The following is a 230,686-nucleotide window of genomic DNA, read 5'->3' as shown; positions in this document are numbered from 1 at the left end:
CGGGCGAGAAGATGCTGGTGATCGCGCAGGCTTCCGGACGCTCGGGAAGTTCCTCGAGGAATCGCCTCAGCCCAGGTTCGTCGAAGGGGACGTGCTCGCGGCCGTCGAACTCGAAGCCGCCGTCCACGATGACCTCGCCGGCGGAGACGACGGTGCGGAGATCGGCCGGCCAGGTGGACAGCGGCGGCACCGACCGGGTAGCGGGACCGCCGATCCGGATGACCGTCACCGAAGCCAGGTCGCGACGCTGGAGAACGGCGTTCGTTGCGTGCGTAGTCCCGAGCATCACCCGGGAGATCGACGCCGGGATCACGCCGTTGGCCGACAGCACCATCTGGATCGCAGTGGCCAATCCCTCGTCGACGTCTTCGGTCGTCGGCGTTTTGACCTTTGCCACCAGCTGCAACTCGTCGTTGAGCAGAACAGCGTCGGTATTGGTGCCGCCCACGTCGACCCCGATGCGATACTCACCGCGCATTGAGCTTCTCCAGTGGGCGGTAGTCGAACGCGTAGTCGAAGGCCCGAGGTCCGGCGACAGCGAGGGCTTCCGGCGTCCGCCAGAGCTCATTGATCGGCAAACCGACGACAGTGACCAGCTGGCCATACCGCAGCAGCTCGGTGACGATGGGACGTGCTGTGTGCAGGTCGACTGCAGTGATGATGTCGGGAACGCTGGCCAGCACCTTGCCGTCCTCGATGAGCACGGTGTTCTCGTTCTGGAACTCGAGCCGGGCCATTCGGCCGGTGCACGCTCCGACGCCCTCAATGGTTGCCGACCCGCGAGCGAATCCTTCGGTGGTACGACGGTCTACGTCGACGACTTTTCCCTCGATGAGCGCTAGGCCGCCGAGGTGTTCGCACAAGGCCCTGACCGGATCGTCGGATGCTTCCAGCATCACTCGGCCAGCCGAGATGGCGAGGGTGATCGAGTTCCTAACCGTGGCTTCCTTTGCCGTGCCGACAGTCATCGGGTAGAGGCAGATCGTCGCCTCGGCTCCCATCGCGGTGCACACCGAGCGCGCGAGATCCTCGGCCCACTTCGCAGTCGTGGTCGACAACGTCACCACGTTGCCCCGTTCATCGGTCATCGCGGCCGGACTCACCGACACTCCCGCGAGTGCCGCCGTCGTCATCTGAAGCTCCGGGAAGGCTCGACCCATCAGATCGGCGTCGACAACTGGGAGCCCGGCCCAAGCAGCCCACGCGAAGGGGACAACGCCGTTGAGGCCTCCAAGCTCCAGGCAGCAGATGGCAGCGGCCTCGGTGCCGGTTCTTGTCTCGATGGCTTCCTGGAGTCTGAGCGCTTCGGATCCCGATCCAAACTTCTCGACCATCACCGTCGTCGCGCCCATCATGCAGATCGGCAGGATCAGCTGCTCTTCGGAGAGTTCGTCGAGGTCGAGCAGCTGAACTGGCCCTGTCCGGGCAATGGCCTGAGACGCCATCTGGAAGCCCAGCAGGGGATCCCCGCCGCCCCCGCTGCCGAACACGGCAGCACCCAGAGACAACCATTCGAGCTCGCGGGGACCAATTTCCAGCATCACCCCGACCGTAAATTCGATGCCGTGACGGTTCGCCCAATTCTTGGTGCATTAATGAAGAAATTTGCTATTACTTGTGCTAAGCGAACAGAACACATAGGTTCACGGACATGCGCCTCGGAGAGCTGGTGAACCACAATCCGTCGATCGGCGTCCTGCAGGCATCGGCGGCAGCGCTGGACCGAGACGTGGGATCTCTTCAGATGATCGACAGCTATGACGCCATAGGGGCGGCGAACGAGGGCGCGCTGTTGGTGCTGGCACCAGCGCTTTCCGCTGAGGCTTCCTCGTACCGCTTCGACCTGGGCTTGGGACAGGCCCCTGAGGGCGTCGCCGGCATTGCGCTATCGGGTCATGCTGATGCGCCGTCGGCCACGGCGATGCGGGCTGCCGAACGACGGAATCTGGGGCTCGTGGCGCTTGCTCCGGGCGCCGACGTGGCGGCGATCGCCGTGCACGTGCGAGACGTCAATGTCGGGGGGCACCGCGAAGCGGTCACTCGCTTGGAGAATCTCTGCCGAATCGTCGACTCCCACGATCCTGGCGCCGAGGATCTTTCCCAGCTACTTGGCCACATGTCGGCGGCATTGGACTGCGACGTAACCCTCGAAATCGAGCGTCTCAACGTCACAGCCGTGCCCCTCGACACCGGCTCGGGGCGGCCCATCTTCCTCACGCTCCATGCGAGAACAACAGACGTCATCGCCCGCGCCGCGTTGACCTACGCCGGCCGTGCCATCGAGGAGACCCTGCGACGGGACTTCGAACAAGCCAACTTTCCCGTGCGGTCCCGCGGGGAGCTCCTCAACGAATTCCTTCTGAGCGACGCGAGCACGAGCGCGGAAGCCCTTACGAGGCTTCGCCGGAGCGGCTTTGCGGTGGAGGGGCACCACCTCGGAGCCCATGTTGATCTCCACAATCTTGCTGTCGGCGGTCACGATGCGGCCGACAACTACCGGCGCCAGCTGCGTGCCGCCCGGGTGCTTATCGACAAAGTCATTGCCGGCGACGACTCGTGGACGTCCGCGGGGACGAATGCGTCAGTCCTGCTGATCATGAGTGAGCACCGCCACAATCCCCGGCACGCTGAGATCTTCGATGCCCGGCTGCGCTCGGGGCTCGCACAACTGGAAGAGGTCGAACCGAGTCTGGAATGGTCCGCCGGAGTCGGATCCGTGCAGGGCGGCGCCGCCGGGCTTCGCAACACAGCCGACGAGGCGTTCTCGGCGCTCCGGGCCGCGAAAGCGGGAGGCATCACCAACAAACTCCACCACTTCGACCGGCTCGGTTTCGCCCGAGCACTTATCCGGTGGTACGAGGTCGACGACGTGCGGGCGACGATCGATGAGCTGCTTGCACCGCTGGCCGAACTAGGCGAAAACAAGATCGGCGAGGCGGTTCGCACGCTGCGGACGTACTTGGACTCGGGTCAGAACGTCAAGCTGACCGCTCATCGCCTGCAGGTGCATCGAAACACCGTCCGGTACCGCATTAATCGAATACTGGATGCCCTCGAGGTTGACCTCGCCGATCCTGAGCAGAGGCTCCTCGTAGAACTCGGCACCCGCGCCATGCGGGTGAGCTAGGGCTCACACCGACTCATAGCGCAGCGACGCCGATGCGCTAGTGCCGACTGTGTCTGATGGTTCCGGCACTTGTCAGTGCCGGAACTGACGCTCCCCGGTGAAGAGCATGGCGAGGCCGAGTTGGTTGGCTCGGGCGATGACGTCGTCGTCTCGCAGGGCGCCGCCGGGTTGAACCACCACGCTCACGCCGGCTTCGGCGGCGGCTTCGACGCCGTCGGGGAACGGGTAGAAGGCGTCGCTGGCGCAGGCGCCGCCCGCGGCACGCCCGTCGGCCTTCGAGGCGGCGAGCTGGCCTGACTCCACCCGGTTCTGCTGGCCGGCACCGATGCCCCACGCCGTGCGGTCACGCGCCAGCACGATGGCGTTCGACGTGACATGCCCGCACACTCGCCAAGCGAAGCGGGCATCGGCCAGCTCCTGCTCGGTGGGCCGGCGCTGGGTCACCACCTGCCAGTCCTCGGGCGCTGAGGCGAAGGCATGTGGAGACTGCGCCAGCCAGCCGCCGTTGATCTGCCGCAGCGAGATGCCCACCGACTCAGGTCGGGGCGCTTCCAGCACCCGGGTGTTGCGCCGTTTCGCCTCGATGCGCTCGACAACGCCGTCCTCGTACCCGGGCGCGATCACCAGGTCGGCCTGTGCTGCGGCTTCCAGGCGTTCGACCGTGTCCAGGTCGACCACTCGGTTGAACGCCACGATGCCGCCGAATGCCGAACGGGCATCGCAGTCGTACGCCCGTTGGTAGGTCTCGGCGAGGTCGTCGCCGGCGGCCGCGCCGCACGGGTTGGCGTGCTTCACAATGACCACAGCCGGGCAGTCCTCGGCATCGCCCAGGTCGTGCACGATCCGCCAGGCCGCATCGGCGTCGAAGAAGTTCAGGTAGCTCAGCGCCAGCCCGCGGTGCTGGAAGGCGTGGTCCCACCACGTCAGCTCGCCGACCGGTCGATACCGGGCCCCGAGGTGGTGCGGGTTCTCGCCGTAGCGGCACTCGTCGACCCGCTCCAGCGCCAGATGCACGGTGGGCGGCAGGGGAGTGTCCCCCGGATCGGCGGTCCCGGACTCCGCATCGTCGGGCTCGTCCAGCCAGCTGACAATCGCCGCGTCGTACGCAGCCGTATGTGCAAAGGCGGCCCTCGCCAATCGCCGCCGGGTCGCGGAGCTCAAAGAACCCTGCTCCGCGAGTTCCGCCAGCACCGGCTCGTAATCGGCCGGGTCGACCACCACGCCGACACCGCCGACGTCGTCGCCGTGGTTCTTGGCGGCGGCCCGCACCATGGCCGGCCCGCCGATGTCGATCAGCTCCGGGCCCGGATCGGAACGGAACGGGTACAGGTTGCACACCACCAGGTCGATGGCGGCAATGCCGTGCTCATCCAGCGACGCCAGATGCGCTGGCTTCGACCGGTCCGCCAGGATCCCGCCATGGAGCCGCGGGTGCAGCGTCTTGACCCGGCCGTCGAGCATCTCGGGGCTGCCGGTCACGTCCTCCACTGCCAGCACCGGCACGTCCGCATCGGCCAGCGCCGCAGCGGTCCCGCCGCTCGACACGATCTCCCAGCCAAGCCCCGACAGCCGAGTCGCGAAGTCCACCACGCCGGTCTTGTCCCACACCGAGATCAACGCCCTCATCGGGTCAGTCCCTCCTGAATCCGTTCCTGCCCGCCAGCCTGCCCGCCAGTCGAACCGCCGACTGGTACGGCGACCTCATCGGTCTCGCAACGCTCCAAGAACGCCGCAATCGTCGCCGGGTACAGCTCCCGCTCCACGGTCTTGATCCGCTCATGCAGCGTCGCCTCATCATCGCCCGCCAGCACTGGCACTACACGCTGGGCCAGCACCGGGCCCGCATCCACTTCGGGAATCGCGACATGCACGGTGCAGCCCGATTCGGCGGCACCCGCAGCCAACGCGTCACGTACCGCGTGCCAACCCGGATACGCCGGCAGCAGCGACGGGTGCGTGTTCAGCACCCGCCCCCGGTAGCGCCCGCCGCCCCACTCGAAGAACGATCCATCCAGCACAGTGCCGAAGCCGGCCATCGCCACCACGTCCACGTCTCGCCCGGCCAGCTCAGCCGCCAGCTCGCAGCTGTAGCCGTTGCGGTCGAACTGCCGCCGGCCCGATCCACCGGACTCGCCGCCCGCACCAGCCCCGCCGGACCGCCCAGCCACATCCACCATCCGATCCTCACGCCCTACCAGCACGGTTTCGATCCCGGCATCGGCTGCAATCCTCAGCCCACGGCACGCCCGATCGGCCGCCACCAGGCGCACCGGCAGCCCGCGGCCCAGCAGCGCTTCGAGGATCGAACCGGTTCCCGAAACCAATACCCCCAGCCGCACCCCGCCGAACCTACGCGCCCCGCCCGCCGACAGCGCGGTCCGCTGGCTGCGGCGCCGACGCGCCCCAGTAGCCTCGCGGCCATATGCGTCCCCCCGAGGACATGCCGCCTCCCGCGTCCGAGCAGCCCCAGCAGCCTCGGCGGGTGCCGCGCCGTCGCAACATCAACCGTTTCCGCCTGATCATCGGCATCGTCATCGGCGCCGGGCTGATCCTGCTGCTGTCCATTCGCGGCCTGGCGGGCTTCTACACCGACTACCTGTGGTTCGACAGCTTGGGCTTCGCCTCGGTGTGGTGGAAAGTGCTGTGGGCCAAGATCGGCCTCGGCCTGCTGTTCACAGCGATCTTCTTCGTCCTGCTGTGGGTGAACCTGTTCATCGCCGAGCGCATAGCCGCCAAGTCGGCCCCTCCAGGCCCGCCCGAGGACATCGCCGCCCGCTGGCGCCAGATGAGCCGCCGCCGCCGCGGCCTCATCCGCATCGCCGTCGCACTGATCCTGGCCTTCATGGTCGGCTCGGGCGTTTCGGGCCAGTGGCAAGCGTGGCTGTTCTTCATCAACAGCACCGAATTCGGCCTCGCTGACCCGCAGTTCGGCCGCGACGTCGGCTTCTACATCTTCCGCCTGCCGTTCTTCAATTTCCTGATCGGCTGGGCCTTCGCTGCCGTTCTGGTGACGTTCATCTTCACCACCATCTGGCACTACCTGAACGGGGCAATCCGGGTCCAAGCACCCGCAGGCAGCCGGGTCATACCGCAGGTGAAGGCGCACCTGTCGCTGCTGCTGGGCCTGCTGGCGCTCATCAAGGCCATCGGGTACTACTTCGACAGATTCGAGCTGACGCTGTCGACGCGGGGCTTCGTGGACGGCGCCACCTACACAGACGTGAACGCGCAGCTGCCCGTCCTGCAGCTGCTCATGATCATCAGCATCTTCAGCTTCTTGCTGCTGATCGTGAACATCTGGCGGCGCGGCTTCACCTACCCGGTCATCGCGGTGGCGTTGTGGGTGGTCGTTGCCGGCTTGGCGGGAGCGGCGTATCCGGCCATCGTCCAGCGCTTCCAGGTGGAGCCCTCGGAGTCCACCCGGGAGGCCCCCTACATCGAGCGCAATATCGAGATGACCCGCATAGCACTCGGGCTCGACGACGTGACGCCGCGTGAGTTCAACTTCACACCGGAGCTGACCGCCACCGACATCGAGAAAAACTTCGAAACGGTGCGCAACGTGCGGCTGCTGGACCCGGCCGTCATGCAGGACACGTTCCAGCAGACCCAGGGCATCAAGAGCTTCTACGACTTCCGCGACATCGACGTGGACCGGTACGAAATCGATGGCAAGGTCACCCAGATCGTGCTGGCGGCCCGTGAGCTGCGGCCCACCGAGCTGCCGACCGACACGTGGGAGACCGAGCACGTCGCCTACACCCACGGCTACGGCGTGGCGGCGGCGCCGGCCAATACGGTGGACACCAACGGCCGGCCGGCGTACGCACTGGGCGACATCCCGAACGTGATTTCTCCGGGTGCTGAGGCCCTGGAGCTGGACGAGCCCGGGCTGTATGTGGGCGAGGACCTGCCGGGCTACGCCATCGTGGGCGCCCAGCGTGCCGAGGTCGACTTCCAGGACGATGACGACCGCACCAAGACGACTCGATATGACGGCTCCGACGGAGTGGGCATCGGCGGTTTCCTGCGGCGGCTGGCGTTTGCGATGCGCTTCGCCGAGCCGAACCTGCTGGTCTCGGGCGAGATCACCGGCGACAGCCGGATTCTCTACAACCGTGACATCTCCGACCGGGTGCGGCTGCTGGCCCCGTTCCTGTCCTACGACAACGACCCCTATCCGGTTGTCATCGACGGGAAGGTGAAGTGGGTGCTCGACGCCTACACGACCACGTCGCAGTTCCCGTATGCGCAGCGGACCAATTCGCGGGCGGCGACGCCGGGGAGCGACCTGCGTCAGCCGCTGAATTACGTGCGCAACTCCGTGAAGGCCGTGGTGGACGCCCACGACGGGACGGTCACGTTCTATGTTGTGGACGACGACGATCCGATCGTGCAGTCCTATATCAAGCAGTTCCCTGCGCTGTTTACCGATGGCCCGCCGCCGGCCGAGCTGCGTGAGCACTTCCGGTACCCCGAGGATCTGTTCAGGGTGCAGACCGATGCGTGGGGCCGTTACCGCCTGGACAAGCCGTCGGAGTTCTACGACGCAGCCGGGGCATGGGCGGTTGCGCAGGATCCGGGCGATTCGATCGGGCAGACCACGGTCGAGACGGTGCGCGACGAGACGACCGGGCAGGTGATCGCGACGGTCGAGGCTCGGATTTCCCCGCAGTACTTGCTGTTCCGATTGCCGGGGGACGACTCTGCCTCGTTTGTGATCTTCCGGCCGTTCGTGCCGTTCTCCGAGGACGACTCTCGTAAGAACCTCGAAGGCTTCATGGTGGTCCACAACGATCCGGACCGTTATGGCCAGATCGAAGTGTTCGAGATCCGGTCTGATCAGCCGATCGACGGTCCGGCGCTGTTCAACTCGAACATCCAGACCGAGGAGGAGATCTCCGAGCGGCTGACGCTGCTGAATCAGAACGGCTCGGTGGTGCGGCCCGGCAACCTGCTGCTGATCCCGGTGGAGAACTCGCTGCTGTATGTGCGGCCGCTGTTCATTGCGGCGACCGGGCCGACGGCGGTGCCCGAGCTGCAGCTGGTGATTGCCGGCATCGGCTCGAACGTGGCGATCTCAGAGACCTTCGAGGGGGCACTCGAGAAGGCCATCGGCGGTGTCGACATCGACATCATCAATGAGACGGTGAGCCTGACGGGTGCGGCGCCGGCCGTGACGCCTGATGATGCCCCCGACGAGCCGGCGGCAGCTGCGCCTGCCGACGACGAGCCAGAGCCGACGCTGGACACCGACACGGTGAGCAACCTGCTCGAGCGGGCCGCGACGGCCTTCAACCGGGCCGATGCGGCGCTGCGCGAAGGCGACTTGGCGGCCTACCAGACGGCCGTTGACGAAGCCGAGAGCCTGATCGCCAGGGCCGCCCGCATTCTCGAACAAGCCGCCACCGGCTAAGCCTGCGCTCAGCGACGCATCCAAGAACCCGCTCGCGCTCAGGGCGGCTGTGCGAACCGGTCAGGTGGCGCGGGCCACGAGGCGAACGTCGGCATCGAGAGCGTCAGCGATCCGCTGCAGCGTGCGCGCAGTGGGGCTCATCGCGCCGCGTTCAATTCGGCTGATATCGGCCTGATTGACACCGCACTGCGCAGCCAATTGGGCTTGGGTCAGGCTGTGCTTCTCGCGTAGCTCAACGACCTGCATGGCAATGCTGTATGCCTGCTCGAGCACCTCGCCGCGTGCTGCCGCGTCTGGAACAACGCGCGCTCGGCGCGCCGCAACCACTTCGTCGTAGGCGCGTGTCATCAGCGGCGACCTCCCCTACGTCATTATGGTGAATTACACATATCACGTCAATCGCGGGATCGCCGCTCGCGGCGCTGGCGCACCTTGAACTGCACGAGCAATCGCCGGGCTTGAGCCATTCGGTTCGCACGAGCTCGAGACCACGGACTGCGAGAACATGGCGTATTGCCGCGTCGAGAGCCACGAACTTGAAGTCTGAGAGGCCATCGGTGAATCTCTCGACAGCTGATGGCGCAACGCGGAGCAGACAGTTGGAGTCCACGGCCTTGCTGGCTTCGGGAGGCCGCTGGTAGTGTTGTCGCTCTCGCCGCGGGGTGGAGCAGTCTGGAAGCTCGTCGGGCTCATAACCCGAAGGTCGCAGGTTCAAATCCTGCCCCCGCCACCAACCAGCAAGCCCCGGGAGCCCAGCTCCGGGGCTTGTTTCGCGCAGATCAGTCCTCGCGTCGCACGCCTTTGAACGGGCCACCAGATCTCTTCATCGCCATGAAGCGGCCCGAGGACGCGTCGCGCTTGATCCAGTTGCCGTTCTTCGGATTCTGGAACTGACTGCGGCCTCTTACAGCACCGTTCCGGCCACCGCCCTTTGCGCCATTCTTGGCCATCGTGCCTCCTGGCTCCGTGAACTCAGTGTATTCCTCAGCCCATCCAGCTGATGGTGTCACGCACCCATGCCCAGGCCGATTCGGCCCACCCAACCTCGGCGTGCAGTAGCAGTCGACCCAGCGCCACGGCCCACAGCGCTGCAATGGAGGCCATCAGCAGTGTGCGGCTGCGCCGGAGCAGTCTCTCGGCCAGCGAAGTGGATTCACGGGTAAGGACGACGACGCCAGCAAGCGTGAGTGGAAACGTCAGGAGTGCCAGGCTCTCGACTAGGTGAGCAAACGTCCCGGGCAGCCACAGCATGGTGGCACCGGCCATCGTGATGAGCAGTTGCAGCCACCAGATCGGGCGCCAGTAGCCGCGGCGAAGCCGTGCCCGAAGGCCGACTCGCACGATGCCGGGTGACGTGCTCGCGTCGGCGTACAGAGCGATGGCATCAGCTGTTTCCCGAGCATCGTCGCTGACCTTGACGTCGACGCGTTCGCCTGCGAAGTCGTCGACGCGCAATCGGTCAAGCACGATGCCATGATCTGAGGCGCGGATCTCGACATGGGTGGTCGTCGCATCGCCCACTTCAATCTCTTGTCGCAGGTACGGCGACGGAGCGTCTCGCCACGGACGCTGCTCCGACAACTTGACAGTGCATGGTCGGTCGACGGGCACCACTGTGTCGATGATCACGTGCCATCGACGGCCGAGCTCGGCCAGGAAGCGTCGCGCACGAGGGTTCATGGAGTCGACGGCGTTGCAGAACTCGGCGACGAGTATGTCGATATCTGCGATCCCGTGTGGTCGGATTGGCATGAACGGAACCGCCAGAAGAATCGACTCCGAGGAAGACTCCGGATCCTCGCCCTCCTGCAGGGCTTCGACCAGCGCTATCCGAGCGTCCTCCGTCTGGCGCAGCCACTCTGTGACGTGTCGAGCGTTGATGCCCAGTTCCAGATCGGCGTTGAGATAGCTGGCGAGAGCATCTGCTCGCCATCCGCGGCCCAGACCAAGCCAACGAAGCTTCCGCGCTCGTCTCTCAGGACCGACATAGTGCTCTCGCCAGGCCCAAGACGTGTAGTGCGAGACACCTGCCCACAGTGCTCCTCCGAGAGGCTGTTCCTCAAGCGGACGACCATCAACATGCGACATGTATCCGGCTTGAATTTGGGCAGAGTCTCGCTTGAGGACGAGTGATGCCGGACTCCCATCGGCCCCTGCGAGGCCGACGTTGAGGAGGAGACTCTTCGGACGAACCGCGAATGGCAGGAGCATGCGCAGACGGTCGCCAACCTGTGCTCCTGGTGCGTAGCGGCTGACGAGCTCAAGGGGTATCCGGATCTGGCATGCAGCGGTGGCGTCAACGTGGTCACTGTCCCGCAGCAAGATCTCATGGACAGATCGCTCGCGCCAAGCCTGCGTTTCCTCCAGCAGTTCGAACGTGAAGCCCCATTCTTCCGATAGATCGATCAACGCTGGCTCTCGCCGTTCGTCGGCAACCGCCTGAGTTCCCGCGTGGATGTGCGGCGTCACCGATTGAGAAGCGTCGTCGCGCCGGCCCCATGCCCAACGGCAGAACTGTTTCAACATCTTGCCTGCGGGTGACGCCGTTCCGGATTCCTGCACATCATGAGATCGCGAATCTGCCACAACAGATGAGAATTCGGCGTCGCATTTTCGGGTGTCAGGATTCTCGGCTTCGCACTGGATGCTGAGCGATACGCAGGGCCTGCGAGGCGCTCGATCAGATGCTGGTATCTGATGCCGTCCTGAGAGGCAAATGAACTGAGGTGATCTAAGCCCGCTGCGTGCTCCCACCATGTCAGGCCGACGATCAGCGGAGCCGTGTAGCGACGAAAGGGATCTCGGGACCAAATCGAGGCACTGCTCGCTGGCCGTCCAGGTACGGTGCCCGCTGTGACCGTCGACCTCCTCGCCTTCCACAGGATGATCACCGCATGCAGGGCGACTCGCAAGCTCGTTGTCGAGAACCCCGTGCAGTCCGACTACTCCGGAGACCACGAGGCAGCCGAGGCGTGGCCGCTCGTCACCGCCGCGTACAACGGGATCGAGCAGGCCCTCAAGATGCTGCTGCAGGCTTCTGCAGCCCCGACGCCCACACTCGAAGAGCTGCGCGTCCAGTACGGGCATGACTTGGAGAAGCTCTACGGCGCGTTGGACCCGGACGACCAGACCCACATCGAGCTGCATTTCGGGGAGCACTGGAGCCTGTACGAGCACGAGCTGCTGGACCTGGGCTTCAGCACCGCGAAGGAGTTCATCGCTCAGCTGAACGACAGCGACCCCCAGGTGGGGTCAATCGCGTGGCGATACGCCCTGCTCGACATGAGCGTTCAGATACCCAAGACGAACCCGTGGACAATGTGCGAGGTGTGGTACGCGATCTGCTGTCGCATCAAGAAGAGGGCATTCGCAGACACCGACGACTGCTTCAGGCTGAGCGTACGACTCGACTTCAAGCTCGGCGACATACTCCCGTCGGTCGACCCCTACGACGGTTTCACTAACGATCTGAACCAGTGGGCGATCCACAAGGACCGGAGCCTGCTGGCTGCGTGGGTGGAATTGCTCGTCAAAGCCAACCGCGAAGCCATTGACGAAGTTCAAGCGCCGGATCGACTTCGCCCAGAACTCGCAGCGATGGCCGCCACCGCCTTCGGTCAGCTTGCGGACGATTCTGCTGGACCCGACGAGAAGCACCTCATCGTGCGCGCTCGACAGCGCGACCGCGACCTCGCATGGGACCCCCAGGTCGCGCAGTTTCGCTGGACGCCCAGCAGCCTGCCAAATTGGCAACGATGACGACCGGGATCGCGCTGGGCGGGGATCGCGATGGCTAACCCCGCTCAGCTTGCGGCGCAGATCAAGTTCGCTTTAGCCCAGATTCCTGCTGAGAACGCACAGCATCAGTTCGAGCACATATGCCGGCATCTGACTCAGCAGTTCATCTGCTCCAATGTGCTGCCCGCCACCGGATCGGTCTCCGCAGGCGGCGACCAGGGGCGAGACTTCGAGACCTTCCGCAGCTACCTAGCCACAGAGCTTGGCCCGCACGGGGCGTTCCTGGGACTGGTCAGCGAGGGAACCGTCGCCTTCGTCTGCACCACACAAGCCGACGGTCTTGTCGCCAAGGTCAGAAGCGACATCGACAAGGTCTGTGATTCCGGACATCCAGTTCACGAAGTCCGCGCGTTCACCTTGAATCCGGTGCCCATAGGCCGTCGGCACGCACTCGTGGACGAGGTGCAGGAGGCTCACGGCATCCGACTTGAGTTCCACGACATTGAGTCGATCGCAGGACTGCTCGCCCGATCCGAAGGATTCTGGATTGCAGAGCAGTACTTGGCCCTTCCCGCCGAACTCCGACCAGACGCCCCGCCTGACGACGGAGACCTCCCAGAGACTTACCTAGAGCGCCGAGGCCTGTGGCGAGAACAGCGCGTCGAGGATGCCACGCTTGCTGTCTTCCTGGACCTGAAGGCGGGGCTGAGGGAATCGGTCTACAGCGAAGCTGCACGCAATGACCTGCCCTTCTGGCTGGGACTCATGCGGGAATTGCTTGCTCGCCCTGACTTGTCAGCCGAAACCCAGCAGCGTGCGCGCTACGAGCTGATTGTCGCAACGCTGCGAGGGACGGGGGAAATGCGTCTCGTCGACGATGTAGCCCGGACCTACCTAGACGGCTCGCTGACGGAGACCGAGCCAGCTCGTCTTGACGATGCGTGCACGCTCTTGATGTACGCGTGCGGGGCAGCACTGCGCGGTGTCACAACGATCCGTTCCGACGATCTCGACCGCTGGAGCGGCGCGCTCGCGGAACGCATCGAGGAACTCGTCCTCAACGAAACGCCGCATAGGCGAGCTGCATTGTTGTCGGCACTTGGATTTCTTGGGCTGCATCCGGTCTTGAGCGAGGACGATCTGCCCGAACCTGGGTCCAGCCCTGCCGAGATCGATGCCCCGCCGTGGGCACTGATCGAGTCCACCTTGACTCGCGAGTACGAGTATCGCGATCCGGTTCGGGCTCTGTCGGCCTTCACGGAGCTGATGGACCGCCTTGGAGAAGCGCCGCTGTTCCCGCTGCACACGCTTGCGCTCATCGTTCAATTCCACATGCCTCTTTGGAGCATTCAAGCTGAATGGCGTGAACTGCTGGAGCGAATCGACATTGAGACTGGTGCTCGCGGAGGCAAGAGCATTGTCGCGGAGCGCGCTCGCGACCGGGCTATGGCGCTCATGGCCGACAATCAAGTCCTCTTGGCTTTGGAGGAACTGCACCGTGCCCAAGTCGAATGGTGGTCTGGGGACACCCTGCGCGGGTCCGTTCTCGCTTCCCTCATGATTGCTCAGCTGTACCGTGAGCTGCGTTTGTATGAAGTGGCGAAGGCGTATGCGCTTGCGGCGGCTGTCACGGCGGCGAACGATTCCGATGGGGGTCTGGTGGACCTTGCGCCCCGCGGACTGTTATTCGCCGCCAGCTGCGAGTTCCTTTCGGGGGCATGGTGCAGTGCGGCCGAACTGTATGACCTGGCGCTCGTGGCTCAGCATGAAGTCGGCAGAGGGGGAGTCAACCTCGACGAGGACACGATGGTCCAAGAGGCGATGCTGCACCTTGGCTACATTCTGCTCTGCGCGAGGCACACAAGTCCGGAACTGGCCTCTGAAATTGAGTCGCTTGTGGAGCGAAGCGGCGTGTTGGACCTCATCAGCGAATTGGTTGATGATCGGCCCGAGCGCCTGGCCGATTCATTGCAGTCGTTCGGCGAAGGCGAACTCAGCAATCGGCCCTTCTCAGATACGGGCGACACCAAGTGTATTCGTTTTGCGGCGCTCGGAACTTCCTGGACCTTGTTGACCGACAACGACGACGAGACGGTCCTGATCGCCGAGAGATTCGCCGCCGGCGTCCAAGCGATGCTCGCAGCACTGGCTCATGAAGACCTCTGCCTAGTTCCAACTGCAATCACCGTTCGAATCGAAGTGCGGCAACAGCATGCACCTGCGGCGCCAGAGCGCATCGAGGCTCGGCCCAGCAATGACGGTCGTGAATGGGTGGTGCGGCTGGCACCGACAGGAGCGCAAAGCAGTCCTGACCTGGAAGAGGTGCACGCTGATCTCCTTGGAGCGCTCTTTGTCATTCTGCGCGAGGCCTCGCTGCTGCCAGGAGACGACCTTTCTTCCGCAATGGATCGAGGATTCCAGCGAGGACTTGGGAACCGGCTCATGACGGCAGTTCAGCTCGAACAATTCGTCGACACATTTGCGGTCGAGCAGCGGAACGGGTTCGACCGGAGGACAGTGGAAATGCCTTGGAACTCCCTAGAGGGGACACTCAGCGAACATGAAGAGCTTCGATGGCAAGATAGCCCCAGCCCAACTTACTCAAAGGACACCGCGAACGAACTATTGCACTACCGCTATAGGACTGTTCCTCAAAGCCTACGAATTACACTCACAAGACTGCTCGCTACGCGGCAATTCCTACTGGTCGTGGCACGGCTTCGAAGCGAGGGATGGCTCGACTGGCACATCCTGACGGCAGCCATGAACATCGCGCTGAACTACCGATTGGCATCGTCAGGGCCTATGCCGCCTTCGGCGGAACGAATGAAGGAGGCGTCGCAAACACCGATCCCAGCAGGGCCTCGACCCCTACAAACGGACCCTCAACCCGCCGTCATCCCACCAAAACGCGAAGGGCCAAGTTTCTTGCAGCTAGGTATGGATACTGGGATGACGATGTGCCCCATGTGGACCCGTTCTTGCAGAGTGACGCGTCAAGCGGCCCGCTCATCATCTCGTCCTGAGCGTTTCCCCACGTGACGCGATACGACTTGCCCCACCGGTGATACTGACTTCACAGCGCAGTCCCGACGGGCGCGGGCGACGCTTCGTCGAATGGATACGCGGCCAGGCTGTCTGTCTGTAACAGTTCGTAGTCGGCGGGTGCCTCGTCGGGTTCTTCTGGGTCGTCTGACCCGAATTTGACGGGTTGGGGTGCGTGTTGGGCGGGTGTCGGGTTTGTGACCTGCGGGTTTGGGTGCGGCGAGGTTGTTCCGTGATGGTTTTGTAGGGGCGACATTTGCAGCTTGGCGGGAGTGGTGGGTGTTATGCTGCTGGGGTGTTCGTGAAGACGACGAGGCGGCGCAGGGGCGACAAGACGTATGAGTATCTGTCTTTGGTGGAGTCGGTGCGCGACGGCGCGAAGGTCGGGCACCGCACGCTGCTGCGGCTGGGCGAGGCCTCAGCGCTGCGACGCTCGGGCCAGCTCGAGCGCATCGTCGCAGCCTTGGAGGCCCATCTGGAACGCGAACGCGTCGATCCTGGGGCGGTGGAGGCCGAGGGGGCGCCCGCGGCGGGCGGGGTGGCGTGCGCGGCGGCGGTGTGGGAGCGGCTGGGCCTGGGCGGCTGGTTCGCCGAGGCGGGATCGGCGCGCGGCGCCGACCGGCTGGGCGACGCGGTGTTCGCGATGACGGCGAACCGGCTGGTCGCGCCGTGCTCGAAGCGGCGGCTGCCCGAGTGGGCCGCAGCCGACGTGGTCATGCCCGAGGGGTGGTCCGCTCCGTCGCCGGCGCAGTACTACCGGGCGCTGGACGCCGTCGCGGACGTCAAGGACTCGACCGAGGAGTTCCTGTTCGGTCGGCTGTGCGACCTGACCAGCCTGGACCTGCGGTTCGTGTGCTATGACCTGACCTCGACCTATCTGGAGGGCTCCACGGGTCCCTCGGAGCGGTTCGGGTCCAAGGCGTTCGGCTATTCGCGCGACCGGCGCCCGGACCGGCCCCAGGTCGTGATCGGGCTGCTGTGCACCGGCGACGGCGTCCCGATCGCGCACCACGTGTTCGCCGGGAACACCAACGACGCGTCCACGCTGCCCGGCGTGCTCGCCGACCTCACCGAGCGGTTCGCGGTCGGGAGGATCTGCGTGGTCGCGGACCGGGGCCTGGTCTCGGCGGGCAACGTCGCCGCGGTCGCCGACGCCGGCTGCGACCACGTGCTCGCCACCCGCCTGCACCGCGACAAGGCCTGCCGCGAAGCCCTCGAGACCATCGGCGCCGACACCGCCTGGACCGACGTGGCCGCCTGTCGGTGCCGCGCCGCCGAGGCCGTCCTCGCCGACGGCACCCGAGCCATAGTCGTGGAGTCCGACGCCCGCGCCCGACGCGACACGCGGCGCACAGCCGAGCTCGTCGCCCGCGCCGAAGCCGGCCTGGTCGCCCTCGAACACAGAGTCCGGGCCGGACGGCTCGCAGACCCCGCCCTGATCGGACGCGCCGCGCAGCGCGTCCTGGGGCCCAGCGGCGTCGCCGCCCTGTTCGACCTCGAGATCGCGCCCGGCCGGTTCGTCTACCACTACGACGAACACGCTCACGCCTACGAGAGACTCCTCGCCGGCCGCTACGTGCTCACCACCAGCCTTGACGCCCAACAGGCCCCCACCGCACGCGTCGTCGCCGCCTACCGTCAGCTCGCCGACGTCGAAGACCGGTTCCGGACCCTCAAGGACTTCCTGCGGCTGCGCCCCATACGGCACTGGACCGAAAAACGCGTCCGCGGCCACATCGCCGTGTGCGTCTACGCCGCTTTGGCCGAGACCCTCATCTCACGCGACCTCCAAACAGCCCACATCGCCGACCCCGACCAGCCCGACCAGCACCTCACCGCCGCCCGAGCCCTGCGAGAACTCGACCGCATACGCCAAGTCCGCCTCACCGCCCACGACAAGCACATCACCCTCACCACCCGCCGCAGCCCCCTCCAAAACCAGATCCTCGCCGCCACCCACACCCCCACACGCACCTGGGACAAAGCCCGCATCCACTAACGCGTACCCCCTCCCCAGAACCGATGTAGTGGAAACACCAACCCGCGCGCCCCCACTGACCTGCCAAAACGCAAAACACCCGTCAAACTCGGGTCTGAGGGTTGTTTGCCCATCACGGTCGCGATCTGGCGCAAAAGCGCTCTCTGCCGTGTCTTGAAGTAGTTGTCGAAGTCGTCTGCCCACAGATGCTCGGGGGTGATCAGGTGCGACTGCAGGTATTCGGCCAGAGTTCCTCTTGGCACCTCGCCTTGGGTGATCTTGTCTAGATATTCGCTGGGAGCCGCGCCACCGATGCTGCGATTGGTTCTTGCTGCGAGTGGTGTCTTGTTGACGATCGAGTCGCAGCGTGCCGGCTCGATCCCTCGGTCCTTGCACCACCGTTGGGGGAATACGTGGTGGATGTCGATGCTCGCGTCGAAGTAGCCCGCTATCGAGGATTCCTCGCCTGTCTTCCAGTCTCGTGCGCCTTCGCGCAGCAGCAGGGCGTAGATGCCCTTGTACGCAGCGCTTCGTCGTGTGCGCAGCGTGAGCAGTCGGCTGGCAGCGAACTGCGAGTCGTAGACGGTGCGAGGCTCGGGTCCGTCGCCGCGAATCCAAGTCAGTACTTCGGGCAGGTCGCGAGAGAATCGAGTCTCGGTTGAGCCCCCGTACAGTTCGCCGAGGACGCCGCACCAGTACCACTGCGCCAGCTTGGTCCTCGCACGATGCGACTCCCAATCACGGCCCAGGACTGTGAGGATCGTGGCCAGCGGGATCAACTGGCTGCCGTAGGGCAGGAACCGCTCGTCGTACAGATGCTGCGAGTGCAAGAACCGGGCCGCTGTCTTGAATCCGTTGACTAGCGGATCGGCCCACCGCTCGTACTCTTCGAGTCGTAGGGCCAGCATGTCGGAGCGTCGGCACCCGATTCCAGGCGCTCGCTCCTTGTCGGGGTGATCGCGAAGAGCGGCTTCCCTGCGTGCTCGTGTCGCGAACAGGGTCACGGCTTGGACGAAGTCTGTGTTCGACACACCGGACAGCACCGAGTGAGCGTGAATGGCTTGCTCCCGTTGCGCCCAGTCCTTGCGCAGCTCGAAATTGTCGGCGGCGAATGTTGCGGTCAGCAGCTCGAACACGGTGAGCGTCACACCGCCGGTGTTGACCTTCTCGAATACCTGGCAGACAGCTTCTTTGGGGGTGTCCTTGCCAAGCTCGATGACCGGCACTTGGTATTGCTCGAAGCGCTTGACGATGTTCTGCTCGAACTCGTCCCACAGCCTGATCTTGTCCTCGGCGTAGTTCCAGTACTGCTGGAAGCCACGGCGCCAGTCCATCGAGTCGAAGACTCTCGACAGCGGGAAAAGCATCGCCTCGTATTCCAGCTCGGGCGTGGAATAGTCCTCCACGGTGTTCCGTCCGAACTTCTTGATCTGCCTATCAGGCGGCAGCGACACCATTGTCTCTTCCCGGTCGGCACTCGGGTCGAGCGCCGACCGCATGTCGATGTAGTACCAGCGCCCGATCGACTTGCCGCGCTGATCTCGTGTCTCCACCGGCTGGTCCAAAAACAATGACTGAAAGAGCGAGGTGAGGCGCTGCTGCCCGTCAAGCACTAGACGATTGGCATCCCTCTTCGGCGACAGCGGAGCGCCTTCGAGGGGGCGCTGCTTAAAGCGAACCGACTCGCCGCCCGTCTCCAACATCATCACCGCACCGATCGGGAACCCCAACGAGATGCTCGCCAGCAGGCTCCGGACACGGTCATCGTCCCAAATCCATCCCCGCTGGAAGTCCGGCAGCTGCGATTGGCCGTCACGGGCCTCACCTAGGAGATCGCGCAACGGCTCCTTCTCGATGCCGTACTTCGTGACGCTCACAGCACACCCCAAGCTCCGTCGACCGTTGCCGAGCCAGAGAGCAATCTATACATCGCCTCACTCGTGACGATCAGGCCACCAGGACCGGACCCACTACGAGCAGCCTGCGCGAGCCCCGGTAAGGCTCAGCGACCTCAGCCCGCGTCCGCCGCTCTTGAGAGCAGCCGATTGACGAGCTGAACGGTCGATAGGTACCAGCAGAAAATCCACTCCAGGTACTCGGGCGAGTAGTCCTTGTATTGTTTGGCGTTCTGGTGCCGCAGGTGGAAGTTGTTGGCGATGTCGAATAGGGCTGCGTCGTCCTTTTTCTGGATCGTCTGCCTGGCGAGCGATCGGCGTTCTTCCAAGATGCCGCACAAGGTCACCACTGCGGATCGGCGATCTTCAACTGTGCTGTCTCGTCTTCGGAACAATGCGACTGCGTGAGCCACTTGATCCTGGTGCGGCGAGACCTCGTTGAGCACCTCGGTCACGATGTCGTCAAGTCCGTCAGACATAGCGCGGACCATGCGTCCCGTGTCCTCACCGCTGTCTGCGAGCCGATAGTGGAAGCGCATCTCGTCAAGCAACTTGTTCATCCTGTACTGATAGAGCGCTTGGCCTGCCGACTTGGAGAACCTGCTGGGATGCCAGCCGCAGTCGTTGAAGTCGTGCTGCCAGCCGTAGGTCGGACGAGCGGCGAGGTCGTGGAATACCTCGACGAAGTCGCATAAGTCATCCACGGACCAGTCTTCGGGCGGTATCGCCCATGGGTGGTCATCTTCCCACTCTGCAGCGTCATCGACCCACAGCTGCGGCTTGCCTACCCTCTCCTTCAGATGCTCCGTCGGCGATTTGCCGAAGTCGCCGTTGCCGTCCACACATGCGAAGCCGATTCCCGACGCGAAGTAGTGCTGGTCGAGGAATCCTTGAATCATGCGACGCATCCCCCGGACGACATCAGGCAGCGCAGCTGCAGTCGCCTCGTCGGGCATTGAGCGCCGCTGCGAGAAGTACGGACGCGGTGAGGCCTCTCGCAGCAGACGCGGCGCGATATCTGCGAGCTGGCTCAGCCACGGGATTGCAGCCGAAACGTTCAGTATGCGACGGAGGTCGCGGGCGGCCGAACCTGATGTGAAGGCCTCATCCAGGAGATGCTCGGCCTCATTCGACCATCTGGAGGCTTCGCTTACGTGAATCGGCCTCGTCACCAAGCGATGCGCCTCGCGGGCGAACAAGTCAGGGGGCCACCTCAGCGTGTAGTCCGGATTGTCAACGAATTGATCCACCGACACTCTGCGTCTCCTTGCCCATCGGCGTCATGCTGGCGATGATCGGCTCGCGTACGAGCCGGCGGTCCGTGTCTAGCGGTTGTGTGCCCGATCACCGACGAGCCATGAGGCGGCATCGGCAAATCGAGCTTTGGAACCGAGGCCGGACGTGCGATCATCGGCAGAATGGAATCAGACAGCTGCGAGCATCATCGATGTCTGATCGGCCCTCACAGGCTTAGAGCGGTCTGCCTGTCCTCTTTTTCCAATGTGGAGTTTCGCCCAAAATAATGTGGAGACCGCGGCGAGGGCCAAAATCCACCCCGTCTGACCTGCGGAAACAAAATTGGCCAACATCCCACCAACCAGCAAGCCCCGGGAGCCCAGCTCCGGGGCTTGTTTCGCGTCTGCTCAGTGCTCGCGTCGCAGGCCCTTGAACGGTCCGCCAGCTCTCTTCATCGCCATGAATCGACCCGAGGAAGCGTCGCGCTTGGTCCAGTTGCCGTTTTTCGGATTCTGGAACTGACTGCGGCCTCTTGCAGAACCGTTCCGGCCACTGCCCTTTGCGCTGTTCTTGGCCATCGTGCCTCCCGGCTCCGTGAATTCAGTGTATTTCTCCACTCATCCGACTGATGTCGTCACCCACCCAATCCCGGGCCGATTCGGTCCACCTCACGTCGGCGTGCAATAGCGATCCACCCAGCCGTGGCAGCCAACCCCCGCACACCGCAGCACGTCTGCGGCTCCGCGGGTTTGTTGTGACACCCCCGTGGCAGCGTTCGCGACCTCACCCCGCAGCGTCTCCTGCCCCCCCGAACCCCACCCGACCCGAGAGACCCGAACGTGTTCAGGCCATTCCGACATCAACAAGACAACAGCCTCGGACGGCTGTTACGCAGCCCGGCACGCCATCGGAGCCCGATGCTGCGGCACGCAGGAGTCTCGACTCCGCGGGACATGACCCAACCTCGAGCGCACTCCGAATTGGCTGGAGCTAACGAAATGTCGGAGAATCCGTCTGTCGCGGCGTCTCATCATGAGACGATTACGCTGAGCTTCGTGGCCCGTCTGAGCACCGATGTCGCGCGTGCGTCGTCGGCCATGAAGACACTGCTGGGATTCGCGGCTGCTCGTGAACAGCGAATGACGCGTATGAAGGTCGCGAAGCTCCTCTATCTGGCGGACCTGCGCTCGATCGAGCACGACGGCCGCTCTGGTTCAGGCGTGGTGTGGCTGTGGCAGAAACACGGCCCGTTCACCGAAGACTTGTACCGCGTGGAGGAAGCGTTGAAGTCGGCGGGCGAGATCAGCGTCAAGCCAACCCTGAACCTGTTCGGCAGCCCGGAATTTCGTCTAACTGCCCCACCGCTCGCATTCGAGCAAGCCGAGCGCGCAGATCGCTTCGTTGAGCACCTCGACGCGATCCTGGCGGAATACGGGCACCTCAGCCCCACCCAGCTCAAGAACCTGACCTACGAGACCGCTCCCATGCAAGAGGCTCAAGACGGCGGGGAACGCAACGTCATCCTCGACCTCGACGAGACACCCACCGTCCCGGACGCATCCGCGACGCTGCGCCGCTTCCAGCGGATGCTCGACAGCCACACCGATGATGACGAGCCAGCGCCGCGCGGATGCAGCGAGAAGATCTTGGACCCATTGAGGACGGCCCGAGGACGAGCGAACCGGCTCCTGCTCGACGAGACGCGTCGCGCTTGATCCAGTTGCCGTTCTTCGGATTCTGGAACTGACTGCGGCCTTTTGCGGCACCGTTCCGGCCACCGCCATTGTCGCCGTTCTTGGCCATCGTGTCTCCTGCTTCCGTGAACGCAGGGTATTCCTCGGCCCATTCAACCCCGTGAAGCTGCATCGTTGGCCCTGAAATGACTCAAGCTGACCGGGTATCGCCGTTCGTCCATCTCGTAGGAGCCTCGCGGCGCTATCTCAAGCCTCTGCTGTTTATCGAATCGCCAGCGTCCGCAGAGATCTCGGGTGTGATGCGTGCGACCGCGATCGTGATGTTGTCCTGGAGTCCCGCGAACCCTGCGATGTCCATCAGCGTGTCTGCCACGTCCGCGGCGGTGCCGCGTCGATCTGCTGGCAGCGCGAAGCCGAGGCTGTTGTCGTCGGGATCATCGCTGAACCACTCCCGGCCATGAGCGCCCAGGATCGGGCCGAACAATCCGTCGGTGGCCAGCACCACCAGCAAGCCGCCGCCTTCGATCCACCCATTCACACGCTCGCCGCGCACATCGTCACCGAAATGATCCACGTCACCGGACGGCAGGTCGAAGCGGTCCTGGTCGGCGCGGGACATGCCGATGCAGCGGCTGATGAACCCGAACGGGTCATTGTGCGGGGTGCTGTGCCAACCCGGTCCGCCTCCGAGGGGAACCACGAATCCCATCGAGTCCCCGATCCATGACAGCAGCAACCCTCCTTCGGGTGTCCATGCTGCGACGACCAGCGTCGTGAGCGCGATCGCCGACGACACGCTCTCGTTGTGGGGGCGCATCTCTGGGCGCAGCGCCCACGCCGCAGCATTCGCCGCATCGAACGCGGCCGTCATCTCGGCGACATCGGCGATGCGCTCGGGCAGCGCGTCGACTGCCGCTTGTGCGGCTTCGTCCCCATACGGATGCCCGCCGAGTCCGTCTGCGACAGCGATCATCCACGATCCGTCAGGGTTCACGACAGCGCGGGCGCGGTCCTCCTGGCGATCGCGGGGACCGATCTCGGTGCGGGTCGCGATGTCGGTGGTCAGGTCGGGGGTCATGTCCGGTGCCCATTTCGAGTGCTGTTGTGACCGTACCGAGGAGAGGTGACAGCACACGAACGCATTTGCCGAGCCGCCTCGCGAACTCCCGCGGCACCGACACCTCCAGTGGTGATGATTGGGTGTTGCGGGAGCGCCTCGAGCAGCCTGAACGTTGCGGATACGAAACTGGCCAACGTCCCAACACCCCACCATCCGGCAAGGCCGATGCTCTTATGGTTCGTCACACCCTTCTCGTACGGTGAATCCATGGATGTCGCCTACGTCGAGGACAAGTTCGCCGAGTTGCTGCTGCATGTCTCGTCTCGGTTGCAGGGCGACCGCGCTGGAGGCGCCACGAAGCTCAACAAGGTGCTGTTCTTCGTCGAGTTCACGCACTTGCGGCGACATCATCGAGTGGTGTCGGGTTGTCAATTCCTGAAGCTCCCGCATGGCCCCGCACCGCATCAGCTCCTTCCGGTCCGGCGGCGGCTGGTCGACTCCGGTGCGGCCGAGTTGATTGAGGAGGACTTCCTCGGCCGCCCTCAGCACCGGTTGGTGCCCAAGCGCGCAGCAGATCTGACTTGGTTCACCGCCGAGGAGATGCAGACCATCGAGGATGTGCTCGACCAGCTTGAGGGGATGACCGGAACTCAAGTCAGCGAGCTGTCTCATCAGGAGCCGGGCTGGCGACTGACCGAGATCGGCGAAACGATCCCGTTCTCGACAGCGTTTCTCGACTTCCCGCAGGCTGCGACCCCGACCAGCGAGCGGCTCTCCAAGTCGGTGGCGGAGCGATACGGGTTTGTGACTGCCGGTTGATGTTCGAGGTTCGTGTCGGCGAGGCCGCAGCCGAGAAGATCACGAGAACGTAGGGCCCTGAGCGAAGCGGAGCCGGACGGCCGTCGGAGTGGGAATTCTGGTCCGGACCGCTCGCTGCCGCACTCATCGGATTTCGGGACTTCGAAAACCTGCTCTTCGACTTCCACTCGGAGATCCGCACCCTCCACATTGTCGACCCCGTCTTTGGCGCTCTGGTCTTTGCTGGGGTGCTCGTGGAGCCAGGTGTCGTCGAGATCGCCGACTACGAGGTCGATCCTGACTACTGGGGAATGATCGAGGACGACCCGAACGACTGAACCACAAACTCCGGCCACGATCCGCCGCGAGCCCGAACGACCGATCATCACCGACCTGCTCGACGCCGGCCGGCCCGACTGGAGCCTGCTCGACACCCTCACTCCACGCTAAAACGCGAAGAGCCCGAATGGGTCGGCGGGCTGCTGACCCGAGAGCATTGGATCATGCACAAGGACCGCTACGAGTTCAACGAGCCGCAGTCGTACGTGGGCACCAATGGAGCGTCGTTCAACATGTTCATTTCGTTCGGCGTGTTCTTGGACCAGGACACCGGCGCGCCGCTGCGGGACAACGCTGGTGACTTGCTGCCCACGGGCACTGGCGTGCTGGTCGAGCAGGAGAGCGTGTCGTACTTCGAATTCATCCCATCCCGAGAAATGCGAGAATGATCCATGACCACAACGGGGGAAGCACCGCCCGAACGTGGCCGGAAGCGGAAAGTTCGGCCGCCCGCGAGACGTAGCGGGTACATCCCGAAGGGCAACGCGCGCCCGTCGGATTTCCCCCGCGAACGACTGCCGGATCCGCCGCTACGCGCCAGGCCGTCAGGCGGCTGAACTGGACCTGACAGTCCCTCAAGCCCTGGTCAGGCGCCCGCAGGGCTGGCGAATGACTGAAATCGTCAGCGTCGATTGTCGGCCTTCCTGGCGTACTGGTCACCTTCACTGGTGATTGTGGCTATAGCGACTTGGCCATCATGACCGAGCTGTCGGAGCTACCGATGGAGGTCGCCAGAAACGACTTGGGAGATGGCTATGCGGCTCGGTACGTTGCGAGGCGTGGTCGTGCGGGAAGTGCAAGCGTCGGAGGTGGACGTACACCGATCCATTCGGTCGCTGGCGTTGGATTGTGACGGCGCTGCCTTCGATTCGAGCTACGAACGCGAGGCTTCCTTCGACAACGCAACGTGGAGTAGCCGGCTTGCATCATTCGCAGGCCGACCTGGTGCGGTTTTTGTGGCCGATGTTCATGGTCGTGCGGAGGCCATGATGGGCATTGGCTTGGATCCAATTGAGGCACAGGCAGTTATCTGGGGCATGTGGGTAGCCCCTGCATTTCGTCGCAGGGGGTATGGAGAGCAATTGCTTGCAGATGGCTTCACATGGGCCCGAGATCTCGGGCTGAGATCCATCTCGCTCGAAGTGTTTCCTGCGAATGCTGCCGCGGTAGCTCTCTACCAGAACGCAGGCTTTAGTCCGGTCGTCGCGGACGATACGCCAACAGACTCCAGTCAAGCTCTCAGCCTCCTGCTCTCAGTCGACTCGCTGCAATCGAGACACGACTGAATACTGCGAGTGCCGCGCAGCAGGCCTTGGCGGTCTTCCTCGGACAGCGGGGTGTGGCCGTCGTCTTGGGGGAAACGACAATCGCTCATCGGCTCTGAACGTTGCTCCACAGTCCGCGCTGTTCAGCGAGTTCGACGGCGAGATGGTCAAGCTGCGCGGGCGGCGGTCAGCTGCGCCCGGTACTGGTCCATCAGGTCCTCAGCGAGCGCGGCCGGATCCCAGTCCGCGAACGCGGCAACGATCTTGCCGGCGGTGTCGAAATAGAACGTCTCAGTGCCCGCAAATGCAGCGGTGATCCCGGCGCCGAGAAACGTGTCCGCCTCGATAGCCCACCTGACGGTCGCCGACCGGTGGTCGGTGGCGGTCACTTCATGAGCCGTTGAGTTGACTTCGGGGAACAGCTGCCGGAAGTTGCGGAAGAACACGTCCAGGTTTGCCTCTGTCACGTACGGCTTGGTGCCCTTGGGGTCCTCGAACCGGAACCGGTCGGCGAACAGCTGCTTCCAGCGCTCTTTGTCGTGATCGCCGATCGCCTCGAAATAGGCACCAATGGCGGTGTTCATCAGCTGCCGGTCGCATGCGGTGTCGGGCAAGTCGATGTCGTACTTGTCAGTGTTGCTGTGGGTTCGTTCCTGGTCGAAGATGACGATGCCTGAGTGGTGGGCGTATCTCAGCGACGTCCACAGCGTCAGGTTGTCCAACGCGTTGGTGATGTCGCGCAGCAGCGGATACGCAGCAACCTGTCCCAGCGACAGCACCCGAGCGCCCAGGGTGCCGTTCACCGCTGATCCGAGCACGTTGTAGACCATGTGGGCGTGGGTCGACATCGTGTTGTTGACGCTGCGGCCCAGCACCTTGAACGCCGACAACAACCGATACTCATCGACATGGGCAGCCGGGTCGGCGAACACGGTGAAACTGTCGAGGCCGCGGTGTCGCAGCTGCTGGTCGAACAGCCAGAAGTGGTCGCGCACCACCTGGCGGCGTGCTTGGCCGCGGGCCGACTGGGCTCCGCTCGCGTCGCGCAACGCGGTCCGCAACGGCGCATAGTCGAGCTGGCTCATCTCGCCGAGCAGCCCCATGGCGTGCGTGAACGGGTCAGCGAACCGAGCCGCCATCAGCACATGACCCTCAGCGGCCTGATAGTCGGCGACGTAGAGAGCGGCCTCGACCTTGTCGAGCTCGACCAGCATCGCCTCAAGCACGCCTTCGCACACCTGATGAACCCGAACAAAAATCGGGTCCTCGACATAGCTGTCACGCCGATCCGGCGAATACAGCGAATGAGCACGACGAGGCTGCACCCAGCCGTCCCAGTCCAGCACCGGCAACGACCCATCAGCCACCAGGCCCAGATCGAACCCCAACGCACCAACCGCCACCGCGTACTGCCCAACCAGCCCAGACCGCAAATGAGGCCCGTTAGCGACACGCCCCAACAACCCCATCACGTCACCCCAAGCCGACTGTTGTGACACCGACCCCTCCAACCCGGCAGGCAACCCGCCGGCGGTGGCACCCAGATCGCCGAGCACGCCCAGCAGCGAGCACACGCAACGGCTGACCGCCTCAGCCTTGGACGCATCATTCACATATGCCCGACCGCCCACCTCCTCCAAGCTGTCAGCCAAGATCTTCAACGCAATCTCGACGCTGACCGCCAACGGACCGACCTGAGCCCCAGCCGGCCACCCATCAACCGGAGGCCACACAGCCTCTACCGCCGCGGTCTCCACATAGACGTTGTACTCACGACAATCGTCACCCGCCCCGAAAGCCGACCGGCACACCTCCTCAGACACCCGACCATTCTTAGGAACCCACAACAACATGTCAAGCACAGCCTGAGTGAAACCCGGTTTGGTTCACAGTCGGCGTCGAGCTAGGGCCTGTCAGGAATTTTGTGTATCGGGCGTGATCTGAGGGTCCGCAGCTGAGGGCTGTGGGCTGGGAAGGATCATGTCTGTGACTGATCATGACGTGCTGGCTGTGCCGGCGAGCGAAGCTGCCGACGATGCAGCGATGAAGGACTGGGCCGAGTATCTGGTGGCCCAGGCACGCGCGGAGGGCGTGGAGCTGACCGGCGACGGCGGCTTGTTGACCGGGTTGGTGCGCCAGGTGCTCCAGACCGGTCTCGAGGTCGAGATGACCGAGCATTTGGGCTATGAGCGTCACGCCCCGGAAGGCCGCGGGACCCCGAACTCTCGTAATGGGTCGACGCCCAAGCGGGTCACAACCGAGATCGGCGAGGTTGATCTGGCGGTGCCTCGGGACCGTGCGGGGTCCTTCGAGCCGGTGACGGTGCCCAAGCACCAGCGTCGTCTCGACGGCCTGTCGGGGAATGTGATCAGCCTCTATGCGAAGGGGCTCACGACCGGGGAGATCCAGGCGCATCTCGCCGAGATCTATGACACCTCGGTGAGCCGGGAGACGATCTCGAAGATCACCGACGAGATCGTGGCCGACATGGCGGTGTGGCAGAACCGGCCCCTCGACGCCGTGTATGCGGTGCTGTTGATCGACGCGATCGTGGTCAAGGTCCGCGACGCCCAGGTCGCCAACCGGCCCGTCTATGTCGCCATCGGCGTGGATCTTCAAGGCGAACGCGACGTGCTGGGGCTGTGGCTGGGCCCGACCGGCGGCGAGGGCGCCAAGCAATGGGCCACGATGCTCACCGAGCTGCGCAACCGGGGCCTGGCCGACGCGCTGATCGTGTGCTGCGACGGACTCAAAGGACTGCCCTCCTCGATCCGGGCGACCTGGCCCGACGCCACGGTGCAGACCTGCGTGGTGCACATGGTCCGCAACAGCCTGCGGTATGCATCCACCAAGCACTGGGGGCCCATCACCAAGGCCATGCGGGAGATCTACACGTCTTCCACCGTCGAGGCCGCCGAGGCACGCTTCGAGGCCTTCGCCGACGACTGGGAAGGCACCTACCCCGCCATGATCGGCTCATGGCGGCAGGCCTGGGACGAATTCGTCCCGTTCCTGGAGTTCCCGCCCGAGCTGCGCCGGGTCGTGTACACGACCAACGCCGTCGAGAGCCTCAACGCCCGCTTCCGACGGGCAGTGCGCCATCGAGGGCACTTCCCCAACGAACAAGCAGCAATGAAAGTCCTCTACCTTGTCGCCACCGCCAGACGCAAGAACCGAACCAACCTGACCGGAAAGACCAACGGCTGGAAAACCATCCTGAACACACTGACCGTCCACTACGGCGACCGGATCGCCGACCACATCTGATGAAAACCATCACGGCCGGTTACACAAAATTCCTGACAGGCCCTCGAGCTAGCGCACGATGGCAGCTCGCCGAGCGCTACCAGCAGCACCTCGACCAAATCGCGGCTTGACACACATAGGAGCATCGTTTTGGCGTGGGGTGAGGGTGTCGGGCAGGACTGGGGTCCGGTGGTGGTCGAAGTCGGCGATCCCGAACGAGACGCGCTTGATCGGTTTCGCGAGGTTGTCGGCTGTCTCGGTGGGTCCGTTGGTGACGTGTGAGCGGTGCCGGTTGGTGATCTGGGTGCGCCAGGTGCGCAGGGTGGGGCCGAGCTTGTCCGGCTCGGGGCTGAACGCTTCGTCGCGCAGGTCGCGGGCGGGTTCGTCGAGCGTTTCTGTGGCGAACTTGTGGTTGGGGGTCCGGTATGTGAGCCGCGCGGTCTCTTTGGCGTGCCGTGCGTCGCGGGCCTCGCCGCGGGGGTCCCCGGCGGCGAGCAGGCCGCGCAGCTTGGCTTGGCCTGCTTGGGTGACGCGTTCCGCTGGGGCGAGCAGCAGCCGCCGTGTCCGATAGAGGGGATCGTGGGTGGTGCCGCGCCCGTCGGGAGTCTCGTTGTGGACGCGGCGGCGCACGTCGTCGGCGGCTGCGTCGGCGAGCTTGACGACGTGGAACGGGTCCGCGACCTGGGTCGCGCTCCGCAGCGCCGTGCTGAACGCCTTGCGGCAGGGCCCCGACAGGTCCGTGACCGCCCAGCGCACTCGCCGTCGCCGTCGCAGGGTGCGCCCTGGGATCCAGCGGGTCGCTCCCGCAGCGCTGCGACCAGCGACTCTGTCGAGCAGCTTGCCGCGGCGGGCGTCCGCGATGGTGGTGGCCCAGTGCTTGTGGCGGTATCGGCCGCGGCGGAACACCAAGATCTCGTCGAGGCCCAAAGCGGTCACCGCGTCGACGCGTGCGGGATCGGCTTCGAGCAGCGCCGCGCCCCAGCGGTGCGCTGCTCTCATCACGGTGTGCCAGCTGCATCCCAACTCGGTTGCGATCTCGCTGACCGCCCGGCCCGCACCTGCTCGGCGGGTCGCGTGCCGAGCCGCCCGAGCAGTCATCCGCGCCCGCGGCGGCGCGATCCGCGGTTCCTGGTCGGTGAACGCGCACACCGCGCACGACTCGGTGGCACAGCGCCAGCGGCGCTTTGCCCGCACCAGCCGCACCGGGCGACCGAACGCCGCCAGGTCCCAGGCTCACCGGGCTCCCGCCGTGGGCCCACACCGCGCCCCCGCAGCCCCCACAGCACGGGCGAGCGGTCAGCTCCGCCTCGATCACCAGCGGGCCGCCCCGACGGCCGCTGACCTCGCTCACCATCACGCCAGCACCCAGACCGACGATCAACACCAACGCACGCATAAATTCAACAGCCACAGGGTGTCCTGTGTCTGTGTTCGACGCGGAGATGGTGTCGTGAATTGATCTGGCTCTGGCAGGTTCTGGGGCGATCTTGAGAGGAGTTGTCGGTGAGCGGGAACGGGGTTCGTCGGAGGCCGCGTGTGGTGTCGCCGGAGGCGATGTGGGAGATCTTCTTGGAGGTGACCTCGCGGGAGACAACCCAGGCCGAGGCGGCCCGCGGGCACTGTGTCGATGTGTTCGCGGTCATCGGCATCCGCCGCGCGGTCAACGACGCCGCGTTGGCGGCTTTGGCGGCCGGGCCGGGGCGGCGGGCCACCGAGCGCTGCTGGGAGCTGGGGCAGGCCCAAGGAGAGGTCGCCCAGTCGATCGAGGCCGTGGAGTCCCGGGCGGTCGAGTTGGCGCTGCTGGGGGGAAGGCCGGCTGGGCCTGAGCGGTGCTGTGGGGGCGAGGGTCCCCGCGCAGGCCAAGGAGCTGATCGTCGGGCTGGTCGACGACGCGGTGCGCGTCGGCGGCTCGCACCGCTGGGCGTGTGCGATGGCCGGGCGCACCGCTGGCGGCGACGGCCGCGCGATGCCGCCGGCCTCGAGGACCGCGAGCCCGGCGGTGTGGCGCTGCACGCGCTCAGGCCCTCAGAGATCGCCGGGGTCCTCGCTGTGGTCGAGCAGCGGGGGCCTGTGGACCGCAGCCGCCGCGAGCTCGCGCAGCGGGGCTCCTGGGAGGGCCGGGTGCGGGTGTCTGCGTCCGCGCTACGCCGCGTCCGGGAGTGTCCGATGTTCTGTGTAAGTGAGGCGTATCTGACTCTTCGCGACGGATCGAGTTGGGATTCAGGCCGTATCCGATGGTCGCTGGCGGGTTGTGGTTGGTGAGGGTAGTCGGCGGGTTCATCGCTGGCTCCGGTGCCAGGCTCGGCGTTGTTCGTCGGCGATTCGCATGCCGTCGGTGCGGGCTGCGCGGATGGTGTCGCCGCGGCCGTCGTGTTCGTCGTTGGGGGTGACGTAGCCGATCGCTTCGTGCAGCCGGACGCTGTTGTGGTGGACCCGGACGCGTTCGAGTTCGGCGGCGAGCACGGCCGGGTCGGTGATCGTGGTCAGGTGTGGGTGCTCGCGTTTGACGTGGCCCCACAGCGACTCGATCCACGCCTGGTCGGTCGGGGTCGACGGGCGACCGAAGTGTTGGGCGATCGAGCACAGCGCCATGAACCGGCGGGTCTCGTTGGCGTGCATCTCGGTCCCGTTGTCCGAGACCGCCAGCAGCAACGGCGCCCGGTCGCCGTCGGGGAGCGCGGTGTCGGGGTCGGTGAGGCGGGCTCGGAGCTCGTCGGTGAGCAGTCCCTCGTTGTCGAGCCCGCGGCTGAACAGGACCCGGGCGGCGACCGAGTCCGGGTTGGCGGTGAGGCGGGTCGAGATCCGCTTGCGGGACACGAGGTCGACAATCGCGTACGCGTGCTTGGCGGCGACGCAGCGTTCGAACTGGGAGCCGTCCCAGCACCACAGCTGGTTCGGGTGCCACTCACACCAGTGCGGCCACGGCGTCTTCACGGTCCGTGCCGGTCGTGGAGCTCCTTGCAGGGCAAGGCCGTGACGGGCCAGCACCCGATCGACGGTCGACGGCGACGCCCACACCCGTTGCTCGTAGGAGCCGCGGTGAGCGAGCTTGCGATGCGACCGGTCCACGTCGCCCCACTCGTCGAACAACGCCAAGATCTCAGCCTCCTCCCACTCCAAGAGCCCGTGGATCGGGTTCCCGCCCGGGCGGGCGTCATCGAGCCCGCCCCCGGCTCGGCGCTGCTGCCACCGCCACGCCCGACCCCGGTCCAGCTCGACCACCGCGCACGCCCGGTTCAGCGTCCAGCCGGCATCGACCGCATCGTCGATCAAGGACAGCAACGCCGCCTTGGCGGTCCCATCGACACGGGCGGGAACCGGACCGCTCATCCCGGGCGCGATTTTCCCCGCAGCACCGCCAACTCGACGGCCTGCTCGACCACCGTCGCCTGGAGCCGGTCGACCTCGGCCCCCAACGCCGCGGCCTCCGACGCCTCCTGGCGAGACTGACGCGGCCGGCCCGGCCTCGACGCCCCCAGCGCCGCGATCGCTCCATCGCGGGCAACCGCTCGCAGCCGGGTGATCACCGACCGATCCACCCCAGCCTCGGCTGCCGCGTCGGCCTGGGAGATCTGCCCCGTCAGCATCCCCAGCCACAAGTCGTACTTCTGCTCTGCTGTCAGCATCCGCTTCGGCTTCCGCGGTGTCGATGTCATCGTTGACGGCCTCCACAATCAAGGCCAGCAACCATCTCAGATGCAGTCTGAAAGAACCAGGATCCCGTCGCGCGAAGTCAGACGCACCACAGAACGCCGCTCAGCCTCACGATCGGACACGCCATAGAACAACTGCAACAACAACAACGCCGCCACCACCGACGGCGGATGCGACGGCCGGCCCCGGCCCGACGCATACAACGCATCAAAATCCGCGTCGCAGAACAGCTCCCCCCGAGCCTGCCCCAACGACACCAAGAACCCCTCAGAGTCGAGCAGATCGCCCACCATCACCCCGACATCAAAAATCGAACCCTGACCATCAGCCGAACCGCGCACCCCACCATCATCCGCGATCACAACCCCCAACACGAGGACCCACACCCAGACTTTCCGACCACCCTCCTAGGAGTCCGCGACGAAGTGGCCCGTGTGGCGTTGAACGCTGGCGAGCGTTAAGGGCGAGTGTCGTGGACCGTCTAGTCGCGGGCACACTCAAGGCAATGTCCTGAGCAGTTGATGTGACTCTCCGTCGTCGCCGGCAATCCAACGTTCCGGTCATGGGACGAAAGGGCGGATGCAAGGACCCGGCGATGCTTTGGCGCGACGCAGCCGACGGTTGCTCGGTTTGGGGACTACATCGGATAGTGCCCAACCGGACGGACTATTCGTCAGGCCATGTTGCGGCGGCGTGCGTTGTGAACGCCATCACGTATGCATCCGCGCCGGCGTCGCCGCACGGGTACTGGCCCTCACCGCAGCCATCCGGCACGACCAGACCAACCACCACCGACCCGCACGCTCACTCACCCCCTGCGATCACTGATCCCGCGGAACCAATCATCTAGATGTAACGGCCAACAAGGTTGTCAACTCGGCTAGTGGGCGTTGTGGGTGCCGGAAACTCTGCCGTGGTCGTTGACCTGCCGCGATGGGGCCGATGCTGAGTCCTCGTGTCCCGAATCTCGTACCGATTCCTGGTCCCAGGATGGAGCGCGTAACCCCTGGTCAGTGCCCACGACCGAATTATGGGCACCCACAGGCTTGGGGTTCATCGTTTGAGTAGCCGAGTTTCGCCCAGTTTTCTGCCCCCACCGTACGCGGCGGAGTCGCCGTAGAAGCTGCGGTACCAGGCCCTGGTCACGATGCGCGCGACCGTCTCCACGTCCACCGGCATCGTGTTGAGCGCGGCGTGGGCGAACGTTGTGTAAGCGGTCTGTTCGACCAGGGAGGCCATGGCCCGGGCGACCGTGGCTGGATCGAACCCGTCGAGCTGGACGCGGTCGTCGTTCTCCACCGCATGAACGAACCGGGCGACGTGGCGCTCGCGCATGGTCCACCAGATCGTGGTGAAGCGCCCCTCCACCGTCGTCGCCTCGATGAAGGCCCGCATCACGCCGCTGTTGGCGTGGTAGTGCTGCAGGTATCCGAGGTTTGCTTCGAACAGAGCGACCTCGGGGTTCTCGGCGATGGGCGTCGAGGACCTGCTCTGCCGGAAGAGCTCCTCGTGAATGTCCCGGATAACGCTTCTGAAGAGGTCCTCCTTGTTCTCGAAGTACCTGTACAGGCCGCCAAGGGAGAGCCCGGCCTGATCTGCGACATCGCTCATGCGGGCATCGACGTAGCCGTCTCTGGTGAAAACCTTCGATGCTGCGTCGAGGATGGTCTGTCGTGTCCGTTGACCCTTGGGCGTCGTCGGCTCAATGGCCATGGGCGCTCGCGTCGTCGGAAGGCATCTGCTCGGTGTGAGGCACCTGACTAATCCCTGTGTTGCTGGCCACTTCGCGGGTCGTCTCGGGCCTGAATGCCCGCAATTTTCGATCCTACCTCCCCGTACCCGCCTAAAGTAAACAAAAGCGATGTCGGTCTTGTGATAGTTTGGCGAATCTGCAGTACTGCGCCGAGTGAGCCATATCGGGAATGGTGAAGAGCAGTGGTCGATGACGTCGCAGAGCGCTACCGGCTCGCTGGATGGTGGACCGGCCGCCGGCTAGTCGACCGCTTCGAGTCGCACGTCACCGAGGGGCCGGACGAGCTCGCCCTGGTGAGTGGGGGCAGCACCCTGTCCCGGTCCGAGCTGTGGCACGCGGCCGGCGAGGCCGCCGACGAGATCCGTTCGGTCGTCGGCGCCAGCAGGCGGGTGGTCGTGATCCATCTGCCCAATTGCACGGCTTGGGTCGTCATGTTCCTGGCCACCTTGAGGGCGGGCCACGTTCCGGCCACGCCCCCGGTCTCCACGCCCGAGGCCCACCTGCGCCACATCTTCGGTCTGATTCAGCCGGCCATGGTTATCTGCGCAGGCCGGAACCGGCGGGCGTCGCCGGATGAGGTGATCCGGCGAGCCGCCGCCCGGGTCTCCACCCAGCTCGCTGTGGCTGTGGCAGACGGAACCCGGCTGGCGGTGCATGGCCCGGTGGTCCCCCCAGCGGGGACCGTCGACGTGCCCGACACCACCGCACACCTGATGTTCACGTCTAGTACGACCGGGCCCCCGAAGGCAGTCAGTCACAGCGAGGACTCGCTGGCCGCTCTCAACGTGCAGTTCGCCGAGCGTTTCGGACTCGACCATCACACGCCCGTGTTCATGCCGTCACCGCTCGGCCACAGCGTCGGCGCCATTCACGGCGCCCGCCTGTCGCTGCTGTTGGGTGCACCGCTCATTCTCCAAGACGAATGGGATCCTCTCACCGCCCTGGAACTGGTGGCCCGCCACCGCGCTGATTTCACTGCGGCTGCGACCCCGTTCCTGTTGGACCTCGTCAATGCCCGGTGGTCTGGCTGCGAGCCCAAGCTGGCATCGTTGCGGAGCTTCCTGTGCGGTGGAGCCCAAGTACCGCCGGCCCTCATCCGTCGCTGCCGAACCGAGCTGCCGAATACGTTCGTGACACCCCTGTGGGGCATGACCGAAGGCGGCCTCACCACGTGTGTGACCGGCTCGACCGAAACGCAGGTCGAGAACACGGTCGGGATGGGTTTGCCCGGACTGGAGCTGCGAACCCTTGACGCCGACATGGGGCTGCAGGCTTCGGGGGCTGGCGAGCTCGTCATGCGCGGGCCGGGCGTGTTCAACGGCTACTACGGCCAACCCGAGCTGTACGTTGAGCTCATCATCGGCGACGGGTTCTTCCGCACCGGCGACCTCGCCCGTATCGATTCCGACGACTACGTGTCCATTACTGGGCGACACAAGGACCTGATCATCCGCGGGGCCGTAAACATCTCTCCCGTTGAGACCGAGAATGCGATCGCCGCCCATCCCGACGTGGTCGGCGTGGCCGTGATCGGGTGGCCCGACGAGCGTCTCGGCGAGCGCATCTGCGCGGTCGTGCAGGCTGGCGTTCCTCTCGATCTCGACGATGTCGTCGCGTTCTGCGCTGAGCAGGGCCTGCCACGGCGGGACTGGCCCGAACGGCTGATGCAGGTCGATCAATTGCCACGAACGGCTGCAGGCAAGATACGCAAACAGCAGCTTCGTGATGAACTCGTCAGCGCCTCCGCCGTGACTGCCGCAGCGGGCGACGGCAGCGCAGGCTGGGATGGGGACGCAGGCCGATGAGCACCGTCGAGCTGGACGACATCGTGGTCAACTACCGGCGGCAAGGCTCGGGGCCGCCGGTAGTGCTCTTGCATGGGCTGGCCGAGGATCATCGTTCCTGGGACGCCGTCGCGGCCCATCTCGGCGAGTTCACCGTCTACGCAGTCGATCTTCGGGGACACGGTCGAACAACTCCCGGGCAGGGCGCTGGCACCCTGTCGCAGCTGAGCGACGACCTGGCGGCGTTCCTGAGCGCCGAGACCGGTCCTGCCGCCGTGGTCGGCTATTCGCTGGGCGGGACCATCGGGCTCAAGGCTGCGAGCGCTAGCCCAACCCTGATCGGTCACCTGATCGTGGTGGCCACGTCGTCGGTGGTCGGCGGGGCCGCAGCCGACTTCTTCGAGGGCCGCATCGCCCAGCTCGAAGCTCACGACGCGGACGGCTTCGCCGCTGGCCTGCGCGACGACACGGCCCGCCAGATCGTCACCGAGGCCGACATTGACGCTGTGACCTCCCGGCGGAGAGACGCCGTCGGTTACGGCCACGGCTACATCAACGCGGCCCGAGCGATGGTCGGGATCCGCTCCGAGCCGCTGAACCCGCTGCTGGCGCAGATAGAGATCCCCGTCGATGTCATCGGGGCATCGGGCGATGTCTTCTGCCCGCGCCGGGCGTCCGACATCATCGTCGAGAGCGTCGACGACTGCCGGTATCACGAGGTGGCCGGCGCCGGTCATCTTCTCTCCGTCGACCAGCCCGACTCCTACGGCAAGCTGCTCGCCCAGCTCTTGGGTGAGAGGGGACTCCCATGAGGCACCGCTACGGCATCTCCCTGGGTGTCAGCCCCCGCGAGCCCTTGAGCCGCACGGCCGAACTGGCCCGCGCCATCGACGAAAGAGGTTTCGAGGCGCTGTGGTACATCGACTTCCAGCTCGGCATGAAGGACGTGTACGCGGCGATGAACCTGGCCGCGCTGTCAACCGAGAACGTGCTCATCGGGGCGGGTGTCACCAACCTCGTGACCCGCCACCCCACAGTGACCGCCAATGCCACCGCTGCGCTGGACGAACTCTCCGACGGCCGCGCTGTGCTCGGCCTCGGCGCAGGCTGGTCAGCCGTGCTCGGCGCCGGAGGCACGCCGTCCAGGCTGGGCGATCTGCGCTCGGGGATCGATGATTTCCGCCGACTCTTCAGCGGAGAGCCGTGCGATCTCGACGGCAACGAGGTCCGCTTGGCCACTGCGAAACGCCAGATTCCCGTCTACCTCGCCGTCTCGCAACCCGCCATGTTGCGGCTCGCTGGCGAGACGTGCGACGGAGCCGTGCTCATGGGCGCTGCGGACCCCGAGTTCTGCTCTTGGCAGCTCGACTACATCCACCAGGGGCTGGAGGCCGCCGGACGCGACCGCGGTCAGCTGACCGTCGACCTGTTCGTCACCATGTCAATCAACGACGACGAGGCGAGTGCCATTGACGACGTCAGGGCATGGGCCACCAGCCAGGCGGCCACCTTCCATCCATGGGAGCGGATGCCGCCCGCGTGGGAGAGGTTCCGTCCCGAGTTCGCGCGCGCCGCGGGCGCGTACGGCCTCGTCGACCACCTCTCGCTGCAGGCGGGGCACAAGCACACGGTGTCCGATGAGTTCGTCAAGTCGGTGGCGCTGGTGGGCGACCTCGACACGTGCGTCGACCGGCTCCGTCAACTGTGGCAGCTCGACATCGACCGGATCACGTTCGCGCTGCTGTCGGGCGGGCGCACCCAGCGCCTGGCCCAGCTGGCAGACACCGTGATCGGTGCCGTCGAAACAGAGGGAGGAAGCTGATGGGGAACGACCCGCGGGTCGCACTGGTGACCGCGGCCGCCGGCGCCGGCATCGGAGCGGCGGTGGCGAGACGGCTCGCTCACGACGGGTTGGACGTCGTGGTGACCGATGCCCATGAGCGCCGCTGCCACGAGTTCGCCGGTGTCCTGGCCGACGAGGTGGGGCGCGAGGTGAGCGCCTATCACCTCGACGTGACCGACCACACCCAGGTGCAGGCCGTCATCTCAGAAGTAGCGGCCGACAAGGGTGGGCTTGATGTGCTGGTCAACAACGCGGGCTGGTCGAAGATCGAGCCAGTGGCCGAGATGTCTCTGGAGACCTGGCAGCGCTGCCTCGACGTCGATCTGACCGGCACGTTCGTGTGCATGCGCTACGCGCTCGCCGCGATGATCGCCGCAGGCGGCGGCTCGATCATCAACATCTCGTCGATAGCGGCCTGGGAGATGTCAACCGAGCACGGCGCCGCCTATTCCGCGGCCAAGGCCGGCGTAGGGGCGCTCACCCGGGTGGCTGCCGCCGAGAACGGAGTCCACGGGGTGCGGGTCAATGCGGTGGCTCCGGGCCTGATCTACAACGATTTCTTGCGCAAGATCTACCCGCAGGAGTTCTTCGACAGCTACCTGTCAGACAAGGCGTTCCTGGGCCGCATCGGGCAGCCCGACGATGTCGCGAGCATGGTCTCGTTCCTGGCGTCGGATGAGGCGACCTATGTGACCGGCGAGGTGTTCACCGTCTCTGGAGGCGTGTCGGCTCGTGGATGAAGAACCCCTGTGGTGGCCGGTGCAGCGGCTTGTCGACGCCTACCGCAGCGGCTCGCTGTCGCCGGTAGAGGTCTCCGAGCTTGCTCAGGCGCGCATTGCCCAGGTCAACCCGACACTGCCAATCCCTTCGACCCTCGTCGAACCGCCGGCGGATCCAGCGGCGGTGCGGCGGTCTCGGTGGCCTCAGGCACCTGCACCGGGGGCCTCGGGTCCGATGGCGGAGGCTCGATTCGCATCCCCGCGTCGTTCTGCGGCCTCGTGGGCTTCAAGCCCACCTACGGGACCATCGACGACGACGGAGGGTTCCGTGCGTTAAGCCCGTTCATATCCGCCGGGCCGCTCGCTCGATGCGTCGCCGACGCCCGACGCCTGCACTCGGTGCTGTCCGCCGACGGCACCGGGACCAACGACACCCCGGCCGGCGGGGGCCGGCGCCGCATCGCTTGGTGTCCCAAGCCCGAGGGACGCCCGATCGACGCCGACGTCGGCGACGTGGTGGCAGCCGCGGTGACACGGCTCGCAGCCTGCGGCCACGAGGTGAGCCCCACCGAACTGGACTTCGGGGGCTGGAAGGAGATATTCGGTCCGCTCGTGCTGGCCGAGGAGGGCGAGCGTCGCGGCCACCACCGCCTTCGAGCTGGGACGCCGCCCGACGGCCATCGCCGGAGAGCCGGTTTCCCGGCTGTGGGGGGCCTTCCCGTTCGCGGTGCCCTTCAACGTCTCCGGACATCCTGCAGTGGTGCTGCCCGCCGGTTTCGTCGACGGATTGCCGGCCGCGATTCAGCTCGTCGGACGGTACGGGAGCGACAACGAGCTGCTGTCTCTCGCCGAGCAACTCGAGAGCGCACTCGACGTGCGTCCCTTCGCCCGCCTGGCGCCCCGCTTGTCCTCCTTGCCAGCGATGTCGTCCATCTGATGACCCTCGAGACTCATCCCCGCATTCGCCAGAGCACTCGTCACGTCGGGCGTTCGGTGCGCAGGCGCGAGGACCACGGCCCGCTCACGGGTCGGAGCCGGTACGTGGCCGATCTGAAGATCGCCGGGATGGCAGAAGTCGCCTTCGTCCGCAGCACCGAGGCCCACGCCTGGATCGCCTCGATCGACACCTCAGACGCACTGGCTCTCGACGGCGTGATAGCGGTGTTCACCGCGCAGGACCTCGCCGACGTGAACGCCTTCCCTGACTACATCGGATACATCGGCCCGGTGGGGCAACGGCCGCTCGCTTCCGACAGGGTGCGCTACGTCGGCGCCCCGTACGCCGCGGTGGTGGCTACCGATCGCTACATCGCAGAGGACGCGACCGCCCTGGTGGCCGCCGGAACCGAGTTCGAGCCACTGCCGACCGTGGCAAACCTCGACCAGGCCCTTGCGCCGGGCGCGCCGAAGCTGTACGACCACTGGAGCGACAACTGTTCGGTGGATCAGGCCGTCCACAGGCCCGAGGTGGACCGGGCATTCGACGAGGCGAACCACACCTTCACCGATACCTACATCAGCCAGCGCCAGTCGGGGCTGCCGATGGAGACGAGGGGCGTGGTGGCGGACGCAGCCGACGGCATGCTCACGGTCTGGTCCTCCACGCAGAGCCCTCACATCGCGCGGACCACGATCGCTCAGGCACTGGCCGCGGCTTCGGGGTTCCCGAGAGCACCTTCGTGATGGAACGCATCATCGACCGGGTCGCCCGGCTGACCGGGACCGACCGGGTGGAGCTGCGGCGCAGGATGCTGCTTCAACACCGAGACGATCGATAGCGCTCAGTACTTCGGCGACTGAGGCGTCCTCCGCTACCGCCGCGGCGTCCTCACGCACCGTCTCGACCGCCAGCACGCGGCATTGGTCGACATCCTGGACGAACTCGCCCACGTAGTCGGTTTCCGGGCGCATGAGGATGTCTTCGGGCGTGCCGATCTGATGGATTGCGCCGTCCTTCATGATGCACACCCGGGAGCCCACGCGCAGCGCCTCGTTGAGGTCGTGCGTGATGAACAGGATCGTCTTGTGGAGCTGGTCCTGGATCGCCATCAGCTCGTCCTGCATCTGGCGGCGGATGAGCGGATCCAGGGCACTGAACGCCTCGTCCATGAGCAGGATGTCGGGATCGGTGGCGAGTGCTCGGACCAGCCCCACCCGCTGTTGCATGCCTCCGCTGAGCTGGCGGGGATAGCTGGACTCATAGCCGCTGAGCCCGACGAGGGCCAGGGCCCGCTCGGCCGCAGCGTTCCGACCGTCGACATCGACGCCCTTCACCTTGAGCCCGAAGGCGACGTTGGAGCGAATGTCCTGGTGGGGGAACAGGGCGAAGTGCTGGAAGACCATCCCGGTGCTGTCACGGCGAGTATCTCGCCCTCGGAGATGTCGATGTTGGCGTTGCTCACACCCACCACATGGCCAGTGCTCTCTCGAACCACATCCTTCGAGTAGCCGGCCAGCAGCACCGTCAGCGCTTCGCCGTCCGGCTCGTCACCAAAGATCTTGACGACATTCTCGATCTTGACCTTGGTCGACATGCGTCACCCGCATTTCGGAGGAGACGTGGACTGATCTGTGCCCACGGACAGAGTGACCGACCATACACAAACATGATGTCACTTTTTTTTGGACCAAGCACTTCCAAGTCGGTGCGAATGCGAATGCACGTCTTCCATACCGGACTCGACCGACACGCAAGACACGTCGAGCAGTGGCCTTCCGCGCCTACAGATGTGAGTTGACCCAGTTGCCGAACGCGGTCAGGACCATTTGGCGCTTGCCGTCGTTCGTCATGAACGGCGCTCTGGACATCTCGAGCTGCATCCACGGCATCTCGGTGCCGTGTGAGCGGGTGATGTAACCGCCTCGAAAGGGATCGTTGACGTTCACCGGCCCGTCGAGGAGTTCGGCGAAGCACGCCCGCATGCCCTCGATCCACTCCCGCGGGCAGGTTCCGTCGCCGTTGCTCAGACAGATCCACGGCCGCGCCTGGCCGTGGTCGGGTCCGACGGGCGGCCCGCTCGCGGCCATCGTGTGGCAGTCGACACCCAGGGGCCACCGGCCGCTCCGCCCCAGCTCGCTGAGCTGGTCGTGATAGGGGCTGTGGTAGGCGCCCAAGAGGCCCTCGACTTCGGATTCACGCAGCGGCCGGCGGTAGACGGGCACGTTCCAGCAGGTGTGGATCTTGACGACGCCGTCGGGCCGGCGGTCGTCCGGCGCCCGGTTCATGTCGACGATGGCGCGGGCCACGTCGGTGGTGACGAAGGCTTCGACTTCGGCTTGGATCGAGTAGATCTCAGCGCCGCCGCCGTCGCCGTCGTCGTCGATTTCCTGGGCCGACAGCGAGCACACGTCGGTGACCTCGGCGGGAACCCGCAAGCCGGCGTGCGGCACCGAGATGACCAGCGGCAGCTTGCTCATGCGGGCTCAGGCGAGGGTGCGGGAGCGGGGCCGGACCCGGTATCGGGCATCGAGGCAGGCGCAGGCACAGATACGGGACCAGCCGCGGCGCCGTCGCGCCGCGGATCGGCCACGCCGATGAGCCGCCCGCCGTCTCTCATCACCAGCTGCGCGCAGCCGAGATAGAACGAATAGGGCTCCCGGCGATTCAGCACAAGACCGGCATCCTCCAGCGCGACCAGCACATCGGTGGCAATCCGTGACGCCTCCACCGAAACCTCGCCTTGCAGCGAGCAGTGGATGCGGGGCGCGTCCACCGCCGCCATCGGCGAAGAGTTCCGCAGGCGAAGCAGCACTTGCAGGATCGTGGGCGGAATGCGCTCGCTGCCGGGCGAGCCGATCGCCAGCCACGGCTCGGAGGACCGGAACACGATCGTCGGAGCCACGCTGGCCCACGGCACGGCGTTCGGGCGCAGGTAGTACGGGTGCGAGACATCGGTGGTCTGGAAGGCACTCATGTAGTTGTTGTAGAGAAACCCGAGCTCCGAAGATGCGGCGCAGGAGCCGTAGACGTTCTCGATCGACTGGGTGAGCGCCACGACGTTGCCGTGCGCATCCATGACCGAAAGGTGCGTGGTCTCGCCGTGCCCGAAGCGCTGCGCCACCCCGCTGGCGAGACCCCGGGCGTACTCCCGGTTGAGCATCTGCTTGTCCGAGGCCGGGGAGTACAGATTCGGGTCGAACGGGCGATCCTTGCGATCGATGAGTGCCAGCCGGATCGTCTCGGCCAGGCAGACAGCGCCCTCAGGCGTGTCGATGTCCTGGAGTTCGCGCGGGAGGCTCTGGTGGATGTTGAGCATCTCCACGAGCGTGCGTCCGGCGCCCGGCAGCGGCATCGTGAGCACCCGGTCACGCCCGAAGCGAACCGACAGCGGCCGCCGTTCGATGGGATGGGGTATCTGGGCCAGATCGTCGGCGAGCACGATTCCGCCGTTGGCCTCCATGTCCTCACCGATGAGGCGAGCAGTCTCGCCGAGGTAGAAATCCTCGAAGCCCTGCTCGCACAGACGGCGCAGCGTGCGAGCCAGCACCGGCTGGGTGATGATCGTGCCGGCGCGGTACGCCCGCCGCCCGTCCTGGAGGAAGAACTGACTGCCTGAATGAGCCGCCAGGCGCCTGCGTTCACGCCGGGTGAGGCGGTACTGCAGGAGGCTGACCTCGTAGCCTTCTTCGGCCAGCACGATCGCCGGCTCGCAGACCGTCGACCAGTCGAGTTTGCCGTAGTGCGCCAGCGCATGGGCATACACGGCAGGCGAGCTCGGCACGGTGGTGGCGAGATGGCCCCGTCTGCGGTCGGCGGTGAGGTTTGCGAACCGCTCGACGAGTGCCCGATTCGGCGCCCTCGAGGAGCCATCCAGAGCGACCGTGCGGCCACTAGCGGCGTCGTGGATGACCATCATGGTCTGGCCGCCGAGTCCCGACGCTGCGGGCTCGCACACCCCAAGCGCAAGCGCCGCCGCCACGGCCGCGTCGATGGCGTTGCCGCCGCGTTCGAGCATCTGCACGCCCGCCGCTGTCGCCGAGTAGTGAGCGGTGCTCACCATCCCGTGCTCGGATGCGGCAATGCGCTGCGGCTCGTGAATGCGCGTGTCGGACAGTTCGAGCAGTGAGGTATCGACCGACCCAGCGCGCCGCCTGCGCGGTCTCGCGGCCGGCGGCTCGGCAACCGCCGGGATGGATTGTGGCTCGCGTTCGATCATGCGGTCATCGTTCGAGCCGGCCGATGAGGTACTCCGCCAGCAGCAGCGTGCGCTGGACGAGGCTGATGCGCTGCACGGCCTCGTCGGGAGTACCCCGGTCTTTCACGATCGGACCGATCCCGCAGACTACGGCCGTGGGGTCGGGCACGAGTCCGGCCACCGAGGACCAACCCGACGATTCGTGCTCGATGGGGATGTCCCATTTGGATGCTGCGGCTTCGAGCGCCGCGACGGCATCGTGGTTGGCGGGTCGGTCGATCATCGGCGGCCGGTCGGTGAGCCGGGTGAGATTCCACCTGGGCCCGCGGCGTCCGAGAATGGACCGCATCGATGCTTCGGCTTCGTCGGCTTGGGAAGCGTCCAGGTACGACATCAACAGCGACGCCTCGACTCGATGGGGCACAAACATCGCGTGCCGCTCGGTTCGGACATCGAGCGCAGCGATCGACAGGCGTTTGTTCGGGGCGTTGAGCTTGCTGATCGCCACGAGCTTCTCGGCTGTCCAGTTGACCACCGTGCGCCGGCGCCCGACCTGGCCGGGGCTGAGGCTCTGGCCTTCCACGGTCAATTCATAGCGGCGGCTCCCGCGCCGCTCGGTGATGATGCCGTTGCCGACCGTGCCCGGCCTGCACACCAGCACATGGCCCGCTCGCGCCGCAGCTCGCCCGATGAGCGCCTGGCTCTGAGTGGCATCGCGGCCCTCGTCGGTGTACAGCAGCACGCCCAGCGGCACTCGTCGCAGCGTCCGCACGTTGCGCAGCGCCCGCAGGGCGTACTCGAGCATCACCAGCGATCCCCGGGACCGTCCGACACCCTCGCCGTACAGCCATTCCGGATCTCGGCGATAACCCTGGCGCAGCGTGCTGCCCGTCGTGGGCACGTCGAGATGGGCCAGCAACAGGACGCCGCCGCCGAACCCCCGTGCCGTCTCCCACATATAGGACTCGGGCTCATCGGTGAATTCCGGCACCGCCCGCATGCCGAGGTCAGTGAAGATCCGCCCGGCTCGCTCGGCGGCACGTGCGAGCCCGAGCGGGTCGTCGGTGTGGCTGGGAAGCTCCACCCAGTGCTGCAGCGACCGCTCCATCTGGTCTCGGCGCTGGGTGATGAACGCGAAGGCACGCTCGGACGGATCGGCCGCCTTGGTGTCGACCGGCGGCGGCTGCGGCGTCCCGAAGTATCGGGCGCTGGCAACCTCGACCAAGCGGTTGACGAACGCAGCAAAATCCATGCCCACATGGGCGGCGCCCACCAGGTACGACCCGTGCTCGCCGAGGCTCGGCAGGCTGTTGACCTCGAGCACGTAGATGTTGTCGTCGTCGTCCACTCTCATGTCGACGCGGGCGCAGTCGTACAGCCCGAGCACCGAGAACGAACCGACGGCGATGTCCTGGGCCTGCTGGGAGAGCTCATCGGAGATCGGAGCCGGGCACAGGGGCTGGATCGTGCGCCCGCTGCGTCCGGTTTTGTCCTCGTAGGTGTAGATCTGGGGCCCGTCGGTGCCGAAGCTGAGCATGACGGGCGGGAAAGCCTCCGGCGGGGCGTTGCCCAGCACCCCCACGTTGACTTCCCGGCCCTCGATGTACTGCTCGGCGAGGACGGGCTGACGGAACCGGTCAAAGATGACCTGCGCGGAGTCGCGCAACTCCGCTTCGTCGTTGACCACCGCCAGCCCGAACGAGACGGCCTCGTTCTTGGGCTTCACGATCATCGGATACGCCAGATCGTCGGGAACGGGACTCCCCGGTGTGTCGAGCACCACGAAGTCCGGAGTGGGGATGTCGTTCTGGCGCAGCATCATCTTCGTCACGACTTTGTCCAGCGCCAGCGAATGCCCCAGCGGGCCCGACGCCACATAGGGGATGCCGATCATCTCGAGGATGCTCGGGACATGCGTGTAGCGGGCCTGGCCCTGCAGCCCGTAGGAGACATTGAAGACCATGCCAGGCCGCTCGCCCTTCACGACCCTGGGCATGAACGACTCCAGATTGGAGATCAGCTCCTTGTCCGCCTCTAGCGCTGTGACCTGATGACCGCCGGCTCGGAGTGCGTCGCTGAGCCGCTTGATGGTCTTGAGGCCGATCTTCTCCTGATTCGGCATGCCGAACAGATTGATGACGTTGCGGCTATCGCGGTTGTAGACGATCGCGATCCTCATTGCTCGAAGCTATTGGCTGGCTGGGTGACGCCACGCCGCCGCCCGGCCCTCCGCCTGAGTGCGGATCAGCCAGTTCGCTGTGGCGGCGTGCCAGCATCGTGTCAGTGTTGATTCGAGCGCTTCGGTTCGGCGCGAGTGAGTGCGCCGAAGCCATGGAACCGCCGACGACGCTGCCCGCGTCCGGCTGGGTGTGGATCGATATCACGGCGGCGCCCGACAAGGTCGAAGAAGTCAGCGCCTTCACCGATGTGCTGGGGCTGGATGCGCTTGCCGTCCGGGACGCGGTCCAGGACACCGATCTTCCCAAGGTCGACGATTTCGGCGGGTCGGTGTTCGTCGTTCTGCATGCGCTGAGCGGCGAGCGCATCGATTGCTACGAACTCAGCTGTTTCCTCTCGCAGCGGTGCCTTGTCACCATTCACAGCGGGCAGTCGCCGTCCGTTGATGTGCTCTGGGACGGCGTCATGTGCCAGCCCGAAGTCGCCAACGGCGGCCCCGACGAAACACTTGCCCGGCTGGCTGATGTCGCCACCCGCCGGCTCGTCACGGTGCTGGATGTCTTCGACGACCGCAATGAGGAATTGACCGGGCTCGCATTGCGGGCCGACGCCGACTTCCTCCACGAGATCACCGCAGTCCGCGCCGACTTGGCGGCGCTGCGCCGGTCCGTGCATCCCCAGCGCGAAGCACTCGACATCCTTCGGCGCTCCACCTCAGCAGTAGTCACCGACGCAGGTCGGCGCCGTTTCTCGGACGTCTTTGACACGGCATCGCGTGCCGCTCAAGGTGTCGACGGGGCGCGAACCGCACTCGCGGAGAGCCTCGACGCCTACCGGGGTGCCGAAGCCCGCCAAGCAACCGAGGTGACCAAGGTTCTGACCGTGTACGCGGCGATCATGCTGCCGTTGACGCTCGTCGTCGGCTTCTTCGGCATGAACTTCGCCGACCTCCCGCTCCTCGGTCGGCCGGGCGGCTGGATCTGGGTCACAGCATTCATGGCGCTGGTTGCGGCGCTGTCGCTCGGGGTCTTCGTCTCGGTGGGATGGATTCGTCGCCCCTCGGGCCGAACGGCCGGAGACGTGCTCGGTCGAGGCCTCATCGAAGCCGCCCGCGCACCGGCACAGCTCGTCGGAGCGGTCTTCGAGATCTCCGCCACGCCGCTGCGGACCATCGCGGGCTCAGTGGCTCGCCGTCACCGTCCCAACGAACCGAGCCACGACTGATCGTGCCACCACAGCCGCGTCCGAGCGCACGATCGGTCGAAGCTGAGCCCGCGCCGCCCGCTGACGCCGAAGGGTCGCGGACTGCAGATGCGCTGGCGTACGGGGGAGGTGCGCTGGTGCTGTTCGGGCTGCTCGCACTGGCCTTCACCTGGTTGGCGAACCTGTGGGGGATCGTGGCCCTGTTGGGCATCGCCGGCGCTGTCGCGCTGGCGTTGTGCTGGGCGACGCGCCGGCTTCGTCCGCCGGCGGTGTCCGATGTTCTGGCGGGGATCGCGGCGATCTCCCTGACGCTGTGTGTCGACACGGTGTTCGATGCTGGCGGCCTTGTGGTCGGTCCCGACGTGCGCTGGTTCTTGGTGTGCGTGCCGGCGATGGTGATCGGCGCAGCGATCAGCTGGTGGTTCCGTTCGCGAGCCGCTGGGGCCTGGGCAGTGATCGGACTTGTCGCGTTGCCGCTGGCGTTGGCGACCGGCAGCGAGACACGACTTGGCTTCACGCTTCCGCTAAGCGTCACGGTGTCCGAGGTCTCGGTCTGGGTCGCCTTGGCGCTGATGGTGGTGGCCGTGACGCTGGTCGAACAGGCCACTCGGGTAGCGGCGCGGCGCGGGAACGTTACTGACGCGACCGTCACGTGGATCGTCTTCGTTGCCTCTTCAGCGCTGGGCATGGCGCTGGTGATTTCCGCCCGCGTGCAGGGTGAGTCCTGGTTCTATTTCTTCCTGGTCGCCGCTGCCGCCGCCGTGACCGGGCTCGCGGTCTGGCAGCGGGAGTGGGTCTTGCTGTCGCCCGCTTCGAGGCTGTTCTTTGCCGCTGGCGCCACCGTGCTCGGCGGTGTCGACAGCGGCCCAGGCCTGGTGATGGGAGTGCTGGTGCTGTCGCTCAGCTTCGCCACGTTCGCACCCTTCGTGCAGCGGCTGCCCAGCCACTTCTCGGTACGAGCCTGGCTGCGGATGATCTGGTTCACGGGGTTCTGCGCATCCTGCGCGTTTGCGTTTGCGCCGGGCGCTTGGCCGGCCGCGGGCGGGCTGTGGGCGGTTGGGGTGATCGTGCTGGCGGCGGTCCAGCGGCGCGTGCCGGCGATCGTGCTGGCCTCATTGGCGTTGTTCGTCGTGTTCATCGTCACGGTGATCGAGATGTTCGGCGCCATCACCGGAACAGGGTTCGGGACGATCTTCTTCGGGATCACGCTGCTCGGCGTCGTGGTCGCCTGGCGGCAGTGGGTCGGCGCCGAGCGGACCATTTCAAGCCGTTGAACTCGGCCGACTCGCACGTTGAGCGCGGGGGCAGTGGCCGCTGTACACCCACATCTAGCCGCGACACCGTGCCTGCTGCGCTCACGAGAGCACACGTCACGACGACATGGGCCGAACTCGTCCGATGCTCGCGAGTCGTGCGGCCGAGCGGATGGCGTCGATGTCGATGTAGCAGCCCTGCAGGTGCCGGTGTTCGGTTGATCGGAACGCCCGCCGGCCGTGCAAGATCCGACGGTTGTCGAACCCCACCAGCTCACCGGGGCGCAGGGTGATCTCGAACGCGAAGTCGTCGCGGTCGAGGAGGTCGATAAAGGCGCGGTACGCGCCGTAGAACGTCGCGGTTTCGGCTCGGTTGGCCGGCAGGGGCTCCATCGAGCGGTTGTTGACGCTGATGGCCTGCACTGTCCCGTCTCGGTCGAGTTCGATGAGCGGGCGCCGGGCCTGCAGATCTGTGTCCGCGCTGCGGTAGCGGAAGGTGACGTCGGTCGTCGTCAGCGTCCCGAACGCGGCGGGGTCGCTTTGTCGGAGGTGCGTGGCAGCGGCGAAGCCGTCGACGAACCGGCTGGCGCCGCCGTCGGCGGCCGCGGTCAGGCAGTGCAGCAACTGCACGGTCGGGCACGGCTTGCGATACGGGTTGTCGGTGTGGGCGGGCAGGCCGAGCGGGGTGTAGGCGAGGTTGACGGGGTCGGGTTCGGCGATGACGTCGAAGAGGGCGCCATAGTTGGTTTCTCGCACGAACCCGATGGTGTTGCCGACCTCGAGGACCGTTGCGGGCTCGACCCCGCAATCACCGAAGAGGGCGATGCCGCGCCGGGCGAGTTGGTCGACGAACGGGGCGTAATCACCGGTCCAGCTCGTGGCGTCGGCACGAAGCTGCTTTGCGAACGCCGGCGGCCACGGCTCGGCTTGCACGTCGGCGGGTTCTATGGCGGGAATGCGGCAGACGTGCCGCTCACCCGAACGGTGATGCAGGGTGACGGTGAGCTCGTCGTCGGTGCGGTCGGTGCGGACCACGGTCCATCCCTCCAACACCGTGGCATCGATGAGGTGTTGATCGTTGCGGGAGTCGCGGCACTCGGCGCACCGGCAGGCGTCGCGTGCCCACGCCGGATCGATCGGACGCTGCGGCGCGAGCGCTGCGGCAATCAGGCCCCGGTAGGTCTCGAGCGGAGCTTTGGCCCCGCCGTCGACCTTGAGACCGTCCACCTTGCCGACGTCGTCGTAAGCACGCAGCCGAATTGCCTCGGCGGCGAAAGCGCCGGCTGCGAACGCCTCGGTGTCGTCTGGACCCAGCGGGCCTCCCTGCTCGGCCAGCGACATCTGCGAGGCCTTGCTGAGGCGTTCGTGGTAGGTCGGCTCGACTGCCACGCGGTACCGCTTGGCGGTGACGTGGTGCCGGATGGGCTCGACGACAGCGGGGGACAGGAGCGGTCCGAGGGCCCGGGCCCCGACTTCGGCGTGGCTGGGCAGACCCCACTCGCCGGCGTTGCCCAGAATGTGTCCGAGATCGTGCAGCAGGCAGGCGAGCACCATCTCGTCGCCGGCACCGTCCGCAGCGGCCCCGGCGGCGGTCTGCAGTGCGTGGTCGAGCATCGTCACCTGCTCGCCGTAGGACTCGTGGGCGGTAGCGGCCAGCAGGTCCATCAGGACGTCGGCGAGCGGGAGCTCCCGGCCAAGCAGCGTCGACCCTTCCCAGCGGGGGTCGGGCGCGAATCCGCACAGGTCGGCGACGGTCGGGGCGACATCGAGGGGCGAAGCGGTCGGCCAGCCCGAGGCGGTCGGGACGCGGCCCGGCGCCCGCACCACCACTAAGGTCTCCAGCACTTCGGGGACTTGGTCGGTGTGGTTGGTGCCGAGCCCGCCGTGGTCAGTGCTCACCAGCACCGATGCCTCGGGTCCGGCCGCGTCGAGCAGCCGGGCCAGCGCTGTGTCTGATTGCGTGGCCGCGGCGATGTAGGAGGCGCTGTCCCAGCCATGGGCATGACCGTCGAGGTCGGGCCGGCAGAGATACACGAACGTGAGGTCGTGGCGACCGTCGGTGATGGCCGCGATCGCGGTGGCGACCGTGCGGCGGTCGTCGTCAAGGTCATGGCCGCCGTCGATCACGAACCGCTGGTTGGCCGCGTCGGGCTCAATCACAGTGTCGAGCGGCAGCCAGCTGACGAACATCGCGGTGGAGCGACCGGCCTGCCGGGCCGCTTTCAGGAACGAGGGCGCGTCGGTGCGCAGTGGCGCCGGCGTGTTGTCGGTCAACCCGTGGGCGGCGGGATCAACGCCCCGGAAGATCGAGGCGTGGACCGGGAGTGTCCATGGCGGCGTCACAGTGCGTGCGTTGAAGCACGACGCCCCTTCGAGCGCCAGGGTGGTCAGCGCGGGCATGGTGGCACGCGTGATGTGGCGGGGAGCCAATCCGTCGATTGACACCACCAGCACGGGGGAGCGCAGAGCGGTCGTTCCCGCAGAATACGACTGCCGATCTGGGATTCGTGTGATGGCTGGCTGTGGTGAGGCGACCCCTGTGATGGCCGACGGGTCGACGGATCGGACAGGCTGTGGCTGTGGCTGTGTTGGGGCTGGGAACTTAGCCGGCCGCGGGCCGTCTGTTTCGTGGTTGGATGGGGTTGCGGATCAGTGGGTAGTCCAGAGTTCGGTTTCGATGCGAAGGACTGCCGCTGCGATCATCACGACGTCATCGTGGGATTCTCGGCCGCCGCCGGGTTCTGGCTGCACGGACAGGCGGGTATTCCGACGAGCGCCCCTGAGTTCGGCCTCGCGTACACCTGGCGGCACGTCGGTACGTTGCTGTATTTGCCGCTGGGGATGATGGGAATCGTTTCGAGCCGGCGGGCCATGGCCTTGACCGAGAGTGACGCAGCAGGCGGCCGCGAGGACGCCGTCCTGTCTGGCCGGGCGCCGCAACAAGTCTGATGTGCCGGAGTACAGCAGGCCCTCGAATCGATCCGTAGTCGCCGAACACAAGCCGTCGAGCCTGCCCGCGCGCAGCTGGCCCCGGTCTGCACGCCGGTCGTTTCCTCGGACTACAACGCGCTCAATTTCTTGGCGGTGCTGACCCTTGTCGATGATGTCGTCGACGATCTTGTGTGCGATATCCGGGTGCCTGTCGGCTACGTCGCCGATGACCTGGATCATTGACGGCACGAACAGTTGCACCTGGCGCGTGATCTGGCTGATCGAGATCGCGGTCAGCGAGGTCTCGTGTCCCACGTCGGGCTTCGTCGCCTCGGACTCGGTGGGCTCGGGCTGAGCCGGTACAGGGAGTGCGTCGTCGGAGTCGTCAGCGTCCGAACTCGGATCGCTCACTCGGGATGGACTCCCGACGATGCCATGAGCGCCGCGTGCGCATCCTCCTCCATTGTCAGCCAGTCTTGGAATATCGCGAGCAGGAGGTCGTTCTCTGGTTCGTCGCTGAGGTTGTAGTGGTCGTAGACACCCCAGAAGTCGAAGATCCGAGCAGCGCCGTGCAACCCGCTCGGTGCAGCGAACAGGTAACCGGTCCGTGGACTGATTCTCGTCGCCATGGCGCGCACCCTACTCCCGCTCGAACTTGGCCTGCACTGCATTTCCAAGGGTAGGCGGAAGCTCAATCTCGGCGCCGTCGCGCACATGCTGTCGAGTGGTGGCCGACCCTCGGGCGCCATCGCGGACCTCGAGCAGCGTCAGCGTCGTGCCAGATCAGCGAACGGTTGACAGCGCATGGGGAATTACCCATACTGATCGGCAGGGAGGCATCCGCTGATGGCGCGCACATACGACGAAGCGACTGCGGCACGCCGAGCGCGACTTGGCCCAGACGCTGCGGTGCAGGCCGAGGTGCTTGCACAGGCGTACGAGATCGGGTTGCAGGTCGTGGCGCTGCGCGAACAGCACGATCTGACCCAGGCTGAGTTGGCTGAGCGCTGCGGCATCGATCAGGCTGACATCAGTCGGATCGAACGTGGTGCGACAAGTCCCACCATCCGCACACTGCAACGAATTGCAGCTGCTCTCGACGCCGACGTTCGTGTCGTGGCACGCGCTTCGTGACCAGTCGCGGGCGAGTTCGGTGATCGAGAGCAGCGACGGGCCGGAAGTCCCGCCCTCGGTGGTCCGAGGGCGCCGCGCACCCACATTCAGCCTGGACACGGTGCCTGCCGCGCTGACGAAGGCACACGTCACGACCACATGGGCCGAACTCGTTGTGCTCGCCGGCTCGGTGCTCTTCGTCGACGAGACACCGCGGCGGATCGTCGCTACGGCCGGCAGTCGAGTCCCGATCGTACCCGCGTCCGCCACCACGTCGAGCCCGATGCGAGCGCCGAGTTCTACGTCCAGTTCTACGAACCGAGCCAGCCGTGCTTCCAGGCTCTTCTCATTGTGGGCTGGGTTGGGTTGCGGGTCAGTCGGGGATCCAGGATTCGGTTTCGAGGCCGAGCCCGTCGGCGATGCGGTTGGCGTACGCGTAGTAACCGACCACCTCGACGATGTCGAGAATGTCACGGTCAGAGAAACCGGCCGATCGCAGTGCGTCGACGTCGGCGTCATCCATGGCACCCGGCGAAGTCGTCAGCTTGACGGCGAATCGCAGCATCGCTGAGGTTGTAGTCGTCGTAGACGCACCAGAAGTCGAAGATCCGAGCAGCGCCGTGCAAACCGCCCGATGCAGCCCCTTTGCCAGTCGGTCTGTCCGATCTGTAGCGTCTTTTGCGTCCGTTTAGACGGATATATCGCGTCCAATCAGTAGTTTTCGGGAAGGTCCGCTGGTAGTGTCGGCCTCGTGGAGGGCTATATCCCGAGGATCTTGGACACTGAGCTGGATGAGTTGCTCACCGGATTGCCCGCTATCTCGATCGAGGGGCCGCGGGCGGTGGGCAAGACCGAGACCGCAACGCGCCGCGCCAAGACCGTGCACCGCCTCGACGATGCCCGCACCACGGAGATCATCAGGGCCGAACCCGAACGCCTGACGCTCGGTAAACCACCCATCCTCATCGACGAATGGCAGCGGATGCCCACGTCGTGGGACCTAGTGCGCCGCGCGGTCGACCGCGACCGGACCCCAGCACGCTTTCTTCTGACCGGCTCGGCAGCCCCCACTGCCGCACCGACGCACTCGGGTGGCGGCAGGATCGTCACCGTCAGGATGCGACCTATGTCGCTGGCCGAGCGCGGCATCTCAGAGCCCACAGTCAACATCTCTGGACTGCTCAGCGGCCAGCGCCCTCGGCTCGACGGGGCATCGCAAGTGCGCCTCGGCGACTACGCAGCGGAGATTGTGAATTCGGGCTTTCCCGCTCTGCGAGGCAATCCTGAGAGGCTCTGCCGTGCTGAGCTCGACGGTTACATCCACCGCATCATCGACCATGACTTCGACGACCTCGGGCTGCGAATCCGTGACCGTGGTTCGCTGCGCCGCTGGATGACCGCTTATGCCGCAGCAACCTCGACTTCGGCATCGTTTGCGACCATTCGCGATGCCGCCACACCCGGCGAGCCCGACAAACCGGCAAGGTCGACAACCATCTCCTACCGCGCCGCCCTCGAACAGCTCTGGATGATCGAGGAGATTCCGGCCTGGCTGCCGACCCGCAACCGGCTTCGACGCTTGGCTGCCTCACCGGTGCACCAACTCGCGGATCCAGCCCTCGCGGCGCGGCTACTCGGCATCGGCACCGAAGCACTTCTCGAGGGTGCAGACGGCGGGCGGAGCATCCCCCGCGACGGCACCCTTCTCGGGGCACTGTTCGAGTCGCTGCTGACGCTGTCGGTGCGTGTCTATGCCCAAGCCAACGAGGCCCGCGTGGCGCACTTGCGAACCAGAGGCGGCGAACGCGAGATCGATCTCATCCTTGAGCGAGCGGACGGACGTGTCGCGGCTCTGGAAGTCAAGCTCTCAGCCACCGTCGACGACGAAGACGTACGGCACCTCCGATGGCTGGCCGATCGTCTCGGACCCGACTTGCTCGACGCCGCGGTCATTACCACCGGTTCGGAGGCCTACCGCCGAAATGACGGCATCGGGGTCATTCCTGCCGCTCTGCTCACCGCCTGATGCGGGCTCCCCGGCTGACGCTGGCACCAATAGCCTCCAAGACACATGCTGATGGCTGCGTCAGCACCACCGCTGTTGACCGAACTTGCGATTCTGCTGGTAGCAGGAACGCTGATCGCTTTCCTGTCTTCGCGGTTCGGTGTCTTGCCAATCGTCGGCTTCCTGATCGCGGGTGTGGTGATCGGACCCGGCGGCGTCGGCCTCATCGGCGACATCGATCTCGTCGACCAGTCAGCGGACATCGGCGTGATGCTGTTGCTGTTCACCCTCGGGATCGAATTCAGTCTCGATCGGGTACGCCGATTGGCGTCGCTGTTTCTGGGCGGCGGCGCCATTCAGGTGGTCCTGACCACCGGAATCGTCACAGCGATCGTCGCCGCCTTCGGCGTCGATTGGCGAACGTCGATCTTCACCGGGTTGCTCGTCTCGCTCAGCAGCACGGCGATCGTGCTCAAGGTGCTCGCTGAGCGGCGTGCCACGACATCGCCGATGGGCAATATGTCGGTCGCCCTGTTGATCTTTCAAGACTTGGCCATCGTCGCCATGGTGCTGTTCGTGCCGCTGCTGAGCCGCCAGACGACGGGTCTCGCCGACGTGGGGGTCGCGTTGGCCAAAGCGGTCGGGATCATCGTCGCCGTGGTGTTCGTCGCCCGCACGCTGGTCCCCGCAATCCTGCGGCTCCTGGCGCGGCACCAGTCGACAGAGGTCTTCCTTCTGACCATTTTGGCGATCTGTTTCGGGACCGCGTACGTGACCAGCCTGCTTGATGTCTCGATCTCATTGGGCGCGTTCCTTGCGGGGCTGATGGTGAGCGAGAGTCGTGTTGCGGCGAGGGCCCTCGGCGAGGTGATGCCGTTGCAGATTCTCTTCTCCGCGACGTTCTTCGTGTCGATCGGCATGCTCGTCGACGCCAGATTTCTCGCGAGCAACCTGCCGTTGGTGATCGGCTTGGCGCTCGGTGTTGTCGCCGTCAAGCTGTTCGCCACTGCAGTCGCCGGAGTGCTGCTGCGGCAGCCCCGAGCCGTAGTCGTTTCCTCGGCAATGGTGCTTGCCCAGATCGGCGAGTTCTCCTTCGTGCTCGAACGAGCCGGCGAGGAAGTCGGGCTGATGCCTGCGGGTCTGCAAGACGGCACCGATGCCTTCATATCGGTTGCCGTTCTGCTGATGGCACTTGGCCCTTACAGCGTGCGCTTCGGTGAGTCTCTCGCGGCGCGGTTCGAGACAGGCGACAGCGACGACTGGAGAGATCGCCCGCTAGATCGCTCCGCCCTCGAACCAGATCCCGGCGAGCACGAGCCCCTGCGCGACCACGCAGTCGTGAACGGCTTCGGGCCCCGGGCCCGCCGGATCGTGGCTGCCCTGGAGTTGGCGAACGTGCCCCACACCGTCGTCTCGATGGACCCAGCAGCACAGCAATGGGCAGCCGCGACAGGCCGCACGGTGGTGGCAGGAGACGTGTCGCGTCAATTCATCGCGGACCGGGCAGGCTTGCGAGACGCGCGGGTTGCTCTTGCCGTGGACAGCCCGCCGTTCGCCGTCGAACAATTCGCCCGCGTCGCACGTGAGCACAACCCTGAGATAGCGGTGCTCGCTTGGGCGGCCGACTCCGCCGACGCCGCCGATCTGGAGCGCGACGGGCTCGTCGACCATGTCGTCGCTGAGCGGCAGGCTGCCCTCGATGCGCTCATCGCCCATGCTCTCGGCCACTTCGAAGTGCCCGAGCCGGACAGCGAAGCTGTCACGCACGCGGTCTTGCATGACGACGACTCTGAAGACGATCGCCCGAGTCCCTGACCCCTCGGGCATTCGTCCTGAGGCTCGTCGGGCTCGTACGTCTCTTCAACGCTGCTTGTCTGAGGCGGATCGGCGCCTCACTACGGTGGGCCGCGTCGAGGTGAACGTCAATTTGTGTCAGCGCCGGGTCCAAGCCTTCCTCTCGAGAGCCACCGGTGAGGTCGCCTCCGTCTTCGTGGCGTCGGCCCCGCTGGGCTGATGGGCGGTTGATCAGTCCGCGCGATGACGGGATCGCCGCGTGGATCAAGATCGGCTCTTGGTGTCTCGCCGCAGCCGGATTCTGGTTGTTCGGGTTGGCGGGCATTCCGACCAGTGCAACGGTGCCTGTGGCCGGGCTGGTGGTTGTGCTGTTGGTGGCTGTGTCGGGTGGTGCTCTGCGGGTGGTGAACGTTCGGGCTCTCTCGGTGGCTGAGCGTGGGTCGTGGGCCGTTGCCCCAGTCGAGTACGTGTTGCTCGACACTGCTGGTTCGGCGACTTGGTGGCGGGCGGCACGTTGGCCCGATGGCCGTTATGTGGCCGCCGGTGGCGTCGTCGCCTTCATGGCCGGGTTTGCCGCGACGGTGTTGTTGTCCTTGGCACTGTGGGTGCTCGGGCGGATGAGCGCGCCGGATCTCGGCGTTTCGTCATGGTGGGGATCGTTGGGCTCCGCGCTGCTCTTGCCGATGATGCCTGTGGGCCTCGTCTCGAGCCGGCGGCTCACGGCGCTCGCCTTGGAGGACGCAGCAGACGGCCGGGCCAGCACTTAGCACTGGGCGTGATTGAACGCCCGCGACAATGGGGCTGCTATGGCGGAAACGGCCAGGTTCGAGCAGGTCACGTTGGCGGCGATCGCAGTGCTGCATCTCGGCGTCGGGTTGACGCATACCTACGGTCACGCGGCCGCAGACGTGCCCATCCCGGCCGTCCAGCAGGCATACATCGCGATCGTCGTGACGCTCATGCCGCTCGCCGCGGTGTGGCTGGCGTTCCGGCGCAACGTTCGGCTGGGTGCTGCACTGTTCGCCGCGTCGATGTATGCCTCGTTCGTGTTCGGCTACCTGCTGCACTTCGTGATCGACACGCCTGACCTGCACTCCAACGTCGTCGGCGACAGCGCAGGTGTGTTCTTCCACACGGCACTGAGCCTGGCGCTCATCGAGTTCGTCGGCTTCGCAATCGGGCTGGTTGCTGCAGTCCGGCGGATTCGTTGAGAGCTGTGTGGACGGTGTCTCGGGCCGCGTGGGCTGCGGGTCAGTCGGGGATCCAGGGTTCGGTCTGGAGGCCGAGCCCGTCGGCGATGCGGTTGGCGATGGCGTAGTCACCGACGACTTCGACGACGTCCTAACTGCGGGCGAAGCTGACGAGTTCGTCGATCCTGCCAGCATCGGCAGAGTGCAACGCTGCGAGGTAGCGCTGACGCAATTCATCGGTGGTGACGTCCAGGTTGCTGCCCCAGCTGAATGCGTGGCGGCCCAGGTTCACGATGAGCAGGTCGGCGCTGATACGGCTGTGTCTGCCATTGCCATTGACGAAGGGGTGAATGAAGACGAGGCGATGGTGGAAGCGGACGGCGAGTTCGTCCGGTTCGTACGTCTCGTGCTCTACCCATGCGGCGGCGTCATCGGTGACGTCCCGGACAGCTGCCGAGATGTGCAGCAATTCGATGCCGATGTTGGTATCGGAGGTTCGATACCGGCCAGCCCAGTCCCAGACGTCTCCGAACATGGCCTTGTGGAGGCCGCGCAGGTACTTGTCGTCGAGCAGCCTCGGCAGCCGGGGCTTCGGACGCAGCAGGGCCTTTGCGATGTTGCGCTGTTCGGCGTCGGAGAGTTCTTGCCGCGTCGCGATGTCCGGCTGGAGCAGGCCGGCTCGATCTTCATCAGACAGCAGCGTGTGCCCGTCCCCGAGCGGGGCGGCGAGGTTGCTCATCGTGAGTTGCCTTACTCGGCGCGCCAGAGGTCACGCCGCTGTTGGAATTCAGCGGCGAGGTCAGCGATCTGGGCTTCGAGATCGTCGAGAGTGACCTCTTGGTCCTCGAGCCGCGAGTGAGCCATGACTTTTCGCAAGTGCCTGATCGCGCTGAGCCGGGCTTGAACGTCGACCATTCCGTCGAGGCTTGAGCGGGGCACCAGTGCATAGACGAGGTCGCATTGCATGGCGTCGGCGACTCTGGTGAGGGTGTCGAGCTTGAGTGTCCGTTCCCGCTCACCTCGCTCGATGGCGGGGATGCGCGATGGGTGCACGCCCATGCGGCGAGCCAGGTCCCCGCTGGTCATCCCCAGTGCGTCGCGCAGCGTTCGGATCCATCCCTGGGGAGGAGGGGCAAGATCAGCGAGGTCGCCGTGCCGATCGAAGCGTTGGTCGAGTCGGCGTCGTGATTGGGCTCGTTTGTCTCGCAACATTCTTGACCCTGCCGTCGATGCGGATATCTATAAGTACTCAAGCTACTTATTTTCCAATATGTATATATACTATAGAGATAACAATAAGAATATAAATAGCGCATTATACCGGACATCGCCACGACTGCGAAGAAGAACGCTAGATCGATCAGTCGGGGATCCAGTCCTCGGTTTGGAGGCCGAGCCCGTCGGCGATGCGGTTGGCGTACGCGTAGTAGCCGACGACTTCTGTGATGTCGAGGATGTCCCGGTCGCTGAAGCCGGCTTCCCGCAGGGCGTCGACGTCGGCGTCGCTGGTCGCGGCTGGGGTTTCGGTGAGCTTGACGGCGAAGTGGAGCATGGCGGTGCGCTTGGGCGACAGACCGGCGGTGGCCCAGTCGTGCTCGACGGCGGCGACCAGTTCGTCGTCTTTGATGAGGCGGCGCAGACCGCGCCGGTGGTGGACCACTCAGTAGTGGCAGTCGTTGGTGAGGCTGACGACCAGGGCGATGAGCTCGCGTTCGGCCTTGCGCAGCGTGGCGGTGCCGGCCATGGCCGATTCGTAGAGGCCTTGGTGTGCGGCCATGCTGCGGGGGTTGAGCGAGTGGATGGCGAGGATGTTGTCGACCCGACCGTAGGCGGGGTCCACGACCCGGGGGTACAGCTCGCCGAGGGGGCCGTCCCAGTCGTCGTCAGGAATGACCGTGATGCGTGCCATGCGCCAGCGTCTCACACCGGCAGGGCATCGGCCGTACCGGGCCACGCCTCGCTTGGAAACAATTCTTCGGCGCTTCGGGTCGTCGGTACATTGAGGCACAGTTCAGCGTCGGTGAGGCCCGTTCGCGGCCGAGGACTCGGAGCCAGATCAGATCGATGACCGCTTACGAGCCCCTCTCGGCACGCTTGAACGCCGCATTCGACGGCTGCTACGAGGCTCATCGCGCCTCGGCCCTGTCGGGCGTGCCGCAGTCGACGGTGTACCTCTGGGCTCGCAACGGCCTCGTGACGCCGTCAGTGTCACCCACTCGGGTGAAGCTCTGGTCCTACGCGGACTTGATGGCACTGCGCATCGTCTATTGGCTGCGACATCCGAAGTTCCAGATAGAGGGGAGTGTTCCCGCGAGCCCGATGCGGCGCGTGCGTGAAGCGCTGGCCGAGCTGGAGCAGCTCGGTATGGATATCTGGGACGACAGCGGTGGCCGGCTGACGTCGCCGTTGCGGGTCGATGCCTCCGGCAGGATCTGGGTGGACGTGGAGGGCATCCCTCATCAGGCGAGGCAAGCGGCGATGCTGGAGTCATTGGACCTCTTGAGTCCGTTCGATGTCGCCGACCGCCGAGGACCCGATCTCATCCGTCCCCGCCCAAGCCTGCGCATCGTTCCGGGTCGGGTGTCCGGTGAGCCACACCTCGCCGGGTCGCGCATCACGACCCTGTCCGCGGCCGCTCTCTACGAGAGCCTCGGCGACTACCAGGCGATCGCCGATCTCTACCCGGGTTTCGACGCGGCGGCGTTCAGGGATGCAGTCGAGTTCGAGTATTCATTGGCTGCGTGATGCAGCTCCCGCTGGATCACAACTTTCCTGAACCGGTCGATGCTGCAGCGCAGCGTGGTGCACTCGGTGCCGGATTGCGGTACCGTATGTCCATTCCTCCCCGCCGTCCCGGCTTTGCCGGGCCTGGCGGGGTTATTTTTTTGGCGCCGTGGCCAGCACAGCGATGAGCATGTCGGGCACGAGGGTCGTGGTCTTCTTGGACTACCAGAACGCTTGGCACACCACCCGAGCGCTGTTCGTGCCGGCAACGTCGCCGTCATGGCATGGCCACGTGCATCCGGATCGGCTGGGAGAGCTGTTGTGTCGCCGAGGCGACGCCGTGGACTCTCGCCGCTGGCTCGCAGAAGTGCGGGTGTACCGGGGCCAGCCGGGGCCGCGCAGCTCCGGGCGGTTGCGCTCAGCGTTCGGCCGTCAGACCGCCCGCTGAGCCGGCATCGACGGCGTGAGTGTGCACACCCGCCCGATGCGCTACTGGCCTGACGGCCGCACCAACGACGGCCGGCAGCGGTGGCGCGCCGAGGAGAAGGGCGTCGATGTGCTGCTGGCGCTGCACTTGGCGCTGGGCGCCCGTGACGACCTCTACGACGAGGCCGTCGTGGTGTCCGCCGACACTGATCTGTTGCCTGCCATCGAGGAGGCGGTGCGCCTCGGCAAGCGTGTTGAGACCGCTACTTGGTGGGCACCGCCCCAACCGCAGAGGGCGCTGCGCATCCCCGGCCGTTCGTTGTGGAACCACTATCTCGACGCGGACGACTTCGACGCCGTGCGCGACGACACCGACTACTTGGCGTTGCCCGGAGCGACGCCGGTGAGGACAGGTCCTAACCAGCGGTTCGCACAGTCGGCGCCTGTGGATTGCGCATAGCCTCAGCGTCGATGACGGGGCTGGAGTCGCTCAAGTGACGGACGGCACGATCCAACGGGCTGAGCCGTCGTATTGGCGAGCGGTGCGTCGGACCTTGGGGAAGTTCCCGGAGTTCCGCAGTCGTGCCGAGTGGTGGGCTTGGCACCTGGCGGCTACGGCGGTGCCGTGAATGATCGTGCCGTGGTCCAGGTACTGGACCTCTTTGAGTCTGCTCGGCGCACTCACCCTGGTGGGTGTTTATGGGGTGGTGGCGTCGTTGGCGGGTGGTTGGTGGCTGCATGAAGGACGCACCCGCTACCCGCTGAGTCCCGAAGCGGTAGAGCGCATCGAGGCACGCAAGGCCCGCAAGCAGGCGCAGGATGCGCGTCGGGCTGAGCAGTGGCGAGGCGCTGTCTGACCGGTCGACGTTATGTGTGCAGTTTGATCGGGAGTGGACTTCTGGAGTCATTCATTGGCGACAACGACTGACTATGTTCCCGAGTCATCGCTGGGGTGGCTGGACCTCGACAGCGCAGCGAGCGAGCGCGTCGGTGAACTGCTGCGGGCGCTTGACGAGCCGGGCACGCTTGATGTGCTGGGTCTGGGCACTGTGCGCGACGCGTTCTCGGGGATGCTCAACCCCGGAACGTCGACCATTCAGACCAGGCTCCGCTACTTGATATTCGTGCCGTGGGTCTTCGCCAGGCTCGAATCCCAGCGCGTGCCTGCAGCGGAGTTCTCGCGCAGGCTGCGTGACGACGAGGCCCGGCTGATCGAATGTCTCCGTCACCTCGGGCACAACCAAGGGGTCATCGGCTACACCGCCGGCCGGAACCTCAAGCGCATGCCGAGCGACGCCTACTGGGGCGGCCTGTGGACGTGGGGCCTGCGGAGGCTGGATCTCAGCATCTCCGAATACGGCCAGCGTGCCGCAGCCCTCGGGAAGCATCGGCCCAATCGTGACGACGACGGCAACGCGACGACGCGGGCCGTTTCGATGTGGGCGGAATTGCCACCTGCTCCGGACGATTTCTTGCACGCGAACATCACGTTCGATCTCGGCCCGGGGGAGGTGGAGGTGCTGGTGGATCACATTCGGCGGCGCCATGAAGGCACGATGCTGGCCTGGCTGTGCGCAACGCCGGAGACAGCAGCGACCGTCGGCTACCCCTGGGAATTGCCGACTCGCACCATGCCGGGCCGGCTTGTCGAAATCCTCCGCCACGCTCAGAACTTCTCAGAGCTGACCGCCGGACCTCAGTACGTTTACAACATGCTTCTGGCGCGTCAGGCCCGAGCAGAGTTGGGCTGGGACACGGACGAGTTAGAAACAAACGAACGTGCCCGCCTCGACGAGTGGACTGAGCAGGTGGAGGCGCGGCTCGACGAAATCCGCTCGTGGGTCGCCGATCTGCCCGCCTTCTGGGCCATGTTGAACGAGTACGGCGTCAGCCTCGGCGCCCAGGAATTCGTGAACGCCATGGTCGAGCGCATCGCGGACGACCCTGAGAGGTTCGCCGAGAACCCAGCGGTCCACCGCAGAATCCGTGACCGCGAGCTTCGCCTGAAGTCGAAGCGGGCTCGACTGGCACACCGCTCCGCGTTGGAGAATTGGAACGGCGCAGGCGTCGGCGGAAAGTTCGATTTCCGCTGGGGCATCACGCAGAGCTACATGAAAGACATCGCCGCGGCCTTGGCGGCACACGCCTGATGCGACAGCCCACCGACCCGCCTGCGTGCCACAGCGCGCCACCGGCAACGGGTGCCTGATGCTTCAGCCCACCAATCGGTTGACGCTCGTCGGCGCAATGCGACCGCCGGCGGGATTCCGCATCGAGTCGGCAATGGCTGTCACCTTCACGCTTGATCTTCGGGCTCTGCTGGCCGCGCCGGCGGCGTTCGCGCTCACCGGGCCGGACGGCGTTGTTGCCGACGGCGAGCAATTGGAGCCTGTCGAGCTGCTGCACGCCCTTCGCTCCCATGCCGGCAAGATCACCGTGTTCAACCAGGCCGGCTACACCGCCGTGCCGCCGTCCCGGCGGGTGTTCGCCTTCCTGGAAGGAGCAGTGGTTCCGGTCGGTGCACCACACGGCGGGATCGTGCATCCCAAGGTGTGGGTGCTGCGCTACGAGGCCTGCGGTGACGAGTCTGCCGGCCAGGCCCGCCAGCAGCGCCTGCGTGTGCTGGTGGCCAGCCGAAATCTCACGTTCGACGCAAGCTGGGACGCCGTGCTCCGGCTCGACGAGAGTCCTGGTCCGAGCGGCGCCCGGCTCGAGCCGATCGGGGAGCTGTTCGAAGGCCTGCTCGAAGTGGCGGTCGGCGATGTCGCCGAAGCCCACCGACAGCGGGTCCAATCACTCGCAGCAGCGCTGCAGACCGCCACATTCGCCCTGCCCGACGGCGTGGAGGACCTGCGGGTCCATGTGCTGGGCCTCGACGGCCGTCACTCACCACCGACGGGCTCGCCGCTGCCGGTCAACGCCGAGCGATCACTGGTCATCTCCCCGTTCGTGAGCGACGGCTTCTTCAACACCGTGCACCCGCACCCCATCACCGAACTCGTGAGCCTGGAGGCATGGCTTGATTCCCTGAAGCCGACCGCCCTTGCCAATGTCGGCACGACGTACACGTTCGACGACGGCAGCCCGATCGAGCTAGCCACAGCGGAAGATCAGTCATCGCCGCTGGATCCGGCCCGGCCGCTCGCGGGACTGCACGCCAAGGTCTTCGCGTTCGAAACCGGCGACCGGGCGCGCCTGTTCACGGGTTCAGCGAACGCGACCTACTCGGCCTTCCATTCCAGTGTGGAGATCCTCGTGGAGCTGACGGGGCCCACCGCGACGCTCGGCATCGATCGGCTCTGCGGCGGCAATCCCGATGAGCCCGGTCTGCGCGACTGGTTCATTCCCTACCGGCCATCCAATGACGAACCGGTCCCGCTGCCCGACACATCGACGCTAGACAGGGCGCGCGTCGCCATCGCACAGCTTCAGATCGAAGGGGATGTCGAGGCGAGCGGTGCGGACTGGGCCGTCACATACCGAACAAGCGCGCCGCTGCCGAACCTCGATGGCATGGCCGTGCACTGCTGGCCGCTCTCGTCGGCGGGCAATCGGCGCCCCGTGGCCGGCGGCAGCCCATTGGAGGAGCGCTTCGAGACGAGCCTCGAAGCGATGAGCGGCTTTCTCGCCTTCGAACTCGCTCCCGAGGACGGCCCTGTAGCCGAGTTCGTGGTGCCGGTCCCGCTGCGCGGCGTACCGGAGCATCGAGAACGGTTCCTGTTGCGTTCCCTGATCGGCAACGCGGAGCGCTTCTTTCGCTATCTGCTGGCACTGCTCGACGAGGACCCGGGCCAGTTCGATCTGCTGGACGCGGTGGAGAGAGCCAGCGCCGATGGCTCGGACGACGGTTCCAGCGTGGCCGCCCTGCCGGTGCTGGAGAAGCTGCTGCGGACCATGCGCCGAGACCCGGCGAAGCTGGCGGGGCTCCACCCGTTGGTGTCGGATCTTGCTGACGACGATGCGCTGCCGGCGGGCTTCGCCGAACTCTGGAACGCCATCTTCGACGTGGCGATCGCCGGGACGGCTCCAGGCGACACCGCAGAAGCACTCGAAGGAGCACCGGCCCGGTGACTCAAGGCCACGTCGATGTCGAAGCAGTCCTCGGGGACTTGAAGGACTTCCAGCGCCGGACCGCTCGTTGGACGTTTCAGCGGATGTTCGACGAGCACGATCCGGCCTACCGGTTCTTGGTTGCCGACGAGGTCGGCCTCGGCAAGACCCATGTCGCCAAGGGCGTCATCGCACAGGTCATCGAGCATCTCGGTCGCATCGGCGACACACGCCACGACATCGTGTACGTCTGCTCGAACGCAGCGATCGCCCGCCAGAACCTTCGCAAACTCGTCCCCAAAGCAATCGAACCGCTCGAAGACGTCGGTCGGCTCGCCATGCTCCCGCTCACTGCGCTGAATGAGGGCGACGGCACGCAGCCGGGCATCAATCTCATCGCGATCACGCCCGGGACGTCGCTGAAGTTCGGTCGCAGCACCGGCCAATTCAAAGAGCGCTGCCTGGCATACGCATTCCTGCGGGCGCACTGGGGCGCCGAGGTCATGACCGCCCCGGCTCGACGAATCTTCTGGGAGGGCGTCACTGCCGGTGATCCCGATGGGCGCCTGCGCTCATGGGAGCGTTGGTACCGGCCGAAGATCACTGCGTCGCTCAAGGCGTTCGCCGACGAGCTCGCCGAGGTCGACAAATCACGTCGTCGCCACGGCCAGCCGACGCTCCGCACGCTCTTCGACCGGCTGGTCGATGGCCTGAAATGGAAGCGGGCGTTTCCCGGCGAGTTGTGGGATGACCGCAGGGTGCTGATCGGCGAGGTTCGCCGCATCCTGGCGATTGTCGGCATTGCGGCGCTTGAGCCCGACCTCGTGGTGCTGGACGAGTTTCAGCGGTTCAAGGACCTGCTGCGACCCGATCCGGACAATTTCGCCGCCGAGCTGGCGCACCGGTTGTTCGACTACACCGACAGCGCCACCGGTCGCCTCACCCGGACGCTGCTGCTGTCGGCCACCCCGTATCGCATGTACACGACGGCCGACGAGATTGACAGCGACCACTACGCGGATTTTCTCGACACGTGCATGTTCCTGTTCCAGGACGAAGAGCGAGTCGACCGGCTGAGGCAGCACTTCGCCGGTCTTCGATCTGCGCTCACGTCTGCGGAGTCGCTCCCGAGCGCGGCGGCGATCTGCGCCGACATCGGCTCGGTCCTCCGCAAGGTGATGGCGCGGACCGAACGGCTGTCGGCCACACCGAACCGCGACGGAATGCTCGCCGAGCGTGAGGTTCACGTGACGGTGGCGCCCGATGACCTTCGGGCCTATCTGCGCATCGGCGACCTTGCGGAGACGGTCGAGCATCACGAGCCCACCGAGTACTGGAAGTCGGGGCCGTTTCTCGTCAACTTCATGGAGGGGTACAAACTGAAGGAAGCCGTCCGGCAGGCCGCAACCGAAGGCCGACTCGCCGACGAGGGGCGGCTCGATCCTGGGCCCGGCCTGTTGAGCTGGGAGGACGTCGAGGCCTACCAGCGCATCGATCCTCAGAACGGGCGGCTTCGCTGGCTGCTTGACGACTTGGAGCGCCACCGGGCGTTCGAGATGCTGTGGGTGCCGCCGTCCCTTCGCTACTACGACACCGGCTCGGTGTACGAATCGGCCAAGGCGGCCGGTTTCACCAAGCGGCTGATCTTCTCGGGCTGGAAGGTGGTGCCGAAGGTCGTCTCGTCGCTGGTCAGCCTGGAGGCCGAGCGGCACGCCTTCGCAGGTCGCAACCACAACTACAGCGCCGAGTACGGCCGGCGGGGAGGTCAACGCCTCGACTTCCGTACCGGTGAGCGCACGGCGGGCGAGGTCCGGGCGGGAGAGGCACGACTTGCCAGGCGTGCTGCTGCGATGACGGCGTTCCTGCTCGTGTGGCCCAGTCCGAGCCTCGCCGAACTGGGCGATCCCCGTCGGCTGGCGAGAGGCGGTCGCCGCCATGTCTCGGCGTTGCTTGCCGAGGTGGAGGCGGAGATCGCAGACGCCATCGAGCCGCTGGTTAGGTCCGCGCCGTCGGACGGCGTCGTGGATCGACGCTGGTATTGGGCTGCGCCGCTGTTCCTCGACCAGCAGCGACATCCTTCGGCGGTAGAGCTGCTGCTGGCCTCCAACGGCGCCCAGCATTGGGAGGGTGACGAAGTTGGCGCGGGGTTCAGGGCACATCTCACCCAGGCCCGTGCGATGGTCAGCCACGGCCATGCCGCGCTCGGTCGCCCGCCTGATGATCTGCCAGAAGTGCTCGCCGAGGTCGCGGTCGGCGGTCCAGCGCAGTGCGCCTTGCGGGCGGTCAGCTCGGCTGTCGGCCTCCCGATCTCTGACGAGTCGACGATGTCGAACGCTGCGTGGATTGCCGAGGCATTCCGGCGTTTCTTCAACGCACCAGAGATCACCGGCGTCATCGTCCGCGGGAGGCCTGATGATGCCGATGGCGAGGCCGGTGTTGAGCGGTACTGGCGCGATGTCGTGCGGCACTCAATCGACGGCAACCTCCAGGCCGTGCTCGACGAGCACTTCCACGTGCTTCGCGACTGGCTCGGCCATCTGAACTTGAGCGACGACGAACAGCGCACCGCAGCAGCCGACGACATCGGTTACAAGGTCGCAGAAGCGCTGGATCTTCGGACTTCGCTGTTCCGAGTCGACATTCCCCGCCGAGCGGCGAACGGCCGAGAGTTCACCTTGGAGGAACACCGTCTGCGGACAAGGTTCGCTGTGGCCTTCGGCAACCAGACGCTCGACGAGGGCGGTGAGGCCCGGATCGAGGCGGTGTCACGAGCGTTCAATTCTCCGTTCTGGCCCTTCGTGCTCACCTCCACGTCGGTAGGGCAAGAGGGTCTCGACTTCCACCTGTGGTGTCACGCAGTCGTCCACTGGAACCTGCCAACCAACCCGGTCGACCTAGAGCAGCGCGAGGGACGCGTGCACCGCTACAAGGGCCACGCCGTGCGCCGAAATCTCGCCGCAACCCTCGGACCGAGCATGCTCACGAACGGCGCGCCGCCCGACGGCGACCTGTGGGACGGACTCTTCGATGCCGCGGTACACGAGAGCCAGGGCGCCGATGGAGCGATCGTGCCGTACTGGGTCTTCAACGAGGGCCCGGCGAAGATCCAACGCCACGTGCCCGTGTTGCCGTTCAGCCGCGACGCAGCAGCCGTGTCGCAACTGCGCAAGGCCCTCGCCGCGTACCGCCTCGCATTCGGCCAACCCCGTCAAGAAGAGCTGGTCGAGTTTCTCAGCGCCGACCGCTCCGACGAGGAACTGCTGAACCTCACTGCCCGCCTGAAGATCGATCTCTCTCCGCCTGCCGGCCAATGACCGCTGCCAACTAACTCTGGCGTTCGAGGCTTGGCAACCGCCGCGCTTCGCCTGACAGCGGTCCCCGTCAACCCGGCACCGAGCTTGTGGCTGGTGTTGCAGGATTGGTCGCTGAGCCTGGCCAACTGGAGCTGTGGTAGCAATGGGCTTCCGGCCACGGGATTCGGTACGCGAATGGCACACACAGCTTTGGACCGCGGCCTCGCGCGTGCCGATACGCCGGCCAAGAAAGACTGGCGCTGCCAGCAGCGACGTTGATGCCCAGATCGTCTTGGTGGGATGAGCACCGCGACCAACTCGGCGCATGGGTTTCGCCCTTGGAGGAGTTTGCCGCCGAGTCCGATGACGAAACTGCCTACCTGCGACGCGCCGGTCGCTACGTGCTGTGGTGCCTCGACAACAGCCTCGATCCAGCCCTGCGAGACGACGAACGTGTGGCCGAGTACCTGAGCATCGCTAGAACAATCGAGGGTGGACGGCCATTTGCCCCACGTACCGCGGATGAGGTCCGAACCTGCATCAGCAACTGGCACAGCTGGCTGCATCTATAGCTTCAATCCGAACGAGTATGTAGCACTTCGCTCCGAATACCAAGCCGCTTCGTCAAGCCTTGGCCAGGAACAAAACTATTCGAGCCTTCGCGGTTTTGTGGGATCGGGCTGCTGGGCTCGGTGTTGTCAGGCTGTGTGATGAGGATGCCGCGGGCTTCGAAGTTGGCGTAGTTGGTGAATCGGTGGGCTTTGCGGCGCAGGACCTGCGGCAGGTTGTCGGTCCGGTCGATTCGGCCGTTGGGGGGCCGTCGGGCTCGGTGCCAGTCGAGGATTTCCTCGTGCCAGGCGAGGAACGTGTCGACGATGTCGCTGAACTCGGGTATCTGGCCGGTGCGGTAGATGTCCGCGAACCGGTCGAGCGCTTCGAGGGCGCCTTTTCGGTCCTTGGCGAGGTAGAGGCCGTGCAGCTCGCCGAGCGCTGCCCATGCAGCCTTGAGCCTCGGGTGGGCGGCGAAGAGGCCGTCGAGGCGTGCTCGCTCGGTGGCGTCGAGCGTGTCGGGGCGGCGCATGAGCAAGAACCGTGCCCGGAACACTTCGGGGTCGGACGCCGGCTTGGAGCCCTCGGGGCGGCGCTGGACGTCGCGGCGCACCGCGGTCAGCCCCGCTGCGAACCATCTGATGACCCGGTACCGGTCCAGCACGTGGCGGGCGTGGCCGAGCCGCCGTTCGATTGCTGCCTTGTATGGCTTCGAGCCGTCGGACACCACGACCTTCACGCCCTTGCACCATCTGTGCCCCTGGGAGGCCAGGAACCCCGACAGCGCCTGGGCGTTGCGGTGGGGCACCATCGCGAGCACCTCGCCGGTGTCGCCGTTCACGAGCACCGTCACGTACCGGTGCCGACGGCGGATCGAGGTCCCCTCCACCAAAAGCAGCCGGCATCTTCGCCGCCGCCGCTGCCACACCAGCGTCACCGGCCGACCCGACACCTCCAGATCGCGCACCTTGTTGTCGCGGCGGCCATGCACCCGCCCGCTCGGCGTCGCGCAGCGCGGGCACTTCGGACGCAGCACTGTCGAGACGACCCGCACCGCCAGCCGCTCGGCCAAGTCGACCAACACCCCCAGCACCCGCACCTGCGCCAGCCACAGCCGCACCGACACAACATCTCTCGCCATCGAGGCCCTCCAGGGTTCGGCGTCCACAAACACCGATCCCAGCAGGGCCTCGACCCCTACCCAAGGACCCTCAACCCACCGTCATCCCAAAAAATCGCGAAGAGCCTTTTTGTGGCATTCGCAATTGAGGGGGCCTGTCAGGAATTTTGTGTAACCGGCCGTGATGGTTTTCATCAGATGTGGTCGGCGATCCGGTCGCCGTAGTGGACGGTCAGTGTGTTCAGGATGGTTTTCCAGCCGTTGGTCTTTCCGGTCAGGTTGGTTCGGTTCTTGCGTCTGGCGGTGGCGACAAGGTAGAGGACTTTCATTGCTGCTTGTTCGTTGGGGAAGTGCCCTCGATGGCGCACTGCCCGTCGGAAGCGGGCGTTGAGGCTCTCGACGGCGTTGGTCGTGTACACGACCCGGCGCAGCTCGGGCGGGAACTCCAGGAACGGGACGAATTCGTCCCAGGCCTGCCGCCATGAGCCGATCATGGCGGGGTAGGTGCCTTCCCAGTCGTCGGCGAAGGCCTCGAAGCGTGCCTCGGCGGCCTCGACGGTGGAAGACGTGTAGATCTCCCGCATGGCCTTGGTGATGGGCCCCCAGTGCTTGGTGGATGCATACCGCAGGCTGTTGCGGACCATGTGCACCACGCAGGTCTGCACCGTGGCGTCGGGCCAGGTCGCCCGGATCGAGGAGGGCAGTCCTTTGAGTCCGTCGCAGCACACGATCAGCGCGTCGGCCAGGCCCCGGTTGCGCAGCTCGGTGAGCATCGTGGCCCATTGCTTGGCGCCCTCGCCGCCGGTCGGGCCCAGCCACAGCCCCAGCACGTCGCGTTCGCCTTGAAGATCCACGCCGATGGCGACATAGACGGGCCGGTTGGCGACCTGGGCGTCGCGGACCTTGACCACGATCGCGTCGATCAACAGCACCGCATACACGGCGTCGAGGGGCCGGTTCTGCCACACCGCCATGTCGGCCACGATCTCGTCGGTGATCTTCGAGATCGTCTCCCGGCTCACCGAGGTGTCATAGATCTCGGCGAGATGCGCCTGGATCTCCCCGGTCGTGAGCCCCTTCGCATAGAGGCTGATCACATTCCCCGACAGGCCGTCGAGACGACGCTGGTGCTTGGGCACCGTCACCGGCTCGAAGGACCCCGCACGGTCCCGAGGCACCGCCAGATCAACCTCGCCGATCTCGGTTGTGACCCGCTTGGGCGTCGACCCATTACGAGAGTTCGGGGTCCCGCGGCCTTCCGGGGCGTGACGCTCATAGCCCAAATGCTCGGTCATCTCGACCTCGAGACCGGTCTGGAGCACCTGGCGCACCAACCCGGTCAACAAGCCGCCGTCGCCGGTCAGCTCCACGCCCTCCGCGCGTGCCTGGGCCACCAGATACTCGGCCCAGTCCTTCATCGCTGCATCGTCGGCAGCTTCGCTCGCCGGCACAGCCAGCACGTCATGATCAGTCACAGACATGATCCTTCCCAGCCCACAGCCCTCAGCTGCGGACCCTCAGATCACGCCCGATACACAAAATTCCTGACAGGCCCCAATTGAGGACGAGCGACAGCGCGACCTACTAACCCTGATTATTCACGAGAATTCTGCTGATCGTATTTTGGGTGTGCTTTGCGCCCGGTTTGGTGGTGTGGGGCTGTTGGGGTGCCGGCGGGAGCGTCGCAGAAGAGCCGGTGGCCCCGGTCTTGGTGCTCGGGCGGCGCTGTGTGGGTGTTTGGGTGTGGCGGGGCTGTCCCGCCGGTGGCGGGTGCTGCGGGGAGTCGGGTCCGCTGGTGGGGGGTCAGCGGGGGTGGGCGATGGCGAGCAGCGCTTTGGCGCCGGGGTGGTGTTGGGGCAGCCGCAGAAGGACGCGCCGCGCGCTGTTGCACACGAGCGCTGGGAGGTGCCACAGCTGCCAGCGGAGCCGTTTGGGCGCGGCGCGGCGCAGCGTGCCGGTGAGGCAGGCGTTCTGGAACCAGCCCACGAGCGCGAGGCCGATCATGCACATGGCGGCCCAGGCGCTGTTCGCGTCCCACGCGGTGAACGGCATGCGCTCGAGGCCGCTGTCTTTGAGGCGGCACACGGCGTTCTCGACGTCGGCGTGCGAGCGCATCAGCTTGTCCAGCTGCGCGGCGCTGCGGGGCTGGTCCGTGAGGAATCCCCAGTAGCGGAAGCTGTCGCTTTCGAACAGGGTGCGCTGCGCGCCGGGGTGGCGCGGCTCGCGGCGCACCACCAGCCGGGTGCGCTCAGGCCAGCCCGACAGGTCCGCGAGGTCGGTGAGGTCCGCGACCTGAGCGTTGCGCCGCTTGCGCCGGCCGGGCCGCTTTTGGGCTGTGTGCCAGCGGCCCGGGTCGCCCAGGCCGCCGCGGATCGCTGCTTCGATGCCGCGATTGGACCGCGCCGACACCGCGAATCCGATGTTTCGGTCCCGCAGCCCCCCAGCGAGTTTCGGCGAGCAGCCCGCCGCGTCGATGCGCACCACCAAAGGGCGCTCCACGAGGCCGGGGTCGTCGCCGTCGCGGTGACCCGCGGCGTCGGGCTCGGGCAGCGTCGACACAGCGGCGTCGATCACTTCGAGATGATCCGAAATGTCGTTCGCGGCGGCGTTGCCGGGCCGCTGCTTTATCCACAGCGGCTCCCCCTCGGAGGTGGAGCAGACCATCGGATGGAACCCGAACCCGCCCTTGTAATGCGGCGCGGCACCCGCCTTGTTCTCCGAGTGCACCTCCACCAGCGTCGAGTCGACATCGACCACCAAAGGGCCGCTGCGGTCACGGTCGGCCCACAGCCGCTCGCGAACCGCTGCGGCCGCGCCCAACAGCGCCCCGGCGCCGCCCGCGCCCAGTCCCGTGATCGTGCGGTACAGCGTCGAGTCCGACGCGACGTCGCCGAACAGCTCGCGCTGAGCGCGCAGATACTCAATATCGGTGCACGCCTCCCCGCCCCCGGCCAGCATCAACAACGCATGGACCAGCACCGCGCCCCGGTCATGGACCGGAGCGCGCTCGCCTCGTCGGGGAACCGCGGCCGACAGCGCCTCGGTCAGCCCGACACGGTCCGCGAAACCGCCCAAAGCGAACAGTGAATCACACCGGGTTTGGTGGAGGCTCTGGGGGTCCATGGGTTTCGCGTAGGCGTGATGTTGGATTCATGCTGCCGGTTTGTGTTGGTGTCGAGTTTCGAACTCGACCGGTGTCAGCATGCCAAGCGAGGTGTGCCGTCGCTGCCGGTTGTGCCAGATCTCCAGATACTCGAAGATGGCGTTGGCCAGCTCGATGCGCGTGTGCCAGCGCTTGCGGTCCAATAGCTCGACTTGCATCCGGGACCAGAACGACTCGATCATCGCATTGTCGTAGCTTTATCCGGCCAATCACGGCTTGGGTTGGGGCGTGGTTCGGTTGGCCGGTCGGTTAGTTGGCTTTGCGGCGGGGTTGGCGGTGTTCGAGGTGGCGGAGCCGTTCTTCGTGGTTTCGGGTTCGGTCGGCGAGTGCTTCGAGGCCGGTGCGCAGGTGGGCGATCTCGGCGGCGAGTGCGGTGAGGGTGTGGGGGTCGTGGCTGTGGTGGCGGTGTTCGTCGACGATGGCTCGGAGTTGGGGGTTGCGGTAGAGGGTGGTGCGGCTGATGCGGGCGTGTTCGGCGACGGCGGTGAAGGTGATCGCTTGGCCGTGGTTGGCGAGGCGGGCGCAGGCGGCTTCGACGGTTTCGACGTTGGTGGTCATGGGGTGTTGGCGATGAGCGTGTCGAGGCGGTCGAGGAGGCGTCGGTGCCGGTCGGTTTCGTCGATCCAGCCGCGTGCTTGGGCGTCGGCGAGGAGTGCTTGGGTGTCGACGCGTTGCGCGGAGAGCACGGCGGCCGACGCGGCATCGGTGCGGAAGCTGGGGCAGTGCTCGCAGATGTTGGCGTAGGGGCAGGCTCCTTGGGCGGGGGCGCGTAGGCAGTGGCCGCCGGCGAGGCGCGCTTTGATGGCCGGCGCGACGCGCCAGTCGTCGGAGGTGCCACCGTTGGCGGTGACGGGGATGCGCGGCCGGCCCGTTGGTGTGGGCATGGCGCCGATGCGGCTCTTGGCCAAGTCGAGGGCGCGTTCGTATTCGGCGCGGACGGTGGCGTCGAAGAGGTGCGCGTAGCGCAGGCTCATCTCGGCTGAGGCGTGGCCGAGGAGGGCCATGAGCGCTTGGAGGGAGACGCCGGCGTTGATCAGGGCGGTGGCGTAGGTGTGGCGGAGCTGGTGGGGGGTGACGTGGCCGATCCCGGCGGTCTCGGCGCTGCGGGCCAGTTCTGTGCGGACCGCGGTCTGCGACAGCCGGCGCCCGTGGTGGGTGAACAGGAACTGGGTCGCTCGGGCGGTGCGTGGATGCCGCAGCGGCTGACCCGCCGAGCGGGTGGCGGTGATCCGGTCGATGAGAGCGACGGTCTCGTCGTCGAGGGGGACCATGCGTTCGGTGTCGAGCTTGCCGAGGGGGACCTTCAGCCAGGCGCCGTGGCCGCTGATCTCGTGGACGCATTCCAGCTCGAGGTCGAGGAGTTCGCCGATGCGCAGCCCGACGGCTCGGGCCAGCAGCAGCGCGTCGGCGGCGAGGCGATAGGCGGAGGCTTCGAGCGCTTCGGTGAGTCGCCGGTCGGCGTCCACGGGCAGATAGCGGGGCAATGGCCGCGGCTGGCGGGGATGATCGGACCGGAAGATCAGCTTCCGGGCGGGGGCGTCGTCCCAGCCCCACTCGGTGATCTCTGCGAGCATGTGGCCGACAGCGCGGATCCGGCGGTCCTGGTCGGCGACGGTAATGGCCCGCCCGTTCTTTGATGACACTGCGTGGGCGACGGAGTTCAGGTAGGGCTCGATGTGGCGTTGGCGGCTCAGCCCGGCGAGCGATTCGAGCTCGGGGTCGTGTTCGGCGAGGAACCGGCCGAAGTGGGCGAGTCGGGTGGCCAGACTGGACACGGTCTTGGGCCGACAGGTTCCGCTCTTGCGTTGGAGGTAGGCGGCCATGGCGGAGCGCAGGCTCGGGCCGCAGTCGGCCAGCCGAGCCTCGAAGGTGTCCGGCTGCTGGTGGGGTTCGGGTGGTTGGGGGACGATGTCGAGGTGGAACAGCACCGTGTGGGCGCACACGAGCGCCCCCCGGTAGTGCCGCCAGCGTTGTCCGGTCGCAGCCTCGCGTGCCCGGCACGCGTCGGCCAGCGTCTCCATGTCGCCGATGGTCAACTGTTCGAGTGGGCGCCCGGTCTGGATCAACAGCCGGCCGGCCGACTGGGACGCGGCCCGCTTCGCCTGAATCTGGGTGAACCCGACCGCCACCGCGGTGTCGCAGAACCGACCCATGTCGGCCTCGAGCGGCGAGCTGCGGATCTCGCGCCACAAGCTCGACAGCTTGCGTGACACCAGCCAGTCCCAGCCCGGCCGCAGCCACCGGTGGGTCATCAAGAACATCAGCAGCGACATCGTCGAAGGCGGCAGCACCAGCCGGGCGCGCAGGGGTTGGCCGGCCCAGGCCTGCGGGTCGGGCCAGCGGTCCAGGAATGCCCGGGCCGCCCAGTCCGAGGCCGGGTTCCCCCGGCCGGTGGCGCGCTGGCGGTCCCGCCACGCCGCCAGCAGCTGGCCCGGTGCTGGGACCGGCACCGGTTCAGGTGTTGGCGCGTTGGCGGCGGCGGGCAGCATCGAACTCGGCCTTGACATGGGCGGGGGCAACATGGATGTAGCGGGCGGTGGTGTCGATGTGGGCGTGGCCCAACAAGGCCGCCATCACGGCCAAGTCCACGCCGGCCTCGGCCAAAGCGGTGCCGAAGGTGTGACGCAACGCGTGGGGATGCGCGGCCGTGATGCCGGTGATCTCGCGGTGATAGCGAAAGATGCGCCGCAGCCCCGCCGGGGTGAGCGGCTGCCCGCGGGTGGGGCCCTTGGCCACGACGAACAGCCTGGCGCTGGTCGTCTCAGGGCGCTCGGCGAGCAGGTAGGTCCCGATCACCCCGGCGACGTCGACGTCGAGCGGGACCCGGCGCTCCTTGCCGCCCTTGCCCGACACCAGCAGCCAGCGGGCGCCGATGTCGACATCGGCGACGTCGAGGGCCAACACCTCCGACGAGCGCAACCCGCAGAACACCATCAACCCGGCGATGGCCCGGTCCCGCCACGCTCGCAGGCTCTCCAGCAGCGCCACGACCTCTCGGCCGTCGAGCGTGCGCGGGAGCCGCCTGGCGTCGCGGACCCGCAACGGCGAGCGCCGCCTCGGCGCACGCGACACGTGGGCGAGCATCCCGCCCCGCTCACCCGCCGACGCTCGCTTGGCCTCCCGGCCCGCAGGCACCGGGTTCGGCGCGTCCGGGTCGCGCATCGACCGGAACGAGAACAACCCCGACACCGCAGCCAAGCGCAGGTTGATCGTGGCCGCAGACAACGTGTCGGTCCGGCGGCCGTCGAGCCCGACCACGTTCGTACCGCCGGGCCGGCCGGCCACCCGCTCGCTGCGGCACGCGGTCAAGAACCCCAACAACACATCCGTCGTGACCTCGGCCAGATCCAAGTCCTCGGCGCCGAGCCAGCGGCACAACGCCAACAGCCCGAACCCGTAGGTGCGGATCGTGCGCGGCGAGTAATTCCGGTCAACCAGATACGACAGATAGTCGTTCACCAACCCGAACCGGCCGGCGCTGTCGCCGGCAAGCTGCCAGCCAACCCCAGTCCGCTCGAGGAACAACCCGCCATCCGGCACAGCCACATCTGTAACGCCCAGCGAACCACAATGCAAGCATTACCCAGCCCCAACCGGGCACTCATCTACCAGCCCCACAACAAATTGGCCGGTTAACAGGCAATCGCCGACCGAGCCCATCGAGGGCAGCAGCCCCGAGTCGATTGCCCGCTGGGTGAATGCCCAGGAGGTGAACTGGCTGGACTCAACCGGTCGTCGCAACACCGGCTTGTTGTAGCGAGCGTAGGTGTTCGTCGAGGGCTTCTGCTGGGGTCTTCCATCCGAGGGTCTTGCGTGGCCGGGTGTTGAGGGTGTGGGCGACGGCTTCGATCTCTTCGGCGGTCCATCGGGACAGGTCGGTGCCTTTGGGGAAGTATTGGCGCAGCAGTCCGTTGGTGTTCTCGTTGGTGCCGCGCTGCCAGGGGCTCTTGGGGTCGGCGAAGTAGACCGCGATGTCGGTCTCGACGGTGAACGCGGCGTGGGCGGACAGTTCCTTGCCGCGGTCCCAGGTCACCGAGCGGCGCAGCTGCTCGGGCAGTGTGGTCATTGATGCTGCGAGAGCGTTCTTCATGGTGATGGCGCCGTAGCCGGCGAGGGCTGGGCCGTTCTTGGTGCGGGCGATGACGCCGTAGCCGTGTTCGCGTGGCAAGTGGATCAGCATCGTGAAGCGGGTGGTGCGCTCGACAAGGGTGCCGATCGCTGAGCGCTTCAGACCGATCACCAGATCGCCTTCCCAATGTCCGGGCACGGCCCGGTCCTCGACCTCGGCGGGTCGTTCGCTGATCATCACCTCCGGGGTGACATGGGCCCAGGCCCTCTGGCGGGCTCGGGCCCGAGGAACCCTCAGAGCCCTCCCCGAGCGCAGGCACGCGACCAGCTCGCGCTTGAGCGCACCCCGGCCTTCGACGTAGAGCGCCTGATAGATGGCCTCGTGGCTGATGCGCATGGACTCATCATCGGCGAAATCGGCCTTCAGGCGGTTCGAGATCTGCTCGGGGCTCCAGCCCTGCACCCAGCGGCGGTCACCACGATGAGGCTTGTTGCGGCCCTGCCACTTCGGGCCCTCAGGCCCCAAGGCGCGACCGCCGGGCGACCGAACCGCGCCCGAGAGCCGCTCAGCCACACAGCTGCGAAGCCGTTCATTGCCAGCGAGCTTCGCTGGCCTCGGACGACGAGCGCGCCGCTCTGCGTGCCACTGCGCGATCGTCGCCTTGTACTCGAGCCGGAACGTTCTCGTCGACGCGTTGCGGCGAAGCTCCCGCGAGACCGTCGACGGGCTGCGATCGAGCCTGCGGGCGATCTCACGCACACCGAGGCCCTGGGCCCGGAACAACGCGATGTCCTCACGCTCGGCAAACGACAGATACCGGCCCGACACCGTCGGGGACAAACATGGGTTCACCCCGCCAGCGTGACGGAACCACCGGAACCCAACGGGGGATGACACCCCCGCTTGTGCCGCCGCGTCCTCGGTCTTGTCGCCGCCAGCGATCGCCGCCCAGAACCGAACCCGGTCCTGCCGCCACGCGACCGTCGGCCGACCCGGCGACGGGATCTGCCCCCGATACAACTGGACCTCGCGCTGCCGCTCCCGCATCGTCCCCATCTCGCACCTCCACAATCGAGGTGTTGCGACGACCGGTTGAGTCCAGCCTGGGTGCCTTGGTCGCTGTGAATCACGGTCTCACCCGGTGTCGGGCTGCGGCCGTCGATGGCCATGCCCAATGCGTTGGTGACCAGTGCGGCGGTCTGTCGGGAATCGATGGACCAGCCCACGACCCGTCGGCTGAAGGTGTCCAGCACCACCGCGCAGTAGACCTTGCCTTCGCGGGTCGGGTGCTCGGTGATGTCGGTCACCCACAGCTGATCGGGCCGGGGTCTTGCGAAGTCGCGGTCGACGAGGTCCGCCGCGGTAGCAGTGTTCGGGGCCTTGCGATGCTTGGGCCGTCCCGAGATGCCGCGCAGCCCCGCCCGCCGCATCAGCGTCTCGACGGTCTGGCGGCACACCGCTATGCCCCGACCCAAGGTGAGCTCGCCGTGAACACGCTTGGCGCCGTAGGTCTGTCGGGAATCGGCATGGATCTCCGCGATGATTCCCGCCGGCTGCGCGTGACGGATCGACCGCGCGGACCGCGGACGACTCATCCAGCTGTAATAGCCCGACACCGACACACCCAAGAGTCGGCACGCCACCTCGACCGGAAGTCCTTCTGCGGCGATCACTCTGATCGCCGCGTACCGCCTTTTGGGTCGCCGTCCCCCTTCAGCAGCTCGGTTGCACGACGATGGATCGCCAGCTCGGTCTCAAGCTCACGGACCCGCTTGCGCAGAGCCACCAGCTCGGCATGCTCAGCGGTCCTCATGCCGGGCTCGACCCCCGCATCGATACGCGCCTGGCGGCGCCACGTGTAGATCGACTGGCCGCTGATCCCCAGCTCAGCCGCAACCGCCGCGACCGGACGGCCAGCGTCGACCAAATCGATCACACGCCGCCGGAACTCTGCCGGATACCCCTTCGGCGCCATGAAGCCTCCTCACAGCTCATGACAGCAGAATCCAGCATCGCCCCCGCGCGAAACCCAGGGAGCACCACCCCACACCCCACACGACACGGTCCCCGCCGCCTGCCAGACGCGCAGTTGTGACACTGGTAGCTTTCACCTCGGAGATGCCCCCCTGAACTCGAAGATGCGTTCTTTGCAGATATGCATCGTCGCAGGTCAGAGGGGCTTTTCCGCGGACCCAGACAACCCAGACCGCCCGACTTGTGAATAATCAGGGCTAAAAGGGCAATCACTAAGTTCTCGCTCGCCGTATGAATTTGTCGACATGTCGGTGAAGACGGCTTACGACAGCGACTGGAAGGAAAGGGTGCGGACCCGAATAAGACGGTCCCACGGTGTGATCGTTTTGGCCAGCAAGAATTCGCTCTCCTCAAGCGGGCAAAAATGGGAGATTCGATGCGCGAAAGAGGAGGAGAAGAAGATCCTCGGGATCTGGGCGTATCGCAATGATCGCACGAAAATCGCTGGTGTATCCACGAAGGTGTGGAACGACGTGAATATCAGCAGCTTCATCGATTCGCTATAGAACAATGCGCAAGGCTCTGATTGTTGGCATCGACGAATACACCCACATCGGAAGTTTGCACGGCTGTGTCAAGGACGCCTGTGCCGTCGAGAACGTACTTGGGCGAAATGTAGACGGGACCCCAAATTTCGCCAATCCGCGACTCCTCGTCGCCACAGACACAACGAGCACGCTCTCAAAGCGCGACCTGAAGGAAGCGGTAAGGCAGCTCTTCATGGGCGATGCTGACATTGCGCTCTTCTACTTCGCGGGACATGGCTTTATCGATGAAACTGGAGGGTTCTTGTGCGCAAGCGACTGCGCAGACGGCGACGACGGCCTAGCTCTCGCCGAACTTGTGACCCTTGCGAACACCTCCGCGGCCCGCAGCAAAGTAATTATTCTTGATAGCTGTCATGGAGGTGTCGCTGCAAACAACGCACTAACGAAGGGTCTAGCTGAGGTAACCGATGGAACCACGATCCTGACGGCGTCAACGGAGCATCAATACGCGATGGAGACCGCAGACGGTGGGGGTGTTTTTACGGACCTGCTTGTAGATGCGCTCAGCGGCGCGGCCGCGAACCTCGTTGGCGATATTACTCCAGGGAGCGTGTACGCGCACATAGATCAATCTCTAGGGCCATGGGCGCAACGCCCCGTATTCAAGACTAATGTTAAACGGTTTGTGTCTCTCCGCACGGCGACACCACCGGTTGCACGTGAAGATCTACATGAACTGATTCAGCTGTTTCCAGATCCCGAGGCTCCATATCAGCTTGACCCTTCCTACGAGCCTGACCCGAGTTTGACGGGTGTTTTGCGTTTTGGCAGGTCAGTGGGGGCGCGCGGGTTGGTGTTTCCACTACATCGGTTCTGGGGAGGGGGTACGCGTTAGTGGATGCGGGCTTTGTCCCAGGTGCGTGTGGGGGTGTGGGTGGCGGCGAGGATCTGGTTTTGGAGGGGGCTGCGGCGGGTGGTGAGGGTGATGTGCTTGTCGTGGGCGGTGAGGCGGACTTGGCGTATGCGGTCGAGTTCTCGCAGGGCTCGGGCGGCGGTGAGGTGCTGGTCGGGCTGGTCGGGGTCGGCGATGTGGGCTGTTTGGAGGTCGCGTGAGATGAGGGTCTCGGCCAAAGCGGCGTAGACGCACACGGCGATGTGGCCGCGGACGCGTTTTTCGGTCCAGTGCCGTATGGGGCGCAGCCGCAGGAAGTCCTTGAGGGTCCGGAACCGGTCTTCGACGTCGGCGAGCTGACGGTAGGCGGCGACGACGCGTGCGGTGGGGGCCTGTTGGGCGTCAAGGCTGGTGGTGAGCACGTAGCGGCCGGCGAGGAGTCTCTCGTAGGCGTGAGCGTGTTCGTCGTAGTGGTAGACGAACCGGCCGGGCGCGATCTCGAGGTCGAACAGGGCGGCGACGCCGCTGGGCCCCAGGACGCGCTGCGCGGCGCGTCCGATCAGGGCGGGGTCTGCGAGCCGTCCGGCCCGGACTCTGTGTTCGAGGGCGACCAGGCCGGCTTCGGCGCGGGCGACGAGCTCGGCTGTGCGCCGCGTGTCGCGTCGGGCGCGGGCGTCGGACTCCACGACTATGGCTCGGGTGCCGTCGGCGAGGACGGCCTCGGCGGCGCGGCACCGACAGGCGGCCACGTCGGTCCAGGCGGTGTCGGCGCCGATGGTCTCGAGGGCTTCGCGGCAGGCCTTGTCGCGGTGCAGGCGGGTGGCGAGCACGTGGTCGCAGCCGGCGTCGGCGACCGCGGCGACGTTGCCCGCCGAGACCAGGCCCCGGTCCGCGACCACGCAGATCCTCCCGACCGCGAACCGCTCGGTGAGGTCGGCGAGCACGCCGGGCAGCGTGGACGCGTCGTTGGTGTTCCCGGCGAACACGTGGTGCGCGATCGGGACGCCGTCGCCGGTGCACAGCAGCCCGATCACGACCTGGGGCCGGTCCGGGCGCCGGTCGCGCGAATAGCCGAACGCCTTGGACCCGAACCGCTCCGAGGGACCCGTGGAGCCCTCCAGATAGGTCGAGGTCAGGTCATAGCACACGAACCGCAGGTCCAGGCTGGTCAGGTCGCACAGCCGACCGAACAGGAACTCCTCGGTCGAGTCCTTGACGTCCGCGACGGCGTCCAGCGCCCGGTAGTACTGCGCCGGCGACGGAGCGGACCACCCCTCGGGCATGACCACGTCGGCTGCGGCCCACTCGGGCAGCCGCCGCTTCGAGCACGGCGCGACCAGCCGGTTCGCCGTCATCGCGAACACCGCGTCGCCCAGCCGGTCGGCGCCGCGCGCCGATCCCGCCTCGGCGAACCAGCCGCCCAGGCCCAGCCGCTCCCACACCGCCGCCGCGCACGCCACCCCGCCCGCCGCGGGCGCCCCCTCGGCCTCCACCGCCCCAGGATCGACGCGTTCGCGTTCCAGATGGGCCTCCAAGGCTGCGACGATGCGCTCGAGCTGGCCCGAGCGTCGCAGCGCTGAGGCCTCGCCCAGCCGCAGCAGCGTGCGGTGCCCGACCTTCGCGCCGTCGCGCACCGACTCCACCAAAGACAGATACTCATACGTCTTGTCGCCCCTGCGCCGCCTCGTCGTCTTCACGAACACCCCAGCAGCATAACACCCACCACTCCCGCCAAGCTGCAAATGTCGCCCCTACAAAACCATCACGGAACAACCTCGCCGCACCCAAACCCGCAGGTCACAAACCCGACACCCGCCCAACACGCACCCCAACCCGTCAAATTCGGGCCTGAGCGCTCGGACGAAGAATCCAATCGACCCACAATGCCCCTCCCCGATCCCGAACACAACGCGAAGTTCAAGATCCTCCAGAATCTGGTGAAGGTGAACTTAGTACGGCCAGTCGGAGCACCGCACATGTGGCATGCAGCGATGGAAAGCAAGGCATGTGAGCTCACAATCCTCGGTCGGCACTACTGGTCACTCGTTAACAAGAGTCTGATCTGAGAATTTGCTACGCTTTGTTTTTTCAGCGTGGGATGACGTGGTCGCCCCCAGTTGATCGATCACCTTGGGATCCTACGGCGAGCCGTAGATCAGCGTGAAGGAACGCTCGCTTGGGATGTATCAGCAGTCTGGGACATCTGCCTATGTGATGCCGCTTCGTCGGATCTCGATTCAGCGGCATTGATGCCCCATGACGTGGCAGCAACTAATGCGGCGAGGAGCAACAGGGATAGTCCGCGTGAGAACCATGCACGTGCTTGCATCAGGTCGGTGTGTTTCTTCTTTGAAGTCCACAGAGCGAGTCGTCGGCCGGCCTCTTCTTCCTCGACCACAGTGACGACGGATTCTCGCGGTCCAGGCTGGGCAAGATCCTGCCCCTTAGCGTGCCTATAGAATCCAACGCGGTCAATCTGAGTGGCCTCGAATGCCGCTATTGCAAGAGATGCGAATGCTCCAGCCACAGGCGCCACGAGTGTAAGAAGCCAGAGGCTGTGTTCAAGCGCGAACTGCAGTTGATAGCCCGTGAGCGCTGCCGACACAGCGACAGTCGTGAGAGCTGTGCGGAGCAGGCGTGCCGCTTTGTCCTCCGCCGTGCGGGCAGCTGCTATTGATTCATCGTTTGCGCGGCGTACGACGGAGAGGGCCTCAGGAGATCTTGCCGCCAAGGACGCCCACGGCGGTGCCGCATATACAGGTGCGCGTGTACCATCATTGCTTGGTGCCTTGCCGGCGCGGCCTAGATCCCACAAGATGCGCTTGTGGGGCCTAGCCCAGTGCCCAGCAGTGAGTTCGGTTCGGGGCCTCTCACAGAGGTGGTCAGCGAGTGCCGGGGGAATGACGTCTTGCGAACCGCGGAGAAATGCCCATGCTCCTGCTGGATTTGCTTCCAAGAAAACCGGGCCTTCGGGTGTATCGAGCCAGTCTTGTACGCACGTCGTAAGACCAAGTGCAAGACATAAATCTACCGCGTCTTGCTTGATCGATTGATACGCTACGTGCTCGAAGTCGAGACCACTCGGGTCGACAGCACGCCAGTCGATTGTGTCAGCCTCGCGAATTCGCCGCCATGTCCAAGCTTGATTGCCGATAACAACAACCCTGAGGTCGGCCACAGCGGAAACGACCAATTCTTGAAGTAGCACGGGTAAAGCATTGACGTTGCTGAGGTCATCGTGTGCAACTTCACTGACGTGCGGGACGATTCCTGCGCCTGGAGAGAGAGGCTTGGCTATAAGGCGCAAGTCGTTACAAAGACGCGTCGCCTCCGTGAGGTCATTGGTCACGAGCGATCGGGGAATCCTAATTTGTAGCCTGGATGCCGTGCCAAGTTGATACAGCTTGCGTTCAGCGCGGGCGACCCTGTGCGGCTCGTCGACCCATCTGACTCCGCAACTGACCAAACCGCCGATCAAGATATGGGGTGTTTCGTCGCGTACCAGTTGTGCCTCATCGGTGTCGAATCCATCGACGTTGGGAGACCCGAGTCGGTGATACCACACAGAGGTCGAGGTTGACACCTGCCACTCCGCGGCGTCACGACGGACTCGAAACTCACCGGGTCGAATGTTCACGGTCGAGCCAAGGAGACCTGATGCATCGAGACGCAGACAGGTTGCCCCACGTGTAATCACGGCATGCTCGACTAAGTCCGCATGTCGGCCACCGGGGTTGTCCAGTATCAGGACATCGAGTTTGGCCATCGTACGTGGGGGCACCTGGTATCTAGTCGGCGCTCTCACCTCGAGTACGCGTGTCGTCCTCACCGTTGGCGGCCGCCTCTCCGCGGACCCTGGTTACGTCGCGCTTTGGCGGATCGGGTCGACGAGGTGATGGCCGTGACGGTTCGGGCCTCTTTGGTGCAGGTCGTGCAGGTGGTCGGGTCGGATTCGGAATCGGCCGATTTGCATCGGTGATTGTGGCTGTCTCGCCGCGCGCGTCGGTCACTCCCCGCACGGCAATGACGCTGTGGTCAAGTAGCTCTGGGCTTGTCGTCCGGGTACCGCCATGCAAAGCGAGGTCAGCCGGTGGCTCTGGTGGTGGCTCGGGAGTTTCTCCACGCACGAAGGTGTCGTCTCCGTTGCCTCCGGGATTCTCTTGACCGTCCCAGAGTCTGCCCAGTACCGTTCTACGTCTCATGTCCGAAGACTACCGCCATGTGGTTTGCATACAACTTGCCTTGAGGCCACAGCTCGCACGAGGCGTCAGACCGCTCCAGGGCACATGCCTTTCGTGCCGTTGCGGCTGATGGGCCGCCGTCAACTTCGGCCTTGCTGGTTCCTGGTACGCAATCTGGGTCGAGTCGTACGCCCGGGCAGCGTACGGCACCGGCAGCGTGTGACTCGGTAGTGCTGCGACACCGTTGGTGGATCGGCTGAAATGGGTGGCCATGGTGACGGGTGAGCTGAAGCGGCAGATCGATGCGGTGTGGAACGACTTCTGGTCGGGGGGCATGGCCAACCCTCTCGCGGTGATAGAGCAGCTCACCTACCTGCTTTTCATTAAGGCGCTCGACGAGCAGCAGACTCTTGCCGAGAACAAGGCGAACCGCACTGGCGAGCCGATCGAGGACGACATCTTCCCCGAGGGCGAGGAGTTCCGGCCGGAGGGCCGGGCCGAGGGCCGGGCCTACCGGGATCTGCGCTGGTCGAGGTTCAAGAACTTGCCCCCAGCCGAGATGTTCGACGTCGTCGAGAACTACGTATTCCCTTTGCTGCAAGTGCGAGCCGGTCAGAGTACCCACGCCAAGCACATGCGCGACGCCCGTCTCGCGATCCCCACGGCTCGACTGCTGCAGAAGGCAGTCGATGGCCTCGACGCGGTGCCGATGGCCGACCGGGACACCAAGGGCGATGTGTACGAGTACATGCTCTCCAAGATCGCGAGTGCGGGGCAGAACGGGCAGTTCCGGACGCCGCGGCACATCCTCCAACTGATGGTTGAGATGATGGCACCTCAGCCTGACGACGTGATCTGTGACCCAGCCAGTGGAACGTGCGGATTCTTGATCGGAGCCGGGGAGCATATCCGTCGCGAACACCCGAGTGCTCTCAACCGCTCCTCGATGTCGCGGCACTTCCACAACGGGATGTTCTCCGGCTACGACTCCGACCCCACGATGCTGCGCATCGGGTCGATGAACATGCAGCTCCACGGTGTGCAGAACCCCGACATCAGCCACCGCGACTCGCTCTCCGACCCGAGTTTGACGGGTGTTTTGCGTTTTGGCAGGTCAGTGGGGGCGCGCGGGTTGGTGTTTCCACTACATCGGTTCTGGGGAGGGGGTACGCGTTAGTGGATGCGGGCTTTGTCCCAGGTGCGTGTGGGGGTGTGGGTGGCGGCGAGGATCTGGTTTTGGAGGGGGCTGCGGCGGGTGGTGAGGGTGATGTGCTTGTCGTGGGCGGTGAGGCGGACTTGGCGTATGCGGTCGAGTTCTCGCAGGGCTCGGGCGGCGGTGAGGTGCTGGTCGGGCTGGTCGGGGTCGGCGATGTGGGCTGTTTGGAGGTCGCGTGAGATGAGGGTCTCGGCCAAAGCGGCGTAGACGCACACGGCGATGTGGCCGCGGACGCGTTTTTCGGTCCAGTGCCGTATGGGGCGCAGCCGCAGGAAGTCCTTGAGGGTCCGGAACCGGTCTTCGACGTCGGCGAGCTGACGGTAGGCGGCGACGACGCGTGCGGTGGGGGCCTGTTGGGCGTCAAGGCTGGTGGTGAGCACGTAGCGGCCGGCGAGGAGTCTCTCGTAGGCGTGAGCGTGTTCGTCGTAGTGGTAGACGAACCGGCCGGGCGCGATCTCGAGGTCGAACAGGGCGGCGACGCCGCTGGGCCCCAGGACGCGCTGCGCGGCGCGTCCGATCAGGGCGGGGTCTGCGAGCCGTCCGGCCCGGACTCTGTGTTCGAGGGCGACCAGGCCGGCTTCGGCGCGGGCGACGAGCTCGGCTGTGCGCCGCGTGTCGCGTCGGGCGCGGGCGTCGGACTCCACGACTATGGCTCGGGTGCCGTCGGCGAGGACGGCCTCGGCGGCGCGGCACCGACAGGCGGCCACGTCGGTCCAGGCGGTGTCGGCGCCGATGGTCTCGAGGGCTTCGCGGCAGGCCTTGTCGCGGTGCAGGCGGGTGGCGAGCACGTGGTCGCAGCCGGCGTCGGCGACCGCGGCGACGTTGCCCGCCGAGACCAGGCCCCGGTCCGCGACCACGCAGATCCTCCCGACCGCGAACCGCTCGGTGAGGTCGGCGAGCACGCCGGGCAGCGTGGACGCGTCGTTGGTGTTCCCGGCGAACACGTGGTGCGCGATCGGGACGCCGTCGCCGGTGCACAGCAGCCCGATCACGACCTGGGGCCGGTCCGGGCGCCGGTCGCGCGAATAGCCGAACGCCTTGGACCCGAACCGCTCCGAGGGACCCGTGGAGCCCTCCAGATAGGTCGAGGTCAGGTCATAGCACACGAACCGCAGGTCCAGGCTGGTCAGGTCGCACAGCCGACCGAACAGGAACTCCTCGGTCGAGTCCTTGACGTCCGCGACGGCGTCCAGCGCCCGGTAGTACTGCGCCGGCGACGGAGCGGACCACCCCTCGGGCATGACCACGTCGGCTGCGGCCCACTCGGGCAGCCGCCGCTTCGAGCACGGCGCGACCAGCCGGTTCGCCGTCATCGCGAACACCGCGTCGCCCAGCCGGTCGGCGCCGCGCGCCGATCCCGCCTCGGCGAACCAGCCGCCCAGGCCCAGCCGCTCCCACACCGCCGCCGCGCACGCCACCCCGCCCGCCGCGGGCGCCCCCTCGGCCTCCACCGCCCCAGGATCGACGCGTTCGCGTTCCAGATGGGCCTCCAAGGCTGCGACGATGCGCTCGAGCTGGCCCGAGCGTCGCAGCGCTGAGGCCTCGCCCAGCCGCAGCAGCGTGCGGTGCCCGACCTTCGCGCCGTCGCGCACCGACTCCACCAAAGACAGATACTCATACGTCTTGTCGCCCCTGCGCCGCCTCGTCGTCTTCACGAACACCCCAGCAGCATAACACCCACCACTCCCGCCAAGCTGCAAATGTCGCCCCTACAAAACCATCACGGAACAACCTCGCCGCACCCAAACCCGCAGGTCACAAACCCGACACCCGCCCAACACGCACCCCAACCCGTCAAATTCGGGTCCGAGGACCACGCTGGTGATGCTGATTCCTACAGCCTGATCCTCGCCAATCCGCCCTTCACCGGATCGCTCGACTACGAAGCCACTGCCAAGAACCTCCTGCAGGTTGCGAGGACGAAGAAGACCGAGTTGCTGTTCGTTACGTTGTTCCTACGGCTGCTGAGGGCCGGCGGAAGGGCAGCGGTCATCGTTCCCGACGGTGTGCTTTTTGGCTCGACGAAGGCGCACCAAGAGCTTCGCCGGATCCTCGTTGAGGATCAGAAGCTTGACGGCGTCGTTTCACTGCCTGCTGGTGTGTTCAAGCCCTACTCCGGAGTTTCGACCGCAATTCTGCTGTTCACCAAGACCAACTCCGGCGGCACCGACCTCGTCTGGTTCTACGACCTCCAAGCCGACGGCTACAGCCTCGACGACAAGCGCACGCCGCTGCTCGACGAAGCCAAGCTCGGTGCACTCGCGGCTGAGCCGTTGGCCGAGGACGAGCACTTGAACAACAACCTCCCTGACGCGCTCGCCCGTTGGCAGGAGAGAAACGGCGCGGAGTTGGAGCGGGCACCGATCGAGCAGTCATTCTGTGTTCCCAAGGCCGACATCGCGGCAAACGACTACGACCTCAGCATCAACCGGTACAAAGAGATCGTGCAAGACGAGATCGACTATGCGTCACCCGCTGTGATCATTGGCGAACTCGAGGCGCTGGAGGAAGAGATTCTGTCGGGCCTGGACGAACTCCGAGCAGTGCTTGGATGAAGACCGTTCCAGTTGGCGATTTTGCGATGCAGGTTGATTATGGAGTCACCGCGTCTGCATCCAAGGATCCGATCGGTCCCAAGATGCTTCGGATCACCGATATCCAAGAATTCGGGGTCAATTGGGCCACAGTGCCTCACTGCGCAGGCAACACGAAGGGCGTGCAAGCTCGCCAGCTCGAGAAAGGAGACATCGTCTTTGCCCGAACTGGGTCAACGGGCAACAGCCTGCTCATTCGTGACTGTCCAGAAGGGGCCGTCTTTGCGTCCTACTTGATTCGACTGCGAGTGCAACCAGAGGCCGCGGACCCGGGCTACGTGAGTCATTTCTTTCGTTCTCCGGGCTACTGGCGACAGATCGCCAGCGCCTCAGACGGCGGGGTTCAGAAGGGAGTCAATGCATCGAAACTGAAGAAGCTTCTCGTTCCGCTGCCGCCGATTGAAGAGCAGCGGCGGATTGCGAGGGTGTTGGATGCGGCAGATGCGCTCCGGGCGAAGCGGCGGGAGGCGCTGGCCAAGCTCGGCACGCTGACGCAAGCCATCTTTATCGACATGTTCGGCGACCCAATCCGGAACGAACGCGGCTGGCCAGTCCGCTCCCTGAGAGAAGCGTGTTCGAGAATCCAGATCGGCCCGTTCGGCTCCCTGCTGCACAGGAGCGACTATGTCGAGGGAGGTATCCCGCTCGTCAACCCGATGCACATCGTCGACGGTGTCATCACGCCGCATCGTGAGCAGACGATCAACTCTCAGAAGTACACCCAGCTGATGCCGTACCGCATGGAAACGGGTGATGTCGTCATGGGGCGGCGGGGTGAGATGGGCAGGGTTGCCATAGTTGGTGAACATGAAGCTGGCTACGTCTGCGGTTCGGGCTCCCTCTACATGCGCCCTGATCTCGACTACGCCATCCCGCAGTACATCGCTGCTGCGCTGTCCAGTGCTCGAGGTCGGCGTCGTCTGGAGAACTCGGCGCAAGGGGTGACCATGCTCAACCTGAACAGTGACATCGTTGGGAGCTTCATGCTCGGATTGCCTCCCATCGAGCTTCAACTGGAATTCTCTGCGATGTTGACGGCGCACAGCGAGTTGAAGGCTGAGCTACGCAACCACGCGTCGGCGCTTGATGAGCTATTTGCATCCCTGCAGCAGCGGGCGTTTCGGGGTGAGCTGTGAGCGAGTCGCAGTTCTCGTTCCTCGAAGCTGAGTTTCGGCCCGAGTTCGAGTCTGCGTCGCGGGCCGAGGGGTACTCGCTTTCGGACCCAGGTGCAGCCGTCATCTATGCGCGGAAGTGCCTGGAGTCCGGTGCCAGGTGGATCTACCAGCATGACCGGTCGCTGCCTCAGCCGTATGACGACTCGCTCAACGCGCTGCTGAATGAGCCGGCGTTCAAGGCGTTGGAGGGTGGCCGGGTCTTCGAGGTAGCGCGCAAGATTCAGCGAGCCGGGAACCGTGCGGTGCATGAGTCGAAGGCGCCGTCGAAGTTGGAGGCGGTCGAGATCGTCTCGGCACTGTTTCGATTCTGCTTCTGGCTGGCCTTCACTTACGGACGTACCTCGAAGCCGAAATCGTCGCTGCGCTTCAATCCGCACCGGCTGCTCGACGCCGGCACGACTGGGCAGGCGTCGCTGCGTGAGCGCCAGCAGCTTGAGGAACGGCTCGCGCACGAGTCAGCGGAGCTCGCCGTTGCACAGATCCGGTTGGCCGAATCGACCCAAACTGCCGACGAGCTGAACGCCGAACTGGCGAAGCTGCGGACGGAGGTCGCCGCGGCGAAGAAGAAGGCTGTCGAGACGGTTCCGCCCGAGGCGTTCGACTGGTCCGAAGCTGAGACGCGCAAGTTCAAGATCGACGCCTTGCTGGCTGAGGCGGGCTGGACCGGTCTCACCAAGGGCCACGACATCGAGTACGAGGTCCGCGGCATGCCGACGGACTCGGGCGTGGGCTACGTCGACTATGTGCTGTGGGGCGCCGATGGGCTGCCGTTGGCGGTGGTGGAGGCCAAGCGGGCACTGGTCGATCCTCAGGTGGGCCAGCAGCAGGCGAAGCTGTACGCCGACTGCTTGGAGAACCAGACCGGGCAGCGGCCGGTCATCTACTGCAGCAACGGTTACGAGCACTGGCTGTGGGACGACACCCAGTACCCGGCCCGGCGGGTGCAAGGGTTCGCCACCCGCGACGAACTGGCGTTGCTCATCGGGCGGCGTACCGCCCGCACCTCGCTGGCGTCGCTGGCCATCAGCAAGCTGATCGTGAACCGCCCCTACCAGCAGCGGGCCATCCGCGCCATCGCAGAGCACTTCGAGCGGGACAATCAACGCAAGTCGCTGCTGGTGATGGCCACCGGCGCAGGCAAGACCCGAACGCTGATCGCGTTGACGGATTTGTTGATGCGCGCCGGATGGGTGAAGCGGGTACTGTTCCTGGCCGACCGCACGGCGCTGGTGAACCAGACGGTGAACGCGTTCAAGGCGCACCTCCCCGATGCGGCGCCGGTGAACCTGGTGACCGAGGGCAACGTGGACGGCCGGGTGTACGTGTCCACCTATCAGACGATGGTCGGCAAGATCGACGAGTACCGGGCCGACGGGACTCGCCGGTTCGGGGTGGGGTACTTCGACCTGGTGGTGATCGACGAGGCGCACCGGTCGGTGTACCGCAAGTACCGGGGCATCTTCGACTACTTCGACTCGCTGCTGATGGGCCTGACAGCCACCCCAAAGGATGAGGTCGACAAGAACACCTACGATCTGTTCGACCTCGAGACCGGGGTGCCCACCGACGCCTACTCGCTGGACGAAGCCATCGCCGACGGCTTCCTGGTGCCGCCCCGAGGGGTGTCCGTGCCTCTCAAGTTTGTGCGCGAGGGCATCAACTACGACGAGCTCAGCGAGGACGAGAAGGACCAGTGGGACGAGCTCGACTGGGGTGAGGACGACGACGGCAACCCGCTGGAACCGCCCAGCGAGGTGGATGCGGCGGAGCTCAACAAGTGGCTGTTCAACAAGGACACCGTCGACCGGGTACTTGAGTACCTGATGACCGATGGCATCAAGGTGGCCGGCGGCGACCGGCTGGGCAAGACGATCATCTTCGCCAAGAACCAGCGCCATGCCACGTTCATCAAGGAACGCTTCGACGCCAACTACCCGGCGCTGGACGCCGGGAACTTCGCTCGGGTTATCACCCACCAGACCAAGTACAGCCAGAGCCTCATCGACGACTTCTCCAACCGGTCCAAGGCGCCGCACATCGCGATCAGTGTGGACATGCTGGACACAGGCATCGACGTTCCCGAGGTGGCCAACCTCGTGTACTTCAAGCCGGTGCGCTCGAAGACCAAGTTCTGGCAGATGCTCGGCCGTGGCACCCGGTTGTGCCCGGACCTGTTCGGCCCCGGCAGGCACAAGACGCACTTCAAGGTGTTCGACTTCTGCGGGAACCTTGAGTACTTCAGCCACCCGCTGGAGAATGCGGAGGCTTCGAGCGGGAAGTCGCTGAGCGAGATTCTGTTCTGCGCTCGGCTGGAGCTGTTGCAGGCGCTCGACGGCATAGCGGCACTCGGCGATGAGCGGGCTGAGGTCGCGGCCACGCTGCATCGGACCGTGGAGTCGATGAACCCCGACAACTTCTTGGTGCGGCCCCACCTGGAGCTGGTGGAGCGGTTCAGCCGCCTCGATGCGTGGGAGACGGTCTCGCTTGGGGACCTTGCGGCGCTGGCGGATCGGGTGGCCAAGCTGCCTGACCAGCTCGACGGCGACAGCGAGGAAGCCAAGCGCTTCGACGTGGTGATGCTGAACGCCCAGCTGGGCCTGCTCACCTATGTGCCATTCGAACGGCAGCGCACCCGCATCCTCGGCATCGCGTCTGCGCTGGAGGACCTCGGCACCGCCATCCCAGCGGTGGCTGCGCGGCTGGAGCTGATCTTGGACATCCAGACCGACGAATGGTGGGCCGATGTCACCTATCCGATGCTGGAGGATGCCCGCAAGCGGCTGCGTGACCTCGTTCACCTGATCCAGCACACCGCCAAGAACGTGCTCTACAGCGACTTCACCGACGAGCTCGGCCAAGCCACCGAGGTGGAGCTTCCCGGCACCGGTGGTGGCGGTGGCGCTGGTGGTATGGACGGCGGCGATGCTGGCGACGGGACCGGCGGTGCGGGCAGCGACGAGTTCGCCCAGTTCCGCAAGAAGGCGCAGCACTTTCTCACAGAGCATCTGGCCGAGGGCGTGGTGGCCAAGGTCCGCAGCGGCGAGCCGCTTACCCCGGCCGATATGGACGACCTGCAGCGAGTGCTCGTGGCCGCGGGCATCGGCGACACCGACACGTTCGCCGAGGCGTCAAGGCGTGCGGGCAGCTTCGGGCTGTTCATCCGCTCGCTGGTCGGCTTGGACCGGGCCGCTGCCAAGCGGGCCTTCGCCAAGTTCCTCGACGACAAGCGCTACAGCGCCAACCAGATCCGCTTCGTCGAGATGGTCATCAACTTCCTCACCGAGCACGGTGCCATCGAAGAGCGCCGCATCTACGAGTCGCCCTTCATCAGCGTGGCGCCCGAGGGACCCGAAGCGCTCTACGTGCCCGACGACAGCGACGAGTTCTTCGAGATCGTCAAGCACTTCCACGACACTGCTGCGGTCTGAGCCTGCATCGACGTGTTGCCCGTTCCACTCAGCGTCCGCATTGGCTACTCCGGCAGATTATCGTTCCGCCTGACCACGTACTTGGGGCCTTGCAGGCCAATCGGTCCCACGTCCCGTGGCCCACGGTCCCTGCTCCTCGCTAGCGTGGCGGCTGAGGCGTCCGCGAACATCGGACGAGACACAGCGTTTGCCCCAGTTGCGGCAACAATCGACCGGAATCACCTCGACAAATGAACACCCATCACCCACAGCAGGACAAGGATCTTCGGGAAGTTCACTCCCAGCATCCCATAATAGGACTTCGGTACCCTGCTGAGGCGAAAGCACTGGGACAGGATTTCGCATCATGAATGGTACGCCGATTGTCCCCGCCCCTCCTACGACGCAAGACAGTGCTCGAGAATGGGCCACCAATCGCCTCGTGGCGATGGAGGAGATGCTGGATGCAGACGGCTTAACGATTATTTCTCCAATGCAACAAGGCGTAGAGCACCGCGCAAAGATCGCAATTGAGGCCCGTCAGGATCGTAGAGATAACCTATTCGTCATTATTGACACACCAGGTGGGGTAGTAGAAGTTGTAGAGCGTATCGTGCGAGTATTTCGGCAACACTATGCAGAAGTGCAGTTCATTGTTCCAGACAAAGCCATGTCGGCTGGTACTGTGCTGGTTATGTCAGGCGACCACATCCTGATGGACTATCACTCTTGCCTAGGACCGATCGATCCTCAACTAGTACTTGACAACCGCCTGGTACCTGCACTCTCATACCTCACGCAATATGAGAAACTGATAGCCAAGAGTGAGAACGAGTCACTTTCTACAGCTGAACTCGTCTTGCTGCAGAAACTAGACTTAGCAGAACTCCATCAATTTGAACTAGCTCGCGACCTCTCGATTGAATTGTTGAAGCAATGGCTTGCTAGCTATAAGTTCAAGGACTGGACGACGACTGAGACGAGACGCAAAGCTGTTACCAAACAGATGAAGGAAGATCGCGCCAGCGAGATTGCGCGAAAACTGAGCGATCAGACCCGCTGGTTGACGCACGGTCGAGGAATTGATATGAAGACGCTACGAGATGAGCTAGACCTCAAGATAGATGATCTAAACGACCGGCCGGATTTGAAACATGCCGTGTGGGACTACTTCTGGTTTATGCGCGACCACATGGCTGGAAATGGCAACGAGTCTTTCGTACATGCAATCAACTTCTTTTAGTCTCAGAATGGGATCAGGGCAAATGAAGCGCAAACTTATCGAAGAAATCACGGGTTCTAATCCCGACGTAGATGGAACCGCCATTGAACGCTGCGATCAAGCGGCCAGACAGCTTGCTGATGCAGGAATTGTGTTAGGTGGATATAAACTCGGACCTGCCCTAGGCGGCACAATCCTTGATGGCCCGATCTTGACCTCGGTATATGAGGAGCAGAACTCGCAGCAGGCGTAGCAGGAAGAGGACGCAAACGTATAGAGAATGTCCCCATTCGTGGTTGGGAATATTGAAGCCGCAAGACCTTAGGCGCAATGACCCGAGGACCTCTGAATCTGCAACTGAGCATTGGCCTCGAGTCTTGCGGAAATATGGAGGTATCGCTCCAATGCGGCAAAGCTCTTATGTCTACACACCAGCGGAAGTCCATGGTCAAATGAGTCCGAAGGCCGGTGGCGGCATCGTGATTACTTTCGACACCAGCGATCTGACCCGAGTTTGACGGGTGTTTTGCGTTTTGGCAGGTCAGTGGGGGCGCGCGGGTTGGTGTTTCCACTACATCGGTTCTGGGGAGGGGGTACGCGTTAGTGGATGCGGGCTTTGTCCCAGGTGCGTGTGGGGGTGTGGGTGGCGGCGAGGATCTGGTTTTGGAGGGGGCTGCGGCGGGTGGTGAGGGTGATGTGCTTGTCGTGGGCGGTGAGGCGGACTTGGCGTATGCGGTCGAGTTCTCGCAGGGCTCGGGCGGCGGTGAGGTGCTGGTCGGGCTGGTCGGGGTCGGCGATGTGGGCTGTTTGGAGGTCGCGTGAGATGAGGGTCTCGGCCAAAGCGGCGTAGACGCACACGGCGATGTGGCCGCGGACGCGTTTTTCGGTCCAGTGCCGTATGGGGCGCAGCCGCAGGAAGTCCTTGAGGGTCCGGAACCGGTCTTCGACGTCGGCGAGCTGACGGTAGGCGGCGACGACGCGTGCGGTGGGGGCCTGTTGGGCGTCAAGGCTGGTGGTGAGCACGTAGCGGCCGGCGAGGAGTCTCTCGTAGGCGTGAGCGTGTTCGTCGTAGTGGTAGACGAACCGGCCGGGCGCGATCTCGAGGTCGAACAGGGCGGCGACGCCGCTGGGCCCCAGGACGCGCTGCGCGGCGCGTCCGATCAGGGCGGGGTCTGCGAGCCGTCCGGCCCGGACTCTGTGTTCGAGGGCGACCAGGCCGGCTTCGGCGCGGGCGACGAGCTCGGCTGTGCGCCGCGTGTCGCGTCGGGCGCGGGCGTCGGACTCCACGACTATGGCTCGGGTGCCGTCGGCGAGGACGGCCTCGGCGGCGCGGCACCGACAGGCGGCCACGTCGGTCCAGGCGGTGTCGGCGCCGATGGTCTCGAGGGCTTCGCGGCAGGCCTTGTCGCGGTGCAGGCGGGTGGCGAGCACGTGGTCGCAGCCGGCGTCGGCGACCGCGGCGACGTTGCCCGCCGAGACCAGGCCCCGGTCCGCGACCACGCAGATCCTCCCGACCGCGAACCGCTCGGTGAGGTCGGCGAGCACGCCGGGCAGCGTGGACGCGTCGTTGGTGTTCCCGGCGAACACGTGGTGCGCGATCGGGACGCCGTCGCCGGTGCACAGCAGCCCGATCACGACCTGGGGCCGGTCCGGGCGCCGGTCGCGCGAATAGCCGAACGCCTTGGACCCGAACCGCTCCGAGGGACCCGTGGAGCCCTCCAGATAGGTCGAGGTCAGGTCATAGCACACGAACCGCAGGTCCAGGCTGGTCAGGTCGCACAGCCGACCGAACAGGAACTCCTCGGTCGAGTCCTTGACGTCCGCGACGGCGTCCAGCGCCCGGTAGTACTGCGCCGGCGACGGAGCGGACCACCCCTCGGGCATGACCACGTCGGCTGCGGCCCACTCGGGCAGCCGCCGCTTCGAGCACGGCGCGACCAGCCGGTTCGCCGTCATCGCGAACACCGCGTCGCCCAGCCGGTCGGCGCCGCGCGCCGATCCCGCCTCGGCGAACCAGCCGCCCAGGCCCAGCCGCTCCCACACCGCCGCCGCGCACGCCACCCCGCCCGCCGCGGGCGCCCCCTCGGCCTCCACCGCCCCAGGATCGACGCGTTCGCGTTCCAGATGGGCCTCCAAGGCTGCGACGATGCGCTCGAGCTGGCCCGAGCGTCGCAGCGCTGAGGCCTCGCCCAGCCGCAGCAGCGTGCGGTGCCCGACCTTCGCGCCGTCGCGCACCGACTCCACCAAAGACAGATACTCATACGTCTTGTCGCCCCTGCGCCGCCTCGTCGTCTTCACGAACACCCCAGCAGCATAACACCCACCACTCCCGCCAAGCTGCAAATGTCGCCCCTACAAAACCATCACGGAACAACCTCGCCGCACCCAAACCCGCAGGTCACAAACCCGACACCCGCCCAACACGCACCCCAACCCGTCAAATTCGGGTCTGAGCACCAGAAAACCTCTTTGCCGGACTTCGCGGTACGGCCTGTGCTGTCACATCCACCAATGACGGTTACTAGCGGGTATCTCGAAGCTAACGAATCTCCGCCCGAATGCCCGCGGTGCGGTGTCGAGATGGTTTAGCGAACCGCTCGAAGGGGAGCGAATCAGGGCAGCCACTTCTATCGATACTCGATCTTTCCGAAGCGCCGGGACGTGGTCCCACCTGAGCGCTCCGAGGCGGCCACCAGCGGTGCCGGGGACCAGTCCGGTCCTGCTTCTGCGGGACCTAGCGATGTCCGCGAGGTTGCCGAGCCGGCTGTCGACGCTGAACCAGGCGTGCTGGACACGCCCGACAGTGGCAGCGAACGACGCCGCTTGCGCGACAAGCTCGCCACGGCTGCCATCGGCACGGTCAAGACGGTCGACAAGATCCGGCGATCCGTGCTGGAGTCCGAGGAACCGGACGCATCGGGTCGTTGGAGTCCCGAGCATCGCCGCAAGTTGCTTCGCTACGTCTACGAGCGAGACGGTCGTCGCTGCGGAGTGTGCGGTGCCGAGACACGCATCGACGCTGCCCACGTGGAGCACATCGTCCCGAAGATCTTCGCCTTCTTCGACATCAGCAAGGCCGGCAAGGCGGTGCAGGGCACTCGGTACAAGAGCCTGCTGCACAAGCTGGACAACCTCCAGGCGTCCCACACCTACTGCAACAAGAACAAGGGCAACACGTCGGACGTGACCCGCTGGCGGCATCCGACGATGCCCCCGCTCGCAGTGGCACTCGCCGAGGACCTTGCCGAGTTCCGGGTGCCGCAGGAGCCAGTCACGGGCCACTAGCCGGAGTTGCGCTTTGTGGGACCTCGTCGACGCCACTGAATCCGGTCTCTTGGTTGTCATACCTTGGCCCTACGGTGGGCGCGTGGCTGACAAGTCGGCGATCGAGTGGACCGAGGCGACGTGGAACCCGACCACGGGATGCGATCAGACGTCCCCGGGATGCGACCACTGCTACGCGCTCACGTTGTCGAAGCGGCTCAAGGCGATGGGCTCGCCGAAGTACCAGAACGATGGCGACCCACCGACGAGCGGGCCCGGTTTCAAGTTGACTCTGCATCCCTCGTCGCTCGACGTGCCTCGTCGGTGGAGCGCACCGCGGCTGGTCTTCGTGAACTCGATGAGCGATCTCTTTCATGAAGACGTAGCGTTGGAGTACATCGCGCAGGTCTTCGAGGTGATTCGGGAGACGCCCCAGCACACCTACCAGGTGCTCACGAAGCGAGCGCAGCGGCTGAGCCGGATCGCAGACAGCCTCGACTGGCCTTCGAATTTGTGGATGGGCGTGAGCGTGGAGTCACGCCGGTATGCGTTCCGGATCAAGCATCTCCGCAGGGTTCCAGCCGCCGTGAGGTTCGTGAGTGCCGAGCCGTTGCTGGGCCCACTCGGTGAGCTGGATCTTGCGGGCATTCACTGGGTGATCGCCGGCGGCGAGTCTGGAACGAATGCACGGCCCATGGAATTGGAGTGGGTCACAGAGCTCCGTGATACCTGCACCTCCGCCGGCGTGGCTTTCTTCTTCGAGCAATGGGGAGGGCGAACCCCCAAGGCCGGTGGCCGGGAACTCGAAGGCGAACTGTGGGACCAGCTCCCCCTCAAGGCCGCCATGTCCAACGGCCACCGTAAAGAGACGATGGCCGTCGTCTAGGGCAAGCATTCGCTGGCCTTCCGGAGATGGCCCCGAACGGCGCATCACCCCGCAACAGCCTCGGAAGTTCGAGAGCGAGTATCAGGTGAGCTAATATAAGTTCGGCTGATGCAAGCTTGGGACGTCGAGTACACCGACCAGTTTCATCAGTGGTTCCAAACGCTCGCCGCAGAGACGAAGGACTCCTCTGATGCCGAGCACAAAGAACTTCAGAGAACTGCGAGATGAAGCCCGGCTTGATCCTGAGCGTGCTCGACGGATCGATGAGGCCAAGTTGCGCGCGGTCTCCGAGATCACGACGTACGCGCTGAGCGATCTCCGAAATGCGCTCGGCGTGACGCAGGCCGAACTGGCGGCGATGATCGGCAAGTCGCAATCGGCGGTTTCGCAGATCGAGAGCGGTGAGATCGGCCTGTCGCTTGGGCTGCTCAAGTCGATCGTCAGGCAGCTGGGTGGCGAGTTGGAGATAGCTGCCGTGTTCAGGGATGGTCGCGTTCTGATCGATGCCTGATTCGGGTCTTGCGGAGCCTCAGGCTTCGTGCGTCTGGGCGTCGTGGCTGAAGTGGGCTCGAGTGGGGTTCAGGGAGCGCAGCCGGGCCACGGATTCCAGACCGACGGAGTGCCAGTCGGGATCGTGCATGTCGCTGGCGGTTGTCGTGGCCGCCGCGAACTCAGCGCACGAGTAGCAGGCCTGGCCGACGACGATCTCGAGGCCCCGTTCAGTCTGCACGGCGACGGAGAGGTGCCCGGGGGAGTGGCCTGGGGTATGCAGCAGCTGGATTCCGCCTGCGATCAGCTCGCCGTCTGTGGCGAGTCGGAGGCGGCTCGTCTCGATGTGAGCCCACTCGGGCACCGTGTAGAGCTCGGTGGTCGACACCTGCAGCTCAGCTTCGGTGACCCAGACCGGGGCGTGGCCGAGGAGACGGTTCTGACCGCAGTGGTCGAAGTGCAGGTGCGTGTTGACCACCGCAGCAACCTCGCGCTCGTCGAACCCGGCGGCGGCGAGTGCGCTCGTGACCGGCACCACGTCGGGCGCATACAGCTTGTCGATGAACGGATGGCCCGCCCTTGGGCCGGTGTCGACCACGATGATCCCGTCGGGGTGATCGATGACGTAGCAGCAGATCTCGCAGATTCGCTCCGCGGCTCGCGGGTGGCTTTCCGGCAGGCTCATGTGGCCGAGATGGAGCTGGTGGATGTCGGTCATTGCTCAGCGGGGATCAACACGGCGCGCCTAGCCGGCCACGAGCTGCTGGACCCGTTGGTGGGACACACCCAGCAATCGAGCCGCATCACGGCGTGAGACACCGGCCTCGGTGAGCCGCAGCGCGGCGGCCCGCGGCGGGGGCGACATCGCTTTGACAGCATTATCGCAATAATACGATGATGCTGTTTGCCGACAACCGTGATGGAGCCGAGCTGTGGCTAACCGATCCCGTTGGGAGGATGTCAAGGCAGGCCGCGGCGAGCCCTCCCCGCCGACACGTGCCGCCGTCGAGCAGGATCTTGCATTGGGCCAGCTCATCCACGATCTCCGGGTGCAGGCGGGCCTGAGCCAGCGCGAGCTGGCAGAGCGCATGGGCACGACCCAATCGGTGATCTCGCGCCTTGAGGAGGGCGGCGGAGCACGAAACCGAATCGACACCCTCGCCCGCGTCGCCTCCGGGCTGAACCGACACCTCGTGCTGTCGTTTCCCGCGGAGCCTCCCAGCCAACTCCGCGACGCAGTCCAAGTTGCCTGAAGCGGGTGCGAGATCCGCGGCGGTGGCCATCTACGACGCCTGCGCCGTGTCGTGACAGCGGACCGGAGGACTCTCTGATGCCGAGCACTAGGAACTTCAGCGAACTGCGAGACGAAGCACGGCGCGATTCCGAACGCGCTCGGCGGATCGACGAGGCCAAGCTACGAGCGATCTCCGAGTTACGCCCTGACAGCCCGTCGATTTCCGCGCGGCGCAGGGCGTAGCTCGGGCTAGACCGCAAGGCGGCATGCCGCACTACGTTGACGACGGACGCTCGGAATTGCTCACTCTCCGAGGAAGCTCTCTTTCGGCTGTTCGGCTCGGAACTTCCACAGGGTGACAGCGGTGAACAGGGCATCGAAGCCGAACAGCATTGCGATGGCGCGGCCGACAGACCAGGCACTCTTGAGGGTTGCAGGAGGTCGGCCGCGAGAGCGGTATTCCAGAACGATTCCTCGTACCGGCCCGAGACGATGTAACGCCAGAAGGCGAAGGTGAAGAGGGCTCCGGTGGTGGCTCCAGTCCACTCGTCCAGTTCGGCGGCAAGTGAGTGGTCTCCGTGGGAGAGCGTCACGTAGGTCTCGAACCGTTGAACAGAGACCAGCTGCTCGAGTTCGGCTGGCGAGACCACCTCGCGTTCATAGTGAATGGGTCTTTCTGTCCCGCGGAGGTCTTGGTTAGGGTGTGATCGACAACCCCGAGGGGTCGCTTTCCAAGCGGCTTCCGGGGTTCAGTCGTTTGAAGAGATCGTCAAGCACTTCCACGAGATCGCCGCCGCGTGACCGGCCACGCCTTGAGCCTCATTTCTGTTTGGAACCGCACCTCGCCTGAGCTAGACCGTCAATGAACGCCGCAACAAACCACGAAGAGATCCTCGACCGAGCGCTTTGGCGGCGCTTCGACGAAGTCGTCGAGTTCCCCCTTCCGACCGTGAGGGAAATCCGGATGCTCCTGGGACGCGGGCTGAAGTACGTGAAGTCGGGACCGCCGCCCATCGACGAGATGGGGACGCGGCTCCGTGGCCTGCCCCATGCGGCCGTCGAAGCGACCGCGTGGACTGCGATTCGAATCGCCATGAGAGGCAACCGAACTGCGGTGTCAGTCGAAGATCTCACGGCCGCGGTCGCGGCTACGAAACGACGCCGCTGGTAGTGCGTTGGGGGTCAGTTGGCGGGGATGAGGTGCTTGAAGGGAGCCATCATCGACTTGATCGAGTCAGAGCTGTGATAGCCGTCATAGAAGTAGCGAGGGTGGGTGACGCGGATGGCGTCCTCGGAGGCTGCGCCCAACAGCACTACCTCGACCCTGGGCTGGTCGAGGTAGGTGTCCTCGATCTCGTCGTAGCGGCGGATGGCCTCGTTGGGGTCGTCGATGGCGTTGAGCGAGATGCGTCGGCCGGTGTCGTTGTCGAATACGACGAGGAAGTATGTGGTGTGGGGCTTGGGTGACATTTCGGTCCTGGTTTCGCTGGCACGGTCAGAGCCACTTGTCGCGGTGAATGCGCGCAGCGTACAGCGGCGACAGGAGCGCCGCCGACACGGGGTCAGCGCTGTGACTGATCTCGTTGTCGACTTCGGCGATCGTCTCCGCCATGCGCCGGTATAGGGCAAGTTCTTCTTCGGGCCCGTGTCCGCTCTTGAGGTCGACGCCGGTCTCAGTTGACCTGTCCTCGACTCGGACGGCCCAAGCGTGCTGGATGAGGGTGCGCAGTTGCACCTCGACGCGCATTCCCTGGTAGGTGGTGTGGATGTGGATCGCCCGATATCCAGTGTCGCGAGGTTCGGCGACGTAGTCATAGACCCGGTCCGTGAATGTCTGACCGGAGCGGCGGCTTCGCCTGAGGGCGTTGCTCATGAATCGGGCCCGGACCCGGTTGACGTCTTCTTGAGTGAGGAATACGGCCCTGCAGCCGGCGATGTCGGCCATCGTGGTGAGGGCCATCGTCGGCTGGCGGCTGAGCTTGTCAATGATGGTCGGGATCCGCTTGAGGCGCTGGGACAGGATGATGTCGAGTACTTCCTCGGTGCGAATGCACGACTGCAGGCCCATGCGAGCGCTGAGGAGAGCGGCGCTGTGCGCGCTCCGGTAGTTGCGCAGGACCCCCAAAGCGGAGCGTGCCTCTGCGCCGGTTGGTATCGGCTGGGTCTTGGAGAAGTACCGGCGCAGAGTGCGACCGGCCTTGTTGATCTGGTTCTTGCTGAGCTGCAGCGAATCAGCCGGCACGGCACGCAGACTATGAGGCCACCGACGCCGTGCGCCCCCCGAGCCAGCACGGCGGCATCGGACGCGAACGGCGACTGCAGCGGCAACGAACGACGTCGTTGGCGCGACAAGCTCGCCACGGCTGCCATCGGCACGGGCAAGACGGTCGACAAGACCCAGCGATTCATGCTGGAGGCCGCAGGGGCCGGACGCTTCGGGCCGCTAGCCGGGGTTGCGCTTTGTGGGACCTCGTCGCTGCCACCGAATCCGATCTCTTGGTTGTCACAACTTGGCCTTACGGTGGGCGCGTGGCTGACAAGTCGGCGATCGAGTGGACCGAGGCGACGTGGAACCCGACCTCGGGCTGCGATCGGACGTCCCCGGGTTGCGACCGTTGCTACGCGCTCACGTTGTCGAAGCGGCTCAAGGCGATGGGGTCGCCGAAGTACCAGAACGATGGAGACCCACCGACGAGCGGGCCCGGTTTCAAGCTGACTCTGCATCCCTCGTCGCTCGACGTGCCTCGTCGCTGGAGCGCACCGCGGCTGGTCTTCGTGGATTCGATGAGCGATCTCTTCCATGACGATGTGCCGCCCGAGTTCATCGCGCAGGTCTTCGAGGTGATCCGCGAGACGCCCCAGCACACCTACCAGGTGCTCACCAAGCGAGCGCAGCGGCTGAGCAGGATCGCAGGCGAGCTCGACTGGCCGTCGAACCTGTGGATGGGCGTGAGCGTCGAGACTCGCCGGTACGCCTTCCGCATCGATCACCTGCGCAAGGTGCCCGCAGCGGTGAGGTTCGTGAGTGCCGAGCCGTTGCTCGGCCCGCTCGGCGAGCTCGATCTTGCGGGCATCGGCTGGGTGATTGCCGGCGGCGAGTCCGGTGCCGGCGCCCGGCCCATGGAGCTGGACTGGGTCACCGAGCTTCGCGACACCTGCACCTCGGCCGGCGTGGCGTTCTTCTTCAAGCAGTGGGGAGGCAGAACGCCCAAGGCCGGTGGCCGGGAACTCGAGGGCGAGCTGTGGGACCAGCTACCGGTCAGGGTGGCTCGATCCTGAGCGTGCTCGACGGATCGACGAGGCCATGCTGCGTGCAGTCTCCGAGATCACGACGTACGCGCTGAGCGATCTCCGCCATGCGCTCGGAGTGATGCAGGCCGAGCTAGCGGCGATGATCGGCAAATCGCAATCGGCGATTTCCCAGATTGAGAGCGGTGAGATCGGCCTGTCGCATGGGCTGCTCAAGTCGATCGTCGGAGAGCTGGGCGGTGAACTGGAGATTGCGGCCGTATTTGAGGACGGTCGCGTTCTGATCGGCGCCTGATCCGACCCGACGACTTGAGTCCTCGGCTCGTCCAGACCGCATTGGCAGCATCATCGCAATAATGCGATAATCGCGCGGGTCGCGAACCGTGATGGAGCCGAGCTGTGGCTAACCGATCTCGTTGGGAGGATGTCAAAGCCGGCCGCGGCGAGCCTTCCCCGCCGACGCGTGCCGCTGTCGAGCAGGATCTTGCATTGGGCCAGCTCATCCACGATCTGCGGGTCCAGGCGGGCCTGAGCCAGCGCGAGCTCGCAGAGCGCATGGGCACGACCCAGTCGGTGATCTCGCGCCTCGAGGAAGGCGGCGGAGCACGCAACCGAATCGACACCCTCGTTCGCGTTGCGTCCGGGCTGAACCGACACCTCGTGCTGTCGTTTCCCGCCGAGCCTCCCAGCCAACTCCGCGACGCAGTGCAAGTTGCCTGAGTCTTCCTGATTGTCGCTCAGGGTCAAACGTCAGCGGTTGTCGTGGGGCGAGAGCGACCAGCCGGGGGTCGACTTCGTTCATGTCAGGACGTGACGCCCTCCGCGAGCGCGAGCAGCAGATCGATCACGCGTTGGTACTCGCCGGAGGCGATGACGTCCAGCGGCTTTCGGTAGCCGAGGTCCGGGTCGGGTGACCGCAGCCAGAGCCTGATGGCATCTTCACGGATGATTCTGCGGGCGAGGTCGACGACCGCTCGCAGCTCGAGCAATCGTTCTTCCGCCTCTCGGCGGGGAGCTGTTTGCTGCGTGCGCCAGCGAGCGACGCTGCGGGGGTTGGTGTCGCTCACCCGGGCAAGATCGGCCGTGTCCACGACGCCGCCTTCGTACAGGTGCTCGACGAGTTTCCCGATTGCAGTCACCAGTTGGTGTCATCCTCTCATACTGCAAATTGTCGCCACAACGACATATCATATGTCGCTAGAACGTCGATCGAGGAACGTCGTCTATGATGTCCTCGACAACCCCGAGGGGTCGCTTCTTGAGCGGCTTCCGGGGTTCAGTCGTCTTGGGCGGCGGTCCGCCACAGCTAGCAACGAGATTGCGATTTGTCTCCGGCCGACCGTCGCGTTCACTCGGACAGTCCGCCCGGAATCACTCGCCGAGGTAGCTGTCTTTCGGCTTCTCAGCTCGGAACGCCCACAGGGTCACGGCGGTGAACAGGGCACCGAACCCGAGCAGCATCGGGATGACCTTGCCTCCCACGATGTCGATCGTGCGGATCGGGGCGATGCGCAGCCGGTCCCAGGAGAACCACCGGGTCACCGGGCTTCTTGACCCCTGTCAGCACCGCCTGTCAGGGATCCACCGTGCATTCCTGGTTCGTCGTCGGTTTCGTCAACCGGCTCCTCGTCCTTGGCCTGCGCTGGCGGCACCGGAGCCAGATAACCAACGATCAGCAGCAGGAATCCGACGCCGATGAACGAAGCGGCTTTCGGCAGCGTTGCCAGGTTTGCCAGATCGATCAAGAACAGCTTGACCACCACGACGCCCATCCACGACGCGCCGACGATCCAGATGCGCCGGTCGGCGGCTCTCACACCGACGACCATCGCAGCCAACGCGGTCGCAGCCCACAGGATCGACACCGCAACCTGCAGCTCAGTGGAGTACACGAGCGATCTCAGCTCGAACGGCACATCCGCCCAATGATGGACAGATCGAGCGGCGGTCATCGTGAGAGCAGCCACGCCCCCTGCGCTCAGCGCCGGAAGCCATGGTGCCGCAGCCACGCGCAGCAAACTCGCCACTGCCGGCGTCAGGCCGTCCGAATCGGCGGACAGCTCCGCGACCATCTCTCTCCTCCACCGCAGCATCACGAGCACCGCAGCCGTCGCAAAGATGTCGATCGGATTCAGAATTGGCACGAACGGCAGCGGGTCGACGCTTCCGTGGTGGCGCACCACAGCAATGGCAGCGCCCGCCGCAGCAGTCCACGCAGCCGGCGTGATGCCATACAGCAGGCAGCTACGCCAGCCGTCGCCCACGAACCATGACGCGTGCCGGCGAGCGAGCAAGGAGGCCTCCAGCCACAGCAGGACCGCGGCCCCAGCCCCGTACAGCGGCCATTCCCCATCGGCGACCTGTGCCAATTGGCCGTAGACCTCAGCGGCCAAGAACACGCTCACAACGCAGTACAAGCCGCCGTAGAGACCGGCGGCCTTGAGTTTGTCCCCACCGGTGCGCAGGAACACTGCGTACGCCAAGATCATGAACGGCCATGCTGTCCAGCCCCAATCAGCAGACGGAGAGTCCTTGCTGATCACCGCGATCGCCAAGGCCACCGCGAGCGTCGGCAGCATCAGCACACCGGCCCACTCGAGCTCATCCCACTTCAGCGCCCGACCAGCGACCACCACCGCTGAGGCGGTGCCGATCACCAGCAGCGACAGCGCCCACAGCCGGTAGTCGTCGGTCAACACCCACAGCTGCGCCGCAGCGGCGAACAGCCACCAGCCGACGCCCCAGAGCAACGACAGCCACATCATCGGGACTCGGGCATTGTCGAGCGCTGACGCTGACCTGTGGATGATCACGGCACTCGCGATGCCGCAGGCGGCCAGCAGAACAGCTACGCCGAAGTACTGGTTCGCAAACGGGGTCGAGTCCGCCCAGAACTCGAACGAGCCAGGCGACAGGTTGGCAGCATCGTCGGCCATCTTGAGTGCTGCCGCGACGGCAGCTATGACCTGCATGGTGATGCCGACTACAGCAACCGGCATCGAACGGCGCTTCGACGCCACCCACATCAGCGCAGCACCCTGCACTGCCCACAACCCGACAGCGGGCATCAGCCCAAGTCGCAGCCAGACAGCGGCAGTCTCGGCGAACAGGAACCAGCCGGCGCCCCACACCAACGCCACGTTCTGCGGCCATGGGTGCCAATCTTCGAGATGCGACGAGCGGCGCAGGAACTCCGCGCTGGCGAGTCCGCAGGCCGCAAGCACGACCGCGCCGAGCGAGAACACATTGAAGACAGGCGTGGCCTCGGCCCAGAACCCGAAGACCGCGGGAGAGTCCCAGGCGGTCGAGGCGGCCGCAATTCGCACCACATACGCGACAGCAGCGGCCGCCTGCAGGACAGCGCCGCCCACCAGCGCCAGCCGTGAGCCCCATCGTGCGCTGGCCCACACGAGCACCGCGCCCTGCACAGCCCAGATGGCTGACGTGGCGGACGCGCCCAAGAACAGCGGAACAGCGGTAGCGCTGAACGCCACGGCGAGTGCCGTATAGGCGACCACGATCTGCTTGTCTGCGGGTCTCAGATTGCGGGCCAGTTCGCGCAATGCAACGTGCGCCAAGGCGAGCACGGCGCTGCTGATTGCCACGCCGTAGCGCATATGGCCGACCAGCAGCGCTTGCATTGCCAGCCCTGCGAACGGCGTGCAGAACACCAGCGGCGCGTTCCATGCGTCTTTGAAGCCGATGGGTTCGGGGCGTGAGGACGCCACCGGCGGCCAGACCAACGGGACGAGTGCGTACAACAGCACGAAGAACGCGACGAATGGCTGCAGTTGCACCCAGTCGCTGTCGTCCTGTCTCGCAAGCAGCCACAGCCCGGCCACGACGAACGTGAAGGCGTAACCCGACAGCACCAGTGTCGGCCACGCCTTCAGCCTGCTCACGGCGACCACGGCCACGCCGAGAACCGCGTAGAAGCCGAACACCTCGAAGTGGTCTTGGGGCCACGCAAAGGCCAGCAGAGGAGCGGAGAAGCCGCCGACGAGCCCCAGCATCGCCAGTGTCAGTGAGTTCTGGACCATGGCGAGCGCGCCGGCAGCAACGGTGATCAGCACAACAGCAGCGAGAGCCACCGGCGCGCCCACAAGCTCGTACAAGGCGTACGAGGCGAGCGTCACCAAGTACAGGACAGCGATCCCGCCGCCCTGCAGGCTGAGGCCGTAGATGGGACGTTTCGTTCGTTGGTGCCAGCCGAATGCCAGCATGGCGAGCCCGAACACGGTTGCCGCTGCGAGGCGCATCTCGATGGTGAGGTCCACCCAGCCGCGGACTGCTGCTTCCCGCAGCAGGAATCCCAGCCCGATCAGCGAGAGAATGATCCCGATCTTCACGGGGGAGTTGCCGGTCAGCAGCCAAGTGCGTGCACGGGCAACAGCAACGGTGACCCAGCTGGGCTCTGGCGGTCTTGCGGGCAGACGAGGCGCTTGCGGCGGCCTTGCTGCGGGCACCGTCGGCCCCCGCACGGTGGCGGGCATTGAAGCTGGGCGCGGTGCGGGGCGTGGAGCAGGTCCTGGCTTCGGCGGTTCTGGTTCGGGCTCGGACAACTCGGGCGGCGGTTCCGGCTCGAGTTCTGGCTCCGGGTCGTGTTCTGGTTCTGGCGAAGGGCTTGGTGCGGGTCTTGGTCTCGGCGAACGGCTCGACGTTTGATGCCGTGCGGGAGGGGTCGCTTGGGTCTCGGGAGACGGTTGCGCAGCCCCACGAGCCGTTTCTGGCTCATCGGCGGTCTTTGGAGGAGCAGGAGGGTGACGCAAGACCTCGACAGTCCGCTCGAGCGAGTCCACGCGAGAGCGCATCTCACGAGCCTGAACATCTCGTCCGATCAGGTAGCCGATGGCGGCTCCTATCGGGATGCCTGCTGGACCAGCGGCAAGGCCGATCAGCGCGCCGAAGAGTGCAAGTACAGCAGGAACCATTGGGTGAGCCTTCGCAGATTCGAGAGATTGAGGGTCCCAGTCGCGGGGCTGGAGAGACCATGCCCAGCCTTGGTGTCAATGCCGCTGCGGGAGTCGAAGGCGTTGTCGACCACAACCCGACGGACAGCCATCGCAGATCGAGCCTAGACGCCGTGTGTAATTGCCCTTATGTCGGTGCGAATCACCCGTCGCCGTCACCAAGACGGTTCGCATGCGTGGCTGCGGCGCGGCGTACGAGGCAGGATGTTCCGATGACCGATGCTGCCGCCAATCGCTTCGCCCCATCGGAACTCTCCGAGCCCGATGTCAGCGACGCGATTGCTCGCATCGCGGCTCGTGACCCCGAGCTGGCTCGTGGCGCAGCCGACGCTTATGAGTCGATGACCTGGGGCGAAGGGCCCGGCGTGCTGCGCCAAGCTGCCGTGCAGGAATGGCTCTGGTACATCGTTCCGACGAAGTACATCACCGACGAGATTGGCTACATGGGCCGGCTGGCGGGTGCTGCGGCAGCGCTGTTCGACGAGATGGGGCTGTACGGATACGGGGCGATCTGCCGATCGTCGGAGACGGCGAGGGTGCATGCTGCGTTCGACCGCAGCGGCAGCGAAGGGATCGCTGCGTTGCGCCAGGCGATGCAGCGATCGGGGATCGTCCCGCCTGATGTGGCCGGCTTCGCGTGGAGCGACGTGATGGGGGCACAGGAAGCAGCAGCTCGCTCGGTGGTCGAAGACACCCTCGAACGTGCGATATCGGCCGGGGAGCTCGTCGTGGGGGGCCGCGGTTGGCGGGTCAGCCAAGCACAGGTCGCGGCGGCTGGCTTGGACGCCGATCATCCAGTACTGCCGGGCCAGTCGTGGCGGACAGTCGTCATCACCGAACGACTCGAACAGTGGGTCGCCGCTGCGCAGCGGCGGAGCGAGCAGTTGGGAGCGGCCCGGGCAGCGGTGGCGAACCGGCTGCTGCACCCCGTCGAGCCGCCGAGCGGCGCCGCAGATGCGCTGCGCCCGGCAATGTGGCTGCTCGCGCAATTCGGCGATGAGCAGGCCTTGACCGCAGCCGGCTACCTCACGCAGTCGTTCGTTCGGGCGGTGCAGCACGAGCGGCCCTGGAGCTACTCCATCGAGCCGGACCGGCCGCCGCGGAGCGAGACCGACGACGTGGTGCTGCTCGAGCTCCGGGAATGGCTTCAACAAGCAGGCGCGTTGCGCAAGCGCAAGGGCACGTTGCTCCGCACCGCCGCCGGAGCGGAGATGGCGGTGGATCACTCGAAGGCGTGGGACAGGCTCACGCGGCATCTCGTGCCGTCGGGCTGGGACGGCTTCGTGTGCGAGACGGCGCTGTTGCACCTGGTCAACAGCGCAGATGAGATGCTGCACGACGCGCTGTGCGCCCGTGTGGAATCGGCAGCCGCGGACATGGGCTGGTCAGCGACGAGCGGCGGGGAACCCCTCGCGCCGTCGATCCACGATGTGTCGTGGGCGCTTGGGGGCATGTCGGGCGTGTGGCGAGTGTGCGGCCTGGTGACCGAACGCGATCAGTGGCCCAACCGGCGTCTCGTGCTGACCCCGACAGGTGTCACAGCGGCGCTCACGTACTTGCGCCACGTCGGGGCGGGTCCACGCGACTCGCTGTGGTGAGTGGACCAGCGGGCGGGAGCCCCGGAACTCTGGAGGCTCCCAGGAGGCTGTCCACGTGTATCGGAGGTGGTCGGCGGCACGGCCGACTGCCGGAAATCCGTTGATTCCATAATTCGGGATATATTTTCCTAAATATGGGAAGAAAACCTACGCCGAAGCTGCTCCCGCTGCTGCGGTCGCGCCAGCAGGGCGAGATTCTGGCTCGGCTGCTCGGCGACCCCGAACTTGAGGCCAGCGTCACGGACATTGCTGCGATGGTGGGCGTTCCGATCAGTTCGGCGCACCGCGAGATCGAACGGGCACAATCCGCCGGCATCGTCACGAGCCGCAAGATCGGCAACGTCCGACTTGTGCGAGCGAACACCGACAGCCCCTACTACCGGGGGCTCGCCGACGTGCTGGTGAAGGCATTCGGGCCCCCGCAGGTACTCGCAGAAGCGCTCGACGGCATCGACGGCATCGAGGTCGCGTACATCTACGGGTCGTGGGCGGCCCGTTGGTCGGGCGCCCAGGGCGACAGCCCCGTCGGCGACATCGACACCCTGGTTCTCGGCGCGCCGGACCGAGACTCGCTCTATGCGGCACTCTCCGGCGCCGAGGAGCAACCGTTACCGGCCGGCCTCTGGTCCAAATCGACAGCGCTCAGAGGTGAACGACCTCAGGTCATCTTCTTCGCCGACCCGTCGCGCGCCAACTATCCGAGATAGGCACCACGCAGCTATCGCCGGCCCGGTGCTTGTTGCATCCCGTGGAACGTGTCAGAGTAGTTCGCCGTGATCGCGGACTCGTTGGCAGCACTGTTCGAGCGTCGAGATGTGTGCAGTCGGCCAAACCAGTCGTCGAGTGACGTCGTCGTATGCCTGGACGAGCCAGTCCGGGCACTCCCCCCAAGCTGAACTCTCTGCGAAACCGCCAATCGGTCGGTTGGAGCTGGACAGTTGGACAGCCTGTGAGTGCTGGGAAACCTCTCGGGCAAGCACGTCGACTTGTACCTGTTCCAGTTCGGCCAAGATCCGCGGCTCTCGCAGCAGTGCATCGACGTCGTAGTAGTGGCGCGCTGTCTTGCGTCGCCGCTCGGCGTCTCCGACTTCGGCGGCGTTGTGAAGGATCATGAGCTTCTCGACGAGGGTCCGAACGGGATCAAGCACCAGCATCGGCACCGGCTGATTCTCGGCATAGTCAGGATTGAGTCCTGTGCTGGCTGTGTACTCCGAGATGATTGACGAGACCTCGATGAGCGTGCTTGGTATCGCTCCGCCGCGGGAACCGATTTCCACTATCACATCGCTCTTCAGCGAAGCAGGCGAGAATCTCGCCGGGTAGCGCAAGTTGACAGTGCGCTTGACTCCCGTTGTCGTCGTGGAGCACCACGAGCAAGTCGACGTCCTCGGAGAACCTCTTGATGAGCCGGTGAGCTTTCGACAAGCTCGTGCCGCCCTTGAAGATCACCGAGCAGCCAGTGGCTTGCGACGCATCGGCGATGCCTCTCAGCGCCTCCGTGACCCAGAAGTCCTTCTCGACGTGGGACACGGGAATGCCTGAGGCGAGCGCAACGGCGCTCACGTATCCCTCGAGTTCGTCCAACTCGTCGCGCAGGCTGAGCGTCATGATCCGATTCGTTCGGCGAGGAGTCGCCAGCGTCCGCGCGCGGCCACATGATGCTCGCTGTGGATCTGCTCGCCGATCTGTTGGGGGCGGATGGCGCCGGACTCGGCGAGCCGTGCAACGACAGCGGCCGCCCGCTCCCAGTCGACCTCGATGAAGCGAGTGCCGTCCCGCACCAACTCGAGCACCGCTACCTCCAGCGGTTGCAGACTTCGGAACCTGCGATCAGCAGCACGAGACACGAACGCCACTCCCTTAGGAGGTCGTGGCGCCCGTCCTGCCACGGCAACAACGTCGACCGAAGGAACCTGGGTAGTGAGGCCGAGGCTCGCGGCAGCCGAGAATTCCGCGGGACCAGAGCCGCTGCCCGCGACCTGCAGACCGACGTCCATGGGCGCCGGTGCGGGCATGCCAGCGCGGGTTTGGGGTCCTTTCCAATAGAGCCCCTTGTAGACGCGCACAAGCTCATTCCTGCTCGCCATCCGCGCAAGTTCGCAGTCGATCGCGTGGCCGACCCCAGGCAGGTCAGCTCGGGACAAGAACGAACGCGTGGGGATGCGCTCGACATGGTCACGAACGACTCGGGCGGTACTCATGGGAAAATATCGTAGCAACATCTTCTCATTCCTGCGGTCAGGCACCCAAGGTGACCGCCCTGTCGGCGACATCGACACCCTGTACTTCGGCACGCCGGGACGTGTCCGAAATCACTCGCCGGCGTAGCTCTCCTTTGGCTTCTCGGCTCGGAACGCCCACAGGGTCACGACGGTGAACAGGATCGCGAACCCGAGCAGCATCCCGATGGCTCGGCCGAAGCCCTGTTCGCCGGTGAGCACGCTGCGGTAGGCGTCGATTACCCAGTACACGGGGCTGGCTGGGGCGATGGCCTGCACCCAGCCCGGCAGCGCCGTCACCCTGTGCGATGGCCCCGCCGGCGTCCGCTATCGCCATGGTGCCGAGCATCGAGGCGGCGTTGAGCTGAGACATGGTCCGGCACAGCGACGTCAACGCGATCGCCAGGGCGACGTACATCGCCGAGCACCCCAGCGCGGCTGTGACGAGCTGGGCTGGGCCGCCTGGCACCTCGAGGTTGAACACGGCGATGCCGATGGCGACCAGGATGAGTTGCTGGCACACGGTCACCGCCAGCATCGGGATGGCTTTGCCTGCGACGATGTGGATCGTGCGGATCGGGGCGATGCGCAGCCGGTCCCAGGTGCCCCATCCGTGCTCGCGGAAGAACGAGAACCCCATCGATCCGGTTCCCATGAGCGCGAACAGCGACGCCAGAGCGGGGACCGAGTGAGCCGGCCCGCCGATGATCGCGTCGGTCACGAAGAACAGCAGCACGCCCGGCATGCCGACCAGCACGAACAGCGGGAACGGATCGCGCCGCAGCAGCCGCAACTCGTTGCGGGCGACAAGGAGGGTGCTAGTCATCGCTACTCCCGCCGCCGGGTCGGGGTCGGCGGCAAGCAATTCCCCGAGCGGCCCGGCTGCGACCCGCCGGCCGTGGTCGAGGATCACGAGCGAGTCGCACGCTTCGTCGGCTTCCTCGAGGTAGTGGGTGCTGAAGATGACTGCGGTGCCCTGGGCCGCGAGCCGACGGATGCCGTCGATCACCCGCCGCCGCGCCGACACGTCCAGGCCCGCCGTTGGCTCATCGACCAGCAGCAGCCTGGGCTCGTGGATCACGGCCGTCGCCAGATGGACCAGCTTCGCCTGCCCCTCGCTGAGGTCCTTCACCCTGCGCCCGGTCAGCGCGTCGAGGTCGAACAGGTCGACGATCTTCGCCGCCGCCTCTGCCAGCGACCTGCCCCGCAGGCCGTACAGGCCGCCGAAATAGGCCAGGTTCTCCGACACTCGCAGTGACAGGTACAGCGCCGTGCGCTGAGCCGCATAGCCGACCATGGCGCTGACCGGTTTCGACTTCGGCGCCAGCCCGTCGACGGCGACCCGCCCGCCGTCGGGCTCCAGCAGGCCGACGATGCAGCCCATCGTGGTGGTTTTGCCTGCACCGTTGGGGCCCAGCAGCCCGAGCGTCTCCCCGGGCGCCACCGAGAACGACAGGTCATCGACAGCGACGATCGAGCCGTACCGCTTGGTCAGCGACTCGACGTCCAGCAGGGTCACGGCGTAGCCCACGGTCGTCCGAGCTGGCCATCACGACTCAAGGGGGGAACGCTACGGCCAACGACTTCGCCGGGTGCCACGAATTCGAAGTAATTCCATATTTGGGGATATAGTTTCCAGAATATGGGTAAGTCAGCGACGCCGAAGCTGCTGCCGCTGCTGCGGTCCCGCCAGCAGGGCGAGATCCTGACTCGGCTGCTCGGCGACCCCGAAATCGAAGCCAGCGTCACGGACATCGCTGCGATGTTGGACGTGCCGATCAGTTCCGTGCACCGCGAGATCGAGCGAGCCCAAGCCGCCGGCATCGTCACGAGTCGCAAGATCGGCAACGTCCGGCTCGTTCGGGCCAACACCGAAAGCCCCTACTACCGAGGACTCGCTGACGTGCTGACCAGGGCATTCGGCCCACCGCAAGTACTGGCAGAAGTTCTTGAGGCCGTCGACGGCATCGAGGCCGCGTACATCTACGGATCGTGGGCAGCTCGCTGGACTGAAGATGAGGGCAACCGTCCCGTCGCCGACATCGATGTCCTCGTGCTCGGCTCGCCAGAGCGCGACCTTCTCTACGCAGCACTCTCCGCCGCTGAAGAACGACTCGGACGCCCGGTCCAAGAAGCCGTTCGACCGGCCGCCTGGATCGCGAACGGGACCGGCAGCTTTCACGCAACCGTCGTCAGCCAACCCCTGGTGCAGATCGACCTCGGTCAGGACTGAACGGCGCAAGGACATCTTCTGCGCTGATTCGCTTCGAGCCGGCTAGGGCAGCGCTGGCTACGGATATCGCCCACTTTGCATCCTCGCTCGTCAGCGGAGGCGCCGTGTCGTCGTAGTACTGGGCAGCGTGCCGATTCCGACGGAATCTCTCGAATGTCGGTTTCGCAAACTCGGGGATCGGCTCTGCGAATTGGGCCGAGACGGCATCTTCAACGGTGACATGAGAGCCCTTACCGGACATCGGTCTCAGACACTGACGCAGCAGCAGTGATTCCGCCGCCATCCGATACGCGTCGTACGCAACGGCGAATGCGCCTGTGATGTCGCCGATTTCGAGTCCGGCAGTCGCCGTGCCGAGCCTTCGTTCAGCCTGACCGAGGACCCGATCGCCCGCTTCCTGATGGCCTTCATCGGCAACTCGCTCGAGGCGTCTGGCCTCGATGAGGTACGTGATGGTGTCTCGGCCTTGCACCTCGTCGACCGTAGTGATTCCCATGAGATCCAATGCCGGGAATTTTAGAGACAACGGCTTGGGGCATTCGGGCACCTGCGTACGCTGTCGGCACAGCGTCGGGAGTGTGCGGATGAAGCCCGACAGGCGAGCCGCAGCAGGCTTCATGTACTCCGACACGGGCGGCGAGGGTCCCGTGGTGGTGCTGCTGCACGGTGTACTGATGAGCGGCAGCCTGTGGGACGACTTGGTCGAGGGGCTGGGGGACCGCTACCGCTGCATCGTCCCCGAGCTGCCGTTCGGTGCGCACCGCACCCCGATGCCCGACGATGCGAGTCTCGACCTGGAATCGATCGTCAAGATGATCGCTGCGTTTCTGGCCGAGCTCGATGTGCGCGACGTCACGCTGGTCTGCAACGACTGGGGCGGCGCCCAGCTCGTCATCAGCCCCGGCGGCACTGACCGGGTGGCGAACCTCGTGCTCGTCTCCTGCGAGGCGTTCGACAACTACCCGCCCGGTCTGCCCGGCCGGCTGCTGTGCCTGAATGCGTCGCTGCCCGGGGGCACGTTCCTGACCGCTCAGCTGCTGCGGCCTCGCTGGATCCGGCATTTGCCGATGACCTTCGGCGCCATGTCGGCGAAGCGGGTCCCTGACGATGTGTTCATGAGCTGGATCCATCCGCTCCGTCACGACCGGCGGGTGCGGCGTGACCTTGACAAGTACCTGCGATACGTGCCGAAGAAGCGGGTGTTGCTCGAATGGGCCAAGCAGCAGCGGTCGTTCGGCGGGCCCGTGCTGGTGGTGTGGGCGCGCGACGACAAGCTGATGCCCGCGGCGCATGCCGAGCGGCTCGCCGGGCACTTCGACAACGCGCAGCTGGTGTGGATCGATGACAGCCGGACCCTCGTCCCGATCGACCAGCCCAAGGTTCTGACGGAGCATCTCCAGGCGTTTCTCGCCGCGAACGCCGCTTGAGGCAGTGCTGCGGCGTTGCGCCACGGACAGCCAGACAGCCAAGTCGTCCCGTCAACTCAACTGGCCGGCCCGGACGGAGCGCCGACATAGCGGGTGTCGCGGGCGGCTGGCATCGCCGAGAATGCTTCAGACATGGGGGAGGGGATGCGGTGACCGATGACGATGCCGTCTATGACGAGTTCTACGAGGACGACTTCTGCCTGACGAACGGTCTGGTCGGCGAGGCGTTGGCGATCCCGTCCGCGAGTCCCAAGAACTTCTTTCAGGCGATCTCCGACACTGATGCAATGCCCCGCCAGAACTTGTGGGGGAAACTGTTCCTGCCCGACGGGGCGGGTAGGTCCGGTGGGGCCGGTGGGGCCGGTCAGCCCGGTGGGGCCGGTCAGCCCGGTCGGTCGGGTAGGGCCGGTCAGTCGGGTCGGTCGGGTCAGCCCGGTCGGCTCGACGAGCCCGGTCCATACCCGGTCGTGATCATTGCCCCGGGCAGCCTCGGGCTCCAGGAGCACCACCTGTCGTACGCAGCCGAACTCACCGACGCCGGCATCGCAGCGTGTGCCATCGACCCCTTCGGCAACCGGGGCGTCGTCAGCACCGTCGAGAATCAAGCCCAGTATTCGTTTGCGGCCAGCGCCTGGGACGTGCTTGCGACGGCTGAGCTGCTGGTGGCCCGGCCTGAAATCGACGCAGCCCGGGTGGGTGCGCAAGGCCACAGCCGGGGCGGTTCGGCGGTGCTGAACGCCGCTTCGGTGCACCTTGCGGCGGCATCGGGTGCGCCGAAGCTCGTCGGGGTGTACGCCGCCTATCCCTGGTCGGGACACCAGTTTGTTGATCCAGCAGTCGGCGGTACTCAGGTGCGGGCGATCATCGGGGATCTCGACGACTGGTGCTCGCCGACACAGGTCCAAGCCCATATCCACGCCATGCGGGTCGGGGGCGGCGATGCGACCGTGCGGATCGTGCCGGACGCCCGCCACAGCTTCGACCGCACAACCCCCCTCGAGCACATGCCCGACGCGGCCGTGGCACCCGGGGCGCCCACCCTCTACATGGCTGATGACGGCGCCTTCATCCTCCCGACGTCCGACGAGCCGGATCCCGAACTGGTCGATCTCGACGGCTTCCTCTACGCCTTCAATGCGGGGTACGCCGTCCGGGGCGCCCATATCGGCGGAAGCCCCGAGCTGGCGCCGTTGTTCGTTGAGGACATGATGACGTTCTGGACCGCCGTGATGGGGCCGGAACGGCGCTGACTTGGTGTGACGCGAGCCTGACGGCGAACGGTTGTCACAGCCCTTCTCTACGGTGACGGCCATGGATCCAGGCGCCGAGGACCGACCCGATGTCGGGCGACGCGCGGCGGACGGTGAGGTTCGGGGCGAACGGTTGTCACACCCCCCGCCTACGGTGATGTCCATGGCCTCGAGCACCCGAGAGATCATTGGTGGCAGCCGGCGACCGTCGCGCCGGCCGGTCGTGAGCGTGTGCTTGTCGGAACTGCGTGCGGGGTTGGCGCAGCGTTGCGAGACCGGCGAGGTGTGTGACGCGGTGGATGCGGCTGTGGGGCCGTTGCTCGCGGGTCCGCTCGTTGGGGGCGACGCAGTGCGCGCAGCCGATGATGGCGATCTGGTGTGGTCTGCGCAGCAAGTCCAACGTGCGCTCAATGCGCTCGAAGGCGCCCGCGTCGCCCTCGCGGCCGAGGCAGCGCGGCGCGAGTTGCATGTGCGCCGAGGGGAAGCATCAGTGGCCGAGACGCTGGCCAGCGCGACGGCGTTGAGCGGCGCAGCGGCGCGCCGTGTCGAACGCGACGCAGTGTCGCTGCAGGACCGCCCGCAGGTGGCTGATGCTTTGGCGTGCGGGGAGATCAACGCTGATCAGGCCGCCGTGGTCGCCACAGCGGAGGTACCCGAAGAAGTGCGCGGCGAGCTGTGCGCCGGCGCCAAGTTCCAGACGGCAGACCAAACACGGCGTGCAGTGCGTGCTGCGGAGGCCGCATGGCGCAGCGAGTCCGAGACTCAGCGTCGGGCTCGGTTGCGGGCCGCCCGGTACGCGTCGATGTGGATCGATCCCAGTGACGGCATGTGGCACCTGCGCGCCAAGTTCGACCCGTTCACCGGGGATCGGATCAATCGTCGCTTGATGCAAATGATCCAGCGGAACTGGCGCAGCGACAAAGACCTGCCCGAGTCTCAGCGACGCAGCGTCGCTCATCGAGCTGCCGATGCGCTCGCGCAGATGCTCACCGCAGACAGCCAACGAGACGCGAGCTCCCAATTGGGCGAAGACCCGACAGACGCAGATCCAATAGGCGCAGCCGCCTCGGGCGAAGACTCGACAGACGAATCGGTGACCGGCAGCGTCGGCGACACCGCCTCCAGCGAAGGCTCGACGGCCGAATTGGCGACGGGCGACGCGACTGCCGGCACAGGTACCGCCGGCGGTCCCAGTACGAACACGAACGCCGGCAGCGAGCACTGGGTTGTGCCCAGCTCGACGCAGATGATCGTGCTCACCAGCCTCGACAACCTCCGCAATGGCACGTCTGGCGCAGTACCGCCGCTGCTGGCAGCACCTGGTGTCTGCGGCGTCACCGAGACCGGCACCGAGCTGAGTGCCGCCGAGCTGCGCAAGCTGGCGTGCGACGCCCAGGTCGTGCCCGTGGTCATGGGCGGCGCAAGCGAAGTGCTCGACGTCGGACGCGCCAGCCGCACCATCCCGCCGTCGATCCGCCGGGCGCTGATCGCACGCGACCAAGGCTGCGTGTGGCCCGGCTGTGAGCGAGCTCCGATCCACTGCGACGGCCACCACATCCAGCACTGGATCGACGACGGGCCCACCTGCCTGGCCAACTTGGCCCTGCTGTGCCACAGCCACCACCACCGACTCCACGAGCACAACTTGGTGCTGCATCCCCCCACCGGACCGGCGCCGCCCGGCACTGGGTGGACAGTCACACCAGCGCCACCCCCCACACCCGCCCGACCCAGCACCAAACAGAACTGCTGAACCGGGGACGACCAGCGCGAGTCGCGAGATGCACACCGTCCGATCCGGTGCACCTCCCCGGCCCAGCACGCCCCCTTGGCTCCGCAGACGCGCTCGACCCGGCGGACCTCCCCGGCCCGGCGCACCGCTCGCCTCAGCACGCGTCAGATCTGCTGAACCGGGGTTTGCTGAACCGGGGCCGACCGAGACGAAGAGCGAGACACACACCGCCCGACCCGGTGCAAAGCCGTGTCTGTGCCGACGATCTTGTCGAGGCGTCAGGACACACGACCCGCGTCGGGTGACAAGGACGCTGCGGCAACTCCCGGTCAGACGGTGCGCAGCGTTTCGGTGTTGCCGTCCACGCTGAGGACTTGGCCTGAGACGTAGCGGGCTGCGTCCGAGAGCAGCCATGCGCAGGCTTCGCCGATGTCTGTGCCGGTGACGAGCGTGCCCATCGACACCTGGGCGGTGTAGCCGGCTCTGATCGCTTCGGCGGTGGCGCCGGTGGCCGCTGCTTCCCGCTCGATGACGCCATCCATGCGCGGGCCGTCGACGGTGCCGGGGCAGACAGCGTTGACTCGGATGTGACGCCCGCCGAGCTCCATCGCCCAGGTCTTGGTCAGCCCGACCACCGCCCACTTCGAGGCGGCATAGGGGCTGCGCAGGGGGTACCCGAAGATCCCCGCCGTGGAGACGATGTTGACGATCGAGCCCCCGTCGCCCAACAGCGGCACCGCCGCGGCGGTGCATCGGAAGGTGCTGCCGACGTTCACCTGTACGCAGTGATCGAACTCAGCCGGGTCGAGGTCTTCCACCTGGCCCGTCGGGCCTGCGATGCCGACGTTGTTGACCAACCCGTCGATGCCGCCCATCTTGGCGGCGGCAGCCTCGAACAGCCGGGCCACGTCGGCCTCGTCGGCAACGTCGTAGTGACCGTCGACGGCAGTATCGGGATCGATGTCGGCGCCAAACACGTCGGCGCCATAGCTACGGGCCGTGGCCGCAATGGCAGCGCCGATACCCCTGCCGGCCCCGGTCACCACGATTCGCTTGCCTTCCAACATGAGCGGCACGCTACGAGCCTGCGGGGATCCGCCTCGACGGCCGGAGTTTGTGGTGAGCAGGGGCGAGGCAACTACAGCCTCACCGCGTCATAGGGTGGCCGCGTGCGGTTCCGCTTATTCGCCCCGCTGGTCGGAGCCGCACTGCTGGCCGCAGCATGTGCCGGCAGCGACACGACCACACCGACATCGGCCGTGACCCCGACATCGGTGGCTGAGGCGGCCGAGGATCCCGTCCAGCAGACCGCCCCGGCCACCACTTCGGCTGGCATATCGACGTCGGAGGCTGGATCGAGCCAGGATGCCGTGCTGTTGGACCCGCGGGAATCCGGATCGCTGCGCAACCACCTCGGGTACGCGTTCCCGCTCCCACCGGAGGTGCCGACGGGCCCGCTCGCACAAACCGCATTCGACGACCTCGAGTTCATCTGGTCCGGCTTTCAGACCGAAGTCAATTTCAGCGGCCTCACCGTCGCCAGACTCGCCCAGTCGGGCGATCCGAGACTGGCCTGGATTCTCTCGGACCTGCTCAGGTTCTTCCCCCGTGGCGACATTGCGGACGGCGCCGTCTCGGCCTTCCAGTCGCTGACCGGCGCGAGGCTGGCCGACGACCCCGTGGCCGCCCGGAGCCCGTGGCAGTCCGTGACCGATCACCTGCTCGCCTGGGATCTGCCCGCCTTCGACGGCTACGACGACTACAAGGAGCGGCTGTTCACGCTGGTCGAGCCGGGCTGGCAGCCGTTCTTCGATGACGCCGACGCCGACATCGACTGGCGCATCGTGAGCTGGGGCGGGGTGCTGATCGACAACCGTCAACTCGGCGACGCCCGCCCGTGCCCGCGGGGCTGCATCCCGGCCCTCGATGACCCTGCGGTCACCGACGCCTCCGCAGGCTCGTGGTACCCCGACGACGGCATCGTGTTCGCAGTCGTCATCGGCGATGAGGCCCGGGCGTACCCCCGCCACATCATGGAAATCCACGAGATGGTCAACGACACGCTCGGCGGGCGCCGCATCGGCATGCCGTACTGCACGCTGTGCGGCTCAGCGCAGGCGTACCTGACCGATGCGGTTCCCGATGGCGTAGCAGTGCCCGTTCTGCGGACATCAGGATTGCTCTCACGGTCGAACAAGGTCATGTACGACCTCGTCACCAAGTCGGTGTTCAACACGTTCACCGGCCGGGCGGTCTCGGGGCCGCTTCGTGAGCAGGGCATCGAGTTGCCTCAGGCCACCGTCGTCACCACCACCTGGGGCGAGTGGAAGGCCGCCCATCCCGACACGACGATCGTGGCCCGAGACGGGGGGACCGGCCGCCAGTACCCATTGGACCCGCTGGGCGGCCGCGACGACCGCGGGCCCATCTTCCCGGTCGGCGACGTCGACGGTCGGCTCAGCGTCCACGACCAGGTCTTCGGCGTGGTGCTTGACGACGGCACACCCGTTGCGTTTCCCGTCGGCGCTGCGGTGGTTGCGCTCGAAGACGGCGGGACGGTGGAATTCGGCGGTGTGACGCTGCACCTCGACGGAGGCGGGCTGCGGGCCGTCGACGCGGCCGGCAATGAGATCGAAGGTCACCAGTCGTTCTGGTTCGCCTGGAGCCAATTCATGGCCGACACGCTCCTGTGGGAGCCGTAGCCCGCGCTCTGGCCACGGGTCGTCAAGATCATCGCCGAGCTGTAGTACACGCAGCATCGGGTGGGCGCAGGCCTCGGTGCCGGCGAGACCACGACGGGCCGAGTGCCCCGGCCGAGGTGCCGGTAGCCCGGCCCGGTTGGCCGTATCGTGCGCATGGCTGATGACGGCCCCTGAGACGTCGCAGCATGAGTGCGACTGCGCACGACTGCGCACGACTGCGTACGGCTGAGCGACGGTGAGGCACATGGTCGAGGTCCATCTGGAGTGGGGGCCTCGTGCTGTCGAGGTGTTCGGGGGATGGGCCGATGTAGTTGTCGTGGTCGACGTGCTGAGCTTCAGCACAGCGGTGGACGCACGATGACAGCTTGCGGCCAGCGTTCGAGGATTTCGTCGGTGCTGGTGCCGTCATCGCCTCCATTGCCGGAACTCGCCGAACGCCCGAGGCCGAGACGGCAGCGGCCGCATACCTCGATGCCAGAGATGATCTGGAACAACGCCTGTCGGAGTGCGTCTCCGGACGCGAACTCGCTGAGCGCGGCTACGACATCGATGTCACCTGGGCTGCGGCGGTCGACGTCAGCCACACGGTGCCGGTGCTCGTCGACGGCAAGTACGTCTCGGCGCCGCCCCCATCCCCAGCGGCTACCTCAGCTCCGTCGAGACGGCCCTAGGCGACTGAACGCGACAGCCTGCAGCGGGAGGTGTTCTCGGCCAAGAATGACGACGCCGTCGATACGCCCGACTCCGCCTGCGCTGCCCGGCTCGTCAACGTGGGCCCAAGCCGCACAGCCGCTGCCGCTGTCATCCGGCCGCTGAGTCTCCGGTGACCTTGGACGTGACCTTGGACAGCGTGGCGAGGGCGTCCCGCAACTGAGCATCGAGGTCGGCATCGGCAAGGGTCCCCGCCGTCGTGTCGAAGTTCTGGTCGAACTTGGGAATCGACAGGCTGGCCAGCACCTCGTTGCCGAAGTACTGGGCGAGGTGGGCTGCGGACCGAAGCACGAAGCCGCCCCCGCCACCACCGGGAGAAGTGGACAGCATCACGATCGGCTTGTCGTGGTACACGCGCATGTTGATCCGTGACGCCCAGTCGAAGACGTTCTTATAGGCGACCGTGTAGGAGCCGTTGTGCTCCGCGAACGAGATCAGCAGCGCATCGGCGGCGCCGATCGTGTCGTAGAAATCGTGGGCCGGCTGCGGGATCCCATCAGCGTTCTGGCGGTCGATGCTGTAGATCGGCATCTCGAAGTCGTTCAGGTCGAGCGAGCTGATCTCAACAGCATCGGCCGCCACGCCCTCGATCAGCCCGTCCTGCAGCAGCTGGACTGCGTAGTCGACGAGCTGCCGGTTGATCGACTGGCTGCTGTTGGAGGCGGCAAACGCCAGAAGCTTCATGTCAGGTGCCTCGATTCGTCATATCCCGGTCGTGTCCCGGTTCGGGACCCCGTCGAATTCACCGACGAGGGCCGGCGTGAGCAGTGTGGCTGATGATCGCGTCAATGAGAATCGGCCACAGCGGCGTCGGCAGGTCGTGGCCCATGTCGCCGACCAGCAGCAGGTTGGCGCCCGGCACAAGCTCGGCAGTGCGCTCGCCGCCGTTCGGCATGATCAGCGGGTCGTCTCGACCGTGGATCACCAGCGTCGCCACGTCAAGCTGCCGCAGGCTCTCGACCCGGGACCTCGAACACCGCACGGCCGCCATCTGCCGGGGCAGGCCCTCGGGGTAGAACATGCGGTCGTAGGCGGCGGCCACCATCTCCGCCACCCGGTCGGGGTCGAAGTAGCGCCGGCTGGAGCTGATCTTGCGGGAAGCGACGCTGGCCGCGATGTATCCCTCACGGTCGGGCGGCGGCGGCGTCATCAGCGCCGCCATGGCCTCGGGCGTGGCCTCGAAGTAGCCAGGCTCATTCGTCGTCGACATGATCGATGTCATCGACAGGACCCGGTCGGGATGGTCGATGGCCATCTGCTGCACGATCATCCCGCCCATCGACATGCCGGCGATATGCGCGGCCCCGATGCCGAGGTGGTCGAGCAGTCCCGCGGCATCATCGGCGAAGTCGGACAGCGTGTACGGCACCGGCGGCATGGGCTCGCCGCTCACAGCTGCCGCGGCGGCGGCCTTGCTCACCGCGGCGAGATCCACCTCGACCTCATCCAGGTGTGTCGACAGGCCGACGTCCCGATTGTCGAAGCTCACGACGAACCGCCCCCGCTCGGCGAGCTGCTCCCGGAATCCCTCGAACCACCCGATGATCTGCGACGAGTACCCGTTCACCAGCAGCAGCGCCGGATTGCCCGGATCGCCGTGGGTCTCGTAGTAGAGCCGGATCTCGGTGTCGTCCTGATCTGTCCGTGCGAACTGGTTGACGGACGCAAAGGGCATGGTGGTCTCCTGCTCGCTGCCGGGGCGACGGCGAATCTCAGCATCCGACTCGACTGCTCAGCTCGGGTAGCCGGTTCCAACGGCGAGCAGTCTGCCGCGGCAGCGCCAACGTGCCACTGACGCAGCCGTTGGCACCGCTGTGCTGTTCCGCACGTCACGGCACGGAGACGACCGATGCAACGCCGCGAATCAGCCGGCCGGCGTCACCAGTTGCTGTAGGCAGTTGGTGCTGCTGGTTGGTGCGACCGGTCAGATCGCGCGTCGCTGGGTGCCGTAACGTGCGGGCTATGCGGCGCATGCACATCGGGTTGCAGGTCGACGACCTCGACGAGTCGATCGAGTTCTACAAGCGGCTGCTCGGCTGCGAGCCCACCCTGCGACGCTCCGACTACGCCAAGTGGATGCTGGACGACCCCCGGGTCAACTTCTCGCTCGACGTCCACGGCGACGGACCGCCCGGCTCGGCCCACTACGGCATCCAGGTCGAATCCCGAGACGAACTCGAGGACATGCGCACCCACATCGACTCGGCCGACCTGCCCCGTGCCGACCAGGACGACCTGGTGTGCGGCTACCAGCTCCAGCACAAGTCGTGGATCACCGACCCCAACGGCCTGTGGTGGGAGGCGTTCTTCACCGAAGGAGTGGTCGACGAGGGCTACGGCACTCCCGAGATGCCCGGCCCCGCCTAGCCAAACTGCCCCGGCCGAGCCTTGGCCCAGCCCTGCCCAGCCATGGCTGGGAGCGCGCCAAGCACCAGTGAACCGGCGGACGGCCCAGCGAGCCCTCCGCTAGCTGGCTGCTAAGAAAGCCGGTTTCAGCTGCTTGACCAACTCTCTGACCAGCGGCTTTGCATCTGCCGGTCTGCGGTATCGGCACTTTTTCAGCATCCTGCTACAGGTACACAGGCTGCGCCCGCCGCCGTCTCGGGTTGAGCGGATTCGGAATGAACATCGGAACCGCGGCCTGGTAGCGGCTGTAGCCGGGGTATCTCGCGCTGGAGATCTTCTCGATGAGCTGCGTCGAGCCCAGAAACAGCACCACCAAGATCACGCAACCCAGGCCGGTCCAGTGCCACAGCCGACCGGAAGCCGAAATCGCGAACAGGTAGAACACCACCCACATGCCCATCTCGCACGCGCAATTGGGATGGCGGCAGTAGCGGAACAAACCCTCGGCCATAAACGGCCGCTCCACCTCGGCCCCCGCCGCCACCAGCCGCTTCTTGTTCTGCTGGAAGCGCCACATCTGCCCATCGGCGACCCCCTCCAGCACCAGCAAGGTCAAGAACGCCACGATCGCGACGTAGCCCAGCCAGCCCAACGGCACCTCGGCGTGCAGCCAGGCCTGGTGAATGGGCGACGTGAACCACCACACGATCGCCATCTGGATGAATGAGACCAGCGTCACGTTGAACAACTGGAATTGCAGCTTAGTGAGCTGATCCTGGATGTAGGTCCACCGGTAGTCCTGACTGCCCGCGTGGTACCCGCCCCTGCGAGCCAGGTTGAACATCAGCCGAGCCCCCCACAGGCACGCCAGCACGGTCATCACGGTGATCCGGGCGGAACCGAACCCCACCTCGGCAACGACGATCCCGCAATAGAGCGCCGGCACCAGTGACCACAGCCGGTCGACCCAGGAATGGTCTCGCGTCACGATCGAGGCCATCCAGCACAGCACCACCAGAGCGAGGCAGACGTTCAGCGCAGCCCCGTACGGCGTGCCGACCAACCGATGGTCGATGTCGGGATAGACGCTGACGCCCAACACGAACGACACCACGCCAATGGCGACTGCGGCGAGCACGCGCAGATGGCGTCCGCGCATCACCGCCGCCCCCATCCGTCAGCAGCAGGCCCCCTTAGTTGCAGAGACCCTCTGCGCTGACGCCCCGCTCGGTGTAACACATCACGGTGCTCTCGACGTTGCGAAGCGTGAACGATCCGCCGCCATCGCTCGGTGTCGCAAACAGGTGCAGCCGGAAGCCGCGGATCGAATCGTCAGGCTGACCGACGACATCCATCGTGATCTCGCTGACATCTCCGACGGTGGGGGCACCCGAGATCCTCACACGCGACTCGGGCTCCTCCGATGCCACAGCCCCCGCAACGATCCGACCCAACGCCGTCATGTTGTCCGCGCTGGGCGTCTCGCCCAGGAGCGCAACGATCTGCGTCGTTGCGTCGATCGTCACACCCAGCGGTGTCACGTACTCGCCGCTGACCCAGCCGACGACTCCAGCTGCGTGCACCTCGTACCAGATCGCCCCGGTCACCGCTCGAGTGGTGCCGGTGGGAACGATTCCCGCGGCGTCCGAGTCGAGCTTGCCGACGATCTGGCCTCCCGGCGTCTCGCGCACGTTCAGAGTGCTGTCGTAGCCGATGCCCACGACGGCCAGCACGTTGTCCGAGAACTCGGAGTCGGCCATCTCGTCCGACTCAGCAGCCGTCGTGGCCGTCACGATCAGCTGGGTCGCGGCCGTCGTGGGCGCCGGAGCCAGCGTCTGAACGGTGTGCACCGTGGTGGTGGTCTGGAATGCTTGAGTCGTCGCTGGCGCAGACGCTGTGACGCTTGTCTCGGGCTCTTCGACGGCGTCGTCGCTGTCGGAGTCGCTGACGGCGACTACCAATGCTGCGATCGCTACCGCGAGCGCCAGAAGCGAGACGCCGATCGGGAGCCGGTCCTTGGGTTCCATAGACGAGTTCTAGTCGTTGGGCGGCCCCGCGCTCGGGACACCCCCCGGCCCGAAGCGCTCAGGCGAAGCAGTCAGGCGAGACGGTCGTCGTCGTCGGAGAAACTCTCAGCGTCCAGCGGGGGACCGGAGCGCCCAGCATCGCTTTGTCCGCCCTGTCCGCCCTGTCCGCTCGACCCGCTCGACCCGCTCGGCCCGCGGGGTCCACCGGGCTCACTCGGCCCGCCAGACCAGCCGGCAACCGAGATGCGCTTGGAGTAGCGACGCACGAGCACCGAGCGAACAGCGATTCGGGTGGGTGGGAACAGCAGCAGCAGCCCTACCCCGTCAGTCAGGAAGCCGGGCGTCAGCATGAACGCCCCGGCCAGCAAGATCAGCAGCCCATCCACCAGTTCGTTGCCGGGAAGCTCGCCCTGGGCCAATCGGTTGCGGATCTGGTTCAGCACGCCGAGCCCGGAGCGGCGCACCATCCAGGCGCCCACCACCGACACGACGAGCAACAGCACGATCGTCTGGCCAGCGCCCAGCCCGCCGGCTACCTGCACGATCACGTACAGCTCCAGCAGCGGAACCGACACGAGCAAGAGAATCAGCACCGCCAGCACGCCGCCCACCCTACGGCTGCACCGCCGTTACGGCGGGCTCAGAGATCGAGGCCGATGGCAGCGATCGGCGTGGTCATCTGCATCTGGGGCGGTGACGCCATGAGCGGCATGAACGCAGCCATCGCCTGCTGCATGGCTTCAGTCTGGCCATGGCCTTGCATCGACTCGGCATCGGTCATCAGGGCGAAGAACCAGAAGGTGTTCCCCTCGCCGCGGTGGTACGAGTAGATCTCCACGCCGGGCTCTTCGGTGGCAGCTTCAACCATCGAAGTCAGCACGGCCTCCATCTCGTCGCCCTTGCCGTCCTGGCAGTCGAAGCTGCCGATCACCGTCGCCTTGCCCATGAATGCGCCTCCTTGGCTTGCCGAGCGTGCGGCGGGAGCACGATCGCGCGGGCATCTCTAGCACGAAGCGGGCCGCGTCCCCCAGCGGCAGCGCCAGGAGCGCGTCTCAGTCGCCGGCCCACAGCGGCGGGGTCGGCATCGGCCCCCGTGTCGCCTCGTACGCCGCCGCCAACGCAAGCGACAGCGTCTCGTCGCCGCCGCGGCAGACGAACTGCATCGACGTGGGCAAGCCACCCGCCGACACGCCCGTCGGCACGGTCGTGGCACACAGTGCAAGAAAGTTGGCCGCTCGGGTGAACAGCGCCGGGGTGTTCGTCTCGTCGGCCTCGTCCACTGGCAGCGGCAGCATCGGCGTGGTCGGCGTCACCATCGCGTCGAAGCCCTCGAACGCTGCCGCAAACTCGGCAAGGTCGATGCACCGCTGCAGCGTGGCCGCGATGTAGTCGGAGGCCGAGATGTTGGTCCCCGCCAGGACTCTCGCTCGCACCCGCTCATCCACCTTCGAGTTCGGGTCCTCCATGAGCGCGCCGTAGTAGTGGTACGACTCCGCCGTCACGATCAAGAACCTGGTGTTCTTCAACTCCTCGAACGATGTCGGCAGGTCGAAGGGCACCACGTCGGCGCCAAGGCCCGCCAGCACCTGAAGCGCGGTGTCATACGCGGCGAGCTGGGCGGCATCCACGCCCACACGTTCGTCGTCACTGAGGCAGCCGATGCGGCGGCCCTGCATTCCCGCTTGCAGCGCCCCGTAGCGACCGTTGCCCGCCAGCCAGTCCCGCTCGACCGCGGCAGGCGCAGCGCCTGCCATGGCGTCGAACATGAGCGCGGCGTCGAGCACCGACCGGGTCAAGGGCCCCGGCGTGTCCAGCGTGTGCGACAGCGGAACGATCCCGTCGATCGGCAGCAGGCCCTCGGCGGTCTTGAGCCCGACGATCCCGCACATCGCAGCCGGCAGTCGCACCGACCCGCCCGTGTCGGTGCCCACCGCGCATGGCGCCATGCCTGACGACACCGCCGCGCCCGAACCCGACGACGAGCCGCCCGGCGTGCGGGCCACGGCCGGATCCCAGGGATTCCACGGCGTGCCCATGTGCTGGTTGGTGCCCCAGCCGCCCATCGCGAATTCGACGGTCTTGGTTTTGCCCAGCAGGATCCCGCCGGCTTCCAGCAAGCGCTGCGCGATCGTCGCCGTCGTCGGCGAGATCCGGTCGATGCACTCCACCGACCCAGCGGTCGTCACCCGACCCTCGACGTCCACGATGTCCTTCAGCGCGAACGGCACCCCCCAGAACGGCCCCAGCGGCTCACCCGCCGACAGCGCCAGCGCCGTATCGGCAGCCTCCGCCGCCGCCCGCGCCTCGTCCGCGTACACCGCCTGCCAGGCGCCGACCCGCCCGTCCAGAGCCGCAATGGCAGCCAGGCACTCCCCAGTCGCCTCGACCGGACTGCGTGACCCGTCCCGGTAGCCCGCCGCCAGCTCAGCAATCGTCGCCGTCACAAGTCCCCCCGCTGCCCGTCTCATTCGCAGCGCGCAGTCTCGCGCCTCGAGCCGTCGCTGTCCGGCGGAACAGAGCTGATTTCAGTCGGCTTCGGGGTCCTGGTCCTTGGCGTTGGTGAGCTGCTGCCAGGTCTCGGGCAGGTTGCCGATGGCGGGGAGGCCGTCGTTGTCGCGCAGCATCTTCGCTGTGTGCATCAGGTTCCACGACATGAACGTGGTGTTGCGGTTGGTGAAGTCGTTGTCGTAGCCCTCGTGACCGCCGTCGGAGCGGGGGTCGCCGTAGCTGGGGCCGGGGCCGGCCTCGCCCAGCCAGGCGCAGTCGGCCTGCGGGGGGACGGTGTAGCCGATGTGCGACATGGCATACAGCAGGTCCATGGCACACGCCTTGGCGCCGTCCTCGTTGCCGGTGATGATGCAGCCCGCCGTCTTGCCGTAGTACAGGTACTGGCCCTTGGCATTGCGGTCGCCGCTGTAGGCGTACAGGCGCTCCACCACCAGCGTCGCCACGCTCGACTTGACACCCAGCCAGATCGGCGTGCCGATCACGAAGATGTCGGCCTCCATGATCTTGGCGTGGATCCCGGGCCAGTCGTCGGCCATGCCGTTGACTGTCTGGTCCTTTTCCATGCCGAAGGCGATGGTGTGGGAGAGCGCATGGATGATCTCGACGTCGACGCCTCGGTCACGCATCACCCCGGCTGCCCGGTTGATCAGGCGCCGGGTGTGGGACTGGGCGGGGTCGTGCTTGATCGAGCAGTTGATGAACAGCGCTCGCAAGCCGTTGAAGTCTGGAAGGTCGTCTGGCAGATCGCCGGTGTCATTCATGCTTGTTGCTCGTCCTCGTCGCTCGGTCCCGTTGCCCGTCATTCCTTGAACGTCAATGCTTGATCGTCAATGTAGGGCTGGGCCGCCGAACGGTGAACGCGCCCCGAGCTAGCCGCCGCAACATGCCCACCCCGAAGAGCGCCGAGCGCTCGGCGAGTAGGTTCGCAGCGGTCGGCGGTTCAACGAAAGGGAGGCCGCGATGACACTTCCGGCAGACGCGCAAGACCGGTTCTCGCCGATAGGCGTCACCATGCTGTGGGCGCTTGCGGTCTTTGGAGGCCTCGTCCTGATGTTGCTGCTGACGCAGTGGGGCGTTCTCGACAATGTCCCGGACTCGGAGACCACCCTCGGCATCGCCATCGGAACGAACAATGCCATCGGGATCGTGGCACTCGGCGGCTGGAATGCGATCGGCATCGTGACGATCGGCGGCGCCAACTCCATCGGCGTGATCAGCATCGGCGGGCTCAACAGCATCGGCATCATCTCGTTCGGCGGCTTCAATTCGATCGGCCTGTCCGCACTCGGCGGCTTCACTGCCTTCGGGGGGAGGGGAGCGTCGATCTTCGGGTGGGCTCCCAGCAGGATCCGCAACGGTTCTTGCTTCAGCTAGCCGAGGGCCAGTCAGCCGAGGGCCTGAGAGCCGAGGACTAGTCAGCCGAGGACGGATATGACCACCGGAACAGGGCCGTTAGCGGGCATCCGCGTCGTCGAGATCGCCACCTTCATCGCCGCGCCCGGCGGCTCGCACCTGCTGGCGTCCCAGGGTGCTGAGGTCATCAAAGTCGAAGACATGGTTGTCGGCGACCCGTTGCGCATGTTCGGGTCGAGCCGCAACGGCATGTCGGGCTGGTTCGCCAACATCAACGCCGGCAAGCGCTCACTGTGCATGGACATCGCCTCCGAGCAAGGCCGCGAGGTCATGGCCGACTTGCTGGCCACCGCCGACGTCTTCGTGCAGGCGTACCGCCCCGGCGTGGCCGAACGGCTCGGCATCGGCGAGGCCGATGTGCGCAAGCGCAACCCGAACATCGTCTACGTATCGATCAGCGGCTTCGGCCGCGACGGGCCGTATTCGAAACGGCCTGCTTACGATGCCGTCATCCAAGGCTGGTCCGGCATCGCCGCTGTGCAGGGGGGCGACGGCGAGCCACAGTTCGTGAAGAGCTTCATCCCCGACAAGGTCACCTCGCTCACGTGGACCCAAGCGGTGTGCGCGGCGCTGTTCGCACGTGAGCGGACCGGCCGGGGCGAGCACGTGGAGCTGTCCCTGCTGGATTCGGCAGTGAGCTTCATGTGGCCCGACGCGATGATGGAACACGTCGTACTGGCCGACGACGCCGACCATCGCCCCAACTTGCTGGCCGACTACCGGCTGCTGGGCTGCCAGGACGGCTACGTGGCGGTCATGCCCCTCACCGATGGGCATTGGAAGGGCTTGGCGGACGCGTTCGACCGGCCCGACCTGCTGACCGACCCGCGTTTCGCCGAAGCCGGGCCGAGGGCCGCCCACTTCGGCGAGATGATCGACACGCTCGGCGAGATCGTGGCTGACGTCGCCCGTGACGACGTGGTCGAGCGGCTCATCGCGGCGGACGTGCCGGTTGCTCCGGCGCTGCGCCCGGACGAGATCGCGACCGACGCCCAGGTGCAGCACTCGGGAGTGATCCGGGAGGTCGACCATCCGATCGTCGGCCCCATCCGCCAGCACCGCCCCGCCGCGCTGTTCGCAGGCGGCATGCCCGAACTGCGCCACGCAGTCGAGCGCGGCACCGACACCGATCAAATTCTGAGCGAGCTGGGCAGGACACCCGACGCAATCGCCGAGCTGCGCGCCACAGGAATCGTGAAGTAGTTGGTCGCGCAGGTAGTTGCGCGCCCGCTGCGGCGGCGGCAGTGCCCTCTGCTCCGGGAATCCGGCTGGTTCCAACCTCGCAGAGTTCCCAGCCGCCGCCGCAGCTATGGCATCTGTGTCCGTCCGCCTTCGGTGACGGGCTGCTGAAGTGCAGTAGGAATAGTGAGATGAGCGCGACCGAAGTGTCCGATTCGACCGGTCCGAATGGCTCGAACGGCTCGGGCCGGGACCTGCGTATCGACGAACGCACCGGCGCGGTGCTGACCGAACATGCCGCCTGGAACGAGGAGCACCGCCATCTCGCCGAAGGGGCGTTGTCGGCGCTGCGTGAGTCGGGCGCGTTGCGACTGCTGGTGCCCGAGCGCGCCGGAGGCGACGAGCGGGAATTCGCCGACATGGTCGCCAACGTCCGAGAGGCCGCCCTGTACGACGGCGCCGCGGCGTGGGTGCTGATGGTTCTGGTCGGGCACAGCTGGATGCTCGGGTCGATGACCGAGGACCTTCAGGACGAGGTGTACGGCGTCGATCCCGACACGATTGTGCCCGGCTCGCTGGCACCGGTCGGTTCCGCCACCGAGTGCGACGGCGGGTGGCTCGTGGAGGGCCGCTGGCCGTTCACCAGCGGTGCCCTCTGGGGTGACTGGTTCCTGCTGGGTTCCCAGATGCTGATGCCGGGTGAATGGCCGCGCCTCCTTCACGTGGTGATCCCGCGGGAGGACATCGAGATCGACGACAACTGGTATGCCATCGGGCTGCGCGGCACCGGCTCCTGCGACGTGGTCGCAACCCAAGCATTCGTGCCGACGCATCGCGTGATCGACTCCGGCGACCTGCTGGGCGGACGCTCGCCATGGTCGGGCCGCCACCGCACGAGCGTGTACCGCACTCCGATCCTGCCCGGGCTGGCAGTGCACGTGGCCGCTACCGCGCTCGGGCTCGCTCGCGCTGGGCTCGACGATGCCGCCGACCGCTTCAGCGTCCAGGACGACCGCTACATCGGTTCGCCAAAATCCAGACGGCCGGGCCTGCACATGCGCCTGGCCGAGGCCAACACCGAAGTGCGCTCGGCGGAGCTGCTCATCGAAGACACGATCAGGCTGTTGCGCCAAGCTGCCGACGGGGCCGATTCCAAGCAGCTGCGAGCCCACGCCAAGTACCAGGGCAGCTACGCCATCGAGCTGTGCCGCCGGGCGCTCGATCGCGTCACCACCGCAGCCGGAGGCCGGGCCGTGTTCGACGGCAGCCGCCTGCAGCAGGCGTTCCGCGACGTGACGATGGCCAGCCAGCACCAGGTCGCCGACCTCGACACGGTCGGTGAGGCCTACGGCCGCACCCGCCTCGGCATGGACCCCGGCCCCCACCCGCTGTAGCGGGGCTGTTCACGCCCGTACTTCATAGCCAACAACGCGAAATATGTGACCGTCTGCGGACATGAACTGCTGAGATACTGGCCGAAGGCCGGTTCGTGTCCGCGGCGCCGATCACCCGCGTGCCGCCGTTCCGGCAAGGAGATGATGATCGTGAAGGCTCGCTGGGCCAGACTTGCCGCCGGACTCGCGGCGCTGGCGCTCGTCGCCACTGCCTGTGGTGGTGGCACTGACGACGATGGCGGAGGCGAAGTCGCAACTCAGGCGGCGACTCAGGAGACCTCTGCGCCGGCAACGACCGCTGCGCCCACGACCGCACCGCCGACGACTGCAGCCACTCTTCCTGCTGATCCACTGGAGCTGCTCACGCATGCGTTCGAGTCGAGCGCGGGGCGCTCGGTGCGCGGCGAGATGCAATCTGACTTCGGAGGAATGGCAGCAATAACGCTGTCGTTCGAGGTCGACCCCGACGCCAACATGGCGATGACGATGAGCGTCGACGACCCGGCAGCGGGTGGTCTCGCCTTCGAGATCCTGATGGTCGACGGCGCCACCTACATCCGCTTCGTCATTCCCGAAGAGATGCAGGGTCTGGCCGGTGCGGCGCTGCCGGAGGGCTGGTTCACGCTCGACGCCACCGCAGCAGCGGGCATGGGCATCCTGTGCCCCTCGCCGCTGCCCGGTGAGGCCCCCCGCGCCGGCGCCTGCCCTGCGCCGAACGACAACTCTCACCTGATCGAATTCGTGAACGATGTCGAAACCATTGGTTCTGAGGACATCGACGGCGAGCCGATGACCGTACTCCGCTACACCCTCGATGCTGTGGCCTTGGCCGAATCGCAGGGGACTGCATCACAGGGGACTGGGCCCGACGGCGGTGGGGGGTCAGCCTCGTTCCCCGCGGAAATGTTCGGCGATGGCCTGGCCACCGACATCTGGATCGACGGCGAGGGCCTCACGCGGCGAGTCAGTCTGGATCTGGGGTCGATGTTCGGGGACCTCGCGGAGGGATTCGGAGCCGACGCCGAGGACATCCCGGAATTCGCCATCGTGATCGACTTCTTCGACTACGACGCCGACATCACGATCACCGCGCCGCCCGCCGATGAGATCGTGGGAGATTTCGGCGACCTGATGGGCCTCGGCTTTGACGAGGGCTCGGACACCGCGCCCGGCTACGGCGATTCATAGGGCTGCTGCGGCGACCGACTCGAGCCGGTCACGCTTGTCGCCTGGGCATGGATCGTGGCGCCCACCCTCTGCAATCCGGGCGACTCCCAGAACAAGAACTGAGATCCCTGACTCTTCGCGGACATGAACTGCTGAGATACTGGCCGAAGGCCGGTTCGTGTCAGCGGTGCCGAACACATGGTGCCGCCGTTCCGGCAAGGAGATGATGATCGTGAAGGCTCGCTGGGCGAGACTTGCCGCCGGCCTTGCGGCGCTGGCGCTCGTCGCCGCTGCTTGCGGTGGTGGCGCTGACGACGATGGTGGAGGCGAAGTCGCAACTCAGGCGGCGACTCAGGAGACCTCTGCGCCGGCAACGACCGCTGCGCCCACAACCGCACCGGCAACGACAGCCGCCGCGCTTCCCACTGACGCGAAGGAGCTTGTGACCGTCGCCTTGCAAAACAGTGCGACTCGTTCGGTCAGGGGCGACATGCGCATGGACATGGGCGATCTGGCGACCGTTGCCGTGCATTTCGAGAGCGACGGCAACCAGAACTTCTCGATGCTGATGAGCTTCGAGGAGATGATGGGTGCTGGCGAGGCGGGCTTCGGATTCGAGATCCGGTTCGTTGACGGCCTTCAGTACATGCAGTTCGCGGTGCCCGAAGAGATGAGCGGCCTGGTCGGCGATGCGATGCCCCAGGGCTGGTTCACCCTCGACGCAGAGACAGCTGCCGCAATGGGAATCGTGTGCCCGTCCGCGCTGCCCGGCGCGACGCCGGACGATGGCCTGTGCCGACTGCCCAACGACAGTACGGACATGATCGAGAACGTGACCAGCGCCGAGATCGTCGGTCCCGAGGAGCTCGATGGCGTGCCGACGACACGGGTGCGCTTCATGTTGGACTACGCCGCCGCATTGGATGCCTACCTTGCTGAGCCCGAGGGCAGCGACAGCGCGCTTCCCTTCGTCGGTGACATGTTTCCCGACGAAGTTGCCTACGACATCTGGATCGATGCCGACGGCCTGACGCGACGCATGAGCGTCGACTTGGGCTCCCTCATGGAGAACCTCATTGGCGACCTCGATGATGCCGAGACGGAGGGCCACGAGGACGAGATCGCAAGTCTGTTCAACATCACCAACGTCGTCGACTTCTACGACTACGACGCGGACATCACTATCGAGGCACCTCCCGCCGATGAGATCGTGGGCGATTTCGGCGACATGATGGGGGAGGGGTTCGGAGCCGCCGGATAGGAGTTCAGCGATGTCATTGGAATTGGAGACGGTGCGGGTGGACGGCGACGGTCCGGTGCGCCACCTGGTGCTGAACCGGCCCGAAGTGCACAACGCCGTCAACGCCCAGCTGGTCGCTGATGTGCATGCGGCGTGCCTCGCGCTTGACGCCGACCCCGGCGTGCGGGTTGTGATCGTGCGCGGCGAGGGCAAGAGCCTCTCGTCGGGCGCCGACCTCAAGCAACAGCGCGGCAGCAGCCTCGACGCCATGCTGGGCTCGAAGCACGGCGCCCGCATGTACGACACGCTGATGCACCTCAACCCGATCACCATCGCCCTGTGCCACGGCTACATGATCGGCGGGGGAGGAGTGCTGCCCGCGGCCTGCGACTTCCGCATCGGCAGCCCGTCGATCAGCCTCACGCTCAACGAGGTCAGCATCGGCTTCAACCTGACGTGGCACTCGGTTCCGGCGCTCGTGAACCTGGTCGGCCCGCACCGCGCCAAGGAAATGCTGATCCTCGGGCGCACTTACGGGATGGAAGAGCTGGACAAGTTCGGCTTCTTCACCGAGACAGTGTCGAGCGACGACGAGTTGGTGCCCGCTGGCGAACGGCTGGCTGCCGCGATCGTCAACCAGCCGCCGGTGCCGGTCACGGCGTCGAAGGCGTCGATCAATGCGCAGGCGATGCCGTTGGGCCGAGCGATCAACCACCTCGACCACGTTGCCGTCGGCTACATGGGCAAGAGCGACAGCTCGCGTACCGCCCGGCACACCTACTTCGACCAGAACGAACGCAACTGGTCCGACGATTGACATGCGCCGTCGAGATGTCGGCTGGCCCAACCAGCGGACACTGCTGCTGTACCTGCTGGGCGGATTGCTGATTGCGGCGATCCCCGTCGTCGTCTCGCGCTTCGTCGATCAGCCCGACGCCGAGACTCACACGATCGACATCCCGCCGGGCACAGCCGAGCGCCTGGCTGCCGGCGAGGACGTCGAAGTCATTCCCGACGAGCTGGACTTCAAGCTGCGCGACGTGCTGATCATCGTGAACCGTGACTCGGTGGTACACACCATCGGCCCCTTCGAGGTTGGGCCGGGCGAAAGTTCCGAGCACAGCTTCGGTGAGGCGGCGGCTTTCAGCAGCTACTGCTCGCTGCACCCCTCCGGCAGCATCCGCATCTCCATCGGAGACGGCTGAGGCACCGCCGGGCGAGCGCCAAGCGTCGTCATGCCTCGGCGCAGGCCGGCAGGGCCTCGGTGGCGAACTGAGCGATGGCGTCCTCGGGTTGACCCATGCGCAGCGCTGCGGTGTTCACCAGCAGCCGCTGCACGCCATGATCGCTGTACACCTCAAGGCCTTCGAGGCCCTCGCGGTGGTAGTTCCAATAGGCAGTCAGGGACAGCTCGGCGGGGTCGCGGCCTTGGCGGTCGCATTCGGCGTGCATCTCGCTGATGAGCCGCTTGAAATCGTCGAGATCTTTGTGGATGACGTACCAGCCGTCCCCGCGGGCCACTAGGCGACGGATCGCCGGCGGCGTCGTACCGCCGATGAGCAACGGCATGCGCGGTCGCTGAGCCGGCGTCGGCAGCATCGAGAACCCGGTCCAATTCAGGAACTCGCCGCGGAAATCCACGTCCTCACCGCTCCAGGCGGCCGTCATCGCGTCGATGTACTCGTCGGCACGCGCACCTCGACGATCGAACGGCACGCCGATGGCGTCGAACTCCTCTTCCAGCCAGCCCACGCCGATGCCCAACTCCAGCCGTCCGCCCGACAGATGGTCGAGCGATGACGCCTGCTTGGCGAAGTACAGCGCGTTGGCCTGGGTGACGATGTTCACGCCGGTGCCCAGTCGCAGGTGCTGAGTGGCCCCGGCGACGTACGTGAGTGCGATGAACGGGTCGGTGAATCCGGCGTTCGTCGGGAGGCCCAGCTTGCCGCTGGGGTGGTACGGGTACCGGCTCTCATAGTCGTGGGGCACGATGACGTGCTCGAACGTCCACACCGATTCGTAGCCGAGCTCTTCGAGCTGCTGTGCGAACGACCGCAGGAATCCGGGGTCGAGGTAGGCGGCGGAGTTGATGGGAGTGATGCCGACGTACATCTGCGGGACCTTACGCGGACCCGCGCCGGTGCCGCCGTGGCCGTGGGGCCTTCCACCGTGGGCCGTTGACCGTGCGAGACACCCGTGCATGGGCCATGCTGTTGCGATGTCGGGGGACTCGGTGTTCGCGGTGCATCGCGCGTCCGCGTACTCGAGTTCGGACCAGGCGCGCATTCAAAAGCGCACCATTGTTGTGCTGATCGCCAGCCAGGCTGCGGGCGGTTTCGGCCTCGTGGCGACCTACATCGTCAGCGCTTTGCTCGCAAAGGACATCACCGGCAGCGCGACACTTGCCACGATCGCCGCCAGCTGCTTGTCGATCGGAGCGGCGGTGGTCGCTGTGCCGATGTCGAAGTTGATGAACCGCAACGGGCGGCGCGTCGGGCTGCGTTTCGGGTACCTCGTAGGGGCCGCGGGTTCGACGCTCGCGGTGCTCGGCGCAATCCTGCTGAGCTATCCGCTGCTGTGTCTGGGCGTGTTCGGCGCGGGAGCCGGCAGCGCCGCCAACTTGGCGACTCGCTACGCAGCGTCCGATCTCGCACCCGAGCACCGGCGCGCCAGCACGATCAGCATGATCGTGTGGGCCACGACGTTCGGCTCGACCGCCGGCTCGCTGGTGTCGGGCTTCGCGAGCGACGTCGGCCGCTCAATCGGACTGCCCGACAAGACCGGCTCGTACGTGTTCGCTGCCTTCATGTTCCTGCTGGCCGCTGCGATTGTGGAGCTGTTCCTGCGGCCCGACCCGCTGGAGGTCGCGAACGACGTCAGCGAATCACGCAATGGCGCCCGCGGCCGATCGGAAGCGTTGCCGACGCCAACGACGCGTGACGCGCTGGCACTGATCTGGCAGAAGCCAGAGGCTCGTTTGGCCGTGCTGGCGATGGTCGTCAGCCAGGTGACCATGGTGGGTGTCATGGCGCTGACGCCATTGCACATGGATGCGGGCGGCCAGTCCCAGAACGCCATCGGATTCATGATGGGGTTCCACATTCTGGGCATGTACCTGTTCTCGCCGGTGATCGGGCAACTCACCGACCGCATCGGCAACTATCCGATGCTGTACATCGCGGGCGGCCTGTGCACCTGGGGAGCCTGGTGGGCGGCAGTCACCCCGCCTGCGGGAGCGGTGGGTGTGTTCATGGGGAACTTCCTCATCGGCTTGGGCTGGTGTTTCGGGGTGATCGCAGCGTCGAGCCTGCTAGTGGCGCTGTACCCCATTCACCAGCGAGTCGCAGTGCAAGGCGTCGGTGACTTCGCCATGATCGGCTCGGGCGCATTGGCCGGGCTGACCTCGGGTGCGCTGTACGCGACGTTCGAATATCGGGGCGTGAACTACGCCAATGCGCTCTTCGGCCTGGCGCTGGTTGTGGTCACCTTCATCACCTTCACCGGGGTACGCCGGGCGATGCGGCGCCCGCAACACGCCGCAGCCGTCGGCGGCTGAGCTGCGGCGGACTGTCTGACTGCAGGCGCGGCACTGGGCCCTAGAGCGCGGTGAACGTGAATCAGTGCTGGTCGAATCAGTGCTGTTCGTTGACGGTGACGGTGACGGTCTCGCCGGCGACGAGATTGTCGAACTGAGCTGGCTCGATGAGCACGACGGGGCAGTCGACTTCGTACAGCTCGGCCGCGACCATCGCCCCGACGACGATGTTGGTGTCGGGCTCGGTGACCAGGATGGCTGCGGGGCCCGTGTCCCGCCGGAGCATCTCGCAGAGCGCGGCCGGCGTGCCGCTCGATCCGCGCGAACCCGGGAGCGCAACGATCTTCCCGGCGATCGAGGTGCCCATTTGGGGGTGGGCTTGATCGATGATCGTTCCGGACATGTCGATGCCGCCCCAGAAGCTGATCGTGTCGCTCAGCTTGGCCACCTCACCGCTCGCCGAGCCTCCGTGCAGCGAGCGGCCGTCGATCCTCACAGCACGACCTCGCCGCACACTGCCGACTCGACGCAGGCCCGGAGGCTGCCGAACGCAACCTCGACACCCAGCGTTCCGGGCGCGTAGTAAGCCCACTTCGCCGAGTTCGTCATGACGCGCCCGCTCACGCCAGTGGGTGTCGGCGGGTAATACGTGCAGGTGTCGCAGATCACTCGCACGCCTGCATCGTCGAGCTGCTGCGCCCAGCCGAGGACATCGATCTCAGCGACAGCGGCTCGGCTCGTCGTGACGAGCATCTGCACTCGGGTGCTGCGGCCGTCGAGCAATCGCAGCAGCTCGCCGAATTCTCCTACCGAGAAATGCGGCGTCCCCAAGCACACTGCGCTGAGCCGACCCGACGAGCGAGTCTGCAACGCGGCGCGGGCATCGGCGAGCATGCCGGCGTCGATGACGGTCTGCCGCGCGGGTATGCGACCCCCGGTGGCCGCTTCGAGCGTCGGCGCTTCGGGCGTCACGCCGACGACGTGGAACATCGCCACCGAGCCCGAGGATGCTGCCGCGGCAGCGACAGCCTTGAGCTGATCTTCGTCAAGCGAACCCATGCCGTCGATCACCGGGACATGGGTGCCCGTCAGCCGACCGACGATGATCCCGACGAGATGCGCCAGCGATGCATCTTCGTGCTCAGCATCGGACGCCGAGTCGGGCAGCTGGACACGGAACAGGTGTGTCGCCCCTCGGCCGTCATCGGTGTGCAAACCAGCGAGCGGTACCGCCCCGACGATCGCAGCGCTCACGTCGAGGAAGTCGCCGTACTTGTTGGTGCGGGCGCCGAGGACCGAGTTGAAGAACGAGACAGCGTTCGACTCCGACGCAGCCACGTGCTGGCCGAAATCGGGCCGCCCGTCCGGCTGCTGGTATGGCGCACACGTCCACATCGGCGTCGCACCGAGCTGCTCGTAGATCTCCATGAGCCGTCGGGCGCCAGCCACCGACTCGGGATCGGTCGACTCGGGCCGCAGGGTCGGCGTGGCGCAGGCGATGAGGCTCGCATTGGTGTGCGTCGGCACGGCGAAGCGGGCGCTGTTGCGAAGCAGGAACTCGGCGAAATCGAGTGAGGCGCGGCCCGAGTAGTGGCAGGCGCTGATGTGCGCCATCTCGATGGGCACCAGCTCAGTTGCGCCGCTGATTTCCGCAGCGCTGACGATCAGGCGTGTTGCTAGCTGTTGTGCCCGGTCCCCCTGTCCGAGTCGCTCGCGCAGTTCGCTCAGCTGCATGGGGGTTCGGGATCCTGCAGCGGCGCGAGCAGCGAGCCTTGCTGGCCTAGCGGAGTGACGCCGAGGGTGCGGAAGATCCGCCAGTACAGGCTGATGTCTGAGGAAATGACCGGGACGCCGATCCGTTCTTCGATGTCGGCGGCCAGGCCCACGAAGCGCCTCGGCACACCGTCGGTGCCGCGGTAGTTGGACATCCCGTTCACCAGCACAGCGTCCACGTCAGGGGCCTGGTCGAGCGCGTGCTGCGTCGACTTCAATGCGAGGTCGCCGGGGAAAATCCAGATGTGGTCGTTCACTTCTTTCTGGGTGACGTACCAGCCTTGGTCGACGAAGTTCCCCGCCCACACCACGTCGATGCCTGCGCTGCGCAGGAACCGCACGACGCCGTCGCGCCAGTCGGGCCAGAAATACACGGCGTTGAGTGCGACCCGCTCGTAGCCGTGCGCCTCGCAGGCCTCCACCAGCGTCAGGCCGGCCATGTGAAACGGCGTCTCGTACTTGTCGGACATCTCGGCGACGAACCGCCGGATGTCGGCAGCATCAGTGCCGCTGGCATGCACCCAGTTCGTGCCGACTTGGCCGATCACATCGGCGCCGCTGTTGGACAGGCAATGCACGGTCTCTTCGAGCAGGTGGAAGAGGCCGGCCCGGTCGCTCAGGCGATGGGCGTAGTCGGGAGCGTGCAGCAGGCGCCCATGCACGCCGACTGTGTCCGGGCACATTCGCAGGAAGTCGCTGGGCGCGGCGTCGAAATCCATGGGCGGCGCGGTGAAGCCCACCTGGTGGGGGAACAGCTTCTTGGCCGGGTCGGACCACTTGGCGGGTTTGCTCACTGGGCTGCGTTTCTGTTGATGGTTTCCGGGCTTTGCTGCCGGTGCTTGTTGCCGATGCTCGATGCTGTCGGCCGGTGCGATTGCCGCCGGACGTGGATCCGTGTAGCTAGGCGCTCCAGCCGCCGTCGACGTGGATGGTTTGACCGGTGATGTAGCTGGCGCCGGCGCACAGGAACAGGCAGGCGTCTGCGTATTCGGGGGCGGTGCCGGGACGCCCCAGCGGCAGCGACTTGGAGTCTTCGAAGACGGTCTCCCAGCGGATCGGGAAGTTGGTGGAATCGGGGTGCACGTAGCTGGGGGAGATGGCGTTCACCCGCACCTCGGGGGCGAGGCCGCGGGCGAGCTCCTTAGTGAGCGTGATGAGCCCGCCCTTGGCGACGCTGTAGGGCGAGCTGGAGCCGCCGCCTCGCCAGCCTGACATGGATGCCGTGTTCACGATGGCGCCGCGGGATGCCTTCAAGTAGGGCGCTGCGGCCTTGGCCGTGCGGAACGCGGAGAGCAGGTTGATGGACAGCGCCTCTGCCCACAATTCTTCAGTCTGCGATTCAAGGTCGCTGGCGGGAATCGTCTCGAGCGTGACCGGGTGCCCGGCGATGTTGAGCAGGTAGTCGATGCCGCCCATCCGCTCGGCTGCGGCTTCCACCATGGACGCCACCGAGTCGTTGTCGCGCAGGTCGCAGGGGGCTTCAAACACGTCGAGACCCTCGGCCTGCAGTGTTCGCACCGTGCCGGCGAGGCGCTCGCCGGGCAGGTCCGCGATGGCGACGGTGCTGCCGTTGGAGGCAAACGTGCGGGTCACGCCGAGGCCGATGCCGCTGGCCCCGCCGCTGACGATGCTGCGCTTGCCGGTGAGATCGGCGCTGATCATGACGCAGCCTCCCTGTTGTTCTTGGAGTGCGGGGTTGGTGGATGCGGGGGTCGCAGGCGAGAGATGTGCCGATGAGCGTTGTGTTGATGGTTGGTGCGCGCTGGCCGGGACACGGTCACGAGCCCTGTGGCAGGTACTGGTCGTGGGACCACGGGTCGAGCCGCAGGCTGAGTTCACGCAGGCGGCCGTGGAATTCGTCGCGGGGAACGTGGCACAGGCGAATGTGGCGGCCGCTGGCCGGATCGAACGCCGTGCGGCCGTGCATGACGCGGTGGTTGTCGATGAGCACGCCTTGACCGGGCTCGACCCGGATCGCGGCCGTGAACTCGGGGCTTGCCATTCGATCGCTGAAGGCCCGGATGGCGTCGTAGAGCCGGTCGACCTCGTCGGCTGGTACGTCGGGCGGGCCCAGCGCCCGGTCGAAGTAGCGAACACCGCTCGGACGGCCGAATTCGTCGAGCCGGATGAGGGGGCTGCGGCTGCGCATGTTGATCTCGCCGGGATGCCGCCGCACGTGGGTGACCGGCAGGGTGGTGAGCGCTTCGAATGCGGCGGGTTCCTGGGCTCGAAGCGACTCGGCTATGGCGAAGCCGTCCACGTAAGTGCTCATGCCGCCGACGTCGGTGTTCGACAGACAGTGGAAGATGTCGATGCCGGGCGGGGAATAGTAGAAGGCGTCGTCGATGTGGGGTGCCTGGGCCATGCCGGTCTTGGCGCCCAGCTTCGCCACCGGTTCGGCCCGCACGTCGTAGATGCGGCCATAGACGGTGGTCTCGTGGATCGGGCCGACCAGGTTGGCGAGCTGCTCGGTGTGTTGGGGGTCGGTGCCCAGGTGGTCAATGCGCACGACGCCGTAGTCGCGCAGCAGCCGGTACGCGCCGAGTTGGCCGGGGCCGCCGTCGCTGGCGTCGGCCCAGTCGACGGTGGGGAAGCGGTCCGACAGCTCTGCTCGCCACGTGATCGGCTGCCACTCGGCTCGCCGTTGGCGGGCTTCGTCGTCGTAGGCGTTGGCGGCCAGCCAGTCGCTGCCGTAAGTGGACCGGTGGCCGTCGGGCCAGACCAGCACAAGATCGCCATCGACTGTCTGTGCTGTGGCAGGCGTGATGTCGGCCGGGAAGCTCGCCACCGTCGTGAAGCGGATGCCGTCAGCCGGGTTGCCGCATTCGGGACACCAGCAGCAGTGCCGCAGCCACTGGCTGGCGAAGGTTCGGAGTCTTTCGTCAGAGAACTCGACCTGCACCCGCTGCCCGTCAATGGTTGCACCGGTCACCGTGGGGGCGTCTGCGATGCCGAGCCGGTTGCCGAGGTGCGGGTTGTAGGTGGTGATGCCGCCGACGTCCCCGTGTCCCGCCGCTGCACCGGTCGACCCAACCGCCGACCCTTCAGCCGACCCGCCAGTCGACCTCTCAGCCGATCCGTCGGCCGGCTCCCAAGGCCCCGCCGACAACCGAGTCGACCCGTCCGTCGACGCTGGGATCGGCCTCGCCGACGCTCCAGCCGACGCATCTGTCGACGCTGGGATCGGCCTCGCCGACGCTCCAGCCGACGGCTCGCTCACCGCTCAGTCGCTCCCGCCGCTGGTGGCGTCCAGCGTGTGCGCCGCCACCAGCTCGTCGTTCAGCTCCACACCGAGCCCGGCACCGGTGGGCAGCGCCGCGTAGCCGTCGATGATCTTGGGCTCGGGCGGGTGCACCAGCTCGGTGCGCAGCCGGGAAGGACCGAGCCGAGACGACCGAAACTCGACCATCGGGATCGTCAGGGCTGCCGCCTGCAAGTGGAAGTTGGCGACGTCGGTGATGCCGGTAGCGAAGCTGTGGGGGATGAGCTGCGCGCCGTGCAGCTCGCACAGCTCGGCGATGCGCATCAGCTCGGTGAAGCCGCCTGCACGGCTGACGCCGGGCTGTACCAGCGACACACCGCCAGTGGTCAGCCACTCGCGCACCTCCCAGCGGCCTGCGGCGAACTCGGCCCCGCCGACCCGAACGGGCGATACCGCTGCCAGCCGGGCGTGACCGGCAAGGTCGTCGTGGCGCAGCGGGGCTTCGGCGAAGGCGATGTCGAAGTCCTCGATGCGTCGCAGCGTCCAGACGGCGTCGTGCCAATCCCACCAGCGGTACCCGAAGTCGAGGGCGAGCGTCAGGTCATCGCCAAGCGAGGTGCGGCAGGTGCGGACGAACTCGACGATGCCCCGGTCAGGCACTTCAGCGCCGAACAGCACCGGCACCTTGACAGCAGTGAGGCCCTGGTCGGCGGCGATGGCGGCTTGGCGGGTGATCTCGTCGAGCACGGCGTTCATCGGGCCGTCGTAGATATCGCCGGGGTAGCAGGTGGCATACGGCCGGATGCGCTCGGTCCGGGCGCCGCCGAGCAGCTTGTACACCGGCAGTCCGAGCTGGCGGCCAGCGAGGTCGTAGAGCGCAATGTCCACTGCCGAATACGCCTGGATGTAGGTGCCGCGACGCCCGTGGTAGAAGCTGCCGTGGTACGCCCGGTCATAGAGCGCGGCTGCCTCGATCGGGTCGGCACCAACCACCACGTCCTTGATGCCCTGGCTCCAGAAGTGGATGGTGCGCTGGTCGATCATCGCTTTGACGACCGCCGGCGTGCAGACCGATTCGCCGATGCCGACCCGCCCGTCGGCGTCGATGACCTTGACGAGCAGCGTTTCCTCGGAGCCTTCGGCGAAGGCGTTGCCCACTGCGGGCACCGACACGATCAGGGCCTCGATCGCGGCAACGGGGCACGGCTGGCGGGCGCTCATCACCACAGCGCTGCCCGACATGTCACCCATTGGTCCGGCGGCAGTGTCGCCGCCGGTCACGTCATCGACGATCACCGCAGCGCTGCCCGACATGTCACCCATTGGTCCTGCCTGAGGTCCCGGCCCGACAGTGCGTTCGGCGCAACGTGACCACGCGTCTCAGCCGCTCGGACGTCAGCCGATGGGGCTCTGTGCTGTAAGGCCACCGTCCACAGTAAACACGCTGCCTGAGATGAAGCTGGCCGCTGGGCCCGCCAGCCAGGCGACGACTTCGGCGACGTCGTCAGGGGTGCCGAGCCGACCGACGGGATGACGTTCGACTGCCGCTGCGCGCGCAGCGTCAGGGTCCGCTTCGAGATCGAACACGGCGTCGGCGAGCGCCGTGGCGATCCAGCCGGGGCTCACTGCAACGCAGCGGATGCCCTGGTGGCCGTGGTCGACCGCAATGGCGCGGGTCAGGGCCTCGACGGCCCCTTTCGACGCGTTGTAGACAGCCATGCCGGGGTCGGCGTGGGTTGCCGCGATCGAGGCGATGTTGATGATCACGCCGCCCTTGGGCCGACCGGCTTCGCTGCCGGTTTGCTGGCCTGTGATGTGGCCCGTCATTTGGCCCGTCATCTGACGCACGGCCGCACGGCACAGGTTGAACACGCCCCGCACGTTGACGTCGATGACGTAGTCGAACTCCTCGTCGGTGGTGTCGGCCACGGTCTTCTCGACCTGCACGCCGGCGTTGTTGACCACCACGTCCAGCGACCCGAACTGCTCGACGGCTGCAGCAACCAGCGCATCAGCCTGGACAGGGTCGGCAACGTCGGTGCGCAGCCATCCGACGCCGTCAAGATCGGGTTCGTTGCGGCTCCCAGTCAGGACGTCCCAGCCGTCGGCCACGAATCGTCGCGCGATCGCCTCGCCGATCCCCGAGCTCGCCCCGGTCACCACCACACTGCTCACGGCTGATCCTTGGCCTCGGTTGCCGCCGTCATCCTGCTCACGTCCGCCCCTTCCCGCCGATCTGTCGCCACAGTTGGCAGGCTTGCAGCATGACCGATGCGCAGCGCGCCACTCGCACACCTGCCGCCAGCGATGGAGCGGTCACATGAGGATCGTCGCCATCGATCACGTGCAGCTCACGATGCCTGCTGGCGAGGAGGCAGCCGCTCAGGCGTTCTATGAGGGCTTGCTCGGTTTGCCACGCGTGCCCAAGCCGCCTCACCTAGAAGCCCGAGGCGGCTGCTGGTTCGAGAGCGACACCGTCAAGATCCACCTCGGCGTCGAGCAGCCCGACGACGGCCTGTACCGGCCTGCCCGTAAAGCCCACCCGGCCCTGCTGGTGGAGGGTCTGCCTGCACTGGTTGAACAGCTCCGAGCCGCCGGCGTCACCGTCCGTGACGACGACCCGCTCGAAGGCTACGACCGGGTTTACGTCGACGACCCCTTCGGCAACCGCATCGAGCTGATGGAGCCTCACACCTGAGCCCCGCTTGCGCCAAGGATCCGCAAATCGGCGGTTCTAGTGTCGCTTGAGGTCCTGAGATCAAACCTGGATGACGCTCAAACCGTCGATCGCGGGGAAGTCTTGGTCCTGGGTCACGACGGGGACTTCGTGTGCGAGCGCCGTGGCGGCAATCCATGAATCATTGATCGGCATTGCCATGCCTCGTTCCCGGAGAGTGACGCGCAGAAGTGCCCAGGCGGTGGCCACATCGGTGTCGATCGGCAGCGGTTGAAGCGCCAGTGCGTTGGCCAGCGTCGACAGGCGGCGGTCACGCACGACGGTGTCTGCGGCCCTGAGCACGCCGACTCGAAGTTCACCGATAGTGACGATCGACACGCTCAGTTGATCCGGGATCGCCTCCGTCCGAACCGGGCGACCTGTCTCGCGTGCGATGAAGATCGATGTGTCCGCCAGACCGCGGCTCAGGGCCATGGCAAGTCGTCGGTCGTCTCAGCGGAGAGATCCGCCAGGTCATCGGACAGGCCAGGATCGGCTTGGTGGGCCAGCACGTCCCGGATGAAGCGTTCCCGGCTCATCCATTGCGGCCGCATCTCGACAGGCCGCAACTCGGCCACGGGACGACCATGCACGGTGATGCAGATCGACTCGCCGGCGGCGACTCGATCCAGCAGCGCACGAGTCTGGTTGCGGAGTTCACGCGAAGCCACTTCCTCCATGGACGCAGTGTCGCATATATGCGACGTTTGTAGCAACACTGCAGACCTTGCCATTGCGGAGCGATCGATCGGAATACGAGTTGGATCGGTCGAGTTCGCTCGCGTCTCACTCACGTCGGTGACCGTAGGGACCGCGCTAGGTCAACGCGGCATCGTTTTCTGACGGTGCGCATCGAGCTGATGGAGCCTCACACCTGAGTTGAGCGTTCGAGCCCAGGAGCTCGCGTCAATCGTCAAACTGCGTGTGACGGTCTGAATGACTCGAACTTGAGCACTGGGTCGTTCCAGCCTTCATCGCTGAACAGCGTTCCCGCGAGTCGCCCGATCTCATCGGCTGACTTCGCGGCCGAACCGCAACCGCCGATCGCGACTGCGACGCGATCATCGACCCAGTCGATCCATGGGAGACCGTGCGGGGTGTCCGTGACCACACACGGCTTCAGATCTCGGGAACGGATCGTGCGGTCGGGGAGGAGTTCCCGCAGTCTTTCCTCGAGTGCGTCGGCCTCAGTTTCGCTCCCGCCGCTGCGGAACCAGTCCACTACGTCTGCGGGGTTTGTGGCGCACCCGACGGAGCGGTCGTAGCCGCCGATCTTCAACATCACCCGTCCGTCCGGGAATCGAACCGGCGGAACCCAGTAGACGTCGCGGCGAGAGTCCGCATCTGTCCTACGGATCAGGCTCGGAAGCGGCGGACCGTCGTCGAGCTCGGCGAGCAGGATCGTTCGAAGCGTGCGTTCGAGCGGCAGGTCGACCGCGACGAGCTCAGCCGCCCACGCTCCAGTGCACAACAGCACGTTGCCGGCGAGCATCGTGTCGTTCCCGAAGGTCAGCTGCACGCCGTTGCGTGTCGGTGCTGCCGCCGAAACGGGCGCGTCCACGATCAGCCCGCCCGCTGCGCTCGCGAGCCGGTTCTGGGCGACGATCATGCGCCGCGGGTTGATGTGCCCGGCCGGTGCGGATTCGAGAATGATCGTCTCCGCACTCGACATGGCGATCCCGAAGCGTTCAGCGACCTCGGTCGCGGTGACCTCGCGCGCGTCGATGTCGAGTTCCAGCGCGAGAGCGAGATCGGCCCTCGGATCAGCCGAGGCGTAGACGAGTCCGGCACCGGTGTGAAACGGCACACCGGAGCGTTTTTCGATGTCTGCGTACCTGGCGATCGAGCAGATCGCAAGCTGGGACCAGGTGGGATCAGGATCAATCATCCGCGTAATGCGGCCCTCGTCGTAGTGGCTCGCGAAGGGACCCGACGACGTTGCGTAATCCGCCGGTTCACCAGGTCCGATCAGCGCCACCGAGTGTCCCGCCTCTGCGAGGTGCCTCGCGGCAGCACTGCCGATCAGACCTCGTCCGACAACCGCTACCTCAACGTTCGACATGGGTGCAACGTAGATGCTCTCTTGCCGGACGACCGGTACACGTTCCGCATTACCACGAGACCGCCAGCTCACGTAGTCCGGACAGGTCGAGCTTGCGATCGCGGCACCACCACCAGGCGTAGCTGCGGCACGCGGCATCGGTCATGTCGTAGATGTCGCCGACTTGGCGAAGGTCGTAAACCGACAGGTACGCCTCGGCATACGCGTACGCGGTGACGCCCGGGTCCCATCGTTGCGGGTCAGAGCTGGCCCATTCCCAGGCTTGGGCGTAGGTGGCGGTAGCCAGACGCCGTGCGATCGGCAGGACCTTCTCGTCCCACTCCCGCAACGAAGCGTTCACCTGGTCGATCTCGGCTTGAATCGGATCTGGCGAGTCCGGATCGTCGCGTGCGCTCAAGCAGGAGAAGAGCATCGCAGTGTGCTCCTGCTGGCTGGTCGCGGTCTCGGTGAGAGCCTTGCGGAGCTGTTGTCGGGTCGTCCTCACTGCCTGAGAAACCTCCGGCGGAGGCCACACCACCGGGCCAGGTGCGGTGTGCGCGAAGGCGAGTCCATTCGAGCTGGCGGCGCCGACGAGATGCGCGAAATTGCTCACTTCGAGGCAAGCGATATCGAGGCCGGCAGGCCACGGCCCCTCCGACGCCTTGATTGAGGCGAGAGGCACCTCGTGGTCATACAGGACCGGATCAGGTGTCCCGGGCTCGCCGGTGTCGGCGGTGTAGTCGTCAAGCGCGGCGTCCCACCAGCCCGGAAACGCGGCTCGGCAGAGTTCGTCGACCTCCGAGCACGAGGCGACCCGGCTCACGAGCGTCCCTAGGAGCTCCGCCGCCATGCAGATGCGACGGTCGCTGTCCGGTGATCGGGCCGTGCGCTTCACCGGGCGCGACTGCCGGCCGCCTGGCCGAGCAGCACCGCGGGATCCCGTGCAGCGCGCCAGCATCTCGTCACACGCCCGAGCTACCAGATCCGGCCACTCGAGTGGCTCGCCTTGGGCGAGGCAGGCATGCACCGCATCGTCTGCGCCGTTGACCAACCGAGCCGGACGCTTGTCGGAGCCATAGTGCGGAATGATCGGAATGAGTTGAGGTGTTGTTGTAGTCATGCGACGCAACGTATGAAGGGGGTGTCACAGCCATGATGACGGGGCTAGTGGTTCGGGCCCGGATCTGACCCGGGGCGGCTGACTCGTCCCTGGCGAATGTCAGCCGCTGGGGACGTGGACGATGGTGCTGCCCGCGACCCGGTCCGCCACGGTGCGCGGCTGGTCGCTCAGCACCAGCAAGATGATGTCGACGATGACACCAAGCCCGAAAGTGACAGACCAGTAGATCTCCTTGAACACCTCGCGTACGAACATCCGGCCCCATCCGAAGCGCGTCCCGTCGGACTTGACGGCCACCAGACCGAGGACCTGCTTGCCCGGTGTCTGCCCTCGTGCCAAGACGATGAGCCACCAAACGGCGTACGCGAACACGATGTACCAGTAGAAGTAGGCCAGCGCAAATAGCGCGACGTCCACGAGGCGGGCGGCCATGCGGCGCATTGGTGTAGCAGCGTCTTCGTCGAGACATGGCTCACGCCGTGGCGGCTCAAGTCCCTCAGACACTGCGCTGAGTCTGTCAGCCAGCAGCGCCACCCGTCAGGACGGACAGCGCTTCCGTTACAGCTACCACGGCTCGGCCTCGGTCATGGCAATCGCATTGGCCAGCGCCGCGGCGTCTTGCGCAGAGGCGTGATAGCGGGCGGTTCGGCGTGCCCCCGTCATCTGCAGCGCTTGCGCCGCAACCATCCTGCGCAACAGGCGTGATGCTTGATCGGGCCCAAGCCGACAGAGTTCGGCTGCCTCTGCTCGTCCGATGGAACCGTGTTCGGCAACGTAGGTCAGCACCATTTGTTCTTGCTGAATCAAGTCGAAGCCGCGGGTACGGACGTACGCGGCTGGCTCGCCCAACTGCCGGTAGAGCTCGGCGGCGAGGTGATACGTGCGTCCCTTGCCCTCACCGCGGGCTTCGAGCAGTCCGCGTTCTACGAGTGCATTCAAGATCGAACGCGCACCCTCGGCGGGGATGTGCAACAGCTCGCCCGCGCGCACGGAGGTGATCCGGCTCTCGGCGCGCACCTCGTGCAGCACCTGCAGCGTTTGGAGGTTGAGCGCATTGTTGTCCCGCGCCGCGGCGGCGGCGAACGCCGCAAGCTCTCGATCCGCCGCACCGGCCGGCACCTGCGCTTCGACCCATGCTCGAGTCGATCGTGAGTAATCCGGCTGAGGCCTCCCCAGCGCAAGCTGGTGCCGGTAGACGCGCTTCACGCCGCGGCCTGTTCGCTCGACGAGCCCGGCCCGCTTGAACGCATCGGCGATCAGGGGGTTGCGTGCCTGCGGCGGCGCAGTGAGCAGGTTGTCGATGGTGATGCCATCGGGAAAGCCGCCAGGACTGCTGACCGACAAAGTGGTTCCTTCGACGGCCACTCTGACTTGGCCGTTGAGCGAGTAGTCGCGGTGAACGAAGGCGTTGGCGATCAGCTCTCGGACCGCGACTTGGGAGTAGCGCGGGAGGCCGAGCCTGAAGAGCCCATCGTCGATCTCTTCCTCAGGGTTGTAGCGGTTCACTGCTTCAGCAAGCTCGAGCATTGCTCGCAGCAGTGGCACGGGCAAGCTCTCACTGGCTTGGACGGCATCATGCTCGTCGAGTGCTTGAAACACAACAGCGTGTGTGGGCGCGAACGTCGACAAGACGTCGGCGGTTCCAAACAGCAGCGCCGCCCCGAGCGTCGGAACTCCGTCAACGGATCTGAGCCCGAGTGCGGACAGAAGATCGCTATCGGAGAGTTCGGCCAGAATCGCGTCACCGCCTCCCGTTGCGAGTCGACGGAACCGGTCAAGTTCGGCGATGTCCAAGTCGTCGACCGTCAAATCGGACAATGGCAGGGTCGACAGGTCGCGCACTCCTAGTGAGGAGGTTCGGGCCTGGGTTTCATGGGGGAGCATGGGGAGGCACTGGGGCTTGCCGTCCACATCGATCGCGCGTCTCACATAGCGACCCGATGTCGTCGCCACGACAGATCGCGGCTTTGGTACGCGGACGACCACGATGTCGACACCGTCGAGTTGTTCGACGCTGACCTGGACGTTGAGAGGGGGTGAAGTCCTGTAGGCCACGAGGGCTTCCACACGCGGGCCTTGTGTCGTGCTGCCATGCCGAGGAGATGCCCCGATGATGGTTCCGTCGTCTTCGACGCCGATCAGCAGCCAGCCGCCGTCGCCGTTTGCGAGGCACACCACGGCCTCGGTGAGCTCGCCGTCGTTTGCGTCACGCTTGAATTCGACGGTGTATGTCTCACCGCCGGCGACCAGCTCTTCGAGGTCGTGAGGCACCATGGAGAGATTATACGCGACTGTTTACGTTTTACGAATTCCAGTGCTCAAGTGCGTATAAGTTTGTAAACCGTGGTTTACCGCCCGCGGCGTGCTGTTTCCCGAGTGGTTTGAGACCAAGCACATCAACGTGAAGGACGAGTTCGGCGAGTGGCGTGGTGTCAAGCGTTGCGGCATGGCAAAGGCGCTCGACCACCTCGGTATGCCGCTGGTGGGCACGCACCACCGCGGTATCGACGACGCCCGCAACATCGCCCGCATCGTCCAGCAGATGCTTCCCGACCTCGCCGACAGCGCAGCCGAACAGCGAGGGGCACATCGCGGCGGGCGGTCGAGTCTGTTCCGGGCCTACGGGTGTGCAGCATCCGGCTCGAGCCTGCGTTGACGTAGCCAGGTGCTGCGGCCACGTTCAGCAGCCGCCACCGTCGGCGTCTACGTCGCGGCCGGGTGGGGTACCGGTTCGCCTTCGCGCTGGATCGGATCATTCAGATCTTCGGCTGTCCTGAAGCAACATCTGGAGGTCATTGCGCTGCAGTTCAAGAACGCGTTCCCGGTCAACTTCAAGGCCTACGAGCAGGCTTGCAAGCGAAAGGAAGTCGTCCTCGGGAAGATGTTCGTGTTCGACAGCCCAAGTACGGGGTTTCGCAATAATCTATTCTTTGTCGTGTATTTTCGTTATCTATTGTGTCTGGATGCTCACGACTTGCGGCGAGGGTCAACGGTGCGAACTGTTCGCGACAGGCCAGAGATCGCCGGACTCGGACAGCGACGACGCGAAACGGTCAGGTCGTTACCATCGAATGTGTCGGCCGAAGTGCGTTTTGCACGATGCGCTTCACCAGTGTGGGGAGGAAGAACATGTCAAGCGATCGAGACACCTACAAGTATCAATTCGTCGGCCCGGACCGCCGGATCAAGCACAGTGGCATCACGAACGACCTGAACCGCCGCGAGAACGAGTTGCGCAGCGAATACGGCGAGGGCACCATCCGCCAAGTCGGGCACAGGACCACCCGCGAGGCTGCCCGCGAATGGGAGGCGAGTCGGCCGACCGCGGGCCGGTCGGGTCCCTGACGAGCAAGTCCCCGGTCGGTTTCCAATCGTCGTCGGCCAGCCGAGCGACGCTCCCCGAGCCTGAAGACAGCGAAGACTGGTACGTCTGGGAAGTTCGGCTCGCGGCTCCTGATGGTGAGGATCATGCTTGGCTGGTTGTCTCAGGCATGATCGAGCGGGATCAGATCAACCGGCATCTGCTGGCAACCGACCCGGACTTCAGGGAGATCGGCAGGACACGCGTCGGCGGAGGCGTAGAGCCGTTCCACAGCGGCGAGTCACCAATGCTCAATAGGGGTTCAGTTGTTCACGGCAACTCTGAGACTCAATTAATGTTCAGCAAAATATAATACTTCAACGTGACAGTGAAATATAATGATGTTGTGAAGTATTCGGATGACGACATCGAACAGACGGCCGGGGCTGCGTCCGGAGGCGGCGAACGCGCAGTCCGGGCGCTCATCGACGTACTGCCTCGAAGCGCCGAACTGAAGATCATCCCCCGACGCACACGCTTGATCGTCAAGCTCGGAGGACGACAGCTCGAAGTGGCATGGGTCGGAGAAGGACGGTTGCGCAACATCCACGAACTGCTGTCTCGCAAGCCGCTGCCCGACATCGTTGTGGGCCGCCGTCTGTCACCAGGCGCCAAGAGTGTGTTGTCCGACGTGGGCATCGGCTGGGCGGACGAGACCGGTGCCGCTGAGATCGCCGTCGGCTCGGTCATCGTGTCCCGCCCCGGCCGACCCTCGCAGCCCAAGCGGGTGAATCGATGGTCGCCGACGGCATTCTGCGTCGCCGAAGTACTGCTGTGCGGAACTGACGCCACTGTCGCCGCGACCCACGCCGCGACTGGTCTGTCGTTCGGCGGCTGCGCTCATGCCCTGCGATTCTTGGCCGAAATGGGCCTGCTCGAAGCCGACGCTGTCCGAGGCCGCAGTTCTGGGCGCCGCGTCACCGACCGGGATCGACTGCTTGATGCCTACGCACAAGCAGCGGACGAGGCAGTACAGCGTCAGATCAGCGTCACGGTCGGCACCGCTTGGCAGGACGTCATCGAGGGGATCGTCGAAGCCGGCCATGCTTGGCAGGAGGCCGGCATCTCGTGGGCCGCTACAGGCACGGCGGCCGCTGCGGTGATGGCTCCTTTGCTCACAGACGTGGGCAGGGCCGAGGTCTATGTCGACGCCAAGACAACTGTGGGCTTGGAAGCAGTGGCCGCCGTTTCGGAGTTGAGGGCCATGCCCGCCGGCCGTCTCACGCTCCGCCCGTTTCCGTCCAAGTGCACCAACACGCTCGCTCGCATGCACGAAGGATTGCGGACTGCTCCATGGCCGCGCGTCTACGCCGATTTGCGACGCGTCGGGGTGCGCGGCGAGGAAGCGGCCGAGCATCTGAGGAGCAGCCTGGATGAATCCTGAGTCGGATCGAAGGGGGCCTTCGAGCGTCTTGTGCGGCGCTTGTCATGAGGATCGCCCTCCGAAGGTGCGATGCCTTCGGTCAGTCCGCTTACCGACTCAGCGGCAGGCTTCACCAGCCACGACTGTGCCCATCAGCGGGGCCACGGGTGAATTGTTGGAGCCGTAGCCCCGAGCGTGCTGCTGATCGCCACGAGGTCATCGGGATCGCCGGTCAAGACATCCTCTTTGAGACGCACGGCAAGTGCGACGAGATGTGCGTCTACGACATCGGATGTTCCAGATCGAGCCAACAATCGACCAACTGCTCGGCCGTCATCGAGAGCGTGAATCGTCACATGCTTGAGGAACGACGCCAATCGTGCTTGGGTGGAACCCTCTCGCCAGACCTGCGCCACAACTGGGTGGCTTGTGTGTAACGGACGCAGGGCCTTCTCGCCGTGAAGAACAGCGCGAGCAGCACGATCCCCCCGGTCCACAGAGATCAGGAAGCCGGCGTCGACGATCACAGGCCGCAGCGCTTGGCCACCGCGGCGATTTCGTCCTCGCTGAGAGGTCCGTCCTCTTCATCCCACGCCTTCAAGAAAGCGTCGAAGGCCTCCTTGCGATCCTGATCAGCGGCAAGTCGACGCAGCGCCTCGCGCAACGCCTGCTCCCTGCCGCCGAATTTGGGTGCGAGCCGCTCGAGGAGCTGCCGATCCTCCGTCTCGAGTCGCACGGTCGCCTTCGCCATGCTGCCGACTGTATTGGATGTTCGTCCGTCCGACGAAGCGAGTTCTTGGAGGAGCTGGATTGCATGAGACGTCGACACGCGAGCAGCGTCATCGGATGTAGACGGCTACCACGCCAGGCTCGGCATGTACCCAGCGTCGAGCGAATCGAAGCCTCACTTGCGATATCGGGACGCAGGCAGAGGTAGTTACGATTTGTGGCTATCTGTGGTGGGTTTCGTAACACATTCGGCTGGAGGGGGACGATGAGGTGAGCTCGCTCCACGAGGTTCTCACGCGCTCTCGCAGGCGAGCGCGGTACTCCCAAGACGATGTGGGGGCCGCTTTGGGTGTCAGCCGTGCGATGGTGTCGTACTGGGAAACTGGCACGCGCATCCCCAACGACCGCCAGCTGAGCGCGCTGGCGCGGCTCTACGGCATCGAGCCCGTTGATCTCCTGGAGGGTCGCGACGTCGAATTAGCACCTGACGGCTTGGTCGGCATGCTGCTGCGCGCCGACGATGCGGTCGATCCTGTCGCTGCTCTGGGTGTCGGTGAGTTCGTCCAATTCCTGGACCGATTTGCTGAGTTGGCCGGAATCCTGAACGAACCCATCCGGAGCCTCACCCAGAGCCCGTTCGCGCATCGGCAGAAATACACCCAGAAGGACGACATCCGCCGCAAGGCGGAGGAGGTTCGCGCCCACCTCGGCCTGGGCTCTGCTCCGATCTTGGATCTTGACCCGATATACGGGTCGCTAAGCATCGCGACCTACCGCGCGCCACTCGGTGCTGATCTGCGTCGAGCACCCTCAGGGGCGTTCCTCAAGCACCCCGAGATGGGCTTCGGAATCTTGGTGAATCTCGACATGACGCCGGGTCGGCAGCGATTCGCGGTTGCCCATGAGCTAGCGCACGCGCTGTTCCACAGCGACGAAACCAATCGGGTCCTGTGCCATGGCGCCGGTTCACGCGAGGGCTTTGCTGATGGGTTCGCCGGCGAGTTCCTGATGCCCAGCGCGGGTGTTCGACGGTTCGCGGAGGAGCTCGGGTTGCCACCACGCATCGTCGACCCCGTCGACATCATCGAAATCCAGCGGTACTTCAAGGTGTCATGGCCCACGGCGCTGGTGCGGCTTCGCCAGATGAATGCGATCACGCAGGACACCTACGTCGAGCTCAGGGCCTCGATTCGTCCGGCGTCGCTCGCGCGAGCGCTCGGGTACGCGATCCATCCCGAGGAGGATGCCCAGAACGCCGAGCTGGGGAGGATTCAACGCTTCCCCAGGTCGTTCCTGCGGTTGCTGCGTCGAGCGGTCGTGACCGGAGCCATGTCACCGCCGACCGCGGCTGCGTTCGCCGGTCTGTCGCTGCCCGACATCGTGAAGATCCTCGGCCAGCCTTCGGGAGACGCCCGAAACGAGTCGCCACAGCTCGAGACGGGGTTCCGTGAATTCGAGGTAACCGGCGTCGTCTGACTCGTCGAGGTCCCCGGCTGCTTGGCCGTTCCCGTCGCGACCGTGGAACTTGTGACACGGGTGATATACCCTGCGGCCATATCCCCCCAGCCGCTTCGGTGGTTGGGTGCAGGGCCCGCTTCGGCGGGTCCTTGCGTTTTGGCAGCGCCTCGTATCGTTCGCAGAGAGCCTCGGGCCGGTCACCGAGTGCGTGGAGAGGTAGACGATGCCACTGTTCGAGATTGGCGATGATGAGCTCATTCCGTTTCAGCGCGTGAAGGCGGGACCCGAGCTTTACGAGCAAGAGATCGAAGCGCTCCTGTGGTCCAACCTTGACGCCTTCGTCGGCGTCCAGCTCTTTCCCGTCGCCCGTCAGCCGGTTCTCGGCGACGGCCTGCGCCCCGACATCGTTGCCATCGACGGCGCGGGTCATGTGCAGGTGATCGAGGTGAAGCGAGATGTAGATCGTGGACAGCTCGCGCAGTGCCTTGAGTACGCGGGTTGGGCTCGCAACACCAGTCTCGACGAGCTGGCGGGCATGTTCCACGACGGTTCTGAGGCGTTCTTCGCTGCTTGGTCGGAGTTCACTGAGACCGCAGCGCCGCCTTTGGTGCAACTGCCACCGCAGCTTGTGCTGGTCGCAGGCAATTTCGACGATCGGACCGATGCTGCGCTGAGCTACTTGACGGAGAACGGCCTGCCGATCACCGTGCTGCGCGTCACGATCTACGCGGACCAGGAAGGGCGGCGGTTCGTCGATGTTGACGCCGACCACGAGATTGAGCTATCCGAGAGCGCAACTGGCGAAGGCGGCGGGACAGCGCCTACTCGGTGGGAGATCGATGGACGGCGGCTCACAGTCAGCGACTTGCTTGACGCGGGTCTGCTTGAAGCGGGCGCTGCGTTGACCTGGGCACGTCCGAAGATCGGTGTGACCTATGGAGCGCGGGTGCTCGAGACCGGTCAGATCCAACTTGACGACGGTGAGCGAGTCTACGCCTCACCGTCGCGCGCAGCCATGGAAGCCGCGGGCATCGTCGCCTACGACGGCTGGCACGCTTGGCGTACTGCCGAGGGTCACCTTCTCGCCGATCTCCGGGGGCAACTGCTCGCTTCGAATTCACCCGCGGAAGAGAGCGACGGGTGACCGCGACCCAGCGCTGACTACCGTCGGGCCATAGCGGTGGTGGCTGTCTGGCGCGGGTGGTACTTCAGATGACGCACTTCATCGAAGCAAGCGGCAATCTGCTTGATGCCGATGTAGATGCGCTCGTCAACACCGTCAACACCGTCGGCGTGATGGGCAAGGGCATTGCGCTGCAGTTCAAGAAGGCCTTTCCGGCCAACTTCAAGGACTACGAGCGGGCTTGCAAGCGCAAGGCAGTCGTCCTCGGGAAGATGTTCGTGTTCGACAACGGCCAGCTCACCAAACCCTGCTGGATCGTCAACTTTCCGACGAAGGGCCACTGGCGCTCTCGTTCGCGCATCAGCGATCTGGAAGCGGGCCTTGACGATCTGCGGGCCGTCATCGCCGAACTCAAGATCACCTCGATCGCCGTGCCGCCGCTCGGTTGCGGCAACGGTGGGCTGAACTGGGCCGACGTGCGACCGCTGATCGAGGACAGGCTCCAGGGCCTGGAGACAGAGGTGCACATCTACGCCCCCGCACGTGCGCCAACTGCTTCCGACATGAGAGTTGTCACTCCGCGGCGAGCCTGACGCCGGGCAAAAAGTGGCGTGATCACATCGTTCACCTCTCGAAGCGCCGATTGCGCAACAAGGACCTCGAACTCCCCGACGTGTGCGGTAAGGCTTACGAGTACCTGATACGGGGCTTCACCGATTCCATGGGCAAGAAAGGCGTCGATTACTTGTTATCGAATCACTAGAACGCGGAATCGTGATAACACACTCGGTGCTTTTCGAAACTCAAGATCAAGCGGCGATCTGCAACAGTTGATTGCCGGAAACAGTGTCAAGATAAGCAAAGCTCCGCGGGGGGCGGAATCCTCCAGGGCTAGATCGCAGCTCCGCGAGGGGGATCTGAACATCAAAGCGTTTCGCAGCACGTAAGGTCAAGGCTGTACCGACCTTGGCGCCACTAAAGTAGTGCAGAAACTCGGCGTGTTGGAGTCCAGTACGAGAACCGAAAGTCTCCCATAGGGTAGCTAGTTGGTCAGACACCACGGCCGTCACGATACAAGTCCCCAACATGGCTCGTAAGGGTGTTGTGGCATAGACAAGCGCGCGCGTGGGAACAATGATCTTCGGTTCAACACGTCGAAGTTCAACCGTCTTATCTCCCGAAAGGATGGCTTCGGCGAACCAGGGCTTCAAGGACAGAACCAGCATTCGCTCCTGGTCGATCTCTTCCTGAACTCTTGCGTCGTCAATCATCGTAGGTCATACCTTCCTTATAGAATGAGAAAACGGATAACTCATCTATCTGCTTTATTGTTTGAAAGTAACCAGGAATCTGCATATCGCGATAAAGCTCTTGAGCGCGTGCGAGAGGAATTGCATGGGGAAACACATCCGTCCGGCTAAATAGTAGCGCTGTCGCCGTTTGGATTCCAGTCTTGCGAGAGGCTTGGGCCCGAAGCACGATTTCGTGCTCATCTAGGACGCCTCGGTTGCGATACTTGCTGTGGAGCTGTTGGGGATCTCCAACGTCGACCGCATCAAGCCAGGATAGGGCTCTCATTCCGCCATATGAACCTCCGCCGCTGACCCACCATAAGAGGCGGGCAGGCGCCTCCAGGTATCGCGGAGAACGATAATAGACATTTTCCCGTGCAGCGGCAGCCAGCTGGTGTTCTTCGAATAGACGGCCTTGAGGTTCTTCGTAGCCCAGAAGCACACGTGCGTATTCCGGTTGGATCGGAACGATATATGACGGCACTATGCCTGAGAAGACCTTAGATGGCCACATGTGCTTCTCGTACAAGCTGACAAATTCGGGCGTCAGGGTCTCAAGTCGATCACTGTGGAATTCTTCAGGCAATGGGTCCTGAGGGCCAGAAATGGCCGTGCGGACGGTTGCTACCCATGACGGGTTCATGTATCGGAATCCTTCGTCCTGTAGGGCACGAACGACAGGAGCATTCACTTCGTCATCCACTACGATCCTGGTTGAACCTTCTCTTACTGCCACCTCCCTGAGGTGGTGAAGAAGTTGTCGAGTACATGTGTAGACGTCCTGATGAGCGGCGCAGCGGATTGCGCTCACCGTAATGAGTTCGTTTTCGCGACGTGATGCGGCTAAGGCCACACACAAGCCGTTCTCATCTGCAAGTTGATCCAACCGCCCGACGGGGTGTCCTGAAGACAAGACCAGGCGATTCATGAGATCGATCGAAGCTGCCGTTGAATACGTGTAGCAGAATGCCATCAAGTCTTCGCGTATTAGAACTCTCGATAGCGGCGAGATGGACAATCCGGATGCGGCAATGGTCCGCGTCTTGTAATCGTGCTCACCACCTTGCGACTGGAGTTGTAGCAGTAGATCTGCCGGTTGCAAGACGGTCAACCCAACCATGCGTTCAATTCGCTCAGATTGCTCGAGAAGCCCCTCATCGCGTGTCAGCAGATGCGATGCTCCGCCTACAGCAGCTTGAGCTACCATCGCTAGGATCATCGACGGACTACTCTGCTCTTGGCCGTCGTTGGCGAGGTTAGATCGAAGCGATGCTTCCAACTCTTGGGATTGCACCGGATCTGAATTCAGGATTCGGAATCCATGAGGCTCGCGAGTACTGGGCTTATGATGTTCTGCTTCATTTAAGGCTGCGGCCACGCCCTCAGACACGGCGAACTCTGCGAGTTCAGCGACCCAGTCCGCTGCGAGGGCGCGAGTGTCGAGGTATTCGTTTTCTTGATAGATCTCGCGAGCGAGGCGACCGTCAAGAGCAATGGTTAACCGCTGCTCCATGTCGTCAGGCAGGGGATCAAATAGCGATGGCGCGGCAATCGTCCGCCACCAAACCGCAAGGGGAAGCCCGGCGCGGCTGCGGCCCGGGCGTTCACCTAGCTTGGTGAAACCGAGTTCCGGCCACATCCCATCGGCGTCGTAATCCGTTCGGCACGACAAGCGAATTCCGGCCCGCTGCGGATGGCGTTCGACAATGGCCTCGACTAAGGAGCGAGCGATGCCTCCGCCGCGATGCTGCTGTCCGACGCAGAGGTGAGTCAGCGAGATGTCGCCTGTGCGTACTCGTCTGCTGAACAGTGCGTAGCCTTGAACAACTCCGGCGGAGACATAAGCGAATACTCGTCTGTCGGCAGCGGCCTCACGGATGACCGCGTAGGGGAGCATTCCGAGCGTCTTGGTGTTGGCGTCGCTCAGTTCGACCACCTGGTTGTACCGGGGCGAATCGGGCCCGACCACTTCGATGGCCGCAGTGCCCTCCAAGGGCCGTTGGGGCGAGCCGGAGCCGGTCGGGAGTTGCGTGAGAGCAGCATGGCCGCTCGTGGGTGGCACGGGAGCAGGCATCAGCGCGGCGCGTCGAGCTGGATGCGAATCCAGGAGAGCGCGTCCTTTGCGCGGATCCGCTGGATCGTCTGTGGCGCGTCCTTAAGCGCGCGAACCCCGATCAGTTGCTGCAAGGTCCACGGCTCTCGCAAGATGCGGTCGTGACGGAAGAGGACGGCGAGGACGCTTGTCCCTCCGGTGCATTGGTCCGTGATCTGGGCGTCGGTGTACACGGTGCGCCTGCCGACGAAGCGGCGAATGGCCGCCGGATCGCTTGAACGGAGCAGGCCATCGACGACTCCGACCGCAGTAACGGCGTGTGCATCCTCTGAACGGTAGAAGGCGACGAGCGCTCCCGGCTGAACTTGCTGGATGCCTGACTTCGTGAGATACGCCTTCAAGATGGCATTTCCCGATGGAGGTGAGCCAAACAGCTCGTCTTGACGGCGGGCCTCCGGGAAGAGCGCGTCATGCCAGCGGGGCTGGATCGGCGATATGAACACATCGCGAACGAGCACAGCGGGCGGTCCGAAGCGTCTGTGATATTCGAGAGGGTCGAGGTTGTTGTCGGACGCGAAGGGTCGGAGGTTCTTCACGAAGACGCGTTCGCCGCGGTCGGTGGTCGTCCCGCAGTCGGAGAAGCCGAATCTCTCGAACAGATGGACGAGGCGGCTGTGGTGCGTGAAGGCCTCAAGGTACACCTGATCGTGGCTTTGGACCTGTGCGTGGTCGAACACGGACTTCAACAGCAATTCGCCCCGATTGGCTCCCTCGGCGTGGGCGACAACTTTGAACGCACAGATCTTGAGTACCTTGCCGCGGAGGCCGTGCGGCTGATCTGTCTCTGTCTTCAAGACTGCGACCGCGTCGAGGCCTGCCTCGCCTTCGACTATCAGGCAAGGACGGTGTTCACGCCTCACCTTGTCGAACCAGTCGTCGAAGCGGGTGTAACCCGCTCGAAGGGACTCGAAGATTGGATCGCTGGAAGGCAGCTCATACGCGCGGCACGGTCTGACCGTCGGGAACCGAACTGGCTCGTCGAATAGCCGCTCCAATAGTTCTATCCCGCCCTGGATTGTCATTGCACGGTCGCCGAAGTCGGTGTTCGCGGCGCGTTGTCGCAGCGCCCTGTCCTGCGTGATCAAGAAGTCAACGGCGGCGGTATCGAGTGCGGCGAGCATGTGGGCGTCGACGGTGTCATTTGGCGACATCGGCGTCTGGTAGCCGGCTTCGTCGATCAGATCTTGTCGGACAGTTAGGGGCTCAAGCGTCTTCCACTGGCGCATCCGCAAATGCGAGGCGCGGCGTAGCTCCGGGCTGCGCGCCCGGTCGATATCGCGGCGAGTGGCTGCGGTCAGCCATGCCTCGCAGCCGTGGTCGTTGACGAGCTCCATGAGCCGCGTCGCCTGGGCAGCGTCCCTGTGCTGGCGTCCGGGGGAGATGTCGACGCACGCGTAGAAGACGTTCGTGTCGAACAGCAACTTCAGCGGTGTCATGGCTTCATCATCCTCCGGCCGAACCGCCACCAGATCTGAGCGGTCGAGGGGCCGCCTGGACGTCTTTGGCGAGGCGGGTGGTCGTCGTGATCGCGTGCTCAACGTATCGCCGGGGTGAGACAACTTCGGCTTGCGCCCTCCTTGCCGCTCGGCCCCCACGCGACGATCTGCAGCGTCCCCACAGATGCTCAAGGCGCCTAGCCTCCTGACGTGTTGACGCTGCCACAGCTCGAACGTCATCTGTTTGCTGCCGCGGACATCTTGCGGGGGAAGATGGATGCGTCAGAGTTCAAGGAGTACATCTTCGGGGCCCTGTTTCTGAAGCGGGCGAGCGATGTGTTCGACGAGGAGCGCCGGCTGGTCATCGAGGACCAGCTTGCCCAGCGCCGCTCGCAGGAGGAGGCCGAGCAGCGGGCCGACGACCCCGACTACTACAACGATGCGTTCTTCGTGCCACCTCAGGCTCGCTGGTCGACGCTGCGCGACGAACTCCACCACCAGGTCGGCGACGGGCTGAACAAGGCGCTCGCCGCCCTCGAAGAGCACAACCACGCACTCGAAGGCGTGCTGCAGCACATCGACTTCAACCGGCGGGTGGGCACCACCACGGTCTCAGACAAGAAGTGGCGCGACCTCATCGACCACTTCACGAAGTACCGGCTGCGCAACGAGGACTTCGAGTTCCCCGACTTGCTCGGCGCGGCCTACGAGTACCTGATCCGCGACTTCGCCGACTCAGCCGGCAAAAAGGGCGGCGAGTTCTACACACCCCGCCCGGTGGTGCAGTTGATGGTGCGCCTGGTCGACCCGCAGGAGGCCATGAGCGTCTACGACCCGTGCTCGGGATCGGGCGGCATGCTGATCTACGCCCGCAACCATGTGGTCGACAACGGCGGCGATCCCGCCAACCTCGCGCTCGCCGGCCAGGAGAACAACGGCACCACCTGGTCGATCTCGAAGATGAACATGCTGCTGCACGGCATCCGAGACGCCGACCTCGAAAACGACGACACGCTCACCAATCCAAAGCACACCAGCGACGGTGAGCTGAAGCGGTTCGACCGTGTCATCACCAACCCGCCGTTCAGCCAGAACTACGACACGGACTCGCTCACCCACACCGAGCGGTTCCGCTACGGCTCTACCCCCGAGGGAGGCAAGAAGGCCGACCTCATGTTCCTGCAGCACATGCTGGCCGTCCTCAAGGACGACGGCATCGTCGCCACGGTCATGCCGCACGGGGTGCTGTTCCGGGGCGGCGCCGAGGGGTCTATCCGTCAGAAGATCATCGAGGACGACCTGCTTGACACGGTCATCGGCCTCGGACCGAACCTGTTCTACGGAACCGGCATTCCCGCCGCGATCCTGATTCTGCGGGCCAAGCGCTCGAAGCCGCCCGAGCGACGCAGCAAGGTGCTGTTCATCAACGCCGATCGGGAATTCGGTGAGGGTCGTGCCCAGAATTACCTCCGCCCCCGCGACGAAGAGAAGATCACCGCGGCTTACCGGGACTTTGCCGACGTGGACGGGTTCGCCAAGGTCGTCACCATCGACGAGTTGGCCGAGAACGACTTCAACTGCAATATCCGCCGCTACGCCGATAACTCCCCGCCGCCCGAGCCCCACGACGTGCGGGCCCACCTCCACGGTGGTGTTCCGATGGCGGAGATTGAGGACGCCGCCGACCTGATGGAGCGGGCTGGACTGAATGCCCTGGGGGTACTGTTTGCCGACCGTGGCGACGGCTACGCCGATTGGTGCCACAGCGTCGGCTCTCGCGAAGGGCGAAAGGCCGCGCACGCCGCAATCGGCTACGCCGTGACCCAGCGGTCCACCGCCAGCCCGTGGCCCCAATGGTGGACGGACATCGTCGAACCGATGCTGCGCGCCGTGCCCGACCGGGCCAGCCTCGCCGGCTTGCGCCGACAGCTCGTTGAGGACTTCACCGCGCATATGGCGCCTGCTGGGATGGACCGCTTCGCGGCAGCTGGCATGGCCGCCACATGGTGGGAGGACAACGTCCACGAACTCCAAACTGCGATCAGCCGAGGCTGGAAGGCAGTGATTGAGGCCTGGCTTACCACCGCCGAAGCCAGCCAAGACGACAAGAACGCTCCCTACCTGGCCGATCAGATCGCTGTCAAGCTCCTTGCTGGGGCGCAGTTGGCCTCCCGGACCGAGCTTGCAGCCGTGCTCGTCAGCCTGGATGTCGAGATCAAGACTGTCGAGGCCTCCGGCGACGAGGAGGACAAGATCGACGACGACGCCCCCGCATTGGCCGAGATGAAGAAGATGAAATCGGAGCGAACCAAGGCCAAGAAGTCGCTCAAGGACATCGACGCCTCACTGCTCACCACAGCCCATCAGACCCTCGATGCCATGCCGCCGGCCAACGCTTCCTCTGAGGTCATCGGCGAGTTCCGCAACCGAATCGAAGAACTCGTTTCCGACCATTTCGTTGACGTCGAGCGCGGCACTCTGGCTTGGTACGACGATCTCGTTACCAAGTACGGCACTACCCTTCAGCTGCTCGAAGCCGAACGCGACGAGACCGCCGCTCGCCTCGAAAAGCACCTCAAGAGGCTGGGGTATGGCTGAGTGGCGGGACGAGTCCCTCGGAAGCCTTGTCTCCCTTGAGTACGGGTCAGCCTTGCGGGCGGAGTCCAGGATCGGAAATAGCTTTCGCGTCTACGGCTCCAACGGAGTGGTCGGTCACCACAACAGGGCGCTAGTAGCTGGGCCTGGAATCATCATCGGGCGTAAGGGTTCTGTCGGTGCTCTGCGGTGGAGTGATGGCGATTTCTGGCCCATCGACACGACCTACTGGGTAAACCCCAAGATTGATCTGGACCTTCGCTGGATGCTCGAAGCTCTAAAACTGTCAGGGCTTGAGTCGCTGGACTCGTCAACTGGTGTACCCGGTCTGAACAGAGGCGACGCCTACGAGCGTACGGTGTCCGTGCCTCCGCTGGAGGAGCAGCGGCGTATCGCAGAAATCCTTGACACAATCGGCGAAACCATCCAAGCCACCGAACGCGTAATCGCCAAACTCCGACGCGCTCACGCGGCTCTGCAACAACAGGTCGTGCCCAGGTGGACTAACGACGGCGTCGATGAAGCTCTGCTCGGTGCATTGATAGATCCGAAGAGGCCGATTGTGTACGGCATCCTGATGCCCGGGGAACATGTAAGAGGGGGCGTCCCAGTTATCAAGGTAAGGGATATTAGGGACGGCGAAATCGCAAGCAAGCAATCCCTTCTGCACACAGACCCACTCATTGACCAGCAGTACGCGCGTTCGCGGGTTCGGCAGGGGGACATTCTCTTCACGATCCGTGGAACCGTGGGCCGAACGGCGATCGTGCCGGAATCCCATGATGGCGCCAACATCACACAAGACACCGCTCGCGTCTCCGCAATCGGCGTGAATTGTTCCTACCTGGTTGCTGCAATGGCCACTGAGAGATTTGCCAGGTTCGTGGGCGTGCATACCATCGGACAAGCTGTGAAGGGGATCAACTTGCGCGAGCTTCGTCTGGCGCCGGTCCCGCTCGTTGGGCGTGATGAACAGGAGATCGCTGGAGCGGCGCTCGACGGTTCGATTGCGTCGATAAGCGCCGAGTGCGAACGACTCGAAAAGCTCCGACTACTGCGCATAGGACTCGCAGACGATCTGCTGTCGGGTCGGGTGAGAACGGTGGCGACGTGAGTTCTGGCCCGGAGTGGGAACAGGTTGAGAAACCGCTGCTGGACCATCTGTCCTCCTTGGGGTGGGAAACGCTGATCTGGTCCGAGCGACAGGCGGACGGCGTTGACGCACGGGCTTCGGATCGTGATGTGCTCCTGGAGCGGCGGCTCGGTTCGGCGCTGAAGAAGGTCAACCACGGCCCGGACGGTATGCCATGGCTGGATGACGCCCGTATCAGAGCGGCGGTGGCGGAGATGCGGTCGATGCCGGCTGGGGCCAAGTCGCTAGAGGCGAACCGGCTGTCGACCGAGCTGCTGTTGGGCGGGGTCACGGTCAACGGACTCAACGGTTGGGACGGCGGCCGGGACCAGACCGTCAACTACATCGACTGGGACGACTGGTCGGCCAACGAATTCCTTGCCGTGTCGCAGTTCTCGGTGGCTACACCGGGGCAGGCTCCGAACATTCGGCCCGACGTGACGCTGTTCGTCAACGGCATCCCGTTGGTGGTGATCGAAGCCAAGTCACCCGGCCACGACAGTGGTATCACCGACGCGATCGACCAGATCCGCCGATACGCCAACCAGCGCGACAGCGAAGCCAACGAGGGCGCCGAGCAATTGTTCTGGACGAACCAGCTCACCGTCGCCACCACGGGCGAGCGAGCCCAGGCGGCGACATTCTCCGCCGAGCCCGAGCATTACCTGGCGTGGAAGGACCCGAGTCCGGCGACCGTCGACGAGGTCGCCGCAACACTCGGCAAACCCGCCGACGCCGTCACTCAGCAAGAGCTGCTGACAGCCGGGATGCTGGCCCCGGCTCGGCTGCTGGACATCGTTCGGCACTTCACGCTGTTCATGGACCACGGCGCCGGTCGAACAATCAAGCTCGTCGGTCGCTATCAGCAATACCGCGGCGTCCAGAAGGCGCTGCGACGGTTGCTCACCGGCGACACCCGCGCCGTCGACGGCCATGTCGATCGCCGGGGCGGGATCATCTGGCACACCCAGGGGTCGGGCAAGAGCCTGACCATGGTGTTCCTGATCCGGGCGATGCGCAGCCACCCGCAGCTCCGACGCTTCAAGATTGTCCTGGTCACCGATCGCACCGATCTTCAAGCGCAGCTCAGTGACACCGCAGCGCTGGTCGGCGAGACCATCAAGGTCGCCCGAAGCGCAGCCGAGGTCCGAGCCCTGCTGCGCCAGCCCGGTCCGGGTGTGGTGATGGCAATGATCCAGAAGTACCGCGACACCGCAGCCGACGGCGCCGACGGGCTGGGCGAAGGGGAGACGTTCGAGACGCTGAACGAGTCGGAATCGATCCTGGTGATGGTCGATGAGGCGCACCGCTCTCAGGCGTCAATGCTGCACGCCAACTTGATGAACGCGGTGCCCAACGCCGCCCGGATCGGCTTCACCGGCACGCCGATCATCCTGGGCAAGCGGAAGAAGACGCTGGAGATCTTCGGCGGCTACCTCGACCAGTACACGCTGTCCGAATCCGAGGCCGACGGCTCGACGGTGCCGATCCTGTACGAGGGCCGTACTACCGATGCTGCGGTCAAGGGCGCCTCGAAGATGGACGACGTCTTCTTCCAGTGGTTCGCCGAACTCACCGAAGAGCAGCGTGAGACGCTCCAGCGCAAGTACGCCACGACCGCACAGGTGCTCGAAGCGCCCGAACTGATCGCTGCCAAAGCAAAAGACATCCTCCGGCACTACATCGGCACGGTGATGCCCGACGGGTTCAAGGGGATCATCGTCGCCACCAGCCGAGAGGCATGCGTGCGGTACCACGAGGCGTTGCGGGGTGCGCGTGACGACCTGGTTGCCGAGCTGGAACAACGGCTGCCGGGCCTGCTCGATGGTCCCGGCGACTCGCTCGACCCCGACGAGTTGTTCATGCGCACTGCCGCCGGGCAGATCGACCTGATCCGCGAACTCGATTTCGCGCCGGTCATCTCGGGGGACCACAACGACCCGCCGCACTACACAACATGGACCGACAAGGCCCGCCAGCAGGCGCGCATCCAAAGCTTCAAGCTGCCGCTGGGGCCGGGCAGCGAGAAGGACGACCCGCTCGCGCTGCTGATCGTGAAGTCGATGCTGCTGACCGGGTTCGACGTGCCGCAGGCCCAGGTGCTCTACCTCGACCGGATGATCCAAGAGGCCGAGTTGCTGCAGGCGGTTGCGCGTGTCAACCGGACGGCGGCGACGAAGAGCTACGGGCTGGTCGTCGACTACTACGGCGTGTCCGCTCAACTCACGACGGCGCTCGCTGCGTACACCAACACCGACGGCGAACTGGACCCCGACGTGGACGGGGCGTTGCGCCCGCTGACCACCGAGATCGAGAAGCTGGAGCCGCAACGCCAACGGGTACGACAGATCTTCGTACAGCGCGGTGTCGAGCCGGAAGCGACCGTCGATGCAATCGAAGCCTGCGTGCAGGTGTTGAGCGATGAGCGGGTGCGGGCCGGGTTCGACGTTGCGCTGCGTACTTTCTTGACCACGTTCGACACGGTGCTGCCCAGGCCCGAAGTGTTGCCGTTCGTCGAGGATGCGAGCTTGTTCGTCGAGATTCAAGCGCAGACCCGGCAGCGTTATCGCGACACACCCGACGGCGACTTCGATCCGCACAAGTACAAGGAGAAGGTCCGCCGGCTGATCGACCGGCACATCACCGTGCTGGACCTCAGCCAGAAGATCCGCCCGGTGAGGATCACCGACCCGGCGTTCAGCGCCCACATCAACGGGATCGGCTCGGATCGGGCGAAGGCGTCCGAGATGGAACACGCCGTGCGCCACCACATCCGCGAGCACATCGACGAGGACCCCGTCTACTATGGGAAGATCTCGCAGCGGATCGACGAGATCCTCGAGCGGCTTGAAGAACGGTGGGACCAGATTGCGCTTGAGTTCGAGGAGCTGGTCGCCGAGATCAAGGCCGGCCGAACCGACGAGGAAGACACCGGGCTCGACCCCGCCACCGAGCTGCCATTCCACAACCAGATGGCAGAGAAGGTCGCCAGCTCGGAGCCCGATGCGAGTGAGCGGCTGGTTTCGTTGACAGCAGGGCTGGTGGCAGAGGTTCGCCGAATCATTGGAGTGGTCGGCTTCTGGGACAACGCCACCAAGCAGGACGAACTGCGCAAGGCGATCAAGCAGTCGCTCGACCGCAGCAACCTGTTCGCCTACGCCAGCCTCGACGAGTTGGCCGTCGAGTTGGTCGCCCTCGCCAAGGCCAACCAGCGCCGACTATCATGACGACTGATGTGCTGCACGACCTCCCGTCGTTGGTCGTCGGTGACCTCGTGCTCCAAGTGGAACCACCCAGCGATCGCAAGACCTTCGAGATTGTCGTCGAGCGCGATGCCTCGTTGTTGCTGAAGGCACCGCCGACGGCGACGGTCGAACGTGCCACGCAATTCGTGGCCGCCAAACGCTCGTGGGTGTACCGCAAGCTGGCCGAGAAGGACGCGCTCACCGGCCCCGCAGTCGTGAAACAGTTCGTCGAAGGCGAGGGCTTCGCCTACCTCGGCCGCAGCTACCGCCTGACCCTGACAACCGAGAGCGAAGGCCCCGCCGCCGTTCGCCTCGACCGTGGCCGATTCCACCTGAGCGTCATCGAAGCCGACGATGGCGCTGCGGCAATGCGCCGCTGGTACACCGACGTAGGTGGCCAGTGGCTCCGCCGAAGGATCCGCCCATGGGTTGCTCGCATGGGCGAAGTCAAGGTGAGCGTCGAGGTCCGCGACCTCGGCTACCGGTGGGGCTCAGCCCGCCCCTCCGACGGCCCCCAACGCATCAACATCCATTGGGCCACGCTGCAACTGCCGCCCAGCCTCATCGACTACATCCTCGTCCACGAATTGGCCCACCTTCGCGAGACCAACCACACCCCCGAATTCTGGTCCACAGTCGCCTGCCTCATGCCCGGCTACGAAACTCACAAGACCACGCTCGCCGCCATTGGCAAGAATGTCTGGCTCGGCACGACAGTCATAAGGCCTAATCCATAGACACAGTTCACGTCCATTGATCGAGTGTCCGCGTCAAGCCTCTAGGGCCGGCGCTATGACATGACCGATATTGTTTACGGCGGGATACGCTCACACGATGGACCAGATGGACCTATCAGCCGCTCTCGATCAGTTCGACCGAACATTGTCCAATGTCACACGATTACAAGAACTGTGGCAGGAATACGAGAAGCACATTCCGACAGGAATAAGTTTCGGGCTCGATACTCCTGAGACTGACGATATTCGTAGGCGGTTTGCTGACACCATTAGATCGCTTCCCGCTATCAATGGTGAACGCCTTGATGTCGAATTGATGGCTCTTGACGACATATCTCAGAATCGATTTGACGCCGCGGAACTCGACTTTCTGGACGCTAAGCGCTCAGCGGAAGATAGCATATATCTACCCGAGAGGGAACTCGGAAAATACCGATATCAGGCAATCAGAGCACGTCGAAAACTAATCGGAAACCATATCGACAACATCGTGGCGAGAGTCGACAATTTGCTGAGGTTGACTTGTGAGATTGAAGGCGGTCGGCAGTTCATTGAGGGAACAGACGGTTGGTCTCAGCTACGAGGGATTGTTGCCGAACTTGATAGGCTTCTCGGCCCCGATACGCTGAGTGGAACTCGGTTAGGTGACCTCAATCGACATCTCTATTTTGCTGAAGTGCATGATCTCCGGGATGTTGTAGAGATGGATTGGCCGAATGTTCGAGCGGCTCTTATCGAACTGGCATTCGACCACGAACCCCTGCCCGTGACGGTTGATGACTTGGGTGCGATCCTTGATTCTCGGCCAATTGGTTCAGTGACGAGTAAACTGGAGTGGGATCGGCTCGATTCCGAGTCATTCGAACGACTAGTCTTCGATCTCCTCCGTTCGGCAGACGGTTATGAGAACGTCGAATGGTTGATGAAGACGAATGCCCCAGATCGCGGCCGAGACCTGTCTGCCACACGTGTAATTGTTGATCAACTTAGCGGTACTAAACGAGCCTCGGTTCTTGTGCAGTGCAAACACTGGCTAACGCGCTCAATTGGTGTCGCCGAGATTACTACACTTCTCGGTGAGGTAGAGCTTTGGTTACGACCCTTTGTGGTTGTTATAGTCGTTACGTCCGGAAGGTTCACGCAAGACGCGGTCCAATGGAGGGAGACGCGAGAAGCCAGTGGTGTCACCCCGTCCGTCGAGTTCTGGCCTGAATCACACCTTGAGCATCTTTTGGCGTCCCGGCCGACGATCCGCGAGATCTATTTCGGCTAGTCGGCGCTATCTCGAGATGCAGCACCAGACTTTGTGGCATCGTTTGTCGCCGAGCGTGACGACGGTGTGGATGGACTGGCAGCACGCAGGGAGTCACCGTGCTTGGTGCTCGCCAGCGAGGTGAAGACATGGATGTGAATTCGCACGAACGAGCACGTTAGTTCTGCAACGACAGCGCACGCATCGCGTGACCGAGGAAGGTTGGCACCGGAGACGATTGCGCGCAATCGGGGGCCGCTGCTACAACTCGTCGAAGAGGGTGGCCGGTTCTTCGACCGCGGTCTCCAGATTCGTTGCCGGGTTGGCCGGATCCGCTCGTTCGAGACGGTCGGTGACCGCGTCTTGAACCTCGGCGTTCGGAAGGTCTACTTCTCGGCAGTCGCCGGAGACTCGACGCACTTCGACCACCGGCTTGAGTGCTCTGTCCACAATCTTTCCAACGGCTTCGCTGAACTCTTGCCTATCGGTGTCTCGCCACTGATCGAACACACCAAACGTCGCGGCGCTCAGGAGTCGGGTGCCATCGAGCATCAGCGTCGTCGGAGGCCGTGCCTGGCCGACCGCGGCGAGCATGTGGGTGAGTACGCGCGCCGTCAATTCCTGAAGCCCGGAAGAGCGAAGTTCTGGTTCTTGGGTGTCGTCAATACCCGGCATCCAGGGAACGAAGTAGAGGGGCTGTACATCGTTTTCCCCATCGGCTTGAAGAACGATCGGTCGGTTGGCGAGTGCGGCGCCGAGCGGGGTCGGCAGATCGGCCGGATTCGGACTCGACAAGGCGACCCCTTCGGCTTCGAGTGAGAGACCGATGGCCCCGGTTGGCGCAGCGGGAGCGTTCTCCGCGACAAGGGATTGGGCCAAGTCCTTGAGCGTCGAAGCGAGTCCGTCGGCGTCGGCGGCAGTGGTTGCGTAAAGGACGTGACCCGGCCGTTTGCCTGGCTCGGCGAGCGACGGCGCGAGGTTGAAGGCTGCGGCGATGAGCTTCAGGGCCTGTCGACGATTTGACGAGTCCGGTGAGAAGCCACGCGCCTTCAGTTCGACGATGGGCTGGACAGGGTCGCTTGAGTGCCTCAGCCAAAGGTCCGGACGACATGGCGATCGATCTGCGGAACCGGTCAGATTCGTGAGCGCCGCGATCGCCCGCTCACCGCTCGGCATGAAAACGCTTCTGCCAATGGAGCCGAGGTAGTAGCCAGCTTGCCGTAGGACCGGTTGGATCTGGCTCTCGTCAGGGAGATCTTCGAGAGCCCACAAGAACGTGTTGAGCTGGAAGACCTGATCCGAGAGAAGTGAGGATGCGTCGGTCATGCGGCGGCCAGCATGGAATTCTCGACAGCAGTTTCGTAGCGCTCGTTTCCGAGCCATACGTCCACGCTTGGGTCGAGGAGGCGCTGGACGTTGGTCACTAGCCGGTGGATCGTGTTGCCGCAGGTCCCGCGAGGCAGGACGGCGACAAGTTGCTTGCTCGTAACTTCGAGAAGGAACGGTTGCCAGAGGTGACGATCGATAGCAGCGACATGGACCTTGGTCGGTCCACGTCGCGTGACATAGCCGCCGATTCGAAACCGACTGGTCCGGCGTTCAAGTCCGAGATCGACGAATCGATTGAATGTCGCCTCGCTCAAGGGTTGACGGAACTGGATGGTGACCGGCGCGCCCTTAACCGTGAAGCCGTCCTCACCAACCTCGGTTGTGTCGACCCAGAGCTGATCTTCAGAGTGCTCGGTGATGCGCCGATACAGACCGAGGACCTGTGCAACTGCCGCCCGATGCTCAACGAACGAGTCACTTCGATTGGTCGCGTGGCCGTCGTGGTAGAGCAGGTGGCCGCCCCTGCTCCCGCTGGGGATCTGCAACTGAACGAGCGAATGCATCGGGTCGTACAGGGTCAGAAAGTGCGGCAGTTTCTCTTGAAGGACACCTAGCCGCTCGGTGAGCGCCACCTTCGACCGTCGGCGCTCGACAAACCCTTGAGCCGCTTCGTCGTCGGCCGGCTCTTCGCCGTCGACCTCGGCCGCATCTGTGTCACCGAGGTCGGAGGCGGTCTCATACCACGCTTCGTGCTCGAAACCGAGGCGGACGTAGCGGTGGGCTGGCGTGGTGCGTTGCACGTATTTCCAGAGTTCGAACAGAATCGGCGACGAGAGCCAGAGCCGGTCCAGCCACGGGTTGCGGTCGACGACCTGCCGAACCCACTTGTTGCTGTCGTCAGCGGCCAGCGTCGTATAGAACACCGGATGCCGCTCTTCGAGCGATTCCAGCAGTCCGACGACGCGACCCTCGTGAGTTGCGTCCTCGACGCGGTAGAGCGTGTCGTCGAGGCGATGCAACTGAACGTGAGGCGGGAAGAGCGCCGTCAGCGCCGGGGTCGCGTGGTCGTGCCGGGCTGTCTCAAGCATGTAGGTCTTGAGCAGTTTTCGAGTCAACCTGCCATCACGAAGCTCGGCCACCGTGGGCTCGGTGTAACCCTCGAGGTGGTCGACGAACGCTTCTCGGGACTGGAGCCGGGGCAAGTATCCAGAATCCGTCGCCATGGCTCGTCAAGCGTACGCAGTTGCGGAGTTGGCCACGAGACGGGCAGGCTGGGGGGATGGCGAGCACGGGACGGGTGATTGATCTGTCGGTCGAGGTGATCGGCGACGTGGATGCGGTGTGGCGGGCAGTGGCGACGGGGCCGGGGATCTCGTCGTGGTACGTGCCGCACACCATCGAGGAGCGGACCGGGGGAGCGGCGACGGCGTCGTTCGGGCCAGAGCCCGAGATGCAGATCGCTGGCCGGGTCGCGGCCTGGGAGCCGCCTCACCGGGTGCTGTTTGACGGGGGCGAAGGCGTCGGCGGGCTGACATTCGCGTGGACCATCGACCCCCACGACGACGGCACCTGCACCGTGAGCCTGCACAACGCCGGCTTCAGTGACGACGACCCGCAGTACGAAGCCATGATCGACGGCTGGAAGCTGTTCATGGCCAACCTCCAGCTGCACCTCGAGCACTTCGCTGGCCAGACCGCAACGTCTGCATTGCCGATGGCCATGTGGCCGGTGACCCCCGACGAGGGGTGGGCGATCCTCGCGGGCGGGTTGGGCATCGACGAGATGCCCGAAGTCGGCGATCGTCTCGAAGTGGCAGCCGACGACGTGGCGAAGCTGGCAGGCACGGTGATCGACACGGCCGCCCGCCGGATCACCCTGCTGGTCGACGAACCAGCACCCGGCACGGCCTTCCTTACATCGGAGGACGGTGGCGGATTCACGATGGTCTCGGCCTGGCTGTACCTCTACGGACCCGATGGCGCCGCCGCGGCTGAGCGCGACGACCCCCGCTGGCGACAGTGGCTCGCCGACCGCGCCCCGGCAACCGAATGATCCGTGGCACAATTGTGCCCATGACCACTGAATCGCTGAGAACAGTGAGGGACCGCTTCTCAGACTTCGTCGAGCGAGTCCACAGCCACCACGAACGGATCGTCATCACTCGCAACGGAACGCCTGCGGCCGTCCTCATGAGTCCCGAGGATCTTGAGTCGATGGAGGAGACGCTGGCGATCCTGTCCGATCCCGAAGCGATGGCCGAGATCGCAGAAGGTCTGCGAGCCTTGGAGGAAGGCGATGTCGTGCGCGGAGTGGAAGCCGTCAGGGCGCTTCGGCCAAGGTGAATGCGGCGCCATACGACCTCGTAGTCACGCGGCCAGCAGCTGCAGATCTTGCGGAACGGCTTCCGGAGGCAGTTGCTGTCGCTGCCATTGAGTTGATCACGGGGCCGTTGCTCGATTCGCCTCGGCGTATCGGCGTGCCTCTGCGAGACGAATTCGACGGGCTTTGGGGCGCCCGCTTGGGGACCTACCGCGTGACCTACCGCATCGATGAATCGAATCGGCGGGTCGAGGTTGTCAGCATCGCTCATCGCCGAGACGCGTACCGGACCCGCGGCGAATGAAGACTCGCAACAGCGTTTGGTGAATCCGTCATGCCGACGATGTTGAGATAGACATCAGGAACGTGTTGGTTTGTACATCAGCCAACTGCCGGGACGTCTGCCTGTGTCGCTGACGAGCTGATCGGCCGGCAACACGCAATGTGTGAGACTTGGCGGGCCTGGGCCGATGGGCGGCTCGCAGCAGGAAGAGTGCACCATGAACCAACCGTCTCACTCGCATCGAACCGGCGAGGGGCGTGTCTACGACCGCCGAAATCCGAAACGAGACAGCATCGGGCTCCGCCGCTGGCCGCTCGGCCTCGTGGTTGCGATATTGCTTGGATTGGGCTTGGCCGGGTGCGGGTCCGACTCAGACCGCGGCGAGCTGACCATCGCCGTCGAGAATGCCTACCTGCCGTTCAACTACCTCGATCCCGAGACGGGCGAGCCGACCGGCTGGGATTACGAGGTGCTTGACGAGATCTGCGAGCGCATCGGCTGCACGCCGGTGTTCGAGAACTTCCCGTGGGAGCCGATGATCCAGGCCGTTGCCGATGGGCAGTTCGACATGGCGGCCGACGGGATCACCATCACCGCCGCACGCGCAGAGATCGTGGACTTCTCCGATGGCTATATCAATGTGGACCAGCGGCTGATGGTGCGCAAAGGCGAAGATCGCTTTGTTGACGCCGCCAGCTTCGCCGCCGGGAATTTCGTGCTGGGAACTCAGATCGGCACAACCAACTACGACACCGGCGTCGAGCTGGTCGGCGAAGACCGGGTGGCGCCCTTCGAGGAGTTCGGCTTCGTGGTGCAGTCGCTGATTGCCGGCGACATCGATGCCGTCATCATCGACGAGACAGCCGGTCAGGGATACATCGGCCAAAACGCCGCCCAGGTCGAGCTGGTCGGCGGGTCGCTGTCATCGGACCAGCTCGGATTCATCTTCCCCAAGGGCAGCGAGTGGGTGGAACCGATCAACGAGGCACTCGCCGACATGAAGGCGGATGGAACGCTCGCCCAGATCAGTTCCCGGTACTTCGGTGGGGCATTCACTATCACGTACGACGATCTCGAATTCCCCGAATACGACGGGGAATAGCCCGAGCCATCGACGTCGGTCTGCAGCGGTTCCGGTGGACTCACTGCGGATACGGCGTCGATTCGGCGCAGTGCGGTGCACCTGACAGTGCGATCGCTGCGCCGAACGCGTCGAGTGCACACGCGAAGCCAACCCGGGGGTGGGCGCGCCAGATTCAGCGCCGAATCATTTCCCTACTGGGCGGTGCTGCTCGTCCTCATCGTCGGCTGGCTGGGCTGGCTGTCGCTGTTCACCGAGCGCTACCGCGACGCGTGGGACCGCATCGCCGTCGGCATCGGGTTCACGATCCGCACGACCGCGCTCGCATTCGTGATCTCATTGGCTCTCGGGCTGCTGCTGGCATTGGGCCGGATCTCACGCAACGTCGTATTGCGCAACGTTGCCCGCACGTACATCGAGTTCATCCGGGGCGTTCCGATACTGCCGCTGATCTTCTTCTTGGCGCTGGTTGTCGTTCCCGACGTCGCCGGCTGGCTCGGCTTCGACAATCGCAGCATCAGCACCGAATGGCGGGGCGTGATCGCGCTGGCCATCATCTATGGCGCCTACATCGCGGAGGTCTTCCGCGGCGGAGTGCAGTCGGTGCCGCGTGGGCAGACCGAAGCCGGTCTTTCCCTCGGGCTGAGTCGTCGGGCGACCCTGCGCCGGGTGATCTTCCCGCAGGCGATGCGGGCCGTGATCCCGCCGCTCGGGAATGATTTCATCGCGATTCTGAAGGACTCGTCGCTGCTGTCGGTGCTGGCAGTCGGCGAGGTGACGCTGAGGGCTCGGCAGTACGCAGCCGGGAGTTTTCGCTTTCGCGAGAGCTACGTCGTGCTGGTGTTCATATACGTCAGCCTCGTCTTGGTGCTGTCGTTCGCTCTCGGGCGAATCGAGCGCCGCCTCCGCGGGGGCGAACAGCCTCAAGAGGCGCATCACTAGGCAGCGGCGGGCAATCGCAGCGAAGTTGACAACTCAGTCGGGATACACCTGGGTGCGGCGGCGCTTCAGCATCCGGTCTTGGACGCGCCAGCCGTTCGGCGTGCGCACCACGAGGTCGTGATACGAGGCGGTGCCCACCTTGCCACCGCCGATCAGCGCCAGGATGCGGAACTTCAGCTCCACGCCCTCGTCGGTCTCGTTCACGTAGATGTTGGTCATCGTGTGGGTGCGGGGATGCTCGGCCTCATCGGCCATGAAATCCCGGATCGCAGCCAAGCCCTCCAGCCGCGGTGCACCCAGATCGGTCAGGTCGAACACCGCATCGTCGGTGAAGATCGTCCCCAGCCGGTCCCAATCGCGGTCGTCGATGATGTCGCCGTAGCGGCCCGGCAGCTCGTGCAATTCGAGACGGTCAGCAATATCCATGGCCGGACCCTAAGGCACTACCGGTCACCTCAGCCGAGCCCCGAGCCGCTGCTCGATCGCCGCCGAGCCGACGATTGGGCACCGCAGCACAGTCGTCCGACGGCGAGTGCGTCGACTTCACTGCAAGGAAAGGTTGGCGCGGACGCGGGGGATCACGTCGTCGGCCATGCGCTCCAGCGAGTCGTTCATGACCGATGGCGGCAGGCCTGGCGGACCGCCCCAGGTGACGAGGTCGGTGACGCCGTGGTCGCGGATCATCGTGGTCAGCTCGGCAACGCAGTGGTCGGCGTCACCGACGGTCCACACCAGCGGATTGAGCGGGTCTGGCTCGCGGGGCCCGGTCCGGGCAGCCCGCTCTTGGGCGGCCTGCTTGTGATCGGTGCTGGCCTTGATGATGCCGATATAGACATCTCGCCGGTACTTCTCGGCCGCTGCAATCGCCTCCCAGGTCGGGTCGTCGGCGGGGTCCGATCCGTCGGTCACGTAGACGCCACGGATGATCCCGACCCGCTTGTCCCCGATGTCTCGACCGTCGGCTGCCAGCGCTGCCTTCCATGGTTCGAGCACCTTGGCTTTGGGTCCTTGCGGCAGCAGGTTCGTGTCGAATCGGGCCGCCCGCAGCGCACCCGCCTCGCTGGTGGCTGCCACCCACAGCGGGGGACCGCCGTCTTGCACCGGGTCGGGCGTGACCCGCAGATCGCTGTAGCGGTACCGCTTGCCCTCGAACGTGAACGGCTCGCCCGACCACGCCAAGCGCAGGATCTCGATGGCCTCCTCGGTCAGCGACACTCGCCGGCTGATCGGCAGGCCGAAACCGGCGAACTCGTGCGCGGCGTAGCCCATGCCGATTCCCAGCTCCATGCGGCCGCCGGAAACGTTGTCGAGCACGGCAAGGTCCTCGGCCAGCCGCACGGGATCCCGGAACGGCATGAGGCAGATGTCGGTGGAGCACCGCATGGTGGTGGTCAGCGCCGCCGCCGCACCTGCCACCGGCACGAAGTTGGGCAGGTAGCCGTCGGACATGAAGTGGTGCTCGGTGAACCAGCACAGCTCCATGCCGATCTGCTCTGCATGGACAACCTGGTCGAACGTCTCGGCGTACACCTGCGGCATCGTCACGTCGCTGCCCGGCGGGCAGCGGAAGTCGTGCACGATCCCAAATCTGAGCGACTGAGCCATACCTTGCTCCTCGTTCGGATACGGGACGCTAGTTGGACGCCCCCTAACCGATCAGGCCTTCAACTCGTGGAGCAAGTCGCCGACGAGAACTACAAGTGACGACGCGACGAAGTCCGGGTCTTCGAGCGTTCCGACAGCGCGTACGGCCATGCGAACGCCGAGGCCGTCGGCGGTGCCGAAGAGTGAGCCCAGTAGTGCAATTGCTTCATCGGTCACCCCCTTGCTCAGATCGTCCTGCTGCAAGCTGTCGAGCCGAGCGCGAAATCGGCGTCGGTCGTGTACTCGTCGACGACTGGGCCCCTGCTTTCTCGCCTGACGGCACCAAGATCGCCTACGTCACCAACGACGGCGACCGAGAGATCGCGGTCATGGCAGCCGACGGCACCGACGTGGTCCAACTCACCGACAACAGCACGCGGGATTCGCTGCCGAAATGGTCGCCTGACGGCACCAAGATCGCCTACGAGATCGATGACGGCGACAAAGAAATCGGGGTCATGGCAGCCGACGGCACCGACGTGGTGCATCTCACCGACAACAGCACGCGGGATTCGCTGCCGAAATGGTCGCCTGACGGCACCAAGATCCTCTACACCAGCAACGACGGCGACAACGAGATCTCCGTCATCGGAGCCGACGGCACCGGAGGGGTGCAGCTCACCGTCAACGATGTGCCCGACGAAGACCCGGACTGGTCGCCCGACGGCACCAGAATCCTGTTCACCAACAGGCTCCTGTGGCTCCAGAGGCCCGGAATCCTGATTGCGGACGGCACCGACGACCGGACTACCCAGCAGCAGCTGCTCGGGATGTTCCTTGCAGCCCCGAATCCAATGTGGTCGCCCGACGGCACCCGCCTCGCTTACGTCCAAACGGGCATCGGCGTCATGAACGCAACCGGCAACGGCATTCGATGGCTGACCTACAGCCGCGACGATCGCGACCCCGTGTGGTCCCCCGTGCCAAATTCAGACTGACGAGATGCCGCCGAGCTTGGTCGATTCGATGGCGGGGTTGCTCGGTGCCGCACGGCAGCGGTGTCGTGTATGGCCTGGGTGAGGTGCCTCTTGTCTAAACGGGTCCCACTGTGTGAGCACGTCGGCGTGACACCTGCCTAGGCGTCGCCGCCGAGATCGCCGCGAGGTGAAATGGTCCAACCGCTGACCCGCAACACCAGCCAGAAATCGACTCGCCGCTCACTCATCGCACATGCTCTGATGCGGATATGGCGCAGACACAAGATGTAACACATAAGTGGTACAGTGGTGGCATGAGCGAAACGGCCACGGTGCGCTTCAACGCGGCGGAACTCGCTCTGCTCAACGAGCTCGCTGCAGAGTTCGGCGGACGATCGACTGCGATCAAACAAGGACTGCGGCTGCTCGCTCAGGAACGCCGTCGTCAACTGGCTCTTCGGAGCTTTATGGCTGAATGGGCGGAACATTCCGGGCCACCCGACCCCGACGGCGTGGCAGCGATGCGCGAACGCTATTTCGCCGACTCGTGATCCTCGATGCCGGAGTGCTCGTCGCCATAGAACGCGACGAATCCGACGCCAAAGACTTCGTGGAAGCTGCACTGCAGACAAGAGAACCGCTGCGCACGACAGCTCCGGTTGTCTCCCAGGTGTGGCGCGACGGTTCCCGGCAGGTACTCCTGACCCGGTTCTTGCCCTCGGTTGATGTGCTCGCGTTCACCGCGAATCACGTTCCGTTGGTCGGCACGCTGCTACGCCATTCCGGCACAGCCGATGTCGTCGATGCTCACATGCTCGCCTGCGCGATTCACCTTGAGGACAGCATCATCACTTCTGACCTGGGCGATTTCGCGCACTTGGCTGGACATCTCGGAGCAGAGTCGCCGAGCATCCATCACTGGCGCTAGCCGGCGGGCTGGGCTACCCGATCGGACTTGAACTCGAATAGGTAGGGCTCGAGCGATTCCTGGGCCGCAATACGGAACTTGTGCCAGTAGCCGCCGCCGTAGTACGCCAAGCTGCCCGGCTGCGCTTCGCCGTGGCCGTTGTAATACGACAGGCAGTCACGTAGCGGGGCGGTGGTGATGTCGGCCACGCGGCAGTGCTCGGCGTACTTCACTTCTGAGTCGGCAGTGATGTCGACCACGTTGAGGGCCTTGTCGCGCATCTCGGTCAGCATCCAGATGATGTAGTCGCCGTGCTGGTCGATGGCGTCGGTGAAGTTGAAGCTGCCGCCGCCGCCTTGGGGCCCCGACACGATGAACAGGTTCGGGAACCCGTGGCTGTGCAGGCCCAGGAACGTCCTGGTGCCCTCGGTCTGCCACTTCTCGCTGAGCGTGGTGCCCTCGCGGCCCCTGATCATGTTGAACGTCGCGGTTGCCATCCACTGGAAACCCGTCGCGTAGATCAGCACGTCCAGCGGGTACTCAACGCCGTCGTGCACCACACCGCGCTCGTTGATCTGTTGCACGCCCATGGGAGCGGTGTCCACCAAGTGCACGTGCGGCAGGTTGAACGTGGGCAGGTACTCGTCGTGGAAGGTGGGACGCTTGCAGCCGTAGGGGTAATACGGCTTGAGCGCCTCGGCCGTCTTGGAGTCTTCGATGATGACGTCCACCCGGGCTCGGATCTGTTCCATGATCCGGAAGTTCGTGTTGAGCTGTTTCTGCACCAGTTCTTCGGGCGTCAGCTTGCGAGCGTGCTGCTTGCGTTCCTTGAAGTCCGCGACGCGGCCAGCGAGGTAGTCGTCGTTGGCCTTAATGGCGGTACGGCCCGACGAGATGCGCGCGAATCGCTTGCGGCGGGCCCGCGCCCACCCCGGCTCCTTGCTCCACTCGGCGATCTCGTCAGGGTCGGTCGTTCGCTGGTCGCGCACGTCGATCGACGACGGCGTCCGCTGGAACACGTACAGCTCATCGACGACCTTGGCGATCTCGGGGATCACCTGCACGGCCGTCGCGCCGGTGCCGATGATGCCGACGCGCTTGCCTTCGAGGTCGACGTTGTAATCCCAGCGAGATGTGTGGAACGACTCGCCTCGGTACGTCGCCATGCCGTCGATGCGCGCCAGCTTGGGGCTGGTCAGGATGCCGTTGGCCAAGATCACGTAGCGCGCCTTCATGGCGTCGCCGCGGTCGGTGATCACCGTCCAGCGGCCGGTTTCCTCATCCCACTCGGTGGCGTCGACAGTGGTGTGGAACAGGCAGTGGTCGTAGAAGCCGAACTTGGTGGCCATCGCCTGGCAGTACTCGAGAATCTCGAAGCCAGAAGCGAACTTCATCGACGGGATGTACCCCATCTCCTCGAGCAGCGGCAGGTAGCTGTACGACTCGACATCGCAGGCAATGCCCGGGTACCGGTTCCAGTACCAGGTGCCCCCGACGTCGCCGCCCTTCTCGCAGAAGCGGACATCGGTGATGCCGGCATCACGCAGCTTGTGCCACAGCAGCAGCCCGGCAAACCCGGCCCCGATCACCAACACCTCGCACTCGTCGGTGAGCGCCTGGCGCTCGATCGGCGGCTCGGAGTACACGTCTTCGAGGTAGCGCTTGAACTCGCCTTCCATCGCCATGTAGTCGGCGGCGCCCCGGCGGATTTCCTTGAACTCCCGGTACTTGGCCTGCTCTTCGGCATTGAAGACGGCGCCCGGCGGGGGAGGCGGCAGTTCCTTCAGGTGCTCGTCCGCATTGACCGAGTAGCCCTTGCCCTGGATCTTCTCGGAGGCCTTCGCCGCACGTGTGTTGAAGATCTTCAAGCCGGTCTCGGGATCGATGCTGATCGCGGGTCGCGTGAACGTGTCCGTTGCCGTCTGGCTCTGCGCCATGAGTCCCCCGACTTCATTCGATTCAGTGCCCATTCGATATTACGTGAGGCGCCCTCTGGCGTGCCGGGGTGTGACAGCCTTCCCAGCGTCATGCAGCGCGTCTTCGTCTGGTTCACAGTGGCGATGGCGGCCCTGATTGCCGTGCTTGCCGGCCATCTCGTTACTGCGATGTCCGCGGGCGGGCCAGTCGCCGTGCCTGACGTTCCGGCGTATCTCAGCATCGCCCAATGGGTCGGTGGTGACGGGCTAGCACCCACCGACGTGCCGTTCCAACCCGGGTACGGGCTGCTGGTGGCGCCGCTCGTAGCGGTGTCGCAGGTTTCGCTTCTCGGCACCCAGGGCGAGGTGGTGCACCTCCTGGGGTTGGTGGTGAACACGCTGGCAGCGGTCGCCGCCGTCGTGGTTGCGGGCCGGCTGGGGTTCGTCTGGGCGCAGCGATGGTGGGTGGCGGGGGCCGCCGGGCTCATCGCAGCCGTGCATCCGTCGTTGTCGAGCGCTTCGCGCATCGCGTGGTCCGAGACGCTGCTCGGGCTGGCCGTGCTTCTCGCGGCGCTCGCGGTGGCCGGCGCGGCGCTGCACGCCGGTACAGCCACGAGCTGGCGCTGGTGGGGTCGCGCAGGGCTGCTGGCGACCTTGGCTGTTGCGCTGCACGCCCGCATGGTCGTGCTGGTTGTCGCCGTCGTCATGACGGCGCTGGCGTGCCGGATCAGCCGCCGAGACTGGTCGGGGCTCGTCGGCGGACTGCTCGTCGGCGGAACTGCGGCTGCGGTGGCCCTCACGCTCACCCACACCTGGCCGACGGCCCGCCTGAACGAAGCCGCGCAGCTCGATCGCGGAGTGGAACCGATCGTCACCGTGTCGGGGCAACTATTGGCGCTGGGCGGTGGCACCGTCGGACTCGGGCTGCTGGGCCTGATCGCCGGTCTGAGCATCGCTGTCCGGCTCGTTCGAAGGTGGCCCGGCAACAAGACCGGCAGCCCGAACGGCATCGGTCCGCTGGCCGCGTCAGCGCTGTTCGTCTCGCTGGGTGCCTTGGGCGCGGTCGTGCTCGGCGGTTGGACGCTGACCGGCAGCGATCGTGCCGACGCATTGCTGTATGGCCGCTATGTCGATCCGTGGGCCGTGCCGCTCACTGCCGTTGCCATCGCTTGGCTCGCGACACGATGTGCACGGCGTCGTCGCGACTCGCATGTGCTGGCTATCAGCGCAGCCGTGGCGCTGGCTGCCTGCGCTGTGGTCATCGGGGCAGCCGATGCCTACGACGCACCATCGCGCCGCATCATGACCTTGTCGTTCAGCCCGGCATGGACTTGGCTCGATGGGCGCCTGCCCGCTGTCGCCGTGGCTGGGTTCATCGCAGTCCTGCTTGGTGTGCTGCTCGCGGCGGTCGCGCAACGCCGACACAGCGAGACTGATCCTCAAGCAACAATCCCGCCGCCCGACGCGGAGCCGGACAACAACGAGACGCCGGACGACGACGAGACGCCGGACGACGAGGCGGTGCAGGGGCGAATGGCGACGGGTCCAGTTGCAGCCCTCGGCGCACTCGTCGCAGCAGCGCTCGCGCTCGGAGCTACCGCGACCGTGCTGAACCACCGCCATCTCGCCGATGTCGGCGCCGTCGCCCGCGATCAGGTCACCGCAGCGCACACGGTTGCCGATGCCGTCGACAACGACGGTTTGGCCTGCCTCGCGCACGACCGGACATCGGTACCGGACTACGCACTGTGGCTCTACCGCCTCGAGCTGCCCGAGATCGCCCACGAACGGGTACGCCTTTCCGCTGGCGACCGGCCCTGCTCGGAGCTGGTCATTGCTGACGATGACCTGGGCGAGCGGTGCACGAACGCCCGGCACCTCATCGACGAACCCGCCGCGTCGTGGGCGTTGTGGCACCTGCCAGCACGCAAGTGCACCGGCGTGTGAACCCCCGGAGCAGGGTGCCGAAGTAGCGTCGCCTGATGGCTCCACGACAGCGGCATGCGTTCCGGCTGAAGTCCACGCCGGCACGACGGCTCGCTGCCGGTGGGGTTCTGACTGTGCTGGCAGCGGCTCTGTTGGCCGGCGCATCGGGGTGCGCCGACACCTCGTCCGGCGACGACCAATCCGCGCCTGACCCGACGGCCACCTCCGCTCCGGCCACCACCGCTGTCGCCGCAGCACCGGCGACCACGACAGCGGCGCCGATCATCGACCTCAAGGTCACCCAGATCCCCGGCGGTCCGCGCGAGTCCACCGTCTCAGCGTTGCGCGACGGCATGACCGCACCGCTGCTGCCCGAGCCGCTGGTGTCCCCCATCGACGTTCTTTCCGGCGGTCCGCCGCCCGACGGCATCCCCTCCATCGACGCTCCGGACTTCGAGCGAGCCTCTGATGTCGAGTTCCTGCAATCCCAAGAGGCAGTCGTCACGCTCACGCTCAATGGCGACGCCCGCGCCTACCCGGTGCAGGTGATGATCTGGCACGAGATCGTCAACGACACCGTCGGCGGCGAACCGGTCACCATCACCTACTGCCCGCTGTGCAACACGGCCATCGGGTACTACCGGCAGCTCGGCGACCGGATCTTCGACTTCGGCACCTCGGGCCGGCTCTACAAGTCAGCGCTGGTCATGTACGACCGCCAGACCGAGAGCCTGTGGGCGCACTACACCGGGCAAGCCATCGCCGGCGCCCTCACGGGATCCCAGTTGGAGCTGATCCCCATCGCCACCGTGGCCTTCGAGACGTTTGTGGTCGAACACCCCAATGGCTTGGTGATGACTCGCCCCGGCGGTTTCGGGCGGTCGTACGGCAGCAATCCCTATGTCGGCTACGACGAGCCGGATGGCAGACCGACCTTCTTCGGCGACGTTCCCGATCCTCGCCTGCCTCCGCAGACCCGTGTGCTGGTCATTCGGCACGGCGGCGCTGCTGTAGCGGTGGAACTCGACACGCTGCAGGTCGGCGGGGTGATGCCGGTCGATCTGGGAGGCGTACCGGTGGTTGCCTTCCATTTGCCTGGCACTGCGACGCCGATCCAGAACCAGCAGGTGGCTTTTGGCCGTGACGTGGGTGCAACCGGGGTGTTCGACCCCACCGTGGAAGGGCAGCTCCTGACGTTTGTGCGCATGCCCGACGCTGCGAGTTCAGCAGGGCCGGGAGCGTTCACCGACGATCAGACCGGCTCGACGTGGACAGTGCTCGGCCGGGCAATCGACGGCCCGCTGGCGGGAACCCAGCTCGAACCCATCGAGCACGTCGACACGTTCTGGTTCGCAGCGGCTGCCTACGATCCCGACATCGAACTCATCGGCACCCCGTAGGGCGCCCGAGCCCGCGGACGAGTTCGCTCCTGGAAAAGGAACACTCAATGCGAACGAGAGTGATTCGCGTGGTGGGCACTAATGAGCCGAACCGTTCGTGGCATCACTCAGGCACCAACGTGACGGCGACGATGAAGCACGTCGGCGCAGTCCTCTGTGTTCTGGCGATCATCAGTGGCAGCTGTGCCACTGATCCGGAGTCCCGCCCACCCGGCTCGCTTCCAGCAGCGACTGCCGCGACGGAGCCTTCGACGCCCACAGGCGCCCAATTCGACAGCGAAGACCAAGCTATTCCAAGGGAAACTCTGCCTGAAGCTTCTATCGATACGGCGGTTCCGACCATCACGACTGCAGCAGCCATGGCCGACCCCCCCAAGAGCGTCACTGGCGACGATTCTGCGGAAGGCACCGCGCCGGAATCGGAGGTGCCGCAGTCGGATCCGGCGGACACTTCGGGAACAGATCTCGACGCGGGCGAGCCTGAGGCGGAAGCGGAAGTGCCGCCCCCGACCGCAGAGGAATTGGTTCGCCAGCGATGGTTCGACATGGAGATTCCAAAGCCCTCTGAATCGGTGCTCGAGGCGTTGGGCGACACTGGCGAGCTTGAGGTGGTCCGGCATGCGGGTTCGGACCTGTATGCGACATCGACGGGTATCGCTTCCTATGCCGTGGGCCTGGCTGGCGGGCACTCGCCTCAGGTCGTGCTCGCACCGGGCGAGCGCTGGCAGGAGGCGGTCATCGGCGCGGCGGCGGCTGGCCGGTTGGGGGCGCCGCTGGTGCTCGTGCCGCCCGAGGGCTTGCGCGACGAGGCGATCTTTCTGCTGCAATCCGCCGACGTACGGAAGGCGCTGCTCGTCGGCAACTTCGAAGAGGTGAACGAGCACCTGCTCGCGACGCTGGCTGAATTCGGCATCGCCGTCGAGCACCAGACGGGGCCCGATGCCTCTGCAACAGCAGCGGCGGTGGCTGATCATGTCCGAGTTGACGCAGGCTCTGCACGATCCGGAGACGCCGTCGTCGTGGTGAGCGATGCAGAGCCGGCCACCGCAATCGCCGCGGCGCCGCTCGCGGCATTCGGTTCGCTCCCGTTGCTCATCACCCCGGCCGGGGAACTGCATCCCAGCACAGCCGGGTTCATTGCCGACAACGAGATCAGCCGGGTCCTGCTGGTTGGATCGGCGACGGGTTTCTCGCCCGAGGTCGCATTGGCGATCGAGGCTGCGGGAGCCGATGTTGTCCGAGTCGTTGGCGAGACGCCGCAAGACCTCGCACGCGCCGCCGCCGGCTATTTCGAGGAGGCTCACGCACAGGATTCCCGGTGTATCGCAGGTCCGAAACAATTCGCTTTCGCCCGAGCCGATGACCCCCTGATGTCGCTCGCTGCGGTGCCTCTGCTCGCACAGGCGTGCACGCCGCTGCTGTTCGCGGATGCCGGTTCGCTGTCTCCGCAGACCCGCAACGACATCTATCTCGCACGGCACCGTCCCGGCGGCGTGCAAGTACACGTCTTCGCTGACACTGAGCGCATCCCCGACAGCACCGTCGACATCACGCTTCCGCCGATTCGACTCGCGTTTCCTGTCACCGACCCGACGCTGGCGGGTGCACACAACACGATGGCCGTCATCGACGAACAGCGACAGGTAACGCTCTACCTGCAGGACGAGGGTTTCAGAGGGATCAACTGGCTCGCCTGGTCACCGAACGCACCGCGGCTCGCCTTCGCAGCGACACAAGACGAGACAGCCGGCCTGTTCCTGCTCGAACCTGACGCCGGAACCACCCGGCGGCTCACACCGCCGGACGAGCACTTTGCGTTCTCGACCTGGGCTTCACCGGGTTGGTCGCCCGACGGAACTCGCATAGCGCTCTCCGCATATGTCGGCGGCGAATCACATAGGGAACCGGGCGCTGACTTGTATGTCGTCGACGTTGCCAGCGGCCAGCTCGAGGAGGTCAGCGTGACGGATCTCCAAGACCATTTTCTCAAGTGGACGCCCGACAGCCGACATGTCCTCTACTTGCGCCACGATCAGTTCGGCACCCCGCTCGGGATTCATACATTGCGCGAGAACGCCTTTCTCGCGGACGTCTTCGAGGGCACGAGCACTCAACTGCGCCTCGATGGTCGGGCGTTGCTGAGTGCGAGCTGGTCGCCCGACGGTGGCTATTTTGCGTTTGAACTGACTGAGGCCGACATCGACGACAACCACCTCTGGGGCACCGGCACGCCGAGAGTATTCGTCGCGCCGAAGATTCAGTTGCCGTATGCGGTCGCTGTCGAAGGAATCTCAGATGGCGGTTTGTTCTGGTGGTCACCCGACGGAGGCTGGTCAACAGATGGCACTCGGCTTGCCTTCTCCAGGATCGTTTCAGTTGATGGTGAGACTGAGTCACGAATCGCCATGTACGACATCGGCTCGCGGGGTCTGACTGACTTGACGGGACAAGACACCGACCCCGGAAGCCGCTTTCGCTACGTAGGTTGGTCGCCGATCGGGAGCACGCTTGCATTGCGATTCCACGGAAATGACACCCAAGACGCCAGCGGCCTGTACTTGTTGGATCCGACGAGCCATGTCTCGGTATTGGTCAACGATTCCCTTCCCCAAGGCGCGTACCGACCCTTCGGGTTCTCGCCAGAGGGATCTCAGATCGGAAATGTGGTCTTCACGGGTGGCACGGGGCTCATCGTCGCGACCGACACCTCCGAAGATGGCGCGGAACGTCTCCTGTTGGACGCAACCGAGTACACGGGATACCCCAGAGATAGGTCCGCCGACCTACGTATGCGGTGGGACGAGTTCGGGCTCTCGGGCACCATCGAATGGTACGCCGACTACTAGCCCGGATTCTTCATGAGTGCGGCGGGTTTGGGTGTGTGAGTCCGCGGAAAGGATCCTCTGACCGATAGCCGGAGCGCCCTCTGAACCGGACATCTTGCATCTTGCGCAGAGGCCATTTCGTATGGCGGCAACAAGGCAAATTGCATGGTTTGGGCTGGTAATTTTGTATGGTACGCCTGAAGCCAGGCTCGGCTGGCTGACTACGTCTCCGAGATCGCCGCGAGCGGCCTGCCGGGGCTTCGGGGCCTGTCACCCGACGCTGCCTCCGAATCGCTTGCAGGCTATGTCGACCGGATCATCGACCGCGACTTCCCTGACGCGGGCATGTCCCTGCGCAACCCCGAAGGACTGCGCCGCTGGATGACTGCGTACGCAGCGGCCACTGCCACCACCGCCTCCTACGAGCGCATACGCGACGCAGCAACCGGCGGACACGGCGACAAGCCCAGTCGGTCGGCCACCGCGCCCTACATCGATGCGCTCGAACGGATGCACGTTCTGGAACCGCTGACCGCCTGGGCGCCGACGCCGAACCGGCTCGCCAAGCTCGCCACGGGACCCAAACACCATCTCGTCGATCCCGCGTTGGCCGTCGCGCTGTTGGGTCTCGACGCGGACGGCCTGCAGCAGGGCAAAGAGCCGGCCTCGACGGCGAGCGGCCAGCGACCTCTGCTCGGCCGCTTGTTCGAGTCGCTCGTCGCTCTCAGCCTTCGGGTCTTGGCTCAACGTTCCCGCGCCACTGTGCATCACCTTCGTCGTCGATCCGGCGACCGCGAGATCGACTTCATCGTGCGCGCACGCGACGGCCGTGTCGTAGCCATCGAAGCCAAGCTGTCCGCCACCGTGTCCGACGACGACGTGCGCCACCTGCACTGGTTTCGTCGCACCCTCGGTCCCGGCGTGGCTGAAGCGGCCGTCGTCACGACCGGTCCTATTGCCTACCGGCGCCGGGACGGCATCGCCGTCATCCCTGCCGCGCTGCTCGGTCCCTGACGGGCACAGACGCGTCGAGCTGGAGCGTCAGTCGTCGCTGATCTGGCTGAGCAAGTACCGCTCGACCAGAGCTGAACGTCGGCGTCGAGCTTTAGTCGTCGTCGCCGATCTGGGCAAGCAGGTACCGCTCGACGCCGATGTCTTCGATGAGGCTCTGCTGGGTCTCGATCCAGTCGAGGTGCTCTTCCTCGCCTACGAGCACGTGCTCGAGCAACTCCCTGGTACCTGCGTCGCCCTCTTCCAGGCACAGTCGCACGCCCGCCCGGTAGCGCTCGATGGCGTGTTCCTCGAGCTGTCGATCCAGCGAGAGCTGTTCGGGCACGGTCTCACCGATCATCACCATTCCCAGGCGCTGCATATTGGGGAGCGCATCGAGCAGCAGGATGCGCTCGATCAGCTTCTCGGCGTCGCGCATCTCGGAGATCGATTCTTCGTGGTACTTCGAGGCCAGCCGGCCGTAACCCCAGTTGTCGGCGATCTTCGAGGCTGCGAAGTACTGGTTGATGGCCGTCAATTCGGCCGTCAGTGCTTCGTTCAAGAACTCAATGACCTCGGGTGATCCCTGCATGGCACCACCCTATGCGCCTGCTGTGACGCGACTGGCATGAGATTGCGCTGCGGTGTCGTGCTGGGTGGGCAGATCGCGGGTGAGGGAACCAGGCCTGTGACGACGTGGGTTGGGCCCGGGTCCCGCTGCTGGCCCTGCCGTCGTGGCTGTCGTGACGCTGCTTTTGATGTCACACCGTGTGCTTATGGTTCTTGTCATGAAGCGCACAGACGTTCGCAGCGGTTTGGCGGGGGGAATGCCGGCAGGCTCGGTGCCGCCGGGCGACGCTGTCGGGGCGGTGTCGGCTGGGCTGGCACCGACTGTCGGGTCGGTGTCGTCGCTTGGGGCGGCGTCGTCGGTCGAATCAGCACCGCCTTCGGTTGGGCCAGGGTCGCCTGTCGGGTCGGTGTTGTCGGTGTTGTGCGGGGCGCGTGACGTGGTCGCTGGGGCGTCGCGGGTGCCGTTGGGTGACGCAGACAGCGAGGCGCTCATCCAGGTCATCGCCGCCGCCGGGCTTTTGCGCTCAGCGACACAAGCGCTGCTGCTGGGAGCGACCGCTGCTTTGGAAGCCGCCCGTCCCGGCTCGGGCCGCACGGCGCTGCGCGACCAGGCACGTGCGAGCGGGCGCGCTGCCAAGCGCACCGTGCAGGTCAGCGAACAGGTCGCCCAGATGCCCAACGTGGCACGCGGCCTCGCCGCGGGCGAGTTCACCGCGGAGCACGCCGAAGTGCTCGCCGACACCGCCCGGCGCACCAGCCCCCAAGCCGTCAACGACGCCGCAGAGCTGCTGCGCGCCGCTGGGGAGGTCTCGCCTGAGACGCTGCGCCACGACGCCCGCAGCTTCGCAGCCCGCCACGACCCCGACGCCGCCCGGACCGTGCTGGACCGCCAACGCCGCGACCGATCCGCGGCGCTGTTCGTCGACGAGGCCACCGGCATGGGCGTGCTCAACGCCCGGTTCGACCCGGTCAGCTACGCACTGGTGCTCCAAGCAGTCGAGAACTACAACGACGCCCTGTGGCGCCAAGACGGCGGACGCGACGGCACCCCAGCCCAGATACGCGACAACCGCCAGCGCCTCGCCGACAGCGTGTTCGAGATGCTCACCGACCGAAACGCCCTAGCCACCATCGGACACCCCGCCGCCCGCGCCCAGCGCACGCACAGCGACACCACCCACAACGCCGACAGCGACGCCGAATCGACCCACGACGGCGCTGCCAGCCACGATGCCCACGGCGACGCTGCCAGCCACGATGCCCACGGCGACGCCGAATACCGTCCGCGCAGCGATACCGAGCGTGACCAGGGCGGCGGCGGCGGTCCTGGCGGGGACGGCGACGTCGTGCCTGTGGGCACTGCGGGTCGCTCGGTTGAGCGGTGGCGGCCCTCACAAGCACCCAACCAGCTCGTGATCATCGCCGACATCGGCGTCATCGACGGCACCAAACCCGACGGGCTCTGTGAAGTGCTCGGCACCGGACCCGTCCCGCCAGAGATCTTGAACAACCTGTCGCCGGACACGCGCATCAGCGGCGCGATCTTTGGTGGACCTGGACAGGTGCTGTGGCTGGGGCGCGGCCGCCGACACGCCAGCATCGCCCAGCAGCTCGCCATAGCGATACGAGACCGCGGCTGCGTGCTGTGCCGAGCCCCCATGCACCGCTGCAAGTTCCACCACATCGACGAATGGCACGCCGACAACGGCAACACCGACCACGACAACCTCGCCGCCCTCTGCGGGGACTGCCACAACGATCTCCACAAGAACAACCAACGCCTCCTCCGGCACCCCACCACCAGCCGATGGACCACCGAACCTCGCACCGACCCCGACGCCACGTGCGTCCCGAGAGCGCCGCCTTGATGCAGCGCAGCGACACATCGTCGCCGGCAGATGCGTCGCTTGACGCAGTGCTAGACGCCGACGGCGATGGTGTCGAAAGCGATCGAGTGAACCGCCGTGTGCTCGGGATCCATCAACTCAAGCCTGCACTGTTCGAGCACGGCGCGGATCATGCCAACGCAGCTGCCGCAATCGGTGCCGGCACCGCACGCTGCACCTATTTCGAGCGCTGTCGTTGCGCCCTGTGCAACGAGGTGCCGGATAGCGGCCTCGTTCGTGGCGAGACACTGGCAGATGATCATCGAAGCAACGATCTCCAGTTCTGCGCAAGCGGGCGCCTGCGAGCGGTACACGCAACCTTGATGCTCAATGTTAGGCACCGCTAACGCGGCGCGCACAAGCACCGACACCCAAGTACCGGCATCGGAGCATCACTCGACCGGCGCTCGATCTGTCTGCTGCGCAGGCGTTCGCGCTGCCGCTGGTCGGACGTTCGCGCTGGTGGTCGAGCGTTCCGCTGCTGCTCAGGCGTTCCGCTGCTGCTCAGGCGTTCCGCTGCTGTTCAGGCGTTCCGCTGCTGTTCAGGCGTTCCGCTGCTGTTCAGGCGTTCGCGGTGACGAGAATGCGGGCTGCGGTGTAGGCGCTGACGCCCACGGTGCCCTCAACCATCTCCACCGTGGCCGTGCCGTCGGGCGACACTGACATGAGCGTGCCTGTGCGGCCCGGCATCAGCCCCGACTGCTCCAGGAATTCCAGCTGTCCGGGTTCGAATTCGAGTTCCTCGGGAATGCGTTGCACGATGAAACCACCGGTCGGCCCGACGTCGGCGAGCGGCTTCGCATTGACCGGCGCGACGTAGTCGGAGCCGGGGATGGGATTGCCGTGCGGGCAGGTGTTCGGGTCGTTGAGCACGTGCATCATCGCCCGCTCCACGACAGGAGAGATCACGTGCTCCCAGCGGCCCGCTTCGTGATGGGCATCGGCCCAGCTCAGCTTCAAGATGTCGGTCAGGAACCGCTCGGCCAGCCGGTGCCGGCGCACGACCGTCGTGGCGATCTGCTGGCCCTCGTCGGTGAGGGTGATGTGGGCATCGTCGTCGACCTTGACGAGGCCTTCACGCTGCATGCGCCGGATCATCTCGGACACCGCGGGCCGCGAGACTTCAAGCCGCTCGGCAATGCGGGCCTGGATGACCTCGACGCCGTCCTCTTCCAGCTCGTACACCGTCTCGGAGTACTCCTCGAAAGCAGGGTGGTATTCCACCGGCTTGTATGCCATGGTGCCACCATAGCTGTGACCCCGAGAACCGCTGCACCGGGTTTGCGGGCAGCCGGTGCTTTCGCCGGGGCAGAGCTTCTTGCCGTCGCACCCGTACGGCCTCAGGGTTCGCGGGCGCTCACGTTCCGGCCGGGGCAGAGCTTGTTGCCGTCGCACCCGTACGGCCTCAGGGTTCGCGGGCGCTCACGTTCCGGCCGGGGCAGAGTTCTTTGCCGTCGCACCAGTACGGCCTCAAGGTTCGCGGGCGCTCACGTTCCTGCCGGGGCAGACTGGCGCAGCGGTTCGGCCCCGACGGCCGGAGAAAAACGGAGCACGTGATGGATTTGCAGTTGGCAGGCAAGAATGTCCTGGTGACAGGCGCAGGCCAGGGACTCGGCCTGGCCATCGCTGCTGCGTTCGCCGACGAGGGCGCCAACGTCGCCTTCGCCTACCACGCGTCGAGCGAAGGGGCCGAGAAGGGCGCCGCCGCAGCACAGGAAGCCGGCCGGGCGGCGCTCGCCGTGCGGTGCGATGTCACCAGCCAGGAAGACGTCGAGCGCACGGTTGACGAGGTCGTGAGCGAATTCGGCGGCATTGACGTGCTGGTCAACAACGCCGCGTACACCGACACGGGACCGTTCATCGACATTGACCCTGACGAGCTCCAGCGCATGGTCGACGTCACCGTCATGGGCATGATGCGGATGACCCAGGCAGTCGTGCGGCACATGGTCGCTGCCGACATTGCAGGATCGATCGTGTCGCTCATGGGCGACTCGGGTCGGGTGGGCGAAAGCCGCCTGGCGGCCGTGGCCACGACACGGGCATCCACCATGGGCCTGATGAAGTCGGTGGCCAAGGAATTCGGTCGGAACGGGATCCGAGCGAACACGGTGTCGCTCGGCTTGGTGCGCTCGGAGCGATTCGCCCATCACACCGGCAATGCCGACGACGAGCGCATGGCCCGCATCGCCAAGATGTACCCGCTGCGCCGGGTCGGCGTACCCGGCGACGTGCCGCCGATGGTGCTGCTGCTGGCCTCGCCGCTGTCGGGTTGGACGACCGGCCAGACCATCTCGGTCAACGGCGGCTACTCAATGGTCTAGACGACCCATTTCGTCTACCCGGCTCGCGCCCGCGCAGCCGGTCGGACGTCGGTCGAGGAGAAAAAAGCGTGGCAGACGAGCCGTTTCGACTGGACGAGACAGCGCCGACTGAGGGTGACCCATTCGGCCAGTCGATCCCGCGGCGAGAGGATCCGCGACTGCTGCGGGGCCGGGGCCGCTATATCGCGAACGTCCGCTACGACGGACAGCTCGCGGTCGCGTTCGTGCGCAGCCCGGTCGCACACGCCCGCATCGTGAGCATCGACACCTCCGCGGCACTCGACGCCCCCGGCGTGGTCGACATCGCGACCGGTTCCGACCCGGACTTTGCCCCCATGGCGCTGGTGGCCGAGTCAGCGCTGCGGACCCACGTCGCCACGCCCCAGCCGGTGCTGGCGGCGCAGAAGGTCCGCTACCAGGGAGAGGCGGTAGCCGCTGTCGTCGCCGCGAGCGCGGCGTTGGCGGCCGACGCCGCAGAACTGGTGGACGTCACCTACGCCGAGCTGACCTGCCACGTCGACGCGGTCGCTGCGGCCGCCGATCCGGCCCATCCGGTGCACGACCTCGCTCCCGACAATCTCATTGTCACGAGGCTGTTCGACGCCGGCGAAGTCGACCGAGCACTCGCCGAGGCGCACCTGGTGATCGAGCGGGAGTACCGCACGAACCGCCACGGCGGGACACCGATCGAAGGCCGCGGCGCGGTGGCGCGCTGGAGCAGCGATCGGACCAAGCTGACGCTGCACGCGACCTCGCAGGTCCCGCACCTTCACCGCAACGGCATCGCGAAGGTGCTGGGTGTGCCCGACAGCGCGGTGCAGTTGCTGGTCGGCGACGTGGGCGGTGGCTTCGGCATCAAGGCGGTGCTGTATCCCGAAGATCTGGCGATTGCACAGCTGGCGCGACGGCTCGGACGCCCAATCGGCTGGATCGAGACGCGCTCGGAACATCTGCTGACTGCGCTGCACGCACGCGACCACCACTACACGGTGCGGGCCGGCTTTGATCCTGACGGGACGCTCATTGCCGTTGACGCGGTGCTGCACGCCAACGTGGGTGCATATAGCGCGCCGCCGTGGACCGCAGGAGTCGAGCCGCTCATGGCGGGCGGGCTCCTGACCGGGCCCTACAAGCTCGGCCACTACCGCTGCAACGTGCTGGGTGTCGCGACCAACACCACGCCGACGGGCCCCTATCGAGGTGTGGCGCGGCCCGCCACGGTCTTCGTCATGGAACGCCTGCTCGACGACGCTGCCGCGGCGCTGGGCCTCGACCCGCTCGACATCCGCCGCAAGAACCTGGTGGCACCCGACGACCTGCCCTATGTCGCACCCACCCGGCTGGTGCACGACTCGCGCACCTACCTCGACTGTCTCGAAGGAGTCGTCGAGCGTGTGGGTTACGACGAGTTCCGCGCTCTGCAGCGGGCGTCTACGGCACCAGGCGGCGACGGCCGGCTGCTCGGCATCGGTTTCGCTTGCTACAACGAGCTGACCGGTCTGGGCCAGAAGGCATCCGCGGGGCCGCGGCTGCCGTTCCGCACCGGCCACGAGTCGGCCAGCGTGCGCATCGACCCCACCGGTGCGGTCACCGCTGCGATGGGTGTGACCTCCCAAGGCCAGGGTCTCGAGACCACGATGGCCCAGGTGGTGGCAGCCGAATTGGGCATCGACGTCGACGACGTGTCCGTAGAGATGGGTGATACCGATCGGATCTCCTTCGGGCTGGGAGCATTCGCCAGCCGCCAGGGAGTCATCGGCTCGGGGGCCGCGACCCTGGCGGCCCGCACCGTGCGAGCCAAGATGCTCACCATCGCCGCGCACCTGCTCGAAGCCGAGCCGGAGTGGTTGACCATTGACGACGGCCTGATCCACACGGCTGATGCGCCAGCGGTCGGCGTGACGGTGGCTGAGGTGGCTCGCGTCGCCTACTTCGAGCCGCAGCGCCTGCCACCCGGCACCGAACCGGGCCTCGAAGCCTCCCGCTTTTACGACCCGATCACCGGCACCTTCGCCGCGGGCGCCCAGGCCGCCATCGTCGAGGTGGATCCCGACACCGGCGAAGTGGATGTGCAGCGGATCGTGTGCGTGGAGGACACCGGGCGGACGATCAACCCGATGATCGTGGACGGCCAGGTCCAAGGTGCCATCGTCCAGGGCGTGGGCGGGGCGCTGTACGAGCACTTTGTGTACGACGGCAACGGGCAGCTGCTGTCGGGCACGTTCATGGACTATCTGGCGATCTCAGCAGACCGTGTGCCGCCGATCGAGCTCGGCCACATCGCCGATCCCGCCCACAACCTCAACGGCATCCGCGGCGTGGGCGAGGGCGGCACGCTCGGCCCGTACGCCGCAATCGCCAACGCCGTGTGCGACGCGCTCGCCCCCTACGGCATCACCATCGACGACTTGCCGCTCAGCCCAGCCCGCGTCCACGCCGCGCTGGCTGCCGCACGCCAGTAGCCGCTACGCGTGCTCCTCGCTGCGGCTCAGGCATGGGCCCCTGAGCCGAGGTAGGCATCGACGACGGCCTCGTTGACCCGGATCTCCGCCGGTGTGCCCTGTGCGATGATCTGGCCGAATTCGAGCACGTAGATGTAGTCGCAGACTTCCAGCACGAGGCCCATGTCGTGGTCGATCAACAGGATCGACACGCCGCCCGACGCCACGTCGGTCAGCCGGCGGCCCAGCGCCCTGCTCTCGGTGTTGGTCAGGCCGGCGGCAGGCTCATCGGCCAGCACAACGCGGGGCCCCGGAGCCAGCGCCCGTGCGACACCGACAAGCTTCTGGCGACCGAGCGGCAGGTTCTGGGGCCGCGCCTCGGCGTCACCGACCAGACCCACGAGTTCCAGCGCCTCGTCCACCCGCGACTCGTCTGCGGGTCGCGTCGGCACCACCATGTCGGCTAGCACGGCACGGATCGACGACCGCTCGGCTGCGACCTGAACGTTCTCGCGCACTGACAGGTCGCCGAACAACTCGAGCGACTGCCACGTCCGCGTCAGGCCAAGTCGCGCTCGCTGGTGCGGCGCTTGGTGGGCCAGTTCCTGCCCGCCGAAGGTGACACGCCCTTGCGAAGGGACAAAACCTGTCAGTGCGTCGACCAAGGTTGTCTTGCCAGCGCCGTTCGGCCCGATCAGCCCCACGATCTGGCCCTCACGGATACGTAGCGATGCCCCATCCACAGCCTTCAGACCGCTGAATCGAACCGTGAGGTTTTCGACGGTGAGCACCGTCGGTGCCGCATCGAAGCTCAACGGCCGCGCCGGGCGCTCGTCGTCTGGCACAAGAGCGGCAGCATCGACGAGGGTCGGGGCGGCGGCGGGGAGCTCAGCCGCGCTGCTGCCGCCTTCACGGACGGCCCTGACGGCACGCCTCGCGGAACGCATGGCCCTGAACTTTGCGAGGTTCTGGCGGTATGCACCGGCGACGCCTTCGGGGAAGAAGATCGCGGTCAGCACCAGTCCGATGCCAGCCAGGAACTGGTACCACCTCCCCAGCGATGCCGCGCGGTCGGCCACGACGTAGCCGATGCCCAGGGGCGCAAAGATCCCGGCGATGATCGCCCCCGCAACACTGGTAATGCCGCACAGGTAGGCGAGCGCCAAGAAGCTCAGGCCGACCAGCACTGCGAAGCTCTCAGCAGACAGCTGGCCTCGGCTGTAGCCGATGAACGCACCACCCACGCCGGCCAGGAACGAGGAAATCCCGAACGCCAGCAGCTTGGTCTTGGCAACCGAGATCCCGACCGAGGCGCCAGCGCGCTCGTTCGATCGCACTGCCAGGAATCGCCGTCCGGTGGCGCTTCGGGCAAGGTTTCCGACCACGACACTGCACACGGTCACCACGATGAGCACGAGGATCCCGAATTCCAAACGGGCGAAGTTTCGCCCCTCGCGCACCCCCAGGTTGATCCCGAACAAGGACGGATCCGAAATGGGGTTTCCGAACAAACCGGTGATGGAGGGATTGCGGAAGACGAACTCCTCGAGCGCGACGGCACCCGACAAAGTGACGACGGCCAGCTGCGCACCCCGGATGCGAAGGGCCGGAATCCCGACCAGAACACCGAAGACCGTCGCCATGAGGGCCGCCAGCAGCGGCGAGATGGGAAACGGTATGCCCATCGAGTCGCCCAGCTTGCTGAGCGCGAAGCCTGAAGCCCCGGCGATGGCAGCTTGGGCCAGCGAGATCTGCCCGACCAGACCCGTCAGCACCACCAGCGACAGCATGACGATCGTCATGATCATGCTGGTGATGACGCCCAGCCGGTAACTGCCGTGGGTCACGACGGTCAACACGCCTGCCGCCAGCGCAACCAGCACCACCACTGACGGGCGCATCCGTGGCCGGACCACCTCCGGCAGGGGATCAGCTTCGACCGCACCTCGGGTCGGCAGCGAATGGCCCAAGCCGAACAGGGCGATCACGATGACCCCGAACGGCAGCGCATGGGACAGCCCGGTGATCGCCCAGTCGGGCCACCACGGATTGGTGGTCTGATAGACGACGATCGATTGGATGATGCCGAGACCGAACGCGGCCGTCACCGTGATGGCGATGGACAACAACCGGCCGATGACCGCAGCGGCGAGCGCCGGCACAATGGCCAGCACGTAAGTCAAGGGATTCAACGTCACGATCGGTGACGTCAAGATGACGAGGAAGCCGACGATCGTGCTCGACAGCACCCACGTCGAGCCGGCGAGGACCTGCGGCGAGTAGCGGGCGAGGCTGATGGCCCGCTCATTCTCGGTGGACGCCCTCGTGGCAAGCCCCAGGCGAGTAAAGCGATACCAGGCCCATGCCAACACGGCAGTCACCAACACGACGGCGGTGAGCCACAGGCGGTCGCGTGAGAAGTTGATGCCGGCCAAGCTCACGGGTTCGTTCGGCAGGATCGGGCTGACGATGCGAGCCGAGCTTGTGAAGTGCATCACGATCAAGGCCTGGATCACCAACAGCACGCCGACCGACGCCACGACTCGCGCCAGGATCGGGGCGCGTCGCAGCGGCCGGAACACGAGAAAATGCACCATCAGGCCGATGAGGCTGCACGACAGCACGGCGAGCACGATCGCTGCCGGAAACGGCACCGAGCCTGAGCTGCCGCCCAGGCTGACGCGGTGCCGAACGACGATGACTGGCAGCACGAGGTCGCCTGTGCGGCTCAGCTCCTCGAAGACGTACGCCCCCCACATCGCCATCGCGCCGGTGGCGAAGTTGATGATGCCCGTGCCCCGGTACGTAATGACCACGCCCATCGACAACGCCGCGTAAATGCTGCCGAAACCCAGCCCGACGATTGCGAAGAGGAGGTACTGCTGCACTTCAGTCGGGCCGACCCCTCATGTGTGGATGCACTGTCTTGCGTGTGGCGTCTCGCGTTTAGAAGCCGCTGTAGGAATAGGCGTCGAAGAATCCACCGCCGATCGGTACCCGGCCCACCGTTCCGTCATCGCGTTCCTGGATCTGCCAGACCATGATCTCCGACGTGCAGTGCGAGGACTCCGCTGGCCATGGCGCTTGGCCGCAACGCAGGTTGGGACCGAACCAGCCGGGTGTCTCGCCTGCATTGCCAAAGGCCGCAATGATCGACTCGGCCGTGATCGGTCCTTCGATGGTCTCCAGGATGAACTCCAGCTCGCGCCACGCCGAGTACGGGGCCACAGCGAAGCCGTCGATCATGTTCGCGTAACCCGCGGCTGTCATGTCCTCCCTGAAGGCCTCGAGACGCTCCGCTATCTCGGGCGGTGCGAACTGTTGGATCGACGGAATCCACTGGTCGCCCTGGGTGTAGGTGCCCAATGCGGTCGGGCCCAACAGGTTGATATAGACGGTGCATGAGCCGGCGAAGATCGGCTTGTCGAAGCCGCTTGCGGCAGCTGATCCGACCATGCCGATACAGCCGAACTCGTCCAGATGGCCCATGAGTCCTTCGACGCCCGCCGTCTGCGCCGCCGCGATCGCGGCGGTCCAATCGGGTGCTGAGGAATCGACCACGATGCGCTCCATCTCGATCCCGTTGTGTTCGAGGACGGGCCCGAAGATGTTGTCCAGGAAGTCCAAGCCGGTGGGCGAGTCCTGGGTGATCACGCCGATGTGGTCGATGCCCAGATCCTTGAACGTCTTGGCCGGGCCCACGGCGTAGGCCCCGGATGCCGCGTGCAGCAGGAACGCGCCAGGACTGTTTCTCTCGGTGGGGCCCCACGAGTTTGACGAGACATAGGGGATGCCGGCGTCGAGCCACAGGTGGATCGCAGCCTCTGAGGCCAGCTCGACCCCCATGTAGGCCAAGACAATGTCTTCCTCAATGAGCTTCACGGCGCAGTTGATGGCACCTTCGGGTGTGCCGTCGGTGAGGCAGACGACCGGCTCGATCATCGCTCCGTGGATCCCGCCTGAAGCATTGATGACCCCGATTGCGACCTCGCCACCGACGCGCAGCTCCGGCAGGGAGATGGCACCTACCTCGGTGTTGACGTAGCCGACCCGGATGACCTCTCCAGTGCGGTCAATGACAGTCGGGCTGTCAGGCATGTCATCGTCGCCGTCACCTGGCGCGTCGCCAGTTGCCGTGCCGTCACCTGCGCCGTCGCCGGCGCCGTCGGGGGTCGTGGCGACGGCGTCCGTCGTGTCGGCGCCAACGTCAGGTTCCGTGGTGGCCGCAGGTTCGTCAGCGGCACCACCGTCGTCGGAGCCGCCACATGCTGCAGCCGTGAGGCTGAACGCGAGAAGCAGCGCGAATAGTCGAGGCAGCCGAGATGTCATGAGGTCCACGACGCTACTCGTGGTCGAGTGTGCGCTCGCCGAGATAGCTGGCTTCGAGCACTTCGGGCCGTTGCGCCAATTCGGTGGCAGTTCCTGACAGCGCCAGCTCGCCATGATTCAGCACGTACGCCCGGTCGGTGATGGCCAGCGCAGCGTGCACGTGCTGCTCCACCAGCAGCACCGCCGTGCCCGTCTCGTCGGCAATGCGTCGCACCACCGGAAGCAGCCGCTCCACAATGATCGGGGCGAGGCCCAGGCTCATCTCGTCCACCATCAGCAGCTTCGGATCGGCGATGAGCTTGCAGCCCAGTGCCAGCATCTGCTGCTCGCCACCGGAGAGCAGTCCCGTCCGGCGGTCCAGAAGTGAGTCCAGTGCCGGGAACCAGCCGATGATGTCGGCCTCGGTCACTTCGCTGCGACGGTGGCGGTGCAGGCGCAGGTTCTCCGCCACGGTGAGCTGGAAGAAGATGCCGCGATCCTCGGGTAGCAATGCGGCGCCCCTGCGAGCCACCTGATGTGCGCTGGCACCGTCGAGAGGCATGCCGAGCACATCGATTTCGCCGTCGATGGGCTTCAGGACCCCTGCGATGGTCAACAGCGTCGTCGTCTTGCCGGCGCCGTTGGGCCCCAGCAGCGCCACCACTTCGCCGGGATGGACGTGCAGGGACAGGTCGCGCACGGCCGGCACGCCACCCCAACCGGCAACCAGGTTCCGTACGTCCAGCGCCGGCGCCGTAGCGGCGCTGCCATTCGGGGTCGAGGCTTCCCCTGGGTTCATGTGACTGGGCTCATGTGAGCGGGCTCATGTGTGGACCTCGGAACCAAGGTAGGCGTCGATGACGGCCTCGTTCGCACGAATGTCCGCCGGGGTGCCCTCGGTGATCTCGGATGGCGCAAACTCGGGCGATCCTATGTCACGCTGCGCCTGGCTGCCTTTGATGCCTGCCGCCTTGCGCTGCCATTGTGAAAGAGTCAGGCGAGCGCGGACATGACAGCCATGATGGCTGTCTGCATGCTGGGTGCCCACGACAAGGACTGGTTCCGGGATGTCTATTTCGAGACGTACCGGCCGTTGCTCGCGTACGCGCGTCGCCGGGTGGACCACGCAACCGCCGATGAGGTCGTCGCCGACACGTTCTTGACAGCGTGGCGCCGGCGCGACGACGTTCCCGACGGCTCCGAACGGCTGTGGCTGTTCGGTGTGGCCCGCAACATGATCCGCAACGCCGCACGCTCGAACAGGCGGCGCCAAGCGGCGCACGATCGGCTGCGCATTGCGAACCCTCCGGAGGCGATCGACAGTGTCGCCGATGCCGCTGACGACCGTTCGACACTGCTGCGAACGGCGCTCGGCTCCCTGTCCGAGGCCGATCGCGATGTGCTCATGCTCGTGGCGTGGGAGGAACTCAGCCATGCCGAGATTGGACAGGTTCTGGGCATCTCGGCCAACGCCTCGGCGATCCGTGTCCACCGGGCTCGCAAGCGGCTCGCGGCGCGCCTCGAGCACCTTGAGCACACGGCGGCCGGCGCATCGAACGTGAAAGAGCTGCGCCGACGCGGACAGGCAGCAAGAGAACGACCCGATGAGCATCAGCCAGAGCGGCCCGACGACGATTCGGCAAGGAAGGCGCAATGACCGGCACCGATATCCACGACGATCTGCTCGATGAGCTGCGCCGAGCCAACCCGGTCAACGTCGACTCGCTCGCATCGGTGACCGATCCGGATCCGAAGCGGACGTTGGAGAGAATCCTGGCGGACACCGCAGAGGCACCACCGCCCGTTCGAGCGCTTCGTAGCGTGTCCCCGTTCGGATCGCCCGCTCGTCAGCGGTGGATCAATGCCGCTGCTGCAGCCGTCGTAATCGCACTCGTAGCAGCGACGACGATCGTCATCTACGACACAGGCACCGGCCGCGACGCGACTGCTGCGGTGCACCAAGCCGTCGAGACCACGATCCAGGTGAGCGACTCGGCAACCTCGCGAACGACGGTCACGTTCGACTTCGACGACTTTGCTGAACCGTGGGAGTTGACCATCGAGACGACATTCTCGGACGGGAATGTCGAGTACCAAGTGACTCCTGGCCCCGCCTTGGAGGACATGGGCATCCCACAGATGGATACCTATGCCGAGGTCTTCGTCGACGGCCAGGCGTACCGCTCGGTGGCGGATGGGCCATGGGACGGCCCCATTGCGGTCGATTCCGGAACAGGGAGCCCGGGTGCATCCATCCAGTCGAACTTGACGTTCGGCGTCGCAATCGACGACCTCGGTGGTCTCTACGACTTCATTGAAGTTGGCGACGAGGAATTCGGTGGGGTCGATGTGGCTCACTACCGCACCCACACCACGCCCGCCGGTGCCGGGGCGGGATTCGGAATGTCGCTTGGCATGTTCATGATGATGACGAACCAGCAGCCGACCGAACAACTCGACAGCATCCAGCTCGATGTCTGGGTGGACGGCGACAACCTGATCCGGAGGGCCAGCTACAGCGCCTTCATCGACGGCACCGGTTCGTTCAGTGTCAGCACAAGTTGGGCCGACTTCGGTGTTGCCCCGCCGATCACTGCGCCCACCAACTGAAACCCGTCATCGTCACGTGCTCGACGGCGCCCTTTCGGCTGAGACCCGGCGTGGGCAACCACATTGCGCGACTGCAATGATGTGCCACCGATGTGCCGGCCCGGTGGCTCGGCACTGCAAAGGGGGCAGGCCGTGGAGATCCACGGGACGTGCAAAGCAGGCTTCGAGGCGGTCCGAGACGCCTTCGAGCAGAACTTTGCCGAAGGTCTTGAAGTTGGTGCAGCTGCAGCCGTGACGGTTGACGGCGAGTCCGTCGTGGATATCTGGGCCGGTGACGCTGGACCGAATGGCGAACCGTGGGAGCGGGACACGATCGTCAACGTGTACTCGACGACCAAGACCATGGCGGCAACAGCGATGCTGGCGCTCGCCGACCGGGGCGAACTGGATTTCGACGCACCCGTGTGCCAGTACTGGCCGGAGTTCGCACAGAATGGCAAAGAGGGCGTGCTGGTCCGCCACGTCATGTCGCACACAGCGGGGCTGCCCGGGTACGTGCCGCCGGTGACGGCCGCCAATCTGTACGACCTCGACGCCATCGCCGCCCAGCTCGCAGCCCAGGAGCTGTGGTGGAAGCCGGGCACCAAGTCGGGCTATCACGCCGTCACCCAGGGCAACCTCGAGGGCGAGATCATGTACCGCATCACCGGCAAGCGCATGGCTGACTGGTTCCGCGACGAGATCGCCGAGCCGTTGGGTGCCGACTTCCATATGAGCCTGCCGGCCTCAGAAGACCACCGGATGGGCGAGCTGATTCCGCCTGTCATATTGCCGGGGGATCTCGAGATGAACGGGATCAAGGTCGAGCCCGACTCGGTCTGCGCCCAGACGCTGATGAGCTGCCTGCTCGATGCCACCGAGCCGCAGACCAGGGAATGGCGGGACGCCGAGATCCCCGCCGCGGGCGGCATCGGCAATGCCCGCTCGATCGCCCGGATCCATTCGATGCTGGCGTGCGGCGGCGAGGTCGACGGCATCCGGATCATGTCCGAAGCCGGGGCTCGCAAGGCGCTCGAAGAGCAGATCGACAACGTCGACGACGTGCTGTACATGCGGTTGCGCCACGGCATCGGATTCGCCCGGGACCTCGAAGGCTGGGTGACCTCTCCTAACCCGAACCACATGTTCTGGGGCGGCTGGGGCGGATCGATCGCCCTGGTCGACTTCGATGTGCGGGCGTCGGTTGCCTACGTGATGAACAGCATGGTGGGCACCATCACGGGCGATCCGCGAGGCAACCGCATCGTGGATTCTGCGCTCGCCAGCGTCGCCGCTGCTGGCTGATCAGCCCAACGGCCCACAACCTCCAAGAAGACACAGGGAATCGCCATGCGTTTCAGCATTTTCTACGAGCATCAATTGCCGCGCCCGTGGGATGACGAGGCAGAGGCGCGGGTGGTCCATGAGGCCCTCGAACAGATGCAACTCGCCGACAAGCTCGGCTTCAACACGGTGTGGGAGGTGGAGCACCACTTCTTGGAGGAGTACTCGCACTCTTCCGCGCCCGAAGTGTTCTTGGCCGCGTGCGCCGCGACCACGCAGAACATCCACATCGGCCACGGCATCGTGCCGGTGCTGCCTGGCTACAACCATCCGGCAAGGGTCGCCGAGCGCATCTCGACGCTCGACATCATCTCGAATGGTCGCGTGGAGTTCGGCACCGGCGAGACGTCGAGCGACATGGAGCTGCTGGGCTTCGAGATCGAGCGGGCCGACAAGCGCTCGATGTGGGAAGAGGCGGTCCCCGAGATCGCCAAGATGATGTCGCAGACGCCGTACGAAGGGCACACCGGCAAGTTCTTCTCGATGCCGGCCCGCAATGTGGTGCCCAAGCCCACCCAGCGCCCGCACCCGCCGATCTGGGTGGCGTGCAGCCAGCGCGACACGATCCTGATGGCGGGCAGCCGCGGCATCGGGGCGCTGAGCTTCGCGTTCATCAACCCCGACGAAGCGAAGCAGTGGGTGGCCGACTACTACGCGGCGTTCGAGGCCTGCACCGACCCGGTGGGCTTGGCGCCGAACCCGAACATCGCCGTGACGACGGGCTTCATGTGCCACCCGGACGAGCAGACGGCGCTGGACCGGGGTCTCGATGGTTTCCACTTCTTTGCCTACTCGCTGCTGCACTACTACCAATTCGGCACCCACACGCCGGGGCGCACCGACATCTGGACCGAGTTCGAGCAGAACCGTGCCGAGATGGGCTTCGAGAAGCTGAACGCCCAGGTCGACGAGGCCAGGGCTGACGACGGCACGGGCATCGAGGAAGGCGGGCTGGACTCGCTGCGGGGCTGCATCGGCACGCCCGATCAGATCCGCGACTTCGTGCGCGCCTACGAAGACGCCGGGGTGGATGAGCTGATCTTCGTGAGCCAGGCGGGCCGGAACCGCCACGAGGACATTTGCGAGTCAATGGAGCTGTTCGCCCGGGAAGTCATGCCCGAGTTCGCTGAGCGTGCTCCAGAGCGCGAGGCCAGAAAGCGAGAGCGCTACGCGGAGACGATCGAGCAGCTCCAAAACTTGGCCCTTCGCGTTTTGGTGGGATGACGGCGGGTTGAGGGTCCGTTTGTAGGGGTCGAGGCCCTGCTGGGATCGGTGTTTGCGACGCCGAACCCTGGAGGGCCTCGATGGCGAGTGATGCTGTGTCGGTGCGGCTGTGGCTGCGGTGCATCAAAGTGCTGGAGGTGGTGGTGGACGCGCCTGAGCGGCTGGCGGTGCGGGTGGTGTCGACGGTGTCTCGTCCGAGGTGCCCGGATTGCGGGACGCCCAGCGGGCGCTGTCACGACCGTCGCGAGCGCGAGATCCGGGACTTGGAGGTGTCGGGGCGGCCGGTGCTGTTGTTGTGGGGGCGGCGCCGGATGGTGTGCGATGTCTGCGACCGGCGCTTCGTGGAGGACCATCGGGCGTTCGAGGGCCGTGTCACGGCGCGTCTGGCTCGCCGGCTGGTGGCCGATGCCCGTTCGATGCCGGTCAATACGGCGGCGCGTCGTCATGGGGTGAGCTGGGGGCTGGTGAACGCGTTGGTGGTCGCTTGGGCGGGTCTGGTCGCCGATCATCGCCGGCGGCGGCGGTGCCGGGTGCTGCTGGTCGATGAGACCTCGATCCGCAAGCGGCACCGCTATGTGACGGTGCTGGTGAACGGCGACACCGGCGAGGTGCTCGCGATGGTGCCCCACCGCAGCAGCCAAGCGCTCAGCACGTTCTTGGCCGCTCAGGGGCATCGCTGGTGCAAGGGCGTGAAGGTCGTCGTCTCGGACGGCTCGGCGGCATACAAGGCAGCCATCGAGGCCCGGCTCGGGCACGCCCGCCATGTGCTGGACCGCTTCCATGTGATCCGCTGGTTCGCTGCGGGCCTGACCGCGGTGCGCCGCGATGTCCAGCGCCGGCCCGAGGGCTCAAAGCCTGCGTTCGACCCCGAGGTGTTCCGGGCCAGGTTCTTGCTCATGCGCCGGCCCGACCCGAGTTTGACGGGTGTTTTGCGTTTTGGCAGGTCAGTGGGGGCGCGCGGGTTGGTGTTTCCACTACATCGGTTCTGGGGAGGGGGTACGCGTTAGTGGATGCGGGCTTTGTCCCAGGTGCGTGTGGGGGTGTGGGTGGCGGCGAGGATCTGGTTTTGGAGGGGGCTGCGGCGGGTGGTGAGGGTGATGTGCTTGTCGTGGGCGGTGAGGCGGACTTGGCGTATGCGGTCGAGTTCTCGCAGGGCTCGGGCGGCGGTGAGGTGCTGGTCGGGCTGGTCGGGGTCGGCGATGTGGGCTGTTTGGAGGTCGCGTGAGATGAGGGTCTCGGCCAAAGCGGCGTAGACGCACACGGCGATGTGGCCGCGGACGCGTTTTCGGTCCAGTGCCGTATGGGGCGCAGCCGCAGGAAGTCCTTGAGGGTCCGGAACCGGTCTTCGACGTCGGCGAGCTGACGGTAGGCGGCGACGACGCGTGCGGTGGGGGCCTGTTGGGCGTCAAGGCTGGTGGTGAGCACGTAGCGGCCGGCGAGGAGTCTCTCGTAGGCGTGAGCGTGTTCGTCGTAGTGGTAGACGAACCGGCCGGGCGCGATCTCGAGGTCGAACAGGGCGGCGACGCCGCTGGGCCCCAGGACGCGCTGCGCGGCGCGTCCGATCAGGGCGGGGTCTGCGAGCCGTCCGGCCCGGACTCTGTGTTCGAGGGCGACCAGGCCGGCTTCGGCGCGGGCGACGAGCTCGGCTGTGCGCCGCGTGTCGCGTCGGGCGCGGGCGTCGGACTCCACGACTATGGCTCGGGTGCCGTCGGCGAGGACGGCCTCGGCGGCGCGGCACCGACAGGCGGCCACGTCGGTCCAGGCGGTGTCGGCGCCGATGGTCTCGAGGGCTTCGCGGCAGGCCTTGTCGCGGTGCAGGCGGGTGGCGAGCACGTGGTCGCAGCCGGCGTCGGCGACCGCGGCGACGTTGCCCGCCGAGACCAGGCCCCGGTCCGCGACCACGCAGATCCTCCCGACCGCGAACCGCTCGGTGAGGTCGGCGAGCACGCCGGGCAGCGTGGACGCGTCGTTGGTGTTCCCGGCGAACACGTGGTGCGCGATCGGGACGCCGTCGCCGGTGCACAGCAGCCCGATCACGACCTGGGGCCGGTCCGGGCGCCGGTCGCGCGAATAGCCGAACGCCTTGGACCCGAACCGCTCCGAGGGACCCGTGGAGCCCTCCAGATAGGTCGAGGTCAGGTCATAGCACACGAACCGCAGGTCCAGGCTGGTCAGGTCGCACAGCCGACCGAACAGGAACTCCTCGGTCGAGTCCTTGACGTCCGCGACGGCGTCCAGCGCCCGGTAGTACTGCGCCGGCGACGGAGCGGACCACCCCTCGGGCATGACCACGTCGGCTGCGGCCCACTCGGGCAGCCGCCGCTTCGAGCACGGCGCGACCAGCCGGTTCGCCGTCATCGCGAACACCGCGTCGCCCAGCCGGTCGGCGCCGCGCGCCGATCCCGCCTCGGCGAACCAGCCGCCCAGGCCCAGCCGCTCCCACACCGCCGCCGCGCACGCCACCCCGCCCGCCGCGGGCGCCCCCTCGGCCTCCACCGCCCCAGGATCGACGCGTTCGCGTTCCAGATGGGCCTCCAAGGCTGCGACGATGCGCTCGAGCTGGCCCGAGCGTCGCAGCGCTGAGGCCTCGCCCAGCCGCAGCAGCGTGCGGTGCCCGACCTTCGCGCCGTCGCGCACCGACTCCACCAAAGACAGATACTCATACGTCTTGTCGCCCCTGCGCCGCCTCGTCGTCTTCACGAACACCCCAGCAGCATAACACCCACCACTCCCGCCAAGCTGCAAATGTCGCCCCTACAAAACCATCACGGAACAACCTCGCCGCACCCAAACCCGCAGGTCACAAACCCGACACCCGCCCAACACGCACCCCAACCCGTCAAATTCGGGCCCGAGTTCAGCGACACCGTCGACACCTTCCTCGCATGGCATGCCCAGATCCTCGACTGGCACCAAGCGGGGCGGCCCAGCAACGGACGCATCGAGGGAACCAACAACCTGCTCCAAGTCCTGCGAAGAACCGCGCACGGGTTCACCAACTACGCCAACTTCGAAGCCCGCGGCATCCTCCTAACATGAACCCCGCCGAGCCCAGCAGCCCAAATCCCACAAAATCGCGAAGGCTCCAAAACTTCCACAACATCGACTTGACCCCGCGCCTGGAGATGGCCATCCCCGCTAACCCCAGCATCTAGCGCTATAGCTGCGCTCTCGGTTATCGCAGGGCTTCTACGACCCTTTCGATCTCAATCGGAACTAGAGGAGCGGGTTGATTCGGCCGCGCGGGTTCGACTTGCCAGACGGCGGAATCTCGGGGATAGATCTCGGCCAAACCACAGGATTGCAGCCAATGCTCGAGAGTGACGTGTGGCCACGATCCACGGCCAGCTGCAAATAGGCCGTCAACAATGCGACCGTCGCTCGGGCATCCGCAAGAGCGTGGTGCTCGTCGGCGATCTCGATGCCTTGACGGTCACAACAATTGGCGAGCTTGCGGGGTGTCGCGTAGGGCTCCACGAGTTCACTTAATCGGAGAGTGCAGAGAGCTGGCCATGCTCGGATGTTGACGGCCGCGCGGTCAAACTCGGCGGTGAGGAACCTGAGATCAAACGAAAGGTTGTGCGCAACCAGCACGGCTCCGTGAAGCTCCTGTAACGCGTCGCCGACTACTTCTTCGAACACCGGGGCGTCGGCGAGGTCAGCCGGCGTAATGCCGTGGACATGGGTTGCACCGATGTCCCGTAACGGGTTGACGAGCGTTGACCATTCGGACAACACAGTCCCGTCGCCGCGCATCCGCACCGCCGCGATTTCGACGATTCGATCTCCCAGACGCGGACTGAACCCGGTTGTCTCGAGATCGACCACGCAGTACTCCTGATCGAGTGGGCTGACATAGTGCTGTGGTCTTGTAGAACCTCGGTTCGTCTTTGGACGATCCGCGGAATCAGCGATACTGCTAGCGACTCGGCCTAGCAGGTTCCAGCCGGCCGTTACGTCGAGTTGTCGCGTACCTGCAGCCTCGGCCGCCATCGTCGCATCTAGCACCCAGTCCCACTTGTCGATCGCGTTGTTCTGGATCTGTGCTGCCAGCTCCTCAGGCTGGGGAGCGCCCTGGCTAAGGAGCTCATCGAGGGTGTCGGCGAGCTCCTTTACGCGAGTCTGATGAACCCGGATGATGGGCCCATCGATACTTGCCTCCCGTCCGTGCTGCTGCAGTGCAATCGCCGCGGTGAAGAGTGACCGGTCGCCCATCCACGGCAACAGCAGCAGATCAGAGCCTTCGACAAGCAAGGCAGAATCGGGCAAGCCGAGTCGGTGAAACACGGCCCGGCCCTCGGCCAGCAGTTCTCGGGCTGTTGAGTTGAGCCATTGCGGTACGTCACCCGACTCGTAGATGGAGAGCATTTTCGCACGCACTCGGTCCGACACCGCGATGCCGCCCCCCAGGAATCTTGGCGGGGTGCCGCCGCTGGACCGCTCGAGCTCGACGACACGTGCGTCTGGGTCAATGCCGAGAACCCTCCAGCGTCGGCCCGCAAAGATGAGCAAGAGGCCCTCATAGAGCGGATGGTCAATTGGGATAGTGCCGAGGGTCCTACCGCCCGCAACCAGTCGCCACTCAGATGCCGTCTGAAATGCCGTGTAGAAGCTGTAGTGGTTGACGAAGCGCTCCCCGGCGACACCGTGTAAGAGCAAACCATCGGAAGCCTGAGACAAGAGATCGTGTCTTGCCATCGAACGGAGCAGGCCGGCAAATCGCGCTTGGTCTACTAATTCGAAAGGGCCTGGACCGCATAGAGCCCGGTGGATCTCGACCGCCCTTGCACCTCCGTATTGGGCCACGATGGACAAGACCTGCTGGACAAGCGTCGAGTAGTTCAGCCCTGGATCAACCGGAGCCTCGAGCCACCCGTCGAGCATGAGCCGCACCATCGCGACGGTCTGTACGACGGAACAGCGCAACTCGTCGATCACACTTGAACGCTCATCTACTGGCGCTTCACTGACGTACAGGCGCAGTACCGAATCTTCATCATCTCGGCGTCCTGAGCGGCCGAGCCGCTGACGGAGGGCCGCCACCGACGGTGGTGGACCCACCTGAGCAACACTGGCAACCGATCCGATGTCGATGCCCATCTCAAGTGTCGAAGTGCAAACGGCGGTCGTGCAACGAGTGGCATCTTTCAGGAGTTCCTCGACGCTCTCGCGTAGTTCCTTTGAGAGGTTGCCGTGATGGGGCCAGAATTCGTTCGGAAGCCGCTCACGTTCGCTGCGGCGGCGAAGCAGGTCGGCGTAGATCTCAACATCGCTCCGCGCATTTGCGAATATCAAGTTGTCTTGACCACGTAGAACACGGAACAGGTGGTCCGCAATCGCTGTCTGGTCACCAGACAACGTCTCTTCGACCGGGACTTCCTGACCGGCTTCTTCAAGTGCAACAACCTCGGATGAAGGGATCGATGGCGGGGTCGAGACAAAGCCGCGAAGCTGCAACTTGATCGCGGCGCCCGCGTCGTCGCACTCGATGACCTTGACGCGTTCTGGCTCGGCGGGACTCAGGAACCGTGCTGCCAGTGTCATGTCGCCGAGAGTCGCCGAGAGGCCTATTCGGGGTGGCTGCCTCCGGATTGCGAGTGCAACACGGTGCAAGAGAGATTGCAGTTGGGCGCCACGTGGCGTAGCGATAAACGAATGCATCTCGTCGATGACGACGTAGCGCAAGCCAGCGAACAGGCCGGGAATGGCTGTGCCCCGGTTCACGAAGAGTGCTTCCAACGACTCAGGCGTTATCAGCAAGACACCTGATGGCTCCTTCAGCAAGCGCTGTTTGGATGACCCCGAGACATCTCCATGCCAGCGATGTACTGAAATCTCGGCCCGCTCACAGAGTCGATCCAGGCGGTCGTACTGATCGTTGATCAGCGCCTTCAATGGCGACACGTAGAGAACCTGGACACCAGTGGCTGAACGGACCGGCTGCGGTGTCCAAGGGTCGTGCGCCGTCCATGGATCGTGTCGTTCTCGCTCGATTTCCTCCGACGCCGTGACAAGCGACGACAGAATCGGTAGGAACGCGGCCTCGGTCTTGCCCGCAGCCGTTGCCGCGGCGATGACTACGTCGCACTCACCCGCGAGAATCGGCTCAATCGCTCGTTCTTGGGCCTCATGCAGTGAGGTCCAGCTTCGGTCGTAGACCCACCGCTGCAATTTGGGGTGAAGGCGTTCAAACGCAGAGGACGCTCGTCCTTCAGAGCTTGAGGTTGGTGAGTTCGTCATCGTCGGTGCTCACGTTCGGTTGCACCGGTGGTGTCCGCGGGTGAAGCTCGTTTGACGAGCCTGAGGACAAGTCAGAGGCCGACTCGTGGCTGTCGTCGATTGGCTCAAGGTCGGGATTGAACTCGTCCGCAACCTCAACTCGGTCGATGAGATCAGACCACTTGACCCCGGGATTCTGCTCCAGCACGGCGAGCAGGTTGACAAATTCCTTGATCGTGTTTCTGGGAGTGCGGAAGTATGCGTCGCCCACTTTCGAAGCGCAGTGGTTCATGAAAGCTACTAGGGCATCGTCCGGCACTAGGTACTGAGACGGTTCACCACTGGCGAACACGTGTCGCAGCTTGCCAAGCAACACGTACATGTCTTCAGGGGAGAGGTTTGCGAGGCGTAGCACAGGCCCGGAATAGTCAACGAGGCCGCCGGCCGCGAACGTGTTCTCGGCAAGCCGGGATTGCAGCGCAGGGTATGAGTACATGCCACGACGCGTGTCCAGCAGCATGTCCGGGGTTCCGCCCATCACGAAGCCGAGACCATCAGCAGATCCCTGCAAGCAATCGTTCAAGATCCGCAGCACCTGCTCATAGTTGGAGTTGCGCGCCTTCGTGTTCGACAGCTTGTAGAGGTTCACCATCTCGTCTAGGCAGACGAGCACACCTGAGAAACCTGCCATCCGGACAAAGCGCGCGAACAGCTTCAGTTGATCGTAGAAGTTTCCGTCATCGACGATCGTGCGAACACCGAGAGCAGCGCGAGCGTCCGTGCGGGTTGAGAACTCGCCGCGCAACCATCGGACAACATCAGCGCTCAGCTGTTCGCTGCCGTTCTCGTGGGCCCGCCAATAGGCGGCGATGATCTCGGCGAAGTCGTAACCGCCGGTCAGTTCTTGCAAATTGGACAGTCGTTCACGGATCACGGCCTCGGGACTCACATCTCGTGAGCGCGCGAGCACGAGGCTCTCGCTGATGAAGCGTTCAACGACTGAGGGCATCGCCCCTCCGTCAGGCTTCGCGCGCGTCGAGAGGTTGCGCATGAGTTCCGAGTACAGACTTCGGGCTTGGCCGCCAGTTGCGTGTAGGCGGCGATCGGGCGACAGATCGGCATGGACGGTGACGAGCTTGCGTTCGAGAGCGATTGAGCGCACCAAGTTCAAGAAGAACGACTTGCCAGCGCCGTACTCCCCGATGACGAACCGAATTGCAGAACCGCCATCGCTGATGCGGTCGATATCGGTGACAAGAGCTGAGATTTCGTTGGCGCGACCAACCTGAATGTGCTGCTGGCCGACGCGCGGCACAACACCAGCTCGCAGCGACTGGATGACAGCATCACGTTCGCGGGGGCGAACTCGATCACCTGAAGGTTTCGCAGAGGTCACAGCACCTCCTCGAGGGCGTAGGGGTTGATTCCGAGTGGATCGTCGCCGTCGATGAGCGGTTCGCCGCAAAGGTCCATTGCGGCCTCGTTGATGACGTCGATAGCGCCATCAAGGAGCGGTAGACCCAACGAGGTGGCCAAGTCCTCGACAGCGAAGCGTTGCCATTCGGATTGCTGTGCGAGCGCTGTGGCTAGCGCAGAGTGAATTTCATCGAGTCCGTCGATACTCGACACCGCCGCCAGTTCAGAGGGCGGCAGGCCTTGCGATCTTGGCGATGCCGCGGATTGGCCGCCTGACGACGCTGGCGGGACGTCGTCGTCGGCGAAGATGTCTGTCAATAGCGCGGCGACATGCGCAGTCTCGGCTAAGCGAGCCTGCACCTTGGCATGGTCGAGTCGAACCGCACCAGGTTGCGAAGTAGCTGCAGGTTCCGGAATGGCCCAGCGAGTAGTCGGCGATGACTCCCGCACGGTCACCGGGCCTGGATCGCCCGTGGCGAGCGCGTGCACCTGGCCGTACACGTCAGCCTCGTCCAATTCCAGCAAGCGGAAGATCTTTGTGATCGTCGAGATCTCTTCGGGACTGACGACGCCGTCTGCTGCAGCGATGTCGATAAGGAAACTGCCGACGGCCGTTCGCTCACCGCGGGAGAGAGCTTCTACCTTGCGCTTCAGCCCCGCCATGCTGGGCTTGCTTGACGTAAGCAAGACAAAATGAGCTTCCAATCGAGAACGCTCAGATGCGTCGAGCCCGAGCACCTGCTCAATGTGCTCAGCTAGCCCTGATTATTCACGAGCCGGGCGGAGTGGTTTGTCCGGGTCCGCGGAAAAGCCCCTCTGACCTGCAACGATGCATATCTGCAATGAAAGCATCCGCAGTTTCAGGGGGGCATCTCCGAGGTGAAACCTAGCAGTGTCACAAACGCGTGTCTGGCAGGCGGCGGGGACCGGGTGGTGTGGGGTGCGGGGCTGTTCGCTTTGGGCGGTTTCGCGGACCGTGTCGGGCTGACCGAGGCGCTGTCGGCCGCGGTGCCCCCACGGGGCGAGCGGGCCCCGGTTCATGACCGTGGCGAGGTGCTGGTCCATGGATTGTTGATGCTGGCCGCCGGCGGTGAGGCGTGCACCGATATCGAGTATCTGCGCGCTCAGCGGGAGCTGTTCGGCGACGTGGCGTCGGACTCGACGCTGTACCGCACGATCACGGGCCTGGGCGCGAGCGGCCCGGCGGCGCTGTTGGGCGCGGCCGCAGTGGTGCGCGAGCGGTTGTGGGCCGACCGTGACCGCAGCGGCCCGCTGGTGGTCGATGTCGACTCGACATTGTTGGAGGTCCACTCGGAGAACAAGGCGGGCGCTGCGCCCCATTACAAGGGCGGGTTCGGGTTCCATCCGATGGTGTGCTCCACCGCGGACGGGGAGCCGCTGTGGATAAAGCAGCGGCCCGGCAACGCCGCAGCGAACGACATCGCCGATCACCTCGAAGTGATCGACGCCGCGGTGGCGACGCTGCCCGAGCCCGACGCCGCAGGCCACCGCGAAGGCGACGACGACAGTCTCGTGGGGCGTGCGCTGGTGGTGCGCGTCGACGCTGCGGGATGCTCGCCCGCACTCGCCGCGAAGCTGCGTGACCGCAACATCGGCTACGCGGTGTCGGCGCGGTCGAATCGCGGCATAGAAGCAGCCATCCGCGCCGGGCTGGGCGACCCGGACCGCTGGCACAACGCCCCGAAGCGGCCCGGCCAGCGCAAGCGACGCGCCGCTCAGGTCGCGGACCTCACCGACCTCGCGGACCTGTCGGGGTGGCCGCAGCGCACACGGCTGGTGGTGCGCCGCGAGCCGCGCCACCCCGGAGCGCAGCGCACCCTGTTCCCCAGCGACAACTTCCGCTACTGGGGATTCCTCACCGACCAGCCCCGCAGCGCCGTGCAACTGGACCAGCTGATGCGCTCACACGCCGACGTCGAGAACGCCGTACGCCGGCTCAAAGACAGCGGCCTGACGCGCATGCCGTTCACAGACTGGCACGCGAACAGCGCCTGGGCCGCCATGTCCATGATCGGTCTCGCGCTCGTGGGCTGGTTCCAGAACGCATGCCTCACCGGCGCGCTGCGCCGAGCAGCCCCCAAACGGCTCCGCTGGCAGCTATGGCACCTGCCCGCCCTGGTGTGCCACAGCGCACGGCGCGCCCTCTTGCGGCTGCCCCAACAGCACCCCGGCGCCAAAGCACTCCTCGCCATCGCCCACCCCCGCTGACTCCCCAGCCGACCTGCTCTGCTCGACGCCTGCCCCGGCGGGACAGCCCCGCCACGCCCCCACACCCACCCGACACCCGCCCGAGCACCAACACCAAGGCCATCGACCCCTCTGAGACGCTCCCGCCGACACCCCGACAGCCCCACACCACCAAACCGGGCGCAACCCACACCGAAAATACGATCAACAGCATTCTCGTGAATAATCAGGGCTAGGTGGTGTTGCTCTGAGGGGCTGATTGTGCCGTCGGCGGCCGCGACCAATGCAGCGAGGTGCACGAGTGACACTGCAGCTGTGTACGCCGTTGAAGGTGCTGCAGAAGAATCTTCCGACAGGGGGAACAGCACGACCGTCGAGCCAGGCTTTGGTGTCGATGCTCCGAATCGAACGTCGGGCTCAAGACCAACGCCAAGCTTTGCGAGCAGAGACGCCAGCGATGCTGCGTCCCGCTTTGCAAGCTTTTCCTCGGGGCCCGGCGACCACTGTTGTACGAGCTCATCCAACGACACAGACGCGAATGAGGCCTCTGCAAGTGCTGACGAGACCCAAACCTTCATTCTCTCGACGAGGGGACCGCCGTGGGTCGCGAGCAATACCTCGGGAAGCAACGACACCGCGGATGCAGTCGCAGACTCTTCCGGCCGCCGCCCAAGAAAACGGCTTAACGCGTCCAGTTCGTCCGTGCATTCCGCGCCAAGATCCTTCAGCTTGTTGAGCGGGCCAACCACGGATGTGACATCGGGCACATCGGACTGAGCTGAAACGGTGCCCCCGAACCCTGCCGACGCCGGGTAGTAGGAGAAGCTGATCCTGCGGGCTGGCGGACGCATCTTGATGCCGTTGGGGTATCGCTCCCGATATCGGATGCGGAATAGCTCGTCGAAGTGAGACTCACATCGTTGGGCCGCCGTCCGGAGGCCATTCTCCGGGTGGTATCGCAGATAGCTCAATGCCCAATCGACAGGTAGTGGGGTTCCGTCTGCAGCGAGTCGACCTAGTCCAAGGCGAAGGGCGCTTGGTAGTTCCCAGCCTCGAAGATCGGGATCCCACGGCACCGGCTCCACGTCGCCCTCCAGGGATCTGACCGCTGAGATCAAGTCGAGGAAGCTGGTCGCGTAACCGCGGAAGGAGCGGTTGCCGCCATAGATGCCAAGGAGCCGCTGGACCTCGGCTACGAGGCTGTCAACTTCGGAGTCATTGGCACCCTTGGCGAGATCTATAAGAAGTCGGCGCTCGAGACCGTAGAAGAACAGGAACACATACCCGATGTAGGCCGATGGTTCGCGTCTGTTCCCCATAAGCCAATTCAGGTAGGCACCGCGCGCCTCGGGCGCGCTCGTGTCAAAGGACGGCCAGTAATCCATGGTTGAACCAGACCAATCCGGCCGTCTCCAGCCGACTCGCAGGGAGCGGTCGATGAGACACGGCTCGGTGATCTCGAAACCGGCAGCCCTTGCGCGGCTCCCGATATACACCATGCCACCCGGGATCTCGCGTCCATCTACCTCGAACACGGCGTCGGCGGGCACCCAGGTAGCGATTCCCCGCTGAGGCCGAACAAGGGTTGCCTTCTTCGACGTGCGCGAATCTTCGGAGGTCGGTGTTTGTCGCTCTATGTCGGGGGCTGGCACTACCCGCGGCCGCGTTGACGGACTGCGGACCGCTTCTCGCTCGGGTGGTGCTGCGGGTCTTGGCCGGGACGGAGCGTGTGCCTGTTCGGGTGGTGCCGCGCGCCGGTTCTTTCGTCTGAACAGACCTCTCATGCCCATCAGCCATCCACTAGTCGCGCAGCCTTAGCTGTCTCAGCTATCGCGTACGCGAACTTGAATTGTCGACTTCGAACCGCACCATCATTGCACAAGCGGTGTGTAGATATTGGAGCCGCTCATACTTCGCTGCGAGCTAGAGCGAATCGAGATTTCGGAGCGAGGCCGGAGCAAACAGCGCAAGCGCCACGAGGACATCTGCGAGTCGATGGAGCTGTTCGCCCGGGAAGTCATGCCCGAGTTCGCCGAGCGTGCCCCCGAGCGCGAGGCCAGAAAGCGGGAGCGCTACGCGGAGACGATCGAGCGACTCCAGAACTTCCACAACATCGACTTGGTCCCGCGCCTGGAGATGGCCATCCCCGCCAACCCCAGCATCTAGCCCTCGGTCTGCTCGCTGACGTCATTGTCGAGCGCTGGACGACTCATCGCTGACCGGCGAACCGAGAAGGGCACCAGTTGCGCAACCCGCATGATTGATGCTCCTATGGTTCGTCAAGCGGCGGTTTGGTGGTTGTTGAGCCAGTCGCGGTAGGCGGGCAGGAGCCGGTGGTGTGGTGCGTGTCCGCGTTCGATGGCGCTGATGGTGGCGGGCCAGGTGCCGAGCTGTTCGGCGGCGTGGGCGAGGCTGTGTCCGGTGGTGTGGCGCAGGGCTCGCAGGTTCTGTGCGGCGGGGGCGGGTTGGGGTTTGGTGAGCAGGGCGAAGACTTCGCGGGCGATGTAGCGCTTGAGGCATCGGATGATCTCGCGTCGGCTTTTGCCCTCGGCCTGTCGTCGAGCGGCGTAGGCGCGGGTGCGTTCGCAGGTCGCTAGGCGGACCATGGCGATGCGCCACAGGGCGTGGTTGGCTTGGCGGTTGCCTCCTTGGTTGAGGCGGTGGCGGACGGTTCGCCCTGAGGACGCCTCGACCGGGCTGGCGCCGCACAAGGCGGCGAATGCTGCTTCGTTTGTGAGCCGGTCGGGGTTGTCGCCGGCCGCTACGAGCAGGATCGACGCGACGTCGGGGCCGATGCCTTTGGCGGCTCGCAGCGCTGGGCCCGCAGCGGCGGTGAGGCGGTCGAGGTGTTCTCGCAGCTCGTCGAGATCGGCGTCGAGGGACTTGTATTGGCGGGCCAGGGTGCGCAGAGCCAGTTTGGCGGCCTGGGCAGGGTCGGCGACGTCGCCGGGGCGGAACCTGGCGCAGCGATGCACTCTTTGGGCTGTGGTGAGCGGGTCGAGCTCGCTGCGCAGCTGCTCGGGGGCGGTGAGGACCAGGTCCCGGACCTGGTTGGAGATGCGAGTGAGATGATCCCGTGTCGAGCACAACGCGACCCGGATCTGGCGGATCGACTCCACCGTGCCGTCGCCGCCCTTGGGCGCAGATGTCCGCTCATCGCTCAACCCAGCCCGCGCAGCAGCCTCAGCGTCGACGGTGTCGGACTTGCCGCGGCGACGCCGCATCTGGCGGTCCGGCCGAACCACCTCGACCACCTCGACACCGGCACCCGACAAGCGCCGGCACAGGCCCGCCCCATAGGAGCCGGTGCCCTCCACGCCGACCCGCACCAGCGGCCCGAACGACCCCAGCCACTCTGCGAGCCGGCGATACCCCGCCGGGTCCGCCCCGAACGACGCCGTGGCAAGCACCCGGCCCGCCTGGTCGGCCGCCGCAGCGACGTGGACCTCCTTGTGAGTGTCGACGCCCCCGTAGACGCCGACCGGCTGATCAGCCATGATTCAACCCTGCCTTTCTTGCCAGTAGTGAGCTAGGCACCGCCGGCCGGGACGGCGGACACGACGGTCAAGGTGGTCTCCAAGGCTCCTGACTTGTTTGAGTGGGGCCAGCAGCCCGGGCACCAAGCCGACAGATCAGCAACAAGGCACCAGGCCCGTCACACCCCGAGTCAGACCCAGGCCCGAACCACTGACCCGAACAGCATGACCGTCACACCCCCGGCGTACGTTCGAGTCGCTGCCAGAGGAGGAGAGTCCATGACCGCGACGCGACATGGTGATCGTGCAGAAGCTCAGGACGGCTACGCCAGAGCGATTGGCGGCCTTGCTTGCTCGGACCTGACGTCCGGAACGGAACATGCTGCATACACTGGCGATGTGGTGCTGCTCGCTACCGATGAGAATCGTGCGAGCGTCTCGATACGGGCCCTGCTGGAGTCCGCAGACGGCCGACGGTTGCGCATGACGCGCACCATGGTGGTCAAGTTGCTGTATCTGGCGGACTTCAGATCGGTCGCATCGGATGGGCAGGCCCGCTCGGGCATCTTGTGGCGCTGGTGGCACTACGGGCCCTACTGCCAATCGCTGCGCAGGGTCGAGGACCGGCTCGTCGCCGACAGATCGATCAAGCGCAGCACTAGTTATCTCTCAGCAGATGTAGAGGAAGCGGTTTTGAGTTCAGGCAGTGCTTCTTCGGAGATTTCGGCTCGGGCTGGTGCATTCTTGGCGCATCTCGAAGCCGTGCTCGACGACCACGGCCGTAGGACTGCTGGCGCGTTGACGGACTTGGCATACCAGACTGCTCCGATGGTCGAAGCTCAGCGATCTGGAGAAAGAGGCGTTGTGCTGGACATGCAGGTGGGGCGAACCGATGCGGCCGACGTTGATGCCGTCATGTCCGCACTGGCTGATCGGCCCGATCTCGTTGCCATGCCCCTGGTTGATGCCAGCTCCTTGGGTGCCCCGGACGCAGCCGAGATCGTCGGAGTGTTTCGCGGCAACCGGGCCCGAGCCAATCGCAGGTTGCTGGCTGACTGAGGTGTCGCACATCCGACTGGGCGATGTCTACGACATCGACGACGACCTGATTCGCATGCTGCCTGAGGGTGATCGGAGCTTTCACGCATCACGGCCATTCGTTGTCCTCAATGACATCGGAAACGACCAGCAGCATTGGCCCGTCGTCATGGGCTGTCCGATATCCAGTTCGGCCAAGTCAACAACGGCGTTCTGCGTCCAGTTGCAGAGCGGCGAGGCCGGCATGAACAAGACGAGCTGGATTCGGGTGGCAGCGTTGCAGCCACTGGAAAAGTCCGACCTTGCGCCATCCCGCTGGAGAGGACGGCTGCCCGCTCAGCGGCTGGCCGAAGTAAGAGGGAACATCCTCTTCTATCTGGGACTCAGGATCCCCTCAACTCCGAGCGCCGACGCTGACGCCAACATCTCACGGCTGGCTGACGCTTACAACCCAGATCAAGAAAGTAGGGACCACGCCGGCGGGTGACAACTAGCCAACAGTATGTGGAGTGATTGGCCAACAATTTGTGGGCGAGGCGAGCTCAGACGGGCGTCCGCTGGAGGCGCTTGCGGGCGCGGCCGCGGGCGGTGGCGTCGATGACCGTCTTGCGGATGCGGATGGCGTTCGGAGTGACCTCGACGCATTCGTCGTCGCCGATGAATTCCAGCGCTTGCTCGAGCGACAGGACACGGGGCGGCGTTAAGCGAACGGTGTCGTCGGAGGCAGCGGCGCGGACGTTGGTCTGCTTCTTCTCGCGGCAGATGTTGACGTCCATGTCCTCGGTGCGTGGGTTCTCGCCGATGACCATGCCCTCGTAGACCTCGTCACCGGGTGCCACGAACAGCGATGCCCGTTCTTGCACAGCAGCCACGGCGTATCCGGTGACTGAGCCTTTGCGGTCTGCGACGATCGATCCCGAGTGACGGGTGCGAAGCTCGCCGAGCCACGATGTGTAGCCCTCGAACACGTTGGCCATGAGGCCGGTGCCCCGCGTCTCTGTCAGGAATTCGGTGCGGAAGCCGATGAGGCCGCGTGCCGCCACGATGTAGTCCAGCCGAACCCATCCGGTGCCGTGGTTGGACATGGCGACCATGTCGGCCTTGCGCTCGCCCAGTAGCTGGGTAACCGCCCCGACGAAGCTCTCGGGGATGTCGATGGTGACGCGCTCGGTGGGCTCGTGGAGCTTTCCGTCGATGGTGCGGGTCACCACCTTGGGCTTGCCCACGGTCATCTCGAAGCCTTCGCGGCGCATGATCTCCACCAGCACTGCCAACTGAAGCTCGCCTCGCCCCTGGACTTCCCAAGTGTCGGACCGCTCGGTGCCTAGCACCCGTACCGACACGTTGCCGACCAGCTCGGCGTCGAGGCGGTTCTTAATGAGGCGGGCGGTGACCTTGTCGCCGTCGAGACCTGCCATCGGGGAGGTGTTGATGCCGATCGTGATGGACAGACTCGGCTCGTCCACGGTGATGAGGGGCAACGGCTCGGGGTTGGTCGGATCGGCGAGCGTGTCGCCGATCGTGATGTCCTCGATGCCCGAGATGGCGATGATCTCGCCGGCGCCGGCCTCGTCGGCCTCCACTCGATCGAGGCTTTCGGTGACATACAGCTCGTTGACCTTGGCTGTGGTGGTCGTGCCGTCAGTGCGGCACCACGCCACGCTCTGGCCTCGCTTGATGGTGCCGTGCATGACCCGGCACATCGCGATGCGCCCCACGTACGGACTGGAGTCGAGGTTGGTGACCCACGCCTGAAGCGAATGCTCGGGGTCGTGCAACGGAGCGGGCACGGTCTCGAGCAGCGTCTCGAACATCGGGCGCAGATCGGTGCCTGGCTGGCCGAGGTCGAGCGTCGCTGTGCCTTGACGGGCGTTGGTGTAGACGATCGGGAAGTCGATCTGGTCGTCGGTCGCGTCGAGGTCCAAGAACAGCTCGTACACCTCGTCGACGACATCAGCGATGCGGGCGTCGGACCGGTCGATCTTGTTGATCACCAGCACGACAGGCAGCTGCAGCTCCAGTGCCTTGCGCAGGACGAAGCGCGTCTGCGGCAGCGGGCCCTCACTGGAGTCGACCAGCAGCAGGACGCCGTCCACCATCGTAAGGGCGCGTTCCACCTCGCCGCCGAAGTCGGAGTGGCCCGGCGTGTCGACGATGTTGATCTTCGTCTTCTCACCGCTGTCGCGCACGTAGCGCACAGCGGTGTTCTTGGCCAGGATCGTGATGCCCTTTTCGCGTTCGAGGTCCATCGAGTCCATGACCCGCTCGGCAACCGTCTCGTTGGCGCGAAAGGCCCCTGACTGCCACAGCATGGCGTCGACGAGGGTGGTCTTTCCGTGGTCGACGTGAGCGATGATGGCCACATTGCGCAGGTCTGCGCGCGCAACGAGATGAGGGGATGCAGCCATGGTGATCCTCGCAAGGAGACGGCGCCGACGCAGCGTTGGGTTGCAAGCTCACCAGAGGTGAGCGGAGTCGAAGGACTCCGGGCGCAGAACGGAGGCCCACCGAATCTGGAGGTCCTGATTCCTGCCGGATTCGAAGGCCTCAGCAGAGCTTGATTCTACGGACGGAAGCGAACGGCACGTCCGCACGATGCGAACACGTGAGCACTTACAAACAACGCAACAGAACAATTGCAATCCATGCATTGCGTACGTTGCAATCCATGCACTGACCTGTGGCCGGTGGCCGGCCGGCGCTTGTGTGTTGCGAGCTGTTAGATCACGCCGTCCCAGAGGCTGATCTCCGTGGCGGCGGGGCTGTTGACAATCTGGCAGTCGTCGTCGAAGAGCATCGTCGGGCGTGTGCTCGCATCCCAGCGCGGCCAATCGGGCAGGCCGCTGTGGTTGGGGTTGCCGTCGGTTGCGAACCGGACCCATGCGTCGTGCGTGGCCGCAATCAAGTCGGCGGGAGGGTTGTTGCCGACGAAGCCGCGGCCCATGTCGTTGTCGGTCTGGTCGAATGCGAACGGCACCTCGATGAAGTGGTGTGCGCCCCATTCGCCGTCGCGCTCAGGGTTGTCCCAGTCGAACCGGTACGTCCACAGGTCGGAGTTGTGTGCGGCTTGGGCGTCGGCCATGCGGATGGCCGGCACGGTGAACATGCGGTCGGTCTCGACGGCCGCTGCCAGCTCGTGCGGAGCGGCGCCGGGCCGGTTGTCGCTGTACAGCTGCAGAGCCGCATCGCCGTCCTTGCCAGCCATTCCGAAGACCGCTCCCACGGTGGCTTGCACGAGTTCTTCGTTGAACATCTCCTTGAGGTCGACCACGAAGATCAGCGCCTCTTCCTTGGTCGAGCCGACCATGACCGAGACATCCTTGGCCGAGCCGGCAGCGATCGCGTCGATCGGCCGCTGCGGCAATTCCTCGGTGAAGTAGACGGGCTGGAAGGCCATCGGCACCGCCGCTGCCTCGCGGTACCTCTCCGGGTCGCGTGTCGCGCTCAGATCGTCGGTGATCGCGATCTGCGCGGCGAGCAGGTCGTCGTTGCTGACCGCCGCCAGCGCAGCTGTGTCGCCCGGCGTGATGCCGACCGCGTCCAGCACGTAGCTGCCGATCAGCGAGGTGGTGTCGGCGCTGAGGCCGTTGTGAGCGGCGCCGCTCTGGGGGATGGCAGCCCGGAACAGGCCCTTCGCCGCGGGCATCGCCATCAGCGTCGAGCAGCTCATGCCGCCCGCAGACTCACCGGCAATGGTGACCTTGCCGGGATCGCCGCCGAACGCGCCGATGTTGTCTTGTACCCACTCCAGCGCAGCGATCTGGTCGAGCATGCCGACGTTGCCCGAAGCGGCCAGTTCACCGAAGTGGCCGGCGAGGTTCCAGTAGCCCTGAACGCCGAGGCGGTAGTTGATCGTCACGCAGACGACGCCATCGCGGGCAAACGCTGCACCGTTGTACACGTCGTCCACGCCGCTGCCGGCGTAGAAGGCGCCGCCGTGGATCCACACCAGCACCGGCATGCCGCCTGCAGTGGGGTCCGGCGTCCAGACGTTCAGCCGCAGGCAGTCGTCGCCGGCGGGATTCGGCGGCGTGCCGAGCTCACCGAAGATGCCGGGCATCGACTGCTGCAGCGCCACTGGGCCGAAGGCCGAGGCGTCGCGTACGCCGTCCCAGCCGGCTGGCGCGACCGGCGGCCGGAAGCGCAGGTCGCCCACCGGAGGCGCCGCATAGGGAATGCCCTTGTAGGCGTGGACGCCCTGGTCGTCGGCGCCTCCCAGTCGCCCCGAGGTGATCGTTACTTCTGCAGCCATGCCTGCCCCCTGTCGGTTCCCGGCCGGTTGCCGGTCGGTTTGTGCTGCCAGGGTCTCGCCGGGCTCGCCTGCAACCCTCCCACTGCAGGCAGACCGTCGCCGAGACGCCGTGACGGCGTGGCGGCGATGCTAGGCGCGAGGTGCGCGGAGCCGCAGAGCCCGCCGGATGCCGCCGGATGCCGCCGGCAATCTGCTCCGAGCGGGCTGTGGCTCTGGCGCAGAACTAGCGTGCGAGCGCTTATGAATGGACGGTTCGCGGGTGGGCAGTGGCGCCGGGTGCTCCTCTACCTCGGCGGCATGATGGGGCCGCTCGGCACCTTCGTGATGCTGCCGATGATCCCCGAGTTGCGCTCGACCTTCTCGGTCACGACGAGTCAGATCGGGTGGGCGTTGTGGTGCTATCTCCTGCCGTTCGCGGGACTCTTGCTGGTGTCGGGCACGATTGCCGACCGCTGGGGCCGTGCCCGGATCTTGCGCCCTGCCGTTGCGCTCTACGCGTTAGCGACCGCTGCGTGCGCCGTGGCGCCCTCGTACCTGTGGTTTCTTGTGGCCCGTGTGGGCCAAGGCTCGATGAACGCGTTCATCACGCCGCTGTTGCTGGCGACGCTGACCGAGACGGCACCAGCGGATCGCGTGGGCCGGATCGTCGGCCGGTACGCAGCATGTCAAGCGCTCGGTCAGCTGGCCGCCCCGGTTGTGGGCGGCTACGGCGCCGACCTCAATTGGCGCCTGGCCTTCGTGGCGACGGCAGTCATCGGTGCGGCCATTGCGTTGCTGCTGCCGAGCACCCCTCACGTCGGCGCATCAGGCTCGCATCAGGCCGCGAGCTCACCGCCTCGCTTGCGTTCCCTGATTCGCCGCCCGACGCTCTTGCTAGCGATCACAGCGCTACTGAGTGCTCTTGGGCCCGTCGGGGCAAGGGTCCTGGTCGGTTTGAGTGGCCGGGATGTCATCGGATTGACGGGTTCACAGGTCGGCTGGCTCTTGTTCGGCGGAGGATTGGCCGGCATGTTGGCGGCTCCATCGTGGGGGATCATGCTTGACCGTTTGGGCGGGAGACAAGCGGCCACCATCGCGATCGCTGTCTGCTCGGGACTCGTGGCGCTGCTCCCCGCCGCACAGTCGACATGGTCGCTGGCGATCTTGTGGTTCGTCACCGGCGCCGCGACGCAGTCCGTGGTAGTCAGCTTCCAATCGCTCGCCTCGGTTGCTGCCCCCGACAACCGTGCCGGCGCGCTGTCGTTCACCCTGTCGCTTCGATTCGGGGGTCACGCGCTGGGCGCGATCATCTGGCTTCCCGTCTTCGCGATCAGTCCGACCACGGCCTATCTCGCCTCCGCCGCGGTCGGCGGGCTGGCCATCGTCGCCGTACTCGCCAGCGGGCTCGACACACGGAGTGCTTGAGCGTCGCCCCGACCGTCGGAGCGGGCCGGCGGCGGCTCCCGCCTCGGCCGTTCGACGCCGATGCCTCAGACCAGGTCGACCCAGAGGTAGGCGAATTCTTCGCCCCGTGGTTCAACTGAGATGTGCACCTGCTGGCCGAGACTGGCCTCGCCCGGCTGCACGTCGCGCAGCGAACCGACCACCCGCGGGCCCTCGTCGAGCTCCACGACGGCGGTGATGTAGGGCAGCTCGTCGACCCAGCCGCGATCGACGGTGAAGTGGTTGACGGCCATGGAGTAGATGCGTCCGCTGCCGTTCACCGCAGCGAAGTCGTAGTTGCGGCCGTGGCACAACGGGCAGTACCAGCGCTGCGGGTGTCGGAAGTGCCCGCAGTCCGAGCATCGCTGGATGCACAGCAGCCCCGCTTGCAGACACGCCAAGTGGAACTCGAGGTTCAACCCCTCGGGCTGGGGGACGTACTTGCGGGCCGGCTTGGTCGGGCTCATCGGGTCGGGCTCATCGGGTCGGGCTCATGGTGTCGGGCCCTCAGCCCCGGGCCAGCACGGCGATGCTGCCGTCGCCCAGGTCGCCGTAACCGGTCACCAGCCCCACTTCGGCCTCGGGCACTTGGGCGTCGCCGGCCTCGTGGCGCAGCTGTCGGGCCGCTTCCACGACGTGGTTGAGGCCCCATGCGTGACCCTGGGACAGCAGGCCGCCATGGGTGTTCATCGGGTAGCGGCCGCCGAGCGAGATGTTCCCGTCGGCCACGAATTCCTTTGCACCGCCCTTCGGGCACATGCCGATGGCCTCAAGCTCCATCAGCACGACGTAGGTGAAGCAGTCGTAGATCTGCAGGAAGTCCATGTCGGACGGCTGCACGCCCGCCATCGCGAACGCCCGGGGAGCTGCGGAGTCGAGGCCCAGGCGGAGCATGTCGGGCCGATTGGTGATCTCGTCGGCGGGGTAGGGGTGCCCCTCGGCGCCGCCCAGCCACAGCACCGGCGTATGGCGCAGGTCTTTCGCCCGCTCGGGCGATGTCAGCACCACGGCGGCCGCGCAGTCGGTCTCCAAGCAGCAGTCGAACTTGCGCATCGGCTCGGTGATCAGCGGTGAGGCCAGGTAGTCCTCCATGGTCATCGGCCGGCCGCCCATGAGCGCCTTGTCGTTGAGGTGCGCATGTTCGCGGCAGGTCAATGCCACCTGAGCGGCATCGGTCGGCTCGACGTCGTAGATGTCCACATAGCGCTGGATGTACATCGAGTACCACTGCACAGCCGAACGCACGCCGTAGGGCGCATAGAAGTTACGGCTCACGTCCACGAACGGTCCCGGTTCCAAGCGCCGCTTGGTCGGACGGGTCTTGGGCCGGGGCCGCATGGCCGAGTAGCCGTTCCAGCCCATGGTGATCACGACGTTGGCGGCAACGCCCGCGGCGATGGCCATCGTGGCCGACTGCAGTGCTGCGACCGGACTGGCGCCGCCCATGTGCACCGTGACGGCGTAGCGAATGTCACGAGCGCCGAGGTTGGCGGCGATCTCCTCGGACGAGATGAACCCTGGGGGCGGCAGGATGCCGTCGATCTCGCTGGGATCGAGCCCGGCATCGGCGATGGCGGCCATCGTCGCTTCCAGCACCAGTTCGGGCACGCTCAGCGAGGTGCCACGCATGTAGTCGGTCTCGGCAACCCCGACGATGGCGGCGGCTCCAGAGATGTCCACGGCTCACCTCACCTGCTGGACGCGTTGGAAGACCGATTCCGTTCAGCGATCTCGTTGAGTGTGGCAGATCTATTGGCAGGAGTTCCTGTGGAGCGGCCTATGAGCTCTCAGTCGTCGTTGATCACATGAGGGCAACGCGGTAGTCAGCGAGAATCTGTTCGAGGTAGAGAGTTCCGACGCCCGTACCGAGATCTCGCTCGCTAGATGTCAGCGGTGAGGCATCTTCGGTCGCTTCGAGACAGTCGTCTGAGACACGGTCACCGAACAGCACCAAGGCGAAGCCTTCAGGTTCCCGTCGGGAGCGCCAAGCGAGGCCACTCGCCCATGGTGCCCATGATCGAATAGCCGCTGCCCAGCGTCGTGACCTCCCATAGGCCGATGCTGGCCCACCGGTCAACCAGGTGTCTTGTCCGACAGCCGCCAACGAACGGCCGGAGCGCAGGTCGACCAGGTCCAGATCGACGGCCACGTTCATCCAGCCGATTCGCAGGCCTGAGAGCTTGGCGCGCGGCAACAAACGGGCGCCGCGGTCATCGAATGGGAGGTCGCGAAGCAGCGTCTCGGAAACGGCGGTGCGATCGTCCAGCGCGGCGTACAAGAAGGAGTACGGATCGTCAGGCGACGAGTCGAAGCGCCCACCTTGCATAGGGTTGCGAGCAACGGTCGGATTGAATTCCGTGACGGAGAACTCGGCGCTGTGCAGCCGAGTTAGGCGAGTGCCGCTCAGAAGACGGAATCGATGCGGCGTGCCGTCGTAGTGGGGCGACGGTGCCTGCTCTGGCGGCAATCCCGCCTACCCGACGGGCTCGGTGACGGCGTTCGCGACGGCAAGCAGATCGTCGTCGCGGTCGGCTGCCACGAGTTCGCAAGGGCGGGCATTGAGGCGGTCATTGACGCTGAACCACCACGATGCGACACCCCACGGGTCGTCACCGGCGCGCAAGTGTTGGTTGACCGCACCAACCGTGGTGTCAACGCAGCGTCGTTCGGGATCGAACTGGAACGCTGGATATAGGTAGCCCCGTCCGTGACGCAATCCGAGCAACTCCGAACGCAAACGGTGCTGGCGAACTCGCTCCCGGTTCGTCGGTTCTGACCCGAGTGCCGTGGCCGCATCCCGTGCTTGCAGCATTGGCTCGTCCCAGATGGCACGGATTGCCTCGCCCTGAAGCCTCGTGCGGTTCATGAGCGACTGTTCGATGTGGTCGAGAACCCTTCGCGGCTCGCCGCCAAGTTGGTGGGCGATATCGCTTTGGGCCGCGACGAAGAGCAGCAGATTTCGAAGGTACGGCGCGCGATCGACGAATGCTCGGTGACTCGCAGCGACGAGCGCGGCTGCGTCCAAATAGTCCGCATCGGCCGCTGGCCACTCATCTTGGAGCGCGACCAAGATTGCTGCCATGCAGCGCCAGCGGTCTGCGTATCGTTCAGATGCAGCCGACACGACCGCGTCCGCGAATTCCTTGTCGCTGAGTTGGGCGCTCAGTTCCAGGAACTGCTCGTGTGCCTTCAGTTCATTCGTCACAGAACATGTCCTACGCTGACGGATCCACTACCAGCATTGTATCGTCAGGAACGTCAGACTGCCGCCGGGAATACCAAATCCCACCGGTGCTTGGCTGTCAGGCCGTCGCAAAGGCCACGGATGTCACGACGATGTCGGCAATTGTCGAAACATGAGTCGTGTGACGCATAGGTCCTGCGTCAGCCGATGGCGACCGGCGAACGTTCGGTGCTGAAGGTCACGCCCTCGTAGTCGTGGTCGGCGATCTCGTCGATGCGGCGCTTGTACTTCGGCGCGCCGCCGTTGTACACGAGGTAGCGAATGGTGCCCTTCTCGTGTCCGTCCACATTCGAGTTGTAGCCCGTGAACCAGCCTTGGGCCTTGCGCATCAGCATCATGCTGTACATCTCGACGACGTGGTTGGTCCAGTCCCGCTCGGCGTCTTCGTTGGCCTCGAAGCGGGTGTAGCCGTTTTCCCAGATGTGGTCGAGCATCCCGGTCACCCAGTCGACGCCGATCTCGATGCCCCGCGGGTAGTTGGTGGACGCTGAGCCGCTCTGCGGACCGGCGATGGTCAGCAGGTTGGGGAAGCCGTTGACCATCAGACCGATGTAGGTGACGGGCCCGTCTCCCCACTTGTCCCGCAGCTTCACGCCGCCGCTGCCTTGGAAGTCGATGCGGTCGAAGGCGCCGGTGATGGCGTCGAAGCCGGTGGCGTACACGATGAGGTCGAACTCGTAGTGCTGATCGGTGGTCTGGATGCCGGTCGGGGTGATCGCGGTGATCGGTGTCTCCTGCAGATCCACCAGGTTCACGTTCGGCCGGTTGTACGTCTCGTAGTAGTGCGTC

Annotated in this window: 203 protein-coding genes, 1 tRNA gene and 11 pseudogenes (2 of these 215 cut by a window edge); 108 read left to right on the top strand and 107 right to left on the bottom strand. The window is 65.5% G+C overall.

Translation table 11 applies throughout. The annotated features are described in order from the left end of the window. Together ACOQPH_RS13865 and ACOQPH_RS13860 are read right to left on the bottom strand one after the other, a co-directional pair. A protein-coding gene (locus tag ACOQPH_RS13865; RefSeq protein WP_420621957.1) for a hydantoinase/oxoprolinase N-terminal domain-containing protein crosses the window boundary here: on the bottom strand, nucleotides 1-478 show its start. It extends 1,076 nt beyond the left edge of the window; the window shows 478 of its 1,554 coding nt (coding positions 1-478); the start codon lies at nucleotides 476-478; its stop codon lies beyond the left edge, outside the window. Beyond that, nucleotides 468-1,541, bottom strand: a complete 1,074-nt coding sequence (locus ACOQPH_RS13860) for a DUF917 domain-containing protein (protein WP_420621956.1) — start codon at nucleotides 1,539-1,541, stop codon at nucleotides 468-470. The genes ACOQPH_RS13865 and ACOQPH_RS13860 overlap by 11 nt, the downstream gene beginning before the upstream one ends. Before the next feature lie 110 nt (nucleotides 1,542-1,651). Between ACOQPH_RS13860 and ACOQPH_RS13855 the strand changes: the two genes are divergently transcribed. Further along, nucleotides 1,652-3,127, top strand: a complete 1,476-nt coding sequence (locus tag ACOQPH_RS13855; RefSeq protein WP_420621955.1) for a PucR family transcriptional regulator — start codon at nucleotides 1,652-1,654, stop codon at nucleotides 3,125-3,127. Between the two features lie 72 nt (nucleotides 3,128-3,199). On the opposite strand, the gene purH is transcribed toward ACOQPH_RS13855, so the two are convergent. Further along, a complete protein-coding gene (purH, locus tag ACOQPH_RS13850) occupies nucleotides 3,200-4,753 on the bottom strand; it encodes a bifunctional phosphoribosylaminoimidazolecarboxamide formyltransferase/IMP cyclohydrolase (RefSeq protein WP_420621954.1) in 1,554 nt (517 codons plus the stop codon). Next, the gene (purN, locus tag ACOQPH_RS13845; RefSeq protein ID WP_420621953.1) at nucleotides 4,750-5,466 is read right to left on the bottom strand and encodes a phosphoribosylglycinamide formyltransferase; all 717 of its coding nucleotides are present in this window, start codon (nucleotides 5,464-5,466) and stop codon (nucleotides 4,750-4,752) included. The genes purH and purN overlap by 4 nt, the downstream gene beginning before the upstream one ends. A gap of 83 nt (nucleotides 5,467-5,549) precedes the next feature. Here purN and ACOQPH_RS13840 point away from each other — a divergent pair, with 83 nt between their 5' ends. Next, nucleotides 5,550-8,543 (top strand): UPF0182 family protein, encoded by a 2,994-nt coding sequence (locus tag ACOQPH_RS13840; RefSeq protein ID WP_420621952.1) that lies wholly within the window; start codon nucleotides 5,550-5,552, stop codon nucleotides 8,541-8,543. Nucleotides 8,544-8,603: 60 nt separating this feature from the next. Here the strand turns inward: ACOQPH_RS13840 and ACOQPH_RS13835 are convergent, their stop codons facing one another. Continuing rightward, nucleotides 8,604-8,891, bottom strand: a complete 288-nt coding sequence (locus ACOQPH_RS13835) for a helix-turn-helix domain-containing protein (RefSeq protein ID WP_420621951.1) — start codon at nucleotides 8,889-8,891, stop codon at nucleotides 8,604-8,606. Between the two features lie 308 nt (nucleotides 8,892-9,199). On the opposite strand from ACOQPH_RS13835, the gene ACOQPH_RS13830 reads away from it, so the two are divergent. Beyond that, nucleotides 9,200-9,276, top strand: a tRNA-Met gene (locus tag ACOQPH_RS13830). A 46-nt stretch (nucleotides 9,277-9,322) separates the two neighbouring features. On the opposite strand, the gene ACOQPH_RS13825 is transcribed toward ACOQPH_RS13830, so the two are convergent. Next, nucleotides 9,323-9,493: a hypothetical protein gene (locus tag ACOQPH_RS13825; RefSeq protein ID WP_420621950.1), complete on the bottom strand. Its 171-nt coding sequence runs from the start codon at nucleotides 9,491-9,493 to the stop codon at nucleotides 9,323-9,325. Nucleotides 9,494-9,527: 34 nt separating this feature from the next. Then, nucleotides 9,528-11,012 carry a hypothetical protein gene (locus ACOQPH_RS13820; protein ID WP_420621949.1) on the bottom strand — a complete coding sequence of 495 codons (1,485 nt, stop codon included), beginning with the start codon at nucleotides 11,010-11,012 and terminating at the stop codon, nucleotides 9,528-9,530. A 384-nt stretch (nucleotides 11,013-11,396) separates the two neighbouring features. On the opposite strand from ACOQPH_RS13820, the gene ACOQPH_RS13815 reads away from it, so the two are divergent. The 3 genes from ACOQPH_RS13815 (at nucleotide 11,397) to ACOQPH_RS13805 (ending at nucleotide 17,325) form a co-directional block, all read left to right on the top strand. Next, entirely contained in the window at nucleotides 11,397-12,302 is a 906-nt protein-coding gene (locus tag ACOQPH_RS13815) for a hypothetical protein (RefSeq protein WP_420621948.1), read from the top strand. A 30-nt stretch (nucleotides 12,303-12,332) separates the two neighbouring features. Beyond that, entirely contained in the window at nucleotides 12,333-15,323 is a 2,991-nt protein-coding gene (locus tag ACOQPH_RS13810) for a hypothetical protein (protein WP_420621947.1), read from the top strand. Nucleotides 15,324-15,621: 298 nt separating this feature from the next. Then, on the top strand, nucleotides 15,622-17,325 hold the full coding sequence (locus ACOQPH_RS13805) for an IS1634 family transposase (RefSeq protein WP_420621888.1): 1,704 nt from the start codon (nucleotides 15,622-15,624) through the stop codon (nucleotides 17,323-17,325). Here the strand turns inward: ACOQPH_RS13805 and ACOQPH_RS13800 are convergent. After that, the gene (locus tag ACOQPH_RS13800; protein ID WP_420621946.1) at nucleotides 17,322-19,181 is read right to left on the bottom strand and encodes a GmrSD restriction endonuclease domain-containing protein; all 1,860 of its coding nucleotides are present in this window, start codon (nucleotides 19,179-19,181) and stop codon (nucleotides 17,322-17,324) included. The two genes, ACOQPH_RS13805 and ACOQPH_RS13800, sit on opposite strands and share 4 nt — an antisense overlap. A gap of 134 nt (nucleotides 19,182-19,315) precedes the next feature. After that, the gene (locus ACOQPH_RS13795) at nucleotides 19,316-20,449 is read right to left on the bottom strand and encodes a hypothetical protein (protein WP_420621945.1); all 1,134 of its coding nucleotides are present in this window, start codon (nucleotides 20,447-20,449) and stop codon (nucleotides 19,316-19,318) included. A gap of 1,041 nt (nucleotides 20,450-21,490) precedes the next feature. Between ACOQPH_RS13795 and ACOQPH_RS13790 the strand changes: the two genes are divergently transcribed. Continuing rightward, the gene (locus ACOQPH_RS13790; protein WP_420621944.1) at nucleotides 21,491-22,150 is read left to right on the top strand and encodes a Panacea domain-containing protein; all 660 of its coding nucleotides are present in this window, start codon (nucleotides 21,491-21,493) and stop codon (nucleotides 22,148-22,150) included. 220 nt (nucleotides 22,151-22,370) lie between these two features. Here ACOQPH_RS13790 and ACOQPH_RS13785 read toward each other — a convergent pair whose 3' ends face one another. Continuing rightward, the gene (locus ACOQPH_RS13785; protein ID WP_420621943.1) at nucleotides 22,371-23,207 is read right to left on the bottom strand and encodes a PP2C family protein-serine/threonine phosphatase; all 837 of its coding nucleotides are present in this window, start codon (nucleotides 23,205-23,207) and stop codon (nucleotides 22,371-22,373) included. 249 nt (nucleotides 23,208-23,456) lie between these two features. Between ACOQPH_RS13785 and ACOQPH_RS13780 the strand changes: the two genes are divergently transcribed. The 3 genes from ACOQPH_RS13780 to ACOQPH_RS13770 all read left to right on the top strand — a co-directional run bounded on the left by ACOQPH_RS13780 (nucleotide 23,457) and on the right by ACOQPH_RS13770 (nucleotide 25,612). Beyond that, entirely contained in the window at nucleotides 23,457-24,008 is a 552-nt protein-coding gene (locus ACOQPH_RS13780; protein ID WP_420621942.1) for a Panacea domain-containing protein, read from the top strand. Nucleotides 24,009-24,490: 482 nt separating this feature from the next. After that, nucleotides 24,491-24,715 carry a hypothetical protein gene (locus ACOQPH_RS13775; protein ID WP_420621941.1) on the top strand — a complete coding sequence of 75 codons (225 nt, stop codon included), beginning with the start codon at nucleotides 24,491-24,493 and terminating at the stop codon, nucleotides 24,713-24,715. 360 nt (nucleotides 24,716-25,075) lie between these two features. Next, a complete protein-coding gene (locus tag ACOQPH_RS13770) occupies nucleotides 25,076-25,612 on the top strand; it encodes a GNAT family N-acetyltransferase (RefSeq protein ID WP_420621940.1) in 537 nt (178 codons plus the stop codon). Between the two features lie 146 nt (nucleotides 25,613-25,758). Here ACOQPH_RS13770 and ACOQPH_RS13765 read toward each other — a convergent pair whose 3' ends face one another. Then, complete coding sequence (locus ACOQPH_RS13765) at nucleotides 25,759-27,414, bottom strand: nuclear transport factor 2 family protein (RefSeq protein WP_420621939.1); 1,656 nt, start codon at nucleotides 27,412-27,414, stop codon at nucleotides 25,759-25,761. A gap of 157 nt (nucleotides 27,415-27,571) precedes the next feature. On the opposite strand from ACOQPH_RS13765, the gene ACOQPH_RS13760 reads away from it, so the two are divergent. Continuing rightward, nucleotides 27,572-28,858, top strand: a complete 1,287-nt coding sequence (locus ACOQPH_RS13760) for an IS256 family transposase (protein ID WP_420621901.1) — start codon at nucleotides 27,572-27,574, stop codon at nucleotides 28,856-28,858. A 48-nt stretch (nucleotides 28,859-28,906) separates the two neighbouring features. Here the strand turns inward: ACOQPH_RS13760 and ACOQPH_RS13755 are convergent, their stop codons facing one another. Next, nucleotides 28,907-30,040 (bottom strand): ISL3 family transposase, encoded by a 1,134-nt coding sequence (locus ACOQPH_RS13755; protein ID WP_420621938.1) that lies wholly within the window; start codon nucleotides 30,038-30,040, stop codon nucleotides 28,907-28,909. A gap of 300 nt (nucleotides 30,041-30,340) precedes the next feature. On the opposite strand from ACOQPH_RS13755, the gene ACOQPH_RS13750 reads away from it, so the two are divergent. Further along, a complete protein-coding gene (locus ACOQPH_RS13750; RefSeq protein ID WP_420621937.1) occupies nucleotides 30,341-31,099 on the top strand; it encodes a hypothetical protein in 759 nt (252 codons plus the stop codon). 15 nt (nucleotides 31,100-31,114) lie between these two features. On the opposite strand, the gene ACOQPH_RS13745 is transcribed toward ACOQPH_RS13750, so the two are convergent. The 5 genes from ACOQPH_RS13745 to ACOQPH_RS13725 form a co-directional block, all read right to left on the bottom strand. Then, entirely contained in the window at nucleotides 31,115-32,167 is a 1,053-nt protein-coding gene (locus ACOQPH_RS13745) for an integrase core domain-containing protein (RefSeq protein ID WP_420621936.1), read from the bottom strand. Next, entirely contained in the window at nucleotides 32,164-32,463 is a 300-nt protein-coding gene (locus ACOQPH_RS13740; protein ID WP_420621172.1) for a helix-turn-helix domain-containing protein, read from the bottom strand. Before ACOQPH_RS13740 ends, ACOQPH_RS13745 begins: the two co-directional genes overlap by 4 nt. 66 nt (nucleotides 32,464-32,529) lie before the next feature. After that, nucleotides 32,530-32,832, bottom strand: coding sequence for a transposase (locus tag ACOQPH_RS13735; RefSeq protein WP_420621935.1), 303 nt, complete (start codon nucleotides 32,830-32,832; stop codon nucleotides 32,530-32,532). A 325-nt stretch (nucleotides 32,833-33,157) separates the two neighbouring features. Further along, nucleotides 33,158-33,283: a hypothetical protein gene (locus ACOQPH_RS13730; protein WP_420621934.1), complete on the bottom strand. Its 126-nt coding sequence runs from the start codon at nucleotides 33,281-33,283 to the stop codon at nucleotides 33,158-33,160. A gap of 261 nt (nucleotides 33,284-33,544) precedes the next feature. Further along, complete coding sequence (locus ACOQPH_RS13725) at nucleotides 33,545-34,204, bottom strand: TetR/AcrR family transcriptional regulator (protein WP_420621933.1); 660 nt, start codon at nucleotides 34,202-34,204, stop codon at nucleotides 33,545-33,547. Between the two features lie 222 nt (nucleotides 34,205-34,426). Here ACOQPH_RS13725 and ACOQPH_RS13720 point away from each other — a divergent pair, with 222 nt between their 5' ends. The 8 genes and pseudogenes from ACOQPH_RS13720 (at nucleotide 34,427) to ACOQPH_RS13685 (ending at nucleotide 40,368) form a co-directional block, all read left to right on the top strand. After that, entirely contained in the window at nucleotides 34,427-36,049 is a 1,623-nt protein-coding gene (locus ACOQPH_RS13720) for an AMP-binding protein (RefSeq protein WP_420621932.1), read from the top strand. After that, nucleotides 36,046-36,840, top strand: coding sequence for an alpha/beta fold hydrolase (locus tag ACOQPH_RS13715; RefSeq protein ID WP_420621931.1), 795 nt, complete (start codon nucleotides 36,046-36,048; stop codon nucleotides 36,838-36,840). Before ACOQPH_RS13720 ends, ACOQPH_RS13715 begins: the two co-directional genes overlap by 4 nt. Next, nucleotides 36,837-37,850 (top strand): LLM class flavin-dependent oxidoreductase, encoded by a 1,014-nt coding sequence (locus ACOQPH_RS13710; protein ID WP_420621930.1) that lies wholly within the window; start codon nucleotides 36,837-36,839, stop codon nucleotides 37,848-37,850. The genes ACOQPH_RS13715 and ACOQPH_RS13710 overlap by 4 nt, the downstream gene beginning before the upstream one ends. Beyond that, complete coding sequence (locus ACOQPH_RS13705; protein WP_420621929.1) at nucleotides 37,850-38,611, top strand: SDR family NAD(P)-dependent oxidoreductase; 762 nt, start codon at nucleotides 37,850-37,852, stop codon at nucleotides 38,609-38,611. The genes ACOQPH_RS13710 and ACOQPH_RS13705 overlap by 1 nt, the downstream gene beginning before the upstream one ends. Before the next feature lie 9 nt (nucleotides 38,612-38,620). Continuing rightward, nucleotides 38,621-39,106: pseudogene (locus ACOQPH_RS13700) on the top strand (amidase family protein); the annotation flags it as partial. A gap of 142 nt (nucleotides 39,107-39,248) precedes the next feature. After that, complete coding sequence (locus ACOQPH_RS13695) at nucleotides 39,249-39,527, top strand: amidase family protein (protein ID WP_420624354.1); 279 nt, start codon at nucleotides 39,249-39,251, stop codon at nucleotides 39,525-39,527. Then, the gene (locus ACOQPH_RS13690; protein ID WP_420624353.1) at nucleotides 39,527-40,273 is read left to right on the top strand and encodes a xanthine dehydrogenase family protein molybdopterin-binding subunit; all 747 of its coding nucleotides are present in this window, start codon (nucleotides 39,527-39,529) and stop codon (nucleotides 40,271-40,273) included. Before ACOQPH_RS13695 ends, ACOQPH_RS13690 begins: the two co-directional genes overlap by 1 nt. Further along, complete coding sequence (locus tag ACOQPH_RS13685) at nucleotides 40,273-40,368, top strand: hypothetical protein (protein WP_420621928.1); 96 nt, start codon at nucleotides 40,273-40,275, stop codon at nucleotides 40,366-40,368. Before ACOQPH_RS13690 ends, ACOQPH_RS13685 begins: the two co-directional genes overlap by 1 nt. A gap of 376 nt (nucleotides 40,369-40,744) precedes the next feature. Here ACOQPH_RS13685 and ACOQPH_RS13680 read toward each other — a convergent pair. From ACOQPH_RS13680 to ACOQPH_RS13660, 5 genes and pseudogenes are all read right to left on the bottom strand, one after another. Beyond that, a pseudogene (locus ACOQPH_RS13680) lies at nucleotides 40,745-40,933 on the bottom strand (glycine/betaine ABC transporter ATP-binding protein); the annotation flags it as partial. Then, nucleotides 40,861-41,124, bottom strand: a complete 264-nt coding sequence (locus ACOQPH_RS13675; RefSeq protein ID WP_420621927.1) for a hypothetical protein — start codon at nucleotides 41,122-41,124, stop codon at nucleotides 40,861-40,863. The gene ACOQPH_RS13675 and the pseudogene ACOQPH_RS13680, both read right to left, overlap by 73 nt. 187 nt (nucleotides 41,125-41,311) lie before the next feature. Next, a complete protein-coding gene (locus ACOQPH_RS13670; protein WP_420621926.1) occupies nucleotides 41,312-42,007 on the bottom strand; it encodes an N-formylglutamate amidohydrolase in 696 nt (231 codons plus the stop codon). Next, nucleotides 42,004-43,746 carry a gamma-glutamyltransferase family protein gene (locus tag ACOQPH_RS13665; protein WP_420621925.1) on the bottom strand — a complete coding sequence of 581 codons (1,743 nt, stop codon included), beginning with the start codon at nucleotides 43,744-43,746 and terminating at the stop codon, nucleotides 42,004-42,006. Before ACOQPH_RS13665 ends, ACOQPH_RS13670 begins: the two co-directional genes overlap by 4 nt. Nucleotides 43,747-43,750: 4 nt before the next feature. Next, a complete protein-coding gene (locus ACOQPH_RS13660; protein ID WP_420621924.1) occupies nucleotides 43,751-45,904 on the bottom strand; it encodes an ATP-grasp domain-containing protein in 2,154 nt (717 codons plus the stop codon). A gap of 104 nt (nucleotides 45,905-46,008) precedes the next feature. Here ACOQPH_RS13660 and ACOQPH_RS13655 point away from each other — a divergent pair, with 104 nt between their 5' ends. Together ACOQPH_RS13655 and ACOQPH_RS13650 are read left to right on the top strand one after the other, a co-directional pair. Next, complete coding sequence (locus ACOQPH_RS13655; RefSeq protein WP_420621923.1) at nucleotides 46,009-47,127, top strand: magnesium transporter CorA family protein; 1,119 nt, start codon at nucleotides 46,009-46,011, stop codon at nucleotides 47,125-47,127. 2 nt (nucleotides 47,128-47,129) lie between these two features. Then, the gene (locus tag ACOQPH_RS13650) at nucleotides 47,130-48,380 is read left to right on the top strand and encodes a hypothetical protein (RefSeq protein WP_420621922.1); all 1,251 of its coding nucleotides are present in this window, start codon (nucleotides 47,130-47,132) and stop codon (nucleotides 48,378-48,380) included. Nucleotides 48,381-48,476: 96 nt separating this feature from the next. Here the strand turns inward: ACOQPH_RS13650 and ACOQPH_RS13645 are convergent, their stop codons facing one another. The 3 genes from ACOQPH_RS13645 to ACOQPH_RS13635 form a co-directional block, all read right to left on the bottom strand. Beyond that, nucleotides 48,477-50,804 (bottom strand): TauD/TfdA family dioxygenase, encoded by a 2,328-nt coding sequence (locus ACOQPH_RS13645; RefSeq protein WP_420621921.1) that lies wholly within the window; start codon nucleotides 50,802-50,804, stop codon nucleotides 48,477-48,479. 204 nt (nucleotides 50,805-51,008) lie between these two features. Beyond that, on the bottom strand, nucleotides 51,009-51,701 hold the full coding sequence (locus tag ACOQPH_RS13640; protein WP_420621920.1) for a hypothetical protein: 693 nt from the start codon (nucleotides 51,699-51,701) through the stop codon (nucleotides 51,009-51,011). Further along, complete coding sequence (locus ACOQPH_RS13635) at nucleotides 51,698-51,919, bottom strand: hypothetical protein (RefSeq protein ID WP_420621919.1); 222 nt, start codon at nucleotides 51,917-51,919, stop codon at nucleotides 51,698-51,700. Before ACOQPH_RS13635 ends, ACOQPH_RS13640 begins: the two co-directional genes overlap by 4 nt. Nucleotides 51,920-52,136: 217 nt before the next feature. On the opposite strand from ACOQPH_RS13635, the gene ACOQPH_RS13630 reads away from it, so the two are divergent. Then, entirely contained in the window at nucleotides 52,137-52,424 is a 288-nt protein-coding gene (locus ACOQPH_RS13630) for a helix-turn-helix domain-containing protein (RefSeq protein WP_420621918.1), read from the top strand. Then, a pseudogene (locus ACOQPH_RS13625) lies at nucleotides 52,336-52,560 on the top strand (hypothetical protein); the annotation flags it as partial. The gene ACOQPH_RS13630 and the pseudogene ACOQPH_RS13625, both read left to right, overlap by 89 nt. 216 nt (nucleotides 52,561-52,776) lie before the next feature. Here the strand turns inward: ACOQPH_RS13625 and ACOQPH_RS13620 are convergent. Continuing rightward, a pseudogene (locus tag ACOQPH_RS13620) lies at nucleotides 52,777-52,971 on the bottom strand (peroxidase-related enzyme); the annotation flags it as partial. Nucleotides 52,972-53,154: 183 nt separating this feature from the next. On the opposite strand from ACOQPH_RS13620, the gene ACOQPH_RS13615 reads away from it, so the two are divergent. The 4 genes from ACOQPH_RS13615 to ACOQPH_RS13600 all read left to right on the top strand — a co-directional run bounded on the left by ACOQPH_RS13615 (nucleotide 53,155) and on the right by ACOQPH_RS13600 (nucleotide 57,413). After that, the gene (locus tag ACOQPH_RS13615) at nucleotides 53,155-54,429 is read left to right on the top strand and encodes an ATP-binding protein (RefSeq protein WP_420621917.1); all 1,275 of its coding nucleotides are present in this window, start codon (nucleotides 53,155-53,157) and stop codon (nucleotides 54,427-54,429) included. A gap of 45 nt (nucleotides 54,430-54,474) precedes the next feature. Further along, entirely contained in the window at nucleotides 54,475-56,223 is a 1,749-nt protein-coding gene (locus ACOQPH_RS13610; protein ID WP_420621916.1) for a cation:proton antiporter, read from the top strand. 206 nt (nucleotides 56,224-56,429) lie between these two features. Beyond that, complete coding sequence (locus tag ACOQPH_RS13605) at nucleotides 56,430-56,969, top strand: hypothetical protein (RefSeq protein ID WP_420621915.1); 540 nt, start codon at nucleotides 56,430-56,432, stop codon at nucleotides 56,967-56,969. Nucleotides 56,970-57,008: 39 nt separating this feature from the next. Next, nucleotides 57,009-57,413, top strand: a complete 405-nt coding sequence (locus tag ACOQPH_RS13600) for a hypothetical protein (protein ID WP_420621914.1) — start codon at nucleotides 57,009-57,011, stop codon at nucleotides 57,411-57,413. 130 nt (nucleotides 57,414-57,543) lie between these two features. Here ACOQPH_RS13600 and ACOQPH_RS13595 read toward each other — a convergent pair whose 3' ends face one another. The 3 genes from ACOQPH_RS13595 to ACOQPH_RS13585 form a co-directional block, all read right to left on the bottom strand. Further along, on the bottom strand, nucleotides 57,544-58,131 hold the full coding sequence (locus tag ACOQPH_RS13595; protein WP_420621913.1) for a mobile mystery protein B: 588 nt from the start codon (nucleotides 58,129-58,131) through the stop codon (nucleotides 57,544-57,546). Between the two features lie 11 nt (nucleotides 58,132-58,142). After that, entirely contained in the window at nucleotides 58,143-58,604 is a 462-nt protein-coding gene (locus ACOQPH_RS13590) for a mobile mystery protein A (protein WP_420621912.1), read from the bottom strand. Between the two features lie 148 nt (nucleotides 58,605-58,752). Next, nucleotides 58,753-59,301 (bottom strand): peroxidase-related enzyme, encoded by a 549-nt coding sequence (locus tag ACOQPH_RS13585; protein ID WP_420621911.1) that lies wholly within the window; start codon nucleotides 59,299-59,301, stop codon nucleotides 58,753-58,755. Between the two features lie 155 nt (nucleotides 59,302-59,456). Between ACOQPH_RS13585 and ACOQPH_RS13580 the strand changes: the two genes are divergently transcribed. The 8 genes from ACOQPH_RS13580 (at nucleotide 59,457) to ACOQPH_RS13545 (ending at nucleotide 68,457) form a co-directional block, all read left to right on the top strand. After that, the gene (locus ACOQPH_RS13580; RefSeq protein ID WP_420621910.1) at nucleotides 59,457-60,137 is read left to right on the top strand and encodes a hypothetical protein; all 681 of its coding nucleotides are present in this window, start codon (nucleotides 59,457-59,459) and stop codon (nucleotides 60,135-60,137) included. A 148-nt stretch (nucleotides 60,138-60,285) separates the two neighbouring features. Beyond that, nucleotides 60,286-60,564, top strand: a complete 279-nt coding sequence (locus ACOQPH_RS13575) for a hypothetical protein (RefSeq protein WP_420621909.1) — start codon at nucleotides 60,286-60,288, stop codon at nucleotides 60,562-60,564. Between the two features lie 15 nt (nucleotides 60,565-60,579). Next, nucleotides 60,580-61,002 carry an NYN domain-containing protein gene (locus ACOQPH_RS13570; RefSeq protein WP_420621908.1) on the top strand — a complete coding sequence of 141 codons (423 nt, stop codon included), beginning with the start codon at nucleotides 60,580-60,582 and terminating at the stop codon, nucleotides 61,000-61,002. A gap of 175 nt (nucleotides 61,003-61,177) precedes the next feature. Continuing rightward, a complete protein-coding gene (locus tag ACOQPH_RS13565; RefSeq protein ID WP_420621907.1) occupies nucleotides 61,178-61,399 on the top strand; it encodes a hypothetical protein in 222 nt (73 codons plus the stop codon). 54 nt (nucleotides 61,400-61,453) lie between these two features. Next, a complete protein-coding gene (locus tag ACOQPH_RS13560; protein ID WP_420621906.1) occupies nucleotides 61,454-62,692 on the top strand; it encodes a DUF6361 family protein in 1,239 nt (412 codons plus the stop codon). A gap of 58 nt (nucleotides 62,693-62,750) precedes the next feature. Then, nucleotides 62,751-64,613, top strand: a complete 1,863-nt coding sequence (locus ACOQPH_RS13555) for a phospholipase D family protein (protein ID WP_420621905.1) — start codon at nucleotides 62,751-62,753, stop codon at nucleotides 64,611-64,613. Next, nucleotides 64,610-67,906, top strand: coding sequence for a helicase-related protein (locus ACOQPH_RS13550; RefSeq protein WP_420621904.1), 3,297 nt, complete (start codon nucleotides 64,610-64,612; stop codon nucleotides 67,904-67,906). Before ACOQPH_RS13555 ends, ACOQPH_RS13550 begins: the two co-directional genes overlap by 4 nt. A 257-nt stretch (nucleotides 67,907-68,163) precedes the next feature. Beyond that, nucleotides 68,164-68,457, top strand: a complete 294-nt coding sequence (locus ACOQPH_RS13545) for a hypothetical protein (protein ID WP_420621903.1) — start codon at nucleotides 68,164-68,166, stop codon at nucleotides 68,455-68,457. A 2-nt stretch (nucleotides 68,458-68,459) separates the two neighbouring features. Here the strand turns inward: ACOQPH_RS13545 and ACOQPH_RS13540 are convergent, their stop codons facing one another. From ACOQPH_RS13540 to ACOQPH_RS13495, 10 genes and pseudogenes are all read right to left on the bottom strand, one after another. Next, nucleotides 68,460-69,575 carry a transposase gene (locus ACOQPH_RS13540; RefSeq protein WP_420621902.1) on the bottom strand — a complete coding sequence of 372 codons (1,116 nt, stop codon included), beginning with the start codon at nucleotides 69,573-69,575 and terminating at the stop codon, nucleotides 68,460-68,462. A gap of 173 nt (nucleotides 69,576-69,748) precedes the next feature. Then, nucleotides 69,749-71,035, bottom strand: a complete 1,287-nt coding sequence (locus ACOQPH_RS13535) for an IS256 family transposase (protein ID WP_420621901.1) — start codon at nucleotides 71,033-71,035, stop codon at nucleotides 69,749-69,751. A 322-nt stretch (nucleotides 71,036-71,357) separates the two neighbouring features. After that, on the bottom strand, nucleotides 71,358-72,677 hold the full coding sequence (locus ACOQPH_RS13530) for an IS1380 family transposase (protein ID WP_420621900.1): 1,320 nt from the start codon (nucleotides 72,675-72,677) through the stop codon (nucleotides 71,358-71,360). Nucleotides 72,678-72,704: 27 nt separating this feature from the next. Further along, nucleotides 72,705-72,908, bottom strand: a pseudogene (locus ACOQPH_RS13525) (IS3 family transposase); the annotation flags it as partial. A 58-nt stretch (nucleotides 72,909-72,966) separates the two neighbouring features. Continuing rightward, nucleotides 72,967-73,275 (bottom strand): DUF6262 family protein, encoded by a 309-nt coding sequence (locus tag ACOQPH_RS13520; RefSeq protein ID WP_420621899.1) that lies wholly within the window; start codon nucleotides 73,273-73,275, stop codon nucleotides 72,967-72,969. Continuing rightward, complete coding sequence (locus tag ACOQPH_RS13515) at nucleotides 73,272-75,224, bottom strand: tyrosine-type recombinase/integrase (protein WP_420621898.1); 1,953 nt, start codon at nucleotides 75,222-75,224, stop codon at nucleotides 73,272-73,274. The genes ACOQPH_RS13520 and ACOQPH_RS13515 overlap by 4 nt, the downstream gene beginning before the upstream one ends. Further along, complete coding sequence (locus tag ACOQPH_RS13510; protein ID WP_420621897.1) at nucleotides 75,172-76,263, bottom strand: tyrosine-type recombinase/integrase; 1,092 nt, start codon at nucleotides 76,261-76,263, stop codon at nucleotides 75,172-75,174. Before ACOQPH_RS13510 ends, ACOQPH_RS13515 begins: the two co-directional genes overlap by 53 nt. Nucleotides 76,264-76,441: 178 nt before the next feature. Then, nucleotides 76,442-77,842 (bottom strand): IS30 family transposase, encoded by a 1,401-nt coding sequence (locus ACOQPH_RS13505; protein WP_420621183.1) that lies wholly within the window; start codon nucleotides 77,840-77,842, stop codon nucleotides 76,442-76,444. Between the two features lie 47 nt (nucleotides 77,843-77,889). Further along, a pseudogene (locus ACOQPH_RS13500) lies at nucleotides 77,890-78,459 on the bottom strand (IS3 family transposase); the annotation flags it as partial. Further along, nucleotides 78,456-78,761 (bottom strand): transposase, encoded by a 306-nt coding sequence (locus ACOQPH_RS13495; protein ID WP_420621896.1) that lies wholly within the window; start codon nucleotides 78,759-78,761, stop codon nucleotides 78,456-78,458. The pseudogene ACOQPH_RS13500 and the gene ACOQPH_RS13495, both read right to left, overlap by 4 nt. Before the next feature lie 256 nt (nucleotides 78,762-79,017). Between ACOQPH_RS13495 and ACOQPH_RS13490 the strand changes: the two are divergent. Both ACOQPH_RS13490 and ACOQPH_RS13485 read left to right on the top strand, forming a co-directional pair. Next, a pseudogene (locus tag ACOQPH_RS13490) lies at nucleotides 79,018-79,326 on the top strand (TIR domain-containing protein); the annotation flags it as partial. 4 nt (nucleotides 79,327-79,330) lie between these two features. After that, entirely contained in the window at nucleotides 79,331-80,203 is an 873-nt protein-coding gene (locus ACOQPH_RS13485; protein WP_420621895.1) for a caspase family protein, read from the top strand. Here ACOQPH_RS13485 and ACOQPH_RS13480 read toward each other — a convergent pair. Then, nucleotides 80,200-81,903, bottom strand: coding sequence for an IS1634 family transposase (locus tag ACOQPH_RS13480; RefSeq protein WP_420621888.1), 1,704 nt, complete (start codon nucleotides 81,901-81,903; stop codon nucleotides 80,200-80,202). The two genes, ACOQPH_RS13485 and ACOQPH_RS13480, sit on opposite strands and share 4 nt — an antisense overlap. Nucleotides 81,904-82,355: 452 nt before the next feature. Continuing rightward, nucleotides 82,356-83,966 carry an ATP-grasp domain-containing protein gene (locus ACOQPH_RS13475; protein WP_420621894.1) on the bottom strand — a complete coding sequence of 537 codons (1,611 nt, stop codon included), beginning with the start codon at nucleotides 83,964-83,966 and terminating at the stop codon, nucleotides 82,356-82,358. 662 nt (nucleotides 83,967-84,628) lie between these two features. Between ACOQPH_RS13475 and ACOQPH_RS13470 the strand changes: the two genes are divergently transcribed. Then, on the top strand, nucleotides 84,629-85,558 hold the full coding sequence (locus ACOQPH_RS13470; protein ID WP_420621893.1) for a type I restriction-modification system subunit M: 930 nt from the start codon (nucleotides 84,629-84,631) through the stop codon (nucleotides 85,556-85,558). Here ACOQPH_RS13470 and ACOQPH_RS13465 read toward each other — a convergent pair. Next, on the bottom strand, nucleotides 85,555-87,258 hold the full coding sequence (locus ACOQPH_RS13465; protein WP_420621888.1) for an IS1634 family transposase: 1,704 nt from the start codon (nucleotides 87,256-87,258) through the stop codon (nucleotides 85,555-85,557). The genes ACOQPH_RS13470 and ACOQPH_RS13465 overlap by 4 nt on opposite strands. Nucleotides 87,259-87,402: 144 nt before the next feature. On the opposite strand from ACOQPH_RS13465, the pseudogene ACOQPH_RS13460 reads away from it, so the two are divergent. The 5 genes and pseudogenes from ACOQPH_RS13460 to ACOQPH_RS13440 all read left to right on the top strand — a co-directional run. After that, a pseudogene (locus ACOQPH_RS13460) lies at nucleotides 87,403-88,152 on the top strand (HsdM family class I SAM-dependent methyltransferase); the annotation flags it as partial. Continuing rightward, nucleotides 88,149-89,327: a restriction endonuclease subunit S gene (locus tag ACOQPH_RS13455; protein WP_420621892.1), complete on the top strand. Its 1,179-nt coding sequence runs from the start codon at nucleotides 88,149-88,151 to the stop codon at nucleotides 89,325-89,327. The pseudogene ACOQPH_RS13460 and the gene ACOQPH_RS13455, both read left to right, overlap by 4 nt. Beyond that, the gene (locus ACOQPH_RS13450) at nucleotides 89,324-92,794 is read left to right on the top strand and encodes a DEAD/DEAH box helicase family protein (protein ID WP_420621891.1); all 3,471 of its coding nucleotides are present in this window, start codon (nucleotides 89,324-89,326) and stop codon (nucleotides 92,792-92,794) included. Before ACOQPH_RS13455 ends, ACOQPH_RS13450 begins: the two co-directional genes overlap by 4 nt. 427 nt (nucleotides 92,795-93,221) lie before the next feature. Beyond that, the gene (locus tag ACOQPH_RS13445) at nucleotides 93,222-94,016 is read left to right on the top strand and encodes an SDH family Clp fold serine proteinase (protein WP_420621890.1); all 795 of its coding nucleotides are present in this window, start codon (nucleotides 93,222-93,224) and stop codon (nucleotides 94,014-94,016) included. A gap of 22 nt (nucleotides 94,017-94,038) precedes the next feature. Then, a complete protein-coding gene (locus ACOQPH_RS13440) occupies nucleotides 94,039-94,248 on the top strand; it encodes a hypothetical protein (protein WP_420621889.1) in 210 nt (69 codons plus the stop codon). 347 nt (nucleotides 94,249-94,595) lie between these two features. On the opposite strand, the gene ACOQPH_RS13435 is transcribed toward ACOQPH_RS13440, so the two are convergent. Beyond that, a complete protein-coding gene (locus ACOQPH_RS13435; RefSeq protein ID WP_420621888.1) occupies nucleotides 94,596-96,299 on the bottom strand; it encodes an IS1634 family transposase in 1,704 nt (567 codons plus the stop codon). Between the two features lie 357 nt (nucleotides 96,300-96,656). Between ACOQPH_RS13435 and ACOQPH_RS13430 the strand changes: the two genes are divergently transcribed. From ACOQPH_RS13430 to ACOQPH_RS13420, 3 genes are all read left to right on the top strand, one after another. Continuing rightward, a complete protein-coding gene (locus ACOQPH_RS13430) occupies nucleotides 96,657-97,280 on the top strand; it encodes an HNH endonuclease (protein WP_420621887.1) in 624 nt (207 codons plus the stop codon). Nucleotides 97,281-97,362: 82 nt separating this feature from the next. Next, nucleotides 97,363-98,145: a DUF5131 family protein gene (locus ACOQPH_RS13425; RefSeq protein ID WP_420621886.1), complete on the top strand. Its 783-nt coding sequence runs from the start codon at nucleotides 97,363-97,365 to the stop codon at nucleotides 98,143-98,145. 190 nt (nucleotides 98,146-98,335) lie between these two features. Beyond that, nucleotides 98,336-98,656, top strand: a complete 321-nt coding sequence (locus ACOQPH_RS13420; protein WP_420621885.1) for a helix-turn-helix domain-containing protein — start codon at nucleotides 98,336-98,338, stop codon at nucleotides 98,654-98,656. Nucleotides 98,657-98,674: 18 nt separating this feature from the next. Here the strand turns inward: ACOQPH_RS13420 and ACOQPH_RS13415 are convergent, their stop codons facing one another. Beyond that, complete coding sequence (locus ACOQPH_RS13415) at nucleotides 98,675-99,352, bottom strand: MBL fold metallo-hydrolase (protein WP_420621884.1); 678 nt, start codon at nucleotides 99,350-99,352, stop codon at nucleotides 98,675-98,677. Between the two features lie 214 nt (nucleotides 99,353-99,566). Here ACOQPH_RS13415 and ACOQPH_RS13410 point away from each other — a divergent pair, with 214 nt between their 5' ends. From ACOQPH_RS13410 to ACOQPH_RS13400, 3 genes are all read left to right on the top strand, one after another. After that, entirely contained in the window at nucleotides 99,567-99,887 is a 321-nt protein-coding gene (locus ACOQPH_RS13410) for a helix-turn-helix domain-containing protein (RefSeq protein ID WP_419921250.1), read from the top strand. 77 nt (nucleotides 99,888-99,964) lie between these two features. Next, on the top strand, nucleotides 99,965-100,111 hold the full coding sequence (locus ACOQPH_RS13405; protein WP_420621883.1) for a hypothetical protein: 147 nt from the start codon (nucleotides 99,965-99,967) through the stop codon (nucleotides 100,109-100,111). A 619-nt stretch (nucleotides 100,112-100,730) separates the two neighbouring features. Then, nucleotides 100,731-101,039 carry a hypothetical protein gene (locus ACOQPH_RS13400; RefSeq protein WP_420621882.1) on the top strand — a complete coding sequence of 103 codons (309 nt, stop codon included), beginning with the start codon at nucleotides 100,731-100,733 and terminating at the stop codon, nucleotides 101,037-101,039. A gap of 11 nt (nucleotides 101,040-101,050) precedes the next feature. Here the strand turns inward: ACOQPH_RS13400 and ACOQPH_RS13395 are convergent, their stop codons facing one another. Both ACOQPH_RS13395 and ACOQPH_RS13390 read right to left on the bottom strand, forming a co-directional pair. After that, entirely contained in the window at nucleotides 101,051-101,338 is a 288-nt protein-coding gene (locus ACOQPH_RS13395) for a hypothetical protein (RefSeq protein ID WP_420621881.1), read from the bottom strand. Nucleotides 101,339-101,363: 25 nt separating this feature from the next. After that, complete coding sequence (locus tag ACOQPH_RS13390; protein WP_420621880.1) at nucleotides 101,364-102,110, bottom strand: RelA/SpoT domain-containing protein; 747 nt, start codon at nucleotides 102,108-102,110, stop codon at nucleotides 101,364-101,366. 287 nt (nucleotides 102,111-102,397) lie between these two features. On the opposite strand from ACOQPH_RS13390, the gene ACOQPH_RS13385 reads away from it, so the two are divergent. The 3 genes from ACOQPH_RS13385 (at nucleotide 102,398) to ACOQPH_RS13375 (ending at nucleotide 103,837) form a co-directional block, all read left to right on the top strand. Next, on the top strand, nucleotides 102,398-103,147 hold the full coding sequence (locus ACOQPH_RS13385) for a DUF5131 family protein (RefSeq protein WP_420621879.1): 750 nt from the start codon (nucleotides 102,398-102,400) through the stop codon (nucleotides 103,145-103,147). A gap of 25 nt (nucleotides 103,148-103,172) precedes the next feature. Further along, a complete protein-coding gene (locus tag ACOQPH_RS13380) occupies nucleotides 103,173-103,412 on the top strand; it encodes a helix-turn-helix domain-containing protein (RefSeq protein WP_420621878.1) in 240 nt (79 codons plus the stop codon). 104 nt (nucleotides 103,413-103,516) lie between these two features. Beyond that, on the top strand, nucleotides 103,517-103,837 hold the full coding sequence (locus tag ACOQPH_RS13375) for a helix-turn-helix domain-containing protein (RefSeq protein WP_420621877.1): 321 nt from the start codon (nucleotides 103,517-103,519) through the stop codon (nucleotides 103,835-103,837). Nucleotides 103,838-103,920: 83 nt separating this feature from the next. Here the strand turns inward: ACOQPH_RS13375 and ACOQPH_RS13370 are convergent, their stop codons facing one another. From ACOQPH_RS13370 to ACOQPH_RS13355, 4 genes are all read right to left on the bottom strand, one after another. Further along, a complete protein-coding gene (locus ACOQPH_RS13370) occupies nucleotides 103,921-104,256 on the bottom strand; it encodes an antitoxin Xre/MbcA/ParS toxin-binding domain-containing protein (RefSeq protein WP_420621876.1) in 336 nt (111 codons plus the stop codon). A 232-nt stretch (nucleotides 104,257-104,488) separates the two neighbouring features. Next, nucleotides 104,489-104,659, bottom strand: a complete 171-nt coding sequence (locus tag ACOQPH_RS13365; protein WP_420621875.1) for a hypothetical protein — start codon at nucleotides 104,657-104,659, stop codon at nucleotides 104,489-104,491. After that, nucleotides 104,656-107,466 carry a DUF2339 domain-containing protein gene (locus ACOQPH_RS13360; RefSeq protein WP_420621874.1) on the bottom strand — a complete coding sequence of 937 codons (2,811 nt, stop codon included), beginning with the start codon at nucleotides 107,464-107,466 and terminating at the stop codon, nucleotides 104,656-104,658. Before ACOQPH_RS13360 ends, ACOQPH_RS13365 begins: the two co-directional genes overlap by 4 nt. 545 nt (nucleotides 107,467-108,011) lie before the next feature. Beyond that, nucleotides 108,012-108,179: a hypothetical protein gene (locus tag ACOQPH_RS13355; RefSeq protein ID WP_420621873.1), complete on the bottom strand. Its 168-nt coding sequence runs from the start codon at nucleotides 108,177-108,179 to the stop codon at nucleotides 108,012-108,014. Between the two features lie 120 nt (nucleotides 108,180-108,299). Here ACOQPH_RS13355 and ACOQPH_RS13350 point away from each other — a divergent pair, with 120 nt between their 5' ends. Then, on the top strand, nucleotides 108,300-109,685 hold the full coding sequence (locus ACOQPH_RS13350; protein ID WP_420621872.1) for a hypothetical protein: 1,386 nt from the start codon (nucleotides 108,300-108,302) through the stop codon (nucleotides 109,683-109,685). Nucleotides 109,686-109,819: 134 nt separating this feature from the next. Next, complete coding sequence (locus ACOQPH_RS13345; protein ID WP_420621871.1) at nucleotides 109,820-110,392, top strand: winged helix-turn-helix domain-containing protein; 573 nt, start codon at nucleotides 109,820-109,822, stop codon at nucleotides 110,390-110,392. A 51-nt stretch (nucleotides 110,393-110,443) separates the two neighbouring features. On the opposite strand, the pseudogene ACOQPH_RS13340 reads toward ACOQPH_RS13345, so the two are convergent. From ACOQPH_RS13340 to ACOQPH_RS13330, 3 genes and pseudogenes are all read right to left on the bottom strand, one after another. After that, nucleotides 110,444-111,293 (bottom strand): annotated as a pseudogene (locus ACOQPH_RS13340) (nucleotidyl transferase AbiEii/AbiGii toxin family protein). Continuing rightward, nucleotides 111,290-111,886, bottom strand: coding sequence for a hypothetical protein (locus ACOQPH_RS13335; protein ID WP_420621870.1), 597 nt, complete (start codon nucleotides 111,884-111,886; stop codon nucleotides 111,290-111,292). The pseudogene ACOQPH_RS13340 and the gene ACOQPH_RS13335 overlap by 4 nt, the downstream one beginning before the upstream one ends. A gap of 37 nt (nucleotides 111,887-111,923) precedes the next feature. Continuing rightward, entirely contained in the window at nucleotides 111,924-113,423 is a 1,500-nt protein-coding gene (locus ACOQPH_RS13330) for an ABC transporter ATP-binding protein/permease (protein ID WP_420621869.1), read from the bottom strand. A 123-nt stretch (nucleotides 113,424-113,546) separates the two neighbouring features. Between ACOQPH_RS13330 and ACOQPH_RS13325 the strand changes: the two genes are divergently transcribed. Beyond that, a complete protein-coding gene (locus tag ACOQPH_RS13325) occupies nucleotides 113,547-114,137 on the top strand; it encodes an ArsR family transcriptional regulator (protein ID WP_420621868.1) in 591 nt (196 codons plus the stop codon). Here the strand turns inward: ACOQPH_RS13325 and ACOQPH_RS13320 are convergent. Next, nucleotides 114,097-114,633, bottom strand: coding sequence for a hypothetical protein (locus ACOQPH_RS13320; protein WP_420621867.1), 537 nt, complete (start codon nucleotides 114,631-114,633; stop codon nucleotides 114,097-114,099). The genes ACOQPH_RS13325 and ACOQPH_RS13320 overlap by 41 nt on opposite strands. Before the next feature lie 88 nt (nucleotides 114,634-114,721). On the opposite strand from ACOQPH_RS13320, the gene ACOQPH_RS13315 reads away from it, so the two are divergent. From ACOQPH_RS13315 to ACOQPH_RS13305, 3 genes are all read left to right on the top strand, one after another. Continuing rightward, nucleotides 114,722-115,564: an alpha/beta fold hydrolase gene (locus ACOQPH_RS13315; protein ID WP_420621866.1), complete on the top strand. Its 843-nt coding sequence runs from the start codon at nucleotides 114,722-114,724 to the stop codon at nucleotides 115,562-115,564. Nucleotides 115,565-115,713: 149 nt separating this feature from the next. Then, nucleotides 115,714-116,814, top strand: a complete 1,101-nt coding sequence (locus ACOQPH_RS13310) for a dienelactone hydrolase family protein (protein WP_420621865.1) — start codon at nucleotides 115,714-115,716, stop codon at nucleotides 116,812-116,814. A gap of 163 nt (nucleotides 116,815-116,977) precedes the next feature. Next, nucleotides 116,978-118,567, top strand: a complete 1,590-nt coding sequence (locus ACOQPH_RS13305) for a DUF222 domain-containing protein (protein WP_420621864.1) — start codon at nucleotides 116,978-116,980, stop codon at nucleotides 118,565-118,567. Nucleotides 118,568-118,875: 308 nt separating this feature from the next. Here ACOQPH_RS13305 and ACOQPH_RS13300 read toward each other — a convergent pair whose 3' ends face one another. Further along, nucleotides 118,876-119,613 carry an SDR family oxidoreductase gene (locus tag ACOQPH_RS13300; RefSeq protein WP_420621863.1) on the bottom strand — a complete coding sequence of 246 codons (738 nt, stop codon included), beginning with the start codon at nucleotides 119,611-119,613 and terminating at the stop codon, nucleotides 118,876-118,878. A gap of 102 nt (nucleotides 119,614-119,715) precedes the next feature. On the opposite strand from ACOQPH_RS13300, the gene ACOQPH_RS13295 reads away from it, so the two are divergent. Together ACOQPH_RS13295 and ACOQPH_RS13290 are read left to right on the top strand one after the other, a co-directional pair. Beyond that, the gene (locus ACOQPH_RS13295) at nucleotides 119,716-121,248 is read left to right on the top strand and encodes a DUF3179 domain-containing (seleno)protein (protein WP_420621862.1); all 1,533 of its coding nucleotides are present in this window, start codon (nucleotides 119,716-119,718) and stop codon (nucleotides 121,246-121,248) included. 365 nt (nucleotides 121,249-121,613) lie between these two features. Continuing rightward, entirely contained in the window at nucleotides 121,614-121,919 is a 306-nt protein-coding gene (locus ACOQPH_RS13290; RefSeq protein WP_420621861.1) for a 2-phosphosulfolactate phosphatase, read from the top strand. A 130-nt stretch (nucleotides 121,920-122,049) separates the two neighbouring features. On the opposite strand, the gene ACOQPH_RS13285 is transcribed toward ACOQPH_RS13290, so the two are convergent. Continuing rightward, nucleotides 122,050-122,643: an NADPH-dependent FMN reductase gene (locus tag ACOQPH_RS13285; protein WP_420621860.1), complete on the bottom strand. Its 594-nt coding sequence runs from the start codon at nucleotides 122,641-122,643 to the stop codon at nucleotides 122,050-122,052. A gap of 58 nt (nucleotides 122,644-122,701) precedes the next feature. Continuing rightward, on the bottom strand, nucleotides 122,702-123,634 hold the full coding sequence (locus tag ACOQPH_RS13280; protein WP_420621859.1) for an alpha/beta fold hydrolase: 933 nt from the start codon (nucleotides 123,632-123,634) through the stop codon (nucleotides 122,702-122,704). A gap of 287 nt (nucleotides 123,635-123,921) precedes the next feature. Here ACOQPH_RS13280 and ACOQPH_RS13275 point away from each other — a divergent pair, with 287 nt between their 5' ends. Then, nucleotides 123,922-124,326, top strand: coding sequence for a VOC family protein (locus ACOQPH_RS13275; protein ID WP_420621858.1), 405 nt, complete (start codon nucleotides 123,922-123,924; stop codon nucleotides 124,324-124,326). Between the two features lie 202 nt (nucleotides 124,327-124,528). On the opposite strand, the gene ACOQPH_RS13270 is transcribed toward ACOQPH_RS13275, so the two are convergent. The 6 genes from ACOQPH_RS13270 to ACOQPH_RS13245 form a co-directional block, all read right to left on the bottom strand. Next, complete coding sequence (locus tag ACOQPH_RS13270) at nucleotides 124,529-125,464, bottom strand: DUF1295 domain-containing protein (protein ID WP_420621857.1); 936 nt, start codon at nucleotides 125,462-125,464, stop codon at nucleotides 124,529-124,531. Nucleotides 125,465-125,498: 34 nt separating this feature from the next. Continuing rightward, nucleotides 125,499-126,332: a hypothetical protein gene (locus ACOQPH_RS13265; RefSeq protein ID WP_420621856.1), complete on the bottom strand. Its 834-nt coding sequence runs from the start codon at nucleotides 126,330-126,332 to the stop codon at nucleotides 125,499-125,501. A 71-nt stretch (nucleotides 126,333-126,403) separates the two neighbouring features. Next, nucleotides 126,404-126,934 (bottom strand): FxsA family protein, encoded by a 531-nt coding sequence (locus tag ACOQPH_RS13260; protein ID WP_420621855.1) that lies wholly within the window; start codon nucleotides 126,932-126,934, stop codon nucleotides 126,404-126,406. A gap of 38 nt (nucleotides 126,935-126,972) precedes the next feature. Next, the gene (locus ACOQPH_RS13255) at nucleotides 126,973-127,278 is read right to left on the bottom strand and encodes a putative quinol monooxygenase (RefSeq protein ID WP_420621854.1); all 306 of its coding nucleotides are present in this window, start codon (nucleotides 127,276-127,278) and stop codon (nucleotides 126,973-126,975) included. A 106-nt stretch (nucleotides 127,279-127,384) separates the two neighbouring features. After that, complete coding sequence (locus tag ACOQPH_RS13250) at nucleotides 127,385-128,776, bottom strand: amidase (protein WP_420621853.1); 1,392 nt, start codon at nucleotides 128,774-128,776, stop codon at nucleotides 127,385-127,387. An 81-nt stretch (nucleotides 128,777-128,857) separates the two neighbouring features. Beyond that, a complete protein-coding gene (locus ACOQPH_RS13245; protein WP_420621852.1) occupies nucleotides 128,858-129,601 on the bottom strand; it encodes a flavodoxin family protein in 744 nt (247 codons plus the stop codon). 199 nt (nucleotides 129,602-129,800) lie between these two features. Here ACOQPH_RS13245 and ACOQPH_RS13240 point away from each other — a divergent pair, with 199 nt between their 5' ends. The 7 genes from ACOQPH_RS13240 (at nucleotide 129,801) to ACOQPH_RS13210 (ending at nucleotide 136,438) form a co-directional block, all read left to right on the top strand. Next, nucleotides 129,801-130,214: a hypothetical protein gene (locus tag ACOQPH_RS13240; protein WP_420621851.1), complete on the top strand. Its 414-nt coding sequence runs from the start codon at nucleotides 129,801-129,803 to the stop codon at nucleotides 130,212-130,214. Between the two features lie 57 nt (nucleotides 130,215-130,271). After that, entirely contained in the window at nucleotides 130,272-131,456 is a 1,185-nt protein-coding gene (locus ACOQPH_RS13235) for a CaiB/BaiF CoA transferase family protein (protein WP_420621850.1), read from the top strand. 167 nt (nucleotides 131,457-131,623) lie between these two features. Further along, the gene (locus tag ACOQPH_RS13230) at nucleotides 131,624-132,826 is read left to right on the top strand and encodes an acyl-CoA dehydrogenase family protein (protein WP_420621849.1); all 1,203 of its coding nucleotides are present in this window, start codon (nucleotides 131,624-131,626) and stop codon (nucleotides 132,824-132,826) included. A gap of 150 nt (nucleotides 132,827-132,976) precedes the next feature. Continuing rightward, nucleotides 132,977-134,014, top strand: a complete 1,038-nt coding sequence (locus ACOQPH_RS13225) for a hypothetical protein (RefSeq protein WP_420621848.1) — start codon at nucleotides 132,977-132,979, stop codon at nucleotides 134,012-134,014. A gap of 157 nt (nucleotides 134,015-134,171) precedes the next feature. Beyond that, entirely contained in the window at nucleotides 134,172-135,254 is a 1,083-nt protein-coding gene (locus ACOQPH_RS13220) for a hypothetical protein (protein ID WP_420621847.1), read from the top strand. Nucleotides 135,255-135,264: 10 nt separating this feature from the next. After that, on the top strand, nucleotides 135,265-136,050 hold the full coding sequence (locus tag ACOQPH_RS13215) for an enoyl-CoA hydratase/isomerase family protein (protein ID WP_420621846.1): 786 nt from the start codon (nucleotides 135,265-135,267) through the stop codon (nucleotides 136,048-136,050). Nucleotide 136,051: 1 nt separating this feature from the next. Next, the gene (locus tag ACOQPH_RS13210) at nucleotides 136,052-136,438 is read left to right on the top strand and encodes a hypothetical protein (protein ID WP_420621845.1); all 387 of its coding nucleotides are present in this window, start codon (nucleotides 136,052-136,054) and stop codon (nucleotides 136,436-136,438) included. A 28-nt stretch (nucleotides 136,439-136,466) separates the two neighbouring features. On the opposite strand, the gene ACOQPH_RS13205 is transcribed toward ACOQPH_RS13210, so the two are convergent. Continuing rightward, entirely contained in the window at nucleotides 136,467-137,345 is an 879-nt protein-coding gene (locus ACOQPH_RS13205) for an LLM class F420-dependent oxidoreductase (RefSeq protein ID WP_420621844.1), read from the bottom strand. An 88-nt stretch (nucleotides 137,346-137,433) separates the two neighbouring features. On the opposite strand from ACOQPH_RS13205, the gene ACOQPH_RS13200 reads away from it, so the two are divergent. Then, nucleotides 137,434-138,789: an MFS transporter gene (locus ACOQPH_RS13200; protein WP_420621843.1), complete on the top strand. Its 1,356-nt coding sequence runs from the start codon at nucleotides 137,434-137,436 to the stop codon at nucleotides 138,787-138,789. A gap of 76 nt (nucleotides 138,790-138,865) precedes the next feature. On the opposite strand, the gene ACOQPH_RS13195 is transcribed toward ACOQPH_RS13200, so the two are convergent. The 7 genes from ACOQPH_RS13195 to ACOQPH_RS13165 all read right to left on the bottom strand — a co-directional run bounded on the left by ACOQPH_RS13195 (nucleotide 138,866) and on the right by ACOQPH_RS13165 (nucleotide 145,918). Next, on the bottom strand, nucleotides 138,866-139,264 hold the full coding sequence (locus ACOQPH_RS13195; protein WP_420621842.1) for an aconitase X swivel domain-containing protein: 399 nt from the start codon (nucleotides 139,262-139,264) through the stop codon (nucleotides 138,866-138,868). Beyond that, the gene (locus tag ACOQPH_RS13190) at nucleotides 139,261-140,502 is read right to left on the bottom strand and encodes an aconitase X (protein ID WP_420621841.1); all 1,242 of its coding nucleotides are present in this window, start codon (nucleotides 140,500-140,502) and stop codon (nucleotides 139,261-139,263) included. Before ACOQPH_RS13190 ends, ACOQPH_RS13195 begins: the two co-directional genes overlap by 4 nt. Further along, complete coding sequence (locus ACOQPH_RS13185; protein ID WP_420621840.1) at nucleotides 140,493-141,335, bottom strand: hypothetical protein; 843 nt, start codon at nucleotides 141,333-141,335, stop codon at nucleotides 140,493-140,495. Before ACOQPH_RS13185 ends, ACOQPH_RS13190 begins: the two co-directional genes overlap by 10 nt. Before the next feature lie 106 nt (nucleotides 141,336-141,441). Further along, entirely contained in the window at nucleotides 141,442-142,203 is a 762-nt protein-coding gene (locus ACOQPH_RS13180) for an SDR family NAD(P)-dependent oxidoreductase (RefSeq protein ID WP_420621839.1), read from the bottom strand. A 115-nt stretch (nucleotides 142,204-142,318) separates the two neighbouring features. Beyond that, on the bottom strand, nucleotides 142,319-143,650 hold the full coding sequence (locus ACOQPH_RS13175) for a TauD/TfdA family dioxygenase (RefSeq protein ID WP_420621838.1): 1,332 nt from the start codon (nucleotides 143,648-143,650) through the stop codon (nucleotides 142,319-142,321). Between the two features lie 114 nt (nucleotides 143,651-143,764). Continuing rightward, nucleotides 143,765-145,066, bottom strand: a complete 1,302-nt coding sequence (locus ACOQPH_RS13170; protein ID WP_420621837.1) for a mandelate racemase/muconate lactonizing enzyme family protein — start codon at nucleotides 145,064-145,066, stop codon at nucleotides 143,765-143,767. A gap of 72 nt (nucleotides 145,067-145,138) precedes the next feature. Then, nucleotides 145,139-145,918: an SDR family NAD(P)-dependent oxidoreductase gene (locus tag ACOQPH_RS13165; protein ID WP_420621836.1), complete on the bottom strand. Its 780-nt coding sequence runs from the start codon at nucleotides 145,916-145,918 to the stop codon at nucleotides 145,139-145,141. Between the two features lie 145 nt (nucleotides 145,919-146,063). Here ACOQPH_RS13165 and ACOQPH_RS13160 point away from each other — a divergent pair, with 145 nt between their 5' ends. Next, nucleotides 146,064-146,441, top strand: coding sequence for a VOC family protein (locus ACOQPH_RS13160; protein ID WP_420621835.1), 378 nt, complete (start codon nucleotides 146,064-146,066; stop codon nucleotides 146,439-146,441). A gap of 60 nt (nucleotides 146,442-146,501) precedes the next feature. Here ACOQPH_RS13160 and ACOQPH_RS13155 read toward each other — a convergent pair whose 3' ends face one another. From ACOQPH_RS13155 to ACOQPH_RS13130, 6 genes are all read right to left on the bottom strand, one after another. Further along, nucleotides 146,502-146,894 carry a type II toxin-antitoxin system VapC family toxin gene (locus ACOQPH_RS13155; protein ID WP_420621834.1) on the bottom strand — a complete coding sequence of 131 codons (393 nt, stop codon included), beginning with the start codon at nucleotides 146,892-146,894 and terminating at the stop codon, nucleotides 146,502-146,504. Next, nucleotides 146,885-147,139, bottom strand: coding sequence for a type II toxin-antitoxin system Phd/YefM family antitoxin (locus ACOQPH_RS13150; protein ID WP_420621833.1), 255 nt, complete (start codon nucleotides 147,137-147,139; stop codon nucleotides 146,885-146,887). Before ACOQPH_RS13150 ends, ACOQPH_RS13155 begins: the two co-directional genes overlap by 10 nt. 233 nt (nucleotides 147,140-147,372) lie before the next feature. Then, a complete protein-coding gene (locus tag ACOQPH_RS13145) occupies nucleotides 147,373-148,521 on the bottom strand; it encodes an NAD(P)/FAD-dependent oxidoreductase (RefSeq protein ID WP_420621832.1) in 1,149 nt (382 codons plus the stop codon). A gap of 49 nt (nucleotides 148,522-148,570) precedes the next feature. Beyond that, complete coding sequence (locus tag ACOQPH_RS13140; RefSeq protein WP_420621831.1) at nucleotides 148,571-149,620, bottom strand: hypothetical protein; 1,050 nt, start codon at nucleotides 149,618-149,620, stop codon at nucleotides 148,571-148,573. Nucleotides 149,621-149,719: 99 nt separating this feature from the next. After that, nucleotides 149,720-150,124, bottom strand: coding sequence for an RDD family protein (locus tag ACOQPH_RS13135; RefSeq protein ID WP_420621830.1), 405 nt, complete (start codon nucleotides 150,122-150,124; stop codon nucleotides 149,720-149,722). A gap of 60 nt (nucleotides 150,125-150,184) precedes the next feature. Next, a complete protein-coding gene (locus ACOQPH_RS13130) occupies nucleotides 150,185-151,894 on the bottom strand; it encodes an ATP-binding protein (RefSeq protein ID WP_420621829.1) in 1,710 nt (569 codons plus the stop codon). Nucleotides 151,895-151,982: 88 nt separating this feature from the next. Between ACOQPH_RS13130 and ACOQPH_RS13125 the strand changes: the two genes are divergently transcribed. The 3 genes from ACOQPH_RS13125 (at nucleotide 151,983) to ACOQPH_RS13115 (ending at nucleotide 154,365) form a co-directional block, all read left to right on the top strand. Further along, nucleotides 151,983-152,276: a hypothetical protein gene (locus ACOQPH_RS13125; protein WP_420621828.1), complete on the top strand. Its 294-nt coding sequence runs from the start codon at nucleotides 151,983-151,985 to the stop codon at nucleotides 152,274-152,276. A gap of 473 nt (nucleotides 152,277-152,749) precedes the next feature. Then, nucleotides 152,750-152,965, top strand: coding sequence for a hypothetical protein (locus tag ACOQPH_RS13120; RefSeq protein ID WP_420445215.1), 216 nt, complete (start codon nucleotides 152,750-152,752; stop codon nucleotides 152,963-152,965). A 362-nt stretch (nucleotides 152,966-153,327) separates the two neighbouring features. Then, a complete protein-coding gene (locus tag ACOQPH_RS13115) occupies nucleotides 153,328-154,365 on the top strand; it encodes a type IV toxin-antitoxin system AbiEi family antitoxin (protein ID WP_420621827.1) in 1,038 nt (345 codons plus the stop codon). A 502-nt stretch (nucleotides 154,366-154,867) separates the two neighbouring features. On the opposite strand, the gene ACOQPH_RS13110 is transcribed toward ACOQPH_RS13115, so the two are convergent. Then, the gene (locus ACOQPH_RS13110; protein WP_420621826.1) at nucleotides 154,868-155,095 is read right to left on the bottom strand and encodes a hypothetical protein; all 228 of its coding nucleotides are present in this window, start codon (nucleotides 155,093-155,095) and stop codon (nucleotides 154,868-154,870) included. Between the two features lie 248 nt (nucleotides 155,096-155,343). Between ACOQPH_RS13110 and ACOQPH_RS13105 the strand changes: the two genes are divergently transcribed. The 3 genes from ACOQPH_RS13105 (at nucleotide 155,344) to darG (ending at nucleotide 158,247) form a co-directional block, all read left to right on the top strand. Then, a complete protein-coding gene (locus ACOQPH_RS13105) occupies nucleotides 155,344-156,549 on the top strand; it encodes a helix-turn-helix domain-containing protein (RefSeq protein WP_420621825.1) in 1,206 nt (401 codons plus the stop codon). 205 nt (nucleotides 156,550-156,754) lie between these two features. Beyond that, nucleotides 156,755-157,675, top strand: a complete 921-nt coding sequence (locus tag ACOQPH_RS13100) for a hypothetical protein (protein WP_420621824.1) — start codon at nucleotides 156,755-156,757, stop codon at nucleotides 157,673-157,675. A 68-nt stretch (nucleotides 157,676-157,743) separates the two neighbouring features. Continuing rightward, on the top strand, nucleotides 157,744-158,247 hold the full coding sequence (gene darG / locus ACOQPH_RS13095; RefSeq protein ID WP_420621823.1) for a type II toxin-antitoxin system antitoxin DNA ADP-ribosyl glycohydrolase DarG: 504 nt from the start codon (nucleotides 157,744-157,746) through the stop codon (nucleotides 158,245-158,247). Between the two features lie 216 nt (nucleotides 158,248-158,463). On the opposite strand, the gene ACOQPH_RS13090 is transcribed toward darG, so the two are convergent. The 3 genes from ACOQPH_RS13090 to ACOQPH_RS13080 all read right to left on the bottom strand — a co-directional run bounded on the left by ACOQPH_RS13090 (nucleotide 158,464) and on the right by ACOQPH_RS13080 (nucleotide 162,735). Continuing rightward, nucleotides 158,464-158,925, bottom strand: coding sequence for a hypothetical protein (locus ACOQPH_RS13090; protein WP_420621822.1), 462 nt, complete (start codon nucleotides 158,923-158,925; stop codon nucleotides 158,464-158,466). Beyond that, the gene (locus ACOQPH_RS13085) at nucleotides 158,918-160,939 is read right to left on the bottom strand and encodes a GNAT family N-acetyltransferase (RefSeq protein WP_420621821.1); all 2,022 of its coding nucleotides are present in this window, start codon (nucleotides 160,937-160,939) and stop codon (nucleotides 158,918-158,920) included. The genes ACOQPH_RS13090 and ACOQPH_RS13085 overlap by 8 nt, the downstream gene beginning before the upstream one ends. Before the next feature lie 80 nt (nucleotides 160,940-161,019). Further along, nucleotides 161,020-162,735 (bottom strand): hypothetical protein, encoded by a 1,716-nt coding sequence (locus ACOQPH_RS13080; RefSeq protein WP_420621820.1) that lies wholly within the window; start codon nucleotides 162,733-162,735, stop codon nucleotides 161,020-161,022. On the opposite strand from ACOQPH_RS13080, the gene ACOQPH_RS13075 reads away from it, so the two are divergent. The 5 genes from ACOQPH_RS13075 to ACOQPH_RS13055 all read left to right on the top strand — a co-directional run bounded on the left by ACOQPH_RS13075 (nucleotide 162,706) and on the right by ACOQPH_RS13055 (nucleotide 171,477). Next, the gene (locus tag ACOQPH_RS13075) at nucleotides 162,706-165,093 is read left to right on the top strand and encodes an N-6 DNA methylase (protein WP_420621819.1); all 2,388 of its coding nucleotides are present in this window, start codon (nucleotides 162,706-162,708) and stop codon (nucleotides 165,091-165,093) included. The genes ACOQPH_RS13080 and ACOQPH_RS13075 overlap by 30 nt on opposite strands. Next, a complete protein-coding gene (locus tag ACOQPH_RS13070) occupies nucleotides 165,086-166,204 on the top strand; it encodes a restriction endonuclease subunit S (protein ID WP_420621818.1) in 1,119 nt (372 codons plus the stop codon). Before ACOQPH_RS13075 ends, ACOQPH_RS13070 begins: the two co-directional genes overlap by 8 nt. Beyond that, complete coding sequence (locus ACOQPH_RS13065) at nucleotides 166,201-169,449, top strand: type I restriction endonuclease subunit R (RefSeq protein WP_420621817.1); 3,249 nt, start codon at nucleotides 166,201-166,203, stop codon at nucleotides 169,447-169,449. Before ACOQPH_RS13070 ends, ACOQPH_RS13065 begins: the two co-directional genes overlap by 4 nt. Beyond that, a complete protein-coding gene (locus ACOQPH_RS13060) occupies nucleotides 169,446-170,204 on the top strand; it encodes a M48 family metallopeptidase (RefSeq protein ID WP_420621816.1) in 759 nt (252 codons plus the stop codon). The genes ACOQPH_RS13065 and ACOQPH_RS13060 overlap by 4 nt, the downstream gene beginning before the upstream one ends. A gap of 97 nt (nucleotides 170,205-170,301) precedes the next feature. Continuing rightward, nucleotides 170,302-171,477, top strand: coding sequence for a restriction endonuclease (locus ACOQPH_RS13055; RefSeq protein WP_420621815.1), 1,176 nt, complete (start codon nucleotides 170,302-170,304; stop codon nucleotides 171,475-171,477). Between the two features lie 240 nt (nucleotides 171,478-171,717). On the opposite strand, the gene ACOQPH_RS13050 is transcribed toward ACOQPH_RS13055, so the two are convergent. Together ACOQPH_RS13050 and ACOQPH_RS13045 are read right to left on the bottom strand one after the other, a co-directional pair. After that, nucleotides 171,718-172,782, bottom strand: coding sequence for a hypothetical protein (locus tag ACOQPH_RS13050; RefSeq protein ID WP_420621814.1), 1,065 nt, complete (start codon nucleotides 172,780-172,782; stop codon nucleotides 171,718-171,720). Beyond that, nucleotides 172,779-174,008, bottom strand: a complete 1,230-nt coding sequence (locus tag ACOQPH_RS13045; RefSeq protein WP_419554491.1) for a hypothetical protein — start codon at nucleotides 174,006-174,008, stop codon at nucleotides 172,779-172,781. The genes ACOQPH_RS13050 and ACOQPH_RS13045 overlap by 4 nt, the downstream gene beginning before the upstream one ends. A gap of 56 nt (nucleotides 174,009-174,064) precedes the next feature. Here ACOQPH_RS13045 and ACOQPH_RS13040 point away from each other — a divergent pair, with 56 nt between their 5' ends. The 5 genes from ACOQPH_RS13040 (at nucleotide 174,065) to ACOQPH_RS13020 (ending at nucleotide 177,411) form a co-directional block, all read left to right on the top strand. Beyond that, complete coding sequence (locus ACOQPH_RS13040) at nucleotides 174,065-174,838, top strand: SRPBCC family protein (protein ID WP_420621813.1); 774 nt, start codon at nucleotides 174,065-174,067, stop codon at nucleotides 174,836-174,838. Between the two features lie 20 nt (nucleotides 174,839-174,858). Next, on the top strand, nucleotides 174,859-175,128 hold the full coding sequence (locus ACOQPH_RS13035) for a type II toxin-antitoxin system Phd/YefM family antitoxin (protein ID WP_420621812.1): 270 nt from the start codon (nucleotides 174,859-174,861) through the stop codon (nucleotides 175,126-175,128). Beyond that, nucleotides 175,125-175,409: a type II toxin-antitoxin system RelE family toxin gene (locus ACOQPH_RS13030; RefSeq protein WP_420621811.1), complete on the top strand. Its 285-nt coding sequence runs from the start codon at nucleotides 175,125-175,127 to the stop codon at nucleotides 175,407-175,409. Before ACOQPH_RS13035 ends, ACOQPH_RS13030 begins: the two co-directional genes overlap by 4 nt. Before the next feature lie 196 nt (nucleotides 175,410-175,605). Next, nucleotides 175,606-176,490 (top strand): substrate-binding periplasmic protein, encoded by an 885-nt coding sequence (locus ACOQPH_RS13025; RefSeq protein ID WP_420621810.1) that lies wholly within the window; start codon nucleotides 175,606-175,608, stop codon nucleotides 176,488-176,490. A 183-nt stretch (nucleotides 176,491-176,673) separates the two neighbouring features. After that, the gene (locus ACOQPH_RS13020) at nucleotides 176,674-177,411 is read left to right on the top strand and encodes an amino acid ABC transporter permease (RefSeq protein ID WP_420621809.1); all 738 of its coding nucleotides are present in this window, start codon (nucleotides 176,674-176,676) and stop codon (nucleotides 177,409-177,411) included. 33 nt (nucleotides 177,412-177,444) lie between these two features. Here the strand turns inward: ACOQPH_RS13020 and ACOQPH_RS13015 are convergent, their stop codons facing one another. From ACOQPH_RS13015 to ACOQPH_RS13005, 3 genes are all read right to left on the bottom strand, one after another. Next, nucleotides 177,445-177,837 (bottom strand): nuclear transport factor 2 family protein, encoded by a 393-nt coding sequence (locus ACOQPH_RS13015; RefSeq protein WP_420621808.1) that lies wholly within the window; start codon nucleotides 177,835-177,837, stop codon nucleotides 177,445-177,447. A 117-nt stretch (nucleotides 177,838-177,954) separates the two neighbouring features. Then, nucleotides 177,955-179,016, bottom strand: coding sequence for an LLM class flavin-dependent oxidoreductase (locus ACOQPH_RS13010; protein WP_420621807.1), 1,062 nt, complete (start codon nucleotides 179,014-179,016; stop codon nucleotides 177,955-177,957). 51 nt (nucleotides 179,017-179,067) lie between these two features. Continuing rightward, on the bottom strand, nucleotides 179,068-179,232 hold the full coding sequence (locus ACOQPH_RS13005) for a hypothetical protein (RefSeq protein ID WP_419554483.1): 165 nt from the start codon (nucleotides 179,230-179,232) through the stop codon (nucleotides 179,068-179,070). On the opposite strand from ACOQPH_RS13005, the gene ACOQPH_RS13000 reads away from it, so the two are divergent. From ACOQPH_RS13000 to ACOQPH_RS12990, 3 genes are all read left to right on the top strand, one after another. Further along, nucleotides 179,211-179,993, top strand: a complete 783-nt coding sequence (locus tag ACOQPH_RS13000; RefSeq protein WP_420621806.1) for a TolB family protein — start codon at nucleotides 179,211-179,213, stop codon at nucleotides 179,991-179,993. The genes ACOQPH_RS13005 and ACOQPH_RS13000 overlap by 22 nt on opposite strands. A 293-nt stretch (nucleotides 179,994-180,286) precedes the next feature. Then, nucleotides 180,287-180,523 carry a hypothetical protein gene (locus tag ACOQPH_RS12995; protein ID WP_420621805.1) on the top strand — a complete coding sequence of 79 codons (237 nt, stop codon included), beginning with the start codon at nucleotides 180,287-180,289 and terminating at the stop codon, nucleotides 180,521-180,523. Further along, the gene (locus tag ACOQPH_RS12990) at nucleotides 180,520-180,900 is read left to right on the top strand and encodes a PIN domain-containing protein (RefSeq protein WP_420621804.1); all 381 of its coding nucleotides are present in this window, start codon (nucleotides 180,520-180,522) and stop codon (nucleotides 180,898-180,900) included. The genes ACOQPH_RS12995 and ACOQPH_RS12990 overlap by 4 nt, the downstream gene beginning before the upstream one ends. Here ACOQPH_RS12990 and ACOQPH_RS12985 read toward each other — a convergent pair. Then, entirely contained in the window at nucleotides 180,897-182,849 is a 1,953-nt protein-coding gene (locus tag ACOQPH_RS12985) for a flavin-containing monooxygenase (protein ID WP_420621803.1), read from the bottom strand. The genes ACOQPH_RS12990 and ACOQPH_RS12985 overlap by 4 nt on opposite strands. Before the next feature lie 57 nt (nucleotides 182,850-182,906). On the opposite strand from ACOQPH_RS12985, the gene ACOQPH_RS12980 reads away from it, so the two are divergent. The 4 genes from ACOQPH_RS12980 (at nucleotide 182,907) to ACOQPH_RS12965 (ending at nucleotide 189,960) form a co-directional block, all read left to right on the top strand. Beyond that, nucleotides 182,907-184,742: a hypothetical protein gene (locus ACOQPH_RS12980; protein WP_420621802.1), complete on the top strand. Its 1,836-nt coding sequence runs from the start codon at nucleotides 182,907-182,909 to the stop codon at nucleotides 184,740-184,742. Nucleotides 184,743-184,777: 35 nt separating this feature from the next. Next, nucleotides 184,778-186,121 carry a DUF3179 domain-containing protein gene (locus ACOQPH_RS12975; RefSeq protein ID WP_420621801.1) on the top strand — a complete coding sequence of 448 codons (1,344 nt, stop codon included), beginning with the start codon at nucleotides 184,778-184,780 and terminating at the stop codon, nucleotides 186,119-186,121. Between the two features lie 359 nt (nucleotides 186,122-186,480). Beyond that, nucleotides 186,481-188,967, top strand: a complete 2,487-nt coding sequence (locus tag ACOQPH_RS12970; RefSeq protein ID WP_420621800.1) for a TolB family protein — start codon at nucleotides 186,481-186,483, stop codon at nucleotides 188,965-188,967. Nucleotides 188,968-189,291: 324 nt separating this feature from the next. Further along, nucleotides 189,292-189,960, top strand: coding sequence for an ATP-binding protein (locus ACOQPH_RS12965; protein ID WP_420621799.1), 669 nt, complete (start codon nucleotides 189,292-189,294; stop codon nucleotides 189,958-189,960). A gap of 91 nt (nucleotides 189,961-190,051) precedes the next feature. Here the strand turns inward: ACOQPH_RS12965 and bfr are convergent, their stop codons facing one another. After that, nucleotides 190,052-190,528, bottom strand: a complete 477-nt coding sequence (gene bfr / locus ACOQPH_RS12960) for a bacterioferritin (protein ID WP_420621798.1) — start codon at nucleotides 190,526-190,528, stop codon at nucleotides 190,052-190,054. Nucleotides 190,529-190,724: 196 nt separating this feature from the next. Between bfr and ACOQPH_RS12955 the strand changes: the two genes are divergently transcribed. Then, nucleotides 190,725-192,374 carry an HNH endonuclease gene (locus ACOQPH_RS12955; RefSeq protein WP_420621797.1) on the top strand — a complete coding sequence of 550 codons (1,650 nt, stop codon included), beginning with the start codon at nucleotides 190,725-190,727 and terminating at the stop codon, nucleotides 192,372-192,374. A gap of 50 nt (nucleotides 192,375-192,424) precedes the next feature. Here the strand turns inward: ACOQPH_RS12955 and ACOQPH_RS12950 are convergent, their stop codons facing one another. Further along, nucleotides 192,425-192,706, bottom strand: coding sequence for a (2Fe-2S)-binding protein (locus ACOQPH_RS12950; protein ID WP_420621796.1), 282 nt, complete (start codon nucleotides 192,704-192,706; stop codon nucleotides 192,425-192,427). 247 nt (nucleotides 192,707-192,953) lie between these two features. Next, nucleotides 192,954-193,631: a metal-dependent transcriptional regulator gene (locus ACOQPH_RS12945; RefSeq protein WP_420621795.1), complete on the bottom strand. Its 678-nt coding sequence runs from the start codon at nucleotides 193,629-193,631 to the stop codon at nucleotides 192,954-192,956. Between the two features lie 350 nt (nucleotides 193,632-193,981). On the opposite strand from ACOQPH_RS12945, the gene ACOQPH_RS12940 reads away from it, so the two are divergent. After that, nucleotides 193,982-194,716 carry an SDR family NAD(P)-dependent oxidoreductase gene (locus ACOQPH_RS12940; protein WP_420621794.1) on the top strand — a complete coding sequence of 245 codons (735 nt, stop codon included), beginning with the start codon at nucleotides 193,982-193,984 and terminating at the stop codon, nucleotides 194,714-194,716. 68 nt (nucleotides 194,717-194,784) lie between these two features. Then, nucleotides 194,785-197,178: a xanthine dehydrogenase family protein molybdopterin-binding subunit gene (locus ACOQPH_RS12935; protein WP_420621793.1), complete on the top strand. Its 2,394-nt coding sequence runs from the start codon at nucleotides 194,785-194,787 to the stop codon at nucleotides 197,176-197,178. Between the two features lie 26 nt (nucleotides 197,179-197,204). Here the strand turns inward: ACOQPH_RS12935 and ACOQPH_RS12930 are convergent, their stop codons facing one another. Genes ACOQPH_RS12930 through ACOQPH_RS12915 form a run of 4 tightly spaced genes read right to left on the bottom strand, consistent with a single transcriptional unit; the run spans nucleotide 197,205 to nucleotide 202,513 of the window. Next, the gene (locus ACOQPH_RS12930) at nucleotides 197,205-200,045 is read right to left on the bottom strand and encodes an ABC transporter permease subunit (RefSeq protein WP_420621792.1); all 2,841 of its coding nucleotides are present in this window, start codon (nucleotides 200,043-200,045) and stop codon (nucleotides 197,205-197,207) included. Between the two features lie 58 nt (nucleotides 200,046-200,103). Continuing rightward, nucleotides 200,104-201,486 (bottom strand): ABC transporter substrate-binding protein, encoded by a 1,383-nt coding sequence (locus tag ACOQPH_RS12925; RefSeq protein WP_420621791.1) that lies wholly within the window; start codon nucleotides 201,484-201,486, stop codon nucleotides 200,104-200,106. Between the two features lie 13 nt (nucleotides 201,487-201,499). Then, nucleotides 201,500-202,264, bottom strand: a complete 765-nt coding sequence (locus ACOQPH_RS12920) for an ABC transporter ATP-binding protein (protein WP_420621790.1) — start codon at nucleotides 202,262-202,264, stop codon at nucleotides 201,500-201,502. 24 nt (nucleotides 202,265-202,288) lie between these two features. Further along, entirely contained in the window at nucleotides 202,289-202,513 is a 225-nt protein-coding gene (locus ACOQPH_RS12915; protein WP_420621789.1) for a hypothetical protein, read from the bottom strand. On the opposite strand from ACOQPH_RS12915, the gene ACOQPH_RS12910 reads away from it, so the two are divergent. The 5 genes from ACOQPH_RS12910 (at nucleotide 202,475) to ACOQPH_RS12890 (ending at nucleotide 207,629) form a co-directional block, all read left to right on the top strand. Continuing rightward, nucleotides 202,475-203,122, top strand: coding sequence for an RNA polymerase sigma factor (locus ACOQPH_RS12910; protein ID WP_420621788.1), 648 nt, complete (start codon nucleotides 202,475-202,477; stop codon nucleotides 203,120-203,122). The genes ACOQPH_RS12915 and ACOQPH_RS12910 overlap by 39 nt on opposite strands. After that, nucleotides 203,119-204,075, top strand: a complete 957-nt coding sequence (locus tag ACOQPH_RS12905; protein ID WP_420621787.1) for a hypothetical protein — start codon at nucleotides 203,119-203,121, stop codon at nucleotides 204,073-204,075. The genes ACOQPH_RS12910 and ACOQPH_RS12905 overlap by 4 nt, the downstream gene beginning before the upstream one ends. Before the next feature lie 132 nt (nucleotides 204,076-204,207). After that, nucleotides 204,208-205,359 (top strand): serine hydrolase domain-containing protein, encoded by a 1,152-nt coding sequence (locus tag ACOQPH_RS12900; protein ID WP_420621786.1) that lies wholly within the window; start codon nucleotides 204,208-204,210, stop codon nucleotides 205,357-205,359. 45 nt (nucleotides 205,360-205,404) lie between these two features. Then, on the top strand, nucleotides 205,405-206,622 hold the full coding sequence (locus ACOQPH_RS12895) for an LLM class flavin-dependent oxidoreductase (RefSeq protein WP_420621785.1): 1,218 nt from the start codon (nucleotides 205,405-205,407) through the stop codon (nucleotides 206,620-206,622). Between the two features lie 80 nt (nucleotides 206,623-206,702). Beyond that, the gene (locus tag ACOQPH_RS12890; protein WP_420621784.1) at nucleotides 206,703-207,629 is read left to right on the top strand and encodes an ISL3 family transposase; all 927 of its coding nucleotides are present in this window, start codon (nucleotides 206,703-206,705) and stop codon (nucleotides 207,627-207,629) included. On the opposite strand, the gene ACOQPH_RS12885 is transcribed toward ACOQPH_RS12890, so the two are convergent. Then, nucleotides 207,517-209,328, bottom strand: coding sequence for an IS1634 family transposase (locus ACOQPH_RS12885; protein ID WP_420621783.1), 1,812 nt, complete (start codon nucleotides 209,326-209,328; stop codon nucleotides 207,517-207,519). The genes ACOQPH_RS12890 and ACOQPH_RS12885 overlap by 113 nt on opposite strands. Nucleotides 209,329-209,367: 39 nt before the next feature. Between ACOQPH_RS12885 and ACOQPH_RS12880 the strand changes: the two genes are divergently transcribed. Beyond that, entirely contained in the window at nucleotides 209,368-209,661 is a 294-nt protein-coding gene (locus tag ACOQPH_RS12880) for a transposase (protein ID WP_420621782.1), read from the top strand. A 177-nt stretch (nucleotides 209,662-209,838) separates the two neighbouring features. Here ACOQPH_RS12880 and ACOQPH_RS12875 read toward each other — a convergent pair whose 3' ends face one another. The 3 genes from ACOQPH_RS12875 to ACOQPH_RS12865 are packed head-to-tail and all read right to left on the bottom strand — an operon-like array spanning nucleotide 209,839 to nucleotide 214,995. Then, nucleotides 209,839-212,862 (bottom strand): DEAD/DEAH box helicase, encoded by a 3,024-nt coding sequence (locus ACOQPH_RS12875; protein ID WP_420621781.1) that lies wholly within the window; start codon nucleotides 212,860-212,862, stop codon nucleotides 209,839-209,841. Continuing rightward, nucleotides 212,834-214,237, bottom strand: a complete 1,404-nt coding sequence (locus ACOQPH_RS12870) for an ATP-binding protein (RefSeq protein ID WP_420621780.1) — start codon at nucleotides 214,235-214,237, stop codon at nucleotides 212,834-212,836. The genes ACOQPH_RS12875 and ACOQPH_RS12870 overlap by 29 nt, the downstream gene beginning before the upstream one ends. Then, nucleotides 214,234-214,995: a tellurite resistance TerB C-terminal domain-containing protein gene (locus ACOQPH_RS12865; protein ID WP_420621779.1), complete on the bottom strand. Its 762-nt coding sequence runs from the start codon at nucleotides 214,993-214,995 to the stop codon at nucleotides 214,234-214,236. Before ACOQPH_RS12865 ends, ACOQPH_RS12870 begins: the two co-directional genes overlap by 4 nt. A 141-nt stretch (nucleotides 214,996-215,136) precedes the next feature. Between ACOQPH_RS12865 and ACOQPH_RS12860 the strand changes: the two genes are divergently transcribed. Further along, entirely contained in the window at nucleotides 215,137-216,486 is a 1,350-nt protein-coding gene (locus ACOQPH_RS12860; RefSeq protein WP_420621095.1) for an IS1380 family transposase, read from the top strand. Nucleotides 216,487-217,448: 962 nt separating this feature from the next. Here the strand turns inward: ACOQPH_RS12860 and ACOQPH_RS12855 are convergent. Further along, nucleotides 217,449-217,964 (bottom strand): annotated as a pseudogene (locus ACOQPH_RS12855) (TerB N-terminal domain-containing protein); the annotation flags it as partial. A 397-nt stretch (nucleotides 217,965-218,361) separates the two neighbouring features. On the opposite strand from ACOQPH_RS12855, the gene ACOQPH_RS12850 reads away from it, so the two are divergent. Beyond that, entirely contained in the window at nucleotides 218,362-218,631 is a 270-nt protein-coding gene (locus tag ACOQPH_RS12850; protein WP_420621778.1) for a hypothetical protein, read from the top strand. Between the two features lie 293 nt (nucleotides 218,632-218,924). Here ACOQPH_RS12850 and ACOQPH_RS12845 read toward each other — a convergent pair. Then, a pseudogene (locus ACOQPH_RS12845) lies at nucleotides 218,925-219,962 on the bottom strand (IS110 family transposase); the annotation flags it as partial. 378 nt (nucleotides 219,963-220,340) lie between these two features. Between ACOQPH_RS12845 and ACOQPH_RS12840 the strand changes: the two are divergent. Continuing rightward, the gene (locus ACOQPH_RS12840; RefSeq protein ID WP_420621777.1) at nucleotides 220,341-221,000 is read left to right on the top strand and encodes a hypothetical protein; all 660 of its coding nucleotides are present in this window, start codon (nucleotides 220,341-220,343) and stop codon (nucleotides 220,998-221,000) included. 1 nt (nucleotide 221,001) lies between these two features. Then, nucleotides 221,002-221,466, top strand: coding sequence for a type II toxin-antitoxin system PemK/MazF family toxin (locus ACOQPH_RS12835; RefSeq protein ID WP_420621776.1), 465 nt, complete (start codon nucleotides 221,002-221,004; stop codon nucleotides 221,464-221,466). Nucleotides 221,467-221,521: 55 nt separating this feature from the next. Here the strand turns inward: ACOQPH_RS12835 and typA are convergent, their stop codons facing one another. Continuing rightward, on the bottom strand, nucleotides 221,522-223,387 hold the full coding sequence (gene typA, locus ACOQPH_RS12830; protein ID WP_420621775.1) for a translational GTPase TypA: 1,866 nt from the start codon (nucleotides 223,385-223,387) through the stop codon (nucleotides 221,522-221,524). A 311-nt stretch (nucleotides 223,388-223,698) separates the two neighbouring features. After that, nucleotides 223,699-225,231 carry a carboxylesterase/lipase family protein gene (locus ACOQPH_RS12825; RefSeq protein WP_420621774.1) on the bottom strand — a complete coding sequence of 511 codons (1,533 nt, stop codon included), beginning with the start codon at nucleotides 225,229-225,231 and terminating at the stop codon, nucleotides 223,699-223,701. A gap of 240 nt (nucleotides 225,232-225,471) precedes the next feature. Between ACOQPH_RS12825 and ACOQPH_RS12820 the strand changes: the two genes are divergently transcribed. Then, nucleotides 225,472-226,635, top strand: a complete 1,164-nt coding sequence (locus ACOQPH_RS12820) for an MFS transporter (protein WP_420621773.1) — start codon at nucleotides 225,472-225,474, stop codon at nucleotides 226,633-226,635. Nucleotides 226,636-226,700: 65 nt separating this feature from the next. Here ACOQPH_RS12820 and ACOQPH_RS12815 read toward each other — a convergent pair whose 3' ends face one another. From ACOQPH_RS12815 to ACOQPH_RS12795, 5 genes are all read right to left on the bottom strand, one after another. Further along, a complete protein-coding gene (locus tag ACOQPH_RS12815) occupies nucleotides 226,701-227,120 on the bottom strand; it encodes a Zn-ribbon domain-containing OB-fold protein (protein ID WP_420621772.1) in 420 nt (139 codons plus the stop codon). A 40-nt stretch (nucleotides 227,121-227,160) separates the two neighbouring features. Further along, nucleotides 227,161-228,333, bottom strand: coding sequence for a thiolase C-terminal domain-containing protein (locus tag ACOQPH_RS12810; RefSeq protein WP_420621771.1), 1,173 nt, complete (start codon nucleotides 228,331-228,333; stop codon nucleotides 227,161-227,163). Between the two features lie 121 nt (nucleotides 228,334-228,454). After that, nucleotides 228,455-229,120, bottom strand: a complete 666-nt coding sequence (locus ACOQPH_RS12805; protein ID WP_420621770.1) for an RES family NAD+ phosphorylase — start codon at nucleotides 229,118-229,120, stop codon at nucleotides 228,455-228,457. A gap of 6 nt (nucleotides 229,121-229,126) precedes the next feature. Further along, entirely contained in the window at nucleotides 229,127-229,858 is a 732-nt protein-coding gene (locus ACOQPH_RS12800) for a hypothetical protein (protein WP_420621769.1), read from the bottom strand. A 179-nt stretch (nucleotides 229,859-230,037) separates the two neighbouring features. Next, nucleotides 230,038-230,686, bottom strand: the final stretch of a protein-coding gene (locus tag ACOQPH_RS12795; RefSeq protein WP_420621768.1) for a flavin-containing monooxygenase. It continues 1,067 nt past the right edge of the window; 649 of the gene's 1,716 nt are visible here — the last part of the coding sequence; its start codon lies off the right edge, out of view; its stop codon occupies nucleotides 230,038-230,040.

Source organism: Candidatus Poriferisodalis sp. (genome assembly GCF_965221945.1).
GTDB lineage: Bacteria > Actinomycetota > Acidimicrobiia > Acidimicrobiales > Poriferisodalaceae > Poriferisodalis.
This window is presented reverse-complemented; position numbering and strand designations above follow the sequence as displayed.

Bases quoted from the DNA above. Each gene is read 5' to 3' on its own strand.
- ACOQPH_RS13180 (WP_420621839.1), bottom strand. From the start codon at position 142,203: ATGATCAGCGCCGATCTCACCGGCAAGCGCAGCATCGTCAGCGGCGGG.
- ACOQPH_RS13155 (WP_420621834.1), bottom strand. From the start codon at position 146,894: ATGGCCCTGAGCCGCGGTCTGGCGGACACATCGATCTTCATCGCACGC.
- ACOQPH_RS12955 (WP_420621797.1), top strand. From the start codon at position 190,725: ATGAAGCGCACAGACGTTCGCAGCGGTTTGGCGGGGGGAATGCCGGCA.
- ACOQPH_RS13395 (WP_420621881.1), bottom strand. From the start codon at position 101,338: ATGTCACCCAAGCCCCACACCACATACTTCCTCGTCGTATTCGACAAC.
- ACOQPH_RS13630 (WP_420621918.1), top strand. From the start codon at position 52,137: ATGGCGCGCACATACGACGAAGCGACTGCGGCACGCCGAGCGCGACTT.
- ACOQPH_RS13505 (WP_420621183.1), bottom strand. From the start codon at position 77,842: ATGGGGACGATGCGGGAGCGGCAGCGCGAGGTCCAGTTGTATCGGGGG.
- ACOQPH_RS13840 (WP_420621952.1), top strand. From the start codon at position 5,550: ATGCGTCCCCCCGAGGACATGCCGCCTCCCGCGTCCGAGCAGCCCCAG.
- ACOQPH_RS13355 (WP_420621873.1), bottom strand. From the start codon at position 108,179: ATGGCTGTCCGTCGGGTTGTGGTCGACAACGCCTTCGACTCCCGCAGC.
- ACOQPH_RS13475 (WP_420621894.1), bottom strand. From the start codon at position 83,966: ATGGCCAAACTCGATGTCCTGATACTGGACAACCCCGGTGGCCGACAT.
- ACOQPH_RS13140 (WP_420621831.1), bottom strand. From the start codon at position 149,620: ATGACTACAACAACACCTCAACTCATTCCGATCATTCCGCACTATGGC.
- ACOQPH_RS13405 (WP_420621883.1), top strand. From the start codon at position 99,965: ATGCCGAGCACTAGGAACTTCAGCGAACTGCGAGACGAAGCACGGCGC.
- ACOQPH_RS13540 (WP_420621902.1), bottom strand. From the start codon at position 69,575: ATGGCGAGAGATGTTGTGTCGGTGCGGCTGTGGCTGGCGCAGGTGCGG.
- ACOQPH_RS12905 (WP_420621787.1), top strand. From the start codon at position 203,119: ATGACCGGCACCGATATCCACGACGATCTGCTCGATGAGCTGCGCCGA.
- ACOQPH_RS12875 (WP_420621781.1), bottom strand. From the start codon at position 212,862: ATGACGAACTCACCAACCTCAAGCTCTGAAGGACGAGCGTCCTCTGCG.
- ACOQPH_RS13150 (WP_420621833.1), bottom strand. From the start codon at position 147,139: ATGGAGGAAGTGGCTTCGCGTGAACTCCGCAACCAGACTCGTGCGCTG.
- ACOQPH_RS13440 (WP_420621889.1), top strand. From the start codon at position 94,039: ATGAAGCGCAAACTTATCGAAGAAATCACGGGTTCTAATCCCGACGTA.
- ACOQPH_RS13070 (WP_420621818.1), top strand. From the start codon at position 165,086: ATGGCTGAGTGGCGGGACGAGTCCCTCGGAAGCCTTGTCTCCCTTGAG.
- ACOQPH_RS13130 (WP_420621829.1), bottom strand. From the start codon at position 151,894: ATGGTGCCTCACGACCTCGAAGAGCTGGTCGCCGGCGGTGAGACATAC.
- ACOQPH_RS13035 (WP_420621812.1), top strand. From the start codon at position 174,859: ATGACCACTGAATCGCTGAGAACAGTGAGGGACCGCTTCTCAGACTTC.
- ACOQPH_RS13675 (WP_420621927.1), bottom strand. From the start codon at position 41,124: ATGTCGACCAAGGTCAAGATCGAGAATGTCGTCAAGATCTTTGGTGAC.
- ACOQPH_RS13080 (WP_420621820.1), bottom strand. From the start codon at position 162,735: ATGACGTTCGAGCTGTGGCAGCGTCAACACGTCAGGAGGCTAGGCGCC.
- ACOQPH_RS13745 (WP_420621936.1), bottom strand. From the start codon at position 32,167: ATGAGCGGTCCGGTTCCCGCCCGTGTCGATGGGACCGCCAAGGCGGCG.
- ACOQPH_RS13775 (WP_420621941.1), top strand. From the start codon at position 24,491: ATGCACAAGGACCGCTACGAGTTCAACGAGCCGCAGTCGTACGTGGGC.
- ACOQPH_RS13275 (WP_420621858.1), top strand. From the start codon at position 123,922: ATGCGGCGCATGCACATCGGGTTGCAGGTCGACGACCTCGACGAGTCG.
- ACOQPH_RS13665 (WP_420621925.1), bottom strand. From the start codon at position 43,746: ATGATCGAACGCGAGCCACAATCCATCCCGGCGGTTGCCGAGCCGCCG.
- ACOQPH_RS13205 (WP_420621844.1), bottom strand. From the start codon at position 137,345: ATGTACGTCGGCATCACTCCCATCAACTCCGCCGCCTACCTCGACCCC.
- ACOQPH_RS13025 (WP_420621810.1), top strand. From the start codon at position 175,606: ATGAACCAACCGTCTCACTCGCATCGAACCGGCGAGGGGCGTGTCTAC.
- ACOQPH_RS13770 (WP_420621940.1), top strand. From the start codon at position 25,076: ATGGCTATGCGGCTCGGTACGTTGCGAGGCGTGGTCGTGCGGGAAGTG.
- purH (WP_420621954.1), bottom strand. From the start codon at position 4,753: ATGAGGGCGTTGATCTCGGTGTGGGACAAGACCGGCGTGGTGGACTTC.
- ACOQPH_RS13690 (WP_420624353.1), top strand. From the start codon at position 39,527: ATGACCCTCGAGACTCATCCCCGCATTCGCCAGAGCACTCGTCACGTC.
- ACOQPH_RS12995 (WP_420621805.1), top strand. From the start codon at position 180,287: ATGAGCGAAACGGCCACGGTGCGCTTCAACGCGGCGGAACTCGCTCTG.
- ACOQPH_RS12945 (WP_420621795.1), bottom strand. From the start codon at position 193,631: ATGGCATACAAGCCGGTGGAATACCACCCTGCTTTCGAGGAGTACTCC.
- ACOQPH_RS13245 (WP_420621852.1), bottom strand. From the start codon at position 129,601: ATGAATGACACCGGCGATCTGCCAGACGACCTTCCAGACTTCAACGGC.
- ACOQPH_RS13200 (WP_420621843.1), top strand. From the start codon at position 137,434: ATGGGCCATGCTGTTGCGATGTCGGGGGACTCGGTGTTCGCGGTGCAT.
- ACOQPH_RS13040 (WP_420621813.1), top strand. From the start codon at position 174,065: ATGGCGAGCACGGGACGGGTGATTGATCTGTCGGTCGAGGTGATCGGC.
- ACOQPH_RS13685 (WP_420621928.1), top strand. From the start codon at position 40,273: ATGGAACGCATCATCGACCGGGTCGCCCGGCTGACCGGGACCGACCGG.
- ACOQPH_RS13160 (WP_420621835.1), top strand. From the start codon at position 146,064: ATGAGGATCGTCGCCATCGATCACGTGCAGCTCACGATGCCTGCTGGC.
- ACOQPH_RS13590 (WP_420621912.1), bottom strand. From the start codon at position 58,604: ATGTTGCGAGACAAACGAGCCCAATCACGACGCCGACTCGACCAACGC.
- ACOQPH_RS13210 (WP_420621845.1), top strand. From the start codon at position 136,052: ATGCGCCGTCGAGATGTCGGCTGGCCCAACCAGCGGACACTGCTGCTG.
- darG (WP_420621823.1), top strand. From the start codon at position 157,744: ATGACGCACTTCATCGAAGCAAGCGGCAATCTGCTTGATGCCGATGTA.
- ACOQPH_RS13660 (WP_420621924.1), bottom strand. From the start codon at position 45,904: ATGAGGATCGCGATCGTCTACAACCGCGATAGCCGCAACGTCATCAAT.
- ACOQPH_RS13190 (WP_420621841.1), bottom strand. From the start codon at position 140,502: ATGCAGCTGAGCGAACTGCGCGAGCGACTCGGACAGGGGGACCGGGCA.
- ACOQPH_RS13670 (WP_420621926.1), bottom strand. From the start codon at position 42,007: ATGAGCAAGCTGCCGCTGGTCATCTCGGTGCCGCACGCCGGCTTGCGG.
- ACOQPH_RS12980 (WP_420621802.1), top strand. From the start codon at position 182,907: ATGCAGCGCGTCTTCGTCTGGTTCACAGTGGCGATGGCGGCCCTGATT.
- ACOQPH_RS13600 (WP_420621914.1), top strand. From the start codon at position 57,009: ATGGCGGAAACGGCCAGGTTCGAGCAGGTCACGTTGGCGGCGATCGCA.
- ACOQPH_RS12975 (WP_420621801.1), top strand. From the start codon at position 184,778: ATGGCTCCACGACAGCGGCATGCGTTCCGGCTGAAGTCCACGCCGGCA.
- ACOQPH_RS13810 (WP_420621947.1), top strand. From the start codon at position 12,333: ATGGCTAACCCCGCTCAGCTTGCGGCGCAGATCAAGTTCGCTTTAGCC.
- ACOQPH_RS13010 (WP_420621807.1), bottom strand. From the start codon at position 179,016: ATGGCTCAGTCGCTCAGATTTGGGATCGTGCACGACTTCCGCTGCCCG.
- ACOQPH_RS13495 (WP_420621896.1), bottom strand. From the start codon at position 78,761: ATGGCGCCGAAGGGGTATCCGGCAGAGTTCCGGCGGCGTGTGATCGAT.
- ACOQPH_RS13710 (WP_420621930.1), top strand. From the start codon at position 36,837: ATGAGGCACCGCTACGGCATCTCCCTGGGTGTCAGCCCCCGCGAGCCC.
- ACOQPH_RS13235 (WP_420621850.1), top strand. From the start codon at position 130,272: ATGACCACCGGAACAGGGCCGTTAGCGGGCATCCGCGTCGTCGAGATC.
- ACOQPH_RS13455 (WP_420621892.1), top strand. From the start codon at position 88,149: ATGAAGACCGTTCCAGTTGGCGATTTTGCGATGCAGGTTGATTATGGA.
- ACOQPH_RS12890 (WP_420621784.1), top strand. From the start codon at position 206,703: ATGGCGAGTGATGCTGTGTCGGTGCGGCTGTGGCTGCGGTGCATCAAA.
- ACOQPH_RS13515 (WP_420621898.1), bottom strand. From the start codon at position 75,224: ATGTCAAGGCCGAGTTCGATGCTGCCCGCCGCCGCCAACGCGCCAACA.
- ACOQPH_RS12910 (WP_420621788.1), top strand. From the start codon at position 202,475: ATGACAGCCATGATGGCTGTCTGCATGCTGGGTGCCCACGACAAGGAC.
- ACOQPH_RS12965 (WP_420621799.1), top strand. From the start codon at position 189,292: ATGTCCCTGCGCAACCCCGAAGGACTGCGCCGCTGGATGACTGCGTAC.
- ACOQPH_RS12895 (WP_420621785.1), top strand. From the start codon at position 205,405: ATGCGTTTCAGCATTTTCTACGAGCATCAATTGCCGCGCCCGTGGGAT.
- ACOQPH_RS13335 (WP_420621870.1), bottom strand. From the start codon at position 111,886: ATGAGTACCGCCCGAGTCGTTCGTGACCATGTCGAGCGCATCCCCACG.
- ACOQPH_RS13145 (WP_420621832.1), bottom strand. From the start codon at position 148,521: ATGTCGAACGTTGAGGTAGCGGTTGTCGGACGAGGTCTGATCGGCAGT.
- ACOQPH_RS13350 (WP_420621872.1), top strand. From the start codon at position 108,300: ATGACCGATGCTGCCGCCAATCGCTTCGCCCCATCGGAACTCTCCGAG.
- ACOQPH_RS13595 (WP_420621913.1), bottom strand. From the start codon at position 58,131: ATGAGCAACCTCGCCGCCCCGCTCGGGGACGGGCACACGCTGCTGTCT.
- ACOQPH_RS13705 (WP_420621929.1), top strand. From the start codon at position 37,850: ATGGGGAACGACCCGCGGGTCGCACTGGTGACCGCGGCCGCCGGCGCC.
- ACOQPH_RS13325 (WP_420621868.1), top strand. From the start codon at position 113,547: ATGGGTAAGTCAGCGACGCCGAAGCTGCTGCCGCTGCTGCGGTCCCGC.
- ACOQPH_RS13740 (WP_420621172.1), bottom strand. From the start codon at position 32,463: ATGCTGACAGCAGAGCAGAAGTACGACTTGTGGCTGGGGATGCTGACG.
- ACOQPH_RS13635 (WP_420621919.1), bottom strand. From the start codon at position 51,919: ATGGCGACGAGAATCAGTCCACGGACCGGTTACCTGTTCGCTGCACCG.
- ACOQPH_RS13215 (WP_420621846.1), top strand. From the start codon at position 135,265: ATGTCATTGGAATTGGAGACGGTGCGGGTGGACGGCGACGGTCCGGTG.
- ACOQPH_RS13760 (WP_420621901.1), top strand. From the start codon at position 27,572: ATGTCTGTGACTGATCATGACGTGCTGGCTGTGCCGGCGAGCGAAGCT.
- ACOQPH_RS13545 (WP_420621903.1), top strand. From the start codon at position 68,164: ATGCCCAGATCGTCTTGGTGGGATGAGCACCGCGACCAACTCGGCGCA.
- bfr (WP_420621798.1), bottom strand. From the start codon at position 190,528: ATGCAGGGATCACCCGAGGTCATTGAGTTCTTGAACGAAGCACTGACG.
- ACOQPH_RS13230 (WP_420621849.1), top strand. From the start codon at position 131,624: ATGAGCGCGACCGAAGTGTCCGATTCGACCGGTCCGAATGGCTCGAAC.
- ACOQPH_RS13100 (WP_420621824.1), top strand. From the start codon at position 156,755: ATGCCACTGTTCGAGATTGGCGATGATGAGCTCATTCCGTTTCAGCGC.
- ACOQPH_RS13305 (WP_420621864.1), top strand. From the start codon at position 116,978: ATGGCCTCGAGCACCCGAGAGATCATTGGTGGCAGCCGGCGACCGTCG.
- ACOQPH_RS12970 (WP_420621800.1), top strand. From the start codon at position 186,481: ATGGCCGACCCCCCCAAGAGCGTCACTGGCGACGATTCTGCGGAAGGC.
- ACOQPH_RS13415 (WP_420621884.1), bottom strand. From the start codon at position 99,352: ATGACCGACATCCACCAGCTCCATCTCGGCCACATGAGCCTGCCGGAA.
- ACOQPH_RS13015 (WP_420621808.1), bottom strand. From the start codon at position 177,837: ATGGATATTGCTGACCGTCTCGAATTGCACGAGCTGCCGGGCCGCTAC.
- ACOQPH_RS13785 (WP_420621943.1), bottom strand. From the start codon at position 23,207: ATGACCCCCGACCTGACCACCGACATCGCGACCCGCACCGAGATCGGT.
- ACOQPH_RS13580 (WP_420621910.1), top strand. From the start codon at position 59,457: ATGACCGCTTACGAGCCCCTCTCGGCACGCTTGAACGCCGCATTCGAC.
- ACOQPH_RS13420 (WP_420621885.1), top strand. From the start codon at position 98,336: ATGCCGAGCACAAAGAACTTCAGAGAACTGCGAGATGAAGCCCGGCTT.
- ACOQPH_RS13315 (WP_420621866.1), top strand. From the start codon at position 114,722: ATGAAGCCCGACAGGCGAGCCGCAGCAGGCTTCATGTACTCCGACACG.
- ACOQPH_RS13520 (WP_420621899.1), bottom strand. From the start codon at position 73,275: ATGACCACCAACGTCGAAACCGTCGAAGCCGCCTGCGCCCGCCTCGCC.
- ACOQPH_RS13445 (WP_420621890.1), top strand. From the start codon at position 93,222: ATGGAGGAGATGCTGGATGCAGACGGCTTAACGATTATTTCTCCAATG.
- ACOQPH_RS13285 (WP_420621860.1), bottom strand. From the start codon at position 122,643: ATGAAGCTTCTGGCGTTTGCCGCCTCCAACAGCAGCCAGTCGATCAAC.
- ACOQPH_RS13045 (WP_419554491.1), bottom strand. From the start codon at position 174,008: ATGGCGACGGATTCTGGATACTTGCCCCGGCTCCAGTCCCGAGAAGCG.
- ACOQPH_RS13380 (WP_420621878.1), top strand. From the start codon at position 103,173: ATGCTGCGTGCAGTCTCCGAGATCACGACGTACGCGCTGAGCGATCTC.
- ACOQPH_RS13610 (WP_420621916.1), top strand. From the start codon at position 54,475: ATGCTGATGGCTGCGTCAGCACCACCGCTGTTGACCGAACTTGCGATT.
- ACOQPH_RS13400 (WP_420621882.1), top strand. From the start codon at position 100,731: ATGAACGCCGCAACAAACCACGAAGAGATCCTCGACCGAGCGCTTTGG.
- ACOQPH_RS12825 (WP_420621774.1), bottom strand. From the start codon at position 225,231: ATGGCTGCAGAAGTAACGATCACCTCGGGGCGACTGGGAGGCGCCGAC.
- ACOQPH_RS13270 (WP_420621857.1), bottom strand. From the start codon at position 125,464: ATGCGCGGACGCCATCTGCGCGTGCTCGCCGCAGTCGCCATTGGCGTG.
- ACOQPH_RS13485 (WP_420621895.1), top strand. From the start codon at position 79,331: ATGCGCAAGGCTCTGATTGTTGGCATCGACGAATACACCCACATCGGA.
- ACOQPH_RS13055 (WP_420621815.1), top strand. From the start codon at position 170,302: ATGGACCAGATGGACCTATCAGCCGCTCTCGATCAGTTCGACCGAACA.
- ACOQPH_RS13530 (WP_420621900.1), bottom strand. From the start codon at position 72,677: ATGGACCCCCAGAGCCTCCACCAAACCCGGTGTGATTCACTGTTCGCT.
- ACOQPH_RS13725 (WP_420621933.1), bottom strand. From the start codon at position 34,204: ATGGCCATTGAGCCGACGACGCCCAAGGGTCAACGGACACGACAGACC.
- ACOQPH_RS13780 (WP_420621942.1), top strand. From the start codon at position 23,457: ATGGATGTCGCCTACGTCGAGGACAAGTTCGCCGAGTTGCTGCTGCAT.
- ACOQPH_RS12820 (WP_420621773.1), top strand. From the start codon at position 225,472: ATGAATGGACGGTTCGCGGGTGGGCAGTGGCGCCGGGTGCTCCTCTAC.
- ACOQPH_RS13535 (WP_420621901.1), bottom strand. From the start codon at position 71,035: ATGTCTGTGACTGATCATGACGTGCTGGCTGTGCCGGCGAGCGAAGCT.
- ACOQPH_RS13265 (WP_420621856.1), bottom strand. From the start codon at position 126,332: ATGGAACCCAAGGACCGGCTCCCGATCGGCGTCTCGCTTCTGGCGCTC.
- ACOQPH_RS13255 (WP_420621854.1), bottom strand. From the start codon at position 127,278: ATGGGCAAGGCGACGGTGATCGGCAGCTTCGACTGCCAGGACGGCAAG.
- ACOQPH_RS12985 (WP_420621803.1), bottom strand. From the start codon at position 182,849: ATGGGCACTGAATCGAATGAAGTCGGGGGACTCATGGCGCAGAGCCAG.
- ACOQPH_RS13050 (WP_420621814.1), bottom strand. From the start codon at position 172,782: ATGACCGACGCATCCTCACTTCTCTCGGATCAGGTCTTCCAGCTCAAC.
- ACOQPH_RS13170 (WP_420621837.1), bottom strand. From the start codon at position 145,066: ATGGGTGACATGTCGGGCAGCGCTGCGGTGATCGTCGATGACGTGACC.
- ACOQPH_RS13715 (WP_420621931.1), top strand. From the start codon at position 36,046: ATGAGCACCGTCGAGCTGGACGACATCGTGGTCAACTACCGGCGGCAA.
- ACOQPH_RS13280 (WP_420621859.1), bottom strand. From the start codon at position 123,634: ATGCCCTTTGCGTCCGTCAACCAGTTCGCACGGACAGATCAGGACGAC.
- ACOQPH_RS13345 (WP_420621871.1), top strand. From the start codon at position 109,820: ATGGGAAGAAAACCTACGCCGAAGCTGCTCCCGCTGCTGCGGTCGCGC.
- ACOQPH_RS13240 (WP_420621851.1), top strand. From the start codon at position 129,801: ATGACACTTCCGGCAGACGCGCAAGACCGGTTCTCGCCGATAGGCGTC.
- ACOQPH_RS13860 (WP_420621956.1), bottom strand. From the start codon at position 1,541: ATGCTGGAAATTGGTCCCCGCGAGCTCGAATGGTTGTCTCTGGGTGCT.
- ACOQPH_RS13855 (WP_420621955.1), top strand. From the start codon at position 1,652: ATGCGCCTCGGAGAGCTGGTGAACCACAATCCGTCGATCGGCGTCCTG.
- ACOQPH_RS13120 (WP_420445215.1), top strand. From the start codon at position 152,750: ATGTCAAGCGATCGAGACACCTACAAGTATCAATTCGTCGGCCCGGAC.
- ACOQPH_RS13110 (WP_420621826.1), bottom strand. From the start codon at position 155,095: ATGGCGAAGGCGACCGTGCGACTCGAGACGGAGGATCGGCAGCTCCTC.
- ACOQPH_RS13835 (WP_420621951.1), bottom strand. From the start codon at position 8,891: ATGACACGCGCCTACGACGAAGTGGTTGCGGCGCGCCGAGCGCGCGTT.
- ACOQPH_RS13555 (WP_420621905.1), top strand. From the start codon at position 62,751: ATGCTTCAGCCCACCAATCGGTTGACGCTCGTCGGCGCAATGCGACCG.
- ACOQPH_RS12925 (WP_420621791.1), bottom strand. From the start codon at position 201,486: ATGACATCTCGGCTGCCTCGACTATTCGCGCTGCTTCTCGCGTTCAGC.
- ACOQPH_RS12920 (WP_420621790.1), bottom strand. From the start codon at position 202,264: ATGAACCCAGGGGAAGCCTCGACCCCGAATGGCAGCGCCGCTACGGCG.
- ACOQPH_RS12815 (WP_420621772.1), bottom strand. From the start codon at position 227,120: ATGAGCCCGACCAAGCCGGCCCGCAAGTACGTCCCCCAGCCCGAGGGG.
- ACOQPH_RS13060 (WP_420621816.1), top strand. From the start codon at position 169,446: ATGACGACTGATGTGCTGCACGACCTCCCGTCGTTGGTCGTCGGTGAC.
- ACOQPH_RS13320 (WP_420621867.1), bottom strand. From the start codon at position 114,633: ATGGGAATCACTACGGTCGACGAGGTGCAAGGCCGAGACACCATCACG.
- ACOQPH_RS13090 (WP_420621822.1), bottom strand. From the start codon at position 158,925: ATGATTGACGACGCAAGAGTTCAGGAAGAGATCGACCAGGAGCGAATG.
- ACOQPH_RS13300 (WP_420621863.1), bottom strand. From the start codon at position 119,613: ATGTTGGAAGGCAAGCGAATCGTGGTGACCGGGGCCGGCAGGGGTATC.
- ACOQPH_RS12880 (WP_420621782.1), top strand. From the start codon at position 209,368: ATGTCGCCCCTACAAAACCATCACGGAACAACCTCGCCGCACCCAAAC.
- ACOQPH_RS13825 (WP_420621950.1), bottom strand. From the start codon at position 9,493: ATGGCCAAGAATGGCGCAAAGGGCGGTGGCCGGAACGGTGCTGTAAGA.
- typA (WP_420621775.1), bottom strand. From the start codon at position 223,387: ATGGCTGCATCCCCTCATCTCGTTGCGCGCGCAGACCTGCGCAATGTG.